This window comes from Ruegeria sp. CE12, assembly GCF_056537525.1.
In genome coordinates this window covers 1-165845 of sequence record NZ_JBQFRS010000009.1, presented here as the reverse complement: position 1 = coordinate 165845, position 165845 = coordinate 1, and the positions used below count along the sequence as shown (strand labels likewise).

The window sequence follows — 165845 nt, the reverse complement described above, 5'->3', positions numbered from 1 at the left end:
CGCCCGCGCGGGTCCTGATCCCAAAAACAGGTCGTCTGTAGCTGGCTTTCGCGTTTTGAGAGAACTGTCATTTGAGGAACAAAAGGAATAATCGACGCCTTGTCATAGCTACCCAATACTTGGTTACCTGTAGTGCCCTTATCGTAAATTCATGACGATCAGAACCAGGCAGAAAATGGTAGGTGAGTAGCCGAAGCCGTCACTCAGGTCTGTGTATATTCTGCAGGCTCCTGAGAAGGACTGCTATTGCAGCGTAACGACTCTTGAGATTAAAGCTGAAAATTGTGTTGGAGTTCCAATAGTATACGATATTTATCAGAGTTTCCTGCCGGCCTTATGCTGAAACGGCTCCCAACGTTCGTTGGAAGCCGTGCATCTTTAGGAGAGAGGCTGTTTATACGACTAAGCGTGCCCACCACCGATCAGGCCGATACCCGAGGTCAGACCAAACCAGGCTTTGACCCGCAGACCGACCGCCTTGATGATGCCCATAGCCTGTATCCCGTGAGCGACAATTGTTCCTTCCATGTCACCCTCGAAATTGGTGGTGTAAGATTGGACGATGCAACCACTACCTGGCACCAGAAGATCGCGATGCTCTGGGTGTACAAGGTCAAGATGTACAACGATCTGTCCCCGCTTTGCCTTTTCACTGGGCTCGATCAGGCGACCGCTGGGCGCAAGCTGACCGGAAGAAATCGAGTCTTGAATGCGTACAATCCTGGCCGGAAGAACGGTGTTGCGCATTGAGATGTTGAAGTTGCTTTCACACGCCACCTCTGCTGCCATTCCTTCGTACAATTCGGTACGGGAAACCTGCGAGAAGCCAGCAACGATACGTCCTCGCTCGGCATCTTTCCGGTCGGGTACGATCAGCATAGCGGGGCTCATTGCGGCTTGTGCTGCGCGCGATCCGACATTCAGGGTGACTTGTTCAACTACACCATTGACCGAGCTGAGCGTCAGAGTTTTTGACAGCTCCACCTGAGCCTGCTTCAACGACGCGCGCGCCGATGCAAGTTGAGCAGGAAGAACAGCAGTCGCCTGGACTTGCGCTACGCCAAGTTGCGTTTCGGCAGCTTCAACCTCTGCTTCCCGAGTGCTCAAGGTTGCCTGCGCGCGCTCCAGCTGACTCACCTGAAATGCTGCAGAGCCCTTTGCTTGAAGCGACTTGTGATCCATAAGCACCAGCTCGGCCTGCTCTCTGGCAGTAGTTGCGGCATCCAGCACGGCTTGGGCAGTCTGGACCTGCAACTCAGCTGCGAGTTTTGCGCTTTCGATCTCCTCAACTTTGCGTGTCGCAAAATCTACAGCGGCCTGTTCAGACGCGTTCTCGACGGCAAACAGCGGATCGCCCGGTGCGACGTGATCACCGCCCTTTACATAGATATCTGTGACCGTTCCGCCATTCTCGGCGACGACCGGAACGGTTCTGAAGGGCACAAGGCCGGTGTAGGATTTGGGGTAATAGTAGAACACGGCAAAGAACACGATCAGGGCCAGTACGAACCACATGAACAGCGCCCGGTGAACATTGTAGAGGGTGACCGGTAGCCCGCGCCATTTCAGGTACATCACGCGCAGGACAAACGGAAAAGATGTGACGAGCAGCTCAATCATTTTACCAATTCCTCTTTCGAAGGACGCCACCACAACATGAAGTCGCGGGCGATCGCGGTCAGGATCAACGCGCCTGGTAGCAGAATGCTGAAGTGGCTGAGTGCGGGCATCAATTCGTACGCCAAGGCTATGGTAAGCATTACCGGAACAGTTGTGCGCAGCGGAGTGCCGATTGATTTGCGCTCGGTGTAGCGCTCAAAGCGCGCATAAAGGTGTACGACCAGTAGGATCGCCAGGAAGAGAACGATCAGGCCGACCCAGGCATAGGTGTCGGTTTGATTGGGTGAGACCCACCATCTGGGGTCGCCGCCAGCGGCGAGGGCAGGAGTTGAGATGACGCCGAGTATGGGCGCCATCAGGAACGCGGGTGGTTTCATGTTTCAGGTCCTTTTGTTCGCAGTCGCGCTGCGGAAGTTGATTTTGGATTTAGGAAACGTCAGTTCCCGGTAGGTTGTTGTGATGGTTCTGAAGGCTGTTCCGCTGGAGCGTAGGGGGGATCCCAGCGACGCCCGTTCGGTGTTTTCTCGCCCAGTGTCGAAGCCCGCAGGCCTTGAACGTTGCCGCCGGACCATTCCTGTCTGGCGCAGTCGTGGATTGTTTTGAAAACGCGGTAGTACCTTGCGAAGTAGATCATTGCCTTGTCCTTTCTGATGACCCGGACCTAACCGTCGTCGCGCCCCCGATCCTTAGGGTTCTGGACATTTGTTGTTGGCTTCTGGACAATTGCAGTGACAGCAAGGGGTTGCGTGCCAGTCAGGGGAGGATGCAAAAGTGCCACGCATCAGCGCTTACAGATTGCAAAGTGTTGGACTGCGCTATGCGCAAGAACCCGGCGCGCGCATTCCGTTTCCAGAAATTCTGGAAATGGCAGGTGCACCTTCAAATGTCGTCGACGGCCCGGATGCCACTGTCGAACTGCTGCATGAAGCGGGCGCTGTTGAAACTGTGTGCCGTGTTCTCGAAGACAAGACCTTTGCTGCGCGGGTGGGGCTTTCTGCGCAAGGACCGGGAACGCTTTTGGCGTACATTGTACGGGCAGCTGAAACGGTCGAAGATGCGCTGGCATTGACACAGCGCTTTTATGCTATGCAAGACCCCGACCTGCGTCTGGACGTCGTAGGAGCGCCCGATGAGCCCAAGATTACGCTGGAAAGCAATGTGATCCCGGCACATCAATATCCTCGCCATCGCGAAATGCTGATATTTGGTCTTTATAAGCGCGTTCAACAGATCACCTCAGGCGGGCTTGCTCCGATCTCAATCGAGTTGGAAACGGACGACACTGAGCATTGCAAAAAGCTCTCTGAATTGGCGGGATGCGAAGTCGTAGGGTTCAAATCCGGATATGCGTTGGGCTTACCCACAAATGGCATGAGCTTTCGAATCCCGACCGCAGACCCAACTTTGCTGGGGCACTTGCGTCGGCATGGCGAAGAGCAACTGAAGGCGCAGCCAGATGCGGTCCGAAGCCTTTCCGACCGAATTGTGGATATGCTTGGAGAGCGTCTTCCCGGACCAATCCCAAACGGCGACGATATAGCCGCAGAGCTGGGCCTGACGCGACGCACCATGACCCGGCACCTGTCGGCTGAAGGAACTAGCTATAAAGCACTCTTGGAAGGTGTGCTGTGCGACCTGTCCAAACGGATGCTTCGTAGTGGTGAGGGTGTGGCTCGTGTTGCCTTCATGCTTGGATTTGCGGATCAGGCCGCCTTTTCGGTGGCGTTCAAGCGATGGACAGGTGAAACGCCTGCCAGGTTCCGTAGAACTGGCCGCTAGGCTTGAACCCTGCAGCGCGCGGGGCCGAAGGATGTCCAAGATCCACAAAACCTTGTCCCGTCTCCAAAAGAAAGCTGGCCATCGGGTCACCTAGTTCAATGGCACACAGCAGCCGAGGTGGTTGCTGACCCAGAACAAGGATGAACCCAATGAAGACCTCGAAGAAATTCTTTATCGCCCCGATCTCAGGCGCGCTTCTGATCACCATGGCGGCCACAGCTCACGCTGATTACGTCACCGATAAAGCCATCAAAGGCGCAGTTGTCGGCGCAACGGTCGCCGGTATTGCTGGCGAAAGCATCGTGGGCGGCGCTGCCGCTGGCGCCGCAGTCGGTGCCGTGGGCGGTGCGATCCAGAAGGACAATTTCGAAGACGCGCAGGACGAAGCACAAGAACGTCGCGACGATTTCAAAGAAGACCACAAGCACTGGAATGAAGACTGAGCTGTGCCTAGGGCACTACAGAAAAAGGAGGAAACACAGCCGAACACACTTAGATGGTCAGTATGAGGTCCGCGCTGTTAGCATCCAGATGCAGCCTGACTGACCACCCAACACAGAACTCGCACAGTTTCTGATAGGTTGCCACCCAGGTCCGATGGGACCGGGTGGCAATTTTGTTTTGGGCAAAGAACACCAAGAGTATCCAAAAGTCGCTGTCTAAATTTCCGGCACTCTATCCCCGATGGCGAGATTGGTGTTATGCACCTTGCTTGCCGCATGTGAGCTGAGTCTGTTTGGACGTAACAGCCATCCATCAATCCACGAGATTTCAGACTTGCGGGATAACTGGCGAATGTCTAAACACTGCTGCTGTTATTGCCTCAATAGCTCAGCTGGTAGAGCAGGTCCTTCGTAAGGACAAGGTCGGGGGTTCGAGTCCCTCTTGAGGCACCATATTTGACGGACAAGCAGCCAGTATCGCTGGTCTGGTCTACTGCAATCCCGTTTTACGCCCGCTTTTCGCCAATGGATGCAACGCCAAGAGTCGATAGCACTTTGGCCTCGATCTGTTCAGCGTTCATGCCTGCAACAGCGTACATATCTGCCGGGCTGGATTGGTCGATGAAGATATCCGGCAATACCATTGAGCGGTATTTCAGACCGTGATCAAAGACGCCCTCTTCCGCTAACAGCTGTGCGACATGACTGCCAAAGCCTCCCACGGCACCTTCTTCAATGGTGATCAGGGCTTCGTGGTTCTCGGCCAGTTCAAGGATCAAATCGCGATCCAAAGGTTTGGCGAACCGGGCATCCGCGATTGTTGGCGTGATGCCCTTGGCCGATAGCATTTCAGCCGCTGACTGAACCTCAGCCAGACGCGTGCCGAAGGACAGCAGTGCAACGCGAGAACCGGATTGAATCAACCGACCCTTGCCGATTTCAAGAACCTCACCTCGTTCAGGCAGATCCACTCCAACACCCTCACCACGCGGATAACGGAACGCGATGGGGCCATCGTTATGTGCGGCCGCCGTGGCCACCATATGCATCAGCTCGGCTTCATCTGCTGCGGCCATGACAACCATGCCCGGCAAATTCGCAAGGTACGCGATGTCAAACGATCCGGCGTGGGTTGCACCGTCGGCACCGACCAGACCGGCACGATCGATAGCAAATCGAACGGGCAGGCGCTGAATGGCAACGTCATGCACGACCTGGTCGTACCCGCGCTGCAGGAACGTGGAATACATCGCGCAGAAAGGCTTCATTCCTCCGGCAGCCAATGCAGCTGAGAAGGTAACCCCATGCTGTTCGGCGATTGCCACATCAAAGCAACGTGACGGGTAGCGTTCCGCAAACAGGTTCAGCCCGGTGCCATCCGGCATGGCGGCGGTGACAGCGACGATTTTGTCGTCGCGTGCGGCTTCTTCAACCAGCGTTTTTCCAAAAACCGACGTGTAAGAGGGCGCATTCGAAGGGGTCTTTTTCTGCTTGCCGGTAACAACATCGAATCTTGCTGTTGCATGGCCTTTATCGCGTGCCTGCTCTGCCGGAGCGTAGCCTTTGCCCTTTTTCGTCAGCACATGGATCAGGATCGGGCCGGTTGCCCGTGCTTTGACCGTACGCAGGACGGGCAGAAGCTGATCAAGATCATGCCCGTCGATCGGACCGAGGTATGAAAAGCCCAGTTCTTCAAACAGGGTTCCGCCGACTGCCATACCCTTCAGCATTTCCTTGGCGCGTTTTGCACCCTCGCGGAATGGTTCAGGCAACAAGGACACGGCACCTTTGGCCGCAGCCTTCAGGTCGTGGAACGGCTCTTCGGCATAGATGCGGGACAGATAGTTCGATAGTGCCCCAACCGGCGGAGCGATGCTCATCTCATTGTCGTTCAGAATGACGATCAGGCGTTTTTTCAAATGGCCGGCATTGTTCATGGCCTCAAATGCCATGCCCGCAGACAGCGATCCGTCGCCGATCACCGCAATTGCATCACCCAGCCCTTCGGGAGTGACTCCACCCAGATCCCGCGCGACGGCAAATCCAAGCGCTGCGCTGATCGAAGTAGAACTATGTGCCGCGCCAAACGGGTCATAGGGGCTTTCGCTGCGCTTGGTGAAACCGCTTAACCCGTCCTTTTGGCGCAGCGTTCGAATCCGGTCGCGCCGTTCGGTCAGGATTTTATGCGGGTAGCACTGGTGGCCTACGTCCCAAATGATCTTGTCCCGGGGTGTGTCAAAAACAGCGTGCAGCGCAGTTGTTAGCTCCACAACACCCAGACCTGCGCCCAGATGTCCACCAGTGACGGACACGGCAGAAATCGTTTCGGCCCGCAATTCGCTGGCCAGTTGGTGCAGCTGCGCATCCGAGAACTGCTTGAGGTCCGCCGGGCGGTTCACAAGGTCCAGCAGGGGCGTATTCGGGCGGTCAGACATTTGGCGCGTTCCTGGCTTAGCTGTCCCGGGCAATAACGAAGCGTGCGGCTTCCTTCAAGGTTTCGGCTTTGGGTCCGTAACCATCCAATGACGCGCAGGCCTGATCAATCAGATCGGTTGCACGGGTCTTGGCGGCATCCAGTCCCAACAGCGAAACAAAGGTTGCCTTGCCTGCATCCGCATCCTTTTGCAGGCGTTTTCCAGCTTTCTTGGCATCGCCCTCTACATCAAGGATGTCATCGGCGATCTGAAAGGCAAGCCCCAATGCTTGGGCATATCGGCGCAATGGTGCAGGATCGGCCTGTGCCATCCGGGACCCGGCGCAGGCGGACCACTCGATCAGGGCCCCGGTCTTTCCTGACTGCAGTCGCGTGATTTCCTCCAGCGTCAGAGGATCAGGGGCTGTTTCAGCGGCAATGTCCAGCGCTTGCCCCAGCACCATACCTTGTGCCCCGCTCGCCTTGGCCAGTGTCAGAACCAATTCGGCGCGCACTTCAGCACTTCCTGTTTCCGGCCGCGCACAGAGTTCAAATGCTAGGGTCTGCAGCGCATCGCCGGCAAGAACGGCAGTGCCATCGTTCCATTTCACGTGAACCGTCGGGCGCCCGCGTCGCAGGTCATCGTCGTCCATGCACGGCAAGTCGTCATGTACCAGTGAATACGCGTGTAGTGCCTCAATACCGGTCGCAGGCCAGATCGCGTGTGATTCATCAATCCCATGCAGACGGGCGCTTTCCAGAACCAGAAAACCGCGCAGGCGTTTTCCGCCCTGTGTGGCATAGGCCATCGCGCGGGTTACATCGAGATCGTCCAGTGCGCCCAGAACCAGATCGAACTGCGTCTGAATGCGGTCTGCATCCTGCGCAAGAATTTCGCGAAACATTCAGAGCCCTTCGACAGGTGTCGTCCCGGTCGGCTGACCATTGGCGTCCAGCGTGATGGCGGCCACCTTTTCTTCGGCCCGCTTCAGCTCGTCCTCGCAGCGCTTTTTCAGCGCGGCGCCACGTTCATAAAGCGCGATGGACTGATCCAAAGCCACATCACCACGCTCCAACTGGCCAACAACGGCTTCAAGCTCTTTCATCGCCTGTTCGAACGTCATTTGATCTACGGGAGTATCTGTCATGGGGCTGCCTTCATCAGTTCCTGCACATGGGCGCGTGTCGCCTCGGCCAGTGCGTTCAGATCATAACCACCTTCAAGAGTCGAGACGATACGACCATCGCAGATTTCTTCGGCGATCTTGCACAACTCGGCGGTGACCCACGCGAAATCTCCGGTCGACCAATTCAGATTGGCCAGCGGATCGTCCTGATGAGCATCGAAACCCGCTGAAATGATGATCAGCTCTGGTTTGAAGGCGCGCAATCGCGGGAATGCCTGCGTCTCGTAGGCTGCGCGCATCTCGGCCCCGCCAGATCCGGGTGCAAGTGGAATGTTCAATACGGTGTCATAAGCACCGGTCTCGTCGGGTCGCCCCGAACCGGGCCAAAGTGGCATCTGTTGGCTGGTGATCACCAGTGCGCGCGGTTCATCCCACAGCAGATCCTGTGTCCCATTACCGTGGTGTACATCGAAATCGACCACAGCCACGCGTTTTAGTCCGTGATGATCCAGTGCGTGCTTTGCAGCCAGTGCGGCATTCCCGAACAGGCAGAACCCCATGGCGGTTTCGCGCTCTGCGTGATGTCCGGGTGGGCGGATGGCGCAGAATGCGTTTGGGGCTTCACCTCCCAGAACCAGATCGACCGCCCGAACAACCGCCCCGGCCGCGCGATAGGCGGCATCGACTGACCCTGGCGACATGAACGTGTCTCCGTCGATCTGCTTAAATCCTTCGTTGGGCCGGTTGCTGCGGATATCCCGAATGTGGCTTTCCGGGTGAATGCGCAACAGATCATCATCTGCCGCGAGCGGCGCAGTAACCCGTTGCAGATCCAGCGGCTCGAGCGCATGAAGGATGTGTTCCAGCCGCTCCACGCGTTCGGGATGTCCCTGCGGCGTGACATGGCCGAGGCAATCAGCATGAGTGATCAGGGCGGTTTTCATACTGTTTTCCTGTTTTCTTGTTGTGGCCGAGGCTGCGATTTAGTCGGGCGCCAGCATGTAGCCGGCACCGCGCACGGTCTGCAGATAACGCGGCTGTTTTGGATCCTGTTCGATCTTGCGGCGCAGGCGTGTGATCTGAACGTCCACGGCGCGTTCCTGAGCCTGACCTTTGTCGCGGCCCAGATCCTCAACCAGTTTGGCACGGCTGATCGGCTCGCCGGGCTGTCCGGAAAAGATCTTCATCAACTGGCTTTCAGTGGCGGTCAGACGCACCGGATCCTCACCCTGCCACATCTCACCACGTTCGATGTCATAGCGTATCGGTCCCAGATGCAGAATTTTCGACACTGCATCCTGAGCGGGCGTTTCCGGCATCCGGCGCAGGATCGCATTTATGCGTAGCAACAGTTCCTTGGGTTCGAACGGTTTGGCCAAATAGTCATCCGCGCCAGCCTCAAGACCTGCAATCCGATGTTCGGTTTCACCGCGCGCGGTCAGCAACAGGATCGGTGTTGTATGTGTTTCCCGCAAGGCACGGGTCAAACTGACCCCATCCTCGCCGGGCATCATCACATCCAGAACGATCAGGTCGAAATCCAAACCAGACAGAACCCGGCGCGCATGGGCGGCATCGCGGGCTGCGGTGACCAGAAAGCCATTGCGCATCAAAAACTTCTTGAGCAGATCGCGAATACGCTCGTCATCGTCGACGATCAGCAGATGGGCGTCCATATCGCTCATGAGGTTGTATCCCGCAGTTTCGTATATGCACGACGCATATCAGCATCCATCATCGCTTCAAGCACTTTGCGAAATCCTGCCACGGCCTCGGGGCCTGCATCCTTGTAGGCGGCGCGCATCCGGGCGCGCTGTGCATCCGATAGCTTGGATTCCAATGCCTTGCCTTTCTCCGTCAGAAACAAATGGCGTTCCCGCTTGTCTACGGTCCCGACGCGACTTTCGACCAGACCATCGTCAATCAGGGTTCTCAGTACCCTATTTAGAGATTGTTTCGTCACGCCAAGGATAGCTAACAGGTTGTTTACCGTTGTTCCGGGGGCGCGGTTGATAAAGTGGATGGCCCGGTGATGGGCGCGCCCATAGGCCATCTGGGTCAGAATTCGATCCGGATCTGCGGTAAACCCTCGATAAGCAAAGAACATCGCCTCGATTCCCTGCCGCAACTGCTCATCGGTCAGAAACAACAGGCTTTCTCCGCCAAAGACAGGCGCGGGGCGGATTTCGGACATATCATGCCTCATTCGTTACTCAGGCTGACTTTATGTCAGCGTTATTGACATTCCAAGTGCGTACAGGTATCGAATCGCAGTTTTTGCGCAACATTATGTCCGCTTCGGTCTTAAATAGCGCAACAATCGAAAATTCAGCCCGGTTCAGGAGGTTTCGCATGGCGGGGTATGACGATCGTGATGGTGTCATCTGGTTGGATGGCGAACTGGTGCCCTGGCGCGAGGCCAATGTGCATATTCTGTCCCACGCGATGCACTATGCCTCTTCGGTTTTTGAAGGTGAGCGGGCCTATAACGGCAAGATTTTCAAAAGCCGGGAACATTCCGAGCGCCTGATCGCCTCGGCCGAGGCACTGGATATGCCGATGCCCTATTCGGTTGATGAAATCGAAGCGGCAAAGGAAGAGGCGCTGAAGGCAAGCGGCCTGCAGGATGCCTATGTGCGGGCTCTGGTCTGGCGTGGTTCCGGTGAAGACATGGGCGTTGCATCTGCCAAGAACCCTGTGCGCATGGCCATCGCTGTCTGGCCATGGGGCGCGTATTACGGTGATGCCAAGATGCAGGGTGCCAAGCTGGACATCGCAGAATGGAAACGCCCCAGCCCGGAAACCATCCCGGTTCATGCCAAGGCGGCGGGGCTTTACATGATCTGCACCATTTCGAAGCACAAGGCCGAGGCCAAAGGTTGCTCGGACGCGCTGTTCATGGACTATCGCGGCTATGTGGCCGAGGCGACAGGCGCAAATGTGTTCTTCGTCAAGGATGGTGAGGTTCACACGCCGCTGGCAGATTGCTTCCTGAACGGGATTACCCGGCAGACGGTCATCCAGATGCTGAAAGACAAAGGCATCACCGTACATGAGCGTCACATCATGCCCGAAGAGATGTCTGATTTCGAACAGTGCTGGCTGACCGGAACTGCGGCCGAAGTCACGCCTGTTGGCCAGATCGGCGACTACATATTTGAAGTAGGCGATCTGACGCGTGAGATTGCGGAAGACTATGAAAAGCTGGTTCGCTCCTGATCTCACGATAAGAATCCTTGAAACCCTCGCTTATGCGGGGGTTTTTTGTTGCGGTGCGTGCAGAATTCCATGCCAATCGTTCAGACAGGTGGACGAACGCTCCAATTGAGATAGGTTCGGGCCATGTTGGATTTGCTCAGCGATATTCTCACCCGTTTGTCTTTGCGGGGAACATTCTACTTTCGCACGTCTTTCACTCCGCCTTTCGGGATTCAGGTGCCGAGCTTTGAAAACGTGGCACGATTCCATTTTGTTCAGCGGGGTGAGCTGAAGGTGTACGTTTCTTCCACCAGCGAAACCATTCGTCTGCGGCAAGGTGATCTGATCCTGATCCCTCATGGTGCGGCGCACGCACTGCTGTGCAACGAGGTCAAGCCGATGGACGCGCTGCCGTTGGAACAGGTTCTGGAGGCTTCGGGTTACAAGGGCGACGGTGTTCTTGTGTATGGTGGCGCGGATGAGGACAGGGATACGCAGCTGATCTGCGGGCATTTCTCATTCACCGGACCCGCCGGTCGCCGTGGAACCGGCCATATGCTGATAGACCGGTTGCCGCCATATATTCTGATCGAAAACTACGGTGAGGACGCGGGTGCCTGGGTCGAGGCTACTTTGCGCATGATCGGTTCCGAAGTGGCCGGAGCGCGGATCGGGGGCGATCTGATTGCGCTGAAATTGTCAGAAGTTCTGTTCGCGCAGGCCATCCGTGCATATCTTGAACGTCAAAGCACAAGTGATGCAGCTTTGGCAGGTTTCGCCGATCAGCGCATTTCCCGCGCTCTGACAGCTTTTCACCAATCCCCTGCTCAGGAATGGAGCGTCGCCCTCTTGGCGAAAGAGGCAGGCATGTCACGCACCGCTTTTGCGCAACTGTTTGCGGAAAAGATGCACACGACGCCAATGCAGTACCTGACGGATTGGCGCATGCAGATCGCCTGTCATGGATTGACGGAAAGCCGCTGGAACGTGGCAGATGCTGCGGCCGAAGTCGGATATGCCTCGGAGGCCGCGTTCTCTCGGGTGTTCAAAAAGCAGGTTGGCCTGTCCCCGGCAGCTTACAGGGCGATGCACTGATAATCCTATACTTCTGAACGATCGGCAATGTTTCTGAGACGATCTGGGCTGCACCGTCCGACCCGCGCTTCCTATTCTTTGGTCATATCTCATCAAGGAAAGGAAATTCAGATGTCTCTTCGTTTCGTTACCCGTTCGGTCCACGCATATCTGGACTATCCGGTGGCCATTGCGTTGATGGTCCTGCCTTTTGTCCTGGGACTGGGGCAGTCGAACCCAATGGCGTTTTGGTTGTCTGTAGTTACCGGTGCCGCGGCTTTTGTTCTGACCGTTTTGACCGATCATCATCTGGGGATCTGGCGGGTTCTGCCTTACAAATTCCATCTCGCGGTCGATCTGATTGTGGGTATCACCTTTTTGTTTGCGCCTAGCCTGTTTGGCTTCTCGGGACTGGATGCGATCTACTACTGGCTGAACGGCGCTGCCGTCGTTGCTGTCATCTCACTCAGCGCACCAGAACAGGGCGTAACCGCCTGACAGAGCGTCCGCCTCTGTCACCGCATCTGAGCGCTACGCTCACAAATCTGAGCCGCTGGTATTAAGTACCGTCGGCTCAGGACGTGGGAATGGCCATCACCTGAGTCTAATTTTTCGAAACAGCGAGAAAGAGCGCGCAGGTGGTTGGATCAAAAATTTTCGATTCAGGGCTTGATAAATCTGACTAAATTAATCAGATATAGCGCAACGCCAGATACGAGATGATCAAGCCTTAAGTTTCGAGGCGGTTTGCGCGCTTAGCGAATTCCATTGTGAGGGCGCGCCACCGTCTCGGAAACGAACCAAGGGGTGGCAATATGCGTGATCCGATCGACAAGTTGGTCTCTTTGCAGGGCACATCCGCGATTGGCGGTTGTTCACTGGACGACGATATTGCCGCTTATCTGGATCAAAAGTGTTGTGAAAATCCTGAGGGTTGCTGTGATCCGCATCCCGAAGATCGCGAAGAACCACGCCAATCCGTTCGCAGGCTGTACGAAAACAGCGATCCCCGCCCGAAACCATAGGCTCGAGCGGGGCTTAGAATATCAAAAGTCCACACCGCGCTGCGCTTTGATGCCAGCCTGAAACGGGTGCTTTTCTTCGGTCATTTCGGTCACCAGATCCGCATATTCCCGCAGTTCCTGGGGTGCATCACGGCCTGTCAGGAAAACGCTGGTTTTGTCTGACCGGGCTTTGAGACCTTCGATAACGGTCTCGACCGAAAGATACTCATAGCGCAACGCAATGTTGATTTCGTCCAGCACGACCAGATCATAGTCTCCACTTGCCATCAGCGCACATGCTTTGTCGAAGGCAGCGGTTGCTGCGGCTATGTCGCGTTCGCGATCTTGGGTATCCCAGGTAAAGCCCTCACCCATCGTGTGCCAGGTCACCAGATCCCGCTCTTCAAAGAAACGGCGTTCACCTGTTTTCCACTTGCCTTTGATGAATTGCACCACGGCAACTTTTTGGCCCCACCCCAGCGCGCGGATTACGACACCAAAAGCGGCAGAGGATTTGCCTTTGCCCTTGCCGGTATTGATCAGAACCAGACCGCGCCCGGGGTCGACCGCCTCGGACACTTTCTTGCGGTGCTTGGCCTGCACCTCCTGCATCTTTTCTTTGTGATCCTGTGCGTCGCTCATAGGGATACCTCGTCAAATCTCCGGCCCAAACTAGGGAAAGTTGGGAAAAGGTAAAGTCACGCTTTCGGGTCTGTCACCGATCGGGCTTTGCCACGCTCCAACCCAAGCTGATGTTCGCGCCAGATCACCACCACATTGCCAGCAATGACGAGCGCTGCACCTATCAGGATGGCAAGTGTCGGTAGTTCGTCAAACCAGAGATATCCTATGATTATGGCAAACAGCATGCTGGTATAGTCATATGGCGCCAGCATCGAGGCCTGCCCGAACCTGTAAGACGAGGTGACAAGTATCTGGGCAACGCCACCTGTCAGACCCATCGCAATCAGGATAGCGGCCTGTTCCCACGTGGGCATGGTCCAGCCCCAGAAAACGGTCAGCCCGGACAGCAGGGTCGCGGTCATCGAGAAATAGAATACGATCGCCGCAGGATGATCGACCTGAACCAGTTGCCGAATGTGAATCTGAACAAAGGCACGGGCGATGGTTGCACCAAGAACGCACAGAGCTCCGATGGTGGCCGCCACTTCCAGTTCGCTACTGCCGAGGCGAGGCCAGATCATGATCAAGACACCCAGCAGCCCGATGGCGACCGCGCCGATACGTATCATTCGGATGCGCTCACCCAGCATGACTGCGGCAAGAATCAGAGTGAAGATCGGAGTGGCGTAGCCAATTGCCGTGACTTCGGGCAGCGGCAGCAGGCTAAGCCCCGTAAAGGTCAGGCCCATGGCCATCGTACCAAGCACTCCGCGCCAGAAGTGGCCCATTGGTTTCTTCACGACAAAACCCTGCGCCAATTCTCCGCGTGATATCAGCCAGATAATGATGACCGGGATGGCAAAAAGTGAGCGAAAGAACACCAGTTCGCCTGGCGGAAAGTCTTCTGACAGGGCTTTGACCAGCGCCGACATAGCCGTGAACAAGAACAGGGCGCTGAGCTTCAGCGTCACGGCAAGAACAGGTCGATGCGATGTTAAGGATTTTGCCATCGGCGCGACCCTGCGCCTTTGTTTGGCAAAGATCAATGTCTGCTGGTCGGGATTATCGATTCACCCAGCTTCGTGGCAGCGTGCTGTCAATCTCATCCGCAAAGTCTTCGAGAAACCGGATCATGCGCGCGGTTCTGGTACGTGCAATTTCTTTGCCTGCTTCCGTTAGCATATCGTCCGGCAACTTCAGGAGTTTGACCTTCCAGTGATCAATAGAGAATTGCAGATCGTTCAGGGGTCGCTGTTCTGCGAAAGGATCAAAAGGATCATAAAGCGGGCGGTCCAATGCACCAGCAACTGAAAAAGTACGGGCTATACCGATGGCACCCAGAGCATCCAGACGGTCAGCGTCACGCAGGATGCATGCTTCGTCCGTTTCCGGAGGAACCCCTGCAGAGTAGCTGTGGGCAACAATTGCATGTTGAGTGTTCTGAACTTCGCTTACGCCAAAGCCCAGATTCTTAAGAATAGACTCTGATTCCTCGGCGGATCGCCGTGAGGCCAGATGGCGGTTCGGATCGTCTTTTGCCAGATTGACCAGATCGTGAAGGTAACTCGCAGCAAGTAGCACGCGCATATCGTTCTGGTCATTCGCAATGGCCTGCACATTTACCCAGACCCGGTCCAGATGGGCCAGATCATGGGCTGGATCTGTTGCCATGCGGGTCTGTACGATGTCGCGCAGGCGGTCGCGAAGTTCAGCCAATCCGGCCACGGTTCTCGCCGATTTGGCCGCGATGCAACAGCAGGTGGTCCAGGATTACGCAGGCCATCATTGCCTCACCCACAGGCACGGCGCGGATGCCAACGCACGGGTCGTGGCGGCCCTTGGTGATGATCTCGGTCTCTTCACCGGATTTGGTGATGGTCTTACGAGTCGTCAGGATCGACGATGTTGGCTTGACTGCGAACCGCACGACGAGGTCCTGACCAGTCGAGATGCCACCAAGAATACCGCCCGAGTGGTTCGAGCTGTATTGGGGGCCGTTCTGCCCCATGAAAATCTCATCCGCGTTGGCCTCACCCGTCAGCTCGGCGGCGGCCATACCTTCACCGATCTCAACGCCTTTCACCGCGTTGATCGACATCATCGCAGCGGCCAGATCAGTGTCTAACTTGGCATAAACCGGCGCACCGATCCCAGCAGGTACGCCGCGTGCCACAACCTCAACAATCGCCCCAACCGAATTGCCGGATTTGCGCAGGTCGTCCAGGTAAGCTGCCCAGTCCTCAGCTGCTTGCGCATCCGGGGTCCAGAACGGGTTCTGTTCGATTTGGGACCAGTCGAAATTGTCCCGGTCGATCTTATGCGGCCCAATCTGAGTCATATAGCCGGTGATCTGAACGTTGGGAGCGATCTGTTTGATCGCCTCGCGCGCCAGACTGCCTGCCGCAACGCGAGATGCGGTTTCACGCGCCGAACTGCGCCCGCCGCCGCGATAGTCGCGGATGCCGTACTTCTGCCAATAGGTGATGTCGGCGTGACCCGGACGGAACTTGTCCATGATATCGCCGTAGTCTTTTGAGCGCTGATCGGTGTTTTCGATCATCAGCTGCACCGGCGTACCCGTGGTCTGACCTTCGAACACGCCGGACAGGATTTTCACCTGATCGGGTTCGCGCCGCTGGGTGGTGAATTTGTTCTGACCCGGTTTGCGCTTGTCCAGCCAGTGCTGAATCATGCCCTCATCGATCGCAACGCCCGGAGGGCAGCCATCGACGGTCGCACCCAAAGCGGGCCCGTGGCTTTCACCCCAGGTGGTAACACGGAAGAGGTGGCCAAAACTGTTCATCGACATGGGCATGCTCCTTTGAGCGTCGTGATTAGCGGGCAAGGCCCTTGGCCTCAAGCGGATTTGCGGTGGGGGCATGTTTGCCCCAACCCAATGAGCTTACGCAGCGGTGGCCAGTTGTGCGCGTGTCGCGTTGATTTTCAGCGCAGCTTGTGCGGCTTCGCGGCCTTTCTCAACAAAATGCGCGCGGTAGATGGCGTTGTGGTGATCGGTCTGCTGATATTGGTGCGGCGTCAGGGAAACGGACAGGACCGGTACGCCTGTATCCATGCCAGCGCGCATCAACCCATCGACAACGGCCTGAGCCACGAAATCGTGCCGGTAAATACCGCCATCCACGACAAACGCCGCGCAGGCGACCGCGGCATAGCGGCCGGTCTGGGCCAGATCGCGGGCCAGCAGCGGCATCTCAAACGCGCCGGGGACGTCGAAAACGTCGACCTGATCGGCGGGGATGAGTTCCAGAAACCCTTCGAGGGCCTGATCAACGATATCGGAATGCCAGTTGGCTTTCACAAAAGCATAGCGGGTGTGTGTCATCATGATCTCCTTTCGCAACAGACACGTCACCCAAGGCGATCACGGGCAGGCACGCGGCAAGGCCGACGTGCTGCACGTTCTCTTTCATCCGGACTGTAACCGTCGGCTCTGGCTTTTCACCAGATCTGCTGACACCCCGTTAACCGGGGCCGCTCGCGGGCTTACGGGTCGCAGCCCGCATACCGCCGGTGGGGAATTTCGCCCCGCCCTGAGAACATCGCAGAGCTTGCCAAGGACTGCCCGGTTCTGCAAGTGCTGTTGGCAGGAGGACAGGTATGCACCCCAACCCAGCCTTTCGCGCCGAAGATCGCGCGCGCCATGTTACCTTCGCCCGGGATCGCGCGTTTGGTATTCTTGCCTTGTCGACGCAGGATGCGCCGTTGCTAAGCCATGTCCCATTCCTTCTGGATGAAGATGGGCAAGTGGCAGAGCTTCATCTTGTACGTTCAAATCCCATTGTTCGGTTATTGAAGCAGCCTCAGACTGTGCGGATCGCAGTTTCCGGGCCAGATGGCTACATTTCTCCGGATTGGTATGCAGTCGAAGATCAGGTGCCGACCTGGAATTATGTCGCGGTGCATTTGACCGGCCAACTTAAGCTGATGCCACAGGACACACTGCCTGATCTTCTGGACCGCCAGTCAGAATTTTATGAAACACGCCTGTTGTCAAAACCGCCTTGGGTCACAGGTAAAATGTCCGAGGGCGCATTGGAGCGGATGATGCGGATGATCGTGCCGTGCCGCATGCAGGTCGAAGATGTTCAAGGCACTTGGAAACTGAACCAAAACAAGACAGATGGCGCTCGACTGGGCGCTGCTGATCAGGTTGAGGCTGCGGGCTTTGGTGTTGAAACCGGACGGCTGGCCGCGTTGATGCGGACGACGTGACCAGCGCCGGAATCGGGAACTTTTTACTGATCGCTGAAGGTGGCGAGATAGGCCGCGACATCGTCGGCCCCTTTCTTCAGCTTAACGCTCATATTGGGGCGGGCTGATTCGTCATCCAGATACTCCTGAATGAAAACGATTGGGTTTTCGGAGTAAGCCGCGATGTTTTCTTCGGTCCAGACCAGACCTTCATCACCCGCACGGATCATATCATCGGTGAACATACCGATGGGCAAACGCTCGCTACCATAGCGATAATCGTTTTCGGACCCGGCAACGCGCCCGACCACCCCATAGAGATTCGGTCCGGTGATGCCGCCTTTGACCAGAACTTCGCCATCCTTGATGATCGCGTGGCAGGATGAGCATCTATTGTAGAGTTTTTCACCTTTTTCCGGATCACCGGCAGCCGAGGCCTGAGTTGAAATCGCAATCGTTAACAACACCGTGGTCACAGTGACCTTTGACATGAGTTATCTCCTGTAAGGAGTTCGCGCGATTTGGCCTTTCGGACATTCTCGTTTGGGGTGCAATAGAAATTTGCCTCTCGGAGCGGATCTGGAAATATCTATTTTAAATTAATAATTTAAACTAAACACAATACCGCTATGGTTGCGCAATTTCGTTTCTGATTGCTATCCAATCCACCCGTTCGAAACGGCGTCTGAATGTTGGTCGGATCTTCAGCCACCGCTCGCAGAGCAAGTGGATTCCGCCGAATCAGCAAGTTTGTTGCCGGGTGCTCTAAGTGATGAAACAGATTTAATCCGCTTCATATCTTGAAATAATTGGCCTTCGTTGTGACATGAAAGCCCGGATGCGGCGTAATGCGCGCCTATGACCGCTGGACGAACCGATTTCTCCCCGATAGATACCCCGTTTAAGACACCGCATTCGTGCGGTGCGCGAGCTATATGCCCGTACGCGGGCGCCAGATAATCGGAGAAAACCTCGTGTCCCACGCAGAAGACCACGAAGGCACCCGCAGAGACTTCCTCTACTACGTCGCTGGCGGCGCAGGTGTCGTAGCAACGGGGGCTGTTGTTTGGCCCCTGGTCAACCAGATGAATCCTTCGGCAGATGTACAGGCTCTGTCCTCGATCCGCGTTGACGTAAGCGGGGTCGAGCCTGGAACGCAGCTGACCGTGAAATGGCTGGGTAAACCGGTCTTTATCCGTCACCGCACAGGTGCCGAGATCACCGAAGCCCAGGAACAGGATGCAGAAGGCGTTGACGCGCTGCCTGATCCGCTGGCCCGTAACTTCAACCTGAACCCTGATGCTCCTGCGACGGACGCCAACCGCGTGATGCCGTCGCCCGAAGGCGAAGCGCCGGGTGCATGGATCGTTCAGATGGGCGTTTGTACGCACCTCGGCTGTGTGCCGCTGGGCGACGCTGGCGACTTTGGTGGCTGGTTCTGCCCCTGCCACGGGTCGCACTATGACCTTGCCGGTCGTATCCGTAAGGGCCCCGCGCCCGAGAACCTTCCTGTCCCGCCCGCAGAATGGGTGGACAACAGCACAATCAAACTCGGCTAAGGGAGACCCAGAATGTCAGGAATTCCCCACGACCACTATGAGCCAAAGACCAAAGGCGAGAAGTGGCTGAACAGCCGTCTGCCGATCGTCGGCCTGCTTTATGACACCCTCATGATCCCAACCCCCAAGAACCTGAACTGGTGGTGGATCTGGGGCATCGTTCTGGCATTCTGCCTAGCGTTGCAAATCGTTACCGGCATTGTTCTGGTGATGCACTACACCCCGCATGTCGACCTGGCCTTCGCCAGCGTCGAGCACATCATGCGTAACGTGAATGGCGGCTATATGATCCGCTATCTGCACATGAACGGCGCGTCGCTGTTCTTTGTTGCGGTCTACATTCACATGTTCCGCGGCCTGTTCTACGGCTCGTACAAAGCCCCGCGCGAGATCACGTGGATCATCGGTATGCTCATCTACCTGATGATGATGGGTACTGCGTTCATGGGTTACGTTCTGCCTTGGGGTCAGATGTCCTTCTGGGGCGCAACCGTGATCACCGGCCTGTTCGGCGCGATCCCATTTGTTGGCGACGCAATCCAGACCTGGCTGCTGGGCGGACCCGCAGTGGACAATGCTACGCTGAACCGCTTCTTCTCGCTGCACTACCTGCTGCCCTTTATCATTGCGGCGCTGGTTATCGTGCACATCTGGGCCTTCCACACTACCGGCAACAACAACCCAACAGGTGTTGAAGTGCGTCGCGGTTCAAAGGCCGAGGCCGAGAAAGACACCCTGCCGTTCTGGCCCTACTTCGTGATCAAGGATCTGTTCGCGCTGGCCGTCATTCTGGTCGTGTTCTGGGCCATTGTTGGCTACATGCCGAACTATCTGGGCCACCCGGACAACTACATCGAAGCCAACCCGCTGGTTACACCTGCACACATCGTCCCTGAATGGTACTTCCTGCCGTTCTACGCGATCCTGCGGGCCTTCACCGGTGAGGTCTGGGTCGTTCAGTTCGCCAGCTTTATCACCGGCGGCATCATCGACGCCAAGTTCTTTGGTGTGATCGCGATGTTCGGTGCGATCCTGGCGATGGCCCTGGCGCCCTGGCTGGACACTTCGACCGTGCGTTCGGGCAAGTATCGTCCGATGTTCAAATGGTGGTTCTACCTGCTGATCGTCGACTTCTTTGCCCTGATGTGGCTGGGTGCGATGCCCGCAGAAGAGCCTTATGCGACCTTCTCGCTGATCGCGTCTGCCTACTGGTTCGCCTATTTCTTTGTGATCCTTCCGATCTTGGGTGTCATCGAAAAACCCGATGTACCGCCGGAAACCATCGAAGAAGACTTCAACGCGCATTATGGCAAGGCTAACGCCGACGCCACGCCGGCCGAGTAAGAAGAGGGACCGGAATCATGTTCAAGAAACTTGCAATCGGTGCCGCGTTTGCTCTGGCCCTTGCGCCCGCCTCGACCTTTGCGGCAGGTGGCGGTGAGCAGCACATCGAGGACTTTGACTTTTCGTTCGAAGGTCCGTTCGGCACCTATGATGAACATCAGCTTCAGCGCGGCCTTCAGGTTTACACCGAAGTCTGCGCGGCCTGCCACGGCTTGAGATACGTGCCTCTTCGTACCCTTGAGGATCTGGGGTACACCGAAGAGCAGGTCATCACTTATTCGGCTGACAACTTCGAAGTGTTCGATCCCGAGCTGGACGATTTCCGCCCGGCCATCCCGACCGACCACTTCCCGGCCAACGACGCCGTTGGCGCACCTGACCTGAGCCTGATGGCAAAGGCGCGTGCCGGTTTCCATGGTCCTTATGGTCTGGGTATCAACCAGCTGGTCAAAGGCATGGGTGGCGCGGAATACATCGCCTCTCTGCTGGATGGCTATACCGGTAAGGAAAAGGAAGAAGCGGGTACGATCCTGTACGAAAACACCGCATTCCCCGGTGGCTGGATCTCTATGGCCCCGCCGCTGGCTGAAGATCAGGTCGAGTTCGCCGATGGTCACCCGGCCAGTGTTGAAGCGATGTCCGAAGATGTTTCTGCGTTCCTGATGTGGGCGGCTGAGCCCAAGATGATGGACCGCAAGAATGCAGGCTTCGTTGGCGTAATCTTCCTGACGATTATGTCGGTATTGCTTTATCTTGTGAACAAGCGCCTTTGGGCACCTCACAAAGGTAAGATCCGTAAGGACTAAGGTCTTAAGTGATCGCAAATGCAAAACCCCCGCACCGGATGGTCGCGGGGGTTTTCTTTGGTGATACCCAAATTCGCAGGGTGGTTTTCCGGATGGCGAATGCGAAAGGGACCACAGCCTGATCCATCTAGCGTTCAGAGGCCGATCCTGCTGATGCGGCTGCGTAGCTATGCCCGCAATTGCGAAGCAGATTTGCCGGTAATCACACCGCTCACAATCGTACCTTCGATTTGCGCTTGGTCGAACGTCACTTCGGTAAACTGTTCTGTCCGGCCCATATGCGCGTTTTCCATGAGGATCTGATGGGTCTTGCCAATCTGAGCCTCAAGGTGGCGGACAACCTGCTTCTCACCGGCCTGACGAAGCCTGGCTGCGCGTTCCTTGATCGTGTTTCCGTTCACTTGTTGCGGAATGCGTGCGGCGGGTGTGCCTTCGCGTTTGGAATACGGGAAGATATGCAACCAGGTCAGATCGCACTCTGTCACCAGCTTTAGCGAGTTTTCGAAATGGGCATCCGTCTCGGTCGGGAAACCGGCGATGATGTCTGCGCCAAAAGTCATTTCAGGGCGCAACCTGCGCGCCTCTTCCGTAAAGCGGATTGCATCATCACGCAGATGACGGCGTTTCATCCGTTTCAGGATCAGGTCGTCACCATGCTGCAGGGACAGATGCAGATGCGGCATCAGGCGCGGTTCAGTCGCGATTGCCTGCATCAGGTTCTCATCAACCTCAATCGAATCGATCGAGCTGATCCGAAGGCGTGGGAGGTCAGGCACCAGCTTCAGGATGCGCATGACCAGATCGCCCAGCTTGGGTTGCGCGGGCAGATCTGCACCCCAGGATGTCAGGTCGACGCCGGTTAGAACAACCTCGTTATAGCCTTTGTCCACCAACCGTTTGATCTGATCCACCACAACGCCCGCTGGGACGCTGCGTGAGTTGCCGCGGCCATAGGGAATGATGCAGAAGGTACAGCGATGGTCACAGCCATTCTGGACCTGTACATAAGCGCGGGATCGGGTCCCAAAACCGTCAATCAGATGGCCAGCTGTTTCAGTCACCGACATGATGTCATCGACCTGCACCGCTTCGGTCTCACCTATGAAATCAGCGGCCATACCTTTCCAGGTTTCGGGCTGCATTTTCTCGGTGTTGCCGATGACCGCATCGACCTCATCCATCTGTACAAATGTCTCAGGCTCGGTCTGCGCAGCGCAGCCCGTCACGATCAGGCGCGCATCCGGGTTTTCACGCCGCAGCTTGCGAATCTCCTGCCGGGCTTTGCGCACGGCTTCGGCGGTCACGGCACAGGTGTTTATGATCACCGCATCCTGCAACCCGGCTTGCTGCGACAGCTCTTTCATCGCCTCGGTTTCATAGGCGTTGAGCCGACAGCCCAGTGTTGTGAATTTTGGTGCGCTCATCCCAGCGACTCCAGAAACTCTGGCGTCAAAGTGCCAGAGAAGACATGGCGAGTTGGCCCGGTCATCCAGACACCGTCGTCGCGCCAGTCAATCCAGATGGTGCCACCGTCCAGTTCTATCTGCACCTTACGCCCTGTCAGGCTACGCCGAGCCGCCGCAACCGCAGTTGCGCAGGAAGAAGAGCCTGAGGCGAGCGTGATTCCGACACCCCGTTCCCAGACGCGCATCCGGATATGGTCGGTCCCGATGATCTGGGCGACCTGAACATTGGTGCGTTCGGGATAAAGTGGGTGGTACTCATATCGCGCGCCAAATTCCTCAAGCGGTATTGCCTCGGCATTCTCAACGAAAAACGTGCAATGCGGATTGCCCATACCGGTCGCGGTCGGTGCGCCTTCGATCGGCAGCTCCAATGTATCCATCTCCTCGGACAACGGAATTTCCTGCCAGTTCAGCTGAGGCTGCCCCATGTTAACGGATGTCAGACCGTTTCCCGCATCGCGGGCGAAGAGTGTCCCGCGTTCAGTCGTCAGCGTAAGTTCGGATTTCCCGGTTTCCTCCATCAGAAACCGTGCAATACAGCGGGTGGCGTTCCCGCAGGCCGCCGATGTCGAGCCGTCCGCATTATAGAACACCAGGCGCGCGTCCGATTCGCCGCTTTCGATGACGGCTAGCTGATCGAAACCAACACCAAACTGGCGATGTCCGATTCCCTTGGCCAGAGCCGGAGTAATGGCCGCAGAATGAGCGCGCGCATCGACAATGACAAAGTCATTGCCGAGCCCGTGCATCTTCATAAAGGGCAAACCGGTATCGTGTGAGTGTTGCATGGCGGGCATATAGCGATGGTCACAAAATGAATCCACCCTGTCACGCAGATTCCTGAAAAAAGGGGTTGACCCCCCTGCGCCACCTGCCTAATTAGGCCGCCTATCGGGACGCCGGAAACAAGTTAAACACCGGCGAAACGAGGCGCAAAATAAGGGCTTGAACCTGATCGGTAAAATGCCTTAGAGAGCGCCACGGATCGACAAGATCCAACAAAAGAGTGGGCCGTTAGCTCAGTTGGTAGAGCAACTGACTTTTAATCAGTGGGTCGCAGGTTCGAATCCTGCACGGCTCACCACTTTTTAAATAAAAACAAGAGTTTGCGTAGACGCCAGTAGTGGCGTTGAAGTTCGGTCGCTCCGTGTCCACCTGGCGTCTGCAAATTCAACATCCTAATTAATAGCTTCTCTGTGAGGCAGGTTTCGTATGTGTTAGCTCGCCTAACGACCATGCGCTGCAAACTTTGTGGCGACTATTCAAAGCAGTCGGGTCGCCATGCCGCCATCCACGGCTAGTGGTGAACCGGTCACAAATTTTGACCTGTCTGACAACAAGAACAACGCAGCCTGCGCAATCTCCACTGGCTCTGCCATGCGTTTCACAGGGTGCAGACCAGCAATAAAGTTATGGGTGGCGGGGTCATCTCCGGCCATATCGGTTTTTGTGCCACCCGGCAAAATAGTGTTAACACGAACACCGTTCGCTGCGTGATCAGATGCCAAAGACTGTGTGAGCCCGATCAGCCCGGCCTTGGATGCGGCATAGGCCCCCATGCCAGGCATTCCCCCGTTGCTGAAGCCAACAAAAGTTCCGGTGAACACGATGGACCCACCGCCGCGCTGCTCAATCGCCGGCAGCTGTGCTTTTGCTGCAAAAAAAGCGCTGGTCAGGTTTGTCGCAAGAACTGATTGCCAGTTGTCGGATGCCATCTCCGAGACCGGCCCCATCTCACCCATCAAGCCCGCGTTGTTAAATGCACCATCAAGGCCGCCAAATTGACGTTCGGCAAGATCGACAAGCTCTTTGGAGTAGGCTTCGTCAGTCACGTCACCCGCTAGGCAAATGGCACGCCCATTGTTCTGTGCGATCTGCTCTGCAATTGTGTTCAAGCGGAGTTCACGGCGCGCACCCAACACAACATTTGCTCCTTCTGAGGCAAACAGAAGTGCGGCAGCAGCACCTATTCCACTGCTCGCCCCCGTTACGATGATGGTTTTGTCTCTCAGTTCCATGGCTATGCCTTTCCGTAGTCGCATGCCAATCAACTAGGGAATGACGCGAGCAACGTGCGACCCGTATCTTGCGGGTCTTGAGAAACTTGAAGTGGATGCGCAAGAAACGGGTCGGTTCACAACTTACGGCCGTAAGCGGGCATTTGTGTCCATTGTAGCATCGGTTCATTTGTACTCAGGGCTAGCTTGCACAAGCATGATGAGCTGAGATCGAGGCAACGAGGGCGGCACTGCAGGCAAGGTCCGCGAGTGCGCGAGAGACCGCAGTCGAGTAAAAATCGACCAAAAACCGTTTAGTTTGTTGAGTCAGAGATATCACTCTGATAGTTAGAGGCACTGGAAACCCTGATTTAGGAGAGAATAGATATGCTGAATCGTCAGACCTCAATGCTTTGCGCGCCAGGCGCAGTAGCCCATTAAAGCGGTCTGACAGGTTTCCAATCTGAAGGCCGCCTCGTGAGCGGCCTTTTTTATGTTTTCCTCACGTGGCGGCTTTCCATCAATTTATGGAGAGTACAATGCCAAGTTTATCACTTTACATCCCACTCAGCCGGTCGCGCAGTCTCCTACTGCAGCTAGTGGCCGTTTTCGCCCGGCGGCCCAGCGGAGATCAGCCCGTTCTGCTCAGGAGAGCCGATCTGCCGGAATATCTGAGGAAAGACGTGGGCCTCCCGCCCGAGGTTGAACACCCACCTCCTTCGCACCATCGGTTCCCGTTTTGAGCAGACGATCCAGCAAGGGCAGATCTATGCCCTTGCTTTCCTAATCGCACATTGTTCGGCGTACAGGACAATACTGGCTTACGACTTATGGCGAGATAGTTGTCTTGACCATTACTGCTGTCTCTTCAACCCCAAAGAACTTTTGGCCTTGCTCAATGTAACCTAATGACGAGTGGAGTTTTATCGCGATGAGGAAGACGAAACTGTGAGTTCTCGCAAACCTCGTTCGAAAGCAACCTTTTCAAGCTTTCCCACCAAGTTACTTCCAATCCTTTTGCGGCGCAGGTCAGATGCGACAAATACAGTATTTAGTTTAGAGCCTTGCGGCGAGCCTGTGCTAATGACCTCTTCATCAGACAAAACGAAGATGATCAGCCTGTTTTTGAAGGATCCAAGATCATGAGACGTCGAGAAGTTGCGGACATAGCGCCAATTCGCTGCGTTTGCTCGGATGTCGGCAATTTGGCCATGCTTGGGTTGGAACTGCATCTTCAGCGAGGCCTCCGAATTTTACCTGTCATTCGTAAACCATCACGAATGTTCAGTCCCATCATCGTGAGGTTGGCTGCGCCAGCGATTAGTTCAATCGCCTGAACCGTATAAAATGTGCTGTCGAAATCGCCAGCGGCGGCCTTATCAGCCAGAAACCAAGCGGCGGGTACGAGGACCAGCAACCCATTCAGCGCAATGATCGGCATACGGGTCTTCTTTGCTCTTGTCAGCGCATCTTTGCGTTTCCGGCCCATTGCCATGCCCGATCCGCCAGCAATGGCCATTGCCGGAATGAGAATGAACATGCCCTTCAGGATCAACGCTTTGACAGCTGCGACTGTTTCATGGCTCGCAAAGAGTTCGCTGGTGACCGTTGATGTCCAGAAGAGAAGGATCATCACAAAGCCGATGCCGCCCGCGATGGCGTGAATCTTTGTTTTCATTGCGGTTCCCTCAAATTGGCTTTTTTCAAAGGGTATCGTCACGCCGTGCAGCAATTTGGCACCGCAACCTTCTCGAACAGGTGGGGTGCTGTCACAGCGCTTGAAGGATAGTGGCTGAGCTGCTGCTGAAATTCGGGGTTTGAAAACGCGGCGCGGAAGTCCGCAATGGAATCCCAGACCGCGTAGTTCAGGTACATGCTGCCATCACCAATAGCTTTATGCAGTTGCGTGCTGATGTAACCCGGTTGCTTTTTCATCCATTGGGCATCGCTCTTCCAGGCTTCAACCAAGGCGTCTTGGTCAACGGGATCGACTGTGAAGAGGTTGATGAGAACGACGGGTCCAGCGTCGATGCTCAATTGTTGTTCAATGGGAAACTCAGGGTCGAGGGGTTTGAAACTCACCATTTCAGTACTCCTTGAAAGTCATTTCAGTTTGGTGCCATGTTGTCATATTTAGGAAGCATCAAGCAAAATGACAATATGTTGTCAAGTAGAACGAGGAATCGACATGTCGGATGACCGAAGGACCGAAGAAGGAGAAGCCGTGACAGCGCTGATACTGGATGTGTTTCGGTTGAACGGTCGATTGCAGCTTGCCGGTGACCGCCTCGTATCAGAACTCGGTCTGACAAGTGCCCGGTGGCAGATCCTTGGCGCCATTGCCTATGCTGAACAGCCGGAATCCGTCGCATGGCATGCAAGGACGATGGGTGTTCACCGGCAAGGCGTTCAACGGATCGTCAACGAGTTGAATAAAGAGGGTGTCGTCAAGTTTCAGCCAAACCCACACCACAAGCGGGCGCACTTGGTCGTTATGACTGGAAAGGGGCAGGAGTTGTACGAAGCCGCGATTGCGAGGCAAATCCCTTGGGTGAATGAACTCTCGGAAGGCCTGTCGCCAGATGATATTGCGACAGCGCAAAACATTGTAGGCCGTCTCAAGACGCGTCTCGAAGAAACCTCATCGCAACAAGACCAGAGCCAGAACCAAAGCTGACGCTCGAACAGGGTTCAGCATCGGTCTTTCTGGGCTTCTTGCCACCGTTCTCTGCGGTTAGCTTGAAGTGGTGGTAAATGCTCAAAGCTGCCGTTGCTCCCACTTCCATCCTTCGTCCCTTCAGCAGCTTGTGAGGGTACCCTCAGAACGCGAAACGTTTCCAGCTTTGGCAGCGCCCAATATAGGGCCAACATGCCGCTCCCAACACGTGGTTCTATTTCTTCTCGAAAAACAAAATCACCTCACCAAGACGAATACCGAAGCGTGAGACGTAGGCGCGGTTGAGTAGTCTGTCGTCTTCCAATAGCCACATCCAATCGTCAAAATTAACGCGCATCGTGCCATCTTTGACAGGCAAATCTATCTTGTACTTCCAGTTAAAGGTATCACCCCGTTCGACCCCGCTGGCGGTTCCCAGAACACCCGGTGCGGTCCCGGTCCACGTGTCGTCGCCAGTTTTTTTCAGCGTCCAGACCCGCTGCTCGGTTGCGCCGTCATCATAGATGAAATCCTCTACCAGAGTCAGCGTCTCACCATCCCAGGTACCGTCGATATCGACCGTGAACCGGCGCGGGACATTACCCAGAGCGTCCTGGAACTGGCCATAGGCCACAGTTTTACCCTCAAAGAACTCCTCAAGATTCAGCTGACGGTCCGATAGAAATGTCTTTGGAACGCGTGGTTTGGCTGAACAGGCGGCGAGTATTGCCAACCCTGCAAGGGCGACGATTGCTACAAAGGTACGGCGGGCGATCATTGCAACGGCCTCAGTTCAGAGTCTGTATCATGACCATTGGCGCCATGCAGATGGGCCGATTTTATCTCGGGCGACGGGCGCATCGTGGCAACCAACTCGGCCACCTTGATGCCGAATTTCCGCATTTCAGAGCGATTCATGATCGCACCGTTCTCGGTCAGGTACATCCAGTCGGTCACATCTAGCGTATGCCCACCGGCGTCCTTGGGCAGGACGATCCGATAGGTCAGTTTGACGGTTGCGCCGGAGATCACGCCTTTGCCCTCGCCTACGATGTCATCGGCCGTTGCGGTGAACGTATTACCGGTGCCCAGCGTCAGGTACCATTTTCGGGTCATCTGTTTGCCGTTGGAATAGGTGAAATACTCGGACAATGTCCCGGTATTACCCTCCCATTCGCCCACCATGCGCGCGACGAAGCTGTTCGACATCTTACCATTGGGACCATAGATCAGACCCTCTGACAGGATTTCTCCGTTTAGCTGTTCCTTAAGTGAAAACTGGGGGCCTGTGTTTTCGTAGTCGGCAGGTGCCTGAGCGCGAAAACTGAGAAATCTGCCCTTTGCTACGATCAGGGCGAGGGTGGCGAACAGGATGATTGCGATGAGTTTCATTTGGCTGATACCTCTGACGGCAGCGTCAAAACCATCCCGAACGCGCCGAGTTTGAGAATGCAGGGAAGGACAGCATAGGCAAAGTTGAGTGTTTCCAATGCCTGCGCCGAGTTAGGTTGCCCCGGGAAAAAACCGCTGCGTTCAAGCAGTGGCAGTGTGAAAAAGGCGGCCAATGCGAGGCCTAGTTTGCCTGCGAATGACCAGATGCCGAATGCGGCTGATGCGTTTAGTCCCGCGCGGGTCAGTACGACCGAGAACATGGCGGGCAAAACGACCATATCGGCCCCAAGTGCCGCACCGGATGCGATGCAGATGACGGCGAAACCGGACAGGTTGCCCGCCGACAGAGTCGCTGCGCCAATGAACCCGGCGATCGAAAGCGGCATTGCAATAATCAGTGTCTGTTTCGGGCCAATCCGGTTGCTCATGCGGGCCCACAGAGGAACGCTTGCTCCTGCGCTCAGAAAGAAAAGGATCAGCAAAGGGCCAGCCTTGCCCGGCAGCTGCAGCCGATCTTCTACAAAAAACAGAAACAAGGTTGAGGTGATCGCAACCGGTAGGCTGTTGACCAGCGCAAGGGCAAGGAGCCTGAGCCCGCCAGATTTGCCAAGGCCCGCGAAAGACAGCCCCTCTCCGGTGATCGGTGGACGCCGCCAGATTGGAAAAGTCAGTACGATTGTGATGACTGACAGCACGCCCAAGAACAGACCAAACGCAGGGTAACCCTGTGCACTGGCGCCCAAAGTCACGAACAGGGCAGGTGCACTGGCCGCAAGAATAACTCCGGTCAACTGACCACCTTCGCGGTAGGCGGCGAGTGTCATCAGCTCTTTGGGATCCGGGCGTTTCGCCAGAGTGGCGCTGCGTCCATAAAGCAGGATGGTGCCAAGGCTGTAGGCCGAAAAGAGTAGAACGAGAATGGCAATCAGCGTGCCGAGACCGGCGCCGTCAGTGAGCATGAAAAGCAGTGGAAAGCCGACGGCTAACCCGATCGCGGCAGCAGCGGCAAACAGAGTTTGTGCATCTGGCCATCGGTCAATTGCCCAGCCGATCAAAGGGTCCTGAACCAGATCAACCAGCCGGATAATCAAAAGGACTGTTCCGATAACACCCAGGCCGATACCCAAGTTTACCGCTGCAAATCGTGGCAGGTGGATGTAAAGCGGGATGCCAGCCGCAGCGAGCATCAGAGCATACAAGCTGACCCTGGGATACAGCATCACTGTCCCTTGAGCTGGCTGGTAAACGATGCAGATCGGGTGTTTGAGCCCAGAAAGATCGACATAAATCCGCGTTTGGCACCCGAATAGGACAATGTGCAGGTCTTGCGCCCATTCCGCCAGAACCCAATGGCATTGGGCCCTTGCGAGATCGCCAGATAGGTATCGCCTTTACTGACCGCTTGAAAACACTGCTCCAACTGAGCGCGCGTGGGCGCGTTGTTACCCTGGCGCGCAATCTCTTCCAGTGTGGAATTAACCAGTGCTTTCTGGGTCAGGTTTTTCCGGTAGGTCAATTCCAGCCCAAAGTCTTCATTCCAACTGAAGGGCGCACCGCCGGGTGTGTATAGCTTTGCATCATACAGGGGCAGCCCGAGAAATCGGAACGTGCCGCTGCCAAGCAGCTGCGCATTGTTCAGTTCCTTTGATACGACCGAAGCTGCCAGACCCGACGGTACCAGCAGCGCAATCACCAGAAGCGTTGCGCGAATGCTATCAAAGATCAGCCGCAACGGGTATGGCCGGGTCTCTTTCAAGAATGCCATTTTCAGCTCCGATGGTCTGCGGGATACCTTCGATGCGCTCAACAACATGCATGGCGCTGGCGATCCCGTCTTCGTGAAAACCGTGCCGGTTATACGCCCCGGCAAACCAGGTCCTGTTTTGTCCCTGCATTTCGCGGATCTTGCCTTGTGCCCTCAGGGCAGCTTTGTCGAACACAGGGTGGGCGAATTCGACCTCGTCATAAATCTTGTCTTCATGGATTTCTGACGAAGCGTTCAGGGTCACAAACAGCGGATCGCTGTCGGGGATGTTCTGAAGGCGGTTCATCCAATAGGTGACACCCACATTTCCTGCCTGCGAGCGATAGGTCCAACTGGACCAGCAAGCTCGCCGGCGCGGCATCTGGCTTGGATCGCAGTGCAGAACTGCCTTGTTGGGTTGATAGCGAATGGCACCCAGCGCGTCTGCTTCATCCCGAGTCGCGTTGTCTCCAAGTATGGCCAGCGACTGATCTGAATGTGTAGCCAGGATGATCTCATCAAACAAATCTGCCTGCCCATGGCTGTGCACACTCACACCCAGGGAATCCCTTTGGATGCCCTCAACCGGGGTGGCCACGCGGATATCGCAGCCACGGGCGCGCAAGGCGGTTTCAATTCGGCGAACATATTCGATACTGCCGCCTTTAACGGTCCACCATTGGTGCTGTTTGGCACGGCCACTGGCGAGCAATGCGTGATTTCGGAAAAACTGAACTAATGAGCGTGCGGGGAAGCGGTCAACGAATTCGACAGGCGTAGACCAGATCGCACCGCACATGGGCATCAGGTAGTTGTGCCTGAACCAGTGGCCCAACCGCAGTTGATCAACAAGCTCACCGATTGTGGTGTCATCATCCTGTGCGGCAGCGGGGGCCTCTTTGCTGAAACGCAGGATGTCGGCGATCATTTTATAGTAGGCGGGCCGGGCAAGATTACGTTTTTGGGCCGTCAGGGTACGGAGATTGTTCAGCCCGTACTCGATGCGACCGTTATCGATCGTGGCACCAAAGCTCATTTCGCTTTTGGTGACCGGGACATTCAGTTCTTCGAACAGACGGGTCAGATAAGGGTAGGTCGCGTAGTTGAACACGATGAATCCGGTGTCGACGGGCTGATCTCCGTTTCGTCCAGCAAGCACGGTGCGGGCGTGACCGCCCAGTCGGGGCTCAGCCTCGTACAGTGTTACATCATGAGATTTGGATAGATAATAGGCTGCGGATAGACCTGAAATGCCTGCACCAACAATCGCGATCTTTTTGCGTACGCCCCGAGTTTCGTCGAACATGTCATCCTCTTTGTGTGACATTTTACAAAGGGATACGCTGGGTGATCGTTTGCGGATCATTCATGTTAGAAAAATAATTTAGACGCGCTAAATCATGTCTCTGGGCTATGAGCGGCCGATTTGGTGTGATCCGACGGTATCGCGGGTTCGTATTCTCTCTAAAATGACCGGAATGGCGTCCACTTCCCTCAAGGGCCACGCGTTTTCGTGCGAATAGAAAGACCCGATCATGAGTAAGTTCGAAGGTAAAACCTATTGGATCATCGGCGCGAGCGAAGGATTGGGTCTTGCTCTGGCCAAGGCGCTGAGCCGTCAGGGTGCACGCCTGATACTGTCAGCGCGCAATGCCGATCGTCTGTCCGAGATTTGCGATACGCTGTCCGACGCGCGTGCTGCGCCAGTTGATGTAACCGACCTGAATGCAGTTCGGGATGCAGTTTCTGAGGCCGGGGATATCGATGGTCTGGTCTATAACGCCGGAGCTTATGAGCCTATGACAGCGGCGGACTGGGATACCGAAGCCGCGCTGGCAATGAGCGACGTCAACTTCACCGGGGCACTCAGGGTATTGGGCGAGACCGTGCCCGGTTTTGTCCGCGCTGCACGCGGAGATATCACACTGATCGGATCGCTTGCGGGGTATCACGGGTTACCAGCTGCGATTGGATATGGTTCCAGCAAGGCTGCGCTGATTTCTCTGGCAGAAACGATGCGGCACGATTTGGCAGGCACCGGCGTTACGGTTCGGATCGTCAATCCTGGCTTCATCAAGACGCGGCTGACCGAAAAGAACAACTTCAAGATGCCGATGCTGATGACGCCCGAAGACGCTGCCGATCGGGTTCTGCGCGCCATGTCCCGGCGTCGTTTTCGTACCGATTTCCCTGCTCCGTTTTCCTGGGCCATCAGGTTTTTGGACTATGTGCCGGACTTTCTGGTTTACCGTGGAAAATAGACCAATGTTGCGGGTGAAAGTCGGGAAACACAGCCAAATCTACCCACAGGTCAGCCGCTGAATTACCCCTGCGCCGTTTACGTAAACGTTCAGCCGATCAATGCGATAATCCTGCGTTGCGATGTCATCAGGCCCCAATACACGTGATCTTTCAGGCAAACTGGCCTGAATCGTTGACACCGGCTGGCCCACAGAATCGGCAAAGGGCTCACCCTTGCAGAACGCCAGATCAACGGCTGCAGCCTCGGATGTAGAAGCGCTTTCCTCAGTCACAGTTGTTTCCGCACAGGCGGCCAGAACGAACAGGATCGGGATAAAACGGTGCATTGGCGCTCCTTTTTCTGGCAATGTCGTTTCTGTAATATCAATTATTTAGCTAACCTGTCACGAAAGCGCAGTTGAAAACACCCTGTATTTGACGCAGGGTCGGGTCAAATTTGACAGGGAGAATAGCAACATGCGTACCCGTGCAGCGGTTGCCCTTCAGGCGGGCAAACCTTTGGAAGTGATGGACGTGAACCTTGAAGGGCCCAAAGCGGGCGAGGTTCTGGTCGAGATCAAGGCCACCGGCATCTGCCACACTGATGAATTTACCCTGTCGGGTGCTGATCCCGAAGGCCTGTTCCCTGCCATTCTGGGCCACGAAGGTGCTGGCGTTGTGGTTGAAGTCGGCCCGGGTGTCACCAGCCTGAAGCCAGGCGATCACGTGATCCCGCTTTACACCCCGGAATGTCGCGAATGTGAGTACTGTCTGCACCCCAAAACCAACCTGTGTCAGGCAATCCGTTCGACTCAGGGCCAGGGTCTGATGCCCGATGGCACATCGCGCTTCTCGACGTTGGATGGTGACCCGATCCTGCACTACATGGGCTGCTCGACCTTCTCGAACCACACGGTTCTGCCCGAGATTGCGCTGGCCAAAGTGCGTGAAGACGCGCCCTTCGACAAGATCTGCTACATCGGTTGCGGTGTAACCACCGGTATTGGCGCGGTAATCAACACCGCCAAGGTGGAAATCGGCAGCCGTGCCATCGTCTTTGGTCTGGGCGGTATCGGTCTGAACGTGATTCAGGGCCTGCGTTTGGCTGGGGCCGATCAGATCGTCGGCGTTGACCTGAACCCGTCGAAAGTTGAGATGGCGACCAAGTTCGGCATGACCGATTTCGTGAACCCGAACGAAGTCGAAGGCGATTTGGTACCCTATCTGGTTGATCTGACCAAAGGCGGCGGTGACTACACCTTTGACGCCACCGGCAATGTCGGCGTGATGCGTGCGGCATTGGAATCGGCGCATAAGGGCTGGGGTGAATCGATCATCATCGGCGTGGCGCCCGCAGGGGCCGAGATTTCGACCCGTCCGTTCCAGCTGGTCACCGGCCGTTCGTGGCGCGGCACCGCCTTTGGTGGCGCGCGTGGCCGGACCGATGTGCCGAAGATCGTTGACTGGTACATGGAAGGTAAGATCGAGATCGATCCGATGATCACCCACACCATGGGTCTGGATGACATCAACAAAGGGTTTGACCTGATGCATAAAGGCGAGAGCATTCGGTCGGTGGTTGTTTACTAAGACAACGACAACCTAACTGATTCAGAGTTTTGACGGCGTGCTCAAAAGGCGCGTCGTTTTTCTTTGTGTGCACGAGGTCAGGCTATTCCTTGCTGGTTTAGTCAAACATTTCGGCGACTTACTGGCGTCGACAAAACGCAGAAATTACCGACATAATGACGAAAATACCCGCTATTTCGTCAACGCGCATGCTGTGTGCCGGACAACCTCCGCTCCATAATTCTTATTAATCAATGAATGGAGGAGGCAAATCTTGGGCTGGAATGTTTGCATTGTCGGGGCAGGGAAGATCGGTCAGATGATCGCAACCTTGCTGAAAGGCTCACCACATTATTCAGTGACAGTTGCGGATCACGATCTGAACGCACTCTCGGCATTGAACAAGCTTGGTATTGCCACAAGGCAAATAGATGCGGGTGATGAACAGGCACTGGCCAAAGGTCTTGAGGAGTTTGATGCGGTTATCTCTGCAGCGCCTTTCTTTCTGACACCCGCGATTGCCAAGGCTGCCAAGGCAGCAGGTGCACATTACTTTGATCTGACCGAAGATGTTGCGGCAACCAATGCTGTGCGTGAACTGGCAAAGGACAGCGAAACCGCATTCATGCCGCAATGCGGTCTGGCCCCGGGATTTGTAGGGATCGCCGGTTCTGCGCTTGCATCAGAGTTTGATGAAATCGACAGTCTTCATATGCGGGTCGGTGCGTTGCCGCTCTATCCGACCAATGCGCTGAAGTATAATCTGACATGGTCAACTGACGGCCTGATCAATGAATACTGCAATCCCTGCGATGCCATCGTGAACGGTAAGCTGGTCAAGACCGCACCCCTTGAGGACTATGAAATCCTTGGTCATGACGGCGTCGAGTATGAGTGCTTCAACACGTCCGGAGGCCTTGGTACCCTGCCTGAAACACTAGAAGGCAAGGCGCGAGCGGTGTCCTATCGTTCGATCCGCTACCCGGGTCATCGCGATATTCTCAAGCTATTGCTGTCAGACCTTGGCCTGGAGCGCCGTCGTGATTTGCTGAAGGAAATATTTGAGGCGGCTCTGCCACGCACCGATCAGGATGTGGTTCTTGTCTATTGCACGGCCAAGGGCATGATCGGTGGTCAGTTGCGGGAGAAATCCCTGATCAACAAGTCCTTTGCGCGTGTCATCGATGGACAAGTCTGGAGCGCAATTCAGATCACCACGGCTGCAGGTGTGCTTGGCGTCGTCGATCTGATGCGAACAGGAGCGCTGCCTTCCAAAGGCTTCATCCGACAAGAGCAAGTAAATCTGCAGGATTTCCTGAACACCGAATTCGGCCGGCTGTATCGCGCTGGCGACGTAACCGAACAACACAAGGCGGCTTGAGACATGAAAGACGTTGTCATGACAGCAGAAACCACACTCGCAAATCTGGATCTGACTTCGGCGGACCTGACCGGAGGCACGCTTACAGTAACATCCCCGATTGACGGCAGAGTTTTGGCTGAGGTTCATGAAACACCGACCTCTGAAATGGACGCGGTCTTTGCCCGGGCAAAAACAGCGTTCCGGGAATGGCGTATTGTGCCAGCCCCGCGACGGGGCGAGTTGATCCGCCTGCTGGGCGAAGAACTGCGTGCAGCCAAAGATGATCTGGGTGCATTGGTCAGCTGGGAAGCGGGCAAGATCACCTCTGAAGGTCTGGGTGAAGTGCAGGAGATGATCGACATCTGCGACTTTGCCGTTGGCCTGTCGCGCCAGCTCTATGGTCTGACCATCGCATCCGAACGCCCCGGGCATCGGATGATGGAAACCTGGCATCCGGCCGGTCCTGTGGGCGTGATCTCGGCCTTCAATTTCCCGGTCGCAGTATGGTCATGGAACGCAGCGCTGGCCTTGGTGTGTGGCGATCCGGTAGTCTGGAAGCCATCCGAAAAGACCCCACTTACCGCGATGGCGTGTCAGAAGATATTTGAACGCGCACTGGCCCGGTTTGGTGATGCACCTGAAGGCCTGTTGCAAACACTGATCGGTGGTGCCGATCTTGGGGAGGCTTTGGTGGCCAGCGAAGATGTACCTGTCATCTCTGCCACGGGTTCAACCCGCATGGGGCGCGCGGTTGCTCCGATCGTGGCGCAGCGTTTCGGAAAGTGCATTCTGGAGCTTGGCGGCAACAACGCCATGATCGTCGGCCCGTCTGCCGATCTGGAAATGGCGGTTCGTGCGATCGTGTTTTCTGCGGTTGGCACCGCCGGACAGCGTTGCACCACGCTCCGTCGTCTGATTGTACACAATTCAATCAAGGACGAACTGGTTGCGCGGTTGAAGAAAGCCTATGCCGGCCTGCCGATCGGTAATCCGCTGACGGACGGCACACTGGTTGGTCCTCTGGTGGACGAGGCATCCGGCAAGGCGATGACCGCAGCGCTGGAATCTGCAAAATCCGAGGGCGGCACGGTTTTTGGCGGCAATCGTGTAACCGAAGGCGTGCCCGCAGGTGTCTACATGGAGCCGGCCATTGTTGAGATGCCCGGTCAGACAGCGACGGTTAAGACTGAGACCTTTGCGCCGATCCTTTATGTCATGGGTTATGAGAGTTTTGAGGATGCGCTGGAGATCCAGAACGATGTTCCTCAGGGTCTATCGTCGTGCGTATTCACGCTGAACATGCGTGAGGCCGAGCAATTCCTGACGTCTGCCGGTTCGGACTGTGGTATCGCAAACGTCAATATTGGTCCATCAGGGGCTGAGATTGGCGGTGCGTTCGGCGGTGAAAAGGAAACCGGCGGCGGTCGTGAAAGCGGCTCGGATGCGTGGAAGGCGTATATGCGCCGTCAAACCAACACGGTGAACTATTCGGCCGAATTGCCGCTGGCCCAAGGCGTCAAGTTTGACATCTGAACAATTATCCGGCGGCGCTTATCTGCGCCGCCGGATTTTTTGGGAATTCAATCCACAAACAGGTAATCAAGCCGCATGACGGCCTGAGCTTTTTCTTCTGATATATCCAGAAATTCAGCGATTGTGGCTTCGTTCTCAGTACGATCCGCTGTTTCCCGAATGCGCAGGTACTGTTCGGTACCGGCATTACGGATTTGTTCGGATTCGTAGGCCATATCGTTGCGTATAGTCGGCAATAGCCGCTCAACCGTTTCGGCTGGTGTGCTCTCTCCAGCCAGCCCGACGCGACGCGCATGTCCAACCAGATACTCGTCGGAATATTCGCACTCGATCTCCAACACGTGGGTTTTGGACTGGTCCGCGCAGAAATCCTGAACGATGTCTGCGTTCGAGGGATCAACACACACCACCAATTGGTCTGTCTCAAAGTGATCGAACAACATTTGAATTACAGCGCGCCTGTGCCGTGATCGCTTGGGCAACGTGGTTTCGATACCCCCCAGATCGGGCAGCGGTGTATCCTGCTCATTGAACAGATACTCGACACATGGAATATCCGTCTCGGATGCAATCTGATCAACCAGACGCTTGGCCACGTGCCATTTCTTGCAGACAATCAGAAACAGTTCACGCTCGGCCCCCAATGTGTTCCCGGTTTCCCAGAACCGTTGCCCGAACCTACGACCAACACGCCCACGTCCGGCAAGAAAGCTGTAAAGGTTACGACCTTCGTCCGAGATCTGAAAATCGACCCCTTCACTTGAGTATAGCTGGCCCAGCTTTTCTTTCAGATCATGAGCCTCGGGGCTGATCTTGCGCGCGAACAGGTAATCCTGTCCCAGCAGCATATCGTAGTGATCGTTGTAGAACGTCACGGGCATTCCGTAGTCCGAGAACATCAGGAATGTCAGTGTGCGATTGTCGATCTCATGCTTTGGGATCAGATGTCGGACAAGAGTTTGAAAAAAGGTCTCATCCGGTATCCAGGTGGTCGAGAAGAACTTGATGACATCACGGCGTTGACGCAGGAAATCAAGGATCATTTCAACGGTGCGCCTGCGCAGACACCACCATTGGCTGCCGATCATGACCTGAATGTCATGTGGAATATCCCGCGTCAGGCCAAAGCGCTTTTGCAATTCGAACGAGGCATAGAACCGCCCGCTCTGCGTGCGCTCATTGAAGTAGTGTCTGTAGATTAGCCGGTCTTCTTTCATACCGGTTTTGATCCAGTCGCTTTCGAAGAAATCGTGACTTTCGATGAAATCCCTGTCGTTTTGATCAAGAAAACGGTGGGCATACTCGGCTGTCTTGATCGCCATGCAGTCGCCCGACAGCATGTAGAAATGCGTCGCGCGAGGGAAAGCATCGACCGCGGCCTGCAAAGCATACAAGGTCGCCTGGACCAGTGACCATTCCCCCCAACCGCATTTGATGCGCCGGGTCGCGAAGGTCACGTTTGGATTGTCCTTCAGGGCGGTGCGGATGCGGTCGTAATCAGTATCAAATGAACGCGCATCGAAGTGGATGGCCATGCAATCGCCAGCTGCGGTCAGCTGCTCAGCCTGCGAGATGATCGCATCAGGGTCTTTGTGACACAGCAAAATGTAGGCAATCTTTGCCATAAGTCGAACGTAATTCCTGTTTCTGCCCGTTTCCAACCGTGATACTGAGGATGAGCGATTGAATAAACAGAATAATTTTGCTTGTTTGGGGCCAAACGCTGACGCGTCAGCTTGAGACCCGGACAGCTCAGGAGGCATTGCAGATGGGTTTTCCCGGTACATGGATGACCGAGAGTGAGAGCATGGTCTACCGTGTTGTGCCTAAATGCGCCTGCTCAACCATCGGCCAGATCATGTATTACTCTGATCATGGTCAGTTTTTTGACGGTGATATCCATGACGCTAAGGATGGGATGCACAAATGGGCGTTCGACTCCAGTCAGGATTCGATTTCCAGCAACGTGCGATCTCATACCTCATATGCTTTCACCTGTGTCCGCAATCCCTATACCCGCATTCTGAGTTCGTTTTTTGACAAGATCTGCGGCATTCAGCGTAACGGTAAGCGGTATCGCGGGAATCTGGTTCCAACGCTGATCTACAACTACGGGATCGAAGTCGGCGGAGACGACGGTAAAGGCGAATTCGATCAGATCGCCAGCTTTCGCCGTTTTTTGCTGTTTGCACGTGATACCATCCGCTGGCGTCGTCCGATGGACCCGGACATTCACTGGTCAGCCATGTCCGGGCACGTATCGACTTTCATCGTGAATGGCGGGCGGTATGACCGAATTTTCTGGACCGAGAAATTCAACGATGGGATGCAGGACGTGCTCAGCCATGTCGAAACACCCAACGCCGTGACCTTGTCGGAAATTCCGCGCTTTAACGAATCCGAAGGTCATGGGCCAAAACGTGCACACCCGGTCGAAGACTATTTTGACGACCTGTCGATGCACCTGGTCTACGAAATCTACAAACATGATTTCGAGCTGTTCAAATACGATTTCGAAAACCCTGCCAACAAGATGCCGATTGGCGAGATTGATCTGGATGAGGTTCACGCCAAACTTGGCGACTGAGTTAACGGAGCAGATGATCTTTCAGACCGGTGGGGTAAAGCTCCGGACCGCCGATATCCAAGGTATCCAGACTGAACCAGCCTGCCGTCCAGCTCTGACCATCGTCTTCCGCGAATGAAATCGGCGCGTCGGGCAAATTCAAAAGTTCCGGGCACTGGATCTCGGCCACAAAGATAATCTCATGCCCCTGATGACCTTCGTGCTGGTAGAGATTCTCGATCACCAGTGGTTGTCCACTGACCTCTATCGCCACATTAAGCTCTTCCCTGAACTCACGTTTCAGTGCGTCGTGCCATGTTTCGCCGAATTCGACCGATCCACCTAAAGGACGCACGCCCTTGATGCGGCCGGTGTCGTCCGGAACTTCGGCAGCGAGGAGCCTGTCCTCCCGCCAATGCAAGCCTATGGCTTTGACGCGGATACCGTTATGCGGGCGCCAGAATGTCATGGTTTTCACCGAGCTTTCTGTGGATATCATTGAATGCAAAAAAGAAAGGCCTCGCTATTCTTGTTAGCGAGGCCTTTCAAGCTATTGCAGTTTAGATAGTTTGGGAACCGCTTCGTTACACTTGACGCACAGCACCTTTCGCAGCGCTTGTTGTCAGCTTGGCGTAAGCTTTGAGCGCGGTGGACACTTTGCGCTTGCGCGGTTCAGCGGGCACCCAGCCCTTTTCATCCTGCTCTTCGCGTCGCGCGGCCAGTTCTTCGTCTGACACGGCCAGATGGATTGTGCGGTTTGGAATGTCGATCTCGATCTTGTCGCCGTTCTTGACCAGTCCGATCTCACCACCTTCTGCCGCTTCGGGCGAAACGTGACCAATCGAAAGGCCCGATGTACCACCCGAGAAGCGACCATCGGTCAACAACGCGCAGGCTTTGCCCAGACCTTTGGATTTCAGGTACGAGGTCGGATACAGCATTTCCTGCATGCCCGGGCCGCCACGCGGACCTTCATAGCGGATCACCACCACGTCACCTTCTTTGACCTTGCCCGTCAGGATGTCGTTAACCGCCTGATCCTGGCTTTCGCAGACATAGGCCGAGCCGGTGAACTGCAGGATATTTGCATCCACACCCGCAGTTTTCACGATGCAGCCGTCGCGCGCGATGTTGCCGAACAGAACCGCCAAACCGCCGTCTTGGCTGAACGCGTGCTCCTTGGACCGGATCACGCCGCCTTCGCGGTCGGTGTCCAGTTCCTTGTAGCGGTTCGACTGGCTGAAGGCCTGTGTCGTGCGCACGCCACCCGGCGCGGCCTTGAACAGGTCCTGCGCCGCCGGGTTGTTAGCAATCTTGATGTCCCAATTGGCAATCGCCTCACCCATCGTGGCCGAATGCACGGTGCTGCAATGTTCATGCAGCAGTCCGGCGCGGCTAAGCTCGCCGAGGATCGAGAAGATACCACCGGCGCGGTGCACGTCCTCCATGTGAACGTTCTCGGTATTGGGTGCGACCTTACACAGGCATGGCACCTTGCGGCTGAGGCGATCCATGTCGGACATAGTGAAATGCACCTCACCCTCATGTGCGATGGCCAGCAGGTGCAGAACCGTATTGGTCGATCCGCCCATGGCGATATCAAGGCTCATCGCGTTCTCAAACGCGTCGAACGTGGCGATTTCGCGGGGAAGGAAGCCTTTTTCATCTAGATCGTAGTGCCGTTTGGTGATCTCGACGATCCGACGCCCGGCTTCAAGGAACAGGTTCTTGCGGTCAGCATGCGTGGCCAGGGTCGAGCCGTTGCCCGGCAGCGCCAGACCCAGAGCTTCGGCCAGACAGTTCATCGAGTTTGCGGTGAACATGCCCGAGCAAGAACCACAGGTCGGGCAGGCGTTTTCTTCGATGTGCTGGACCTGCTCATCGGTGTAGTTTTCGTTGGCCGCCGCAACCATCGCATCTACGAGGTCGATCTTCTTGACGTCCAGATCGGCGATGTCGATCTTGCCGGCTTCCATAGGACCGCCCGAGACGAAGATTGCGGGGATGTTCAGGCGCATGGCGGCCATCAGCATGCCGGGGGTGATCTTGTCACAGTTCGAGATACACACCATCGCATCGGCGCAGTGTGCGTTGACCATGTATTCAACCGAATCCGCGATGACCTCACGCGAGGGCAGCGAATACAGCATCCCGTCATGACCCATGGCGATACCGTCATCCACCGCGATGGTGTTGAATTCTTTTGCAACGCCGCCTGCGGCCTCAACCTCGCGCGCGACCATCTGGCCCAGATCCTTCAGGTGCACGTGGCCGGGCACAAACTGGGTGAACGAGTTGACGATGGCGATGATCGGTTTGCCGAAATCGTCATCCTGCATACCGGTGGCGCGCCACAGGCCACGGGCACCGGCCATGTTGCGGCCATGGGTTGAGGTTCTGGATCGGTACATTGGCATGATGCTGTTTCCCTTTTGCCCCGGTTGCGATATTCGGGATGCGTACGTTATAGCGCACGTACCACATGTGCGCTATAACGCACAAGAGGATTCGAGAGACGACAAGATGGCACCGGATGAAATTACGCTGAAACTAAGGGACGTGCGGGCGGCCTCGGGGCTGAGCCTGTCCAAGGTCGCTGACATGACCGGGGTCAGCAAGGCCATGTTGGGCCAGATCGAACGCGGCGAATCGAGCCCGACGATTGCGACACTTTGGAAGATCGCAAAAGGGTTCCAGATGCCGCTGAGCGCCCTGATCGGGCCTGCTGCGATGCGCGATCCGGCTGATGCCGATGTTTTCCGCACGGTAACCTTCCCGGGCAGTATCGAAGTCAAGATCGTCTTTCCCTATGATCCCGCGCTCGGGGCCGAAACCTTTCATGTCGAGCTTTCCCCAAACCAGAGCCATGAATCGGCTGCCCATGCGACGGGGGTAACCGAAGAAGTGTTTGTTCTGAACGGAACGCTGGACGTTCTGCGCGACGGTGATTGGGTTCCGCTACAGGCTGGGCAGGGGCTGCGGTTTGCCGCTGATTTGCCACACGGCTACCGGGCCGGGGCCACCGGTGCAGCCTTTCTGAACATGCACCACTATGGGCAACCGGCTACAGCAGCGCCGGTCGCCTGATCCCATAAAACATCAATTCCATCCGGAGGCAGGCGATGGCCGCTTTTCTTGACAGTCTGACTTTGGCCGACGCTGTCGGCTCATTTGGCGCCATGGTCGTTGTGGCCGCTTACTTTGCGACACAGATGCGGATGATGAATTCCGATGATCTGGCCTTTCCGATCCTCAATCTGGCCGGGTCCGTTCTGATCGTTTACTCGCTGTTGCAGAACTTCAATCTGGCTTCGATGCTTATCGAATGCTTTTGGATCGTGATCAGCATCATCGGGATAGTTCAGTTCATCAGATTGCGCCGCGCCAATTGAATGCGACATGATCTGGATTGGTAGCGCCATCCAGTCTTGAACCCGCATCAACGCGCGTATAGGGACAACTCAAGCTCGCTTAGGGGAGGCTTTGATGCAGGACGATCCGAAAACCCTCGTTTCTACCGAATGGCTTGCCGCTCATCTCAAGGACCCGGATCTGCGGATTCTGGACGGGTCTTGGTATTTGCCGCAGCAGGGGCGAGACGCAAAGGCCGAGTATGAGGCCGGTCACATCCCCGGTGCACGGTTTTTCGATATCGATGACATTTCCGATCACCGCTCGGACCTGCCGCACATGGCGCCCCCGGTCGAGAAATTCATGTCACGCCTGCGGGCCATGGGTGTGGGCGACGGACATCAGGTGGTGGTCTATGATGGCGCCGGGCTGATGTCTGCTGCACGGGTCTGGTGGCTGTTTCGCCTCATGGGGCAAGAGAACATTGCCGTCTTGGATGGGGGCATGCCCAAGTGGCAGGCCGAAGGACGTGAGATCGAGGATTTGCCCCCGGTGATCCGGGATCGCCACATGACCGTTCGAGTTCAAAACCATCTGGTGCGCGATGTGACTCAGGTATCGGCTGCAGCCAAGTTGGCGGATCATGAAATTATTGACGCGCGCTCTGCCGATCGTTTTGCCGGAACCGGGGTTGAGCCGCGCGAAGGTCTGCGTTCGGGTCACATCCCGGGATCGCGCAATGTTCCCTTTGGCAATTTGCTGAACAAGAACGGTACGATGAAATCGCCCGAGGATTGCCGTGCAGTGTTCGAAACCGCGGGCGTAGACCTGACCAAACCGGCCATCACGTCCTGCGGATCAGGCGTGACTGCTGCCATCCTCAGCCTTGCGCTTGAGCGCATCGGCAAAAAAGACCATTCGCTTTATGACGGCTCCTGGGCCGAATGGGGTGCCTTCCCGACCCTGCCCGTCGCAACCGGAGAGAACTGATGTTCGAATTTCTCAAGCCGCAGCCAGCTGACAAGATTCTGGCGCTGATGCAAATGTATCGCGAGGATCCGCGCGACCAGAAGATCGACCTGGGTGTCGGTGTTTACAAGAACGCTGATGGCCTGACACCGATCAAGCGTGCGGTGAAGGCAGCCGAGAAACGCATTTGGGAAGAACAGGAAACCAAGGCTTATACCGGGCTTGCGGGTGATCCGGCCTTTGCCGACGTGATGATTGGCCTGATTTTGGGTACTTCCGTTGCGCGCGGCAATATCGCTGCTGTGGCAACACCGGGTGGGACAGGCGCATGCCGTCAGGCATTCGAACTGATCCGTATGGCCAATCCTTCGGCACGTGTTTTCGTTTCAAACCCAACATGGCCAAACCACCTGTCGATCCTGAACTATCTGGGCATCGAAACAGTGCAGTATCGCTATTTTGATGGTGAAACCCGCGGTGTTGATTTCGATGGCATGATCGAAGACCTCAAAACTGCCAATGCAGGTGATGTTGTCCTGCTGCATGGATGCTGCCACAACCCGACAGGTGCAAACCTGAACATGGTGCAATGGCAGGAAGTGGTGAACCTGATCAACGAGCGCGGCCTCGTTGCAATGATCGACATTGCCTATCAAGGCTTTGGTGATGGTCTGACTGAAGACGCACAAGCCACGCGTCTGGTGGCCTCGTCGGTCAAGGAATGCCTGATCGCCGCCTCATGTTCCAAGAACTTTGGTGTCTATCGCGAGCGGACGGGTCTGCTGATGGCTGTCAGTGCGGATGCAGGACAAACAGCTCTGAATCAGGGAACACTGGCTTTCCTGAACCGGCAGAACTATTCGTTCCCTCCGGACCACGGCGCGCGTGTTGTCACCACGATCCTGATGGACGAGGCACTGCGCGAAGACTGGGCAAACGAGCTGGAAGAGGTGCGCTTGTCAATGCTGGGTCTGCGCCAGCAACTGGCCGATGAGCTGCAGCGCCTGAGCGGCTCGGACCGTTTCGGATTTCTTGCACAGCATCGCGGCATGTTCTCGCGTCTTGGTGCGTCGCCTGAACTGGTCGAGAAGCTGCGCGTTGAGCACGGTATTTACATGGTCGGTGACAGCCGCATGAACATTGCCGGGCTGAACGCGACGACGGTCCCTATTCTGGCTCAGGCGATTGTTGATGTTGGAGCATAACAACTCCGTCACGGTGGAACAAAAGCGCAGGTAAAGGCAGACGGTCCTGTCCGGAAGCCGTTGTCACAAACTCCGGATAGGATCTCTGTCTTGCAGTCGCTCCGTTCTTTATGTCTGGTCGCCTCAATACTTGCTGTTGCGGCCTGTGAAGCTTCATATCCAAGGGATGAGATTGCTCCGCCTGCTGACCGGTACGAGCAATTCTATCCCACCGGCGCAGATCAGGACGTGAGAGAATACGAAGATGAATTCTCGCAATCCAACCCGGCCCGCATCGCCAGCTATCGCGCTGCTCTGACACAGGTTCCCCGAACCCGCGGCGTGAACATCCTTGCCCTCTCTGGCGGGGGGCAGCACGGGGCGTACGGGGCCGGTGTGCTGAACGGTTGGACCGCTTCGGGAAACAGACCAAAATTTGATATTGTCACGGGAATTTCTACGGGTGCGTTGATTGCACCATTTGCCTTTCTCGGACCTGAGTACGACGATCGGATCGAACGGTTCTATACGCAATCCACGACGCGGGATGTTGTGCGCCTTGACCTTGGTGGTGCCTTGTTCGGCAAGGGGTTTCTTGCGAAAACGACCCCTCTGCGGGCGGCAATCGAGCGTGAGCTTTCAGATGACGTGATCAACAAGATTGCGCAGGAACATGACAAAGGTCGCCGTCTTTTTGTCGGAACGACAAACATCGACGCCGAACGTCCGGTAACCTGGGACATCGGCGCTATCGCGATGATCGGTACCGAAAAATCGCGCCAGCTAATTCGTCAGGTCGTGCTGGCTTCTGCCTCTATCCCTGTCGTGTTCGAGCCCGTTTCCATCCCGGTCACCGATGGTGACATCCTGCGCGAAGAACTGCATGTCGATGGCGGGCTCACGCGCGAGGTGTTTGCTTATCCACATGGGATAGAAATGCGCAAACTGCTCAGGCGTTCTGGACTGAGCGGGCGTCAGAATCGCATTTGGGTAATTCACAACAAAAAGCTTGAGGCGCACTACGCGCCGCAGGCCGAAAACGCCACTGCCGTTGCTCAGCGCGCGTTCGAATTGCTGATCAGGGCGCAGAGCATTGGAGATATCGAGCGGATCGTTGAACAGGGCGCGAGGGACGGTTTGGTGACAAACCTGACGTGGATACCGGTCGAGTTTGATGTTCAGCCCGAAGAAGCCTTCGATAAGGACTATATGACGAAACTGTTTGCTCTGGGCCGGTTCGCCGGGCAGCAAAAAGACGCCTGGCTGTATGACGTGAGTTCGCTTTACTGAAAACGCCGGACCATCAGGCCCGGCGTATTCATTTGCTCAAATTGAGATGGTTTTAGCTTCTCGAGAACTCAGGGTACGCCTCCATACCCAACTCGCCCATATCCAGACCATTAATCTCTTCTTCCTCGCCAACCCGCAGGCCAACGGTTGCCTTGAGGATCGAGAACAGGATGAAGCTGACCACGAAGACGAAGACACCGATGGCAGCGAAGCCGATGATCTGAGTCACAAAGGATGCATCTCCATTGGTCCACGCCACGATGAAAGTGCCCCAGAAGCCCGCGATCAGGTGAACGGGGATTGCGCCAACGACGTCGTCGATCTTCATGCGGTCCAGCATTGGAACGGTCAGGACAACGATCACGCCACCGACGGCACCGATGATCAGCGCCTGGAACAGCGACGGAGCCAGAGGTTCGGCGGTGATCGAGACCAGACCGGCCAGTGCGCCGTTCAGAACCATGGTGAGGTCGACCTTGCCATACATCAGCTGTGTCAGGATCAGCGCTGCAACGGCACCCGCTGCGGCGGCCATGTTGGTGTTCGCAAAGATGCGGCTGATGTCAGCCATGTCACCAATGGTGCCCATCGCAAGCTGCGAGCCGCCATTAAAGCCGAACCAGCCCAGCCACAGGATGAATGTACCCAAGGTTGCCAGCGCGAGGTTCGAGCCGGGGATCGGAACCACTTTGCCATCCTTATTGTACTTGCCGATACGCGGGCCAAGCACAATGGCACCTGCCAGCGCTGCGAATCCACCTGCGGCATGTACCAGGGTTGAGCCTGCGAAATCGCTAAAGCCCATCTCGGACAGCCAGCCACCGCCCCACTGCCAGGACGCTTCGATCGGGTAGATGATGCCCGTCAGGACGATTACGAAGATGAAGAAGGGCCACAGTTTGATACGCTCGGCCACGGTGCCCGAAACGATCGATGCGGTGGTGGCGCAGAACATCAGCTGAAAGAAGAAATCCGAGCCTACCGAAGCGTAGGACAAATCGGTCTCGACACCGTCTAGACCAACGGGTTCCAGAGATGTTGGCGAAAACGCGCCAAGAACGCCAGTGATGGTCCAGCCATCGCCCGGATACATCAGGTTGAAGCCAACCAGCCAGTACATGATGGCGGCGAACGAAAACAGACCCATGTTCTTGATCAGCTGCATGGCCACGTTCTTGGAGCGTACCAGACCGGCCTCGAGCATGGCGAAGCCTGCGGCCATCCAGAACACCAGAAAGCCGCCGACCAAAAACAGCAGCGAGGTCAGAATGTATTGCGTATGCTGCGCGGTCTCGCCAGCGGCGGCCTCTTGCGCAAGGCCCATCTGCGGCAACGCGATGATCGCGGCGGCAGGGATGAGAGATTTCATCAGGTTCATGTGACTTCCTCGAATGATTTGAGTGGCGGCGCTTACAGCGCCTCTTCGTTCGTTTCCCCGGTCCGCACGCGCAGGGCTTGCTCGACATCAAGGACGAAAATCTTGCCGTCACCGATCTTGCCGGTTTTGGCGGTTTTGGTGATGGTCTCGACGATCTGGTCGGCCATGGTGGCGGGCACTACTATCTCGAGTTTGATCTTGGGTACGAAGTTCACGGCGTATTCAGCCCCGCGATAGATTTCCGTGTGTCCCGATTGCGAGCCAAAGCCCTTGATCTCGGTCACCATCATGCCGCGCACCCCTGCATCGGTCAGTGCCTCGCGCACCTCCTCCAGCTTGAACGGCTTGATTGTCGCAATGATCAGTTTCACGTCTTTCCCCTCTGCTTTCCGGGCAGGCCGGTTTGTTTGCACCTGCAGAAAAAGAGCGCGACCTGACGTCGTAAGGAACGGACTCAGCCATTCGACGCCGGGTAAAACAGCGTGAAGTTGCACAATTTTTGCACAAAACGTGTGATATGTTCAAAAATTAGGCGCATGTGAGAGGGGAAATACCGGAAAATCACACCTCTACATGCCCGCGCAGCCACGGTATGGTGGCGCAAAAGCATAATCGGGCAGAGTTGAGCATGACTGAGTCCAAGCGCCGCAAAGCGACACTGGTCGCGGATAAGAGATACCCGTCGAAAGGGCGCAAGCCCACGGCGTCCAAACGTGCTGCCAAACCGGCGGGCAAGAAAGCGACTGCGCGCAAAACAACAACGCGCAAGACCGCACGCAAGAAAACCAGTAAGGGCTCTGGTGGTAGCGGCGGAGGGATCTTCCGCCGTCTGTTCCGCTGGATCTGGCGACTGATCTGGGGCCTGACCTGGCGTGTCGGGGCGATTGCAGCACTGCTCATCGCGCTCGCGGTGGGGATCGTTTACTCATCTCTGCCGGATGTGGATGCCCTGTTGGATGGACGTGCGCGCGGATCGGTTACGTTGCTGGATCGCGATGGCAAGGTCTTTGCATGGCGCGGGGACCAGTTCGGCGGTGTAATTACTGCGGATACGGTTTCGCCCCACTTAAAGAACGCGGTGATTGCGACCGAAGATAAGCGTTTCTATCGGCACTTTGGCGTCAGTCCGCGCGGCGTAGCCAGCGCCGTTCGCATCAACCTGAGCGAAGGGCGTGGACCGCTGTCAGGGCATGGCGGCTCGACCATCACGCAACAGACCGCCAAGTTGCTGTGTCTGGGTGTGCCATATGAGCCGGATCAATGGGAATCCGAGGCAGCCTATGAGGCAGACTGCCGTCAGGGATCGCTGTGGCGTAAAGCCAAAGAAGCCATCTATGCGATGGCGATGGAGGTCAAATACTCCAAGGATGAGGTTCTGACTGTTTATCTGAACCGCGCGTTCCTTGGTGCGGGCGCCCGTGGCTTCGAAGCTGCAAGCCAGCGTTACTTTGGTAAATCGGCGGCCGAGGTTAATCCGTCCGAGGCTGCGATGTTGGCAGGTCTTCTTGTTGCGCCGACGCGCTACGCCCCAACCAATAACCTGCAGCGGTCGCAGGATCGCGCACGCCTTGTGATTGGGCTGATGGAGGATCAGGGATATCTGACCGCCTCTCAGGCCAGCACAGCGCGCAGTAACCCGGCGCAGTTGTCAGAGGCTGCAGCTGCAAGGGCAGGCGGCTACTTTGCCGACTGGGTCATGGCCAGTGGGCCCGAGTTCTTTACCCGCAATACAACCGAAGATGTGGTGATCCGGACCACATTGGACCAGCGCCTGCAGAAATCAGCTGAAGAGGCCTTGCAGTTCATATTTCAGGAGAAGGTACGCGAAGGGTCCAAGGCGCAGGCTGCAATTGTTGTGATGTCGGCCGACGGTGCCGTGCGCGCCATGGTTGGCGGTCGAAAGACCCGCGTCTCAGGCGCATTCAACCGGGCCACGCAGGCTTTGCGCCAGACCGGATCTTCCTTCAAACCATTTGTCTACGCGACAGCACTGGAACTGGGGTATTCGCCATTGGATACTGTTGTGGATGAGCCCACTTGTTGGAACATCCCCGGATCGGGTCAGTGGTGCCCAAAGAACTACACCAACAAATATTATGGGCGTGTGACGCTGGCCGATGCGTTGAAGAACTCGCTGAATATTCCAGCGGTGAAGGTGGCCGATATCTCGGGTCTGGACAATGTCCGGACTGTCGCCAGTCAGTTCGGAATTGCCAGCGATCTGGCCGAGGGGCCGGCGTTGGCGCTGGGCGCGTCAGAAAGCACACTGATCGAGATGACGGGGGCGTATGCCGGTATCCTGAATGGTGGTTCATCGGTGGAACCCTACGGCCTGACCGAACTGAAACTGTTAGGGGATGAGACACCGGTCATGGTGACCACGACCGGGATCGGAGAGCGGGTGATCCGGGATGATGCCGCCAAACAACTCACATGGATGATGGAGCGCGTCGTATCTCAGGGCACCGGGCAACGGGCTAAGCTGCCCGGATGGCAGGTGGCAGGTAAAACCGGGACAACACAGGCTGCACGGGATGCCTGGTTCATCGGCTTTACGGCGGATTACGTGGCGGGTGTCTGGATGGGCTATGACGATAACACACCCTTGTCGGGCGTGACCGGTGGCGGATTGCCAGCTGAAATCTGGAGAGAGACCATGCTGCGCGTGACCGAAGGGATGACCCCGACACCACTGCCCATGTTGGCCCCAGAGCCGCCGGTTCAGGTGGCACAACCAACGCAGCAACGGCGCCGGCAAGGTGGCGGCGGATTTGCCAAGGCAGTCGATAATTTGTTGAAGGATATTTTCGGCAGGAACTGATGTTCACGCCTGAAAGGCAGGCAGCGCGTGTCGCGCTGCCTGCCTATTGGGTCAGAGACTTTCGTTCAGCGCATCAACGATCGCATCGCCCATCTCTGTGGTTGAAACAGGCTCGACACCCTCATCCGCCAGCAGGTCACCGGTGCGAACGCCATCAGCCAGAACTTTCTCGACAGCGGCTTCTAGGCGATCTGCCTCTTCACCCTGATCAAAGCTGTAGCGCAGCGCCATCGCAAAGCTGAGGATACAGGCGATTGGATTCGCCTTGCCTTGACCAGCAATGTCCGGAGCGGAACCATGTACGGGCTCATACAGCGCCTTTGGCCGACCATTGGCCATCGGTGCGCCCAGCGAGGCGGATGGCAGCATGCCCAGCGATCCGGTCAGCATCGCGGCGCAGTCGGACAGGATGTCACCGAACAGGTTGTCGGTCAGGATCACGTCGAATTGCTTGGGTGCACGCACCAGCTGCATTGCGCCGTTGTCGGCATACATGTGAGACAGCTCGACCTCAGGATAATCAGCAGCGACACGATTCACGACTTCACGCCACAGGATACCTGATTCCATCACATTGGCTTTTTCCATCGAGCAGAGCTTTTTGCCCCGGCGCATTGCCAGCTCGAAAGCCGAACGTGCTGCGCGCTCGATCTCGGATTCGGTGTAACGCTGGGTATTGATGCCCACACGCTCGTTGCCTTCTTCGAAGATGCCACGCGGCTCGCCGAAATAGACACCCGAAGTCAGTTCGCGCACGATCATGATGTCCAGACCGGCCACCACATCCTTTTTCAGCGACGAGAAATCGGCAAGCGCGTCAAAGCACTGGGCCGGACGCAGGTTCGAATACAGGTCCATTTCCTTGCGCAGGCGCAGCAGTCCACGCTCGGGCTTGAGGCTGAAGTCCAGATCGTCATACTTCGGTCCACCTACGGCACCCAGCAGAACAGCATCTGCCTCTTGCGCCTTGGCCATGGTCTCGTCCGATAGTGGCTTGCCATGGGCATCATAGGCTGCACCGCCTACGAGGTCCTCGCTCACGTCAAATTGAAGTCCGCGATTGGCGCCGAACCAATCGATGATTTTGCGCACTTCGGCCATAACTTCCGGGCCAATTCCGTCTCCGGGCAGGATGAGGAGCGAGGGGTTGGACATGAAGGGTCTCCTTGCGTTTTACAGCAAAGGCCCTAGCGTCTGCGCCGCATCGGGTCAATGAGACGATCCGGCCAAAACACGAGGAAAACACATGTTGATACCGGGAAATCCCGTTCCTGAACTGAAAATCGAAACCGTGGCACATGGCAGCTTTGATCTGGATGCGGACAAAGGTGAAAACGGGACGCTGGTGATTCAGTATCGCGGCCTGCATTGCCCGATCTGTATCCGCCAGATGGGCGAGGTCGAAGCTGCGTTGGATGACTTCGCGGATCTGGGCATCGAAGTGATCGTGCTGAGCACCGACACTGCCGAGCGCGCGGCTGAGACGGTCGAGAAGGCGGGCACTTCGCGTTTGCGTGTCGGGCACAGCCTGCCATTAGCGGCGGCGCGAGATGACTGGGGCCTGTACATGTCCAAGGGTCGTGAGGGTACGGCTGAGGCGCCATTCTTTGCGGAGCCGGGGCATTTCTATATCGCACCTGACCGGTCGCTTTATTTTGCGTGGCAGCAATCGACCCCGTTTGGCCGCCCATCCATCGCCGACATCAAGGGTGGAATTAAATACGCGCTGGACAACAAGTATCCCCCGCGTGGAACCTACACAGGCGCGCTCTGAATACGCTCACAGGCTGGCCTTCAAGCCTTCGGCCAGTAGATCCCAGACCCTGCGTATGCGTGGGGTCTGTCGCATCGCCTGAGGCGCAGCAAGCCAAACGGGTAGAATAGGTATATCGACATCCAGTTGCAGGATTTCTACGGCTGGATCAGCCTGGGCTACTTTCACCTGACTGAAGCCAATACCGCAGCCTGCCCGGACCAGTTCCCAATATGCGCTTTGCAGATCGCATCGCGTGGCAAAGCTGTCCTTGCCAACAGGCCATCCCTTTTCGCGCATCTTTGAAATGATCTCTTCGTTGGCGTCGAACCCGACGAGATCATGGTCAAACAGTTCCTGAGGTGTCGTCGGGCGCCCGGCGCGGTCCAGATAGGATGTAGCGGCACAAAAACACAAAGGAACATCCCCGAGATAGCGAGAGATGATATCCATCTGTTCCGGACGATACATACGCACGGCGATGTCCGCTTCGCGATAAAGCAGGTTCTCTGTCACATCTGTCGCGACAAGTTCTAACTGTATCGCGGGTTCTTGTTTCCGGATCTCGGCCAGAATCGGGGGAAGCAAATGATGCGAGGCGAAAACCGAAGCTGTGATCCTGACAGACCCTTCGAGTTGTTGGGATTGCCCGGCGGCGGTCAGGCTGAAAGCGCTCATTGCTTCGTGCATTTGCTGCGCCATTGGCAATAGCTGCGTACCCACCTGGCTGAGTTTCAAACCCCGGGCATGACGGTCAAAGAGAGAAACACCCAACTCGCTTTCAAGGATTTGAATCTGGCGACCCAGCGTGGGCTGGCTGCGCCCAAGCTCTCGGGCAGCGGCTGACAACGATCCGGAATCTGCAACCGCAAGAAAACTTTGGATCAATGACCAGTCTGAGAGAGTAAGTGTTCTGTCCATACACAGATGAATACATGATCTGCGAATTTCGACAATTCCCCAAACCTGATGAATGCCTAAGTTCGGGGCAAAAGGAGGGGGTCATGACTCAATCAGTTCTTATTCTGGGGGCGTCTGGCCGGTTTGGCCGGAATGCCGAAGACGCATTTCGCAGCGCCGGCTGGGACGCACGCCGATTTGATCGCAAGACCGACAATCTGATGACGTCCGCGCAGGGTGTGGATGTGATCGTGAATGGCTGGAACCCGCTTTACCCCGATTGGGCCAAAATGGTGCCGGACCTGCACCGGCAGGTGATCGAGGCTGCCTCAGCCAGTGGCTCTACAGTGATCGTTCCGGGGAATGTGTATGTCTTCGGGGCTGAGACGCCCGGACCATGGTCGGCATCTACCCCACATTTGGCCACAAACCCTCTTGGACGGATCAGGATAGATATGGAGGAAGCCTACCGCGCCTCATCGGTTCGCACCATTATTCTAAGGGCCGGAGACTTCATCGACACCACGGCATCGGGAAACTGGTTCGATCAGGTCATGATCAAGCAGCTTGCACGTGGCCGGTTTGTGTATCCCGGTAACCCCGAAATCCCTCACGCCTGGGCCTACCTGCCTGATCTTGCACGTGCGGCTGTTGCGCTGGCTGAGATGAGGGCGGAACTGCCACGGTTCAGTGACGTTCCATTTGCGGGTTACACACTGACAGGGAACGACTTGATGCGCGGGCTTTCACGGGCCACCGGTATAGAGTTGGCATTGAAGCGCATGCAATGGTGGCCTCTTCGGCTTGCCCGCCCATTCTGGCGGTTAGCTCCGCATCTGCTTGAGATGCGCTATCTTTGGGATGTTCCGCATCGACTGGACGGGAGTTTTTTTGACGAGCTGGTTGGCGATTTTCAATCAACGGATCTGGAGGTCGCCTTGTCGACCTCAATCCCCCCAATGCTGCAACCAGCAGATGGTGTGTCACCAGACAGGCCCCTGAAAGCCGGGGTGGTGACGCAGGTGCACTAGTTTTGTCGGATTGATAGGTCGACCCAGATCAGGCGATGTCTGCTTGCAGTGGCGGCAGCCTCGATCTGTTTCCCTGTCTCATCAGTCCAGTAGATCCCTGAACGCTCCACCTGCCAATCGGCTGAAGGCAGCACATAGTCAACGCGCATCTCGCCCACGCCTTTCCAGGCCACCGTTGTCGCAGATCCAGTTGAATCTCGGGGTTCTGGATCCTGCAGTTGTGGATTGTCCAAGAGATTCCGGATTGCGCCTTTGTGAACATCACCTTGGTTGGGGTCGAGATTCGCATCCCCGGCGATCACAAACCGGTCGGTTGGGGCAGTACCAATATCGCCATCAAGCAAAAGCGACCAAAACCGGATCTCATCCCGGTTGCGCAAGCCGTTTCTATCTTCAGGTCCGTCAAAGACCGGAGGGCTGGCGTGAAAGGTCATCAAGTCAAACCTGCCCCCGGGCGCATCAATTGGTATAACCCAATGCGCTGTTGATGAGAGCCGTTGGATTGATTGCGCCTGTTCAGATGGAAACGGCAAACCGTCTGAGACCGGCAGTCGGGCGCCGGGGACATCCCTCCAAAGGGTCTTTGAATAATCAGCGACATCGTCTGCCAGGATTGGGAAGCGCGAGAGTACAGCCAAACCGCCTTGGCCGGTAAACCGTCCCCAACCCTGCGCGTCACCTGGGCCCTCGGATTTGCCATCACCATCCAGATCAACGCCTGTGGCCAACCCCGAATTTGGCTGCGCTGAAAAGCTGTAGGCATAATCCAGTCCCGAAGCTTTGAGTTTTGCATTTAGTGCTGTGAGGGCGAGATTGTTGTAGTCCCAGTCTATACCCTGCAACGCGACTACATCCGGCTGCGTTGCTGCAAGGACACCGACAACAGCTATGACCTGCGGATCATCACGTTCAATATCGCGCAGCAAAACACCAGGCCCATCGCGGCTGAGTTCAGTGTTAAAGCTTGCTACGCGCAGGGGGTCCGCCTGTGCCGCCAGGGGCAGCAGCAACAGGATCAGGTACCGGATCATGCAGTCTGAGTTGTCTCGGCAGTAGAATAGGCGCGGCGTTTTTCGACGATCAAACCCGCAATACGGAGCGTTGCCATGCCGCGCATGATCATGCTGGCGGGCAGGAAGGCCCAGGCGCTTAATGTCCAGATCAGTGTTTGTGGATTACTGAGCGACAGGGGGTCTACATAGTCGGTTGTAATCTTGATCAGCGCCGGAATCAGGAAAGGCAGCAGAACGCCAAGCGAAATGTTCAGTTTTCCATCCCTGCGCAGACGCGTGACCACGTCTCCACCTTTGGTCGGGTCGAAAAGCGGCAGATTGGTCCAGACATTGAACGCGCCATTTCCAACCGGCCAACCGCGCATTTTTACCGCGTATGCAAAGCTGGCGATCGTCACCAAAGCAGCCACATAAGCGACGCTGGCAGAAATCCGGACCAATTCAATCAACGGCTGACTTGCACCGGCGGGCAACATCAATACCACCAATCGAACGGGTGAATACGGAAAGTCGACCACAGCAGCGACGGCCAGGCCAACGGAATAAATCGAACTGGTCAATTCTGTCGGAGCGTAGGCGTTTTTACAGATCAGCGTCAGGAACGACACCATCGACATCAGTCCGACAAAACGCAGGCGATTCACCGGGGGCGCATCACGAAATTCAATAAAGCTGGGAAAGGCCGAATTGTATTCAGCAAAAGTCAGGATAAACGCGAGGATGGCGAGAAAGACAACAATCTCGGTCCCATTCGACGTCGATGTCGGGAGATACAACGCAGGGGTGAGCACAAGAAGTGCCACCAATAATCCGCGTATCGCCGCCCCCGTGGTGCGTGCAATCACTATCCGAACCCTTTCAAACTGGACTAGTCGATTCTTCGCCGACTTCGTTCCAACTTGTGCCCATCATTTCGACGGTTGCCAATTTAGCGCCAACACTGGCGGTTATCCGCTCAAACCTCAAGCCAAGCGGCAGGAAACACCTGATTTCGGGCAAAATGATGGCAAAACTGGTGCGGCTTTGCATCATTGATGACGCATAGATGACGTGTATTCAGAATGCACCGCTACATGTTGTGGTTGCTTATATTTTACACCCAAGAATAAGAAAAGGGCCGCCTAAGCGACCCCCATAAGTTGTATCTGCCTAGAATCAAACCCAGGGGCGGGCCTGACTTGCATGATCTTCAAACTTGTCGATGTGGTGATCTTTTTCCATTGTCAGGCCGATATCATCCAGACCATTCAGCAGGCAATGTTTGCGATGGGGATCAATTTCAAACTCGATTACCACGCCGTCTGATGTAGTGATCTGCTGATCTTCCAGATGCACGGTCATGCGGGCGTTCTCGCCCTTGTGGGCGTCTTCCATCAGGATCACATGATGCTCTTCTTCGACCACGATGGGTAGGATGCCGTTCTTGAAGCAGTTGTTGAAGAAGATGTCAGCAAAGCTGGTCGAGATTACGACCTTGATGCCGAAATCCTTGATTGCCCAAGGGGCGTGTTCCCGTGACGAACCACACCCAAAATTGTCGCCGGCCACCAGAATCTCGGTATTGCGATAAGCGGGTTTGTTCAGAACAAACTCCTCATTCTCGCCGCCATGATCGTGATAGCGCATCTCGTCAAACAGCACGACGCCAAGGCCGGACCGTTTGATCGTTTTCAGGTGTACTTTCGGAATGATCATATCTGTGTCGATATTGATCAGCGGCATTGGGGCGGCCACCCCGTGGACTTTGTCGAACTTTTCCATGTCTACACTCCTGCGGGAGAGGGCCGCGCCCATGCCCCGCGTTTAAGCTTCTTTCGCTTCTGTCGTTTCGTTAGGTGCGTTTTTGACGAAGAACGCCATGAAGACCAAACCGAACCCGTTGAACAGCATCTCGATGCCCAGCAAAATACCAAGAAGCTGGAACAGTACCGCAGGTTCTTCTGCGGCATAACTCCAGATGATACCTGCGAGGATAATCGACAAGATGCCCGAGATCAGTGTGGGCCAGAAAAAAGACGTTCCGCGCATCTGAAATGAGAGGAAGATCCGGGCAATACCGCCTGCCATGAACAGGATCAGAACCACCGTCGCCAGCGTCAGTGTGCCTTCCAACGGGTTATCGAGGAACGACCACCCGAGAAACAGCATTACGGCACCCATGATGAAGGACAAGATCTTATTTCCCGTACCTTCAACGGTGAAGCCGCCAACAACCTGCAGCACGCCTGATATCAGCAGCAGCACGCCAGTCACCACTGTTACTGCAATGGATGCAACAACAGGTGCGCCCAGCACAAAGATGCCAAACGCTATGGATAGTAGCCCCAGCAGGAGCCATTTGACCCAATCACTCATTTCAGTCTCTCCCTCAAATATCTAGATATGAGGGTAGCTTACGTTAGATTTGATGTTTCTGCCAACCATCCTTGACTCTCTCTTGTATCGTCTCGCGCCATCACGCGTGCTGCAATATCGATCGGAGTAACTTAGCACATCTTCACCTGAGCCAATTGCGCACTCGGGTCACAAATCCCGGAGGGTTCGGGTCGGGTTTTTGCACGACAAAAACATCCCGAAACTCCCCCAGTACGCCGATGCTGGCATCGTTCAACCTGACCTGGCGCACCGATGCACCCGGCGCCCAGTTCAGGATCAGGCTGGACAGATCGTTGCCAAAGTGGAACGTTACCGCGGCGCCTTCATTGTCGATCGGATTGCCGTGGTACTCTGGCTCGAACAGATGCTCCACACCATCTTCCCTGATCCAGGCGCGCCTCTCTGTCGTGGCTTTGGTTTCATAAACCGGGGTGGTGAAAATAATGAACCCTCCTGGCTTCAGCGTTCGCATCATTTCGGTAAAACATGCACCGGGATCATTCACATGCTCCAAAACGTCCAAATGGCAGTGAATGTCGATCGAGTTGTCCTCAAAGGTCAGTTGCTCAAGATTTTCCGACTGGTACGGACCATTCTTCTGACCGCGCGGCACATCCGAATAATAGTGCGAGCCGATATAGCTGGGGGCTTCTTTCATCATCCGAACTGAAATGCCTCGTTCGGCAGGTGAGCATTCATGGATCACCATGGAACGCCAGTCCGGAATGAAGTGGTGAAGGCACCAGGCAAGCGCACGTTCTCTCGGCAAGGATCCGCAATTCGAGCACAGAAGAAAATCGCGCAGCCAATCGTGTTCTGAACGAAATTTTGACGGTTGCTCGCAGATCGGGCACGTCCCTGCAAACACGTGCGTCATATCAGAGTCCGTACGTCTGTCAGCCGTCCTGTGATTGCCGCAGCGGCTGCCATTGCGGGGCTCAGCAGATGGGTGCGCCCGCCCCGGCCCTGACGGCCTTCGAAGTTGCGGTTCGAGGTCGCGGCACAGCGCTCGCCCGGTTGCAACTGATCGGGGTTCATCGCCAGACACATCGAGCATCCCGCCAGACGCCATTCGAATCCGGCCTCTTTGAAGATTTCGGCAAGGCCTTCTTCTTCGGCCTGAGCGCGAACAAGACCCGAGCCCGGCACGACCATAGCGCGCAGACCGTCTTTGATCTTTTTGCCCTTAAGGATTTCAGCCGCGGCGCGCAGGTCTTCGATACGACCGTTGGTGCACGAGCCGATAAAGACGGTGTCGATCTCGACATCGCTCAGCTTCTGACCGGCTTCCAAACCCATGTACTCGATGGAACGGCGGGCCGCGTCGACCTTGCCGCCTTCGAAATCATCTGGATGAGGCACGGTTGCGGTGATCGGCAGTACGTCCTCGGGGCTGGTACCCCAGGTCACGACCGGCGCAATGTCTTCGCCGCGCAGGGTGATGACCTTGTCGAAATGCGCGTCTTCGTCGGTATAGAGTGTTTTCCACCAATCCATCGCCGCTTCCCACTGGGCACCTTTCGGTGCATGGGGACGGCCTTTGACATATTCAAAGGTGGTCTCGTCAGGGGCGATCAGGCCCGCGCGTGCGCCGCCTTCGATCGCCATATTGCAGACGGTCATGCGGCCTTCCATTGACAGATCGCGGATCGCTTCGCCGCAATATTCGATGACGTAGCCGGTGCCGCCAGCAGTACCGGTCTCGCCGATAACGGCCAGAGTGATGTCCTTGGCGGTCACGCCCGGCTGCAGTTTGCCGGTGATTTCCACCTTCATGTTTTTGGACTTCTTCTGGATCAGAGTCTGCGTGGCCAGAACGTGTTCAACCTCGGACGTACCGATACCATGGGCCAGCGCACCAAACGCGCCGTGGGTGGCGGTGTGGCTGTCGCCGCACACAACGGTCATGCCGGGCAGGGTCCAGCCTTGCTCGGGGCCGACGATGTGGACGATGCCCTGACGCACGTCATGCACAGGGTAGTAGTGAATGCCAAAATCCTTGGCGTTCTTATCCAGCGCTTCGACCTGAATGCGCGATTCCGGGTTTTCGATCCCGTTCACCCGGTCAGGTGTGGTGGGCACGTTGTGATCCGGGACGGCGATGGTCTTTTCCGGTGCGCGTACCTTGCGGCCTGCCATGCGCAGGCCTTCGAACGCCTGCGGGCTGGTGACTTCGTGTACCAGGTGGCGGTCGATATAAAGCAGGCAGGTGCCATCATCGGCTTCGTGCGCGACATGGGCATCCCAGATCTTGTCATAGAGCGTTTTGGGGGACATAGGTCCTCTCCCGTATGTAATGAGAAATAGCTGGCGAGGTGGCTCAGGCCGCCGATAGGCGGGCCAGGACCGTGCGGGCAGCCCCAAAGAACCGTTCACGCAACCGCGCGCGGTCTTCCAGATTCTGGAGTTGGGCCACATTGAGTCTCATGCGCCTCAGATATATCGCAGCTTCGCGTCAATCAAGGATCAATCCCGCATACGTGTAGACCGGTAGCTTGGGCTTGCATCAGGGCGCATCGGTCTCCAAGCTAACCAGCAGGAGATGCGCATGAACCAGGATCTGTTGCCGGAATCGCTGTCTGATCTTTATGAAAACATGGCTTTGGCCTTTTCCTCGCAGTTTGAAAACCTGATTGAACTGGTCGTGACGCCGGGATGGCGACAGTACCAGTTGATCATCATCCTGTTCCTGTGGGCGCTGGCCTTTGTCCTGAGACTGCTGACGCAAAAGCGCTGGGAGGCGTGGGCGCGCGCGCGTACGGGTTGGCCAAAATGGCGTTTGCGCACACTGGTCCAACTGATGCGTCGCCTGACACTTGTCTATTTCGTGATCCTGTCCTGGGGGCTGTATCTGGTGATGCAGCAAGTCACCTGGCCGTCACGCAGCTATCTGATCGGCGTGTTTGCGACCTTGGCGGTGGCCTGGCTTGTCATTGCAATGGTGGCCCGGCTGGTGCGCAACCGAACACTCAGACGGATATTCAAGTGGTCGATGTGGATCTATGCAACACTGGTTGCGTTGAATCTGACGGACGATGTGGCCGACTTTTTGGATGGCGTGGCGATTTCGGTTGGCGACCTGCACATTTCAGCGCTCGGCATCATCAAGGCAGTACTGCTGATCGGAATACTGCTGACGCTTGCCCGGCTGGGCACGCGCGCTGCCGAGCGTGGATTGAAGGGCAATGACGACATCACCCCATCTATGCAGGTTTTGCTGGCCAAGGGCATTCAGGTACTTTTGTATGGCGCGGTTTTTCTGGCCGCGATCCGCACCCTTGGGTTTGACCTGACCGGTATCGCGTTGTTGTCCGGTGCGATCGGTGTGGGCATCGGTTTTGGCTTGCAAAAAGTGGTGTCGAACCTGATTTCCGGGATCATCATCCTGATGGACCGGTCGATCAAACCGGGCGACGTAATCTCGCTGGGTGATACGTTTGGCTGGATAAATGCGCTGGGCGCGCGCTATGTCTCAGTGGTGACGCGGGACGGGCGGGAGTATCTGATCCCGAACGAGGATCTGATCACCAATCAGGTTGTGAACTGGTCGCATTCGGACCGATTTGTGCGGCTCGATCTGGATTTCGGGACCAGCTATGACGACGATCCGCATCAGGTGCGTGCAACCGCGATCCGGTCGGTAAAAGCCGTCACGCGCGTGCTGAGTGGTGGAACGCATGAGCCGGTTTGCCATATCACCGGATTTGGCGACAGCAGCGTGGACTATGTTTTGCGGTTCTGGATCAGCGATCCAACCAAAGGGCTGACCAATATCCGCGGCAATGTCTATCTCGCCCTCTGGGACGCTTTCAAAGAAGAAGGTATCTCTATCCCCTTCCCGCAGCGAGAGGTTCGGCTGTTGTCGGACGACGCAGTCGCGCAACAGATCGCCAAAGAGTGACTGCGCGTGCGGACCCAGAAGCGTCCGTTCATTGAAATGTTGCATTCCCCTTGTTACCTTATTAGTACCCCGGCGCCGGGGTTTCATGGCGCGCAGCAAAGGAGGACTATGTCCTGTCTCTACATACACAGGCGGGTTTGCCCGCCGAAGATGGGGCCGGTGTAATGGCCCACTCTCAGTCAATCAGCGATAAGCTGCTTGAACGCATCCTTTCCTCACTTTCCGATGACAAGGCCGAAGACGTCGTGCAGATCAACCTGCAAGGTAAGTCTTCTGTTGCGGATCACATGGTGATTGCCTCGGGTCGGTCGACTCGTCAGGTCTCGGCCATGGCGGAAAAGCTGACGGATCGCATCAAGCAGGAATTCGGTTTCACCTCGAAGGTCGAAGGCAAAGATGCCGGCGACTGGGTGCTGATCGATACGGGCGACGTGATCGTCCATATCTTCCGCCCCGAAGTGCGTGAATTCTATCAGCTGGAAAAGATGTGGCTGCCTCAGGGCGGCAGCGCCTCGGCGAACTGAGGCGTCATCCCGGCCTGCATTAACAGGCCGGCGGCGAGAGATATATGCGTATCAGCATTTGTGCGGTCGGGCGATTGCGTGCCGGACCGGAGAAGACCCTGCTTGAAGATTACCTGACCCGATTTGACCGGACCGGCCGTGCGTTGGGCCTTGGTCCAGCACGGGTTATTGAAGTCGAAGATAAGAAAAATGCAGGTATGGGTGCCGAGGCCGCGTTGCTGCGCAGGGCGCTGCCCAAGGGTGCAGTGATTTGTACGTTGGATGAACGGGGGCGGGTGATGTCCTCGCCGGATTTTGCCAAGAAACTGGGTGGCTGGCGTGATGCCGGGCGTCAGGATTTGGCGCTGATCATCGGTGGCGCGGACGGAATAGACCCTAGTCTGCGGGCAGAGGCGGATTTTTCCATCTCATTTGGGTCCATGGTCTGGCCCCACATGTTGGTCCGTGTGATGCTGGCCGAGCAACTTTACCGGGCCGCAACCATCCTTTCCGGCGGTCCCTACCACCGGGTCTGACATGTCGCAGCTTTTGATTGTTTATCACTCACGTACGGGCGGCAGTCGGCAAATGGCCGAAGCAGCGGCCAAAGCGGCGCAGGAAGAAGCGGATACTGTTCTAAAGCCTGCGGATCAGGCCGGACCAGAAGATTTGCTTTTGGCGGATGGGTACATCTTTTGTGCACCCGAAAATCTTGCTGCCATTTCCGGTTTGATGAAGGAGTTCTTTGACCGCAGCTACTATCCAGTGTTGGGCAAGATCGAAGGCAAACCCTACGCGCAAATGGTCTGCGCAGGTTCTGACGGTGAGAATGCGGCCCGTCAGATTGCGCGGATTGCGACAGGCTGGCGGTTGAAAGAAGTACAGCCACCGCTGATCATTTGCACACATGCGCAAACGCCCGAGGCGATTCTGGCGGAAAAGAAAATCCGGGACGACGAGCTTGAGAAATGCGCAGAGATCGGAGCAGCCTTAGCTGCGGGTCTCAGTCTGGGCGTGTTTTGAAGATCAGTTAAGCTGCACCAGCGTTGTTTCGGTATCCCATCCGTCGACACTGCAACGGGCCTGAATCTGTACCTGAGTTATGCCGTCCGGAATGGTGACCCCACCCAACGAACGCGTAAAGGGCTGCTCATTCTCATGCGGATGATGCAGGACACGCATACCCAGTTCATTCCCATCCATGTCCAGAACTCGCCAGCCGTCGGCATAGTGATCCCACCCCGTATCGGGATGGCGGATCGTGACATCGAAACGCCAGGTGTCTCCACTACGGCTGGCTGAAACGTTTTCGATCACGGATGGATCGGCAAAGGCGGGAGTCGCCAGCAAGGCGCTGAGAATCAGATATCGCATAGTCCGCAACCTACGGATTCAGGCGCGAAATGGCGATCACGTCTCTGTGTTCGGAGGCATGCTCATCAGAATGCCGCGGGAATGAGAGGCAAATTCGCGCCGATAAAGCACACCAAGCGTGATGAGTGTCGTGAGTATCAAAGCAAGGGGGCCCAAAATCCAAGCGATGGCGGCCAGTGCGAAATAAGTGACACGCAGGGCGCGATTAAAGCTGCGGGCAGCTGTCACACAGATTTCGGCTGCTTGTGCTGCGCGGGGATAGGCTTGCGGATCTTCGGGGTCATTTGGAACAGCGGCCATAATTACTGCGCAATAACCGAACAGCCGATGCGCCCATACGTATTTGAGAAATGCGTTGGACAGAAACAGCACCACAATCAGGATCTTTATTTCCCAGACCATTGCCGGGGCACTGCCAATTGCAAGATCCTGTGCAACACCGGCGAGGCGCTCGGTATTGCCCAGCAGTGCGAGGCCACCACCAATCGCAATCATTGTTGTCGATGCAAAGAACGTGCTGCCCTGACGCATTGCCGCAACAACCTGAGCATCAAACATCCGCGGTTGCCGGGTGACCATCTCTTGCATCCAGCCTCTGCGGAAGTCGTCCATCATCATGGAAACCGAGGGTTTTTGCGCGGACGGGTTCTCGATACGCCAGCCAATTCCCTGCCATGCCAGCAAAAGCAGCAGGATGGCCAGATAGTCGAGTGGTGAAAACAACAGGGCGCGGTCGATCCAGGTCATGAGCGCGACAGTACGTCCTGATGTGAGAACTTGCCAGATGAAGAAATTGGTAATATTATTTTACCAAATGGAGGGTCAGCCATGGAAATGCCGCAGCCAAATCCTGACGTGATCTCGCGTAAAAGCGGGGTGATCGCGCGTCTGCAACAGGTTTTACCAGTTGGTGCGGTGATCCATGACGAGGCCGAGACGCGAGCTTATGAGTGTGATGCGCTGACAGCTTACAAATGCGCGCCAATGATCGCGGTTTTGCCTTCGACCACGCAGGAAGTCTCGGATGTGCTGCGCATTTGCCATGAAGAGGGGGTGCCAGTCGTACCGCGAGGTGCGGGTACTTCTTTGGCCGGCGGCGCTTTGCCAACGGCAGATTGCGTGATTCTGGGCGTCGCTCGTATGAACGAAGTGCTGGAAGTGGATTATGACAATCGCTTCATCCGGGTTCAAACCGGACGCACCAACCTCAGCGTGACCGGGGCGGTTGAAGAAGAGGATTTCTTTTATGCCCCTGATCCGTCATCGCAGCTTGCCTGCGCGATTGCGGGGAACATCGCCATGAACTCAGGTGGCGCGCATTGCCTGAAGTATGGTGTGACGACCAACAACCTGATGGGTGTCACCATGGTCATGATGGATGGCAGTGTGGTCGAAATCGGCGGCGCACATCTGGATGCGGGTGGGTTGGATCTGCTGGGGGTGATTTGCGGGTCTGAAGGACAGTTGGGCGTGGTTACCGAAGCAACGCTGCGCATTCTGCGCAAACCCGAAGGGGCCAGACCTGTCCTGATGGGTTTCGATGACAATGAGGTGGCAGGGCAATGTGTCTCTGACATCATCAAATCGGGTATCCTGCCTGTGGCAATCGAATTCATGGATCGTTTGTGTATCCAGTCCTGCGAGAATTTTGCGCATGCCGGCTATCCGGATTGCGAGGCATTGCTGATTGTAGAGGTCGAAGGGGCAGAGGCCGAGATTGACAGCCAACTGGTAAAAATCGTCGAGATCGCCAGGCGGCACAATCCTGTCGAGCTGCGGGAAAGCCAATCGGCCGAGGAAAGTGCACGCATCTGGTTGGGCCGGAAATCCGCCTTTGGTGCGATGGGGCAGATCAATGACTACATGTGCCTGGACGGCACGATTCCGGTGTCCTCGTTGCCAGCAGTCCTGCGCCGCATCGGTGAGTTGAGCGAAGAGTATGGCCTTGCAGTGGGGAACGTTTTCCACGCAGGCGACGGCAATATGCATCCACTGATCCTGTTTGATGCCAACAAGCCTGGCGATCTGGAAAAATGCGAAGCCTTTGGCGCCGAAATCCTCAAGCTTTGCGTTGATGAAGGCGGATGCCTCACGGGTGAGCATGGCGTCGGCATCGAAAAGCGGGACCTGATGTCTCACCAATACACACCGCAGGACCTTGAGGCTCAAATGGCAGTCAAGGACGTGTTTGATCCGAAGTGGTTGTTGAACCCGGCCAAGGTGTTTCCGCTGGATGCATCTGAGACGCGCCGCGTTACACGGATCGCTGCGGAATAGGGGCCTTGGCCCCGTCTCGCCCCTCCCAGAGCGTTTGGAAAAGATGAACAGATATGAGACCTGATACTGAGGCCGAATTGGCCGAGCTGGTGGCCGGGCAGAACGAACCGGTGCGGATCGTCGGGGGTGGAACGCGTGGTATTTGCGGTCCCGAAACAGCAATCAACACCACAGGCCTGAGCGGCATCACTCTCTACGAACCCGGGGCTCTGACGCTGGTTGCAAAGGCAGGCACTCCGGTGGTCGAGATTGAAGACGCGCTTGCGGCTGAAGGTCAGCAGCTAGCCTTTGAACCGATGGATCATCGCGGGCTGCTGGGTGTAACAGGTGAGCCGACTATTGGTGGTGTCGTTGCAGCGAATATCTCTGGCCCACGCAGGATACAGGCCGGGGCCTGCCGGGACTTCCTGCTGGGCGTCCGGTATGTCGACGGAACGGGACAGGTGATCAAGAATGGTGGCCGGGTGATGAAAAACGTCACCGGCTATGATCTGGTCAAGCTCATGGCGGGGTCTTGGGGTACGCTGGGTGTATTGTCCGAAGTTTCACTGAAGGTTTTGCCGAAACCTGAGGCGATGGCGACTGTTGCGATCCGGGTCACCGATGCCATGACCGCTGTGCGAGCTTTATCAACCGCCCTGAAATCCCCGTACGAAGTGACCGGCGCAGCCTATGATCCGAAAGCCGGGTTCGCCTACTTGCGAGTCGAGGGTTTCTCGGACTCGATCGCCTATAGGGTCGGACAGTTGCAGGCGGAGCTACCCGATATTGGTGAAGTGGCACCAGTTGATGCGTCCGATGATCTCTGGCGTGCATTTCGGAACGTTGAGTCTTTTCAGGGTGCTGATGGAGACGTCTGGCGAATTTCAGTCAAGCCCGGTGACGCCCCTGAAATTGCTGCCCGGGTTGAGGCAGAGAAAACACTGTTTGATTGGGGTGGCGGGCTGATTTGGGCTCTGATGCCGAAAGGCACTGATCTGCGTAGCCGACTGGGGGCGTTCGACGGGCATGCAACGATTGTACGGGCCGATGATGAAACCATTGAAAGGCTTGGGCGCTTTCAACCAGAGACTGCCGGAGTTGCGGCTTTGTCAAAAGGATTGCGGCAACGCTTTGATCCGCGTGGTCTCTTTAATCCGGGGCTGATGGGATAGGGCAATGCAGACGACCTTTACCGAAGAGCAGTTGCAAGATCCCGCCATCCAGCGGTCCAACGAGATATTGCGCAGTTGTGTGCATTGTGGGTTTTGCACAGCCACCTGTCCCACCTATCAGGTGCTGGGAGACGAATTGGACAGCCCACGTGGCCGCATCTATCTGATCAAGGATATGCTGGAAAACGAGCGTGTGCCGGATGAAAAGACGGTGAAACATATCGATCGTTGTCTGTCTTGCCTGTCTTGCATGACGACATGCCCATCCGGCGTGCACTATATGCATCTGGTCGATCACGCGCGCGAGTACATTGAGGCGAACTATAAACGCCCGTTTACGGATCGCTTACTGCGTTGGGTTCTGGCGCAGATCCTACCTTATCCGATGCGGTTTCGATGGGCGCTGATCGGAGCCAAACTGGGGCGCCCCTTCCGGTTTCTGATGCCAGATGCGCGCTTGCGGGCAATGCTGGATATGGCGCCAAAGACCATCCCTCCGGTAAGCCGAAACGACGATCCGCAGAGTTTTGCAGCTGATGGACAGCGCATCAAACGCGTTGCTCTGATGACCGGGTGTGCACAAAAGGCGCTAAACACTGACATCAATGATTCAACGATCCGATTGCTGACTCGACTGGGGTGCGAAGTGGTGGTTGCCGAAGGAGCCGGGTGTTGTGGGGCGCTGACACACCACATGGGTAAAACCGACGACAGTCATGCGGCAGCCGCAGCCAATATCAAGGCCTGGGCACGGAAAATGGATGGTGCCGGACTGGATGCGATTGTGATTAACACCTCGGGCTGCGGAACCACGGTCAAGGATTATGGCCATATGTTCCGGAACGATCCCCTCGCCCAAGACGCGGCACGGGTTTCCGCTATTGCGATGGATGTCAGTGAGTTGTTGATGCAGCTGGAAATGCCACAAGGTAGCGACAAGAACATGACCGTCGCATATCACGCGGCCTGTTCGCTGCAACACGGTCAAAAGATCAAGTCCCACCCCAAAGATCTCCTGAAACGTGCGGGTTTCAAGGTAGTAGAGCCCGCGGATAGCCATCTCTGCTGTGGCAGTGCAGGCACCTACAATCTGATGCAGCCAGAGATTTCATCGAAGCTCAAACAGCGAAAGGTAAAGACGCTGGAGGCCAAAAACCCGGATGTCATAGCGGCAGGCAACATTGGGTGCATGATGCAGATTGGCTCGGGCACCGATGTGCCGATCCTGCACACTGTTGAATTGCTGGACTGGGCGTCCGGCGGGCCTATGCCAAGTGCCTTACGGCAAGGAAATGACAGCGCCTCAGAGGTGCCAATCCTGCGCTGACATAGCTGATGCAGTCGCGCATCAGTTGGTTGCCAAAACAGCCCATGTTTCCTTCGCCCTATTTTCGCCCAACGCAGCGCATATGAAAAATGGCTTGCAATGAATGGCCGGAGTACCGCGTGCGTAACTGGATCAGGGCCTTCGCGTTGAGTATGCTGCCCATGGCAGCGATGGCGCAGGACACGGGGCTGAAAAGCCTTGAAACCACCGATTCCGGGCGGGCGTGGATGGCTGTCGGACGGCTTGAGATTGATGGAATCGGATTTTGTACCGGAGCATTGATTTCGCCAACGCTGGTTCTGACTGCAGCACATTGTTTGTTCGACAAATCTACCCGCCAGCGGATCGATCCGGAACAGATCGAGTTTCGGGCAGGTTGGCGCTTTGGTCGTGCTTCGGCTTACAGGGCCGCGCGTCAGGCTGTTATTCACCCGGAGTATCACTACGATCAGGAAACCTCGACCATGCGCGTTCGCAACGACATTGCGTTGATCGAGCTCTGGCAACCGATCAGGAACACCACGGTTATTCCGTTTGAAACGGGGGACTGGCCCCGTCGGGGCGAAGAGGTTGGTGTCGTCTCTTATGCTGAAGACCGGGCCGAAGCGCCGTCTCTGCAGGAGGTATGTTCGGTTGTGACACGGCAGGCGGGTGTTCTGGTGATGTCCTGCAACGTGAACTTTGGCTCCTCCGGCGCTCCGGTTTTTTCGCTGTCTGGTGAGCGTCCGCGCATAGTGTCAGTCGTTGCAGCGATGGCGCGGATGGAAGGGCAGCGCGTGTCCCTTGGTACCGCACTGGAGGATTCGCTGCAGTTACTCAAGTCAGAACTGTCCGCAGGACGAGGTTTTGGAGCGTCTTCAAGCTCAGGCGAGCCACGCAAGAATATAGGGGCGAGATTTATCAAACCATGATCCGTTTTGTTTTTAGCTTTTTTCTTTGCATTTCATTGCTGGCCACTGCGTCCCTAGCCCAAACCGGGAACAAACGCAGGCTGACCGACCGGGATGATCTTTATGGCTGGGAAGCGATTGGCCGTCTTGATATCGGCAAGCAATCCTTTTGTACCGGCACATTGATTGCACAGGATCTGGTGTTGACCGCCGCGCATTGCGCCTTGGACAAGAAAACCGGTAAGCCCTATGTCCCCGGTGAGGTGACTTTCCGGGCCGGTCTCAGCGACGGAGAGGCGCTGGCAGAGCGCAAGGTCGTGCAAATAGCAGCTCATCCGGATTATGCAGCTAACGCGCCTCTGTCGCCCGAGAGCATTCGGGCAGATGTGGCGTTGATGCGGTTGGAACAACCGATTCCATATTCAATCGCCGACCCGTTTGCGTTGCACAATGGCCGGGTTGCCGGAAACGAAATCAGCATTGCCTCATATGGGCGTGGACGGTCCGAGGCGATCACCCGCCAACGGTCTTGCCGAATTCTGGAAAGGCGACAGGGACTGATCACTTTCGATTGCGACATCACCTTTGGATCCTCGGGTTCGGCTATTCTGGCCAAGAATGGACCTCGTTGGCAGATTCTGTCGGTTGTTTCGGCGGTCTATTCGGATGGGCGTCGCAAGATTGGTTTTGGTATGGAGTTGGCCGACATCGTTTCCGGCCTCAAGGCGGATATGCGACGTGATGCGCCAAAACCCAAAGCCTCGATTCGCCGATTGCAGGTGGGATCGGGCAAGTCCAGTTCCGGGGCAAAATTCATCAGTTCCGGCGGGTCTTGAACTCAGTCAGATTGCTACCCATGTGAATTGTACCGGATCGCCACAAACGGGGTCCGGTATTCATCACCGCCCGTCCGAATGGAGGGCAAGACATCGTTAATCGCTCAAGAATGAGGATACGAAACATGCGTAGTTTTGATTTTGCACCGCTGCACCGCGCCACTATCGGTTTTGACCAGATCGCCGACATGATGGACCGTGTTCTGACCAATGACGTGGCTCAGCCCAGCTATCCCCCATATAACATCGAAAAAACCGATGCTGACACCTACCGAATCTCGGTTGCGGTCGCCGGTTTTTCGGAATCCGATCTGTCGGTCGAGGTGAAGGAAAATTCCCTCGTCGTTTCAGGTAAGAAAGCCGCTGAAGACAAAGAGCGCAGCTATCTGCACCGTGGCATCGCCACCCGCGCGTTCGAGCGTCGTTTCGCACTGGCGGACCATGTGCGTGTCACCGGCGCCAGCCATGAGAACGGCATGCTGCACATCGATCTGAAGCGTGAAGTGCCCGAAGCACTAAAGCCGCGCCGGATCGAGATTTCTTCGGAAAAGGCGATTGAAAAGGACGTCGTCGACGCCAAAGCCGTCAACTAATTCGGCAAGCGCAGAAGCTGCGGTAATCGTTTCCTCCCAAGGTTACCGCAACGCCCCGTGCTCCTCCAGGCGCGGGGCGAAATTCATTTCGGCTGCTAGCGGTTGGCCGCGATGGACAATCCATCCGTCACGGCAGTGAACACCTCTGAAAATGTATGCTGTGCCTCTGGAAAAGTGGCCTTGAGCGTTCCTGCAACGGTCGACATCAGGCTGGATCCGCCGACATAGACGATACGATCGACCTGTGCAGCGTTCACGCTTGCAAGCCGCAGGGTTTCCGAAACACCTTCGGTCAGCTTCTTCGAATGTGTTTCGAGTATTTGATCCAGTGCTTCAGGCGCGACGGGTACAGTCAGATTTCGCTCAATCTGGTCCAGTACAATCAACGGGCTGGAGTCGTGGTTGTTGGCCGCGATCTTGCCGTGCTCGACAGCAAATGCAAGCTCGTGGCCCAATTCATCCCTGAGGACGGTGGAGAGGCGCGCCAGCTTTCCGGGTTCTTCGGCCAGCCGAACCATCTCATCCGCCATGCGCTGGTTCTGCGGCGTGTAGAGAAATGGAATCTTCTCCCAGGTGGCAAGATCCCCGAAGATCGCGGCAGGGGCAGGTGTTGTACCCGGGCCGATCACCTTGCGCAGAAGCGTTCCTTTGCCCAGCAGGGGCATGACCAGATCAACGCTGATTGACCGGTCGAAATCCGTGCCACCGATGCGAACACCGTGATTGGCGAGAATTTCAATGCCCTCGGGCCGTGAGCGAAACAGGGAAAAGTCGGAGGTACCACCTCCGATATCTGCAATAAGTCCGATCTGGTCCAGTTGATCTAATGCGCCGCTGGAAATGGCTGCCGCAACGGGTTCGGGCATGAAGTCGATATGCTTGAAGCCCGCCGCAAGATAACACGCCCGCAAATCTGCTTCGGCCTGATCTTCGCGGGGATCGCCGGTGCCATGAAAAACAACCGGACGTCCTGATAGCACTGCGTCGATTGGGCGGCCGGCCTGGGTTTCAGCGCGGGTTTTGATCTGCTTCAGAAAGCGCGAAATGATATCGACGAATGTCACCCGCTCATTCAGTATCTGACGCTTCTCATGCATCAGGCTGGTGCCCAAAACGCGTTTGAGCGCACGCATGAAACGCCCTTCGGCACCATCAAGCAGCGCTGCGTTTGCAGGTTCTCCAATCAGCGTTTTCCGGGTTTCAAAATCAAAAAAGAATGTGGTGGGCAGAGTGAATTGCCCAGCTTCCATTTCAACAAGTTGCGGTTTTTCATCGACCAGATAACCCGCTGCCGAGTTGGAGGTTCCAAAATCAATGCCCAATACGGGGTCATGATGTGCCATGCCCGAATCCTCCCGATGAATTTTGCGAAAGGCGCCTGTTTATGGGCATGTAAAAAAGGCGTCAAGCGGGAACACTCGACGCCTTTCAGATGTGTTGTGGATCAGTTTCCGGCGGTCACCGACCCGATGGACCAGAACATCGTCTCGCCCGAAGCATCGTCGACGCCGTCATTGTCGGTCATAACGAATGCCTCGCCCGAAGGCAGGATGGCCAAACCTTCGATCTTGTCCAGAACGTAGCCGCCCGTCGAGGTCAGGTCTGGCAGCAGGTCGCGGACCTCTTCCTTGGTGACCACTGGCAGCTCACCACCCGGCGGGGCTGGGGTCATTTCAGACAGCGGGATGCGGTAGATCTTTTTGGTCAACGCGCGGTGGTCGTGCTGGTTGTCGCGTTCGATGACATAGACATGGTCACCGAAGGCTGCGATCTCCGACAGACCGACCCAGCCTTTTTCCGGGTCGGCTTTGGGATAGTGCACGGCACCCCATTCCTTGGTGTCCAGATTGTAGGCGACCAGTTTCACGTGGTTTTCAGGATCGTCTTTCCATTCGCGCTGAACGGCCATCCACAGGGTGTCGCCGACCTTGGTGATGCCCTCGAAGCCGAAACGCTTTTCGACGGCCGTCAATTCCGGCGGCAGGCCGATTTCACCCTTGCGGTCTTTGATCAGGCCATCGGCTGAGACATGGTAGATCGCGTGCGGGATAACGCGGTCGGTGCGGCCTTCGGAGGCGACGTAGAAGCCGCCCTTGCCGTCCAGCGTGATGCCCTCAAGGTCCAGTTTCTGCGCCGGGTTGCCGTCCTGACGATGGATGCGGATCACGTCCACGATGCGGGCCGGCTGCTGGCTGGGGTCGATCTTGAAGATCGACGGCTGGAAGCCGTAGAAGCTGTCATTGACCGCATAGATCATGCCGTCCTCATCCGCGACCAGACCTGACAGAGCACCCCATCCGATCAGCTCATCCGCGCCTTCCGAGGTCAAATGCGGATAGTTGGCGGGGGCGTCCTGATACTCAAAAATCGAGACATGCGCACGCGGGCCTCCATCTTCGATCAGGTCTTTTTCGTTTGCCGAGACCAGCAGGTTGCGCTCGGGGATCGCGACATAGCCTTCGGGCCCAACGCCTGAGGGCAGAAGCTGTTTCAGCACCGGGTTGGTCGGATCGGTGGCGTCATACACACCCACGACCGAGGCGCGTTCGGCCCCCACAAAGATCATCGGCGTACCGCCAAAGGTTGCTGCGGTTACGCTTTCCGGCTCAACGCCTTTGGCGTCCGAGCGTTTGTCGGGGTAGTGACCGATCTGGATGATGGCCTTCTCGAACTCGGTGCCGTTTTCGTACACAACGGTGCCGTCCTTGTGGAAGATCGTCCAGCCGCGCGACCCGCCCTCGTAGTCACCTTCATTTGCGGTGGCGAAGTGGTTGTTGTCGATCCATTTCACCGCATCCGGCTCACGCAGACGGCCCTTTTGGCTTTCGGTAAAGATCAGCGCGCCGCGTTCGTCGGTGGCATCGATGCCTTCCAGATCAACCGCGCCGGCCGAGAAATGGCTGATCACGTTGCCGTCCTTGTCGACGACGGCGATGTGGTTGTTTTCTTGCAGGGTGATGACGGTTTCACCCAGGCTGTTGATGTCAACGAATTCCGGCTCGGGGTCAGTTGGGGCAACTTCGGCCAGACCGGTCAGCGACGCCATCTTCATGCCCGCGCAATCCAGCGCGCCATTTTTCAGCGGCACCAGCGCCAACGATCCGGCAGGCAGTTGCGGTATAACACCGTCGTTCAGGTCTTCGTCGCGCTCGTTCTCGATCGCAACAGCAATAAAGCTGCTGTCGGGGGCGATGGCGACGCTGTCAGGCTGACCGCCCAGATCACAAGCTCCGGTTTCGGCCTTGCCTGCGATATCGACGGAGATCAGCTTGCCCGACGGGGCGGTATAGCTTTCCGAAGTGTTCACGCCCACAAAAGCCGTCGTGCCAACAATCCCAACCGACGTCGGCTCACCACCCACCTCCATCGCACCCAAAGGCGACGGGTTCGCAGGGTCGGTGATGTCGACCATGCCGATGACACCCAACGGGCTGTCGGTATAGACCAGCGTCATACCGTCCGCGGTTGCGGCGATGATCTCGGGCGAGGTCTCACGTTCGGTATCAGCTCCCTCAGCCATGTTTTTGACGACAGGGAAAGACGCAATTCGGTTGAAATTCATTTCTGCCGCAGCCTGACCAGCAGTCAGGGCAAGGGCAGATGTCAGGCAGACAAAGCGCAACGACATCGGTTGGTATCCTCTCTCACTTGGATGAGAGGGGGATGAACGCGGGTCATTGCAGGGATGTGACGGTTTGTTTGCAGTTTTGTGACAAACCAAAAGGCCCCGGTGCTGTGCACCGGGGCCATTTCAGATCAGACCGACAGGCAGACGTATTTCATCTCAAGATAGTCTTCCATGCCGTGATGGCTGCCTTCGCGGCCCAGGCCGGACTGTTTGACGCCACCGAACGGGCCAAGCTCAGTTGAGATGATGCCAGTGTTCACGCCCACGATGCCGTATTCCAGCGCCTCGGCCACCTTGTAGACCCGGCTGAGGTCCTTGGCGTAGAAATAGGACGCGAGACCAAAAATGGTGTCATTGGCCATCGCTATCACGTCATCTTCGTCTTCGAACTTGAACAGTGGGGCAAGCGGGCCAAAGGTCTCGTCCTGCGCAACCATCATGTCCTGCGTTACACCGGTCACGATGGTGGGCTGGAAGAAAGTACCACCCAGATCATGTGGCAGACCGCCAGTCAGAACTGCGCCGCCCTTGTCGGTGACGTCCTTGATGTGTTCCTCGACCTTGGCGACCGCTTCTTCGTTGATCAGCGGGCCGGTGGTTGTGCCTTCGGCCAGACCGTCGCCGATTTTCAACGCTTCAACAGCGGCTTTCAGCTTGGCTGCAAATTCATCGTAAACGCCCGCCTGTACATAGATGCGGTTGGCGCAGACGCAGGTCTGGCCGTTATTACGGAACTTGCACATCATCGCGCCTTCGACGGCGGCGTCTAGGTCGGCATCGTCGAACACGATGAACGGCGCGTTGCCGCCCAGCTCCATCGAGCATTTCATGACCTGATCGGCGGCCTGTTTCAGCAGGATGCGACCGACTTCGGTCGAGCCTGTGAAGGTCAGTTTACGTACGCCAGGGTTCTCGCAGAATTCCTTGCCAATCTCGCTGGCGCTGGAGGACGGAAGAACGTTGAACACGCCCGCCGGGATGCCGGCTTGTTCCGCCAGCACGCCCATGACCAGTGCAGACAACGGAGTTTCCTTGGCTGGGCGCGCAACAAAGGCGCAGCCAGCCGCCAGTGCCGGGGCTGCCTTTCGGGTGATCATCGCATTCGGGAAGTTCCAGGGCGTGATCGAAGCCGCAACCCCGATCGGCTGCTTCAACACCATGATCCGCTTGTCGCGTTGATGGCCGGGGATCGTCTCGCCGTAGACCCGCTTGGCCTCTTCGCCGAAAAATTCGATGAACGAGGCACCATAGCCGATCTCTCCAACGGCTTCAGTCAGAGGCTTGCCCTGCTCTGCCGTCAGGATTTTGCCAAGATCTTCGGCGTTCTCCATCATCAGGTCGTACCAGCGGCGCAGGATCACGGCGCGTTCCTTGCCAGTCAACTTGGCCCATTCTTTTTGCGCCGCTTCGGCCTGTGCGATTGCGCCGGCAACCTGCGCGCGGCTCAGGTCAGCGACTTCGGCCACGACATCCCCGCGTGCCGGGTTGGTTACGGCAAAAGTGCCGTTATCGCCATCCACCCACTGACCGCCAATATAGGCCTTGGTCACCAGCAGATCGGGTTTTTTTAGGATCGATTTCAGATCGGTTGTCGCGTCCAGCATGGGTCAGCCTCCGGCAGTATGGAATTGTTAGCACTCAAACAGATGCCCTTTGGATTGTCTATGGCCACCCGTGCGGTCAGATCAATCCAGTTTTCGTATGGTAAACGTGACGATGTTTTGCCTACCGCGCGCATTCATGCGATCTGAGGCCAAAGTGTCAACCCGCCTATCTTTTTTCTCCGGAGTTTGCCAAAGTCCTGTTCGTATTTGATGCCCAAGGGGATGTAAATCCACGTAACATTCCCTATCTTATTGGGTACATAAATAAAAAAAAGGGATAGGACAGATGTCGAACCAACAGTTTGACGCGTTGATTCAGGAAACGCAGCAAAAAGTGCGCGAAAGCCAGTCGCAGATCGAGGGGCTGACATCCCGGATTGAGGCCGCGCGCTCCAAGATCGGCACCGCCGAGGCCGATATCGACATCGAAAACGCTACGCTGGAAGACGTGCATGCCCATACTGAGGTGATGAATGCCAATATCGCCGAACTGATCATGGGTTTGGACGACGTCACCAGCGCCTTTTCCAAGGATTTTGACGAGATGCGTTCGAAATCGGGTTGGGAGACGTTTGTCGGCATTTTCTCGAAAGGCAAATCCGAGTCGATGCGGCAGGAGCGTATGCGCACGGCCAATATCGACGACAAGCTTCAGGACCTAATTGCCAAATCTGATGTGATCGTGAAATTGCTGGAAGGGCAGTTGTCGGTTCTGGAGGAGCAACGCGTCAAGGTTGAGGAAAACCTGACCGTCACGCTGGACGACCGTGAGGCGACCGTGGCCGAACTTGAGGCTCTGCGGGCTGAGATTCAGGGTATGGATCCGACGATCATCACTTTGGAGAACAAGATCAGCGTCGAACAGGACGCCGCCGCACGCACCCAGCTGGAAACCGAACTCGCCGAGCTGAACAAGCAATACAACGCCAAGGTTCAGGAAGAGCAGGTCAAGCTGGCCAAGTCGCAGACGCTGGAGCGGTACATCGAAAAGGGCAAGACCTGGGTCGATTCACTGCAAAACCAGGCGGCGACGCAGATGGTGCTGATCAACAAGCTGCAAACAGACACGCAACAGCGCGTCGTGCTGTACGACGCCCTGACCAAATCGCTGAAAACCGCGCAGCAGCAGGACGTGGCCCACCGCATCAACGAGATCGGCGTGCAGACCGACCAAGAGGCTCAAACGGCGATGGCCGCCATCGGCACCGCGACCAATCAGAAAATGGCCGACATGCTTGAAGCGCATGAGGACCACATGGTCTTTGCCCGCGACGTGCTGGAGAAAAAGGCCAAGGCGGATGAACGCTTTGCCCGCCGGTTCGCTTCGATTGTCGAGAAGCATGATAAGAACCTGTATGGTGGGTAGAAGAGTATCGCTTGTCTTTGGGTTTGTAGGCCTTGTTTTCGTTGCCCTGATCGCAGCTTGCACTTTGGACTTGTTCAATTGCCAAAGCGAAACCTGTGAACCCGCCACCAGATCACTTTGCCAGGGAACTTATCGTGCAATCGGAAAAGCTATTGGGGGCATTCTGAAAGGACTATGACTGACCCAACTCAAGACCATGTTGGCCTGACCGACACCTTTGCCTCGCGCCGCTATTTCCGTAAATTCGAGGTGATAACAGTCCACCTCCTGCGCGTGGCTGCGACGATGGAGGCAGAGGGCGCGATCTCGAAGCAAGAGGTGCGGATCGTGTCGCGCTACCTCTCGGGGCTGCTCTACACTTTCCGCGCTCTGTCCATGAAATATCTGCTGGTCGGGCGCGATACGGGGCGGTTCTTTGGCAGCCTTGCGATGGACAAGCGCGACAGCGGATTTCCGGTGGCGGCCGAGTTGCTGACAATGGCCAATGACGCGCAGCAGGCGCAGGTGCATCTGGAGAACATGCCAACCGAGGATGACCTGAAGACCGACATGGTGCGCACCATCATCAGCGAACAGGAAATCCCCACCAAATTGCAATTCGCGCTGTCGCAAAGGCTCTATTACGAGGAATTGCTAAAAGGTCAGTTGTTCTGGGCTCGCAACGACCCCGAATGCCATTGGATCAGCAATGAGGGAGACCGGCGCAAGTTTCTGATCCACTGGGCGGTCTATGACAGCCAGATCAACCTGCCGGTCATTTACCTGATGCAGCTTGAGGACAGCGGTAAAACCGCCCTGCCCAAGGACCAACGTCGCTGGCCCGAGGTGCAGGCGCATCTGATGGCGCAGTCACTGGGCGGGCTGAAACTGGTGACGATTGCCAAGGGCTTTGATCAGGACTTTGATGACCTGCATCCCAAACACATGCGGCGCATCCATGTGGGGCCGATGTATTCCTCGGCTTATACCGAACAGTCCGGCCCGCTGCGGCAAGTTCTAGAGGACGCGCAGTCTCCGCAAGGTCAGGACTGGGCGCTGGCCTGGACTACGGAAGAGCTGGAAAGCGAAGAGGTCATCGAGAAACGTGCCGGTTGGTTCTCCACCGTCGAGCGCGAGGTCTTCGCGCTAGACCCGTTCGGCGGACAGGGGGCCGAGACCGGCGCCACACGCACCCAAAGGTCGATCATCCTGCCCCAGCGCCCGTTTCAGGTGCTGGCCGAACGCAACCCGCCGGGTTTTGCCGATGTACGCAAGTTCGTCGTCAGCAAGACCGGACAGGTGTTGAGATATTGAAGACAGCAAAGGCGATTTTGAAATGAGTTTGACGTCAGATCAGATGGAACTGCGCGAAGACGACATTCGCAAGCATTATCCCGCAGCGACCGCCTTGCTGAACGGGTTCGAACACGCACCGCGGATTGCCAAGGCGGTTGAGGTCGCCGTTGAACGGTCTCCGGGCGTTTCGACCGGGAGACGGTTTCGATCCACCACGCCGGGGTTGGTGACACGCCGTACCGCGCGGGCGGATGGGGTGCATCTGGTAGAGCGGATAGAGGCCTCAGATGATGGCGATGCGCTGGTCTCGCCGCCGCAGGCCACGACGCAGCAGGCTATTCGGCGGGCTATAGCCATTGCTCTGGCCGTAGCCGAGGCATATGCGGAGCAAACCCCACTGGCCGATCTGAAACGTGCGAATCTTGCAGGTGATCTACCTGCTGCGCGCAAGACCGAGTTCTCGGAATTGCTAACCGCTGAGGCTCTGATCACCTCTCACACGTTCGGCAACGCACTGGCCTATCTGATGTCCTCGCATCTTGGTGAGACGACCGCCGATATCGCTGAGATCGAAGAGGTTCTGTCCGACAATGGCCAACTCGCCCTGCATGGCGCTTTGTGGGAGCTGGACCAAACGCTGGCCAAACACGCGCCCGACGACGTCCATCTGATCGCAGCCACCAGCGCCTATGCTGAACAACTGATGGAAAAGGCGGCCCTGCGCGCCCAGTCTGCGGGTCATCTGGCCCCGTTCCAGAATGCCGCGTGGCATATCGAGGCTGACGACCTGACGATCCGAGGCTTTGAAGCAGCCTCCAAGGCCAAATCCACCACCTTGACCATGACGTTCAAAAAACCGAACGAGGTGGTGGGCAACCATATCGCCAAGTATCAGGCCATGAAGCTGGCCAAGATGGTCATGGCCTATGACTTCGACCGCCGCCTGAATCCCTTTGCGGAACTCGGTGGGTTCATTTTCACCTTCATGGGCGACGGCAAACCGGGTACCGGCAAAACCACCCTGATCCAGATGATGGCCGGTCTGATCAACGACTACTGCCAGAACGCTGGCTATCCGTTTCGCTATCAGAACCTGAGCACCGACAATATCGACAGCTATCAGGGCAAGTCCGGCCAGAACGCCAAGGCCTTCATCAACACGATCATCGACCCCTCGGTCATCGGCTTCGGCACCATCGACGATATCGACCAGCTTGCGGGCAAACGCGGCGACCGGCAGTCCTCAGCCGGGCAGTTGGAAATCACCGCCGTTCTGATGGAGAGCTTTGCGGGCGCCAACACCGTCGTGCGCGGCAACTGCACCTTTGGCATGTTTTCAAACTACCCCGAGAATGTGGACGACGCCCTGCGCCAACGGGCGGGCGCGCGGTTCCTGGTCGACGGCCCGCAAACGCGCGAGGATTACATCGACATCCTGCACCTGCTTATGGGCCGCAACCACGACATCCCGCTGGGCGAACACGACGCCTATGCTGCGCAGGAAATCAAAAAGGCGGTCGCCGCAAGCTTCGAAAGCCATGCCCGCCCGCATGAGGACGCCTTGCTGCAGGTCTATGACCGGGTGTCCGGCGAGATCGGCCAGATGGACACCATCGCCAAGCTGGGCACCTACCTCAAGGCGATCCAACAGGCCGACGAGCGCTTTACCGGCCGCGCGATCAAGAACATCACCGACGCGGTCAAGGTCCGTGCGATGGATTTCGAACTGCCCGACGAGTGGATGGAAAACCCCGACCTGTTCCTGTTCCGCGACTACGACACCAAGAAGGCTATGATCGAGGACCTGCGCCAGCCGATCACGGTCGAGATGGTAATGCAGGAAATCAACCGCTACGCCGACAGCGAGTTCCGCTATGCCGACAAGAGCGACGAGGTCGCCATCGAAAACGCCGTCCGCGAGATGGGCCGGATGGAAGAGGCCAAGCGGCGGTATCTGGAGGGGAATGGGTGATGGGAGCTGCGCAGCTGATTGCTATCCTGTTGATAGGAGTGTCCTTCGCTTGTTGGACGGCGAGCTTCGCCGTTCGCAGAAATTTACCCGTGCCAGAAGGCAAGCTGTTCGCGCTTAGGTTCCTTGTTTGGTTCTCGCTCAGTATTTGTGTAGGTCCATTTATCGGTCTTATGCCCTTGTTTCTGGGTCTCGGATGGTTTTGGAACTATTATGACCCGAAACAAGCTTTGAGCTCTGAAGCTTGGCATTACGCTTTCCTGGTCCTAATCGCATTACCCTACGTGTTTGCACTTGGACTGGGTTTAAGGCTTCAGTTCCGAAACGGTGATCCAGCATGATCCGCCTCATCGAAAAAGGCCTGATGTTTGGTAACCTCGTCCACATCTCCAGCCCGGCTCTGGTCGAGCGGTATAACCGCGCGTTGCAGCATCTGGCGGGCAAGACCACGGCGCTGACGGATTTCCATGTGGATATCTCGGGCTATTCGCCGGAGGTGGGCATTGAGCTGGAGGATGAGCTCTACCTCAATCCCAACGGGGTCAACCGGCAGTTCATCCTGCTGACGACCGAGCAGAAACGCGCGCCGCTGCTGAACGTCAAATTCTCGACCTCGCGCGATATCCTGCGCGAATTCATCGAGATGAACGAGGCGCAGCTGTTTGCCCTGACCGCCACCGATGCGGTGGCTGGAGAACTGGTGAACTCGGTTTTCAAACTCACCACCCCGCGCGACTTGCTGAACCTGCGCAAGATCGAGATCGAGGCTGACACTGCAGGCGGCACCCTACGCAAGGCCGAGCAACTGGCAGGGATGGTCGAGCGGTTCAAGACAAAAGAGGATGCCTGGTTCGACGATGTGTTGATCGCGAAAATGATCGAGGCAGCCAAGGAAACCGGCGACGTCACACGAAACCCTGTTCGCCTGCGTCACACCGCATTCGAGCAGCGCAACTTTTGGACGGCGCATTTCGGTGGCTTGTACCTGTTCCTGGATCTGGATCACCCGGCGGCGATTTGCATGGGCGAAAAGCCCGACGATATGCCGATCAAATATGTCTTTGACCCGTCGCAGCGAAACCAGATAGCCAAATTTCTCAACTACAACGATCTTGTCGAACCCATCGTCAAGGCGCGCGGCGTGGATGCCGCCGCGATCCTGCAACAGAAGATGGATTTCCTGACGATCGATGCTGCAGCGAATGCGGACGTGGATCTGACCGGACTTGACCGCAGTGATATGCGACGGTTGGCCCGCAATCACGCGGATCGCCTGCCAGAGGCCTATCACGGGTTGGCGCAAATGTTGCGCTGGGCAACGGATGGTGGGCCATGGCCGCGCATTACATCCGATCACCCGGCCTACTTTTACACCTTGCGCGCCGCCAATACCCCACACCGCGATTTGGTAAACATGCTGCTGGCCGAGTTGGCCCCGTTGGACCCCCGCCAGTTGTTCATCTGCCACAAGCCCTTGTTCTACATTACTTACGCCACGTGGCCCGAAACCAAAAAAGCCTTTGTTGCTGACTTCCTTGCACGCGAGTATCAGGTGGACAAAACTGGTGCACGGGCTGCGCTGTTCGGGCATGAGCCGGATATGAGTGGGGAGGACTACGTCGCAGAGGATATAATTGCGCGGGTAGGGCCCTGGGGTGCTGTTGGGAGGAACTGAATGATCGTTGCAATCCGTTTCCTGATCCCGCTGTTGATCATTCTGACCGTGATTTACTTTGGGCTTTCGATCTACTCCCGTCTAATGCGGCGTCGCAAGTTGATCGCGCATTGGGAAAGGAAGGGAATGACCGGCGACCGGGATGCATTTGTCGCACGTGGGCTGAAAAAATATGACAATTCCTTTCGCCGGAAACTCTTGCTGGGCGTTTACGTCGTCCCGCTTGGGGCAATCGCCCTGCTTATCTACATAACCAATTTCAAATGAGGACCGGATAGATGGTCTATGTCAAATGGGCGTTCATCATAGTTTTCTGGGGTTTGATCGCCTCGGTGCTGGAATATACCTTGCCGCAACAGGATGTGGTACGGATCGTAAAAACCGAGGTGCGGCGGGTTGATTTCGGCGAGAACTCGATTTTCTGGGCGCAACAGGACACCGGTCAGGAGACTGCGCAGTCTATAAATCGTGATGTGCGTTTTGTCGAAACCTTCCGCCCCAACGGAAAGCCGCGCGTTTATCGGAATGAGGATACTGGTTGGGGCTGGCCGCCCTATTTCAAGCTAGACAGCTCAAACCTGCAGGCCGAACTGACTAATCTTGTGTCGACCGCGGATAACCCGCAATGGGTGGTGTTGCGCCACTATGGCTGGCGCAATCAGCTGATGTCGATATTCCCCAATGTGGTATCGGTGCGCCCGGTAGACAGCCCGGACGTTCGGCTAATCCCTTGGTTCAACATCATTTTCCTGACCGTGTTCTTTGCCATCGTCTGGGCACTTTGGGTGCGCTGGCGCCGTTTCCGGCAACGCCGCATTGACCCGATGCTGGAAAGCGTCGAGGACGGTTTTTATGCTGCGGGCGATGCCATCGAAGAAAAGCGGGGCAGATTCCGCCGTTGGCTGGATAGTTGGAAGTCGAAGTAAACCGGCTAAACAGATCATTCCGAGTGATGTCAGCGGGGCGTTGCGATCCGGAGTTTCACCGAGTTCATCTAACGATGAACTCGGCATGAAGTGCGCCTGCGGCTTTGATCGTTTTGAGTATGTCGATCATGTCCCGAGGTGAAACGCCCAGAGCGTTCAGGCCCGCGACAACTTCTGACAAGGTCGTCGCCTCCGGAATTTCCGCAAGGCCAGTCCCTTCATCTTCTTCTATGTCGGCGAATGTTCTGGGGACCACGACGGTTTCGCCTCTGGCAAAGGGGTTAGGTTGGACTGCGATTGGCGCTTCCTCGACTCTTAGGGTCAGGTTGCCCTGAGAGACAGCTACGCGCGAAATCCGGACTTCCTGCCCCATAACAATGGTGCCGGATCTCTGATCAACCACAACCCGCGCTTTGGATTCAGGTTGGACGAGAATATTCTCGATGCGCCCGATAGCATGTGCTGTCGATAGGGCCTGGGTGGCGGCGATGTTCAACTCAACTGTGCCGGAATCCCGCATGATGGCCACGGCGCGATTGAACTCGGTATTGATTGCGGTCTCGATGCGCCCGGCCGTTGTGAAATCAGGCTCCCGAAGGGCTAGCCGCAACTGGGTCAGTGCGGACAATTCAAAGTCGATTTCCCGTTCAACCCGTGCACCTGAAGGAATGACTCCGGATGTCGGGACACCGCGCACAACTGTGGCTGCTTCACCCTCGGCCACAGTTCCGCCTGCCAGGACCGTACCCTGGGCCACCGCATAAATCTGCCCGTCCGCCGCGTTGAGTGGGGTCATGATGAGCGTGCCACCCAGCAAACTTTTGGAGTCTCCGATCGCTGAAACGGTCACATCAATCTGTCCGCCGACCCGCGAAAAAGACGGTAGGCTGGCTGTCACCAGAACGGCAGCGACATTCTTTGGGCGAAAATCCTCACCGTTCACATTGACGCCCAGACGTTCCAGAATGTTGGACATGATCTCTTCGGTAAATGGGGAATTGCGCAGGCCATCACCGGTTCCGTTCAGCCCGACGACAAGGCCGTAACCCACCAGATCGTTGCCGCGAACACCATCGAACTCCACAAGATCCTTGAGCCGGATCGCGCCAGCGCTGGCGATGCCCGGGATCATAACCAGAAGAAAAACAAGGATTCTCATCTCAGGAAGTTCACCAGTGACAGGTTCGCATTGCGAACAGTTACAGAATACAGGCTCTCCAGTTGGAACTGCACGGTTTTCAGTTTGGATGCAGTTTCGTAGGGGTCCGCCGCGATCAAAGCATTTCGCGCGTATTCCATGCTGGTTTTTGCAGCTGAATTGCGTGTTGCAGCCTGTTCAATTCGCGCCTCGGATGCTCCGACTTGCGCACGTAGCTTGATGGTCTCATCTTTGGTGTTGGCCAGTTCGACGCCCAGTTCTTTAAATAGCACCGTCCTTTGATCAGGCGTCAGGCCAAGGGCGCTATCCGTTGCCAATGCGGCAACCGCGACATCACGCAGGGCAGTTCGAAGCGCAGGGTCATTTGCGGTTATCGGGACCGAGATGTTTTCATTCTCGGCAATTTCCATTGGCGTAAGTGCCTTGTCCGATCCCTGATAGATCACGGCCTCGAACCCGGTTGGGTCATTAAACCAATCTCTGGCTGCGTTGCGGATATCTGTTGGGGTGGTCAGACCGGTCAATTCGGCCTTCAATGCCGTCAGCAAAGTTTCAGCGGATGCCAGAGGTGAAACATCGGTCGCCGTTCCCGAATACAAGCTACGCCCGCCCGCCCGCGTGTTCAGAGCGGAAATCATCGTGTCCAGCTCATTGCGTGCCTGAACCGAAGCCTGATCATGTGTGACAGCCTGATTTGCGGTTCCAAAGGAAAGCAGTGACGAGGATAAATTGCTGATCGAACTGTCGAAGGTTTCGAGACTCAATTGCATCGCATCCGTAAACAAACGCGCCTCGCTCGTGACAACTGAATAAGCGTATAGCTGCGACAGCTTGTGATCCAAATCCAGTAGGTGAGAATAATCTCCGTCGAGCCGACCAGAGACATCCTGCACCTTGCCAGTGGACATCTCATACGACAGCGTTTCAATCTGTGATTTGATTTCGGTGCTCCGCGTCCGCAGGGTCAGACCGCGTGCGAGGTCACCAATAGAGGTCAGGGTCATGATCAAAGCCTCAGCAAAGTGTCCATCAGTTCGTCAACAACCGAAATGATCCGGGCATTTGCGGCGTAGACTTTTTCGATCTGCATCATCCGCTGTAGTTCCGCATCGCTGTCCACGCCCTGCTCGGTAACGAGCTTCTCCATCTCTAGCTGTGCACTGGCGGCAAATACCTTTCGCTCATCTGCGGTATGCGCATTTGCCCCTGCTTTCGACAGCAAGGCCTCGGTTATTTCTGCCGCGCGCATGTCACCGGTCCCGAAAACTGATCCTGAGACCGGGCGAGCATTGGTGAGAGCTGCGCGAAAGGCTTTGATTTGGGCTGCGTCACCCGGTTCTCCAGGTGTTGCGGCACCCAATCCAGTGCGAAGTTTCCAGCTGTCGCCGCCCGCATCCGGATCCGCAACAGTGTTCAAACCGATACGAGAGGCCAGGCCGGCTGGAGCGGTTGGATCGAACCGGTTGCCCTCATCCGTGAAAAGACCGGGATCTGTTGCGGTGGCCGTCGGGTCCAGGCCCGCGGTTTCATACCGCTCGATAAGGTCACGCGCGACGATGTCGAGGTTTGTCTGAGCTTCAACAGCAAGCTCATCCCGGATTTCAAACTGAGCCATCAAGGCGCCGCCGCGTATCTGGGCAGAACCCCCACTGGTTCTGACAGGTTGTCCATTGGCCTCAAGGCCGGACAACAGACCGTTCCCGATGGTCATGTGGGGTTTTGTTTCACCGGTGGTCGAAAAGGAAAACTCTACCGCCTGCCCTTCGAGCAGGATCAACCCGCCATCGGCATAAAGTGAGACGCGATCGTTTTCTCGTTCAACAACGTTGACCGGTACAAGATCGTTGACCTGACTGATGAGTTCCTGCCTTTGATCCAGCAGGGCACCTATGTCACCTCCTGAATTGCGTATCGATGGAATACGTGCATTCAGAGCCTCGATGTCTTTTAAGGTGGTGTTCAGTGTTAGAACCTGCTTGCCGATCGTTCTGTCTGCGTCTGACCTCATCTGTCGCAACCCTTCGGAGGCAGAATTCAGCTTGGCAGCCAGATCTCGAGCGCTGCGCGCTGCCTGATCAAGCCGTTCAACCGAATCCGGAAGGCTGGCGGCAGTGGTCAGGCTGCTTTCGAATTTGGCAAGGCGGGAGGCGAGAGATGCGGCATCATCAGCGGTTCCAACAAGTTTCTCAAAGCGATTGTGAAAATCCGAGGTCGCAGAATTGGCCGCCAGTTCTGCATTAGCGGTACGGAGATTGGCCATCAAAACCGGATTTTGATGCCGGGTCACGCCAACGACCCTTACCCCATTCCCGGAAATAGGGCTGGTCGCCAGTTCCAGCGATCTACGGGCGTATCCCGGTGTCAGTGCATTGGCGATGTTTCCGGAAACGACTGCAGCGCCCCGGCTGGCCGCAGTCAGACCACCTAACGCGTTGTTCAGGGCCGTTGACATGCTCATGGAACAATTCCTTTCGGTTGATCGCTAAGCTGATCAGCGTTTGATGTTGGTGGTTTCCTGCAGCATTTCATCGACGGTCTGTATGACTTTGGCGCTTGAGGAATAGGCGCGCTGTGTCTGGATCATCGATGTCAGCTCAGTTGCTACGTCGGTCGTCGATTCCTCGCGTGCAAATGAAACAAGGTCTCCGGTCGGGCCTTTTCCAGCGTCCCACAGGAAGAATTTGCCGCTGTCCCGCGATGGGGAATACGTCTGGCTGTCCAGGGCGTTCAGGCCGTTGGGATTGGGCACGTCCGCAAGTGGGATCTGGAACATGCGCCGGCTTTCGCCTGTGTCATAAAGCGCATAAACATAGCCGCTTTCGTCGACCTTCACGCTTGTCATCGTTCCCACGGCAGAACCGTCACGGGTGATGGATACCGGGGCAAATGTGTCTGACAGTTGGGTAATGCCATTGGAATCACCGATCTGACCAATGTTGATTTCCATCGGTCCGCCATCCACATTCACGACGAGACTGCCGGTGGCTGGATCATATGCGCCACCGGACACCGTGGTAACGCTTGCCAGGGTTCCCCCTGCCGTGCGGCTGTCGGTGAAGGTCAGCGTGTATTCCCCGATGATCGTTCCGCCCGATGCCGAGTCGCGCAGGATCATGGTCCATTCGTTGCTCGACCCGGTTGCAGGGACAGTTGGGCTCAGCTCAATGTTTACACTTTCTGACTTACCAAGATTGTCAAAATACTCGACTGACAAAGGCTGGTTGTCACCTGGTGCACCCGCATCAGTTGCTGTTGCGGGCAGGTTGAAGCGCAGATCCATCTTGGTCGTCGGAGAGCCTGAGAGTTTGTTGCGGCTGAACTGAACGGGCTCCAACGCGGCCGGAGTGTCACGCGGGACACTTGGGAACGATCCGTCTGGGGCCGCAGGCCAGCCAAGCAGCACCAGCCCGGATTCAGTCACCAGATACCCTTCGGAATTGGCGCGGAACGAGCCTGTGGTCGTCAGCAACATCTCTTTGGAACTTGAACCGATCTGAGAGCTGGACATAACCGGGAGCATCCCGCGCCCGCGTACGGCCAGATCCGTTGAATTGTTGGTGGTAATCAGCGAGCCACGTTGATCTATCAGACGCTGGCTGGTGGCCCGAACCCCCCCGGCCGAATAGGCGCCGCCCTGACCTGAATTGACCATCGAGTGGAAATCCGTCTCGACCCGCTTGTAGCCAAATGTCGATGAGTTGGCGATGTTGTCGGAAATGGTAGCCAACCTGTTGGCGTTGGCTTTCAGAGCCGCCACACCAGCATTCAGCGAAGAGGAAATTGTCATCGGCACGCCCTTCTGTTGCGTCAATCGTCGCAGCAACAGGTAACGTGCCAGCCCTTAACACCGCGCTAACATGTAAAATGCGTCCTATCCTGATCGACTAAATGTTCCTCAGGAAGATGATTTCGATCCTGTTGTTTCGGGTTGCCATGGGATTCTCAGCCACGAGTTCTCGATCCGCATGGCCCGTGACGCGGTTTAATCGTTCTGTATCAACGCCTTTATCCTGCAACAGCTGACGCACGACCTGTGCCCGTGATGTGGACAGATCCCATACCGGATTACGCGCCAAAACGATCGGGGATGAACGAACATGCCCATCCACGGCGACCGCGTTGGTCACAAGATCCGAGGACCGGGCAACCAATAGAGCCAGCGCTCGCATCATGTCGGTAGGATCATCCGTTCCCGATTCGAACAGCGGTTGATCGTCGGTATCGAATAATTCCACGACCAGCCCTTCATCAGTGACACGCGTAACTATGTGTTTGAGTACCTTATCTGACACCAAGCTTTCGCCTGTACGACCCAGCAATTGCGCCTCGAGCGAAGAAAAATCTTCGAATGCGCCTTTGCCGCCGCCTTTGGCATCAACGCCAGTAGACCCGCGTGCCTGCTTGGCCTCGGTCGGATTGCGATTGCTCGCGCCCGAGCCATCCATGACCATAGTTTTCTCAGAGAACATGTTGTTGCCGCCAAAGGCCCCGTCACCTCCGCCTGAAACCGGATTGACCGGGATCGTCGGCGAGAAATAGTCCGCCAGCCCCTTGCGTTGTTTTTCAGTCGTTGCGTTCAGCAGCCACATCAACATGAAGAACGCCATCATGGCCGTGACAAAGTCGGCATATGCGACTTTCCACGCGCCACCATGGTGGCCATCGCCACCGGACACACGTTTCTTCTTGATGATGATTGGCGCCGCATTGGATTGCGCACCCATCTCCACCACCTTTTTATCACCCGTTTCCGGGGTAGCAGCGCAGGTCTTAAGGTGGACTTAACACTTAAAATTGTCTGGATTTGAGCCGACCCCTATCTGGGAAGACCTGCTGTGGCACGCCGCAGGATCAGAGCCAGCCGATTAAAGCTGTTATTGATACCATCCGGATCGGTCTTTGCGAAAAAACTGTCCAGTTCTTCATGGACCCGAACAGCCTGGTCCAACAGCGGGTCGGCACCTTCGGCATAGAGACCTGCCTTGATCATAACCTCGGACTGTTCGTAGCTGCCGACAAGCTTTCGTGTTTCCGAGATGAGTTGGTTCTCCTCATCAGTCGCTGCCCTTGGCAGACTGCGTGAGACTGACCGACTGAGATCGATTGCGGGGAATCGGCCACGCTCCGCTATTTCGCGGCTGAGGACGACATGCCCATCCAGCACGCCGCGCAGAATATCGGCAACTGGTTCATCCATGTCCGACCCGGCGACCAGAACACTGAAGACAGCTGTGATATCACCCTGGTTCGACGTTCCGGGTCCGGCGCGCTCGCACAGGTTGGCGATCAGAGGGGTTACGGATGGAGGGTATCCGCGCAGAGAAGGGGATTCGCCCATTGCGACTGCGATTTCGCGGTGGGCTTCAGCGAATCGGGTAACCGAGTCTGCCAGGAACAGAACATTCAGCCCCTGATCGCGCAGAAACTCCGCGACAGACATCGCCGACCAGGCACAACGCCTGCGCGCCAAAGCTGACTGATCGGATGTGGCCGCGACGACAACGGACCGCTTCATCGCATCAGGCCCCAGAGCAGAACCTACAAATTCGTTGATTTCGCGCCCACGCTCGCCCACTAGCGCGATAACCACCGCATCTGCCTGCATAGAGCGGGCCAGCGTTGCCAGCAACGAAGACTTTCCAACGCCCGATCCCGCAAACAATCCGACTCGCTGACCCTGAACAATTGGAAGAACCGTGTTGAGTATCGCCAGACCGGTTGCCATCCGTTCACCAAGCGGTTTACGCGCGACGGCAGGTGGTGGTGATTGCATGATGTCGCGACTGTGCACCCCAGCCAGCAGCGGTTTTCCGTCCAGTGGCTTACCAAACGGGTCGATCACCCGGCCCAGCCAGTGCAGTCCCGGGGCAAAGGCTGGTGACTGCTCCAGACATACCCGGTCACCGAGGCTGACCCCATCGGGTGCGGCGCCGGGCAGCATATGAATATGGTCGGAATCGACGTGGAGAACCTCGCCAGAAAGATCTGGTCCCTCACGCCGCTGCAATGTCAGGCGATCTCCTGTCCGGGCCTGCTTGTTCAGGCCGGCGACCTCGATCACTCCGTTCGCCACGCCTGAAACGAGCCCGACATGTCGGACAGCTGTCATTCTGTCGAACTCATGTTTCAGAAGTATCGGGTCGAGATCGGTCATCGTGGATTCTCCAACGTTTGTTGAAAACGGTTTCTAAAGGAATCGGAGTTAAGCCTTGGTTGAAATCGATCGAGGGAGAAGCCCCGATGTTCTATGACCTGAACGTCTTTAAAACAGCGTACGCTATGGCAACCCATGCAGGGCAACGGCAGGCTGTCATCTCACGCAACATGGCCAATGCGGACACGCCGGGCTACCAGCCACGCGATATCGAGGCCTTTCAGACAGCTTTTGAAAACTCCGTTCGCGAAACCGCAATGGCCGCAACCCGGCCCAGCCATCTGCACGGTGGTGGCCTGGTCGGACAAACATGGGCCGAACACACGGCGAAGGCATCGTCTGATCCCAACGGCAACGGCGTTTCGTTGGAGGAAGAGATGCTGAAGGCGGTCGAGGTCAAACGGCAACATGATCGCGCCCTGGCCATATACCGTTCATCCATCGGCGTTCTGCGCACCAGTCTTGGCCGGGCCTGAGGGGTAGACCATGAGTGATTTTTCGCATTCCCTCAGTGCTTCGGCCAGTGCCTTGCGTGCACAAGCTGCAAGGTTGCGGCACGTGTCCGAAAACATCTCTAACGCCGATACGCCCGGATACCGCCGCAAGACGGTCCCCTTCGAAGCGATTGATCAGGATGGCCAGCAGTTGGTGCAGGCTGGGCGCGTCAAACTCGATCGCCGGGACCTGAGCCGCATCTATGACCCCAGCCATCCGATGGCAGATGATACCGGCCATTATCGTGGCTCGAATGTCGATCTGATGATCGAGATCGCGGACGCACGTGAAGCGCAGCGCAGCTACGAAGCCAATCTCAAGATGTTCGACCAGACCCGTCAGATGTCGGCGAGTCTGATGGATCTGTTACGTAAATAAAGGAAAGCCAGAATGGATATCCGATCACTGAATGCCGCGCAAAGCTATGCATTTGCGCGCCCTGCTACACAGGCCGACCCCGATCACGGCGGCATCGCGCAGGGACTGCGATCCACGTTTCAGGATTTTGCAGCAACATTGAAGCACAGCGAACAAGTCGCACAGTCTTCGATGGTGGGTCAGGCAGATCCTCATGCGCTGGTGCAGGCCTTGGCGCAAACGGAACTGGCAGTCGAAACAGCCGTGATTGTCCGCAACAAAGTGGTCGAGGCCTATCAGGAAATCCTGAGGATGCCGGTCTGATCAATGCTGAGCGAGGGTCTGTTCTATGACATCGTGCGCCAGGCGCTGTGGGTTGCGGTTATAACGTCGGTCCCGATCCTGGCGGTCGCACTGGTCTCGGGTTTGGTTGTGGGTCTGTTTCAGGCTCTGACTTCAGTTCAGGAAATGACGCTGACCTTTGTGCCAAAGCTGATCGCCATCGTGATCGTGTTCTGGATTTCGATGGGCTTCATGACCCAGACCCTCGTCACCTTCTTCACATCGACAATCATCCCACTCATCGCAGGAGGGCGCTGATGGACACCGCCTATGTCACCTTGTCCCGACAATCGGGTCTCATGAATGAAATGCGGCTGGTGGCGAACAACATCGCCAACGCCAATACGACCGGTTACCGGCAGCAGGGGCTGGTCTTCTCGGAATTCATCCGGGACATGCCCGATAACCCCTCACTGTCCATGAGCCGAGCAGAGGCGCGCAATACCTCCTTTCAGCAGGGCGTTTTAACTGAGACCGGCGGACAATTCGATTTCGCGATCGAAGGAGATGGTTTCTTCATGATCGAAACACCCTCTGGGAACCGCCTGTCGCGGGCCGGCAGCTTTTCCCCGAACGCCGAGGGCGATTTGGTGACAATGGACGGTCACCGTGTGCTGGACAGCAATGGAGCCCCGGTTTTCATTCCACCTGATGCGGCATCAATCGATGTCGGCAGCGATGGAACGTTGAGTGTGGACGGCCAGTTGTTGGGCCAGATCGGTGTTTATCAGGTGGCTGATCTCAACGAACTGGTGCGTGAAGGCAGCACCCGGTTTCGGCCGCAGGGTGATGTGGAGCCTGTCGAGCAGCCGGTCGTTCTTCACCGGTTCCTCGAAGGATCGAACGTCAACGCCATCGAGCAAATGACCCGCCTCGTCGAAATACAGCGCGCCTACGAGCTGGGGCAGAGCTTTCTGAAATCCGAAGACGACCGGGTTCGGGGAGCGTTCAAGGCCCTGATGCGCTGATCAGAAAACACAGGAGTACACCATATGCGTGCCTTGAAAATTGCCGCGACCGGCATGACCGCGCAGCAGATGCGGGTCGAAACCATCTCGAACAACCTCGCGAATATGAGCACCACAGGCTACAACGCCCGGCGCGCTGAATTTGCAGATCTGCATTACCAGCAGATGTCCCGAGCCGGAACTGTCAACGCCAACGACGGGACGGTTTTGCCGACGGGCATTCAATTGGGGCTTGGCGTCCGGCCTGCTGCGGTAACGGTACAGCTGGCTCAGGGTGCTCTGACTGCGACCGGGAGCGATCTGGACATAGCGATCGAAGGCCGTGGATATCTGGAGGTCAGTATGCCCAATGGGCAGCCCGGATATACCCGCGATGGCAGTCTGAAACGATCAGCCGAGGGGTTGATCGTGACGTCCGATGGATATGCTGTTGCACCGGAAATCACGATTCCGGATGACGCCCGATCCATCTCGATCAATGCCTCGGGTGAGGTCTACGCATATTTCGCCGACGCCGCTGAAGGACAGCTGTTGGGCGAGCTGACACTGGCCAGTTTCTCGAACGCCAAGGGTCTGGAGGCGGTCGGCAGCAATCTGTTCAAAGAGACCGAGGCATCCGGTGCGCCGGTGGTCGGTACTCCGGGTGAGGACGGGTTGGGTACGTTGCGACAGGGTTACCTGGAAGGCAGTTCCGTTGATGCTGTGCGCGAATTGACAGAGCTGATCGAAGCGCAGCGCGGTTATGAAATGAACTCAAAGATCATTTCAGCCGTCGACCAGATGATGGGCGCCACAACGCAGGTAAGATGATGCGAATCCTGTTCCTGATAGCTCTGCTTCTTGTGCCGATGATGGCCTACGCTGACATAGTCGTCTCGGTCCGCACCATTCGCGCCAAGGAAGTGATTTTGGCGTCTGATCTGGAAATCAAATCAATTGATGTAGAGGGGGCGGTCGTGGATCCGGGCATCTTGGTAGGGCAGGAGGCCCGGGTTGCTTTGTATCCCGGACGGCCCATTCGGGCAGCGGATGTTGGCCCGCCGGCAATCGTGGATCGCAACGATCTGGTCACTCTGGTTTTTGGCCGGGCGGCGCTATCGATCACGGCAGAAGGTCGCGCACTTGGTCGCGGCGCAGTGGGCGAGCGCATCCGGGTCATGAATCTTTCATCCCGAACCACAATCACAGGCCGCATTCGGCCTGACGGGCAAATTGAGGTCAACTGAAAATGAGATTTACCAAACTTACGATATGCGCCCTGCTAGCTGTCTCTGCTTGTGGTCGCCTGGATCACCTTGGCAAACCCCCCAGTCTGACGCCGAACACGGATTCACCCGAACATGTTGCAATGCTCTGGCCCGGGCTGCCATTGCACACGCAACCTCAGCGTGCAGTCGACCGGTCATCGCTTTGGAGTGGGGGTCAACACTCGCTCCTTGGAGATCAGAGGGCAATCAAAAAAGGGGACATCATGACGGTCGTGATCGAGTTGGACGAAAAGGCTGAGATCACGAATGATACAAACCGGTCTCGTACCGGGTCAGAAAGCCTCGCTGTGCCTGAGCTGTTTGGGTTGCCGCAACGTGCGGCTGATCAGCTACCAAACGGGGCATCACTGGACGAGGCAGTTTCGATCGATTCTGCTTCGGTCAGCAAGGGCAAGGGATCAGTCAAACGCAAAGAAAAGCTGACGCTCAGAGTGGCAGCCACGGTGATCGATGTACTGCCCAATGGGGTCCTGTCGATCGCCGGATCGCAGGAGTTGCGAGTGAATTTCGAGCTTAGGGAGTTGTTGGTCTCGGGTTACGTCCGGCCCGAGGACATCTCGCGTCAAAATGAAATCACCTATGACAAGATTGCGTCTGCCCGGGTGTCCTATGGCGGTCGTGGACAGATCACAGATGTCCAGCAACCGCGATATGGGCAGCAGATACTTGATACAGTGTTGCCGTTCTGAGGTGCCGATGTGATCAAGAAACTAGTTCCCGTAGCTTTCCTTATGGTTGGTTTGGCCGTTGGTGTTGGGGTCGGAGTGTTTTTAACGCCTGCCCAGAAAGCCGACGCTGAAAAAGGGTCACAAGATTCAGAGTACAAAGAGGCCAAGGGCGAAGATAAGTCCAACGCCAAGAAGCTAGATTCCGACCCCAAAAAATCGATGGAAAAGTCAAAGACCGAGGATTTTGAGTATCTGAAGCTTACCAAGCAGTTTGTGGTCCCGGTGGTGAACAGCGAAGAGATATCGGCCCTTGTGACAATGTCGGTCAGCCTGGAAACCCGCCCGGGTATTTCCGAAGCGTTTTATGCCGTGGAACCAAAATTGCGGGACAACTTTCTTCAGGTGCTGTTTGATCATGCAAATACGGGCGGGTTTGACGGCAATTTTACCCATTCGGACAATCTTTCTGTTCTGAGAAAATCCCTGCTGGAAGTCGCGCAAAAGGATCTGGGCGATGACGTGTCACGTGTTCTGATCATGAGTGTTAGCCGGCAGGACACATGAAACTTTAGTCGGCGGATTATCATAATGCGCCGACTGCAGATTTCAGAGGTCCAGTTGCTCCAATAAAGCCCTCTGTTGCAGGCTCTGGTGTTTCTTTCGAAGCCGCTGGGAAAGGCTGGTAACCGCCTGCTTCTTACCAAACGCCAGTTTCAGCTCCTCCATTGCTGTAATTTTTTGGGAACGGATTCGGGCCAATTCCATATTGAGCTGCCGCCGTGTGGCGGACTCCCAACTACCCCAAAGAACATCAGTTCCTGTGACCCGGTAACCATCAGTGTCAGCGCTGCCTGCGCGCACCTCTGCTACCTGAGCGTCCAGATTTGAGAGCTGTTTCTGTATGTGAGCTTCGGCTTCCAAAAGCGGTCGAAGCTTCTGATATTCTCTCTGAAACGCAGCATCCGTCACGGCTGCAAGGTTCTTGATGTGCACCTGTGTCATCTGATTTGACCTTTGGCCCGTTTACGCATCGCTTCGGCAAACCGAATGGCGGCGGCGACAGGGCGATAGTGCTCCTCCGCGATCTCTTGCCCGATCTCGACAGTCGCGTGTATCGCCCGCGCGGTAGGGGGATCGGAATGGATCGGAACACCCGCTTCTCCGGCCACAGCACGTATCGAAGCCGCGACTTCGTCTACGCCCTTGGTGACACAAACAGGCGCGGACCCAGTTGCTCGCGACCATTTCAGCACAACCGCGTAGTGAGTTGGATTGACGATAACCACATCGGCCTTTGGCACATCGGCCATCATCTGGTTTGTCGCGATGTCCTGGGCACGTTGGCGCCGTTGTTGCTTCATATGCGGATCACCTTCGGCATCCTTGGATTCATCCTGAAGCTCTTTGCGGGACATACGGTTCTTCCGCATGTGTTCCGAGTATTGCCAGAGATAATCTACCACACCGATAATCAGAGCGACTGCAATCACAATAAATAAGAACCGGAACAGCAGGTTCGTCATCAGCAGGATCGAGGATTTGGCCGGGGCGGCAGAGGCAGACAATATGTCAGTAAGGTTGGATCGAAGAAAAAGCGTCAGGCAGGTGCCGTAGATGAGCAATTTAACAAAACTCTTGGCGAATTCGAAAAGACCGCCGCGTCCAAATTTGTTTTTGGCATTCGAGGTGATTGATATGCGGGACAGGCGTGGCTTGAGTTTACTCGGCGCGAAGATCAGGGCGCGCTGTGCGATCAGGCTTAGTAAAACGGCGGCGGCCGGTAGGGCGAACAACACCGAAACCGGAAGCAGAGCCGCCGACAACAATCCGCCGACGGGCCCTGCTGCGGGACCAGTCGTGATGAGCGATGAAATTTGATGCGATTGATCAATTAAGACCACAAACACCGCGCCCAATTCCTGGGCTGCATATGATCCAGCGGCCAGCAGGGCAATCAGCAATCCGGTATAGCCGGCAACAACAGACAGGTCATTGGATTTGGCAACCTCACCCTTTTCGCGGGCTTTCTGCAGCTTTTGCGGAGTGGGTTCGAATGACTTGTCGCTCTCGTCGTCTGCACCGCTCATGGAACACCTATTGGGTTGCCAAAAAAGTCGAACAAGGCATCGGACCAGACTGAAAGGATCAGCGGTGTTCCGGCAAACAGCAAAAACAGTCCTGCGAACGTAATTGCTGGAGCACCGACAAAGGCGACCATGAGTTGTGGCATGGCCCGGTTAATCACGCCGAGCGCAAGATTGTAGATAAGCGAAGCGATCACAAATGGTGTTGCCAGAGCAAAGGCCAGTCCGAAGCTGCGCGAAACTTGCATCACTCCCCAACCAGACAGATCGGGTGCAGGTAGCACTGTGCCCATGGGGAACAGCGTATAGCTATGGATCAGGAACTGGGCTGCGCGAATATGTATGCCCAGCAAAGCTGCCAGCGCCAGTCCCGCGATCGTCAACAGATATCCCATGGCTGGTACGGGTTCGACCGCCGCCCCACCGAGAATTTGGGACAGAGATGTTGCCTGTGCTGCAATGGAGCCGGCAGTTTGCAGGGCCAGAACGAACAGCCGCAAACCCATGCCTAATGCCAGACCGGTCAATATCTCGCTCCCGATCAAAGTGATCATGGACCAAAATGCAGGCGTGATCTCTGGGGTCTGCAGAGCAGGCGCAACGATAATGGTAAAAGCCGCAGCGATGCCGAGTTTGACGCGCACAGGGATGCTTCGTTCGCCAAATGTCGGCAGGAGCGAAACCAGAGCCGAGACGCGCAGAAAAACGGCAAACATCTGCCATAAACCTTCGCCCAAATGCGCAAGTAACTCAGGTGGTATGGCGATCATGCAGGAACGGTTCCAACCAGGGCGGGTCGCGCTTCGAGGCCGATCTCTTCAAATGAGAGAACCGGGTTTGAAACGCCCCGTGCGTGCATGATTGTGCGTAGCAATCTTCGGCGTCGGGTCGATGTCACCAGCGCAGGAAACAGCCCGTTGTCAGCCGATTGAGCGACGCTGCTGACAACGCCATCTGCGAGTTTGTTAAACAGGTTCGGCGGCAGGGCCACGTCCAGCCCGGCATTTGGCGCATCGATCTGATAACTGGCAAATGTATCCTCCCATTCCGGGGCCAGCTGGATCAGGGGGATCGATCCATCTTCGCGCTTCATGTCAGACACCAGTTGAAAGCCCAGTCGTTGCCTTACCAATTCACAGATTGCTTCGGGCTGCGTTGCAGTCAGACGGGCTTCGGCGATGCTTTCCAGAATCAGCGCCATGTTTCGTATGGACACCTTCTCCTCGAGCAGCAGCCGCAGAACCGCGTGCAGGGTATCGATTGGAACTTTGTCCGGGATAAGCTCATCCAGCAGTTTGCGATTGGCCTCGGCGCGGATCGGGTCACTGAGACGTGTCATTTCCGACAAAAGCTTGCGCAGCGATTTCAGGGTTAGCAGACGCGGGAAATTCTGTTTAATGATCTCAAGCAGGTGGGTGGCCAATATCTCGGGCGGGGTGACAATGGTTGCACCGCTCATTGCCGCCGCCTCTTGGTCTTTGGGCAGAATCCAGCGGGCGGGGGCGCCGTAGACCGGTTCAGTTACATCATTTCCTTCCGGCAAAAGATCCAGATCATCCTGAACCAGCGCCAACACAAGATCAGGATTCAGAACTCCTCGCGCCTGTTCAACTCCCTGCACCCGGACCACATAAGTGCCCATTGGCAGATCCGCGCGATCCGTCAGACGTATCTCAGGCAGGATCAGGCCAAAGCTCGAGGCAACATAGGTGCGCATGTTGGCGATACGTGCGTCCAGACCGGTGCCGGGATTCAGAACCATGCTGACCAGATCCGGTGCGAATTCCAGATGCACATCATCCAGATCCAAAATGTCACCTATTGCCTGAGAGACCGGCGCGTCCGCTTCCGGCGACGGGGTCTCGGCCACAGCCTGTGCGGTTCTCTGTTTCTGATAGACGTTATAGGCCGCGTATCCCAATACACTGGCGCCAAGGATGAACGGCAGAAACGGCAAACCGGGTACCAGCGCAAACAGTATCATCAGGACCGCAACAGTCCCCAGCGCAGCGGGATGTTTGCCCAGTTGCGAAAAGATGGCGTTGTCTGTTGCCCCCTGGGTGCCACCCCGCGCAAGCAGCAGTGCCGATGCGATTGATATAATCACCGCAGGAATTTGAGAGACCAGACCGTCACCCACTGTTAGAATAGCGTAGGTTTCAAAGGCTGAAGTGACCGGCATTCCGTGCACGATCACGCCCATCACCAGCCCCATCACCAGATTGAGCAGCGTGATCAACAGTCCTGCGATTGCATCACCTTTGACAAATTTCGATGCGCCATCCAATGAGCCGAAGAACGTGGTTTCCTGCTGCTCGCGTTCCCGACGTTCCTTGGCCTGTTGATGGTCAATGGCCCCCGCAGACATATCGCTGTCGATGGCCAGCTGTTTGCCGGGCATACCATCCAGCGCAAAACGGGCACCAACCTCAGCCATACGGGCCGCGCCCTTGGTGATGACCATGAAATTCACGATCAGCAGCACGCCGAATACAACCAGACCCAGAAAGACGCTGCCGCTCATGACAAACTGAGCAAACCCCTCGATGACGTCGCCAGCAGCATTTGGTCCGGTATGCCCCTGACCGATGATCAGTTTGGTAGAAGAAACATTCAACGACAGACGCAGCATCAGAGACGCCAACAGGATTGTCGGAAAGGAGGAAAAATCCAGTGGCCGTTCAATGAACAAGGTCAGCGTAAAGATCAGGATCGCCAGCGCGAATGAGGCCGCAAGGCCAACGTCCAGAACCCAGGCGGGCATCGGCAGAATCATCATGACGATGATCGTCATCAATGCCAGTGCCAATAAAACAGTGGGCGAGAACAGGGAACGGGCGTCAATGCGAGGCACGTAAAGCTCCTAGTTGAAAGCGATAAAGGCGGAGGCTGATCCGGCGGTCGGAACCAAAGACCCAAGCGGGCGCCGCTGTGATTGAGACTGCGCTGGGTGAAGAGGGATCAGGGGTGCAGCAGCAGCCGTGAACGGATCGCGACTGCTGCCCCTAACGTGCGTTGGCAACGTGCCATCCAATTTCGCCAGAACAGTTTGAAAACGGGCCGAATATGCATCGGCAAGTTCTGGTGTTCGGGAGTGGTAGGCCCCTGCAGCGGCAGGCCAAGATCCAAGCTCGATATAAAGCTCCTTGAGGAACCGCGCTGCATAAGTTGCATTCTCATCCGGGTCGAACATCGCATCAATCGAACGGAATGCTTTGCCATGCCAGCGGTAGTTGATCTGGAAGCAACCAACATCGAAACTGCGCGCACCGGATTTGAAGACTTCAAAGAGATAGGACTTGGCTTCGATCTCGGAGTTGAACCAGAAACCCCTGCCGTTCAGATTGACTGTCCAGGGCCAGGGTTGCAGATGATCATCCCGCATACGCCCGGTTTCGACCCGGGTGATCGCCTGCAGGATTTCGAGTGGTACACCTTCTGAGCGTGCAGCGCGCTGGGCGGCCTGATCACAGATCCCGCCAGTTCGGGCATCTGGCATGGCAAAGGCCACATGTGCCACCAATGCTTGCGAGAAAATCAGGAGAAGTGGGAATTTGATATCTGGCATTCTGCCGGTCCGGGATTCTGATCGATCCCGAACAAACTAGCCAACTATCGGTTTACAGACGGTTATCGCGTCTCAGCTTCGATCGATGCGACGACCGAATACGACGCTGGTATTCGTGCGCAGGACGCCTGGGATTTTGGCCAGGTCGTCGACCAGAATGTCCAGATCTTCGATCCGAGGCGCTTCTGCCGACAGCAGCAGGTCAAACTCGCCATTGATCGAGAGGCACAGCTTGACTTCCGGGTAGGCCTCAAGCCGTTTGATGATGCGGGTGGTTTCTTTCTGCTGGACTTCCAGCAAAACGATGACCTGAACCTTTGGTGTATCCTCGGCCTGACGCAGCTTTACCGAATAGCCAGCGATCACGCCGCGCTCTTCCATACGGCTGATGCGCTCATGAACGGTTGTTCGGGCAACCCCAAGCGTCGCGGCGATGCGGGTGGTCGAGTCGCGCGCGTTATGTTGCAGGGCGGCAATGATGCGACGGTCTAGCTGATCCATGAAAGCTCCGAGTCGGGCAGGGCGTAACCCGGTTTATGGCAGTTTGGCGCCCATGCTCAAGATTTGCGCGGATAGCTGGGGTGCAGATCATCGATAATGATAGGGTGTTCGTGGGTGGCTGAACCGGCCACATGTGGGTGATCCTTTGGAAGATCGGGGTGGTCATGCTGGACCGGACCATGATCAGTGCGCGGCCACGCGATCAGCGCGCCAAGAACCCCAAAGACTGCGGCGGTCGCCATCCAGGCCAAAGCAACAGTTGCGCCATAACTGGTCATGAGCCACCCGGCCAGCGGATAGAGCACCAGCCAGCAGGCGTGAGACAGGGTGAACTGCGCGGCAAACACCGCCGGACGATCTTCTGCATGGGCCGAGCGGGTAAGCAAACGCCCGGAAGGTGTCAGGGTTGTAGAGTATCCGAAGCCCACAAAGGCCCAGATCAACGTTAGCAGCATCAAAGAAACAGGAATTGCAGCCGCAAGCAGGGCCGCAATTGCCATAGCCGCAGTTCCCAGAGCTGCACCGGTCAGCATAACTTTGCGATCTTCTATTTTTTGCAGCAGTGGAGGCAGTGCAAAGGCCGCCAACATGGAACCTCCACCAAATCCGGCAAGTGCGACGGCGACGGCGCTTTCGGAGAGGCCCAGATCAGTGCGCACGATCACGACCGTGTTGACGATGACCATCGAACTCAGCGCTGCAGCGCTCCAGCTGAGGGCCAATAATCCGCGCAGCCGCGGCGTTTTCAGATAGATGCGAATGCCGCGAGTCGTGCGGTCGTATATCCCGCGACGCTCCTTTGGTTTTGGCGAGGGGAGTGTGACCGATACAACCAGCAGTGCCGAGGCGACAAAACCAATGCTGGTGCCCCAGAACAGGCTGTCAAAGCTGACCAGCAAGAGCAGCGCAGCGGCCAGCATTGGGCTGAGCAGGCTTTCCATATCAACGGCTAGGCGGGACAGGGACAGCGCTTTGGTATAATCCTGCTCATCCGGCAGAACATCGGGGATCGTCGCCTGAAACGCAGGGGTAAATCCTGCAGAAGCGGATTGCAGTACAAAAATCAGAACATAGACCTGCCAGACCTCAGTGACGAACGGCAGGCAGACAGCAACCGCTGCACGCACAAGATCCAGCGCGACCAACATTTTACGTCGATCCAGTTGTTCTGCGAAAGCCGCCGCTAATGGGGCGATTGTTACATAAGCCACCATTTTGATGGTTAAAGCTGTCCCCAGAACCATACCCGCAGCATTTCCGGCCAGATCATAAGCCAGCAGGCCCAGCGCAATCGTGGCCAGTCCGGTTCCCGTCAGGGCGACAATCTGTGCCGCGAACAGATGGCGGTAAGTGCGATTTCTGAGAATGCTCAGCATTGGTTACAGGTACTTTGTGATGGTTTTGAAATCGTCGATGCCGGAGCGGTCACTGTTGGTCTCGGGCGAGAGACAGTGATCGATATGATCATGGATCAGAACACGCTTGGCATTGGTTATGGCTTTTTCGACCGCAAACAGCTGCTGCGCAATGTCGGCACAGGGTGCGTGATCTTCGAGCATGGCAATAACCTTGGCCAGATGCCCATGTGCACGTTTCAGACGCGCCGTGATCTGTGGATGAGATTCGTGTGTGTGGTTTGTCATGAATTATCCTTATCCCCCCCATAGGGATATTGTCAATTCAGGCACGCTCAGCCGGCGGGCTTGTACCGAGAGCGTTGAGTTTATGGGCCAAACCTCCTATCTCGGGGTCGATACCGCACAAAGGAATTTTTCGTGGCCAACCACCTGTACAAGAATGACCTGCCGGATGGGCTGGATCTGGGTCCCGTCGTAGCGATCGATTGCGAAACCATGGGGCTGAACCCGCATCGGGATCGCCTGTGTGTGATCCAGATGTCGGGCGGTGATGGCAACATCCACATCGTTCAGGTCGAAAAGGGGCAAGCTGCAGCACCAAACCTGTGTGCCATGCTTGAAAACCCCAACGTGTTGAAATTGTTTCACTTCGGCCGTTTCGACATCGCCGCGATGTATCATGCGTTCGGCGCGTTGGCGGCCCCGGTTTATTGCACCAAAATCGCAAGCCGGCTTGTACGCACCTATACCGATCGGCACGGTTTGAAGAACCTGTGTCAGGAATTGCTGGGTATCGACATCTCGAAGCAACAGCAGATGAGCGACTGGGGAGCTGAAACACTGACAGATGCCCAGCTGGAATATGCCGCATCCGACGTTCTTTATCTGCACCGCCTGAGGGACGAGTTGAACAAACGTCTGGATCGCGAGGATCGGGCTGAGATGGCTCAGGCCTGTTTTGATTTTCTGCCGATGCGTGCGAAACTTGATCTCGCTGGCTGGCCCGAAACGGATATTTTTGCGCACTCATGACCGACAACGAGTCTTTTCTGAAAACCGCAAAGCAGGTCGTCACTGACGAGGCCCGCGCGCTTGATGCTCTTGCGGGCAGCCTCGATCAGGATTTTGCCGAAGCGGTGCAGATGATCCTGCAGGCTACAGGCCGTATCATCGTCAGCGGTATCGGCAAGTCTGGCCACATTGGTCACAAGATTGCTGCAACGCTCGCCAGCACCGGCACGCCCGCCTATTTCGTGCATCCGGCCGAAGCCAGCCATGGTGATTTGGGCATGTTGTCCAAGGGCGATGTTGTCCTCGCGATTTCGAATTCGGGAGAAGCGCCTGAACTGGCAAACCTGCTGGCCTTTACACGCCGTTTCGGAATTCCGTTGATCGGATTGTCCAGCAAGCCCGAAAGCACATTGATGAAACAGGCGGATGTGCATCTGCTGATCCCATCGATGGGCGAGGCCTGTGGGTTTGGCATGGTGCCATCCATATCGACAACACTGACGCTGGCTATGGGCGACGCCTTGGCCATCGCGTTGATGAAGTATCGTGACTTCAAGCCCGAGAATTTCCGGGATTTTCATCCGGGCGGCAAACTGGGCGCACAGCTCAGCAAGGTGCGTGATTTGATGCACACCGATATTCCTGTCGTTCCGTCTGGCACGCAGATGAGCGAAGCCCTATTGGTCATGAGCCAGAAGGGGTTTGGTGTCGTTGGTGTAACCGGCGAGAATGACCGTCTGTTGGGCATCGTCACTGACGGGGACCTTCGCCGCCATATGCAGGGGCTTCTGGATTTGACTGTCGATGAGGTCATGACAACTGATCCCCGCACAATCGGTCCCGACGAGCTTGCCGAAGGTGCGGTGGCATTGATGACCATGCAAAAACCGAAAATCACATGTCTGTTTGTTGTTGATCCCGCGTCCGGTGGTCGGGCCGAGGGCATCCTGCACATCCACGACTGTCTGCGGGTCGGTTTGGGCTGACGGGAGGCTGAGGTGGACCGTTATTCACGTATGGTGCAACTCCTCAAGGTTTTGCTGCCTCTGGCGGCAATCCTGTTGCTGTCCACTGTTTTTCTGCTGTCCAGAAGTATTGAGACTAATGTCTCTGTGCCCTTCACCCAGCAGGATATCGACGCGCGCCTCGCGGACCAGCTGGTGACACGCCCCCACTATCGGGGAACAACCCGCAAGGGCGAGGACATTCAGGTCGAGGCTATTCAGGCAACACAGGGCACCAATGGTGATGTTCCGACAGCCACCGAGTTCACCGGCCGCTTTGGTTTACTGAATGGTGGAGTAATCACTCTGGATTCCAATACCGGCTCGATCCGTCCGGACAAGGGGACCGCTACTTTTGTCGGGGATGTCGTCATTACCACAACCGACGGTATCCGGGTGACGACTGATTTGCTGAACACGTCGCTTGATGAAATTCGCGGCGACACACCGGGTCAGGTCGATGGAACCGGTCCAATCGGCAATTTTACGGCAGGTCGCATGACCTTCGGGACAGAAAAAAAAGACGGTCCGGTCCATATTCTTTTTACAGATGGCGTTAAGTTGGTATATGAGCCGGAAAAAGCAGAAAGATAACCTGTGTTTGATTTACGTGTAGTCCCAGTTTGCATTGCCCTGGCCTTTGGCGCGGAATCAGCGACCGCCCAGGAAACACAGGTTGCGTTCGGTTCGGCTAAGGCCGACCCTACACTTCCGGTCGAAGTCACCTCTGAAACGCTTAACGTAAACCAGGAAGACGGTTCAGCCGAATTCATCGGCGACGTCATCGTTATTCAGGGTGAAATGCGCCTCACGGCAGAGCGGGTGCTGGTGATCTACAACGAAGGCCGATCTGCGATCGAACGCATGGAGGCCACCGAAAATGTAGTTCTGGTCAGCCCACCAGACGCTGCTGAAGGTGACTGGGCCGAATACACCATCGATTCAGGTGTGATTGTGATGAAAGGCAACGTGTTGCTGACACAGGGGCCGAGCGTAATCAGTGGCGATGAGATGGTTGCGAATCTGACGTCGGGAACCGCAACCATGTCTGGTCGCGTGAAGACAATTCTTCAACCAGGTGGGAATTGATGAACCAGCCGAAATTGTCTGTCGCCGAAGGATCGTCCGGTCTGCGCATTGAAAAGCTGCGCAAATCCTATCGTAAAAAGACGGTAATCCGCGACGTGACCATGACGCTGGACCGGTCTGAAGTCGTCGCGCTGCTTGGGCCGAATGGCTCTGGCAAGACAACGACCTTTTATTCCGTGGCCGGCCTGGTCTTTCCCGAAGCTGGTACTGTCACGATCGACGGACAGAATGTGACTACCCTGCCGATGTACCGTCGCGCCCGCATGGGAATCGGATATCTGCCGCAGGAAATGTCGATCTTTCGCGGCATGAGCGTCGAAGACAACATTGCAGCGGTTCTTGATATCACGGTCAATCATGCGCATCGGCGCAAAGAGCGCCTGGAAGAACTGCTTTCGGACTTTTCAATCGAACATCTGCGTCGTGCTCCGGCGCTGGCCTTGTCTGGTGGTGAACGCCGTCGCGTTGAAATTGCACGCTGTCTTGCTGCAGATCCAAAATATCTGCTTTTGGATGAACCTTTTGCCGGTGTTGATCCTATCAGTGTCGGCGACATCCGGCATCTGGTGGCTGATCTTAAAAAGCGCGGAATTGGTGTTCTGATTACGGATCATAACGTGCGGGAAACGCTGGAAATTGTGGATCGCGCTTATATCCTGCATGACGGTCAGGTTCTCATGTCTGGCACACCGGATGAGGTGGTCGAAAACGAGAATGTGCGCCGAGTTTATCTGGGTGAAAACTTCAGAATCTCATAGGCTTGCGCGGAATTGCGCCGGTTGCATGGCGGAAATCGCGTATATACACACCTGTTTTGATTGACTCTTCCCTCGCCTCTTGGCTCAATTGGTGCATGGCATTTTTTCGGTTCCAGTCTGGATCTCGATGTCCCTTCTTCGAAGGGCAGGTCCGGAGACTACCACAAAAAATGTCGCTACCCCCCACCCGATAAAAACAAGTTCGTCACGTAACGTGACGTCAGAATGGGTGTGAATTGTGAAGGAGATCACATGCGTTACCAAATCAGCGGAAAACAGATCGACATCGGCGCGGCCCTGCAGACCCACGTGCAGACCGAGCTGGGCGAGGTCGTAGGCAAGTATGCCCAGCGGCCAACGGACGCCAACGTCGTCTTTTCCCGTTCAGCGCATGAATATGTATGCGAAACCACAGTGCATCTTTCCACTGGCCTGACGGCTCAGGCCAAGGCTCACGCAACCGAAATCTACGCAGCTTTCGAAGGGTGCTGCGACAAGATGGAAACACAGCTTCGGCGCTACAAACGTCGGCTGAAGGACCATCATAAGGATCGTTCTGAGCCTGTTGAACTCTTCGGGGCCTCGTCATATATCCTCGCCTCTGACGAATCGGAGACGGCCGACGAACCCGAATCCCTGCAGCCGATGATCGTGGCTGAGATGGAAACGAAGATTCCATCGCTGAGTGTGGGTGAGGCTGTCATGCAAATGGAACTTGCAGGTGCACCCGTACTTGTGTTCCGGAACGAGAATAAGGACGGATTGAATGTCGTGTACCGTCGGGAAGACGGAAACATCGGCTGGATCGATCCTTAAGAGGCAAGGATAGCGGCGAACCCCCGCATATCAGCGGGGGCGTCGCCATGGAGCGTTATCATGGAGCTTTCGAGCATTCTGAAGCCCGAGGCAGTGCGTGTTCTGTCGGCCGCTTCCAGCAAGAAGCGGTTGTTTCAGGAAATCGGCGATGTCGCAGCAGGCACGCTTGGGCTTGAGGCACAGGAAGTTGTGGACAATCTGCTTGAGCGCGAAAGCCTCGGCCCGACTGGTGTTGGGCATGGGGTTGCGCTGCCGCACGCCCGTTTGCCGGGTTTGGAGTCTGTTGCCGGTGTCTTTGTGATGCTGGAAAAGCCAATCGATTTCGGCTCGGTCGATCGCCAGCCTGTTGATCTGGCATTTTCCCTGTTTGCGCCCGAGGATGCGGGTGTGGACCACCTGAAGGCGCTTGCATTGGTATCACGCACACTCAGAGATACTGCAGTTTGTGCAAAACTCAGGGCCAATCCCGATCCGGTGAAGCTCTACGCGATTCTGACGGCCGCGCAGTCCATGCAAGCCGCTTAATCACTGCCAAATAAAAAAAGACCCCCTGTTTTATGGGGGTCTTTTTTGTTTCAGGATATGAATTCAGATCAGCCGCCGCTTCCCATTTCCAGCGTCCACCAGATTTTTCCGCCACTTTCCTGATGCCAGGCAAAACCCATCTGCGTGGCCTTCGGGTCCATGATGACTGCACGCGGTCCGGGCTCCTGCATCCAGGCGGCCAGTGTTTCGGTTTCGGTCTCATAGGTTTCCGAAATCGCTTCACCCAGGAAGGTGCCATAATATCCGGCGCGGGCGGCGCGATCGATCGGCGATGAACCATCCGATCCAAAGTGCCAGGGCCGGTTTTGTCGTGACATATCTTTGGCATGGGTTGCTGCGGCGGCGTTCAGTTGTGAATTCAGCTGTACGGACTGCAGACCGGAGGCCTGACGTAGCGCGTTGACCGAATCGAGCATGCGGAACTGGATTTTGTCCGGGTTGCCGCGAATCTTGTAAACGGTGGGCAGAGGACGACCATCTGCCCCCAATGCGGTGGTTCCGGTGTCCGTACATGCCGCCAGCGCGACAAAGCAAATAAACAGTAAAGAAACGATACGCGTCATGATGGGCCTGATAATTGTTTCGACAAGGGGAATAGCCTGCCTTAACGTTCGGAGCAAACGCGCAGTGCCTGAATCGTGCGTGATTCTGCCGGTTTGATTTGCGACTGAAGCATTCTGGCAATAAAATACATCAGATTTTATAACAAAGGACCGCTTGCCATGGTCAAAAAGAATATTCGTTCGACAACCCGCCGTGGTTTTCTCGCTGGCGCGTCTGCCGCCCTGGCGACGCCTGCCGTAGCCCAATATATTCCCGGAGATCCTCTGCGACCCGCGCCGGAAGCAGAGCCAGCGGTTCGCCGTAATGTATCGGGGTTCAGGGCGCTGGATTGGCAGCCTTACTTCTCGAACACCAACAATGGTGCAATTCTGGTCGATACCGTGTCGCGGGCTCTGCACTATTGGTCAGCAGACCAATCGACCTACAAACTTTACCCTTCATCGGTGCCATTGACCGAGGAACTGACCCGCAGAGGGCGTACCAGCGTCATCCGCAAGGTCGAAGGTCCAAGCTGGTCACCAACGCCTTCGATGAAGAAGAGAAATCCGGAATGGCCCGACTATATTCCTCCGGGACCGGATAACCCCTTGGGAACACACGCTTTGTACCTGAGTTGGAAGTACTACCGCATCCATGGAACGCATGACACCCGCAAAATCGGGCGTCGGTCGTCCAATGGCTGCATAGGGTTGTTCAACGAAGACATCGCTGAGCTGTTTTCAATGGCGAAGGTCGGCACGCAAGTGTTGCTAATTTGACGACATTTTCGCGCACGAACCCGCTTGTGGCTCAAGTTGCAATTGCATTCCAACCGCATAGCTGATTAGAAAAAACCACGAGGTAAGTCTTGGGTGTGCGGTTCCGATTGTTGGAATCGCGCAAATTCTGGAGGTTAATATGAAGAAACTCGTTCTCGCCGCTGCACTGACCGCTGCTGCTTCGACCGCATCTGCTGGCAACCTGGAAGAGCCGGTTGTTGAGGCACCTGTTGTTGTTGAAGAAACTCAGGGCACATCGCAGGGCATCCTGCTGCCGCTGATCCTGCTGGTCGTAGTTGCCGCAGCTGTTGCAGCAAGCTAATTTGACGAGAGTCATCAAGAGAAAAGGCGGTGGAGTTTCCACCGCCTTTTCTTATTTCTGACATCTGGTTTGTTCAGTCCAGCCAGCCGCGCAGGTTATCTTCGATCACTTTGCCCAGTGCCGATATGTGGGCATCCTGATCGTTCAGGCACGGAATATAGGTGAATGTCTCGCCTCCGGCCTCTTCAAAGCTCTCGCGAATCTCTTCGTTGATCTCTTCCAGCGTTTCGATGCAATCGGCGGAAAAAGCGGGCGCAATCACCGCGATGTTCTTTTTCCCTTGCTTCGCAAGGTCAGCCACATGATCCACTGTGTAGGGTTTGAGCCATTCTTCCGGTCCGAATCGTGACTGGAACGTCGATACCAGCTGATCATCTGACCAACCCAGCCGTTCCTTCAGCAATCTGGAGGTTTTGACGCATTGGCAATGATACGGATCACCCTGTTGCAAGTATCGCTCGGGCATTCCGTGGTATGAGCACACCAGAACATCGGGCCTGGTTTCCATCCCGGCATAGGCTGTTTCGACGGATTGCGCCAAAGCATCGATATAAGCCGGTTCACCGAAATAAGCCGGAACCGTCCGGCTGGCAGGCTGCCAGGCCTCTTTCATCAAGGCGCGAAAGAACTCGTCATTTGCCGTTGCCGTCGTAGCCCCGGCGTACTGGGGGTACAGTGGGAAGAACAGAATGCGATCGCATCCTTCGGCAACCATTTGCCGAACCTTTGATTTGGTCGAAGGATTGCCGTAACGCATGCAGAAATCCACCACCACCCGGCCCCCATACCGCTCCTGCATCGCTGATTTCAGCTTGGCGGTCTGATCTTTGGTGATGGTCATAAGCGGGCTTTCGCCCTTGTCGTGATTCCAGATCGATTTGTAGGCTTGGCCTGAACTGAATGGCCGCTTGGTCAGAATTATACCTTGCAGAATCGGCTGCCATTTCCAGGCCGGGTAGTCGATGACCCTCCTGTCTGAAAGGAACTCATTCAGGTATCGGCGCATGGGCCAATAGCTGTAGTCGTCGGGCGTTCCCAGATTTGCCAGCAGGACACCAACGCGGCCCATCTTGATTTTGGGGTGATCGGCTTTGGCGTGCACGGGGCGGGTGGCATCAAGCATAAGAAGCTTCCTGAAAATTAGGTTCGCACCTGAGATAAATGGAATTGGCCGATCGTCAATCGGGCAGTTTGCCCTCATCGGTTCCCAGAGCTTCAGCCAACCGCATCTGAGCCGACCCGGGACGCAAGGGTTTGGGCTGGCTTTCATCGGGTGACCAACCTGTCAGGCAGATCAGTTCGAATGTCGCGGATAGCCGACCATCAGGTACCGGGAAGTGTGAGCGGTATATTTCTTGGGCTTTACTGAAAACCGCCCGATGCGTCGGGTGCCTGAGGCGCTCAGTCAGAGCGTTGTTTTCCCCCATCGCCCGCAGGTCGCGCATCAGGTGCCAGATGTCACGGTATCGCGCAGTGAGTGGGAGTTTGTCTGCTACGGGCAGCGCGAGCCCGGCGCGCTGCAGCAGACCTCCCAGATCGCGCAGTTCTGCCATGGGCGCGACACGAGGGCTGAGGCCACCTGTTACTTCGACTTCGGCTTGCCCGAGCGAAGCACGCAGTTCATGCAGGGTTTCGCCGCCCAGACAGATCACAAGCATCAGCCCGTCAGGTTGAAGGGCCTTGTTACATTGGATCAACTGGCCCACCGGATCGTTCGCCCAATGCAAGGCCATGGCATGGATCACAAGATCATGAGATCCAGCTTGCAGGTCGAGCACTTCGTCATCTCGGATGATCCGGGCATCTGGAATGATGTCACTCCAGATATCAGCAAACGGGCTCACAATCGCTGGTGCTGTAAAGGTTTTGTTAACCAAGGAAAGACGATCCTTGATCTCATCAATGGCCGCTTCGTGAAGGAACAGCGCATCCTTGCGGGCACGGGTGCGGTGCATAGCAAGGCTCTTGCGGTCAAACAGAGAGGGTGCATTGGGCGCAGGCAATTTCATAGGCCGCAAGTATCGCATCTGGCAGCGGATTCAAACCGCTGTCGAGCTGATCTATCCTCCTCGATGCATGGGATGCGGGGAATTGACGGAGTCCGATTTCGGACTCTGCGGCTCTTGTTGGCGTGATACGCCTTTTATCGGTGGAGTGGTTTGTGAAAGCTGCGGAACCCCTTTGCCCGGGGATACGGACGATCATCGGATTGAATGCGATGATTGTATGGATGTGCCTCGGCCCTGGCGTGATGGGCGGGCGGCCCTGCTGTATGAGGGAAAGGCACGGTCCTTGGTCTTGGCATTGAAGCACGGGGATCGGCCGGAGTTGGCTCGACCCGCTGCGCGTTGGATGGCGCATGCAGGGCGCGAAATTGTCGCGACAGATATGCTCATTGCACCTGTACCGCTCCATTGGTCACGGCTGATTAAACGTCGCTACAACCAGTCAGCTCTGCTGGCGCAGAACCTCGGGCGCGAAACCGGTCTGCCTGTGTGTCCCGATCTGCTGGTTCGTAAACTGCGTACTCCAGTACTGGATGGCAAGACCGCAGCAGAGCGGGCTGAGGTGCTGATGAATGCCATATCCGTACATCCGAAACGTGGTCACCATCTGGCAGGGCGGGATGTATTGTTAGTGGATGACGTCATGACGTCGGGCGCGACATTGTCGGCCTGTGCGCGCGCCTGCCTTGCATCAGGCGCAAATCATATTTTCGTGTTGGCACTGGCACGCGTTGCCAAGGATGCCTAATTCGCTCAGGATTGCGCGAAACCCAAGGGAACGGAATATGAAACCGGTAGAAATCTATACCTCGCCTTTGTGCGGATACTGTCATGCGGCCAAGCGTCTGTTGAAACAGAAGGGTGTCGAGTTCAAAGAGATCGACGTGCTTTTGCATCCCAAACGCAAACCCGAAATGATCAAGCGTGCCGGTGGAAAGCGCACTGTTCCCCAGATTTTCGTGGGTGAGACACATGTAGGTGGCTGTGATGATCTGTATGATCTGGATCGTCAGGGCAGGCTGGACGGTCTTCTGGCGGCCTGATGAAAACAGCACTGCTGCAGATCACCTCGTCGGACGACCCGGCCGAAAACCTCGAAATCGTGCGCGCGATGATGGCCGATGCTGCCGCTCAGGGCGCTCGGTTTATCCTGACGCCCGAGGTTACCAATTGCGTCTCGACCAGCACGACGCGGCAGCGTGAGGTTCTGCAACACGAAGAAGACGACATCTCTCTGGCTGGCCTGCGTGAGCAGGCCGCCGCGCTGGGCGTCTGGCTGTTGATCGGCTCTTTGGGGATCAAAACTCATGACGCCGACGGCAGATTCGCCAACCGATCGTTTATGATCAACCCGCAGGGTGAGGTCGTGGCGCGGTATGACAAGATTCATATGTTTGATGTGCAGGTCACCGAATCTGAGACATTCCGCGAATCAGCAAACTATCGGCCCGGAACCAGGGCCGTTGTGGCTGATACGGACTTCGGCAAGGTCGGAATGACAATCTGCTACGACCTGCGCTTTCCGCATCTTCATTCGGCGCTGGCACAGGCCGGTGCGCGGATTTTGACGGTTCCGGCGGCGTTTTCTCCGGTCACGGGTGCTGCGCATTGGGAATCACTACTGCGTGCCCGGGCCATAGAAAACGGGTGTTGGGTGATTGCGCCTGCGCAAACCGGCGAGCATCCCAAGACACGCGGAAAGACGCGTTATACCTATGGTCACAGCATGGTTGTCGCCCCTTGGGGAGAGGTGCTGATCGACGCAGGGACCGAGACCGGCATTCACTTTTTCGATTTGGATGATAGTTCTGTGACAGAGGCGCGCCGACGCGTACCCTCGCTGACACATGTCCGTCCCTTTGACGGGCCCTGATCCAGAACCGGACCATGACTGACGAAACCAATGCCCTTGCGGTCGCGCTGTTCAGCGAGATCCTGACCGCAGATCAATTATTGCGGAATCGGCTGAGCCGAGTACTGCCCAAGGGCATGGAAATTTCGCATTTCTCGGTGCTCAATCATCTGGTTTTTGTTGGTGGTGAACGGAGCCCGGCGCAACTGGCAAACACGTTCCACGTGACACGGGGTGCCATGACCAACACTTTGGCCAAACTGGAATGGGCTGGTTACGTCCATATTCGCCCTGACTGGGACGACGCCCGCCGCAAGATGGTGGCGATCAGCCCGGCCGGGCGGCGTGCGCGCGATCAGGCCATTTCCTCGATCGCGCCTTTGATCAATCGTGTCGTTGGTGAGCTGGGGCTTGAGCGCGTTCGCGCCACCTTGCCAGTGTTGCGTGATCTACGCATCCAACTGGAAGACGAATAGGGTCAGCCGGGCTTCACACTCGCCGTCACATAATTCACGCTCAGATCCCGGTCCGAGATCGACCAACTCCACAGGATCGGGTTGAAGACAAACCCCTTGCGGTCCACCGGCTCCATCCCGGCCTGGCGAAGCAGGTCGAACAGCTCATCCGGGGTGATGAACTTGTTCCATTCATGCGTGCCGCGTGGCAGCCAGCGCATTACGACCTCGGCCCCGAAAATTGCCATCGCATATGATTTCGGGTTGCGGTTGATGGTGGAACAGATCTCAAGCCCGCCGGGTTTCAGCAATTGCCGCGTGGCGGTCAGGTAGGACAGCGGATCGGCCACGTGTTCGACCACTTCCATGTTCAGAACTACGTCGAATTGCTCACCAGCGGCGGCCATGTCCTCGGCAGTGGTGTGGCGGTAGTCGATGTCCAGCCCCGATTGTTCGGCGTGGATACGGGCAACCGGCAGATTCCCTTCGGCGGCGTCCGCGCCGACAACCTCCGCTCCAAGGCGTGCCATGGGTTCGCTCAGCAGCCCGCCGCCGCAACCAATGTCCAGCAGGCGAAGACCCTGAAACGGCCTTGCGTCTTTCAAATCACGGTCGAATTCGGCTGCTATCTGCTGTGTGATATAATCAAGACGGCACGGGTTGAGCATGTGCAGCGGTTTGAATTTACCATGCGGATCCCACCATTCCGCAGCCATCGCCTCAAATTTTGCGATCTCGGATGGGTCCACAGTGTTCGGATGCGCTTGCATTCCTGTCTCCGTATGCTCTTTTACGCTTAAGGACTATATAGGGCCATAATGGACAAGTACCCGGACCAAAAGCGCGCAGTTCAATATCTCTATCCGCCGACCGATCCTTTTGATCAGCGTGTGGTGGATATGGGTGATGGACACCGCATCTATGTGGAACAATGCGGAAATCCCGATGGGATACCCGTCGTGGTGTTGCATGGGGGGCCCGGTGGCGGCTGCAGCCCTGCGATGCGGCGGTACTTTGATCCCAAGGCGTATCGGGTGATTCTGTTTGATCAGCGCGGGTGTGGACGGTCACGTCCGACGGCGTCGGTTGAAAACAACACGACCTGGCATCTGATCGCTGATATCGAGCGTTTGCGCAAAATCTTCGAAATCGATGAATGGATCGTCTTTGGGGGCAGCTGGGGCGCGACATTGGCGCTGATTTATGCTCAGACCCATCCAGATCGGGTCAGCCGGCTGGTTTTGCGTGGCGTGTTCCTGATGACGCAGGCCGAGCTGGACTGGTTCTACGGCGGCGGTGCCGGGAAATTCTGGCCAGAACAATGGGCGAAATTCACCTCTCTTCTGCCGGCGAACGAGTTGTCCGACACAATTGGCGCCTATCATAAACGGTTGTTTTCGGGTGATCGCGCGACCGAGATCCTTTACGCCCGCGCCTGGTCACATTGGGAAAACGCGCTAGCCTCAATCCATACGAATGGCTCGGTTGGCGAAAGCCCCGGCGAATATGCGCGCACCTTTGCGCGGCTGGAGAATCACTATTTCATCAATGGTGGTTTTCTGGAGTTTGATGGGCAAATTCTGGATCAGATGGATCGTATCGCTCATATACCCGGACACATCGTGCAGGGTCGCTACGACATGATCTGCCCGCCTCAGGCCGCGTGGGAGCTTGCCGAGCGTTGGCCGAACGCTGATCTGAAGATGGTGCGTCAGGCCGGTCACGCGTTGTCCGAGCCCGGCATCAGCGCCGAACTGGTTCGTATCATGGATCGTGTGGCGGAGGGTTTGGTATGACGCGCATTGACCGTCGTGCTCTGTTCGCATCCGGTGCCGCTGCAGCGCTGTTGGCGGCTACAGGCGCATCACTTGCTGACACCCCCAAATCCGGTGGCGTTCTTCGGTTGGCGGTGCCGCGTGATGACAGCCTCGAACAGGTTGCGCGCGGCGCGGTCTTCGACAATCTAACGGAAATCGCCCCGGACGGAACCCTGCGCGGAGAATTGGCAACAGGATGGCGAACAGATGCGGATGCGCGTGTCTGGACCTTTGATTTGCGCGATGATGCGCGTTTTCATGATGGCGATGCGCTGAGGGTCGAGGATGTGCTTGCCGTTTTGGCACAGGTTGGGCAGGTCGAAGCGCTGGACCCCAATCGCTTACGCCTTGAGCTGACTGAGGCCAATCCCGGATTACCCTTCCTGCTTGCCGACAGTCGTTTCGTTATCACCCGGGATGGGCAGGATGTGACGCCGCTCAAATCGGCGAATGGAACGGGCTGTTATCGGGTTGAGCGCGCGGAAGATGGTCGGCACTTTCTGGGGCGCCGCGTAGCCGGCCACTATAAGGATGGCCAGGCAGGCTGGCTGGACGCAGTTGAGATTGTCGTGATCCCGGATGCCACCGTTCGTGCCGAAGCCCTGCGGGACGGGTTCGTGGATGTTGCGGCAATGCCGGATGCTGATGGGATTCGCTCGGTACGCGGATTGCGGTTCCATCCGACCGAGGTGGAAATGGCGCTTGCCGTTTCATCAAATGTGGGGCTGCCGCGCCAGATCGGGCGGCAGGGTCCGTTGGATGACGGGCGGGTTGCTGAACGCTGGTGGATGATCTGAGTTCGGCGGAATTCTGACCCTGTTTTGTCTGGCCGGCGACGTGGGGGTTGCAGATTCGGATTCTCCTGCGTATATGCATTTGCAACAGCGGCGTGTCGGACTTCTGGTCCGGGGCTCCACCGGAAAAGATCGACGGGCCGCGCGCCCGTTTTTTTGTGCCCGTATGACAGGGTAGAGAACCAGATGACAAACGACCTGATAGCCAAAGCAGCCATCGACCGGCGACTGGCCGAGATCATCACCCCTGTGATCGAGGATCTGGGGTATGAGCTGGTCCGCATTCGCCTGATGAGCGGCAAACAGACCACGCTGCAGATCATGGCTGACAAGCCCGATGGTGGCATCGAAGTGGATGACTGCGCCGAAATCTCGAACGCGGTCAGCGCCACGCTGGACGTCGAGGACCCGATTCTTGACGCCTATACTCTTGAGGTATCGAGCCCCGGTATCGACCGCCCCCTGACTCGCCTCAAGGATTTCGAGACCTTCGAGGGATATGAGGCCAAGATTGAAACCGCAGAACTGATCGACGGCCGCCGCCGCTTCAAAGGCGAATTGGCCGGCATCGAAGGGGACGAGGTTCTGATCAACATCCCCGAGGGGGGCGAAACAATTACCATCGGTCTGCAATTCGACTGGCTGAGCGACGCCAAGCTGGTTCTGACCGACGACCTGATCAAGGAAATGCTGCGCCAGCGTAAAGATGCGGGTGCTCTGAACGAAAACGCCTTCGACGAGATTGAGACCGAAGGGTCCGAAGAGGAGACGAACTGATGGCAATTACCTCAGCCAACCAGCTGGAGCTTTTGCAAACCGCCGAGGCCGTGGCCCGCGAAAAGATGATCGACCCCGGTCTGGTTGTCGAAGCGATGGAGGAATCGCTCGCCCGTGCCGCCAAGAGCCGTTACGGCGCCGAGATGGACATTCGCGTGTCGATCGACCGCAAGACCGGCAAGGCGACCTTCACTCGCGTCCGCACCGTGGTTGAGGATGACGAACTGGAGAACTACCAGGCTGAGATGACCGTCGAACAGGCGCGCCAGTACATGGAAGCGCCCGAAGTCGGCGATGTGTTCGTTGAAGAAGTTCCGCCGGTTGAAATGGGCCGTATCGCGGCACAGTCGGCCAAGCAGGTTATCCTGCAGAAGGTTCGTGAAGCTGAGCGTGATCGTCAGTACGAAGAATTCAAGGATCGCGCAGGCACCATCATCAACGGTGCCGTCAAACGCGAAGAATTTGGTAATGTCATCATTGATCTCGGTGGTGCCGAGGCTGTTCTGCGTCGCAACGACAAGATCGGCCGCGAAAGCTATCGCCCGAATGATCGCGTGCGTGCGTATATCAAGGAAGTACGTCGCGAGGTTCGCGGCCATCAGATCTTCCTGTCGCGCACCGCACCGGAATTCATGGCCGAACTGTTCAAGATGGAAGTGCCGGAAATCTATGATGGCATCATCGAAGTTAAGGCCGTGGCCCGTGACCCTGGTTCGCGTGCCAAGATCGCAGTGATCTCGTATGACGGCTCTATCGATCCTGTCGGTGCCTGCGTTGGTATGCGCGGTAGCCGTGTTCAGGCCGTTGTAAACGAGCTGCAGGGTGAAAAGATCGACATCATCCCGTGGAACGAAGATCAGCCGACCTTCCTGGTGAACGCGCTGCAGCCTGCCGAGGTCTCCAAGGTGGTTCTGGACGAAGAAGCCGGCAAGATCGAAGTTGTAGTGCCCGAAGAACAGCTGTCACTGGCCATCGGCCGCCGCGGTCAGAACGTACGTCTGGCCAGCCAGCTGACCGGTCTGGACATCGACATCATGACCGAAGCCGAAGAATCAGCGCGTCGTCAGAAAGAATTCGAAGCCCGTACCAAGCTGTTCATGGATAGCCTGGATCTGGACGAATTCTTCGCGCAACTGCTGGTTTCCGAAGGATTCACCAACCTCGAGGAGGTTGCCTATGTCGAGATCGACGAACTGCTGGTCATTGACGGTGTGGACGAAGGCACCGCGCAGGAACTGCAAACACGTGCGCGCGAATTCCTTGAAGCACAGGCAAAAGCCGCGCTGGATGCGGCCCGTGCCTTGGGTGCCGAGGACAGCCTTATTGAATTCGAGGGTCTGACACCCCAGATGGTTGAGGCTCTGGCCAAGGACGACGTCAAAACTCTGGAAGACTTTGCAACCTGCGCAGACTGGGAACTGGCCGGTGGCTGGACCACGGTCGATGGGGAACGCACCAAGGATGATGGCGTTCTGGAGCCTTTCGGTGTGTCGCTGGAAGAGGCGCAGGATCTGGTTATGACCGCGCGCATCATGTTGGGCTGGGTTGATCCGGCTGAACTGGAACAGGCCGAAGAAGAAGTCGACGGCGAGACAACTGAAGAGGAGGCCGAGGCCTGATCGCAGGCCTCGGGTGGCGCAAATGGGTCGCGGTGGCGTCCATAAAGATCGGTCCGAAGGACCTGAGCGGAAATGCATCGCCACAGGCGAGATTCAGCCTAAATATGGGTTGATACGCTTTGTGACGGGGCCCGATGGTCAGGTCTTTCCGGATGTTGCAGCTAAACTGCCGGGGCGTGGTGTCTACGTATCGGCGGATCGCGCGGCTCTGGATCAGGCTGTGGGCAAAAAGCTGTTTGCCCGCGGGTTCAAGGCGCAGGTGACCGTGCCTAAAGACCTGACGGACGAGGTCGAAAGGCAGGTCTCGCGTCGTGTAATCGAACTGCTGAGCTTGGCACGCAAGTCGGGCGACGCGGTTGCCGGTTACGAAAAGGTCAAGACGTGGCTGGACCGGGAAGAGGCACAAGTGCTGATTCAGGCCGTCGATGGATCGGGGCGCGGCAAGTCGAAACTGAGCACACCGCACTTCGGTAAATACATCGGATGGCTGACCGCAGACGAATTAGGACAGGCATTTGGGCGCCAAACCGTGATTCATGCGGCGCTGGCCTCTGGCGGACTCGCCAAACGTGTTGTAGAGGAAGCGCAGCGCCTGCGTGGCTTGCGCGAAACGGATGACGGCGGCAGGGGCCGCGCGGAAGGGTAAGAAGCTTTATGAGCGATAATGACGGCAAAAAGACATTGGGTCTTCGTGGCGGGGCACGCCCCGGAAATGTGAAACAGAGTTTCAGCCACGGACGCACCAAGAATGTCGTGGTGGAAACCAAACGCAAGCGCGTGGTGGTCCCCAAGCCGGGTGCGACCAAACCGGGCGGTGGCGCTGCGCCATCGGGTGATCCTTCGCGTCGTCCTGCAGGTATTTCCGACGCCGAAATGGCGCGCCGGATGAAGGCATTGCAGGCTGCCAAGGCCCGTGAAGCCGAAGAGGCCGCAGCCCGTGAGGCAGCCGAAAAGGCGCGCGAAGAAGAGCGCGCCCGCCGTCGGGCCGAGCAAGAGGCCAAGGAACGTGAGCAGCGTGAAGCTGAAGAACGTGCACGTGCCAAAGCCGAAGAGGAAGAGCGCAAGCGCAAAGAGGCAGAAGAAGCTGCCAAACGTGCCGCAGCAGCGCCTGCACCGGAAGAGCCCAAAGCGGCCCGCAGCCCGGCAAGTAAACCAGCGCCAGCAGCCGCACCGCGCAAGCAGGAGCGTGAACGCGAACAGCGTGGTCGTGGCAAAGGGCGTGACGACAACCGCCGTTCGGGCAAACTGACTCTGGGTCAGGCCACAGGTGGCGAAGGCAACCGTCAGCGTTCGATGGCCGCGATGAAGCGTAAGCAGGAGCGCGCGCGTCAAAAAGCCATGGGCGGTACGGTCGAGCGGGAAAAGGTGATCCGCGACGTTCAGCTGCCCGAGGCGATCATGGTGTCCGAGCTGGCAAACCGTATGGCCGAGCGTGTGGCTGACGTTGTCAAATCGCTGATGCAGATGGGTATGATGGTTACGCAAAACCAGACCATCGATGCCGACACTGCCGAGCTGATCATTGAAGAATTTGGCCACAAGGTGACCCGTGTCTCTGATTCGGACGTGGAAGATGTCATCAAAGAGGTCGAGGACGACGAAGGCGATCTGCAGCCGCGTCCGCCGGTTATTACCATCATGGGTCACGTTGACCATGGTAAAACCTCGCTGCTGGATGCGATCCGCGATGCACGCGTCGTGGCGGGCGAGGCTGGTGGCATCACCCAGCATATCGGTGCCTATCAGGTGAAAACCGATGGCGGTACAACGCTGACCTTCCTGGATACGCCGGGCCACGCGGCCTTTACTTCGATGCGCTCACGCGGTGCTCAGGTAACGGATATCGTGGTTTTGGTGGTTGCAGCCGACGATGCGGTGATGCCGCAGACCATTGAGGCGATCAACCACGCCAAAGCGGCCGGAGTGCCGATGATCGTGGCGATCAACAAGGTCGACAAACCGGACGCCAACCCGGACAAGGTGCGCACCGATCTGCTGCAGCACGAAGTGATCGTCGAGAAGATGTCGGGTGAGGTTCAGGACGTCGAAGTGTCCGCCATCACCGGTCAGGGTCTGGACGAACTGCTGGAAGCCATCGCGCTGCAAGCCGAGATTCTGGAGCTGAAAGCCAACCCGGATCGCGCCGCCCAAGGTGCCGTGATCGAGGCGCAGCTGGATGTAGGTCGCGGCCCTGTGGCCACCGTTCTGGTTCAGAACGGCACGCTGCGTCAGGGCGATATCTTCGTTGTGGGTGAGCAGTACGGTAAGGTTCGTGCGCTGATCAACGACAAGGGTGACCGCGTCAAAGAAGCTGGCCCGTCGGTTCCGGTTGAGGTTCTGGGTCTGAACGGCACGCCCGAAGCGGGTGACGTTCTGAACGTGACCGAAACCGAAGCGCAGGCTCGTGAGATCGCTGCTTATCGTGAGCAAGCCGCCAAGGACAAACGCGCTGCCGCTGGTGCCGCGACAACCCTTGAGCAGCTGATGCAGAAGGCCAAGGAAGACGAAAACGTCACCGAGCTGCCGATTCTGATGAAAGCGGACGTGCAAGGTTCTGCCGAAGCTATCGTTCAGGCGATGGAGAAGATCGGCAACGAAGAAGTCCGCGTACGCGTTCTGCACTCGGGTGTCGGCGCGATCACTGAAACGGATGTCGGTTTGGCCGAAGCCTCTGGTGCACCGATCTTTGGCTTCAACGTGCGTGCCAACGCATCGGCGCGGAACACAGCGAACCAGAAGGGTGTCGAGATCCGTTATTACTCGGTGATCTATGACCTTGTGGATGACGTGAAAGCCGCCGCATCCGGCCTGCTGAGCGCCGAGATCCGCGAGAAGTTCATCGGGTATGCCGAGATCCGCGAAGTCTTCAAGGTCACTGGTGTTGGCAAGGTCGCTGGCTGTCTGGTCACCGAAGGTGTTGCCCGCCGTTCCGCAGGTGTCCGCCTGCTGCGCGACAACGTGGTGATCCACGAAGGCACGCTGAAGACGCTCAAGCGCTTCAAGGACGAAGTGGCCGAGGTTCAGTCGGGTCAGGAATGCGGTATGGCGTTCGAAAACTACGACGATATCCGTGCGGGCGACGTGATTGAAATCTTCGAGCGCGAAGAGGTTACTCGTACGCTGGACTAATTCCGGCAAAATCTAAGTGTTCAGAAACAGCGGTCCAATCGGGCCGCTGTTTTTTGTTCAAATCTTCAAATTTTAATCAGTATGGGTCGTCACAAACGTTCCAGGATGCAGGATGATATCGAAATGATGCATCCCCATTTGCAGATCAAAGCTGACCGAGTGCCCGGCCCGACGCAGCAGTTCGGCATAATCCCGGCTTTGGCGGATGAATTCAGGCGTGTCCCTCTCGGCAACGGTCACTCGATAGCGTGGCCCCGGCGTTGGCAGATGCAGATTGGGTGAGAGGTCGTGAACCTCGACCGGGCTCAGCTGCAGAGGGTCGTTTACGGGTGTTAGAGAGATCGGTTCAAGATCGAACACTCCGCTGATCAGGATCACATCGCGGACGCGTAACCCTGATCGGGCCAGAACATCAGAAGAACTGGCCATCACCATTGATGCCAGATGCCCCCCGGCACTGTGTCCGGACAAGGTGATCCTTGACGGATCAAAACCCAATTCCTTTGCCCGACCAGCCAGCCATAGCAAAGCCTGGCGGCATTCATCGATCATCTGTCCCAGGCGTGCCTTTGGAGCAATCGTATAGTTCAGCGTGGCAAAGGCGTGTCCACTTTCAATCAGGGCAGGGGCCATCATCGCCGATTCGCGCTGACTGAGCGCCTGCCAATACCCGCCGTGAATGAAAACGTGCAGGGGTGCCCCGGGCTTTTGCGAGGGGAAGAAGTCCAGAACGTGTTCCGGACTGTCGCCATATCTGAGGTTTTCCTGAATTGTCAGATCGTCGCGCGCCTGCGCACTTAGCGCTTTGTAGCTGGCAAGATACGGTGTGATGTCACCGCCAACCATCGAGCTGGGGGAATACTCCTGATTGAGTTCGGTTTGGCTAAATCCGCGATACAACATCAGCTTTGCTCGCTATACATCAGTTCTGTCCGCATGTCGTAGAGATCGTGAAAGAACCGCAACTCCAACGCTTTGCGCAAGAACGCAACGCCGCTGGAACCACCTGTGCCGGGTTGCATGCCGATCACACGCTCTACCGCGGTGGCATGATCAAAGCGCCAGCGCTGGAACAGCGACTCGACGTCCATCAGCTTTTCGGCCAGCGCATAAAGGTCCCAATACTTGTCCGTGTTCCGGAACACCTCGACCCAGATTTTAACAATACGCGGGTCACCTGAATAGGGTTGTGCGTAATCACGGTCGATCAAATCCTGTGGCACATCGAAACCCTGCCGGGCCAGCATATGCAGGACCTCATCGTAGAGCGAAGGTTTGGTCAGCGCGGCGTTCAGCATTTCCATGACCTCAGTGTCATGTTCATGCACTTTCAGCGTAGATGGATCTTTATTGCCCAGAATGAACTCGATCTGACGGTAGCCATAGCTTTGAAACCCGGATGAGCTGCCCAGGGCCTGCCGGAACGTCATGTAGTCGGCTGGCGTCATGGTCAGCAGAGTTTCCCAAGCTGTGATCAACTGCCGCTGAATGGCTTTGATCCGGTCCAGATTCTTCATGGCCGGCCCAAATTCGTCCTGCTGCAGGAAACGGCGCACCTCGACCAACTGGTGGTGCATCAGTTTCAGCCACAGCTCGCTGACCTGATGGATGATGATGAACAACATCTCATCCGGCTGCGCTGGTTCCTGAAAGGTCTTCTGCAGATTCAGCAGGGTCTTGAGTTGCAGGAAATCGCCATAGCTTTTGCGATGAGTGTCCGCAAAATCGGTGACCAGAGAGTCTTCGATCCCCCGTTCCAACAGGCGGTCGTCTTTGTTTTTGTCACCCATATTGCCCCTCCCTTCGGTGATTTTTGCACCTGTTTAGGGGCTAGTTTTGCAACTTTCCAGTGTGTTAGCCCCAGTCCAGAACCACCTTGCCGGATTGACCTGATTTCATGGCAGCAAAACCCTTAGCGAAATCATCGACAGGAAACTCGTGGGTAATGACACGGCTGACATCCAGGCCATTCTGCAGCATCGCAATCATCTTATACCAGGTTTCAAACATTTCACGGCCATAAACGCCTTTGATGGTGATTGCCTTGAATACGATGCGGCTCCAATCAACCGGCGATTTGCCGGGGGGAATGCCCAAAAGCGCAATTTTCCCACCCATCACCAGGGCCTCGACCATCTGATCAAGCGCGGCCTGAGAGCCTGACATTTCCAGACCGACATCAAACCCTTCTTTCATCTCAAGTTCGTCAATGACGTCCTGCAGATCTTCTTTGCTGACATCGACCGCGCGCAGTGTTGGCACGACATGCTCGGCCAGTTTTAGACGATCCGGGTTGATGTCGGTGATCACCACGTGCCGTGCCCCGGCATGGCGGGCAACGGCCGCCGCCATGATACCGATCGGTCCTGCGCCAGTGATCAGCACATCTTCCCCCAGCAGATCAAAACTCAGCGCCGTATGCACTGCATTGCCCAATGGGTCGAGAATGGCGCCGATTTCATCAGGGATATCATCGGGCAAAGGTACGACATTGAACGCCGGCAGCTTCAGGTACTCAGCGAACGCGCCCTGTTCGTTCACACCGATCCCGCGCGTGCCGGGGTCGAGGTGGAACTTGCCCGCCCGGCTTTGACGACTGTCGGTACCAATCAGGTGTCCTTCGCCCGAGCAGCGCTGACCAATCTCAAGCCCGGTCACATTGCGCCCGATCTCGACGATTTCGCCTGCGAACTCATGACCTGTGATCAGCGGTACCGGTACAGTGTGCGAGGCCCAGTCATCCCAGTTCCAGATGTGGATATCGGTCCCGCAAATCCCTGTTTTCCTGATGCGGATCAGCACCTCCTCCGGGCCGATCTCAGGGACCGGAGCCTGTACCTTCCACAGTCCTTCTTCCGGTTTGGATTTTTCCAATGCTTTCATCGTGTTTGCACGCATCAGATCACTCCCATAAGTCCGTTGAAAGATATTTCAGGCCGCTGTCGCACATGACAATTGCAACGCAGCCACCACGTTCGGGGCCTCGCAGTAATTGGATTGCAGCTGCGAGATTTGCCCCGGCGGAAAACCCGGCAAATATCCCTTCGCGGCTTGCCAGCAGTCTGGCATTCTCGCGGGCTTCTTCACCCGTCACGGAAAGATAGTCTGCTATGGGCGCATCTCGCATATGAACAAGATCATTCATCGCATAACCACCACCCTGGATCGGATGATCTGGGGTAGATACCGCTTCCCCTGCCAGCGCACGTGCGCCTTGAGGCTCAACCGCGTAGCATCGGACACCAAGTGGTGACAGAAATCTTGCAGCACCCGCCAATGTGCCACCTGATCCGGCAAAATCGCAGAACGCTGTAATTTCGCCACCTGACTGATCCCAGATTTCAGGGCCGGTTCCGGTTTCGTGGGCAGCAGGATTACCCGCATGCCCAAACTGGTCTGCCCGGAATGCATCACGTTCAAGGGTGATGCGCGTCGCTTCCTGATCGACCAACGCCAGATCAGCGCCTGAAACTTCACCCGGTTTGCTGCCTGACGCCTGAGGAACAATGACAACTTCGGCCCCTAGCGCACGCATCATTCGGGCGCGTTCGACCGAGTTTCCTGCGCTCATGACTGCGACAAACGGATGCCCGAGAATTCCGCAAACAATCGCGAGGCCAGTGCCCATATTGCCCGAGGTCAGCTCAACAACGGTTTGCTCGGGCAGGAGTGAACCATTAGCCCGGGCGATTTCGATGATAGATCGCGCAGCCCGGTCTTTCTTGGAAAAACCTGGCATCAGATAATCCAGCTTGGCCAGAATGCGCCCCTCAAGCCCAAGCGAGCGTGTCACTCGCGAAAGCTCCACCAGCGGTGTGTTTCCGATAACGTCTATGACCGATGGCAGGATCAAGAGATAATCCCCAACTCTTTGCCGACTTTACCAAAGGCTGTAAGTGCCCGGTCCAGTTCATCCTTTGTCAGAGCCGCATTCATCTGCGTCCTGATACGGGCCTGCCCGCGCGGCACGACGGGGAAGAAGAAGCCCGAAACATAGACACCCTCATCGAACAGTCGCGACGCCATTTCTTGTGCCAAAGTGGCCTCACCCAGCATGACTGGAATGATTGGATGTTCTCCGGGCAGCAGATCAAACCCCAGTTTCTCCAGACCTGCACGCCAGTATTTCGCATTTCCGAACAGCTGAGCGCGCAACATGTCGCCCTCTTCAACCAGACGGATCGCCTCAAGTCCGGCGGCGACGATGGACGGCGGCAGCGAGTTGGAGAACAGATAGGGCCGCGCCCGCTGCCGTAGCAGATCGATCACTGGCTGCGGCCCGGCGATGTAACCGCCGATTGCCCCCCCAAGTGCCTTGCCCAGAGTTCCCGTCAGAATGTCAACGTCGACGTCGAAATGATCCGGCGTCCCGGCGCCGTTCGGCCCCATAAAGCCAGTAGCGTGGCAATCATCGACCATGACGATAGCATCGTATTTGTCTGCCAGCTCCCGGATTTTCGGCAGGTTGGCCAGATAGCCGTCCATCGAAAATACGCCGTCGGTGGCGATCATGATGTGCCGTGCACTATCCTCGCGGGCCTGTTTCAGCCAGGCTTCGAGGTCGTTCATGTCGTTGTTCAGATAGCGATAGCGTTTGGCTTTACAAAGACGCACGCCGTCAATGATCGAGGCGTGGTTCAGACTGTCCGAGATGATAGCGTCTTCGGGCCCCAGCAGGGGCTCGAACAACCCGCCATTGGCGTCGAAACATGCAGCGAACAGGATCGAATCGTCCTTGTTCAGGAACTTTGCCAGTTTCTGCTCAAGCTCACGGTGTATGTCCTGCGTGCCGCAGATGAACCGGACCGAGGCCATGCCGAACCCCTTGGGCTCCATCGCGCCCTTGGCAGCGTCGATCAGCGCTGGGTGATCGGCCAGACCCAGATAATTGTTGGCGCACAGGTTGATCACCTGTTTGTCGCCCACCGTGATCTCACCGCCCTGAGGCGAGGTGATCATTCGCTCGCGTTTATACAGACCTTCGGATTCGATCTGCGCGAGGGTGTCCGTGATATGGGACAGGAATGCATCTGCCATGGCGATCTCCTTGTTCTGAGTCGCGTATCTAACATAACGGATGCATTTCCCAAATAGGGGAATGGCAAAATTGCGGAAAAATTTCCGTGAAGGCGGATATTCGCCGGTGTCAGGCGTTTTTTACGATCAGGAAAACCCGGGCGGGGCCATCAAGTGACGAAATCGAATGCAGTACATCAGCCGCATAACGCGCAGTGTCACCCTGCCTCAGATCCATACTGGCTGTTCCGGAGGTGACCCGGACGGACCCTTCCAGCACGGTCAGTTGTTCCTGTGCGCCCCGAGTATGGGGCTGGCTGTTCAATGCACCATCCTGATCAAAGGAGATATCATAGACTTCATGCCCGCCGGCTTCTTCGGGTGGCGACAGGATGCGGATACGGCAGGCCTGTCCCATATTGTCGATGCTGGGAACCTCGGAGTTTCTCAGAACTTCGATCTGATCCGTACCGTCGGCCTCTTCCAGCAATCCGGCAAAATCCACCTGCAGTGCACGGGTGAGGTTCCATAGCGTCGAAATTGTCGGGCTGCTTTCACCCCGTTCGATCTGGCTGACCATGGATCGGGATACGCCGCTGAGATTGGCTACAGCTTCCAGTGACAATCCTTTTGCCCGACGTGCCTCTTTCAGGCGGGCTGGCAGACGTGTCAGGATATCGTTTGAGTCTTCCGTCATGACGGAATTTCATGCGCGCTTGACGATCCGTTGTCAATTCCGACAGTGACGGAACGTCCTGTGGGACAGCTCAATGCTGCAGATGCATACTGCGCCCAAATCCAAGAGGAGAGAGACATGACCGACATTGTGATACTGGACGGAGCCCGTACGGCTATCGGCACATTCGGCGGGGCGCTTGCCTCGACCGCGCCCATCGATCTGGCAACGGTCGTCACCGAAGCGGCGATGGAACGTTCGGGCGTCGAGGGTGGTCAGATTGGTCATGTGGTGTTTGGCAATGTGATCAGTACCGAACCACGCGACATGTATCTTTCGCGTGTCGCTGCGATGCAGGCGGGCATTCCGAATGAAACGCCGGCAATGAACGTAAACCGTCTATGCGGGTCCGGCGCGCAGGCTGTTGTATCCGCGGTCCAGTCCCTGATGCTGGGGGATGCAGAGTTCGCGGTTGCAGGCGGGGCCGAAAGCATGTCGCGCAGTCCGTATATCGTGCCGCAGGCCCGCTGGGGTGCAAAAATGGGCGATGTAACCTCGATGGACATGATGCTGGGTGCGCTGAACTGCCCGTTTGGAACCGGGCACATGGGGGTGACAGCTGAAAACGTTGCCGACGAACATCAGATCACGCGTGAACAGATGGATGAGTTTGCCCTGTCCAGTCAGACCCGCGCTGCCTCGGCCATTGATGCGGGATACTTCGACGACCAGATCACTCCGGTCCAGGTGAAGGTCAAGCGTGACATGGTGGATTTCAAGGTTGATGAACATCCCAAAGCCACAACTGCCGAGGCGCTCGCCGGATTGCGGCCAGTGTTCAAAAAAGATGGCCGTGTTACTGCAGGCAACGCATCGGGCATCAATGATGGTGCGGCAGCGATGGTTCTGGCCACGGCAGATGCTGCCGAGAAAGCAGGCCTGAAGCCAAAGGCCCGCATTCTGGGATATGGACATGCAGGTGTTCGTCCCGAGGTTATGGGGATCGGGCCTGTACCGGCGGTGCAGAACCTGATGGCAAAGACCGGCCTGTCGGTTGAAGATTTCGATGTGATCGAAAGCAACGAAGCGTTTGCGTCTCAGGCACTCGCCGTCAATCAGGAACTGGGGCTGGACGCCGCCAAGGTGAATCCGAATGGTGGAGCGATCGCTCTGGGTCATCCGGTTGGGGCAACCGGTGCGATCATAACCCTGAAGGCGCTATATGAACTGGAACGTACCGGGGGATCGAAAGGTCTGATCACCATGTGCATTGGCGGTGGTCAGGGGATCGCAATCGCAATCGAGCGTCTCTGATACGGAACGGGGGCAGATTGCCCCCAATACTATCGTAGAAATTATCAGCTCTTTGGGTGTGTTTAGCCCAGAGAGCTCATCAGCATTACGGCTGCCGCACCTGCAATGGCACCAATGGCCGCCGGCAGTAGCATAGGCAAAACACCTGATCTCTTTGGCTCATCTTTGTGAGTCTGCGCAATCAAAGCGTTTTCGACCAGATCAGGCAGGCGCGGTCCAAAACGTGCGAGAACAAGTGCAGTCTTGCCAAAATCGCGCAGAGCCGCACGCGGGCCGATCGATTTTTTGATGTAGTCTTCGACCACGGGGCGCGCGACTTCCCAGATATTGATGTGCGGATCCAGTGAACGTGCGACGCCTTCAACCACTACCATCGTGCGCTGCAAAAGGATCAGTTCGGTCCGTGTTTCCATGCCGAAACGTTCGGTGACTTCGAACAGATAGTTGAGTAGTCGACCCATCGAGATATGGGTGGCGTCCATGCCAAAGATGGGCTCACCCACCGCGCGCAGTGCGCGGGCGAACTCGTCTACATCCTGATTGGCAGGGACATATCCGGCTTCGAAATGAACCTCGGCCACGCGTTTGTAGTCGCGGCGGATGAAGCCGAACAGGATCTCGGCATAGACCCGGCGCGTGTATTCATCGATATGGCCCATGATGCCAAAATCATAGGCAATGATGTCACCATTGGCGGCAACCTTCAGGTTGCCCTGATGCATGTCGGCATGAAAATAGCCGTCCCGCAACGCGTGCATCAGGAACAGGCGCAGGACGCGTTCCGCCAGCGAATGGCGATCATGATTGGCGGCATCCAGCGCGTCATTGTCGCCCAGCGGAATACCGTCTGCCCAGCTAAGTGTCATGACGCGGCGCGCGGACAATGACCACACAACCGGCGGCAACCAGAAGCCTTCATCATCTTTGGTGTTGGCTTGGTATTCCGATGCTGCGGCGCTTTCGAGCCTCAGGTCCAGCTCTCCACGGACCACACCATCAAAATGTTCGATGACATCCATTGGACGCAGGCGTCGTGCGCCCGGGGCAAACAGCTGCACGATGCGAGCTGCGAAATAAAAGGCGTCTACGTCCTTGCGGAAGGCACGTTCTATCCCTGGGCGCAGAACTTTGACAGCGACCTCTTCACCAGTGCTGGCCCGTTTGGCCTTGTGAACCTGAGCGATCGAAGCCGCCGCAATGGGTTCGCTGAATTCGGTGAACAATTCGTCGACCGGTTGGCCCAGTTCTTTCTCCACTTCGGCCATCGCCTCGGCGCGAGAGAAGGGGGGCAGTTTATCCTGCAGAACACGCAGCTGCTCGGCCAGTTCATCACCGACCACGTCCGGGCGGGTCGACAGCACCTGACCAAATTTGATGTATGCCGGACCCAGCGCCGTCAGCGCGCGTGTGGCGGGCGGCATGTCCGGATCGCCCTTGTAGCCCAACCACTGGAAGGGTTTGCCCAGAGTGTGCGCCACGATGCGCAAAGCACGTGGTGCTTCGAAGGCGTCCAGCACCACGTTCATGGCACCGGTCCGCTCCAAAGTAGCGCCTGTCCGGATCAGGCGGATAATGTTATGAGGTCCGCGCATGTATCAGATCTTCCAGCCGGAATGCAGCGCGGCGATGCCCATGCTGAGATTGCGATACTTGGCATTCTCAAATCCCGCTGTTCGAACCATGCTCAGGAATGTCTCCTGATCGGGGAACTTTCGGATCGATTCCACGAGATACTGATAGCTGTCGTAGTCATTGGCGATCAGTTTTCCCATCCGGGGGATGACGTTGAAACTGTAGAGGTCATAGAGCTTTTGCAGCCCGTCATTCGGCAACTGGCTGAACTCCAACACCATCAGCCGTCCACCGGGTTTGAGGACGCGGAACGCTTCGTTCAGAGCCTCTTGCGGGCGGGTCACGTTCCGGATGCCGAATGAGATGGTGTAGACGTCGAAAGTACTGTCGTCGAAAGGCAGAGCCATGGCATCGCCGACCACCCAACTCAGGCTGTCCGACATCTGGTCAGCCTCGGCGCGCTGGCGGCCTTCGACCAACATCGGCTCCGTCAGGTCCAGCACTGTCGCTTGGCCGTGACCTGCACGTTTCAGGAACCTGAATGAGATATCGCCTGTCCCACCGGCCACATCCAGAAGATGCTGACCGGGCCGGGGGGCAAGCCAGTCCATCATTGCGTCTTTCCAAACCCGGTGAATGCCCATCGACATGACATCGTTCATCACGTCGTATTTCGAGGCAACCGAGTTGAAAACGCCCTGCACGCGGCCGGCCTTGTCGGCCTCGGGGACGGTTTCAAACCCGAAATGGGTGGTCTTGTCATTGGTGTCGGACATGAATGGACGCCTCTGCCTGTGTTGCTCATCCTTATAGGCCTCAGCGCGGGGAAGACAATCGCGCGAAATGGTAGCAGGGGGGACGATCGGACAGGCGCGCCACAGATTTTCCTTAGTCGCTACATAAGACGACAGGCAGGTATTTTGAACAAACGGAGTTTTCCCCGTTGGCAAACGTTCTGGCAGTCTTGTTGTCTATTCTTCTGGTGCTTTTATTCTTGGGATGGCGGATCAGAGCGGTGTTTCGCACGATCCGGCGCGTGCATCGTGCCGAAGGGGCGGGTGACAAACTGGACGCCGTAGCCAGACATTTTCCCAATGACCCTGTGGACGAGGCAATCTCCCGCGCGGGCAGCGATCGGCCTGCTCAGCAATCGCTGACGCGGCTGACCTTTCGAACGACACCGGGTTTGCTGGTCCTGATCTCGATTGCGTTTTTCAATGTGCTCAACATCAGTTTTTTCCAACCCGAACTGATGCCCGATGACAAGGTTTTCCCGGGTTTGGAGGCGGAAACAATACTGTGGATCAAGTTGTCGCTGGTCGGGTTGGTCGTCTACACCCTAGTCTTTCATCTGGTGAACACGGTGACGATTGATGGGGCCGAATTGGTCACAACGGGTTGGCTGTTTCAACGGCGTTACTTTGATTTGACCAAGCTGACCAAAATCAGCCTCAGGCATCACGGGACCTATGTGCTGCGTTTTTCTGATGGGAAGACGGCACGGATTCTGAAATATGTAACCGGACATGATGAAATGGTGCAGGCGCTGGAAAATGCTCTTGCGGCAAATCAGGAGAGCGCATGCCGGAACTTCCCGAAGTCGAAACGGTCCGCCGCGGGCTAAGCCCCGCGATGGAAGGCGTTGTCATTGAACGCGCCGACGTGAACCGTCCGGACCTGCGTTGGCCGTTCCCTGATCAGATGGCAGAGCGGCTGTCCGGTCAACGGGTGGATCGTTTACGTCGACGGTCGAAGTATATTCTGGCCGATTTAGACAGCGGTGAAACCTTGCTGATTCATTTGGGCATGTCAGGGCGGATGACGGTATCCGGCGATCCGCTGGGCCAGTTTGTTCACAATCACCCTGCACCTGAAAAGCATGACCACGTCGTGTTTCACATGGCCAATGGTGCACGGATCACGTTCAATGATCCCCGTCGGTTTGGGGCGATGGATTTGCTGCCGACAGATACTGCCCACGAACACAAGCTGTTGTCTGTTCTGGGGCCCGAACCCCTTGGGAATGATTTTCACGAACAGCATTTGATCGACGCGTTTCGAGGTAAGAATACTCCGGTGAAGTCGGCGCTGCTGGATCAGAGAATCGTTGCCGGATTGGGTAATATCTATGTGTGTGAAGCGCTTTATCGCGGCGGAGTGTCGCCACGTCGCAAAGCAGGGCAGATTTCCGAGCAACGTGTAGCGGCATTGGTTCCGATCATCCGCCAGGTTCTGGAAGAGGCGATCAGGGCGGGGGGATCATCCTTGCGGGATTTCCGGCAAGCCGATGGAGAACTTGGATATTTTCAGCACAGTTTTGATGTGTATGGCCGTGAAGATGAGCCGTGCAGAACAGAAGGTTGTGACGCGAAAGTAAAGAGAATCACTCAGTCCGGTCGCTCATCATTCTATTGTGCGCAATGCCAAAGATAGCTTGATCCAAGTTTTTCGCGTGATAAGGAATCGTATCTGAACGGAACAACCGAAAGCTTAGACCTCATGGCTTTTGAGACGATCATCGTCGAAATTGAAGACCACGTCGCCCTAATCAAGCTCAACAGACCGGATGCGCTGAATGCTCTGAACACGCAACTTTTGAGTGAACTGTGCGATGCGCTGGAAGATGCGGACCAGAATGACAAGGTGCGTTGCATCGTCATCACCGGTTCTGACAAGGCCTTTGCCGCTGGCGCGGACATCAAGGAAATGTCCGAAAAGAGCTATGTTGAAGTTTACACTGAAAACCTGTTTGCCGATGTAAATGATCGGATTGCCGCGATCCGCAAACCGATCATCGCAGCTGTTGCCGGCTATGCGTTGGGCGGTGGCTGTGAGGTCGCGATGATGTGTGACTTCATCATTGCCGCGGACACTGCCAAGTTTGGCCAGCCCGAGATCAACCTTGGTGTTATTGCCGGAATGGGTGGCAGCCAGCGCCTGACTCGCTTTGTTGGTAAATCCAAGTCGATGGACATGAACCTGACAGGCCGTTTCATGGACGCGGAAGAGGCCGAGCGTTCGGGTCTTGTCAGTCGGGTTGTCCCATCCAAGAAGCTGATCGAAGAGGCTGTGGGTGCAGCACAGAAGATCGCTGAGAAATCTCTGCTCAGCGCAATGGCGGCCAAAGAAGCTGTGAATCGCAGCTATGAATTGCCGCTGAGCGAGGGCATGCTGTTCGAACGCCGGGTTTTCCACTCGATGTTCGCGACCGAAGACCAGAAGGAAGGCATGGCAGCGTTTCTCGAAAAACGAGCTGCGCAGTTTCGGGACAAGTAAACGCCGAAATAGCTGATCGGATGAGGCGGGCCTTGCCCGCCTTTTTCATACCGGCCATGCACCGTAGAAGATTCGGCTTGGCAAAGGCAGCAAACTTGGATATGCAGCGCCGCTATACATGCGCGTGCGGCCCGCTTGGCCAGAATCACACTCGTGATCCCTGATCCGGTACGGAAATGTCCGTGGCGCGCAACCCTGAGACAATCGAACCGAACAAAGGTCAGAGATACACATGGCAAATTCGCCCCAGGCTAAGAAGCGCGCTCGTCAGAACGACAAGCGCTTCGCAATCAACAAAGCACGTCGTTCGCGCATCCGTACCTTCCTGCGCAAGGTCGAAGAAGCAATCGCATCCGGTGACAAGGAAGCAGCAACCGCAGCTCTGCGCGTCGCTCAGCCTGAACTGATGCGCGGCGTCACAAAAGGTGTTTTCCACAAGAACACAGCGGCACGTAAAATGTCGCGCCTGTCGGCTCGCGTGAAGGCGCTGGGTTGACCTTACGTCAACTATTGTTGACTTAGATCGCTCAAAGGGGCGTCGCGGATTGCGGCGCCTTTTTCATTGTTGCCTGAATGCCGCGTCTTCACAAATCTGAGAGATTCTTTCGGCCAAAGACCCGAGTCAATATCAGAGTTTCGTTGCCGCGACCCGCTGCCTCTTGTTACCACTGATTCAGCGATTCACTCGCTTGGGGGGACAGGCTGTCATTGCGATCATACTGACGGGCATCAGGACGATCCATTGACGAATGTCGGCAACCGGCTCGAACTGGTTTGACGATCTGCTACGGATCTCGGGATCACCGACGATCTTAGCCCTGTCTAAAAATTGAAAGGTAACGCGCAACCCTGTTTCTGGGGACGTGCCTGCTGTGGGACGTGGCCAAACTGCTGTTGTGCGGGCGAAGAAGAAATTATCCGCCGAATCCCTTGGTTCGGCGCAAGGATACCTTTGTGCGAGTGAACGCCAGAAGCCGGGAGACCGGACACATTAATAAGGCCGACAGGCCAATAAAGAATGGGATGCGTGAGGCGCTTAATGACACAAGAGAAATGGGGACAACTGCGTAGCAAGTTGCTGAAGGCCATCGGCCGGAACAATTTCACCACCTGGATCGAACCTCTGGAATTTCAGGAGTTGCAGGATGGTGTGGCTGTATTTTCGGTGCCGACCAACTTTATGGGCAACTATGTCAGTCAGAATTTTGCGGACCTCATTCTGTATGAGCTGAACACCTCGGGTGAATCGGTTCAGCGCCTTGCCTTTCGTGTAGCGGCCAATTCACCTGCGCGCCCCGTTGCTGCGCCAGTGGCAGAGCCAGCCCTTGCAGCGGTCTCCGAAACCGTCGCGCCGGTGCAACCCGAAGCATCTTATCCGTCAGATACTGCGAGTGATGCGCTGGAATCCCTGCAGGCCGCGCCACTTGACGCCCGTTTTACATTTGAGAGCTTTGTGGTCGGCAAACCCAATGAACTGGCCCATGCCGCTGCGCGCCGCGTCTCCGAGGGTGGTCCCGTCACATTCAATCCGCTGGTCCTGTATGGGGGTGTCGGTCTGGGTAAAACCCACCTGATGCATGCCATCGCGTGGGAACTGAAAACCAAACGCCCAGAACTCAACGTGCTGTACCTTTCGGCAGAACAGTTCATGTATCGCTTTGTGCAGGCCCTGCGCGAGCGACGGATGATGGATTTTAAACATCTGTTCCGCTCGGTCGACGTGCTGATGGTTGATGACGTGCAATTCATCGCAGGCAAGGATTCGACTCAGGAAGAGTTCTTTCACACGTTCAACGCGCTGGTGGACCAGAACAAGCAGATCATCATTTCGGCCGATCGTGCACCGGGTGAGATCAAGGATCTTGAGGATCGCGTAAAGTCACGCCTGCAATGTGGTCTGGTTGTTGATCTGCACCCGACCGATTACGAACTGCGCCTGGGCATCCTGCAGAACAAAGTACAGCAATACAGCAGCACCTATCCGGATCTGACCATCGCCGATGGTGTGCTCGAGTTCCTCGCGCATCGCATTTCGACCAACGTTCGCGTTTTGGAAGGCGCGTTGACCCGTCTGTTTGCATTCGCTTCACTGGTGGGTCGCGAAATCGACATGGAACTGACGCAGGACTGCCTGGCCGATGTGCTGCGCGCATCCGAGCGCAAGATCACGGTCGAAGAGATTCAGCGCAAAGTTTCCGACTATTACAACATCCGCCTCAGCGACATCATCGGCCCTAAACGCCTGCGCTCCTATGCCCGTCCGCGTCAGGTGGCGATGTATCTTTGCAAGCAATTGACCAGCCGCTCGCTGCCGGAGATTGGTCGCCGGTTTGGTGGCCGTGATCACACCACCGTCATGCACGGCGTAAAGCGTATCGAAGAGCTGAAGCTGACCGACGGTCAGATCGCCGAAGATGTCGAGATGCTACGCCGGTCACTCGAAGCCTGAGTTCGTCCGGTAACTCGGAATACAACGCCTCGGACAAGCGAGTTCGGGGCGTTTTCTTGTGCGGTATTGTCCACGGTCGCCGAGGAACTGTGCCAAATCAAACACGCGCCTCTTGACCGTTTGGTCATTCCGACCCAGAAATCCGTAAAAAATCCTTGTGCCTCAGGGCTGAACCGCTAACTTGCCAGTCCCGCCCATAACGGCACTCAAGTCAGAGGAATTGAGGGTATGAAGATCAGCATCGAACGCGGCACCCTTCTCAAGGCCGTCTCGCAGGCCCAATCCGTTGTGGAACGCCGAAACACAATTCCGATCCTGGCGAACGTATTGATCGAAGCCGAAGGTGATCAGGCTTTGTTCCGCGCCACCGATCTGGATATCGAGGTGGTCGACAAGGCGCCGGCGCAGGTCGAAAAGGCGGGCGCTACAACCGTCGCAGCGACGACCCTGCATGAGATCGTGCGGAAACTGCCCGATGGCGCATTGGTGACATTGACTGCTGATAGTGCAGCAGGCCGTTTGACCGTTGAAGCGGGGCGCTCGAACTTCTCGCTGGCAACGCTGCCAAAAGAGGACTTTCCGGTCATGGCGTCCTCGGAGTACCAGTCGAACTTTACCGCTTCGGCGGCCTTGCTGCGCCGGTTGTTCGACAAATCGAAATTTGCCATCTCAACCGAAGAGACGCGCTACTATCTGAACGGTGTCTATATGCATGTCGCTGATGGCTCCGAAGGTGGCAAAGTTCTGCGTTGTGTGGCAACCGATGGGCACCGTCTGGCCCGCATCGATGCAGACCTGCCTGATGGGGCTGCTGACATGCCCGGTGTAATCGTGCCGCGCAAAACCGTAGGTGAGCTGCGCAAGCTGCTGGATGATGATGAGATGGATATCGCCGTCTCGGTCAGCGAAACCAAAGTACGATTCGCGACACCCGACATCACGCTGACCTCAAAGGTGATCGACGGAACCTTCCCCGACTACACACGCGTTATCCCCCAGGGCAACACGCGCAAGCTTGAGGTGGACGCCGCCGAATTCGCGCAAGCCGTGGATCGGGTCGCAACGGTTTCGTCAGAGCGTTCGCGCGCGGTAAAGTTGCAGCTGGATGGCGATAAGCTGGTCTTGTCCGTCAACGCGCCCGATAGCGGTGCGGCTGAGGAAGAGCTGGCCGTGGCCTACGGGGATGAGCGCCTCGAGATCGGCTTTAACGCCAAGTATCTGCTCGAGATCGCATCTCAGGTCGACCGCGAGAACGCGGTATTCATGTTCAACTCGGCAGGTGATCCGACCCTGATGCGCGAGGGCAATGACCAGAGCGCGGTGTATGTTGTCATGCCGATGCGCGTCTGATCGCGTTGCTTCTGACAGACGTGAACTAACAGAAGGGAGGGGTCATGGCTTTGGCCCTGACCGAGCTTACGGTCTCGCATTTTCGGTCGCACAAGCTGGCGCGATTGTCGCTGGATGGGCGACCGGTGGCGATTCATGGGCCAAACGGGGCGGGTAAGACCAACATCCTTGAAGCGGTGTCCTTGTTTTCGCCCGGTCGCGGTATGCGACGGGCGAGTGCGGCCGAGATGACAAGACGACCCGAGGCTTTGGGCTGGAAGCTGTCGGGGCTATTGCAGGCGCAGGGACAGCAATTTGAGATCGAAACCTGGTCAGAGGGCGGTGCCGCGCGCCAGGTTCGCATTGATGACAAGACGTCCAGTCAGATCGAACTGGGTAAACTGGCGCGAGTCGTCTGGCTGGTTCCTTCCATGGACAGGTTGTGGACCGAAGGCGCAGAAGGACGGCGACGATTTCTGGATCGGATCGCGTTGAGCTTCGATCCGGCACATGCCGAGGCTTCGCTGACCTATGAAAAATCCATGCGGGAGCGCAATCGCCTGCTGAAAGAGCAGGTGCGCGATGCCCACTGGTACGCAGCGTTGGAAGGTCAGATGGCCGAGACGGGGCACCGGATACACACCGCGCGCCTATCAGCGCTGGATCATCTGCGAAGCGCACAGGATCAGGCTGAAACAGCCTTTCCATCTGCTGATCTGGAACTGGTTCAAACCGAAGGTGCGATGCCGGAAACAGCTGACGATCTGCGGGAAGCACTGAATGAAAGCCGCTTTCGCGATCTGGCTGCGGGCAGGACTTTGGTGGGTCCGCATCGGTCGGATTTGTACGGTGTGTTTGCGGCCAAGGGTGTTCCGGCAAAGGATTGTTCGACTGGTGAGCAGAAGGCGCTGCTGGTTTCGCTGATCCTCTCCAACGCGCGGGCGCTGGCCGGGATGGTGGGTGCTCCACCGATTGTGTTGCTGGATGAGGTGGCCGCGCATCTGGACGCGGATCGCCGTGCGGCGCTGTATGACGAGATCTGTGCTTTGGGTGCTCAGGCCTGGATGACGGGCACCGGGCCTGAACTGTTTGCGGAACTGGGTGACCGAGCCCAGACGCTGATCGTTTCCGAAGGCGACGACGGCTCGGTCGTAAGCTCTTAGGCGGGTTCGCTGACCTTACGCTCCCACAGGAAACCGCGCATAACTTCGTCGACTGGCGTTTTCGCCATGTGGTTGACGTAGTTCGACATGGTTTTCTGCGCGAGGCCCAGAACCACATCCAGAACCGCACGGTGCGAATAACCTGCGTCGAAGAACGCCTGCAGCTGCTCTTCGGTCGGGTTGCCGCGAGAGTCCATGACTTGCAGCGTGAATGTGCGCAGCGCTTCCAGTTTTGCGTTGGGTAGCGGGGTCTCGTTGCGCAGTGCTTCGGTTATGTCGTCCGAAACCTTCATCATCTTGGCGATACCGGTGTGAGCAGGGACGCAGTAGTGGCACTCGTTTTCCACGTTGATGGTCTGCCAGACGACGGTTTTCTCATCATTGTCGAAATCGGTCTGCATGAACAGGCCGTGCAGTACTTGATAGCCTTCCAGGTGCTGGGGGCTTTCAGCCATCACCTTGTGCAGGCCGGGCAGACGGCCAAATGCGGCCTGCGATTTTTCCAGCAGTGGTTTGGACCCCTCAGGGGCGGATTCGAGGTCGTGGGACGGGAAGTTGGCCATGTCGGAACTCCTTTTCTGGCGCATTGAGGCAGAAATAGTCTTTCTTGAGTGATCACTCAAGTATATATTTGAGCAACCGTTCAAGAATTGGTGAAGACAATGCCACGCAAACCCGAATACGACCGTGACGCTCTGATTGCTCAGGCCAGGGATATCTTTTGGCGTCAGGGATGGGCGGGCACTTCGCTGAAGGATCTGGAGCGTGAGCTGAAACTGAAACCCGGCAGTTTTTATGCGGCATTTGGATCCAAAGATGCGCTGTATGGCTTGGCTTTGGAACGCTACGCGCAGGAAGGGATTGCGAGGCTAAAGGCTCTTGCTGATAAATTAGGCCCGCTTGAGGCTTTGAAGGCGCAGCCACGGCTGGTTATCGAGGCCAGCGATGCCCCCGCAAAAGCTTGCATGCTGGCCAAAACATACGCGGAACTGCAGGCCAAGGATCACGCACTCGCCGAAGCAGCGGGCATTCATATGGCAGAGATGAAGGCGTGTTTTGCCGATCTGTTTCGCCGTGCGCAGGAGGCAGGGGATATCGCTTCGGATCACGATCCGAACCGGCTTGCAACGCGCTACCAATCTGATCTTCTGGGTCTTCGGCTGTCTGCTGAGCGAAAGGACGTTAACGCGCTGGAAATTGCTGCGGACATAGCGGCTGATATCGATCAATTGTGAGGTTTCGGCGCACATCTGCTGTATCGAACGTAATCAACCTCTGCTGACACAAAATATTGGGGGAGCGCGTGACATTCCCCCCCAGAAAACGTATAAGTTACCAAAATAATATAGGTACTAACGGCATGTCCGAAGACGCACAGGCACCACAAGAATATGGCGCGGATTCCATCAAGGTTCTCAAGGGCTTGGAAGCCGTTCGCAAGCGCCCCGGTATGTATATCGGCGACACCGACGATGGCTCGGGTCTGCACCACATGGTGTACGAGGTTGTCGACAACGGAATTGACGAGGCTTTGGCCGGTCACGCCGACCATGTGACGGTCAAAATTCATGCCGATTCCAGCGTCTCGGTCAGCGACAATGGGCGCGGAATTCCGGTGGACATCCACCCGGAAGAGGGCGTCTCGGCCGCCGAGGTCATCATGACCCAGCTGCACGCGGGCGGTAAATTTGACGGCAACTCGTACAAAGTGTCGGGGGGTCTGCACGGTGTGGGCGTTTCGGTGGTGAACGCGCTGTCGGATTGGCTGGAATTGCGTATCTGGCGCAATGGCAAGGAGCACGTTGCACGTTTTGAGGGCGGCGAGACGGCAGAGCACCTGAAAGTGGTCGGTGAATGCGGTGACCGTACCGGGACCGAGGTGCGTTTTCTGGCTTCGACCGATACCTTCTCGAACCTGGAATACTCGTTTGAGACGCTGGAAAAGCGCCTGCGTGAACTGGCCTTCCTGAACTCGGGCGTGCGCATTATCCTGATCGACGAACGCCCGGCGGAACGGCTTGAGACCGAGCTGTTCTACGAAGGCGGTGTGAATGAGTTCGTAAAGTATCTCGACCGCTCAAAGACGGCCGCGATGCCAGAACCGATCTACATCAAAGGCGAACGCGACGACATTGGCGTCGAAATCGCCATGTGGTGGAATGACAGCTATCACGAGACTGTTTTGCCATTCACCAACAACATCCCGCAGCGCGATGGCGGCACCCATGTGGCCGGTTTCCGGGGGGCGCTGACCCGGACGATCAACAACTATGCGCAATCCAGCGGGATCGCGAAAAAGGAAAAGGTCAGCTTTACCGGAGATGACGCCCGCGAAGGTCTGACCTGTGTTCTGTCGGTCAAAGTACCTGACCCAAAATTCTCGTCCCAGACCAAGGATAAGCTGGTCAGTTCCGAGGTGCGCCCTGCAGTCGAAGGACTGATGAACGAAAAACTGGCCGAATGGTTCGAAGAGAACCCGAATGAGGCCAAGACCATCGTCGGCAAGATCATCGAGGCCGCGTTGGCCCGCGAAGCCGCACGTAAAGCCCGTGAACTAACCCGTCGCAAAACGGCGATGGACGTGAACTATCTGGCCGGCAAGCTGAAGGACTGTTCCGAAAAGGACCCGTCCAAGACCGAAGTCTTCCTTGTCGAGGGTGACTCGGCTGGTGGCTCTGCTCAGACGGGCCGTGATCGCCTGACTCAGGCCGTTCTGCCGTTGCGCGGTAAAATCCTGAACGTCGAGCGCGCTCGGTTCGACCGGATGCTGTCGTCTCAGGAGATCGGCAACCTCGTAATGGCGCTGGGCACCGGTATTGGGCGCGATGAGTTCAACATCGAAAAACTGCGTTACCACAAGATCGTCATCATGACCGACGCGGACGTGGACGGCGCGCATATCCGGACGCTGCTGCTGACCTTCTTCTACCGGCAGATGCCGGAACTGATCGAGGGCGGGTACCTGTATATCGCGCAGCCACCGCTGTATAAGGTTTCGCGCGGTAAGTCAGAGGTTTACTTGAAAGACCAAGCTGCGCTGGACGATTATCTGATAAATCAGGGCGTTGAGGGCGCGGTGCTGAAACTCGGCTCGGGCGAAGAAATCGTCGGTCAGGATCTGACCCGTGTTGTGGACGAAGCGCGCCAACTGAAACGCGTTCTGGATGCCTTCCCGACGCATTATCCGCGCCACATTCTGGAGCAGGCCGCCGTTGCAGGAGCCTTTGTACCAGGCGCGGTGGATGCCGATCTGCAGGGCGTAGCCGATAAAGTCGCCGCCCGTCTCGACCTGATCGCGCTGGAATACGAGCGCGGCTGGCAAGGCCGGATCACACAGGACCACGGCATCCGTCTGGCCCGTATCCTGCGCGGCGTCGAAGAGGTCCGTACGCTGGATGGCCCGATGCTGCGTTCAGGTGAGGCTCGCAAAACCGGCAGCTTCACCCAAAGCTTGCAAGAGATCTACAACACTCCGGCGACACTGATCCGGCGCGACCGGTCTCAGGTCATTCATGGGCCGCTGGACCTGCTGCGCGCCATTCTGGAAGAGGGCGAAAAAGGCCTGTCGCTGCAACGCTATAAAGGTCTGGGTGAGATGAACCCCGATCAGCTTTGGGAGACCACACTGGACCCGGATGCGCGGACGCTTCTGCAGGTACGAGTGGACGATATGGTCGAGGCTGATGACCTGTTCACCAAGCTGATGGGTGATGTGGTCGAACCACGCCGTGAGTTTATTCAGAAAAATGCGCTGAGCGTCGAAAATCTGGATTTCTGACAAACTGCAGGTGTGCGGATAGCACTTCGCACACCCCATATTTTTGCGTGGTATGCGCATAGTTTTGCGCTGCACGACTGTCTGCCGTACCGATGATCTCAATCAGTTTTTTTGCCGTAGTCGTTGCGGTTATAGACCTTTGCGGCGCTCAACCCGCATAGGGCCTCCCTAAGGAGCCTTGGGTTCGTTGCGGCCTTTTTGCTTGGAATCTCGCGAAAGTCTGCGATGCGCAGAAAACAGGCTTTGCAAACGTTGGAGTACCTTTCTTTGCCGCTGCTTTAGTCCAGCCTCAAACGGCAGTATCTGCAAGCAGTGAAAAATAAGGGAACCAACCGGAGTCTTGAGGTACGACTAAGGGCGCCTCCGGTATATCTATCGACCCAGAAAATTCCTGTCATTAGCTGGAATTCGGACTGACTAATCCAAAATCCTCGAATGGCCACTTGAAATTCTGGACCGACCATTCCACATCCAAGATATGAGCGAAGGTACTCTTATAATTGGCGGCAACAAATCGTCCGCAGGTCCGGGTCGGCCTCGTAGCTTTGACGAAGCCGAGGCTTTGGAAAAAGCCTTGTGCGTTTTTTGGCACAAGGGCTACGAGACAGCATCTGTGGATGATCTGACCGAAGCCATGGGTTTGAGCCGGTCCAGCTTCTATGGAACGTTCGGTAACAAACAGGCTTTGTTTCACAAAGCCCTAAGCCACTATTCCAGGCGTGGTTTGAAGACTTTGCGTGATGTCGCGAACGCGGGCGGGGATGACCCCGTTGGTGCGATACTGGAAGCTTTGGCGAACCCGCAAGGTGGTCGTGACGGCTGCATGCTGATCAACTGCCTTACGGAGCTTGCTCCTCATGATGAGGAAGTGGCGGCTCTCGGGCGGCATCATTTGGAGAGCATTGACGAGATTATTGCGAGAGCGCTTAAACCTTCGGATCCGGGACAGGCACTCGTCAAGGCGCGCGCCTTTGCCTCCCTTGCAATCGGCACATTGGCCTTGCGGAAGGCGGGTGTGCCCTCCGATCAGATATCGCAAACTCTGAAACAAGCCCGTTTGGTGATTTCGCCATAAGGCCTCCCGACACCATAAGGAAATGAAACCTACCACAAACTCAAACAAGAGACCGTGACCCCAATATTGGACTAATTAGTCCAATAATATCTGAACGAAGTTTACCAAAGAAGGAAGCAGCAATGGCTGATGAAAAACTGTTTTCCGGCATCAAAGCTGGAGCAATCGAGCTGAAAAACCGCGTTGTTATGGCGCCATTGACCCGCAACCGGGCAAGAGCCGAGGATGACAGCGTCCATGAATTGCAGGCCAAATATTATGCGCAGCGCGCAGGTGCTGGACTGATCATTACGGAAGCTTCGCAAATCTCGCCCCAAGGCAAAGGCTATGCCTGGACGCCCGGCATCTATTCCGATGCGCAGATCGACGGCTGGAAAAAAGTGACTGAGGCTGTCCATGCCGAGGGTGGGAAGATTGTGATCCAACTTTGGCATGTGGGCCGGATTTCTCATTTTAGCTTGCAACAGGATGGCAGCGCCCCTGTCGCACCATCCGCACTTGGCGCTAAAGCCATGACTTTTGATGGCGAGCAGTTTGTCGAAACATCGGAACCTCGGGCTCTGAGTATCGAAGAAATTGCAAGCGTTGTCGCCGACTACCGCCAGGCCGCAGAAAACGCCAAGAAGGCCGGATTTGACGGTGTCGAAGTCCATGCAGCCAACGGATATCTTATTGATCAGTTTCTGCGGGACGAGTCCAACAAGCGTGAAGACGAATACGGCGGTCCTGTCGAGAACAGAGCACGGTTCCTGAAAGAGGTCATGGACGCAGTAGTCGACGTGTGGGGTGCCGATCGTGTTGGTGTCCGCCTCAGCCCCTTCTCGGATGCCAACAACATTTCCGACAGCGATCCACAGGCGACGTTCTCGCATGCGATCAAGTTGTTGAATAGCTTTGGGTTGGCCTATCTCCATCTCGTAGAAGGACAGACCGGCGGCCCGCGCGATATTCCTGAAGGTGGTGATCTAAAGGCGCTATATGAATTGTTTGACGGCGCGAAAATGGGCAACAACGCTTATGATCGCGAAATGGCGATTGAATCGGTTGATACCGGCGCCGTCGATCTGGTGGCCTTTGGCAGACCGTTCATTTCAAACCCGGATCTTGTCAGTCGGTTGGAGAAAGACGCCCCTCTGAATGAGCTGGATGCAACTACCCTCTACGGCGGTAATGAAAAAGGATACACCGACTATCCGACACTGGGACAGGAAGCTGTTGCCGCAGAGTGATGCATCACTCTTAACGCCTTAGTGAAAAACAATAAAAAATACAGTGAGCGCGCCGGTTTGGACGCGCTCATTTCGCAGGTACGGCAATATCTATTCTGGACGCGGGATCTATCACAACTCTGCGAATGGACTGCTTCCCTCCGATTGCGGTGATTAAGAGAGGCTTTTGAGTTTATTATCAGCGTCTCTTTTGAGTTGGCGAAATCCAGGTTTCAGCAGATACCACGTTCGAGAAAACGAGCCGCGTGAGACTGCTTGATGGATTTTGGCCTTATCTGCGGCGCAGAGTTGGTCCTTCGTATTTGCTGCTGGTTGGGTAACGTTAGGTTGGGAGTACGATATGGAATTACCAACACTGACGTACGAAATGATAGCCGTACTGAGTCTATTGTCTTTTACCGTCTTACTTTTTGTTACCGAGATTATACGGATTGATGTCGCAGCAATTCTTGTAATGGTGCTGCTTGGTGCACTGAGCTATCTCCCGGGGCTAGGTAATCTTGCAGATGTATCCAAGCTCTTTGAAGGTTTTTCCTCGAACGCTGTGATGTCCATCATCGCAGTTATGGTAATCGGGGCTGGGCTTGATAAGACGGGGCTTATGTCAAAGGTTGCGGCCCTGATCCTCAAGAATGGTGGCACGACAGAGGCTAGGATAATCCCGATTATTTCAACTACGGTTGGTGTGATCAGCTCTTTCATGCAGAACGTGGGAGCTGCTGCGCTTTTTCTACCTGTTGTGAGCCGCATCTCAGCACGTACGGAAATCCCAATGAGTAGGTTGCTGATGCCCATGGGGTTTTGCGCAATACTGGGTGGTACCATCACATTAGTCGGGTCGTCGCCCCTCATCCTGCTGAATGACCTGATTGTTTCGGCAAATTCATCCCTACCGGCCAATCAACAAATGGAGACATTTGGGTTGTTTTCAGTCACGCCTATCGGTGTGATGCTGGTGCTGACAGGGGTGCTTTACTTTGTACTCTTTGGTCGTTGGGTTCTCCCTGCGCAGCGGGAGCGTGGCGAGGACGCAAGCTCAGCCCGATCCATGCAGACCTATGTCGAAAACACCTATGGGCTTAGGGCCGATATGTTCGAGATACGGGTTCCAGAGGGCTCGATCTTGATTGGACAAACGCTCGCAGATGTCATGGTCGCCCACAACTTATACATTCTTGGCACATCCTATCGCGGCCACAAGGTCATTGCGCCGATGGCTGATACCAAGATCGAAGCGCCAGCGCGGCTTGCAGTGCTTGGCCTGCGCCGTGTTGTCGAGCATCAGTTTGCTGAACCTTACGGCTTGGAGATCCTACCCCAACTAGATGTCTTTGCAGATGATTTCGCCGCGACCCAATCGGGGGTCGCAGAGGTTGTTATTCCGCCCGGCTCTTCAGTGATCGGCCAGACTCCGATTGATTTGCGCCTCCGTCAGACACATGGTTTGTCTCTGTTGGCCATTCAGCGCGGCGAAGAGACCCTAAGCCACGTTGAAACTGAGGATCATTCAGCCACGCATATCGGGCAAGTTCCTTTGCAAGCCGGCGACACTTGTGTGGTGCACGTGCAGTGGGACCGTCTGACACGACTAAAGTCAGACAGGGATTTCGTCGTTGTCACCTCGGATTTTCCCCAGGAAGAGTTGCGGCCCCACAAGGTCGGGTGGGCGCTCGTCTTCTTCCTAATAGCGTTGAGCTTAATTCTATTTTCTGATCTGCGCTTGTCGTTGTGCCTATTAATTGGCGCTGTTGGCATGGTTTTGAGCAGGGTGTTGTCGATTGATGAGGCCTACGAGTCGATAAGTTGGAGCACAGTTTTTCTACTCGCTTCACTGATCCCGTTGGGCCAGGCAGTACAAAACACCGGCACTGCGGATTGGATTGCAGCACATGTGTTGGCTCTACTGAAGGGTTGGCCGATATGGTCGTTGCAAGCAGGAATAGCTGTTTTGGCTACGGTATTCACGTTGGTCATGTCCAACGTAGGTGCAACTGTTTTGCTGGTACCGTTAGCCGTTTCTATTGCGGTATCTTCGGGTGGAAACCCGGCTGTATTTGCTCTTACCGTCGCAATTTCGACGTCTAACTCATTTTTGATCCCAACCCACCAGGTGAACGCGTTGATCATGGGGCCCGCAGGTTATCGGGTGGTCGATTTTGTTCGCTCAGGCGGGATCATGACGCTACTTTTCTTAGTTGTCTCAATGACAGGGCTTGCGCTTTTCTTCTAAGCCGCTTCTCGGCGAACCGTACAAATGTACTCCGCTTCAGCTCAGAAGAACTCATAAGATAAGGTTCTTGTGACCAAACTTTAGTGTCTTCCCCGGCGGCCTCAACTCAAACCAAATTTACGACGCAAATGCTCGGCCAAGGCCGTTATGCGACGTGGTTGGGCGCGGCTAGGCGGAAACATCATTTGCAGAGGTTTCGGCGGTGGCAGGAAGTCGCGCAAGACAGAAACAAGTCTGCCAGATCGAACATCGTCGCCAACATCCAGCTCCGACTTTAATACGATCCCATGGCCTGCAATCGCCCAATCGCGGATGAGTGAACCATCATTGACTATTCGATTTCCCTTTACCGACACGCGCTGGGCATTTGGTCCAGATCCAAACTCCCAAACGTTGTCGATCATGTCGCCAAACCTCATGACCAAGCAGTTGTGGTTTAGTAGATCTTCTGGTTTTTCAGGCGTTCCGAATGAGGCCAGGTAACCTGGGGACGCACATACGAACCGTTGGTAGCTTCCCAGATTTCGCAATCTGAGCGAGCTGTCTGTGATGTTGCCAAAGCGAACGGCGAGGTCAAAACCCTGGCCTACAAGGTCGACATAGCCGTCCGAGAGAGACAGTTCGATTGAGACGGCGGGGTTCTCTTCGGTGAATTCGGCAATAACTTCGGAGACAAAGCTCCGTCCCAAATCGATAGGCGCGCTTATGCGAATTGGACCAGATAGAGTTTCGGCACCATGCCGAACAAGTGTGTCCAAGTCTGCAACCTCACTGAGTACGCTTTTTGCACCGTCGGCTAGTAACCGGCCTTCTTCAGTCAGGCTGATGGAACGGGTGGTTCGGTTGAATAAAACCACTCCGTAGTGTGCTTCTAGGGCCGCGAGGCGCTCGGATACTCTCGTGCTCGACATCCCTGTCTCCCGCGCCGCGGCCACAAGACTGCCTTTCTCGGCTATTGTCAGAAACAAGCGAAGATTGTCCAAAAGCATTAAACGGAATTTCCGGATTATATGTTCGATTTTTACCTGTTTATCCCGAAATGACTGCGGCGTAAATCTGGCACATCTCTCAAGAACACAAGGGACCTATTCCAATGGCCAAGCTGACAATCGTCGCCAACATCAAAGCCGACCCCGACAAGATTGACCTCGTAAAGGCCGAGTTGATCAAGCTCATCGACATAACCCGTGCCGAAGAGGGTTGCATTAACTACGATCTTCACCAGGACAACGACAACCCGGCTCATTTCGTGTTCTACGAAAACTGGGAAAGCCGAGAGCTTTGGCAAACCCACATGGGTGCTCAGCACCTTGCGGCTTACCTGGAAGCAACAGATGGCGCAGTTGCAGAATTCACGCTGAATGAGATGACAGTCATCGGTTGATAAAGAACCGGACAAAGGAGCACGTTATGAAAGCCGTAGGGTACCGTGAGACAGGGTCGATTGATCGCGTGGACGCCTTGATCGACTTCGAGGCCGACAAACCGACGCCAAAGGGGCACGACTTGTTGGTCAAGGTGCAGGCCGTGTCAGTAAATCCAGTCGATACGAAAATACGTCAAAAACGTGCTCCTGCAGGTCCAGCACCTGATATTCTGGGGTGGGACGCAGTAGGGATCGTCGAAGCCGTTGGCGAAGCGGTTGAGACTTTCAATCCGGGAGATACAGTTTGGTACGCCGGGGCGATCAACCGGCCGGGAACCAATGCCGAGTTTCATCTGGTAGATGAACGTATTGTCGGAGCCGCGCCAAAATCCATACCAACGACAGCGGCTGCGGCGATGCCGCTTACGACGTTAACTGCTTATGAGATGCTGTTCGACCGCTTGCGAGTCCAGGATGCCGTTCCCGGCGGAACCAGTACATTGCTGATCATAGGCGGCGCAGGCGGTGTCGGGTCAATTACCATTCAATTGGCCCGAGCTCTCACTGACTTGACGGTGATTGCCACTGCGTCCCGACCCGAGACACAAGACTGGGTTCGAGAGTTGGGCGCGCACCATGTCATCAACCATGCTGAACCTCTGGGACTGCAACTCGAGGCTCTCGGTATTGAAAGCGTGGATTTCATCTATTCAACGAACCATTCCCAACTTTATGCGTCTCAAGCTGGAGAGGTGATGACACCCCAAGGTCGCTTTGGGTTGATTGATGATCCTGAAGCCTTCGACATCGCGCCATTCAAACCCAAATCGATCTCATTGCATTGGGAGTTCATGTACACTCGGTCGCTTTTTGGGACTGGCGATATGAACCGTCAAAGTGAAATCCTGAATCAGGTCGCCGGGTTGATAGACGTTGGAAAGGTCAGAACCACGGCAACGGATACACTTGGTAGGATCAATGCCAGCAACTTAATGAAAGCGCATGCTATCCTTGAAAGCGGAAAAGCCAAAGGAAAGCTGGTGCTTGAGGGCTTCTAGATGCGAATTGAACGGTTGGATCATGTGAACATTGTGACGACCAGGTTGCCTGACATGGTCGCGTGGTATGAAGAGGTCCTGGGTTTAAAGCCCGGAGCCCGCCCCGATTTTCCGTTTCCTGGGGCTTGGTTGTATGCAGGTGACCACGCCATGGTCCACCTAGTGGGTCATGAAGGAACGCCCAATGTCGGCTCCGAAGTGCAGCTCAAGCTCGAGCATTTTGCGCTCTCAGCCACGGGGTTGAGTGCATTCGAAGAAAAACTGATCTCGAGGCAGATCCAGTATCGCAAAACGGAAGTCCCGGGGGCTCGAATGGTCCAAGTCCATGTGGCCGATCCTGATGGAAATCACATTCATATTGACTTCGAGGAAACCGAATAGGTGGCTAACCCGCGAAATAGTCGGAATGCAAAATCAAGCTCGTAACTTCTTGCCAATCAGTGATCGAGATCCTTGCCAGCTTGCCTCCAAGTACTTCACGGGCCAACAGTTTTAGTAAACGTCGATCTGGAGATCAGCATGCCGGACCTCGGAACAAACAAGAAAAACGTCATCGCTTTCTACGAAATGATGTTCAATGATTGTCGACCTGCCGAGGCCATAGCGACCTTTGTTGGTGAAACCTATACGCAGCACAACCCACATGTTGGCGACGGCAAGCAAGCTTTTGTCGAGTATTTCGAACGCATGGCTGCTGAATACCCGGGAAAGCGTGTGGACATAAAACGTGCCTTTGCTGAAGACGACCACGTTGTTCTGCATTGCCACCAAATCTGGCCCGATGGTCTCGAGTACGCAGGGATCGATATTTTTCGCCTGGATGCCGAAGGTAAGGTTGTTGAACATTGGGATGTTCTTCAGGAAGTTCCAGCAAACAGCGCGAATGACAATGGCATGTTTTGACTTAATCGATCTGAATGCGGTGCATGGAACCCGCGAAAGTACCTGTCGGCTGAACCACGATAATTAAAAGTCATAAGTCTGATCCAAGAAACCCGCCGAAACGTATCTATCGAGAACCCTTTAGCAAGGAGATAGATATGCTCCCGACCAGCATTCTTGCGGCGACCTTTGGATTACTCGTAGCGTCTTCGCTTCAAGCCGGAGTACAAATTCGCTTCATAGAAGGCGCACCCAAGGACCGTTTCGTTCTGACAAATGTAGGAACGTGCCAAGTTGAAGCCTCGAACGTCAAAATTGACCTGTCGCAATCTGCCGGACGATTAATTTTTGACGTGACCGAAATAGGTGCGGGCGTAGAGGTCTTCCAGCCTCTCGAATTCGTTGAGGGTGCAGATTCACTGCGTCAACTTCCTTCGGTTTTGGACGGGCAAAATACAATTGAACTTGAGATCGCCTCCCTCGCAGCCGGAGACACTCTAGCCTTTACCATCGATGTAGATGACACCATCGGGCAACGCGAAATCACCGTAACAGGGTCGGAGATCAAAGGTGCTACGGTGTCTTATTCCGACGCGGATGAGACCAGTACTGCGACCTTCTCTTCGGACGCGCTTGTCCATGTGACAACCAAGGACTGTTGAAAGCTATCCTACAATGTCGAATTGGTTGATCCGCATAACATTTCTTGCGCTCGTGTTGGGAGGTGGCATCCTGATCGGTACACTGACTGCACCTGGCGATTGGTATGCGCAGCTTTCTAAACCTGCTTTCAATCCACCGAATTGGATATTTGGCCCGGTCTGGACGGTGCTTTATGTGTTGATCGCCATGGCGGGGTGGCGTCAGTTCGAAGCAGACCGAAGCTCCACCAAAATGAAGTTGTGGTGGGCGCAGATGGGTCTGAACTTCTTTTGGTCCCCAACCTTTTTCGTATTGCAAATGCCGTGGGTGGCCCTTGTGGTCATTGTCGCGTTGCTGGCTGTCATCGTCGTGTTCATCGCTGAAGTCAGGCACACTGATCGAGTCTCTGCACTGGCCTTCCTGCCGTATTTAGCATGGGTCGCATTTGCCACGGCGCTTAATCTTTCCATTGCGATATTGAACTGAGGAAGGACAATATGCGTGGCAACTTCGTTGGGCTTGTTTCAGGTCTATTTATCATCGGATCTACAATGGCGCAGGCTGATGGAAATCTTACTGAGGACTTCTCCGAGTCTTCGGAGACGCGTTGGGACTACGTTGCCGACACTGTCATGGGAGGGGTCTCATCAGGGCAGGTGCAGTTTCGTTCGGAAAGTGAAGTTGCATTCGCGCGGTTGACCGGAACCGTCAGTACAGAAAACAACGGTGGCTTCATCCAGTTTCGACGCAAGTTGCCTGATCGGCCAGATGCGAGTGTTTCGGGCGTCAGGCTCTTGGTCCGGGGCAACGGCGAGCAATACTTCGTCCACCTCAGGACACGTGGCACGGTGCTTCCGTGGCTATACTATCAGGCCGGGTTTGCAACTTCTGAAGAATGGACCGAAGTCACTTTGCCTCTGTCAGACTTCAAGGCTTCAGGTTCCATGTTACGCGCTATTCCCGTCGCTGACGAAATCACCTCAGTTGGAGTTGTAGCCTTCGGGCGCGACCACGAGGTCCTCGTAGATGTCAGCGGGATTGGTTTCTATTGATGGTCGCCCGAGCGAAGGGCTGCAATCTTCAGTTAGGCCGGTTTGGAACCGCGCGAAATCGAAATGTACCAAACTATCTTTCCGATGGATTACAATCCAAAGATCACCCTAGCATCAACTTGGATCAGTCAGATCAGTTTGCTCAGTAAAAGCAAGCGACATTGCAAGTCCAATAGTCTTTGCTCATCGTTTCCGAGCGACTAAATTGGGCCCATGGAACAAGTCGCTCGACTAACCGAATGGATGATCACAGAAGGTCGGCGCTCCGGCGATCCCGTAAAGGTGGTGTCACAGTTTTGTTCCTCCTTGACCGAAGCCGGAGTTCCGCTTTGGCGAGCAAACATCGGCCAGCGCTTTGCCAACCCATTGCTTATTGCCTGGGGGGTAGTTTGGACGCCTGAAGGTACCGACAGCTACGACGTCACCCATGAGACGATGTTGACAGATGGTTATGTTGGGAGCTCATTCGAGTATATTCTTGCGAACAGAAAGCCACTTCACAAAAGTCTCCGGCAACTGGACTTAGAGACAGAGCATTCATCCTATCTGGAATTTGCAGAGCAAGGCGGTACCGACTACTATGCTACCTTGCTCTATTACGGTGATGGATCGTTGCATGGTTGCACCTTTGTTACGCAGTCGCCGGACGGATTTTCGCAGGATCATCTAAGACTGATTGAAGCGGCATTACCGGCCCTTTCTTCCGCTCTTGAGCCTGTTACGATGCGCAAATCGTCTAAAGGTTTACTTCGAACTTATTTAGGAGATGGACCTTCCGAGGCAGTCTGGAGCGGCAATATAAAGCGCGGTGAGCGAACAACTCTGGATGCCGTGGTGATGTTCTCTGATCTGCGAGGCTTTACGGCACTTTCCGAGACCTCTCCGGAAGAAGAAATCTTTGACACGCTTAGCGACTATTTTGATCTGGTGGTCAAAGCCGTAGAAGACAACGGTGGAGACGTCCTCAAGTTTATGGGCGACGGCATCCTGTCAATCTTTACTATTGAAACTCAAAATGACCACGCCGACCGATGCCGCATGGCAGCGCTCGCAGCCCAAAGCATATTGAGTGGTTTGAATTCTCTCAATTCACGACGAGAAGGTATTCAAAAACCGCCATTGGACATTGGTGTTGGAATCAACGTGGGGCAGGTCAGTTATGGTAATATCGGCAGCCCCGGCAGGCTTGATTTTACAGTTCTGGGCGGCGCGGTAAACGTCGCAAGCCGAATTGAAGGTTTAACAAAATCAATCGGTCGGAGAGTTTTGGCGACGTCAGTTGTTGCAAGTGCTGCACCGAACATGTTCGTCAGCTGTGGGGATCACGAAATACGTGGCCTTGCCCAACCCATTGAGCTGTTCTTTCTCTCTGAGCGCGCGCAATAACAAGGTGTGTGCCTCTGATGGTTGTGACATTTGCCTACACGTCCACATTGCCAAAAGGATCACTGCCGTTTCCCCGGGCGGAGATTGCATGATGTTCTGAGAATTTTACTGCTTTCTTGAGCTGACGCAGGTTGCGTCTAGTCCCGCTCACGGTCCAATGTTTCGCGAATGAGGGTCAGATTAGGTAAAGACCTGTGAAACGGTTCAGGCCCCAGTTCGAACAAAACTGGACCAAGAGCTTCCGACATCCGCTCCATACAAGCTTTCAAAAACTCCGCGCCTTGCGGCGTGGACCGAGCAATTTTTGAACGCCTATCATTGGGGTTGGCTTCAAGGGTAATCAGGGCATGGTTTTCAAGGCTGGCGAGCATGTGTGTCATCGAAGTCTTGGGCACTTGAAACGCGTTCGAAAGTTGCAGCGGAGTTTCCCCCTCAGGACGACGAACTAGATGCCCTAGTATCCCAAATTGAGTGGCAGTCATTCGGCCGGGTAAAAACGTTTCCAGCTTGGTCGAGATCAACTGATTGATGATCCCGACCTCGGTGAAGAACCGGTAGACTTCGTTGGTCTCATCTTCAGGCTTCATTCAGAATTCGTGTCTCCAGAGGCCAACGGGGCGTGGCAATTGGTTCAGGCCCATACCCCAAACGCAACAACATTTGCACCGTGTGGCCTGGTGACGCAAGAAGCTCATGCGCGAGAGCGTATTCATCGGCCATCTCAGGATACTCCTGAAGGGCCTGACTGACCGGATGAACGCCCAGGCCCATTTCGGTTGTCTTCAGGTAGAAACGCATCAACCGACGCCCGGCATCGAGTTGATCGCTTCGCGTATTTGTGGCTGTCGTAAGGACTGCGTATTGCGGCGTCGCGTCTAGCATGGCGAAGTAGCCTCGCATGTGTGACTGAGTGCCTGGGTGGTCAACGTTCATCAGGGTCTCATTGTCCAATACGCCGGTAAGTCGCAGTGTTTCCAGCATGGGATCGCGCAATTCAATCCCGTCCGGGTTGGCATTGATTTCTGCTTTCCCGATCCGCATCAGGTCGACGGACTCTTTCAGGGTCTGCGGTGTTCGCATTTCGATTTCAAAGGCGCGTTTCGTGAGATCTCGAACACGGGTCACTAGATCCTCATCGGCAATCAGAGTGGCATAGTTTTCAAGGACTGACATTTCCGCCTCGGACAGCCCCTGTTCAGTGTACGGTTCTTTGTTTGAATGTCGGTTGAGGATTTGATCTGAAAGTGGATCGGATGCCCCGCCAGGAACAAACACCGCTTCTGCAATAGGTCCGTCATCCCCATCTGGCAGCAACTTGACCTCATTATCAAACCCGAGAGCACCTGCCGCCAATACCATCGTCTCAACAAAGGCGCCGAGGCCAATATAGAGCTGGCGGTGGTAAGGATCGGTTTCCGGAAGCTCGCGATCAGGATCACGGTGGATGCGCACCTTGTCTTGCCCAACCAACTCGACCAGCCAAGGTTGCAAGTTGTGCGGATTGGGGGCGAGAATTGCATAGGACAAAGCGGCTTTGCGTGGGTCGTCATACGGTTTTGGCTTCCACGGAGCCAGCGCGTCATGCGGTGTGCGTGTAGCTAGGAACGCAACCGCGCCCGTTGCCGCCAGTATTGTGCCTCCGCCTAGAATTTTGAGAAAACGTCTTCGGTTTGGCATGTTGACTCTCCAGTAGTACGATATCGTACTAATTTAATACGAATTCGTACCACATCAACCCCAATCGATGCAGTGATTGGTTGAGTGATTTGAAAAAAGAAACTCAGAACAGCCGGACGCAACTGTCGACTGCCGTGGCAGACAATTATTCGGAGCGCTTTTTTTTGCCGAAAGTAAGCAGTTTTTCTAGCCGATTAACGATCGGATACGAGAAGATCAGAGGCTGTTAAGCCGATGCTTTTCGAGTATCCCGCAAAGCATAGCCTGTGCTTGCAGCCTGTGCTCACGATGTCGTTCACGAGCAACATCCGGTCGACCTTCACTAATCGCTTGGAAAACGACTCGGTGATCTTCATTGGATTTGACGGGTAGGGGCCTGATGAACAACGTCGTTGCGCGCGCGCGACGCACCTGATCGCTCATCATGGCGACAATCGCTTCGACCCGTTTGTTGCCACCCAACCGAACGAGCTCCTGATGAAACAACTCGTCGGCTTCGGCCCAGGCTTCTAGGTCTTCGGTTTCGATGGCTTGGTCCATCTTTGCAATCGATCCGGCAAGTACCGCCAGTTCATCTTCTGAATAACCCGCTTCGGCAGCGCGCTGTGCTGCGAGACTCTCGAGTTCCGTCAGTATGTCGTAAATTTCACGCATATCATCTGATGAAACAGGCAGTATCCGCACGCCCTTGCGGGGCCGCATTTCAAGCAACCCTTTACTTTCTAACATCAGCGCAGCTTCCCGTATCGGAGTGCGGGACATGCCCAGAGTTTCGGCGAGTTCCGACTCCAGATGGTCAGTCCCGGCCGCAAGTTCGCCGGACAGGATCATCTGTCGCAAATCCCTAACAGCGCGTTGCGTATTGGAAAGAGTTTTGTTGTCCTGATCCTTCACGGCGTCTCCAGGTTGATTTTTCGTCCCTCCGCAGCCGAAAGATAGATCTTCTCTTCGATGCGGATCACGTCCAGATAATCTCGGGCCGTGTTTTCCAGCGGCGTGCCCCGTAGAAGGCCTGAAACAACGTGACTTTGCAAGGCGTGGACACAATCTCCGCCAAATCCATCATGGTCGCTCGGAGGAAGAATTTGCTGTCGCTCCAGTTTTCCAAAACCGCGGAGTTCTACTGAACCGTCGCCGTTAAGAACCAGTGATCCTTCTGTGCCTTCGATGAGCGCTTCGCCCATGGTCTGACGCAGGTTTTCGGCGCTGTGGTCAAGGCATCTGTTGCCATCGAACAAAGCTTTCAAACCGTTGGGATGGTCAAACAGGATGTAACCTGCATCCTCGCCTGCGATAACCGGGTTAACTTGGCGCAAGTCTGCGTAAACTGCGCTGGGCGTATCGAATAAAAACCGGAATGTGTCTACCCAGTGAACCGCTGTTTCATGAACCAGGAAACGTGGCATGTCCTGAAAGTACGGCTGCCGGTCTAGGTAGGCGCGTGGTCCCTGTCCGTCACCGGGCCGAAGCCGGAAAGTCGCTTGGAGAGGTGTACCAATTCGACCTTCGGTCATCGCCTCTTTGATTGCGCGATACCAAGGCTGGAAGCGAAAGTTCTCGTGCACAACAATAGTTGCCCTAACTGCTTCAGCCTCGGAGACGATCTTCTCCGCTTCATCCAGAGACATGCAAAATGGCTTTTGGCAGATCAACCACTTTATTCCAGAGCGCAGTGCCGTTCGGATGGCGTCGGCCTGCGCCACAGGTGGAAGGATGATGTCCACGAGATCTGGTTTTTCCGCCTCCAGCATTTTTGACAGATCATCGTAGGCGGCCAGTCCTGTTTCTTTCGCCTTGTTGATATCACGGTTGCAGGATGCAATCGGAACCGCTCCGGGCATTCGAGACCAGCTTTCGTAGTGGAATTTGCTGAAGTATCCCGCTCCAACACACGCAACCTTGATGGCTTGTTGAGTATTCATGCCCGCAATGCTTCCAATACCGACGCGGCTGCATCCCGCGTTCCGGCGGTGCCACCTAGGTCACGGGTCAGGTTCTGTCCGTTCGCAGTCACCTTTTCCACGGCTTCGCGCAATCGTGCGCCGTCGTTGGACAGTTCCGGGTGATCATGGGTCAAGCCTAACCATTCCAGCATCATTGCCGCGGACAGGATCATCGCAAAGGGGTTGGCAATGCCTTGTCCCGCAATGTCCGGTGCGGAGCCGTGACAGGGTTGGAACACAGCGTGGTTTAAACCAATATCCGCTGAAGGAGCCAGTCCAAGTCCACCCATCAGACCCGCACCAAGGTCGGAGAGGATGTCTCCGAACATGTTCTCGGTCACCAAGACATCAAATTCCCAAGGCTTTTGGACCATCCAGAGGGCGGTAGCATCGACATAGGCATGGTCTGCCTGCAAATCCGGATGGTTGGCCGCCTCAGCGTCAAACATCGATCTGAAGAACGCAAATGCACGGAATACATTGGCTTTGTCGACACATGTAACCCGTCCTGGCCCGCGTCCGGATGCTTTCCGGTTTTTGGCGAGGTCAAACGCAAACCGGAATAGTTTTTCGGATACATCACGGGTGATCAGAAGAGTTTCGCGTGCTTCGTGTTCAGTAACTTCGCCAGCGCCTTGGGTGAAGAACAGTCCTTCTGTGCTTTCGCGTATCAAGACAAAGTCGATCTCTTTTCCGGGAGGCAGCGCCAATGGGGTCATTTGTCTACTGCTTACCTTTACTGGCCGCACCCCAGCGAAAAGCCCCAGCTGCTTTCGCAGATCGATCTGCGGTGAAATCTCGGTTCCGTCAGGGTAGCGAACATCCGGCAAACCCATTGCAGACAGCAGAATCGCGTCGGCATTGCGTGCAGTTTCGAGTGACCCAGCCGGAAACGATTCTCCAGTTTTGGCGTAGTGGCCTGCGCCTGCCGGAGCGTCTGTAAACACCAGTTCGTAGGAAGGACTGCCGCGCGAGAGCTGACGCAGGATTTCAAGCGTAGGGGCCATAATTTCAGGGCCGATTCCGTCCCCGTGGAACACTGCCACATCATAACTTTTCTTCATCTTAGCCCGCTTCCTTCCCGTTTCGCATTCATAGCGCGATAGCAGCTTTCACCACAGTCCGTTGACAATGCATTCTTTAATGTATACGCAAATAAATTCAATAATAAACGCAAAGTTGTTTGGGAGGACTTGGAAATGAAACTGAAGCTAGGGCGGTTGGCGGCCGCGGTTGCTATGGCGACGGGGATTGCTGGGGCTGCTGCTGCGCAGGATTATCCCTATCGTGATATAACCACAGCTGTGGTCTGGGGGGCCGGTGGTGGCACGGACACGATCAACCGAATGATCATGGCCGAGATGGAAAAACACCTTCCGGTTTCGATCAATGTGATCAATCAAACAGGTGGGGTCGCAGGCTCCAACGGCATGGTCTACGTCATGAACCAACCAGACGATGGCTACACATTGGTTGGTCTGTCTGAATCGAACGTCACCGCTGCTGTGCAGGGTGGTTGGGATAAGAAATTTGACTTTTGGTATCCGTTTATTGTTGGCGGATCACCCGATTTGATCTCGGTTCCAGCGGACAGCCCTTACAACACTCTGGAAGAACTGGTCGACGCTGCAAAAGCTGCTCCTGGCACTATTCCAGCGGCTGCTTCCGGTGCAGGTTCGATCCACCATTTGAATCTTCTGGCCATCGAAAAAGGGTCAGGGACTGAGTTCAAGTTTGTTCCATACAAAGGCTCAGCGCCAGGGCAGGAAGCAGCGATAGCGGGCGAAGTTGCGTTGGTTGTGACCTCACTGGCTGAACAAGCTCCGCTGATCGAAGGCGGTCAGTTGAAACCGCTCGCGATGCTGACGCCCGAAGATGCGCAGATTGCAGGGGCAACAGTGCCTTCTGCCTTTGGCATTTATGACGGTCTAGATCAGTATTTACCGCTCAAACAGGCCATCGGGTTTGCAGTTCACAGTTCAGCCGGGGACGACGTAAAGGCCGCACTTGGTGATGCTTTCGAGCAAGCGATTGCCTCCGACACCGTCGCTGAATGGGCCGTGGCAAACAATTACGATGTCGGTGGTCAACACGGCGAAGAAGCTCAGGAGCTGTTTGCGAACCTTGAGGCGACATTTGCCTACACCTTGCAAGATCTGGGCGCAGCGACCGTCGATCCGGCGTCGCTGGGCATCGAGAAGCCATAATCCGATCACTTTTGAAAGGGCGCGCCTGATCGCGCCCTTTCCGACAAGAGGCAGGCAATGGACAAACCTGACGATACACTGATCATGCGGGCGCGCGATTTCTGGGCATCGATTGGTCTGATAGCAATTTCCACCTTTTTCCTTTGGAAGACGTTGGACATCCCTCTTTGGGGTGAAAACCGCGCAGGTGTAAGTGGATCGGATTGGTACAACTCGGCTGCAATTGTACCGCTGTTCATCTTCGGGGGATTGCTTGGCTTGTCCTTCGTTTTGCTGGCTATTTCAATCCGCTCAGGTGGAGCCCAAAACGCGCTCAGTGCTTTGGGCATCGGGTGGGATAAGTCGGAAGCCTATCGAGTTTCAACAATAGGCCTGATCCTTCTTGCATATGTCGTTGGGTTGGTTCCAAGAGTGGACTTCATTCTGTGTTCTGGCTTGCTGATTACAGCTTTGACTTACGGCTACTACGGCGGTCACGCGCGGCGTGCTTTGGTGGCTTGTATCGCAATTGTCGTCGCCGGCTTGTTTGCGTTCGCCGTGTTTCCTGCTCAGGCGGATTGGAATGCACACGGTGATGATTGGTTCACACTGGCCTTGTGGATGGCGTTAACACTAGTGGTGTTGACCAAAGCGGCTTCCGAACGCGTTTTGCGGTTCGTTCCATTGGTGGCAATACTTGCCCCGCTCATCCTCGTTTGTGCGATGGCCTTTGTTTTCCGGCAGAACGTGCCCGCGCGCGGCGGGCTGATCTTCAAGCAAATCGAATACCACTACTACGTGACGCTTCGTCCGTTATGGAAAGACTGACCGGATGGACTTTATCCTTTCGCAACTGGCTGGATTCGGGACCGGCTTCGTGGGCCTGGCAGTGGACCCTCTGACCTATCTGTATTTGATCGCATCCGTGTTCCTGGGCATCATGTTCGGCGCATTGCCCGGTCTGACCGCAACGCTGGCAGTGACGATCCTGACGGGATTTTTCGGCAACAAGATCCCATTGGACTATTCGCTTATCGCTTTGCTTGGGGCCTATGTCGGCGCGATTTACGGCGGCTCTTACCCTTCTATTCTGCTGAACATTCCGGGCACGGCAGCCAGCGCGGCAACGGCCATGGATGGCTACCCTCTGGCCAAAGCGGGTCGAGGTGGCGAAGCACTAGGGCTGACCACGACGGCCAGTTTCATTGGCACAGTAATCGGGACCATCACGCTTTTGATTTTTGTCTGGGCGCTGCTTTTGGTTTCAAAGAACATCGCAAGCCCGGAGAAAGCATTGCTGGCCCTGTTCGGTATTCTGCTTTCTGGCACTTTGATGAGCGAAGACCTGGTGATTAAGGGATGGATCGCCGGTCTGATCGGGCTTGCGATGTCCATGGTGGGACTCGACCCTCTGTTGTCTGAGCCGCGCTATACCTTTGGTTGGTCTTACCTGATGAGCGGATTTCAGGTTGTGCCGGTTTTGATGGGGGCCTTTGCGATCCCCCAAATCATTGATGGTTTGAGGCACGTTGAGGCCGGGAAAGTTCTGGCCCTGAAAGGTCGTATCCTTCCGAACCTACGCTCCATCCGACGCTATCTGCCCACCATTGGCCGGTCAGGAGTGATTGGAACTGGGGTAGGAGCACTTCCCGGCGTCGGCGAAGATGTTGCCGGTTGGGTCAGTTACGGTGTCGGTAAGACTGTATCTGCCGAGGGCGATAAGTTTGGAAAAGGGTCATTGGAAGGTCTGCTGTGCTCTGAAACAGCAAACAACGCCTGCATTGGGGGCGCGCTAATCCCGCTTTTGGTTTTGGGTATTCCCGGTTCACCACCCGCCGCGGCTTTGATGGGGGCCTTCAAGATCAACAACGTGATCCCAGGTCCGACGATAGACCCCGAGATTATTCTGCGTGTGGTTGCAATCTTGGTGCTGGCCTCCCTGACAATGTTCTTGATGGGGCTTTTCACCGCTCGGGTCTTTATCAAAATACTCGCCATCCCGCAGACCATCTTCTTGCCCGTTGTTATGGTTCTGACAACAATCGGGTCTTTCAGCGTTGGTGGTGGCATCAATGATCTCTACCTGATGCTCGGTGTCGGTGCGGTTGCCTATTTCATGAACTTGATGAAATACCCAATCGCGCCGTTGGTGATCGGGGTTATTCTGGGCAGCCTGTTTGACGAAACCTTCCGCCGGTCGCTGTTCTTGGCGGATGGGGATCTTGCGGTCTTCTTTTCACGACCTGGTGCCGCCATTCTGCTGGTGCTCAACATTGGTCTGATCCTAAGCCAACTGCCTGTTGCGAAGCGCGCTTTCTCACGTCTGAAAGGACTTTCCGTCTGATGTTTGTGGTTACTGTCACTTTCACTCTCAAGCCCGGTACGCGGGACACCTTTTTGCCGCTGATGGTCGAAAACGCTTCAACCTCTTTGCGTGAAGAAGCCGGATGCCAGCAGTTTGACGTTTGCCTCGGCGATGATCCTGAGACAGTTTTTCTCTATGAGGTTTATGATGACAGCGCGGCCTTCTCTGTCCACCTAGAAAGCGCGCATTTTCAGTCCTTCGATACGGCAGTGGCTGATATGATCGCCACCAAGGTGGTTCACCAGTATTCCGAGGTCATCCGATGAACGATTGGGAAATCCACGCCGTGAAATACGCGGATCGCAACGCCCGGACGCGAGCTGATAGTTTCATCATCGATGATAATCACGACGCGCCTCATGCGATGGATTATTTCGTTTGGGTGCTCAAACGCGGCAACAAAGTCATTCTGGTCGATACTGGTTACGATACCGAAGAGGCCGCCGCCCGTGGTCGTCCCATCGCGATGGACCCTCGCGAGGCTTTGCGACCCTTAGGCATCGCGCCGGAAGCGGTGACTGAGGTCATCGTGACCCATCTTCACTATGACCACGCAGGGGGGCTGCATATGTTCCCCAACGCAAAGTTGCACATACAGTCGGCGGAAATGGCCTTCGCAACAGGCCCCTGCATGTGCCATGACCAACTACGTGCGCCTTTCACGGCTGGCCATGTTTGCGAGGTCGTAAAGCGACTCTATTCAGGGAAGGTCGTGTTCTACGATGGAGAGGCCGAGATTGCGGATGGCGTGACCGTGCACTGTATTGGCGGGCATTCGCGTGGGTTACAATGCGTTCGTGTAAGGACGGCAGCCGGGTGGATGGTTCTGGCCTCGGACGCCTCGCACTACTATGAGAATTTCATGGCGCGTAAAGCTTTTCCCATCGTCGTCGATCTGCAGGACATGATGGATGGTTTCGAGACGCTCGAGAGATTGGCCTCGCATCCTCGACTTATCGTGCCCGGCCATGATCCGCTTGTGCGAGAGGTTTTTCCCGTCGGTGCTGCGCCGCATATCCATAGACTGGATCCTGGGCCAACCAGTGACATCAAACTATGAAGATCGGCGTCATAGCGGACGACTTCACTGGTGCGAGCGATATTGCGAACACATTGGCGAAGGGCGTACAGCCGGAAGGTGGATTACGAACGGCTCAGTTCCCGGGTATTCCAACAACCCCAGCCGACGAGGAGATCGAAGCGGGTGTGATCTCGCTCAAAAGCCGAACCGCACCTGTCGAAGAAGCTGTTGCGGACAGCTTGCAAGCTCTGCGGTGGCTTAAGGATCAAGGATGCCAGCAGTTCATCTTCAAGTACTGCTCGACCTTCGATTCCACTACGGAGGGAAATATTGGCCCCGTTGCGGAAGCGCTGGCCAACGAACTGGGCGCGCAAAAGGTGGTTTTCTGCCCGGCCTTTCCGACAACGGGACGCACGGTCTATCACGGTCATTTATTTGTGCTCGGTAAGCTGTTGCACGAGTCTGGGATGGAAAAGCACCCTCTTACTCCGATGACGGATGCCAACATCAGGCGATGGTTGCAGTATCAGACCCAAGAAGCGGTAGGGCAGGTGTCAATTGACGCCGTAAAGCAAGGATCAGAGGCGATTGCAGTTGCTTTGCAGAACGCCGACGAACGATTTGTGATTGGCGATGCGATTTCGGATGAAGATTTGCTGGCCTGGGGCGAGGCTCTGAAGGATGCCCAGCTCATTTCCGGGGGATCCGGGATAGCATTGGGCCTACCCAGAAACTTCGTCAGAAAAGCTTCGTCCAAAAGAGGTGACAGTGTCTTCACAGGTATCACTGGGCCCGCCGCCATCCTTGCAGGATCATGTTCAGGTGCGACACGCGGGCAGATCGATGTTCATGCGGAATCCAATCCGACGTTCGCCATCGATGTTCCGGGTGTCATGTCCGGGGATGTGACCACGCAAACGCTTCTGGATTTCTTTGAAACGCATCCGGGTCAGGCACCGCTCGCGTATTCATCGGGAAGCCCCGAGGATGTGCGCGCGATCCAAAATCAATTTGGTCAGGAAGCAGTTGCGGACAAGCTGGACAATCTCTTTGCAGATACCGCGCGAAAGCTTGCCGAAGCGGGGTACAAGCGATTGGTCGTGGCAGGAGGGGAAACCTCGGGAGCTGTTGCTAGGGCCGTCTCTGAGGCACTGGGGTCACCGGCCATGTCAATAGGGCCAGAGATTGACCCGGGCGTACCGGTCCTGAGCGTCGGAAAGACCGAACCCATTGCGATAGCACTAAAGTCTGGAAACTTTGGCGCTCCAGACTTCTTCACGAAGGCGCTGAGAATAATGGAGGCAGGCAAATGAGGTCGGATGAATGGGCTATGCGGCAGCAGATGTCGAAGCTGTGTGCTTCGCTATTTGCCCGTGGCTTTTCCGTCGGCACTGCGGGCAATGTCTCTGCACGTCTTCACGACGGAATCCTTATGACGCCAACGAATTCGACCTTGGGCGATATCGATCCTGAGTGCATCGCCAAGATTGATTTGGATGGCAACCACGTCTCCGGGGACAAGCCGACCAAGGAAGTCTTTCTGCATCAAGCCTTCTATGAGACGCGGCCAAAAACGGGCGCGGTGGTGCACCTGCATTCGACCTGGGCCACTGCTCTGTCTTGTCTGGAAGACACCGATCCCAATGACTGTATCCCACCGCTGACACCATACGTGGTGATGCGCGTCGGTACGGTCAAACTGGTTCCATACGTCAAGCCGGGTGACCCGAAATCCGGTGATTTGATCCGCGAACTGGGGGGCAAGTATAGTGCGGTTCTGTTGGCCAATCACGGCCCCGTCGTTTCGGGAAAGGACCTCTTCTCAGCTGTTTGTGCAGCAGAAGAGTTGGAAGAAACGGCCAAGCTGCTAGTGGCTTTGCGCGGCCTGCCAACCCGCCTACTGGATGCTGAAAAAGTCGCAGAACTCAAAGAGACTTTCGGAAGGATGTAATTGGACACCGATAGGAGGAGCGTGCAAACTTTTGGGCAAATCATGCAAAATTTTGCGCAAGTACACCTGAATTAAATGAATGAAATCAATAGTATGAACGCAGGGTTATGAACGCGTCTACACTAACCGGATCTGCAAGAACTCACGATCTCAGTTCTGCGCCCCCGTCTGTGACGGGGGCGATTTACGTTTGTCTTGCTCTGAAGCCGGCTTACTCACTCAGGAGCAGTCGCGGATGACAAAGTGTTTGGTTGTTTCTTCCACCACTTCCCAAAATCCACGAAACCCGTTTGGGATCATAAAGCTGTCGCCGGTGCGAAAATCCTGCCGCGTTCCATCTTCATGGATCAGTGCGCAATGGCCTTTGACGATATAGCAGTATTCATCCTTATCGGTGAATGCATGCCATTTGCCCGGCGTTGACGTCCATGTCCCTGCAGATAGCGCGCCATCCGGGCTCGTGAAGTGCATTCCGATCTTGTGGTAGGGATCGCCGTCGACGACGCGGTCCGGCAAATCAGCCAGACGACGCTCGCTGCGGTTTGAAGGTTCGTCGAACAGATTGATGACATGTGCTGTCATAGTGATGTCTCCAGATATGCTTGGAATACTCTTTCGATAGTTATCATCGGCATCCTGCCCCAACTCACATATGCACTACATAGACGCCTATGAGGACGAACAGTGCGATAAAGATGGTTTCGGCCACAATCAGTGCAATCGCTTGTCCACCCACGTCCAGGATGCGTTTCAGCGACGTTTTCATGCCAACCGCAGCGATCGAAACAAGCAGCGCCCAGCGGCTCAGGCTGGCCATAGCGTCGGCGATTGCCGCAGGAATGAACCCGAGCGAATTCAGTGTTGCAAAGATCAAGAAGCCTACAACAAACATCGGCAGAATTGGTGGGCGCTTTCCGCTTTCATCGGCAAAATCAGCGTGGCGACGAACCAAGGCCGAAATCACCAGAACAACAGGTGCAAGCATGGCGACACGGATCAGTTTCACAAGCGTTGCGACCTCACCGGCTTCATCCGAAACCGAGAAACCAGCTCCGACAACCTGCGCCACGTCGTGGATCGTGCCACCGAGGAAAACACCGGACACCTCTGCGTCAAAATCAAAAGCTTCGGTCAGGATCGGGTAGGCGATCATTGCGATCGTCGAAAGGACCGTCACCGACAACACGGTAAAGATCAAATTTCGTTCGGAATGTTCATTCTTGGGCAAGATGGCCGAAATCGCCATCGCTGCAGAGGCACCGCAGATCGCCACGGATCCTCCGGTCAAAACACCAAATCGCCATCCACGGCCCAGCAGACGCGCGCCCAGCAGTCCAAACAGGATGGTCAGGAACACGCCTGCGACCACGACTGCAATCAGCTGAGGCCCCAGGTTCATCATGAGCTCTAACGAGATACGCGCGCCCAGCAGTGCCACACCAAATCGCAGAACGGTCCGCGCGGTGAAATCAATGCCTGCCTTGCAATTTCCGGCATCGTCTTCGGCCAGAAAATGAAACGCGATACCTAGCAATAGCGCCATCAACATTGCTGGTGCGCCGTAATGTTCCGACAGAAATTGCGCAGCGACCGCAACAACAACGGACACAAGAAACCCGTTTCCGTTCCTACGAACAAAATTAACCGCCCCCTGAAGGGGCGACTGAGATGCACTCTTCGCCTGCATCGGTTTTCCTTACCTGAAATCACGCCTTTATGGCGGAGTAGATCGAAATTCTCCGGGCCAGCCAAGGCCCGGAGGTAGTATTTTCAGGCCGCTTTTGCTTACGCCTCTTGTGGTGTCATGTCGTTTGCGTCGATGCCTGCGACTGCGACGGGTTTTTTCATGGCGTCGCGGCGGAAGGGTTCACCCAGT

177 protein-coding genes, 2 tRNA genes and 1 riboswitch are annotated in these 165845 nt (G+C 56.0%); of the genes, 99 read left to right on the top strand and 80 right to left on the bottom strand.

Going from position 1 to position 165845, the window contains the following annotated elements:
* Positions 1–402: 402 nt before the first annotated feature.
* Positions 403–1620, bottom strand: coding sequence for an HlyD family secretion protein (locus tag ACR0IO_RS18580; protein ID WP_480743521.1), 1218 nt, complete (start codon positions 1618–1620; stop codon positions 403–405).
* Complete coding sequence (locus ACR0IO_RS18575) at positions 1617–1997, bottom strand: hypothetical protein (protein ID WP_480743519.1); 381 nt, start codon at positions 1995–1997, stop codon at positions 1617–1619. Before ACR0IO_RS18575 ends, ACR0IO_RS18580 begins: the two co-directional genes overlap by 4 nt.
* A gap of 394 nt (positions 1998–2391) precedes the next feature.
* Between ACR0IO_RS18575 and ACR0IO_RS18570 the strand changes: the two genes are divergently transcribed.
* From ACR0IO_RS18570 to ACR0IO_RS18560, 3 genes are all read left to right on the top strand, one after another.
* Positions 2392–3399: a helix-turn-helix domain-containing protein gene (locus ACR0IO_RS18570; RefSeq protein WP_480743517.1), complete on the top strand. Its 1008-nt coding sequence runs from the start codon at positions 2392–2394 to the stop codon at positions 3397–3399.
* A gap of 149 nt (positions 3400–3548) precedes the next feature.
* Positions 3549–3842, top strand: a complete 294-nt coding sequence (locus ACR0IO_RS18565; protein WP_170336510.1) for a glycine zipper domain-containing protein — start codon at positions 3549–3551, stop codon at positions 3840–3842.
* Positions 3843–4219: 377 nt separating this feature from the next.
* Positions 4220–4295, top strand: a tRNA-Thr gene (locus ACR0IO_RS18560).
* 53 nt (positions 4296–4348) lie between these two features.
* Here the strand turns inward: ACR0IO_RS18560 and dxs are convergent.
* Genes dxs through ACR0IO_RS18530 form a run of 6 tightly spaced genes read right to left on the bottom strand, consistent with a single transcriptional unit; the run spans position 4349 to position 9576 of the window.
* A complete protein-coding gene (gene dxs / locus ACR0IO_RS18555; protein ID WP_480743513.1) occupies positions 4349–6277 on the bottom strand; it encodes a 1-deoxy-D-xylulose-5-phosphate synthase in 1929 nt (642 codons plus the stop codon).
* A gap of 16 nt (positions 6278–6293) precedes the next feature.
* Positions 6294–7160, bottom strand: coding sequence for a polyprenyl synthetase family protein (locus ACR0IO_RS18550; RefSeq protein ID WP_480743511.1), 867 nt, complete (start codon positions 7158–7160; stop codon positions 6294–6296).
* Positions 7161–7403 carry an exodeoxyribonuclease VII small subunit gene (locus tag ACR0IO_RS18545; RefSeq protein ID WP_155146860.1) on the bottom strand — a complete coding sequence of 81 codons (243 nt, stop codon included), beginning with the start codon at positions 7401–7403 and terminating at the stop codon, positions 7161–7163.
* Positions 7400–8326 carry a histone deacetylase family protein gene (locus ACR0IO_RS18540; RefSeq protein ID WP_480743509.1) on the bottom strand — a complete coding sequence of 309 codons (927 nt, stop codon included), beginning with the start codon at positions 8324–8326 and terminating at the stop codon, positions 7400–7402. The genes ACR0IO_RS18545 and ACR0IO_RS18540 overlap by 4 nt, the downstream gene beginning before the upstream one ends.
* A gap of 39 nt (positions 8327–8365) precedes the next feature.
* Positions 8366–9067 carry a response regulator gene (locus ACR0IO_RS18535; protein WP_155146856.1) on the bottom strand — a complete coding sequence of 234 codons (702 nt, stop codon included), beginning with the start codon at positions 9065–9067 and terminating at the stop codon, positions 8366–8368.
* Entirely contained in the window at positions 9064–9576 is a 513-nt protein-coding gene (locus ACR0IO_RS18530) for a MarR family winged helix-turn-helix transcriptional regulator (RefSeq protein ID WP_155146855.1), read from the bottom strand. The genes ACR0IO_RS18535 and ACR0IO_RS18530 overlap by 4 nt, the downstream gene beginning before the upstream one ends.
* Positions 9577–9734: 158 nt before the next feature.
* Here ACR0IO_RS18530 and ACR0IO_RS18525 point away from each other — a divergent pair, with 158 nt between their 5' ends.
* The 4 genes from ACR0IO_RS18525 to ACR0IO_RS18510 all read left to right on the top strand — a co-directional run bounded on the left by ACR0IO_RS18525 (position 9735) and on the right by ACR0IO_RS18510 (position 12679).
* Positions 9735–10601, top strand: coding sequence for a branched-chain amino acid aminotransferase (locus ACR0IO_RS18525; protein ID WP_480743506.1), 867 nt, complete (start codon positions 9735–9737; stop codon positions 10599–10601).
* Between the two features lie 123 nt (positions 10602–10724).
* A complete protein-coding gene (locus tag ACR0IO_RS18520) occupies positions 10725–11675 on the top strand; it encodes an AraC family transcriptional regulator (RefSeq protein ID WP_480743504.1) in 951 nt (316 codons plus the stop codon).
* 111 nt (positions 11676–11786) lie between these two features.
* Entirely contained in the window at positions 11787–12152 is a 366-nt protein-coding gene (locus ACR0IO_RS18515; RefSeq protein WP_170336520.1) for an SPW repeat domain-containing protein, read from the top strand.
* 317 nt (positions 12153–12469) lie between these two features.
* On the top strand, positions 12470–12679 hold the full coding sequence (locus ACR0IO_RS18510; protein WP_480743501.1) for a hypothetical protein: 210 nt from the start codon (positions 12470–12472) through the stop codon (positions 12677–12679).
* A 21-nt stretch (positions 12680–12700) separates the two neighbouring features.
* Here ACR0IO_RS18510 and cobO read toward each other — a convergent pair whose 3' ends face one another.
* The 5 genes from cobO to ACR0IO_RS18485 form a co-directional block, all read right to left on the bottom strand.
* Entirely contained in the window at positions 12701–13300 is a 600-nt protein-coding gene (gene cobO, locus ACR0IO_RS18505; protein WP_155146846.1) for a cob(I)yrinic acid a,c-diamide adenosyltransferase, read from the bottom strand.
* A 56-nt stretch (positions 13301–13356) separates the two neighbouring features.
* Positions 13357–14292: a DMT family transporter gene (locus ACR0IO_RS18500; RefSeq protein ID WP_155146844.1), complete on the bottom strand. Its 936-nt coding sequence runs from the start codon at positions 14290–14292 to the stop codon at positions 13357–13359.
* A gap of 52 nt (positions 14293–14344) precedes the next feature.
* Positions 14345–15007, bottom strand: coding sequence for an HD domain-containing protein (locus tag ACR0IO_RS18495; RefSeq protein ID WP_480743497.1), 663 nt, complete (start codon positions 15005–15007; stop codon positions 14345–14347).
* Positions 14991–16091 (bottom strand): chorismate synthase, encoded by a 1101-nt coding sequence (aroC, locus tag ACR0IO_RS18490; RefSeq protein WP_480743494.1) that lies wholly within the window; start codon positions 16089–16091, stop codon positions 14991–14993. Before aroC ends, ACR0IO_RS18495 begins: the two co-directional genes overlap by 17 nt.
* Positions 16092–16184: 93 nt before the next feature.
* Positions 16185–16625 carry a 6,7-dimethyl-8-ribityllumazine synthase gene (locus ACR0IO_RS18485; protein WP_480743491.1) on the bottom strand — a complete coding sequence of 147 codons (441 nt, stop codon included), beginning with the start codon at positions 16623–16625 and terminating at the stop codon, positions 16185–16187.
* 72 nt (positions 16626–16697) lie between these two features.
* Positions 16698–16845: riboswitch (FMN riboswitch) on the bottom strand.
* 55 nt (positions 16846–16900) lie between these two features.
* Here ACR0IO_RS18485 and ACR0IO_RS18480 point away from each other — a divergent pair.
* Entirely contained in the window at positions 16901–17515 is a 615-nt protein-coding gene (locus ACR0IO_RS18480) for an FMN-binding negative transcriptional regulator (RefSeq protein ID WP_480743488.1), read from the top strand.
* Positions 17516–17538: 23 nt separating this feature from the next.
* Here ACR0IO_RS18480 and ACR0IO_RS18475 read toward each other — a convergent pair whose 3' ends face one another.
* Positions 17539–17985, bottom strand: coding sequence for a c-type cytochrome (locus ACR0IO_RS18475; protein ID WP_155146838.1), 447 nt, complete (start codon positions 17983–17985; stop codon positions 17539–17541).
* A 483-nt stretch (positions 17986–18468) separates the two neighbouring features.
* Between ACR0IO_RS18475 and petA the strand changes: the two genes are divergently transcribed.
* The 3 genes from petA to ACR0IO_RS18460 are packed head-to-tail and all read left to right on the top strand — an operon-like array spanning position 18469 to position 21203.
* On the top strand, positions 18469–19053 hold the full coding sequence (petA, locus tag ACR0IO_RS18470; RefSeq protein ID WP_170336531.1) for a ubiquinol-cytochrome c reductase iron-sulfur subunit: 585 nt from the start codon (positions 18469–18471) through the stop codon (positions 19051–19053).
* 12 nt (positions 19054–19065) lie between these two features.
* Positions 19066–20397: a cytochrome b gene (gene petB, locus ACR0IO_RS18465; protein ID WP_480743484.1), complete on the top strand. Its 1332-nt coding sequence runs from the start codon at positions 19066–19068 to the stop codon at positions 20395–20397.
* A 17-nt stretch (positions 20398–20414) separates the two neighbouring features.
* Complete coding sequence (locus tag ACR0IO_RS18460; protein ID WP_155146833.1) at positions 20415–21203, top strand: cytochrome c1; 789 nt, start codon at positions 20415–20417, stop codon at positions 21201–21203.
* Between the two features lie 167 nt (positions 21204–21370).
* Here ACR0IO_RS18460 and mtaB read toward each other — a convergent pair whose 3' ends face one another.
* Entirely contained in the window at positions 21371–22627 is a 1257-nt protein-coding gene (gene mtaB, locus ACR0IO_RS18455; RefSeq protein ID WP_480743480.1) for a tRNA (N(6)-L-threonylcarbamoyladenosine(37)-C(2))-methylthiotransferase MtaB, read from the bottom strand.
* A complete protein-coding gene (gene dapF, locus ACR0IO_RS18450) occupies positions 22624–23466 on the bottom strand; it encodes a diaminopimelate epimerase (RefSeq protein WP_480743478.1) in 843 nt (280 codons plus the stop codon). Before dapF ends, mtaB begins: the two co-directional genes overlap by 4 nt.
* 211 nt (positions 23467–23677) lie before the next feature.
* Here dapF and ACR0IO_RS18445 point away from each other — a divergent pair.
* Positions 23678–23753: transfer RNA gene (locus ACR0IO_RS18445), tRNA-Lys, on the top strand.
* A 178-nt stretch (positions 23754–23931) separates the two neighbouring features.
* On the opposite strand, the gene ACR0IO_RS18440 is transcribed toward ACR0IO_RS18445, so the two are convergent.
* The 4 genes from ACR0IO_RS18440 to ACR0IO_RS18425 form a co-directional block, all read right to left on the bottom strand.
* On the bottom strand, positions 23932–24687 hold the full coding sequence (locus ACR0IO_RS18440; protein ID WP_480743475.1) for an SDR family oxidoreductase: 756 nt from the start codon (positions 24685–24687) through the stop codon (positions 23932–23934).
* A gap of 902 nt (positions 24688–25589) precedes the next feature.
* The gene (locus ACR0IO_RS18435) at positions 25590–25898 is read right to left on the bottom strand and encodes a GNAT family N-acetyltransferase (RefSeq protein WP_480743473.1); all 309 of its coding nucleotides are present in this window, start codon (positions 25896–25898) and stop codon (positions 25590–25592) included.
* 2 nt (positions 25899–25900) lie between these two features.
* The gene (locus ACR0IO_RS18430; protein ID WP_480743470.1) at positions 25901–26344 is read right to left on the bottom strand and encodes a hypothetical protein; all 444 of its coding nucleotides are present in this window, start codon (positions 26342–26344) and stop codon (positions 25901–25903) included.
* Positions 26345–26382: 38 nt separating this feature from the next.
* Positions 26383–26751 carry an antibiotic biosynthesis monooxygenase family protein gene (locus ACR0IO_RS18425; RefSeq protein WP_480743468.1) on the bottom strand — a complete coding sequence of 123 codons (369 nt, stop codon included), beginning with the start codon at positions 26749–26751 and terminating at the stop codon, positions 26383–26385.
* Between the two features lie 103 nt (positions 26752–26854).
* On the opposite strand from ACR0IO_RS18425, the gene ACR0IO_RS18420 reads away from it, so the two are divergent.
* Positions 26855–27343 (top strand): MarR family winged helix-turn-helix transcriptional regulator, encoded by a 489-nt coding sequence (locus tag ACR0IO_RS18420; RefSeq protein ID WP_480743466.1) that lies wholly within the window; start codon positions 26855–26857, stop codon positions 27341–27343.
* A 214-nt stretch (positions 27344–27557) separates the two neighbouring features.
* Here the strand turns inward: ACR0IO_RS18420 and ACR0IO_RS18415 are convergent, their stop codons facing one another.
* From ACR0IO_RS18415 to ACR0IO_RS18395, 5 genes are read right to left on the bottom strand one after another with little or no spacing between them, the layout of a single operon-like run.
* Positions 27558–28100, bottom strand: a complete 543-nt coding sequence (locus tag ACR0IO_RS18415; protein WP_480743464.1) for a DUF3833 domain-containing protein — start codon at positions 28098–28100, stop codon at positions 27558–27560.
* Positions 28097–28714, bottom strand: a complete 618-nt coding sequence (locus ACR0IO_RS18410) for a DUF3833 domain-containing protein (protein ID WP_480743462.1) — start codon at positions 28712–28714, stop codon at positions 28097–28099. Before ACR0IO_RS18410 ends, ACR0IO_RS18415 begins: the two co-directional genes overlap by 4 nt.
* Positions 28711–29934 carry an MFS transporter gene (locus ACR0IO_RS18405; protein WP_480743459.1) on the bottom strand — a complete coding sequence of 408 codons (1224 nt, stop codon included), beginning with the start codon at positions 29932–29934 and terminating at the stop codon, positions 28711–28713. The genes ACR0IO_RS18410 and ACR0IO_RS18405 overlap by 4 nt, the downstream gene beginning before the upstream one ends.
* Positions 29934–30479 (bottom strand): hypothetical protein, encoded by a 546-nt coding sequence (locus ACR0IO_RS18400; protein ID WP_480743457.1) that lies wholly within the window; start codon positions 30477–30479, stop codon positions 29934–29936. The genes ACR0IO_RS18405 and ACR0IO_RS18400 overlap by 1 nt, the downstream gene beginning before the upstream one ends.
* Complete coding sequence (locus tag ACR0IO_RS18395; protein ID WP_480743455.1) at positions 30430–31764, bottom strand: NAD(P)/FAD-dependent oxidoreductase; 1335 nt, start codon at positions 31762–31764, stop codon at positions 30430–30432. The genes ACR0IO_RS18400 and ACR0IO_RS18395 overlap by 50 nt, the downstream gene beginning before the upstream one ends.
* 229 nt (positions 31765–31993) lie before the next feature.
* On the opposite strand from ACR0IO_RS18395, the gene ACR0IO_RS18390 reads away from it, so the two are divergent.
* Positions 31994–32719: an SDR family NAD(P)-dependent oxidoreductase gene (locus ACR0IO_RS18390; RefSeq protein WP_480743453.1), complete on the top strand. Its 726-nt coding sequence runs from the start codon at positions 31994–31996 to the stop codon at positions 32717–32719.
* Between the two features lie 39 nt (positions 32720–32758).
* Here the strand turns inward: ACR0IO_RS18390 and ACR0IO_RS18385 are convergent, their stop codons facing one another.
* The gene (locus ACR0IO_RS18385; RefSeq protein WP_155146808.1) at positions 32759–33046 is read right to left on the bottom strand and encodes an I78 family peptidase inhibitor; all 288 of its coding nucleotides are present in this window, start codon (positions 33044–33046) and stop codon (positions 32759–32761) included.
* Positions 33047–33176: 130 nt separating this feature from the next.
* Between ACR0IO_RS18385 and ACR0IO_RS18380 the strand changes: the two genes are divergently transcribed.
* From ACR0IO_RS18380 to amaB, 3 genes are all read left to right on the top strand, one after another.
* Positions 33177–34289 carry an S-(hydroxymethyl)glutathione dehydrogenase/class III alcohol dehydrogenase gene (locus ACR0IO_RS18380; protein ID WP_170336559.1) on the top strand — a complete coding sequence of 371 codons (1113 nt, stop codon included), beginning with the start codon at positions 33177–33179 and terminating at the stop codon, positions 34287–34289.
* A gap of 253 nt (positions 34290–34542) precedes the next feature.
* Entirely contained in the window at positions 34543–35649 is a 1107-nt protein-coding gene (locus tag ACR0IO_RS18375) for a saccharopine dehydrogenase family protein (protein WP_480743451.1), read from the top strand.
* Between the two features lie 18 nt (positions 35650–35667).
* Positions 35668–37164 carry an L-piperidine-6-carboxylate dehydrogenase gene (gene amaB / locus ACR0IO_RS18370; RefSeq protein ID WP_480743528.1) on the top strand — a complete coding sequence of 499 codons (1497 nt, stop codon included), beginning with the start codon at positions 35668–35670 and terminating at the stop codon, positions 37162–37164.
* A gap of 47 nt (positions 37165–37211) precedes the next feature.
* Here amaB and ACR0IO_RS18365 read toward each other — a convergent pair whose 3' ends face one another.
* Entirely contained in the window at positions 37212–38789 is a 1578-nt protein-coding gene (locus ACR0IO_RS18365) for a DUF5928 domain-containing protein (RefSeq protein WP_480743448.1), read from the bottom strand.
* A gap of 143 nt (positions 38790–38932) precedes the next feature.
* Here ACR0IO_RS18365 and ACR0IO_RS18360 point away from each other — a divergent pair, with 143 nt between their 5' ends.
* On the top strand, positions 38933–39751 hold the full coding sequence (locus ACR0IO_RS18360; protein ID WP_155146799.1) for a sulfotransferase family protein: 819 nt from the start codon (positions 38933–38935) through the stop codon (positions 39749–39751).
* Position 39752: 1 nt separating this feature from the next.
* Here the strand turns inward: ACR0IO_RS18360 and ACR0IO_RS18355 are convergent, their stop codons facing one another.
* The gene (locus ACR0IO_RS18355) at positions 39753–40199 is read right to left on the bottom strand and encodes an NUDIX hydrolase (RefSeq protein WP_480743446.1); all 447 of its coding nucleotides are present in this window, start codon (positions 40197–40199) and stop codon (positions 39753–39755) included.
* A 115-nt stretch (positions 40200–40314) separates the two neighbouring features.
* Positions 40315–42147 carry a dihydroxy-acid dehydratase gene (ilvD, locus tag ACR0IO_RS18350; protein WP_170565237.1) on the bottom strand — a complete coding sequence of 611 codons (1833 nt, stop codon included), beginning with the start codon at positions 42145–42147 and terminating at the stop codon, positions 40315–40317.
* Positions 42148–42253: 106 nt separating this feature from the next.
* Between ilvD and ACR0IO_RS18345 the strand changes: the two genes are divergently transcribed.
* From ACR0IO_RS18345 to ACR0IO_RS18325, 5 genes are all read left to right on the top strand, one after another.
* On the top strand, positions 42254–42817 hold the full coding sequence (locus ACR0IO_RS18345; protein ID WP_155146794.1) for a helix-turn-helix domain-containing protein: 564 nt from the start codon (positions 42254–42256) through the stop codon (positions 42815–42817).
* A 35-nt stretch (positions 42818–42852) separates the two neighbouring features.
* Entirely contained in the window at positions 42853–43122 is a 270-nt protein-coding gene (locus ACR0IO_RS18340; RefSeq protein WP_170336569.1) for a CBU_0592 family membrane protein, read from the top strand.
* Positions 43123–43216: 94 nt separating this feature from the next.
* On the top strand, positions 43217–44071 hold the full coding sequence (gene sseA, locus ACR0IO_RS18335) for a 3-mercaptopyruvate sulfurtransferase (protein WP_480743441.1): 855 nt from the start codon (positions 43217–43219) through the stop codon (positions 44069–44071).
* A complete protein-coding gene (locus ACR0IO_RS18330) occupies positions 44071–45255 on the top strand; it encodes an amino acid aminotransferase (protein WP_480743439.1) in 1185 nt (394 codons plus the stop codon). The genes sseA and ACR0IO_RS18330 overlap by 1 nt, the downstream gene beginning before the upstream one ends.
* 90 nt (positions 45256–45345) lie before the next feature.
* Positions 45346–46524 (top strand): patatin-like phospholipase family protein, encoded by a 1179-nt coding sequence (locus ACR0IO_RS18325; protein ID WP_480743437.1) that lies wholly within the window; start codon positions 45346–45348, stop codon positions 46522–46524.
* Positions 46525–46576: 52 nt separating this feature from the next.
* Here the strand turns inward: ACR0IO_RS18325 and ACR0IO_RS18320 are convergent, their stop codons facing one another.
* Positions 46577–47902: an ammonium transporter gene (locus tag ACR0IO_RS18320; RefSeq protein ID WP_480743434.1), complete on the bottom strand. Its 1326-nt coding sequence runs from the start codon at positions 47900–47902 to the stop codon at positions 46577–46579.
* Between the two features lie 32 nt (positions 47903–47934).
* Complete coding sequence (locus ACR0IO_RS18315) at positions 47935–48273, bottom strand: P-II family nitrogen regulator (RefSeq protein WP_170336579.1); 339 nt, start codon at positions 48271–48273, stop codon at positions 47935–47937.
* Between the two features lie 257 nt (positions 48274–48530).
* Between ACR0IO_RS18315 and ACR0IO_RS18310 the strand changes: the two genes are divergently transcribed.
* On the top strand, positions 48531–50723 hold the full coding sequence (locus tag ACR0IO_RS18310) for a transglycosylase domain-containing protein (RefSeq protein WP_480743431.1): 2193 nt from the start codon (positions 48531–48533) through the stop codon (positions 50721–50723).
* Between the two features lie 51 nt (positions 50724–50774).
* Here the strand turns inward: ACR0IO_RS18310 and leuB are convergent, their stop codons facing one another.
* On the bottom strand, positions 50775–51878 hold the full coding sequence (gene leuB, locus ACR0IO_RS18305) for a 3-isopropylmalate dehydrogenase (protein WP_480743429.1): 1104 nt from the start codon (positions 51876–51878) through the stop codon (positions 50775–50777).
* Between the two features lie 91 nt (positions 51879–51969).
* Here leuB and ACR0IO_RS18300 point away from each other — a divergent pair, with 91 nt between their 5' ends.
* Complete coding sequence (locus tag ACR0IO_RS18300; RefSeq protein WP_170336583.1) at positions 51970–52497, top strand: redoxin domain-containing protein; 528 nt, start codon at positions 51970–51972, stop codon at positions 52495–52497.
* A 6-nt stretch (positions 52498–52503) separates the two neighbouring features.
* Here the strand turns inward: ACR0IO_RS18300 and ACR0IO_RS18295 are convergent, their stop codons facing one another.
* Positions 52504–53397: a LysR family transcriptional regulator gene (locus ACR0IO_RS18295; RefSeq protein ID WP_155146776.1), complete on the bottom strand. Its 894-nt coding sequence runs from the start codon at positions 53395–53397 to the stop codon at positions 52504–52506.
* A gap of 83 nt (positions 53398–53480) precedes the next feature.
* On the opposite strand from ACR0IO_RS18295, the gene ACR0IO_RS18290 reads away from it, so the two are divergent.
* Positions 53481–54407 (top strand): Rossmann-fold NAD(P)-binding domain-containing protein, encoded by a 927-nt coding sequence (locus ACR0IO_RS18290; RefSeq protein ID WP_480743423.1) that lies wholly within the window; start codon positions 53481–53483, stop codon positions 54405–54407.
* Here the strand turns inward: ACR0IO_RS18290 and ACR0IO_RS18285 are convergent.
* Both ACR0IO_RS18285 and ACR0IO_RS18280 read right to left on the bottom strand, forming a co-directional pair.
* Positions 54404–55438 carry an endonuclease/exonuclease/phosphatase family protein gene (locus ACR0IO_RS18285; protein ID WP_480743419.1) on the bottom strand — a complete coding sequence of 345 codons (1035 nt, stop codon included), beginning with the start codon at positions 55436–55438 and terminating at the stop codon, positions 54404–54406. The genes ACR0IO_RS18290 and ACR0IO_RS18285 overlap by 4 nt on opposite strands.
* Positions 55435–56265: a hypothetical protein gene (locus tag ACR0IO_RS18280; protein WP_170336588.1), complete on the bottom strand. Its 831-nt coding sequence runs from the start codon at positions 56263–56265 to the stop codon at positions 55435–55437. The genes ACR0IO_RS18285 and ACR0IO_RS18280 overlap by 4 nt, the downstream gene beginning before the upstream one ends.
* Here ACR0IO_RS18280 and ACR0IO_RS18275 point away from each other — a divergent pair.
* On the top strand, positions 56252–56455 hold the full coding sequence (locus tag ACR0IO_RS18275; RefSeq protein ID WP_480743530.1) for a hypothetical protein: 204 nt from the start codon (positions 56252–56254) through the stop codon (positions 56453–56455). The genes ACR0IO_RS18280 and ACR0IO_RS18275 overlap by 14 nt on opposite strands.
* Before the next feature lie 120 nt (positions 56456–56575).
* Here ACR0IO_RS18275 and leuD read toward each other — a convergent pair whose 3' ends face one another.
* From leuD to ACR0IO_RS18250, 5 genes are all read right to left on the bottom strand, one after another.
* On the bottom strand, positions 56576–57181 hold the full coding sequence (gene leuD / locus ACR0IO_RS18270) for a 3-isopropylmalate dehydratase small subunit (protein WP_155146772.1): 606 nt from the start codon (positions 57179–57181) through the stop codon (positions 56576–56578).
* A 42-nt stretch (positions 57182–57223) separates the two neighbouring features.
* Positions 57224–57775 (bottom strand): HdeD family acid-resistance protein, encoded by a 552-nt coding sequence (locus tag ACR0IO_RS18265; RefSeq protein ID WP_155146770.1) that lies wholly within the window; start codon positions 57773–57775, stop codon positions 57224–57226.
* Between the two features lie 142 nt (positions 57776–57917).
* A complete protein-coding gene (locus tag ACR0IO_RS18260) occupies positions 57918–58454 on the bottom strand; it encodes a class I SAM-dependent methyltransferase (protein WP_480743416.1) in 537 nt (178 codons plus the stop codon).
* A gap of 215 nt (positions 58455–58669) precedes the next feature.
* Positions 58670–60073: a 3-isopropylmalate dehydratase large subunit gene (gene leuC, locus ACR0IO_RS18255; RefSeq protein ID WP_170336592.1), complete on the bottom strand. Its 1404-nt coding sequence runs from the start codon at positions 60071–60073 to the stop codon at positions 58670–58672.
* Between the two features lie 43 nt (positions 60074–60116).
* Complete coding sequence (locus ACR0IO_RS18250; protein ID WP_155146764.1) at positions 60117–60224, bottom strand: isopropylmalate isomerase; 108 nt, start codon at positions 60222–60224, stop codon at positions 60117–60119.
* A 120-nt stretch (positions 60225–60344) separates the two neighbouring features.
* On the opposite strand from ACR0IO_RS18250, the gene ACR0IO_RS18245 reads away from it, so the two are divergent.
* From ACR0IO_RS18245 to ACR0IO_RS18230, 4 genes are all read left to right on the top strand, one after another.
* Positions 60345–61697, top strand: a complete 1353-nt coding sequence (locus ACR0IO_RS18245) for a mechanosensitive ion channel family protein (protein WP_170336594.1) — start codon at positions 60345–60347, stop codon at positions 61695–61697.
* Between the two features lie 164 nt (positions 61698–61861).
* Positions 61862–62221 (top strand): ribosome silencing factor, encoded by a 360-nt coding sequence (rsfS, locus tag ACR0IO_RS18240; RefSeq protein WP_058276550.1) that lies wholly within the window; start codon positions 61862–61864, stop codon positions 62219–62221.
* A 44-nt stretch (positions 62222–62265) separates the two neighbouring features.
* Positions 62266–62736, top strand: a complete 471-nt coding sequence (gene rlmH / locus ACR0IO_RS18235; RefSeq protein ID WP_480743413.1) for a 23S rRNA (pseudouridine(1915)-N(3))-methyltransferase RlmH — start codon at positions 62266–62268, stop codon at positions 62734–62736.
* A gap of 1 nt (position 62737) precedes the next feature.
* On the top strand, positions 62738–63223 hold the full coding sequence (locus tag ACR0IO_RS18230; RefSeq protein ID WP_480743410.1) for a flavodoxin family protein: 486 nt from the start codon (positions 62738–62740) through the stop codon (positions 63221–63223).
* Positions 63224–63226: 3 nt separating this feature from the next.
* Here the strand turns inward: ACR0IO_RS18230 and ACR0IO_RS18225 are convergent, their stop codons facing one another.
* Positions 63227–63574 carry a hypothetical protein gene (locus tag ACR0IO_RS18225; protein WP_170336600.1) on the bottom strand — a complete coding sequence of 116 codons (348 nt, stop codon included), beginning with the start codon at positions 63572–63574 and terminating at the stop codon, positions 63227–63229.
* Positions 63575–63610: 36 nt separating this feature from the next.
* The gene (locus ACR0IO_RS18220; protein ID WP_155146756.1) at positions 63611–64321 is read right to left on the bottom strand and encodes a DUF599 domain-containing protein; all 711 of its coding nucleotides are present in this window, start codon (positions 64319–64321) and stop codon (positions 63611–63613) included.
* 81 nt (positions 64322–64402) lie between these two features.
* Here ACR0IO_RS18220 and ACR0IO_RS18215 point away from each other — a divergent pair, with 81 nt between their 5' ends.
* The 6 genes from ACR0IO_RS18215 (at position 64403) to ACR0IO_RS18190 (ending at position 70651) form a co-directional block, all read left to right on the top strand.
* Positions 64403–65851 carry an FAD-linked oxidase C-terminal domain-containing protein gene (locus ACR0IO_RS18215; RefSeq protein ID WP_480743404.1) on the top strand — a complete coding sequence of 483 codons (1449 nt, stop codon included), beginning with the start codon at positions 64403–64405 and terminating at the stop codon, positions 65849–65851.
* A gap of 53 nt (positions 65852–65904) precedes the next feature.
* On the top strand, positions 65905–67005 hold the full coding sequence (locus ACR0IO_RS18210; RefSeq protein WP_480743402.1) for an FAD-binding protein: 1101 nt from the start codon (positions 65905–65907) through the stop codon (positions 67003–67005).
* Positions 67006–67009: 4 nt separating this feature from the next.
* Positions 67010–68332, top strand: a complete 1323-nt coding sequence (gene glcF / locus ACR0IO_RS18205) for a glycolate oxidase subunit GlcF (RefSeq protein WP_480743400.1) — start codon at positions 67010–67012, stop codon at positions 68330–68332.
* 119 nt (positions 68333–68451) lie between these two features.
* The gene (locus ACR0IO_RS18200) at positions 68452–69243 is read left to right on the top strand and encodes a trypsin-like serine peptidase (protein WP_209016212.1); all 792 of its coding nucleotides are present in this window, start codon (positions 68452–68454) and stop codon (positions 69241–69243) included.
* Positions 69240–70058 carry a trypsin-like serine peptidase gene (locus ACR0IO_RS18195; RefSeq protein ID WP_480743398.1) on the top strand — a complete coding sequence of 273 codons (819 nt, stop codon included), beginning with the start codon at positions 69240–69242 and terminating at the stop codon, positions 70056–70058. The genes ACR0IO_RS18200 and ACR0IO_RS18195 overlap by 4 nt, the downstream gene beginning before the upstream one ends.
* 125 nt (positions 70059–70183) lie before the next feature.
* Entirely contained in the window at positions 70184–70651 is a 468-nt protein-coding gene (locus ACR0IO_RS18190; RefSeq protein WP_170336612.1) for an Hsp20 family protein, read from the top strand.
* Positions 70652–70746: 95 nt separating this feature from the next.
* On the opposite strand, the gene ACR0IO_RS18185 is transcribed toward ACR0IO_RS18190, so the two are convergent.
* From ACR0IO_RS18185 to ACR0IO_RS18175, 3 genes are all read right to left on the bottom strand, one after another.
* On the bottom strand, positions 70747–71994 hold the full coding sequence (locus ACR0IO_RS18185) for an Hsp70 family protein (RefSeq protein WP_480743395.1): 1248 nt from the start codon (positions 71992–71994) through the stop codon (positions 70747–70749).
* 101 nt (positions 71995–72095) lie between these two features.
* Positions 72096–74279 carry an esterase-like activity of phytase family protein gene (locus ACR0IO_RS18180; protein WP_480743393.1) on the bottom strand — a complete coding sequence of 728 codons (2184 nt, stop codon included), beginning with the start codon at positions 74277–74279 and terminating at the stop codon, positions 72096–72098.
* Positions 74280–74407: 128 nt separating this feature from the next.
* The gene (locus ACR0IO_RS18175) at positions 74408–75883 is read right to left on the bottom strand and encodes an NAD-dependent succinate-semialdehyde dehydrogenase (RefSeq protein ID WP_480743391.1); all 1476 of its coding nucleotides are present in this window, start codon (positions 75881–75883) and stop codon (positions 74408–74410) included.
* 286 nt (positions 75884–76169) lie between these two features.
* Here ACR0IO_RS18175 and ACR0IO_RS18170 point away from each other — a divergent pair, with 286 nt between their 5' ends.
* The 6 genes from ACR0IO_RS18170 (at position 76170) to ACR0IO_RS18145 (ending at position 83094) form a co-directional block, all read left to right on the top strand.
* Entirely contained in the window at positions 76170–77249 is a 1080-nt protein-coding gene (locus ACR0IO_RS18170; RefSeq protein ID WP_480743388.1) for a hypothetical protein, read from the top strand.
* A gap of 174 nt (positions 77250–77423) precedes the next feature.
* Positions 77424–78542 (top strand): hypothetical protein, encoded by a 1119-nt coding sequence (locus ACR0IO_RS18165; RefSeq protein WP_480743386.1) that lies wholly within the window; start codon positions 77424–77426, stop codon positions 78540–78542.
* Positions 78543–78564: 22 nt separating this feature from the next.
* Positions 78565–80496, top strand: coding sequence for an AAA family ATPase (locus ACR0IO_RS18160; protein ID WP_480743384.1), 1932 nt, complete (start codon positions 78565–78567; stop codon positions 80494–80496).
* Between the two features lie 334 nt (positions 80497–80830).
* Positions 80831–82168, top strand: coding sequence for a DUF6638 family protein (locus ACR0IO_RS18155; RefSeq protein ID WP_480743381.1), 1338 nt, complete (start codon positions 80831–80833; stop codon positions 82166–82168).
* Positions 82169–82435 (top strand): hypothetical protein, encoded by a 267-nt coding sequence (locus ACR0IO_RS18150; protein ID WP_480743377.1) that lies wholly within the window; start codon positions 82169–82171, stop codon positions 82433–82435.
* An 11-nt stretch (positions 82436–82446) separates the two neighbouring features.
* On the top strand, positions 82447–83094 hold the full coding sequence (locus ACR0IO_RS18145; RefSeq protein WP_170336628.1) for a DUF1523 family protein: 648 nt from the start codon (positions 82447–82449) through the stop codon (positions 83092–83094).
* Between the two features lie 64 nt (positions 83095–83158).
* On the opposite strand, the gene ACR0IO_RS18140 is transcribed toward ACR0IO_RS18145, so the two are convergent.
* The 6 genes from ACR0IO_RS18140 to ACR0IO_RS18115 form a co-directional block, all read right to left on the bottom strand.
* Positions 83159–84253, bottom strand: coding sequence for a flagellar basal body P-ring protein FlgI (locus tag ACR0IO_RS18140; RefSeq protein WP_480743372.1), 1095 nt, complete (start codon positions 84251–84253; stop codon positions 83159–83161).
* Complete coding sequence (locus ACR0IO_RS18135) at positions 84250–85257, bottom strand: flagellin (RefSeq protein ID WP_480743368.1); 1008 nt, start codon at positions 85255–85257, stop codon at positions 84250–84252. Before ACR0IO_RS18135 ends, ACR0IO_RS18140 begins: the two co-directional genes overlap by 4 nt.
* A gap of 2 nt (positions 85258–85259) precedes the next feature.
* Positions 85260–86711, bottom strand: coding sequence for a flagellar hook-associated protein FlgK (gene flgK / locus ACR0IO_RS18130; protein ID WP_480743365.1), 1452 nt, complete (start codon positions 86709–86711; stop codon positions 85260–85262).
* Between the two features lie 33 nt (positions 86712–86744).
* The gene (locus tag ACR0IO_RS18125; protein WP_170336636.1) at positions 86745–88040 is read right to left on the bottom strand and encodes a flagellar hook protein FlgE; all 1296 of its coding nucleotides are present in this window, start codon (positions 88038–88040) and stop codon (positions 86745–86747) included.
* A 97-nt stretch (positions 88041–88137) separates the two neighbouring features.
* Positions 88138–88977 (bottom strand): flagellar motor protein MotB, encoded by an 840-nt coding sequence (locus tag ACR0IO_RS18120; protein ID WP_155146719.1) that lies wholly within the window; start codon positions 88975–88977, stop codon positions 88138–88140.
* Between the two features lie 92 nt (positions 88978–89069).
* A complete protein-coding gene (locus tag ACR0IO_RS18115; RefSeq protein ID WP_480743362.1) occupies positions 89070–90407 on the bottom strand; it encodes a FliI/YscN family ATPase in 1338 nt (445 codons plus the stop codon).
* Between the two features lie 86 nt (positions 90408–90493).
* On the opposite strand from ACR0IO_RS18115, the gene ACR0IO_RS18110 reads away from it, so the two are divergent.
* From ACR0IO_RS18110 to ACR0IO_RS18070, 9 genes are read left to right on the top strand one after another with little or no spacing between them, the layout of a single operon-like run.
* Entirely contained in the window at positions 90494–90883 is a 390-nt protein-coding gene (locus ACR0IO_RS18110) for a FlgB family protein (RefSeq protein ID WP_480743359.1), read from the top strand.
* Between the two features lie 10 nt (positions 90884–90893).
* On the top strand, positions 90894–91280 hold the full coding sequence (gene flgC, locus ACR0IO_RS18105) for a flagellar basal body rod protein FlgC (RefSeq protein ID WP_480743357.1): 387 nt from the start codon (positions 90894–90896) through the stop codon (positions 91278–91280).
* A gap of 12 nt (positions 91281–91292) precedes the next feature.
* A complete protein-coding gene (gene fliE, locus ACR0IO_RS18100) occupies positions 91293–91583 on the top strand; it encodes a flagellar hook-basal body complex protein FliE (RefSeq protein ID WP_480743355.1) in 291 nt (96 codons plus the stop codon).
* Between the two features lie 3 nt (positions 91584–91586).
* Positions 91587–91859, top strand: a complete 273-nt coding sequence (locus ACR0IO_RS18095; RefSeq protein WP_155146712.1) for a flagellar biosynthetic protein FliQ — start codon at positions 91587–91589, stop codon at positions 91857–91859.
* Complete coding sequence (locus ACR0IO_RS18090; protein WP_480743353.1) at positions 91859–92569, top strand: flagellar hook-basal body complex protein; 711 nt, start codon at positions 91859–91861, stop codon at positions 92567–92569. Before ACR0IO_RS18095 ends, ACR0IO_RS18090 begins: the two co-directional genes overlap by 1 nt.
* Before the next feature lie 24 nt (positions 92570–92593).
* Entirely contained in the window at positions 92594–93379 is a 786-nt protein-coding gene (gene flgG, locus ACR0IO_RS18085; RefSeq protein ID WP_155146710.1) for a flagellar basal-body rod protein FlgG, read from the top strand.
* Positions 93379–93795, top strand: coding sequence for a flagellar basal body P-ring formation chaperone FlgA (gene flgA, locus ACR0IO_RS18080; protein WP_480743350.1), 417 nt, complete (start codon positions 93379–93381; stop codon positions 93793–93795). Before flgG ends, flgA begins: the two co-directional genes overlap by 1 nt.
* A 2-nt stretch (positions 93796–93797) precedes the next feature.
* Positions 93798–94526: a flagellar basal body L-ring protein FlgH gene (gene flgH, locus ACR0IO_RS18075; protein WP_480743348.1), complete on the top strand. Its 729-nt coding sequence runs from the start codon at positions 93798–93800 to the stop codon at positions 94524–94526.
* A gap of 9 nt (positions 94527–94535) precedes the next feature.
* A complete protein-coding gene (locus ACR0IO_RS18070; protein ID WP_480743346.1) occupies positions 94536–95069 on the top strand; it encodes a flagellar basal body-associated protein FliL in 534 nt (177 codons plus the stop codon).
* Between the two features lie 42 nt (positions 95070–95111).
* Here the strand turns inward: ACR0IO_RS18070 and ACR0IO_RS18065 are convergent, their stop codons facing one another.
* The 8 genes from ACR0IO_RS18065 to ACR0IO_RS18030 all read right to left on the bottom strand — a co-directional run bounded on the left by ACR0IO_RS18065 (position 95112) and on the right by ACR0IO_RS18030 (position 102301).
* Positions 95112–95507 (bottom strand): hypothetical protein, encoded by a 396-nt coding sequence (locus tag ACR0IO_RS18065; protein ID WP_480743344.1) that lies wholly within the window; start codon positions 95505–95507, stop codon positions 95112–95114.
* Entirely contained in the window at positions 95504–96592 is a 1089-nt protein-coding gene (gene flhB, locus ACR0IO_RS18060) for a flagellar type III secretion system protein FlhB (protein WP_480743341.1), read from the bottom strand. The genes ACR0IO_RS18065 and flhB overlap by 4 nt, the downstream gene beginning before the upstream one ends.
* Positions 96589–97359 (bottom strand): flagellar biosynthetic protein FliR, encoded by a 771-nt coding sequence (locus ACR0IO_RS18055; protein ID WP_170336656.1) that lies wholly within the window; start codon positions 97357–97359, stop codon positions 96589–96591. The genes flhB and ACR0IO_RS18055 overlap by 4 nt, the downstream gene beginning before the upstream one ends.
* On the bottom strand, positions 97356–99443 hold the full coding sequence (gene flhA, locus ACR0IO_RS18050; protein ID WP_480743336.1) for a flagellar biosynthesis protein FlhA: 2088 nt from the start codon (positions 99441–99443) through the stop codon (positions 97356–97358). Before flhA ends, ACR0IO_RS18055 begins: the two co-directional genes overlap by 4 nt.
* A 9-nt stretch (positions 99444–99452) precedes the next feature.
* Positions 99453–100157: a lytic transglycosylase domain-containing protein gene (locus ACR0IO_RS18045; RefSeq protein ID WP_480743332.1), complete on the bottom strand. Its 705-nt coding sequence runs from the start codon at positions 100155–100157 to the stop codon at positions 99453–99455.
* 72 nt (positions 100158–100229) lie between these two features.
* Entirely contained in the window at positions 100230–100658 is a 429-nt protein-coding gene (locus ACR0IO_RS18040; protein WP_155146700.1) for an Lrp/AsnC family transcriptional regulator, read from the bottom strand.
* 56 nt (positions 100659–100714) lie between these two features.
* The gene (locus tag ACR0IO_RS18035) at positions 100715–102034 is read right to left on the bottom strand and encodes an MFS transporter (RefSeq protein ID WP_155146699.1); all 1320 of its coding nucleotides are present in this window, start codon (positions 102032–102034) and stop codon (positions 100715–100717) included.
* Positions 102035–102037: 3 nt separating this feature from the next.
* A complete protein-coding gene (locus ACR0IO_RS18030) occupies positions 102038–102301 on the bottom strand; it encodes a metal-sensing transcriptional repressor (protein ID WP_155146697.1) in 264 nt (87 codons plus the stop codon).
* A 132-nt stretch (positions 102302–102433) separates the two neighbouring features.
* Here ACR0IO_RS18030 and ACR0IO_RS18025 point away from each other — a divergent pair, with 132 nt between their 5' ends.
* From ACR0IO_RS18025 to ACR0IO_RS17995, 7 genes are all read left to right on the top strand, one after another.
* A complete protein-coding gene (locus ACR0IO_RS18025; RefSeq protein WP_480743329.1) occupies positions 102434–103048 on the top strand; it encodes a ribonuclease D in 615 nt (204 codons plus the stop codon).
* Positions 103045–104013, top strand: a complete 969-nt coding sequence (locus tag ACR0IO_RS18020) for a KpsF/GutQ family sugar-phosphate isomerase (protein WP_480743327.1) — start codon at positions 103045–103047, stop codon at positions 104011–104013. Before ACR0IO_RS18025 ends, ACR0IO_RS18020 begins: the two co-directional genes overlap by 4 nt.
* Positions 104014–104025: 12 nt before the next feature.
* Positions 104026–104625, top strand: coding sequence for an LPS export ABC transporter periplasmic protein LptC (lptC, locus tag ACR0IO_RS18015; RefSeq protein WP_170336666.1), 600 nt, complete (start codon positions 104026–104028; stop codon positions 104623–104625).
* 3 nt (positions 104626–104628) lie between these two features.
* Positions 104629–105120, top strand: coding sequence for an LptA/OstA family protein (locus ACR0IO_RS18010; protein ID WP_480743324.1), 492 nt, complete (start codon positions 104629–104631; stop codon positions 105118–105120).
* Positions 105120–105878: an LPS export ABC transporter ATP-binding protein gene (lptB, locus tag ACR0IO_RS18005; protein WP_155146694.1), complete on the top strand. Its 759-nt coding sequence runs from the start codon at positions 105120–105122 to the stop codon at positions 105876–105878. Before ACR0IO_RS18010 ends, lptB begins: the two co-directional genes overlap by 1 nt.
* 252 nt (positions 105879–106130) lie before the next feature.
* A complete protein-coding gene (gene hpf / locus ACR0IO_RS18000) occupies positions 106131–106694 on the top strand; it encodes a ribosome hibernation-promoting factor, HPF/YfiA family (protein WP_039541074.1) in 564 nt (187 codons plus the stop codon).
* Positions 106695–106754: 60 nt separating this feature from the next.
* Positions 106755–107219 carry a PTS sugar transporter subunit IIA gene (locus ACR0IO_RS17995; RefSeq protein WP_170336670.1) on the top strand — a complete coding sequence of 155 codons (465 nt, stop codon included), beginning with the start codon at positions 106755–106757 and terminating at the stop codon, positions 107217–107219.
* 68 nt (positions 107220–107287) lie between these two features.
* On the opposite strand, the gene dalA is transcribed toward ACR0IO_RS17995, so the two are convergent.
* Positions 107288–107803, bottom strand: a complete 516-nt coding sequence (dalA, locus tag ACR0IO_RS17990; RefSeq protein WP_155146690.1) for a divisome-associated lipoprotein DalA — start codon at positions 107801–107803, stop codon at positions 107288–107290.
* 159 nt (positions 107804–107962) lie between these two features.
* Between dalA and ACR0IO_RS17985 the strand changes: the two genes are divergently transcribed.
* Together ACR0IO_RS17985 and ACR0IO_RS17980 are read left to right on the top strand one after the other, a co-directional pair.
* Positions 107963–108562, top strand: a complete 600-nt coding sequence (locus ACR0IO_RS17985; RefSeq protein ID WP_155146689.1) for a L,D-transpeptidase — start codon at positions 107963–107965, stop codon at positions 108560–108562.
* Between the two features lie 139 nt (positions 108563–108701).
* Positions 108702–108884, top strand: coding sequence for a hypothetical protein (locus ACR0IO_RS17980; protein ID WP_155146687.1), 183 nt, complete (start codon positions 108702–108704; stop codon positions 108882–108884).
* A 73-nt stretch (positions 108885–108957) separates the two neighbouring features.
* Here ACR0IO_RS17980 and hemH read toward each other — a convergent pair whose 3' ends face one another.
* On the bottom strand, positions 108958–110007 hold the full coding sequence (gene hemH / locus ACR0IO_RS17975; protein ID WP_480743319.1) for a ferrochelatase: 1050 nt from the start codon (positions 110005–110007) through the stop codon (positions 108958–108960).
* Between the two features lie 55 nt (positions 110008–110062).
* Positions 110063–110893 carry a methyltransferase domain-containing protein gene (locus ACR0IO_RS17970; RefSeq protein WP_480743317.1) on the bottom strand — a complete coding sequence of 277 codons (831 nt, stop codon included), beginning with the start codon at positions 110891–110893 and terminating at the stop codon, positions 110063–110065.
* Between ACR0IO_RS17970 and ACR0IO_RS17965 the strand changes: the two genes are divergently transcribed.
* From ACR0IO_RS17965 to ACR0IO_RS17950, 4 genes are read left to right on the top strand one after another with little or no spacing between them, the layout of a single operon-like run.
* Positions 110874–111638, top strand: a complete 765-nt coding sequence (locus tag ACR0IO_RS17965; RefSeq protein WP_480743315.1) for a double zinc ribbon domain-containing protein — start codon at positions 110874–110876, stop codon at positions 111636–111638. The genes ACR0IO_RS17970 and ACR0IO_RS17965 overlap by 20 nt on opposite strands.
* A 37-nt stretch (positions 111639–111675) precedes the next feature.
* Positions 111676–111933, top strand: coding sequence for a glutaredoxin 3 (gene grxC, locus ACR0IO_RS17960; protein WP_155146681.1), 258 nt, complete (start codon positions 111676–111678; stop codon positions 111931–111933).
* Positions 111933–112763, top strand: a complete 831-nt coding sequence (locus ACR0IO_RS17955) for a carbon-nitrogen hydrolase family protein (protein ID WP_480743312.1) — start codon at positions 111933–111935, stop codon at positions 112761–112763. The genes grxC and ACR0IO_RS17955 overlap by 1 nt, the downstream gene beginning before the upstream one ends.
* Before the next feature lie 14 nt (positions 112764–112777).
* A complete protein-coding gene (locus ACR0IO_RS17950; protein ID WP_155146677.1) occupies positions 112778–113218 on the top strand; it encodes a MarR family winged helix-turn-helix transcriptional regulator in 441 nt (146 codons plus the stop codon).
* A 2-nt stretch (positions 113219–113220) separates the two neighbouring features.
* Here ACR0IO_RS17950 and ubiG read toward each other — a convergent pair whose 3' ends face one another.
* Complete coding sequence (gene ubiG, locus ACR0IO_RS17945) at positions 113221–113967, bottom strand: bifunctional 2-polyprenyl-6-hydroxyphenol methylase/3-demethylubiquinol 3-O-methyltransferase UbiG (protein ID WP_480743310.1); 747 nt, start codon at positions 113965–113967, stop codon at positions 113221–113223.
* A gap of 48 nt (positions 113968–114015) precedes the next feature.
* Here ubiG and pip point away from each other — a divergent pair, with 48 nt between their 5' ends.
* The 6 genes from pip (at position 114016) to infB (ending at position 121333) form a co-directional block, all read left to right on the top strand.
* Entirely contained in the window at positions 114016–114993 is a 978-nt protein-coding gene (gene pip / locus ACR0IO_RS17940; protein WP_155146672.1) for a prolyl aminopeptidase, read from the top strand.
* Complete coding sequence (locus tag ACR0IO_RS17935) at positions 114990–115811, top strand: ABC transporter substrate-binding protein (protein ID WP_480743306.1); 822 nt, start codon at positions 114990–114992, stop codon at positions 115809–115811. The genes pip and ACR0IO_RS17935 overlap by 4 nt, the downstream gene beginning before the upstream one ends.
* Before the next feature lie 183 nt (positions 115812–115994).
* On the top strand, positions 115995–116585 hold the full coding sequence (gene rimP / locus ACR0IO_RS17930; protein WP_170469736.1) for a ribosome maturation factor RimP: 591 nt from the start codon (positions 115995–115997) through the stop codon (positions 116583–116585).
* On the top strand, positions 116585–118204 hold the full coding sequence (gene nusA, locus ACR0IO_RS17925) for a transcription termination factor NusA (RefSeq protein ID WP_170336685.1): 1620 nt from the start codon (positions 116585–116587) through the stop codon (positions 118202–118204). The genes rimP and nusA overlap by 1 nt, the downstream gene beginning before the upstream one ends.
* A 22-nt stretch (positions 118205–118226) precedes the next feature.
* The gene (locus ACR0IO_RS17920; protein ID WP_155146664.1) at positions 118227–118850 is read left to right on the top strand and encodes an RNA-binding protein; all 624 of its coding nucleotides are present in this window, start codon (positions 118227–118229) and stop codon (positions 118848–118850) included.
* A gap of 8 nt (positions 118851–118858) precedes the next feature.
* Entirely contained in the window at positions 118859–121333 is a 2475-nt protein-coding gene (gene infB, locus ACR0IO_RS17915) for a translation initiation factor IF-2 (protein ID WP_155146662.1), read from the top strand.
* A gap of 72 nt (positions 121334–121405) precedes the next feature.
* Here infB and ACR0IO_RS17910 read toward each other — a convergent pair whose 3' ends face one another.
* The 6 genes from ACR0IO_RS17910 to ACR0IO_RS17885 form a co-directional block, all read right to left on the bottom strand.
* A complete protein-coding gene (locus tag ACR0IO_RS17910) occupies positions 121406–122236 on the bottom strand; it encodes an alpha/beta hydrolase (protein WP_480743302.1) in 831 nt (276 codons plus the stop codon).
* Positions 122236–123123, bottom strand: a complete 888-nt coding sequence (locus ACR0IO_RS17905; RefSeq protein WP_480743299.1) for a tryptophan 2,3-dioxygenase — start codon at positions 123121–123123, stop codon at positions 122236–122238. Before ACR0IO_RS17905 ends, ACR0IO_RS17910 begins: the two co-directional genes overlap by 1 nt.
* Before the next feature lie 64 nt (positions 123124–123187).
* Positions 123188–124216 (bottom strand): L-threonine 3-dehydrogenase, encoded by a 1029-nt coding sequence (gene tdh / locus ACR0IO_RS17900; protein WP_480743525.1) that lies wholly within the window; start codon positions 124214–124216, stop codon positions 123188–123190.
* A 19-nt stretch (positions 124217–124235) separates the two neighbouring features.
* Positions 124236–125186, bottom strand: a complete 951-nt coding sequence (locus tag ACR0IO_RS17895; protein WP_480743296.1) for a PLP-dependent cysteine synthase family protein — start codon at positions 125184–125186, stop codon at positions 124236–124238.
* Positions 125183–126370, bottom strand: a complete 1188-nt coding sequence (locus tag ACR0IO_RS17890; protein ID WP_480743294.1) for a glycine C-acetyltransferase — start codon at positions 126368–126370, stop codon at positions 125183–125185. Before ACR0IO_RS17890 ends, ACR0IO_RS17895 begins: the two co-directional genes overlap by 4 nt.
* A 109-nt stretch (positions 126371–126479) precedes the next feature.
* Positions 126480–127046 carry a helix-turn-helix domain-containing protein gene (locus tag ACR0IO_RS17885; protein ID WP_480743292.1) on the bottom strand — a complete coding sequence of 189 codons (567 nt, stop codon included), beginning with the start codon at positions 127044–127046 and terminating at the stop codon, positions 126480–126482.
* A 117-nt stretch (positions 127047–127163) separates the two neighbouring features.
* Between ACR0IO_RS17885 and ACR0IO_RS17880 the strand changes: the two genes are divergently transcribed.
* Entirely contained in the window at positions 127164–128339 is a 1176-nt protein-coding gene (locus tag ACR0IO_RS17880) for an acetyl-CoA C-acyltransferase family protein (RefSeq protein WP_480743290.1), read from the top strand.
* Positions 128340–128401: 62 nt separating this feature from the next.
* Here ACR0IO_RS17880 and ubiB read toward each other — a convergent pair whose 3' ends face one another.
* Positions 128402–129931, bottom strand: a complete 1530-nt coding sequence (gene ubiB / locus ACR0IO_RS17875; protein WP_480743287.1) for a 2-polyprenylphenol 6-hydroxylase — start codon at positions 129929–129931, stop codon at positions 128402–128404.
* Positions 129932–129934: 3 nt separating this feature from the next.
* The gene (gene ubiE, locus ACR0IO_RS17870) at positions 129935–130687 is read right to left on the bottom strand and encodes a bifunctional demethylmenaquinone methyltransferase/2-methoxy-6-polyprenyl-1,4-benzoquinol methylase UbiE (protein ID WP_480743283.1); all 753 of its coding nucleotides are present in this window, start codon (positions 130685–130687) and stop codon (positions 129935–129937) included.
* Positions 130688–130854: 167 nt separating this feature from the next.
* Between ubiE and ACR0IO_RS17865 the strand changes: the two genes are divergently transcribed.
* The 7 genes from ACR0IO_RS17865 (at position 130855) to recF (ending at position 138128) form a co-directional block, all read left to right on the top strand.
* Entirely contained in the window at positions 130855–131535 is a 681-nt protein-coding gene (locus ACR0IO_RS17865; RefSeq protein ID WP_480743281.1) for a hypothetical protein, read from the top strand.
* Positions 131493–132344 (top strand): bifunctional DNA-formamidopyrimidine glycosylase/DNA-(apurinic or apyrimidinic site) lyase, encoded by an 852-nt coding sequence (gene mutM / locus ACR0IO_RS17860; RefSeq protein WP_480743279.1) that lies wholly within the window; start codon positions 131493–131495, stop codon positions 132342–132344. The genes ACR0IO_RS17865 and mutM overlap by 43 nt, the downstream gene beginning before the upstream one ends.
* Positions 132345–132410: 66 nt before the next feature.
* Positions 132411–133187 carry an enoyl-CoA hydratase gene (locus tag ACR0IO_RS17855; protein ID WP_155146641.1) on the top strand — a complete coding sequence of 259 codons (777 nt, stop codon included), beginning with the start codon at positions 132411–132413 and terminating at the stop codon, positions 133185–133187.
* A 232-nt stretch (positions 133188–133419) separates the two neighbouring features.
* A complete protein-coding gene (gene rpsT / locus ACR0IO_RS17850; RefSeq protein ID WP_155146639.1) occupies positions 133420–133683 on the top strand; it encodes a 30S ribosomal protein S20 in 264 nt (87 codons plus the stop codon).
* 543 nt (positions 133684–134226) lie between these two features.
* Positions 134227–135636: a chromosomal replication initiator protein DnaA gene (gene dnaA, locus ACR0IO_RS17845; RefSeq protein ID WP_155146637.1), complete on the top strand. Its 1410-nt coding sequence runs from the start codon at positions 134227–134229 to the stop codon at positions 135634–135636.
* Between the two features lie 228 nt (positions 135637–135864).
* Positions 135865–136986 (top strand): DNA polymerase III subunit beta, encoded by a 1122-nt coding sequence (gene dnaN / locus ACR0IO_RS17840; protein ID WP_155146635.1) that lies wholly within the window; start codon positions 135865–135867, stop codon positions 136984–136986.
* A gap of 44 nt (positions 136987–137030) precedes the next feature.
* Positions 137031–138128, top strand: coding sequence for a DNA replication/repair protein RecF (recF, locus tag ACR0IO_RS17835; RefSeq protein WP_480743266.1), 1098 nt, complete (start codon positions 137031–137033; stop codon positions 138126–138128).
* On the opposite strand, the gene ACR0IO_RS17830 is transcribed toward recF, so the two are convergent.
* Positions 138125–138691 (bottom strand): carboxymuconolactone decarboxylase family protein, encoded by a 567-nt coding sequence (locus tag ACR0IO_RS17830; RefSeq protein ID WP_480743262.1) that lies wholly within the window; start codon positions 138689–138691, stop codon positions 138125–138127. The genes recF and ACR0IO_RS17830 overlap by 4 nt on opposite strands.
* Positions 138692–138790: 99 nt before the next feature.
* Here ACR0IO_RS17830 and ACR0IO_RS17825 point away from each other — a divergent pair, with 99 nt between their 5' ends.
* From ACR0IO_RS17825 to ACR0IO_RS17805, 5 genes are all read left to right on the top strand, one after another.
* Entirely contained in the window at positions 138791–139363 is a 573-nt protein-coding gene (locus tag ACR0IO_RS17825; protein ID WP_480743260.1) for a TetR/AcrR family transcriptional regulator, read from the top strand.
* Between the two features lie 125 nt (positions 139364–139488).
* The gene (gyrB, locus tag ACR0IO_RS17820; RefSeq protein WP_480743256.1) at positions 139489–141906 is read left to right on the top strand and encodes a DNA topoisomerase (ATP-hydrolyzing) subunit B; all 2418 of its coding nucleotides are present in this window, start codon (positions 139489–139491) and stop codon (positions 141904–141906) included.
* A gap of 478 nt (positions 141907–142384) precedes the next feature.
* The gene (locus ACR0IO_RS17815; RefSeq protein WP_480743254.1) at positions 142385–142981 is read left to right on the top strand and encodes a TetR/AcrR family transcriptional regulator; all 597 of its coding nucleotides are present in this window, start codon (positions 142385–142387) and stop codon (positions 142979–142981) included.
* Between the two features lie 122 nt (positions 142982–143103).
* The gene (locus tag ACR0IO_RS17810) at positions 143104–144210 is read left to right on the top strand and encodes an alkene reductase (protein ID WP_480743252.1); all 1107 of its coding nucleotides are present in this window, start codon (positions 143104–143106) and stop codon (positions 144208–144210) included.
* Between the two features lie 340 nt (positions 144211–144550).
* Positions 144551–146440 carry an SLC13 family permease gene (locus ACR0IO_RS17805; protein ID WP_480743523.1) on the top strand — a complete coding sequence of 630 codons (1890 nt, stop codon included), beginning with the start codon at positions 144551–144553 and terminating at the stop codon, positions 146438–146440.
* A gap of 101 nt (positions 146441–146541) precedes the next feature.
* Here the strand turns inward: ACR0IO_RS17805 and ACR0IO_RS17800 are convergent, their stop codons facing one another.
* A complete protein-coding gene (locus ACR0IO_RS17800) occupies positions 146542–147429 on the bottom strand; it encodes a LysR family transcriptional regulator (protein ID WP_480743250.1) in 888 nt (295 codons plus the stop codon).
* A gap of 104 nt (positions 147430–147533) precedes the next feature.
* Here ACR0IO_RS17800 and ACR0IO_RS17795 point away from each other — a divergent pair, with 104 nt between their 5' ends.
* The 8 genes from ACR0IO_RS17795 (at position 147534) to ACR0IO_RS17760 (ending at position 152826) form a co-directional block, all read left to right on the top strand.
* A complete protein-coding gene (locus ACR0IO_RS17795; RefSeq protein ID WP_480743247.1) occupies positions 147534–147824 on the top strand; it encodes a putative quinol monooxygenase in 291 nt (96 codons plus the stop codon).
* 26 nt (positions 147825–147850) lie between these two features.
* Complete coding sequence (locus tag ACR0IO_RS17790; protein ID WP_480743244.1) at positions 147851–148864, top strand: zinc-binding alcohol dehydrogenase family protein; 1014 nt, start codon at positions 147851–147853, stop codon at positions 148862–148864.
* On the top strand, positions 148865–149245 hold the full coding sequence (locus ACR0IO_RS17785; RefSeq protein WP_480743242.1) for a VOC family protein: 381 nt from the start codon (positions 148865–148867) through the stop codon (positions 149243–149245).
* 138 nt (positions 149246–149383) lie between these two features.
* Entirely contained in the window at positions 149384–149767 is a 384-nt protein-coding gene (locus ACR0IO_RS17780; RefSeq protein ID WP_480743240.1) for a nuclear transport factor 2 family protein, read from the top strand.
* Between the two features lie 137 nt (positions 149768–149904).
* Positions 149905–150408, top strand: a complete 504-nt coding sequence (locus ACR0IO_RS17775; protein WP_480743238.1) for an aggregation factor core — start codon at positions 149905–149907, stop codon at positions 150406–150408.
* 13 nt (positions 150409–150421) lie between these two features.
* Positions 150422–150874: a TspO/MBR family protein gene (locus ACR0IO_RS17770; protein WP_480743235.1), complete on the top strand. Its 453-nt coding sequence runs from the start codon at positions 150422–150424 to the stop codon at positions 150872–150874.
* Between the two features lie 11 nt (positions 150875–150885).
* On the top strand, positions 150886–151440 hold the full coding sequence (locus ACR0IO_RS17765; protein ID WP_480743233.1) for a CIA30 family protein: 555 nt from the start codon (positions 150886–150888) through the stop codon (positions 151438–151440).
* A gap of 213 nt (positions 151441–151653) precedes the next feature.
* On the top strand, positions 151654–152826 hold the full coding sequence (locus tag ACR0IO_RS17760; protein ID WP_155146605.1) for an adenylate/guanylate cyclase domain-containing protein: 1173 nt from the start codon (positions 151654–151656) through the stop codon (positions 152824–152826).
* A gap of 137 nt (positions 152827–152963) precedes the next feature.
* Here ACR0IO_RS17760 and ACR0IO_RS17755 read toward each other — a convergent pair whose 3' ends face one another.
* From ACR0IO_RS17755 to ACR0IO_RS17735, 5 genes are all read right to left on the bottom strand, one after another.
* Entirely contained in the window at positions 152964–153413 is a 450-nt protein-coding gene (locus ACR0IO_RS17755) for a MarR family winged helix-turn-helix transcriptional regulator (RefSeq protein ID WP_480743230.1), read from the bottom strand.
* On the bottom strand, positions 153403–154503 hold the full coding sequence (locus ACR0IO_RS17750; RefSeq protein WP_480743227.1) for an Acg family FMN-binding oxidoreductase: 1101 nt from the start codon (positions 154501–154503) through the stop codon (positions 153403–153405). Before ACR0IO_RS17750 ends, ACR0IO_RS17755 begins: the two co-directional genes overlap by 11 nt.
* 216 nt (positions 154504–154719) lie before the next feature.
* Positions 154720–155397, bottom strand: coding sequence for a GntR family transcriptional regulator (locus tag ACR0IO_RS17745; protein WP_480743225.1), 678 nt, complete (start codon positions 155395–155397; stop codon positions 154720–154722).
* Positions 155394–156425, bottom strand: a complete 1032-nt coding sequence (locus tag ACR0IO_RS17740; RefSeq protein ID WP_480743223.1) for a Gfo/Idh/MocA family protein — start codon at positions 156423–156425, stop codon at positions 155394–155396. The genes ACR0IO_RS17745 and ACR0IO_RS17740 overlap by 4 nt, the downstream gene beginning before the upstream one ends.
* On the bottom strand, positions 156422–157510 hold the full coding sequence (locus ACR0IO_RS17735) for an isocitrate/isopropylmalate dehydrogenase family protein (RefSeq protein WP_480743220.1): 1089 nt from the start codon (positions 157508–157510) through the stop codon (positions 156422–156424). The genes ACR0IO_RS17740 and ACR0IO_RS17735 overlap by 4 nt, the downstream gene beginning before the upstream one ends.
* Positions 157511–157645: 135 nt before the next feature.
* On the opposite strand from ACR0IO_RS17735, the gene ACR0IO_RS17730 reads away from it, so the two are divergent.
* The 7 genes from ACR0IO_RS17730 to otnC are packed head-to-tail and all read left to right on the top strand — an operon-like array spanning position 157646 to position 163969.
* Positions 157646–158653 (top strand): Bug family tripartite tricarboxylate transporter substrate binding protein, encoded by a 1008-nt coding sequence (locus tag ACR0IO_RS17730; protein ID WP_480743217.1) that lies wholly within the window; start codon positions 157646–157648, stop codon positions 158651–158653.
* Between the two features lie 57 nt (positions 158654–158710).
* Positions 158711–159460 (top strand): hypothetical protein, encoded by a 750-nt coding sequence (locus ACR0IO_RS17725; protein WP_170336736.1) that lies wholly within the window; start codon positions 158711–158713, stop codon positions 159458–159460.
* 4 nt (positions 159461–159464) lie between these two features.
* Positions 159465–160976: a tripartite tricarboxylate transporter permease gene (locus ACR0IO_RS17720; RefSeq protein ID WP_480743214.1), complete on the top strand. Its 1512-nt coding sequence runs from the start codon at positions 159465–159467 to the stop codon at positions 160974–160976.
* Positions 160976–161263: a putative quinol monooxygenase gene (locus tag ACR0IO_RS17715; RefSeq protein WP_480743212.1), complete on the top strand. Its 288-nt coding sequence runs from the start codon at positions 160976–160978 to the stop codon at positions 161261–161263. The genes ACR0IO_RS17720 and ACR0IO_RS17715 overlap by 1 nt, the downstream gene beginning before the upstream one ends.
* Positions 161260–162057: an N-acyl homoserine lactonase family protein gene (locus ACR0IO_RS17710; RefSeq protein ID WP_480743210.1), complete on the top strand. Its 798-nt coding sequence runs from the start codon at positions 161260–161262 to the stop codon at positions 162055–162057. Before ACR0IO_RS17715 ends, ACR0IO_RS17710 begins: the two co-directional genes overlap by 4 nt.
* Positions 162054–163331 carry a 3-oxo-tetronate kinase gene (otnK, locus tag ACR0IO_RS17705; RefSeq protein ID WP_480743208.1) on the top strand — a complete coding sequence of 426 codons (1278 nt, stop codon included), beginning with the start codon at positions 162054–162056 and terminating at the stop codon, positions 163329–163331. The genes ACR0IO_RS17710 and otnK overlap by 4 nt, the downstream gene beginning before the upstream one ends.
* Positions 163328–163969, top strand: a complete 642-nt coding sequence (otnC, locus tag ACR0IO_RS17700; protein ID WP_480743206.1) for a 3-oxo-tetronate 4-phosphate decarboxylase — start codon at positions 163328–163330, stop codon at positions 163967–163969. The genes otnK and otnC overlap by 4 nt, the downstream gene beginning before the upstream one ends.
* A 219-nt stretch (positions 163970–164188) precedes the next feature.
* Here otnC and ACR0IO_RS17695 read toward each other — a convergent pair whose 3' ends face one another.
* Entirely contained in the window at positions 164189–164551 is a 363-nt protein-coding gene (locus ACR0IO_RS17695) for a cupin domain-containing protein (protein WP_480743204.1), read from the bottom strand.
* 64 nt (positions 164552–164615) lie between these two features.
* Complete coding sequence (locus ACR0IO_RS17690) at positions 164616–165656, bottom strand: YeiH family protein (RefSeq protein WP_480743202.1); 1041 nt, start codon at positions 165654–165656, stop codon at positions 164616–164618.
* Between the last annotated feature and the right edge of the window lie 189 nt (positions 165657–165845).

What these genes read in the sequence shown, in the direction of transcription:
- ACR0IO_RS18580 (WP_480743521.1), bottom strand. Translation starts at nt 1,620, where the DNA reads ATGATTGAGCTGCTCGTCACATCTTTTCCGTTTGTCCTGCGCGTGATG.
- ACR0IO_RS18575 (WP_480743519.1), bottom strand. Translation starts at nt 1,997, where the DNA reads ATGAAACCACCCGCGTTCCTGATGGCGCCCATACTCGGCGTCATCTCA.
- ACR0IO_RS18565 (WP_170336510.1), top strand. Translation starts at nt 3,549, where the DNA reads ATGAAGACCTCGAAGAAATTCTTTATCGCCCCGATCTCAGGCGCGCTT.
- dxs (WP_480743513.1), bottom strand. Translation starts at nt 6,277, where the DNA reads ATGTCTGACCGCCCGAATACGCCCCTGCTGGACCTTGTGAACCGCCCG.
- ACR0IO_RS18550 (WP_480743511.1), bottom strand. Translation starts at nt 7,160, where the DNA reads ATGTTTCGCGAAATTCTTGCGCAGGATGCAGACCGCATTCAGACGCAG.
- ACR0IO_RS18545 (WP_155146860.1), bottom strand. Translation starts at nt 7,403, where the DNA reads ATGACAGATACTCCCGTAGATCAAATGACGTTCGAACAGGCGATGAAA.
- ACR0IO_RS18540 (WP_480743509.1), bottom strand. Translation starts at nt 8,326, where the DNA reads ATGAAAACCGCCCTGATCACTCATGCTGATTGCCTCGGCCATGTCACG.
- ACR0IO_RS18535 (WP_155146856.1), bottom strand. Translation starts at nt 9,067, where the DNA reads ATGAGCGATATGGACGCCCATCTGCTGATCGTCGACGATGACGAGCGT.
- ACR0IO_RS18530 (WP_155146855.1), bottom strand. Translation starts at nt 9,576, where the DNA reads ATGTCCGAAATCCGCCCCGCGCCTGTCTTTGGCGGAGAAAGCCTGTTG.
- ACR0IO_RS18525 (WP_480743506.1), top strand. Translation starts at nt 9,735, where the DNA reads ATGGCGGGGTATGACGATCGTGATGGTGTCATCTGGTTGGATGGCGAA.
- ACR0IO_RS18520 (WP_480743504.1), top strand. Translation starts at nt 10,725, where the DNA reads ATGTTGGATTTGCTCAGCGATATTCTCACCCGTTTGTCTTTGCGGGGA.
- ACR0IO_RS18515 (WP_170336520.1), top strand. Translation starts at nt 11,787, where the DNA reads ATGTCTCTTCGTTTCGTTACCCGTTCGGTCCACGCATATCTGGACTAT.
- ACR0IO_RS18510 (WP_480743501.1), top strand. Translation starts at nt 12,470, where the DNA reads ATGCGTGATCCGATCGACAAGTTGGTCTCTTTGCAGGGCACATCCGCG.
- cobO (WP_155146846.1), bottom strand. Translation starts at nt 13,300, where the DNA reads ATGAGCGACGCACAGGATCACAAAGAAAAGATGCAGGAGGTGCAGGCC.
- ACR0IO_RS18500 (WP_155146844.1), bottom strand. Translation starts at nt 14,292, where the DNA reads ATGGCAAAATCCTTAACATCGCATCGACCTGTTCTTGCCGTGACGCTG.
- aroC (WP_480743494.1), bottom strand. Translation starts at nt 16,091, where the DNA reads ATGTCGATGAACAGTTTTGGCCACCTCTTCCGTGTTACCACCTGGGGT.
- ACR0IO_RS18485 (WP_480743491.1), bottom strand. Translation starts at nt 16,625, where the DNA reads ATGACACACACCCGCTATGCTTTTGTGAAAGCCAACTGGCATTCCGAT.
- ACR0IO_RS18480 (WP_480743488.1), top strand. Translation starts at nt 16,901, where the DNA reads ATGCACCCCAACCCAGCCTTTCGCGCCGAAGATCGCGCGCGCCATGTT.
- ACR0IO_RS18475 (WP_155146838.1), bottom strand. Translation starts at nt 17,985, where the DNA reads ATGTCAAAGGTCACTGTGACCACGGTGTTGTTAACGATTGCGATTTCA.
- petB (WP_480743484.1), top strand. Translation starts at nt 19,066, where the DNA reads ATGTCAGGAATTCCCCACGACCACTATGAGCCAAAGACCAAAGGCGAG.
- ACR0IO_RS18460 (WP_155146833.1), top strand. Translation starts at nt 20,415, where the DNA reads ATGTTCAAGAAACTTGCAATCGGTGCCGCGTTTGCTCTGGCCCTTGCG.
- mtaB (WP_480743480.1), bottom strand. Translation starts at nt 22,627, where the DNA reads ATGAGCGCACCAAAATTCACAACACTGGGCTGTCGGCTCAACGCCTAT.
- dapF (WP_480743478.1), bottom strand. Translation starts at nt 23,466, where the DNA reads ATGCCCGCCATGCAACACTCACACGATACCGGTTTGCCCTTTATGAAG.
- ACR0IO_RS18440 (WP_480743475.1), bottom strand. Translation starts at nt 24,687, where the DNA reads ATGGAACTGAGAGACAAAACCATCATCGTAACGGGGGCGAGCAGTGGA.
- ACR0IO_RS18435 (WP_480743473.1), bottom strand. Translation starts at nt 25,898, where the DNA reads ATGCAGTTCCAACCCAAGCATGGCCAAATTGCCGACATCCGAGCAAAC.
- ACR0IO_RS18430 (WP_480743470.1), bottom strand. Translation starts at nt 26,344, where the DNA reads ATGAAAACAAAGATTCACGCCATCGCGGGCGGCATCGGCTTTGTGATG.
- ACR0IO_RS18425 (WP_480743468.1), bottom strand. Translation starts at nt 26,751, where the DNA reads ATGGTGAGTTTCAAACCCCTCGACCCTGAGTTTCCCATTGAACAACAA.
- ACR0IO_RS18420 (WP_480743466.1), top strand. Translation starts at nt 26,855, where the DNA reads ATGTCGGATGACCGAAGGACCGAAGAAGGAGAAGCCGTGACAGCGCTG.
- ACR0IO_RS18415 (WP_480743464.1), bottom strand. Translation starts at nt 28,100, where the DNA reads ATGATCGCCCGCCGTACCTTTGTAGCAATCGTCGCCCTTGCAGGGTTG.
- ACR0IO_RS18410 (WP_480743462.1), bottom strand. Translation starts at nt 28,714, where the DNA reads ATGAAACTCATCGCAATCATCCTGTTCGCCACCCTCGCCCTGATCGTA.
- ACR0IO_RS18405 (WP_480743459.1), bottom strand. Translation starts at nt 29,934, where the DNA reads ATGCTGTATCCCAGGGTCAGCTTGTATGCTCTGATGCTCGCTGCGGCT.
- ACR0IO_RS18400 (WP_480743457.1), bottom strand. Translation starts at nt 30,479, where the DNA reads ATGGCATTCTTGAAAGAGACCCGGCCATACCCGTTGCGGCTGATCTTT.
- ACR0IO_RS18395 (WP_480743455.1), bottom strand. Translation starts at nt 31,764, where the DNA reads ATGTTCGACGAAACTCGGGGCGTACGCAAAAAGATCGCGATTGTTGGT.
- ACR0IO_RS18390 (WP_480743453.1), top strand. Translation starts at nt 31,994, where the DNA reads ATGAGTAAGTTCGAAGGTAAAACCTATTGGATCATCGGCGCGAGCGAA.
- ACR0IO_RS18385 (WP_155146808.1), bottom strand. Translation starts at nt 33,046, where the DNA reads ATGCACCGTTTTATCCCGATCCTGTTCGTTCTGGCCGCCTGTGCGGAA.
- ACR0IO_RS18380 (WP_170336559.1), top strand. Translation starts at nt 33,177, where the DNA reads ATGCGTACCCGTGCAGCGGTTGCCCTTCAGGCGGGCAAACCTTTGGAA.
- amaB (WP_480743528.1), top strand. Translation starts at nt 35,668, where the DNA reads ATGACAGCAGAAACCACACTCGCAAATCTGGATCTGACTTCGGCGGAC.
- ACR0IO_RS18365 (WP_480743448.1), bottom strand. Translation starts at nt 38,789, where the DNA reads ATGGCAAAGATTGCCTACATTTTGCTGTGTCACAAAGACCCTGATGCG.
- ACR0IO_RS18360 (WP_155146799.1), top strand. Translation starts at nt 38,933, where the DNA reads ATGGGTTTTCCCGGTACATGGATGACCGAGAGTGAGAGCATGGTCTAC.
- ACR0IO_RS18355 (WP_480743446.1), bottom strand. Translation starts at nt 40,199, where the DNA reads ATGACATTCTGGCGCCCGCATAACGGTATCCGCGTCAAAGCCATAGGC.
- ilvD (WP_170565237.1), bottom strand. Translation starts at nt 42,147, where the DNA reads ATGCCAATGTACCGATCCAGAACCTCAACCCATGGCCGCAACATGGCC.
- ACR0IO_RS18345 (WP_155146794.1), top strand. Translation starts at nt 42,254, where the DNA reads ATGGCACCGGATGAAATTACGCTGAAACTAAGGGACGTGCGGGCGGCC.
- ACR0IO_RS18340 (WP_170336569.1), top strand. Translation starts at nt 42,853, where the DNA reads ATGGCCGCTTTTCTTGACAGTCTGACTTTGGCCGACGCTGTCGGCTCA.
- sseA (WP_480743441.1), top strand. Translation starts at nt 43,217, where the DNA reads ATGCAGGACGATCCGAAAACCCTCGTTTCTACCGAATGGCTTGCCGCT.
- ACR0IO_RS18330 (WP_480743439.1), top strand. Translation starts at nt 44,071, where the DNA reads ATGTTCGAATTTCTCAAGCCGCAGCCAGCTGACAAGATTCTGGCGCTG.
- ACR0IO_RS18320 (WP_480743434.1), bottom strand. Translation starts at nt 47,902, where the DNA reads ATGAACCTGATGAAATCTCTCATCCCTGCCGCCGCGATCATCGCGTTG.
- ACR0IO_RS18310 (WP_480743431.1), top strand. Translation starts at nt 48,531, where the DNA reads ATGACTGAGTCCAAGCGCCGCAAAGCGACACTGGTCGCGGATAAGAGA.
- leuB (WP_480743429.1), bottom strand. Translation starts at nt 51,878, where the DNA reads ATGTCCAACCCCTCGCTCCTCATCCTGCCCGGAGACGGAATTGGCCCG.
- ACR0IO_RS18300 (WP_170336583.1), top strand. Translation starts at nt 51,970, where the DNA reads ATGTTGATACCGGGAAATCCCGTTCCTGAACTGAAAATCGAAACCGTG.
- ACR0IO_RS18295 (WP_155146776.1), bottom strand. Translation starts at nt 53,397, where the DNA reads ATGGACAGAACACTTACTCTCTCAGACTGGTCATTGATCCAAAGTTTT.
- ACR0IO_RS18290 (WP_480743423.1), top strand. Translation starts at nt 53,481, where the DNA reads ATGACTCAATCAGTTCTTATTCTGGGGGCGTCTGGCCGGTTTGGCCGG.
- ACR0IO_RS18285 (WP_480743419.1), bottom strand. Translation starts at nt 55,438, where the DNA reads ATGATCCGGTACCTGATCCTGTTGCTGCTGCCCCTGGCGGCACAGGCG.
- leuD (WP_155146772.1), bottom strand. Translation starts at nt 57,181, where the DNA reads ATGGAAAAGTTCGACAAAGTCCACGGGGTGGCCGCCCCAATGCCGCTG.
- ACR0IO_RS18265 (WP_155146770.1), bottom strand. Translation starts at nt 57,775, where the DNA reads ATGAGTGATTGGGTCAAATGGCTCCTGCTGGGGCTACTATCCATAGCG.
- ACR0IO_RS18260 (WP_480743416.1), bottom strand. Translation starts at nt 58,454, where the DNA reads ATGAAAGAAGCCCCCAGCTATATCGGCTCGCACTATTATTCGGATGTG.
- leuC (WP_170336592.1), bottom strand. Translation starts at nt 60,073, where the DNA reads ATGTCCCCCAAAACGCTCTATGACAAGATCTGGGATGCCCATGTCGCG.
- ACR0IO_RS18250 (WP_155146764.1), bottom strand. Translation starts at nt 60,224, where the DNA reads ATGAGACTCAATGTGGCCCAACTCCAGAATCTGGAAGACCGCGCGCGG.
- ACR0IO_RS18245 (WP_170336594.1), top strand. Translation starts at nt 60,345, where the DNA reads ATGAACCAGGATCTGTTGCCGGAATCGCTGTCTGATCTTTATGAAAAC.
- rsfS (WP_058276550.1), top strand. Translation starts at nt 61,862, where the DNA reads ATGGCCCACTCTCAGTCAATCAGCGATAAGCTGCTTGAACGCATCCTT.
- rlmH (WP_480743413.1), top strand. Translation starts at nt 62,266, where the DNA reads ATGCGTATCAGCATTTGTGCGGTCGGGCGATTGCGTGCCGGACCGGAG.
- ACR0IO_RS18230 (WP_480743410.1), top strand. Translation starts at nt 62,738, where the DNA reads ATGTCGCAGCTTTTGATTGTTTATCACTCACGTACGGGCGGCAGTCGG.
- ACR0IO_RS18225 (WP_170336600.1), bottom strand. Translation starts at nt 63,574, where the DNA reads ATGCGATATCTGATTCTCAGCGCCTTGCTGGCGACTCCCGCCTTTGCC.
- ACR0IO_RS18220 (WP_155146756.1), bottom strand. Translation starts at nt 64,321, where the DNA reads ATGACCTGGATCGACCGCGCCCTGTTGTTTTCACCACTCGACTATCTG.
- ACR0IO_RS18215 (WP_480743404.1), top strand. Translation starts at nt 64,403, where the DNA reads ATGGAAATGCCGCAGCCAAATCCTGACGTGATCTCGCGTAAAAGCGGG.
- ACR0IO_RS18210 (WP_480743402.1), top strand. Translation starts at nt 65,905, where the DNA reads ATGAGACCTGATACTGAGGCCGAATTGGCCGAGCTGGTGGCCGGGCAG.
- glcF (WP_480743400.1), top strand. Translation starts at nt 67,010, where the DNA reads ATGCAGACGACCTTTACCGAAGAGCAGTTGCAAGATCCCGCCATCCAG.
- ACR0IO_RS18195 (WP_480743398.1), top strand. Translation starts at nt 69,240, where the DNA reads ATGATCCGTTTTGTTTTTAGCTTTTTTCTTTGCATTTCATTGCTGGCC.
- ACR0IO_RS18190 (WP_170336612.1), top strand. Translation starts at nt 70,184, where the DNA reads ATGCGTAGTTTTGATTTTGCACCGCTGCACCGCGCCACTATCGGTTTT.
- ACR0IO_RS18185 (WP_480743395.1), bottom strand. Translation starts at nt 71,994, where the DNA reads ATGGCACATCATGACCCCGTATTGGGCATTGATTTTGGAACCTCCAAC.
- ACR0IO_RS18180 (WP_480743393.1), bottom strand. Translation starts at nt 74,279, where the DNA reads ATGTCGTTGCGCTTTGTCTGCCTGACATCTGCCCTTGCCCTGACTGCT.
- ACR0IO_RS18175 (WP_480743391.1), bottom strand. Translation starts at nt 75,883, where the DNA reads ATGCTGGACGCGACAACCGATCTGAAATCGATCCTAAAAAAACCCGAT.
- ACR0IO_RS18170 (WP_480743388.1), top strand. Translation starts at nt 76,170, where the DNA reads ATGTCGAACCAACAGTTTGACGCGTTGATTCAGGAAACGCAGCAAAAA.
- ACR0IO_RS18165 (WP_480743386.1), top strand. Translation starts at nt 77,424, where the DNA reads ATGACTGACCCAACTCAAGACCATGTTGGCCTGACCGACACCTTTGCC.
- ACR0IO_RS18160 (WP_480743384.1), top strand. Translation starts at nt 78,565, where the DNA reads ATGAGTTTGACGTCAGATCAGATGGAACTGCGCGAAGACGACATTCGC.
- ACR0IO_RS18155 (WP_480743381.1), top strand. Translation starts at nt 80,831, where the DNA reads ATGATCCGCCTCATCGAAAAAGGCCTGATGTTTGGTAACCTCGTCCAC.
- ACR0IO_RS18150 (WP_480743377.1), top strand. Translation starts at nt 82,169, where the DNA reads ATGATCGTTGCAATCCGTTTCCTGATCCCGCTGTTGATCATTCTGACC.
- ACR0IO_RS18145 (WP_170336628.1), top strand. Translation starts at nt 82,447, where the DNA reads ATGGTCTATGTCAAATGGGCGTTCATCATAGTTTTCTGGGGTTTGATC.
- ACR0IO_RS18140 (WP_480743372.1), bottom strand. Translation starts at nt 84,253, where the DNA reads ATGAGAATCCTTGTTTTTCTTCTGGTTATGATCCCGGGCATCGCCAGC.
- ACR0IO_RS18135 (WP_480743368.1), bottom strand. Translation starts at nt 85,257, where the DNA reads ATGACCCTGACCTCTATTGGTGACCTCGCACGCGGTCTGACCCTGCGG.
- flgK (WP_480743365.1), bottom strand. Translation starts at nt 86,711, where the DNA reads ATGAGCATGTCAACGGCCCTGAACAACGCGTTAGGTGGTCTGACTGCG.
- ACR0IO_RS18125 (WP_170336636.1), bottom strand. Translation starts at nt 88,040, where the DNA reads ATGACAATTTCCTCTTCGCTGAATGCTGGTGTGGCGGCTCTGAAAGCC.
- ACR0IO_RS18120 (WP_155146719.1), bottom strand. Translation starts at nt 88,977, where the DNA reads ATGGGTGCGCAATCCAATGCGGCGCCAATCATCATCAAGAAGAAACGT.
- ACR0IO_RS18115 (WP_480743362.1), bottom strand. Translation starts at nt 90,407, where the DNA reads ATGACCGATCTCGACCCGATACTTCTGAAACATGAGTTCGACAGAATG.
- ACR0IO_RS18110 (WP_480743359.1), top strand. Translation starts at nt 90,494, where the DNA reads ATGTTCTATGACCTGAACGTCTTTAAAACAGCGTACGCTATGGCAACC.
- flgC (WP_480743357.1), top strand. Translation starts at nt 90,894, where the DNA reads ATGAGTGATTTTTCGCATTCCCTCAGTGCTTCGGCCAGTGCCTTGCGT.
- fliE (WP_480743355.1), top strand. Translation starts at nt 91,293, where the DNA reads ATGGATATCCGATCACTGAATGCCGCGCAAAGCTATGCATTTGCGCGC.
- ACR0IO_RS18095 (WP_155146712.1), top strand. Translation starts at nt 91,587, where the DNA reads ATGCTGAGCGAGGGTCTGTTCTATGACATCGTGCGCCAGGCGCTGTGG.
- ACR0IO_RS18090 (WP_480743353.1), top strand. Translation starts at nt 91,859, where the DNA reads ATGGACACCGCCTATGTCACCTTGTCCCGACAATCGGGTCTCATGAAT.
- flgG (WP_155146710.1), top strand. Translation starts at nt 92,594, where the DNA reads ATGCGTGCCTTGAAAATTGCCGCGACCGGCATGACCGCGCAGCAGATG.
- flgA (WP_480743350.1), top strand. Translation starts at nt 93,379, where the DNA reads ATGCGAATCCTGTTCCTGATAGCTCTGCTTCTTGTGCCGATGATGGCC.
- flgH (WP_480743348.1), top strand. Translation starts at nt 93,798, where the DNA reads ATGAGATTTACCAAACTTACGATATGCGCCCTGCTAGCTGTCTCTGCT.
- ACR0IO_RS18065 (WP_480743344.1), bottom strand. Translation starts at nt 95,507, where the DNA reads ATGACACAGGTGCACATCAAGAACCTTGCAGCCGTGACGGATGCTGCG.
- flhB (WP_480743341.1), bottom strand. Translation starts at nt 96,592, where the DNA reads ATGAGCGGTGCAGACGACGAGAGCGACAAGTCATTCGAACCCACTCCG.
- ACR0IO_RS18055 (WP_170336656.1), bottom strand. Translation starts at nt 97,359, where the DNA reads ATGATCGCCATACCACCTGAGTTACTTGCGCATTTGGGCGAAGGTTTA.
- ACR0IO_RS18045 (WP_480743332.1), bottom strand. Translation starts at nt 100,157, where the DNA reads ATGCCAGATATCAAATTCCCACTTCTCCTGATTTTCTCGCAAGCATTG.
- ACR0IO_RS18040 (WP_155146700.1), bottom strand. Translation starts at nt 100,658, where the DNA reads ATGGATCAGCTAGACCGTCGCATCATTGCCGCCCTGCAACATAACGCG.
- ACR0IO_RS18035 (WP_155146699.1), bottom strand. Translation starts at nt 102,034, where the DNA reads ATGCTGAGCATTCTCAGAAATCGCACTTACCGCCATCTGTTCGCGGCA.
- ACR0IO_RS18030 (WP_155146697.1), bottom strand. Translation starts at nt 102,301, where the DNA reads ATGACAAACCACACACACGAATCTCATCCACAGATCACGGCGCGTCTG.
- ACR0IO_RS18020 (WP_480743327.1), top strand. Translation starts at nt 103,045, where the DNA reads ATGACCGACAACGAGTCTTTTCTGAAAACCGCAAAGCAGGTCGTCACT.
- lptB (WP_155146694.1), top strand. Translation starts at nt 105,120, where the DNA reads ATGAACCAGCCGAAATTGTCTGTCGCCGAAGGATCGTCCGGTCTGCGC.
- hpf (WP_039541074.1), top strand. Translation starts at nt 106,131, where the DNA reads ATGCGTTACCAAATCAGCGGAAAACAGATCGACATCGGCGCGGCCCTG.
- ACR0IO_RS17995 (WP_170336670.1), top strand. Translation starts at nt 106,755, where the DNA reads ATGGAGCTTTCGAGCATTCTGAAGCCCGAGGCAGTGCGTGTTCTGTCG.
- dalA (WP_155146690.1), bottom strand. Translation starts at nt 107,803, where the DNA reads ATGACGCGTATCGTTTCTTTACTGTTTATTTGCTTTGTCGCGCTGGCG.
- ACR0IO_RS17985 (WP_155146689.1), top strand. Translation starts at nt 107,963, where the DNA reads ATGGTCAAAAAGAATATTCGTTCGACAACCCGCCGTGGTTTTCTCGCT.
- ACR0IO_RS17980 (WP_155146687.1), top strand. Translation starts at nt 108,702, where the DNA reads ATGAAGAAACTCGTTCTCGCCGCTGCACTGACCGCTGCTGCTTCGACC.
- hemH (WP_480743319.1), bottom strand. Translation starts at nt 110,007, where the DNA reads ATGCTTGATGCCACCCGCCCCGTGCACGCCAAAGCCGATCACCCCAAA.
- ACR0IO_RS17970 (WP_480743317.1), bottom strand. Translation starts at nt 110,893, where the DNA reads ATGAAATTGCCTGCGCCCAATGCACCCTCTCTGTTTGACCGCAAGAGC.
- grxC (WP_155146681.1), top strand. Translation starts at nt 111,676, where the DNA reads ATGAAACCGGTAGAAATCTATACCTCGCCTTTGTGCGGATACTGTCAT.
- ACR0IO_RS17955 (WP_480743312.1), top strand. Translation starts at nt 111,933, where the DNA reads ATGAAAACAGCACTGCTGCAGATCACCTCGTCGGACGACCCGGCCGAA.
- ACR0IO_RS17950 (WP_155146677.1), top strand. Translation starts at nt 112,778, where the DNA reads ATGACTGACGAAACCAATGCCCTTGCGGTCGCGCTGTTCAGCGAGATC.
- ubiG (WP_480743310.1), bottom strand. Translation starts at nt 113,967, where the DNA reads ATGCAAGCGCATCCGAACACTGTGGACCCATCCGAGATCGCAAAATTT.
- pip (WP_155146672.1), top strand. Translation starts at nt 114,016, where the DNA reads ATGGACAAGTACCCGGACCAAAAGCGCGCAGTTCAATATCTCTATCCG.
- ACR0IO_RS17935 (WP_480743306.1), top strand. Translation starts at nt 114,990, where the DNA reads ATGACGCGCATTGACCGTCGTGCTCTGTTCGCATCCGGTGCCGCTGCA.
- rimP (WP_170469736.1), top strand. Translation starts at nt 115,995, where the DNA reads ATGACAAACGACCTGATAGCCAAAGCAGCCATCGACCGGCGACTGGCC.
- nusA (WP_170336685.1), top strand. Translation starts at nt 116,585, where the DNA reads ATGGCAATTACCTCAGCCAACCAGCTGGAGCTTTTGCAAACCGCCGAG.
- ACR0IO_RS17920 (WP_155146664.1), top strand. Translation starts at nt 118,227, where the DNA reads ATGGGTCGCGGTGGCGTCCATAAAGATCGGTCCGAAGGACCTGAGCGG.
- infB (WP_155146662.1), top strand. Translation starts at nt 118,859, where the DNA reads ATGAGCGATAATGACGGCAAAAAGACATTGGGTCTTCGTGGCGGGGCA.
- ACR0IO_RS17910 (WP_480743302.1), bottom strand. Translation starts at nt 122,236, where the DNA reads ATGTTGTATCGCGGATTTAGCCAAACCGAACTCAATCAGGAGTATTCC.
- ACR0IO_RS17905 (WP_480743299.1), bottom strand. Translation starts at nt 123,123, where the DNA reads ATGGGTGACAAAAACAAAGACGACCGCCTGTTGGAACGGGGGATCGAA.
- tdh (WP_480743525.1), bottom strand. Translation starts at nt 124,216, where the DNA reads ATGAAAGCATTGGAAAAATCCAAACCGGAAGAAGGACTGTGGAAGGTA.
- ACR0IO_RS17890 (WP_480743294.1), bottom strand. Translation starts at nt 126,370, where the DNA reads ATGGCAGATGCATTCCTGTCCCATATCACGGACACCCTCGCGCAGATC.
- ACR0IO_RS17885 (WP_480743292.1), bottom strand. Translation starts at nt 127,046, where the DNA reads ATGACGGAAGACTCAAACGATATCCTGACACGTCTGCCAGCCCGCCTG.
- ACR0IO_RS17880 (WP_480743290.1), top strand. Translation starts at nt 127,164, where the DNA reads ATGACCGACATTGTGATACTGGACGGAGCCCGTACGGCTATCGGCACA.
- ubiB (WP_480743287.1), bottom strand. Translation starts at nt 129,931, where the DNA reads ATGCGCGGACCTCATAACATTATCCGCCTGATCCGGACAGGCGCTACT.
- ubiE (WP_480743283.1), bottom strand. Translation starts at nt 130,687, where the DNA reads ATGTCCGACACCAATGACAAGACCACCCATTTCGGGTTTGAAACCGTC.
- mutM (WP_480743279.1), top strand. Translation starts at nt 131,493, where the DNA reads ATGCCGGAACTTCCCGAAGTCGAAACGGTCCGCCGCGGGCTAAGCCCC.
- ACR0IO_RS17855 (WP_155146641.1), top strand. Translation starts at nt 132,411, where the DNA reads ATGGCTTTTGAGACGATCATCGTCGAAATTGAAGACCACGTCGCCCTA.
- rpsT (WP_155146639.1), top strand. Translation starts at nt 133,420, where the DNA reads ATGGCAAATTCGCCCCAGGCTAAGAAGCGCGCTCGTCAGAACGACAAG.
- dnaA (WP_155146637.1), top strand. Translation starts at nt 134,227, where the DNA reads ATGACACAAGAGAAATGGGGACAACTGCGTAGCAAGTTGCTGAAGGCC.
- dnaN (WP_155146635.1), top strand. Translation starts at nt 135,865, where the DNA reads ATGAAGATCAGCATCGAACGCGGCACCCTTCTCAAGGCCGTCTCGCAG.
- recF (WP_480743266.1), top strand. Translation starts at nt 137,031, where the DNA reads ATGGCTTTGGCCCTGACCGAGCTTACGGTCTCGCATTTTCGGTCGCAC.
- ACR0IO_RS17830 (WP_480743262.1), bottom strand. Translation starts at nt 138,691, where the DNA reads ATGGCCAACTTCCCGTCCCACGACCTCGAATCCGCCCCTGAGGGGTCC.
- ACR0IO_RS17825 (WP_480743260.1), top strand. Translation starts at nt 138,791, where the DNA reads ATGCCACGCAAACCCGAATACGACCGTGACGCTCTGATTGCTCAGGCC.
- gyrB (WP_480743256.1), top strand. Translation starts at nt 139,489, where the DNA reads ATGTCCGAAGACGCACAGGCACCACAAGAATATGGCGCGGATTCCATC.
- ACR0IO_RS17815 (WP_480743254.1), top strand. Translation starts at nt 142,385, where the DNA reads ATGAGCGAAGGTACTCTTATAATTGGCGGCAACAAATCGTCCGCAGGT.
- ACR0IO_RS17810 (WP_480743252.1), top strand. Translation starts at nt 143,104, where the DNA reads ATGGCTGATGAAAAACTGTTTTCCGGCATCAAAGCTGGAGCAATCGAG.
- ACR0IO_RS17805 (WP_480743523.1), top strand. Translation starts at nt 144,551, where the DNA reads ATGGAATTACCAACACTGACGTACGAAATGATAGCCGTACTGAGTCTA.
- ACR0IO_RS17800 (WP_480743250.1), bottom strand. Translation starts at nt 147,429, where the DNA reads ATGCTTTTGGACAATCTTCGCTTGTTTCTGACAATAGCCGAGAAAGGC.
- ACR0IO_RS17795 (WP_480743247.1), top strand. Translation starts at nt 147,534, where the DNA reads ATGGCCAAGCTGACAATCGTCGCCAACATCAAAGCCGACCCCGACAAG.
- ACR0IO_RS17790 (WP_480743244.1), top strand. Translation starts at nt 147,851, where the DNA reads ATGAAAGCCGTAGGGTACCGTGAGACAGGGTCGATTGATCGCGTGGAC.
- ACR0IO_RS17785 (WP_480743242.1), top strand. Translation starts at nt 148,865, where the DNA reads ATGCGAATTGAACGGTTGGATCATGTGAACATTGTGACGACCAGGTTG.
- ACR0IO_RS17780 (WP_480743240.1), top strand. Translation starts at nt 149,384, where the DNA reads ATGCCGGACCTCGGAACAAACAAGAAAAACGTCATCGCTTTCTACGAA.
- ACR0IO_RS17775 (WP_480743238.1), top strand. Translation starts at nt 149,905, where the DNA reads ATGCTCCCGACCAGCATTCTTGCGGCGACCTTTGGATTACTCGTAGCG.
- ACR0IO_RS17770 (WP_480743235.1), top strand. Translation starts at nt 150,422, where the DNA reads ATGTCGAATTGGTTGATCCGCATAACATTTCTTGCGCTCGTGTTGGGA.
- ACR0IO_RS17765 (WP_480743233.1), top strand. Translation starts at nt 150,886, where the DNA reads ATGCGTGGCAACTTCGTTGGGCTTGTTTCAGGTCTATTTATCATCGGA.
- ACR0IO_RS17760 (WP_155146605.1), top strand. Translation starts at nt 151,654, where the DNA reads ATGGAACAAGTCGCTCGACTAACCGAATGGATGATCACAGAAGGTCGG.
- ACR0IO_RS17755 (WP_480743230.1), bottom strand. Translation starts at nt 153,413, where the DNA reads ATGAAGCCTGAAGATGAGACCAACGAAGTCTACCGGTTCTTCACCGAG.
- ACR0IO_RS17750 (WP_480743227.1), bottom strand. Translation starts at nt 154,503, where the DNA reads ATGCCAAACCGAAGACGTTTTCTCAAAATTCTAGGCGGAGGCACAATA.
- ACR0IO_RS17740 (WP_480743223.1), bottom strand. Translation starts at nt 156,425, where the DNA reads ATGAATACTCAACAAGCCATCAAGGTTGCGTGTGTTGGAGCGGGATAC.
- ACR0IO_RS17735 (WP_480743220.1), bottom strand. Translation starts at nt 157,510, where the DNA reads ATGAAGAAAAGTTATGATGTGGCAGTGTTCCACGGGGACGGAATCGGC.
- ACR0IO_RS17730 (WP_480743217.1), top strand. Translation starts at nt 157,646, where the DNA reads ATGAAACTGAAGCTAGGGCGGTTGGCGGCCGCGGTTGCTATGGCGACG.
- ACR0IO_RS17725 (WP_170336736.1), top strand. Translation starts at nt 158,711, where the DNA reads ATGGACAAACCTGACGATACACTGATCATGCGGGCGCGCGATTTCTGG.
- ACR0IO_RS17720 (WP_480743214.1), top strand. Translation starts at nt 159,465, where the DNA reads ATGGACTTTATCCTTTCGCAACTGGCTGGATTCGGGACCGGCTTCGTG.
- ACR0IO_RS17715 (WP_480743212.1), top strand. Translation starts at nt 160,976, where the DNA reads ATGTTTGTGGTTACTGTCACTTTCACTCTCAAGCCCGGTACGCGGGAC.
- ACR0IO_RS17710 (WP_480743210.1), top strand. Translation starts at nt 161,260, where the DNA reads ATGAACGATTGGGAAATCCACGCCGTGAAATACGCGGATCGCAACGCC.
- otnK (WP_480743208.1), top strand. Translation starts at nt 162,054, where the DNA reads ATGAAGATCGGCGTCATAGCGGACGACTTCACTGGTGCGAGCGATATT.
- otnC (WP_480743206.1), top strand. Translation starts at nt 163,328, where the DNA reads ATGAGGTCGGATGAATGGGCTATGCGGCAGCAGATGTCGAAGCTGTGT.
- ACR0IO_RS17695 (WP_480743204.1), bottom strand. Translation starts at nt 164,551, where the DNA reads ATGACAGCACATGTCATCAATCTGTTCGACGAACCTTCAAACCGCAGC.
- ACR0IO_RS17690 (WP_480743202.1), bottom strand. Translation starts at nt 165,656, where the DNA reads ATGCAGGCGAAGAGTGCATCTCAGTCGCCCCTTCAGGGGGCGGTTAAT.